Source organism: Pedobacter polaris (assembly GCF_005116505.1).
GTDB lineage: Bacteria > Bacteroidota > Bacteroidia > Sphingobacteriales > Sphingobacteriaceae > Pedobacter > Pedobacter polaris.
Window position 1 is genome coordinate 980,418 of record NZ_SWBR01000002.1, and the last position, 230,686, is coordinate 1,211,103.

199 protein-coding genes, 1 tRNA gene, 1 other RNA gene and 1 pseudogene (2 of these 202 only partly in view) are annotated in these 230,686 nt (G+C 34.1%); 112 read left to right on the plus strand and 90 right to left on the minus strand.

Annotated features, from left to right (window positions below):
* The 8 genes from FA048_RS10255 to FA048_RS10290 form a co-directional block, all read left to right on the plus strand.
* On the plus strand, nucleotides 1-732 hold the 3' portion of the coding sequence (locus tag FA048_RS10255) for an arginine deiminase family protein (RefSeq protein WP_136840506.1). The gene continues 717 nt to the left of window position 1, outside the view; only the last 732 of its 1,449 coding nucleotides appear in the window; its start codon lies off the left edge, out of view; the stop codon is at nucleotides 730-732.
* A 66-nt stretch (nucleotides 733-798) separates the two neighbouring features.
* Nucleotides 799-1,710, plus strand: coding sequence for a citrulline utilization hydrolase CtlX (gene ctlX, locus FA048_RS10260; protein ID WP_136840507.1), 912 nt, complete (start codon nucleotides 799-801; stop codon nucleotides 1,708-1,710).
* Between the two features lie 320 nt (nucleotides 1,711-2,030).
* On the plus strand, nucleotides 2,031-3,425 hold the full coding sequence (locus FA048_RS10265) for an arginine decarboxylase (protein ID WP_136840509.1): 1,395 nt from the start codon (nucleotides 2,031-2,033) through the stop codon (nucleotides 3,423-3,425).
* A gap of 378 nt (nucleotides 3,426-3,803) precedes the next feature.
* Complete coding sequence (locus FA048_RS10270) at nucleotides 3,804-4,517, plus strand: 3'-5' exonuclease (protein WP_136840511.1); 714 nt, start codon at nucleotides 3,804-3,806, stop codon at nucleotides 4,515-4,517.
* Nucleotides 4,517-6,235 (plus strand): ABC transporter ATP-binding protein, encoded by a 1,719-nt coding sequence (locus FA048_RS10275; protein ID WP_136840513.1) that lies wholly within the window; start codon nucleotides 4,517-4,519, stop codon nucleotides 6,233-6,235. Before FA048_RS10270 ends, FA048_RS10275 begins: the two co-directional genes overlap by 1 nt.
* A 162-nt stretch (nucleotides 6,236-6,397) precedes the next feature.
* Nucleotides 6,398-8,533, plus strand: a complete 2,136-nt coding sequence (gene rnr, locus FA048_RS10280; RefSeq protein ID WP_136840515.1) for a ribonuclease R — start codon at nucleotides 6,398-6,400, stop codon at nucleotides 8,531-8,533.
* Nucleotides 8,534-8,535: 2 nt separating this feature from the next.
* Nucleotides 8,536-9,720, plus strand: a complete 1,185-nt coding sequence (locus tag FA048_RS10285) for a carboxypeptidase-like regulatory domain-containing protein (RefSeq protein WP_136840517.1) — start codon at nucleotides 8,536-8,538, stop codon at nucleotides 9,718-9,720.
* A 3-nt stretch (nucleotides 9,721-9,723) separates the two neighbouring features.
* Nucleotides 9,724-10,686 (plus strand): polyprenyl synthetase family protein, encoded by a 963-nt coding sequence (locus tag FA048_RS10290; RefSeq protein ID WP_136840519.1) that lies wholly within the window; start codon nucleotides 9,724-9,726, stop codon nucleotides 10,684-10,686.
* A 126-nt stretch (nucleotides 10,687-10,812) separates the two neighbouring features.
* On the opposite strand, the gene rpmA is transcribed toward FA048_RS10290, so the two are convergent.
* Nucleotides 10,813-11,262 (minus strand): 50S ribosomal protein L27, encoded by a 450-nt coding sequence (gene rpmA, locus FA048_RS10295; RefSeq protein WP_136840521.1) that lies wholly within the window; start codon nucleotides 11,260-11,262, stop codon nucleotides 10,813-10,815.
* A 61-nt stretch (nucleotides 11,263-11,323) separates the two neighbouring features.
* A complete protein-coding gene (gene rplU, locus FA048_RS10300) occupies nucleotides 11,324-11,635 on the minus strand; it encodes a 50S ribosomal protein L21 (RefSeq protein WP_136840523.1) in 312 nt (103 codons plus the stop codon).
* A gap of 687 nt (nucleotides 11,636-12,322) precedes the next feature.
* On the opposite strand from rplU, the gene FA048_RS10305 reads away from it, so the two are divergent.
* The 3 genes from FA048_RS10305 to FA048_RS10315 all read left to right on the plus strand — a co-directional run bounded on the left by FA048_RS10305 (nucleotide 12,323) and on the right by FA048_RS10315 (nucleotide 17,047).
* On the plus strand, nucleotides 12,323-13,288 hold the full coding sequence (locus FA048_RS10305) for a GLPGLI family protein (protein ID WP_136840525.1): 966 nt from the start codon (nucleotides 12,323-12,325) through the stop codon (nucleotides 13,286-13,288).
* A 148-nt stretch (nucleotides 13,289-13,436) separates the two neighbouring features.
* Complete coding sequence (locus tag FA048_RS10310) at nucleotides 13,437-14,402, plus strand: GLPGLI family protein (protein ID WP_136840527.1); 966 nt, start codon at nucleotides 13,437-13,439, stop codon at nucleotides 14,400-14,402.
* A complete protein-coding gene (locus FA048_RS10315; protein WP_136840529.1) occupies nucleotides 14,399-17,047 on the plus strand; it encodes a TonB-dependent receptor in 2,649 nt (882 codons plus the stop codon). The genes FA048_RS10310 and FA048_RS10315 overlap by 4 nt, the downstream gene beginning before the upstream one ends.
* 562 nt (nucleotides 17,048-17,609) lie before the next feature.
* On the opposite strand, the gene FA048_RS10320 is transcribed toward FA048_RS10315, so the two are convergent.
* The 5 genes from FA048_RS10320 to FA048_RS10340 all read right to left on the minus strand — a co-directional run bounded on the left by FA048_RS10320 (nucleotide 17,610) and on the right by FA048_RS10340 (nucleotide 22,173).
* Nucleotides 17,610-19,121: a M56 family metallopeptidase gene (locus FA048_RS10320; protein WP_136840531.1), complete on the minus strand. Its 1,512-nt coding sequence runs from the start codon at nucleotides 19,119-19,121 to the stop codon at nucleotides 17,610-17,612.
* A 4-nt stretch (nucleotides 19,122-19,125) separates the two neighbouring features.
* A complete protein-coding gene (locus FA048_RS10325; RefSeq protein ID WP_136840533.1) occupies nucleotides 19,126-19,488 on the minus strand; it encodes a BlaI/MecI/CopY family transcriptional regulator in 363 nt (120 codons plus the stop codon).
* A 68-nt stretch (nucleotides 19,489-19,556) separates the two neighbouring features.
* Complete coding sequence (locus tag FA048_RS10330) at nucleotides 19,557-20,069, minus strand: hypothetical protein (protein ID WP_136840535.1); 513 nt, start codon at nucleotides 20,067-20,069, stop codon at nucleotides 19,557-19,559.
* Between the two features lie 26 nt (nucleotides 20,070-20,095).
* Complete coding sequence (locus FA048_RS10335) at nucleotides 20,096-20,611, minus strand: hypothetical protein (protein WP_136840537.1); 516 nt, start codon at nucleotides 20,609-20,611, stop codon at nucleotides 20,096-20,098.
* Entirely contained in the window at nucleotides 20,608-22,173 is a 1,566-nt protein-coding gene (locus tag FA048_RS10340) for a dicarboxylate/amino acid:cation symporter (RefSeq protein ID WP_225872529.1), read from the minus strand. Before FA048_RS10340 ends, FA048_RS10335 begins: the two co-directional genes overlap by 4 nt.
* Nucleotides 22,174-22,318: 145 nt before the next feature.
* On the opposite strand from FA048_RS10340, the gene FA048_RS10345 reads away from it, so the two are divergent.
* Genes FA048_RS10345 through FA048_RS10355 form a run of 3 tightly spaced genes read left to right on the plus strand, consistent with a single transcriptional unit; the run spans nucleotide 22,319 to nucleotide 23,993 of the window.
* Nucleotides 22,319-22,816 (plus strand): RNA polymerase sigma factor, encoded by a 498-nt coding sequence (locus FA048_RS10345; protein WP_136840539.1) that lies wholly within the window; start codon nucleotides 22,319-22,321, stop codon nucleotides 22,814-22,816.
* Complete coding sequence (locus tag FA048_RS10350) at nucleotides 22,803-23,396, plus strand: hypothetical protein (protein WP_136840541.1); 594 nt, start codon at nucleotides 22,803-22,805, stop codon at nucleotides 23,394-23,396. The genes FA048_RS10345 and FA048_RS10350 overlap by 14 nt, the downstream gene beginning before the upstream one ends.
* Nucleotides 23,397-23,435: 39 nt before the next feature.
* Complete coding sequence (locus tag FA048_RS10355; RefSeq protein ID WP_136840543.1) at nucleotides 23,436-23,993, plus strand: DUF922 domain-containing protein; 558 nt, start codon at nucleotides 23,436-23,438, stop codon at nucleotides 23,991-23,993.
* A 1-nt stretch (nucleotide 23,994) separates the two neighbouring features.
* Here the strand turns inward: FA048_RS10355 and FA048_RS10360 are convergent, their stop codons facing one another.
* From FA048_RS10360 to FA048_RS10390, 7 genes are all read right to left on the minus strand, one after another.
* Complete coding sequence (locus FA048_RS10360; protein ID WP_136840545.1) at nucleotides 23,995-24,609, minus strand: hypothetical protein; 615 nt, start codon at nucleotides 24,607-24,609, stop codon at nucleotides 23,995-23,997.
* Between the two features lie 130 nt (nucleotides 24,610-24,739).
* Nucleotides 24,740-26,656 carry a beta-N-acetylhexosaminidase gene (locus FA048_RS10365; protein WP_136840547.1) on the minus strand — a complete coding sequence of 639 codons (1,917 nt, stop codon included), beginning with the start codon at nucleotides 26,654-26,656 and terminating at the stop codon, nucleotides 24,740-24,742.
* A 134-nt stretch (nucleotides 26,657-26,790) separates the two neighbouring features.
* Nucleotides 26,791-27,771 carry a thioredoxin-disulfide reductase gene (trxB, locus tag FA048_RS10370; RefSeq protein WP_136840549.1) on the minus strand — a complete coding sequence of 327 codons (981 nt, stop codon included), beginning with the start codon at nucleotides 27,769-27,771 and terminating at the stop codon, nucleotides 26,791-26,793.
* A 120-nt stretch (nucleotides 27,772-27,891) separates the two neighbouring features.
* A complete protein-coding gene (locus FA048_RS10375; RefSeq protein ID WP_136840551.1) occupies nucleotides 27,892-29,055 on the minus strand; it encodes a dipeptidase in 1,164 nt (387 codons plus the stop codon).
* Nucleotides 29,055-29,681: a toxin-antitoxin system YwqK family antitoxin gene (locus FA048_RS10380; RefSeq protein WP_136840553.1), complete on the minus strand. Its 627-nt coding sequence runs from the start codon at nucleotides 29,679-29,681 to the stop codon at nucleotides 29,055-29,057. Before FA048_RS10380 ends, FA048_RS10375 begins: the two co-directional genes overlap by 1 nt.
* 18 nt (nucleotides 29,682-29,699) lie before the next feature.
* The gene (locus tag FA048_RS10385) at nucleotides 29,700-30,278 is read right to left on the minus strand and encodes a toxin-antitoxin system YwqK family antitoxin (protein ID WP_136840555.1); all 579 of its coding nucleotides are present in this window, start codon (nucleotides 30,276-30,278) and stop codon (nucleotides 29,700-29,702) included.
* 69 nt (nucleotides 30,279-30,347) lie between these two features.
* Nucleotides 30,348-31,976: an acyl-CoA carboxylase subunit beta gene (locus tag FA048_RS10390; RefSeq protein ID WP_136840557.1), complete on the minus strand. Its 1,629-nt coding sequence runs from the start codon at nucleotides 31,974-31,976 to the stop codon at nucleotides 30,348-30,350.
* 168 nt (nucleotides 31,977-32,144) lie between these two features.
* On the opposite strand from FA048_RS10390, the gene FA048_RS10395 reads away from it, so the two are divergent.
* Entirely contained in the window at nucleotides 32,145-32,855 is a 711-nt protein-coding gene (locus tag FA048_RS10395; protein WP_136840559.1) for a hypothetical protein, read from the plus strand.
* A gap of 216 nt (nucleotides 32,856-33,071) precedes the next feature.
* Nucleotides 33,072-33,515, plus strand: coding sequence for a DUF2721 domain-containing protein (locus tag FA048_RS10400; RefSeq protein ID WP_136840566.1), 444 nt, complete (start codon nucleotides 33,072-33,074; stop codon nucleotides 33,513-33,515).
* Nucleotides 33,516-33,561: 46 nt separating this feature from the next.
* On the opposite strand, the gene FA048_RS10405 is transcribed toward FA048_RS10400, so the two are convergent.
* From FA048_RS10405 to guaB, 3 genes are all read right to left on the minus strand, one after another.
* Nucleotides 33,562-34,146: an LOG family protein gene (locus tag FA048_RS10405; protein WP_136840568.1), complete on the minus strand. Its 585-nt coding sequence runs from the start codon at nucleotides 34,144-34,146 to the stop codon at nucleotides 33,562-33,564.
* Between the two features lie 262 nt (nucleotides 34,147-34,408).
* Nucleotides 34,409-36,994: a TonB-dependent receptor gene (locus FA048_RS10410; protein WP_136840570.1), complete on the minus strand. Its 2,586-nt coding sequence runs from the start codon at nucleotides 36,992-36,994 to the stop codon at nucleotides 34,409-34,411.
* A 412-nt stretch (nucleotides 36,995-37,406) separates the two neighbouring features.
* Complete coding sequence (guaB, locus tag FA048_RS10415) at nucleotides 37,407-38,876, minus strand: IMP dehydrogenase (RefSeq protein ID WP_136840572.1); 1,470 nt, start codon at nucleotides 38,874-38,876, stop codon at nucleotides 37,407-37,409.
* 140 nt (nucleotides 38,877-39,016) lie between these two features.
* Here guaB and ppnP point away from each other — a divergent pair, with 140 nt between their 5' ends.
* The 4 genes from ppnP to FA048_RS10435 all read left to right on the plus strand — a co-directional run bounded on the left by ppnP (nucleotide 39,017) and on the right by FA048_RS10435 (nucleotide 45,235).
* Nucleotides 39,017-39,298, plus strand: a complete 282-nt coding sequence (gene ppnP, locus FA048_RS10420; RefSeq protein ID WP_136840574.1) for a pyrimidine/purine nucleoside phosphorylase — start codon at nucleotides 39,017-39,019, stop codon at nucleotides 39,296-39,298.
* 87 nt (nucleotides 39,299-39,385) lie between these two features.
* Complete coding sequence (locus tag FA048_RS10425) at nucleotides 39,386-41,224, plus strand: outer membrane protein assembly factor BamB family protein (RefSeq protein ID WP_136840576.1); 1,839 nt, start codon at nucleotides 39,386-39,388, stop codon at nucleotides 41,222-41,224.
* 130 nt (nucleotides 41,225-41,354) lie between these two features.
* A complete protein-coding gene (locus tag FA048_RS10430) occupies nucleotides 41,355-43,340 on the plus strand; it encodes a DUF3858 domain-containing protein (protein WP_136840578.1) in 1,986 nt (661 codons plus the stop codon).
* Nucleotides 43,340-45,235: a DUF3857 domain-containing protein gene (locus FA048_RS10435; protein ID WP_136840580.1), complete on the plus strand. Its 1,896-nt coding sequence runs from the start codon at nucleotides 43,340-43,342 to the stop codon at nucleotides 45,233-45,235. The genes FA048_RS10430 and FA048_RS10435 overlap by 1 nt, the downstream gene beginning before the upstream one ends.
* Before the next feature lie 93 nt (nucleotides 45,236-45,328).
* On the opposite strand, the gene FA048_RS10440 is transcribed toward FA048_RS10435, so the two are convergent.
* The 3 genes from FA048_RS10440 to FA048_RS10450 all read right to left on the minus strand — a co-directional run bounded on the left by FA048_RS10440 (nucleotide 45,329) and on the right by FA048_RS10450 (nucleotide 48,351).
* Nucleotides 45,329-45,781: a GNAT family N-acetyltransferase gene (locus tag FA048_RS10440; protein WP_136840582.1), complete on the minus strand. Its 453-nt coding sequence runs from the start codon at nucleotides 45,779-45,781 to the stop codon at nucleotides 45,329-45,331.
* Between the two features lie 64 nt (nucleotides 45,782-45,845).
* Complete coding sequence (locus FA048_RS10445; protein WP_136840585.1) at nucleotides 45,846-47,120, minus strand: M16 family metallopeptidase; 1,275 nt, start codon at nucleotides 47,118-47,120, stop codon at nucleotides 45,846-45,848.
* A complete protein-coding gene (locus FA048_RS10450; protein WP_136840587.1) occupies nucleotides 47,113-48,351 on the minus strand; it encodes a M16 family metallopeptidase in 1,239 nt (412 codons plus the stop codon). Before FA048_RS10450 ends, FA048_RS10445 begins: the two co-directional genes overlap by 8 nt.
* A gap of 130 nt (nucleotides 48,352-48,481) precedes the next feature.
* On the opposite strand from FA048_RS10450, the gene FA048_RS10455 reads away from it, so the two are divergent.
* The 9 genes from FA048_RS10455 (at nucleotide 48,482) to FA048_RS10495 (ending at nucleotide 60,919) form a co-directional block, all read left to right on the plus strand.
* Nucleotides 48,482-49,606, plus strand: coding sequence for a CofH family radical SAM protein (locus FA048_RS10455; protein ID WP_136841298.1), 1,125 nt, complete (start codon nucleotides 48,482-48,484; stop codon nucleotides 49,604-49,606).
* 329 nt (nucleotides 49,607-49,935) lie between these two features.
* Nucleotides 49,936-51,186 carry a 6-bladed beta-propeller gene (locus tag FA048_RS10460; protein WP_136840589.1) on the plus strand — a complete coding sequence of 417 codons (1,251 nt, stop codon included), beginning with the start codon at nucleotides 49,936-49,938 and terminating at the stop codon, nucleotides 51,184-51,186.
* A gap of 3 nt (nucleotides 51,187-51,189) precedes the next feature.
* The gene (locus FA048_RS10465) at nucleotides 51,190-54,015 is read left to right on the plus strand and encodes a TonB-dependent receptor (RefSeq protein ID WP_136840591.1); all 2,826 of its coding nucleotides are present in this window, start codon (nucleotides 51,190-51,192) and stop codon (nucleotides 54,013-54,015) included.
* A gap of 87 nt (nucleotides 54,016-54,102) precedes the next feature.
* Nucleotides 54,103-54,609: a hypothetical protein gene (locus FA048_RS10470; protein WP_136840593.1), complete on the plus strand. Its 507-nt coding sequence runs from the start codon at nucleotides 54,103-54,105 to the stop codon at nucleotides 54,607-54,609.
* Nucleotides 54,610-54,622: 13 nt separating this feature from the next.
* Nucleotides 54,623-55,129 carry a hypothetical protein gene (locus tag FA048_RS10475; RefSeq protein WP_136840595.1) on the plus strand — a complete coding sequence of 169 codons (507 nt, stop codon included), beginning with the start codon at nucleotides 54,623-54,625 and terminating at the stop codon, nucleotides 55,127-55,129.
* A 108-nt stretch (nucleotides 55,130-55,237) separates the two neighbouring features.
* Nucleotides 55,238-56,020, plus strand: a complete 783-nt coding sequence (locus FA048_RS10480) for a LytR/AlgR family response regulator transcription factor (protein WP_136840597.1) — start codon at nucleotides 55,238-55,240, stop codon at nucleotides 56,018-56,020.
* A 40-nt stretch (nucleotides 56,021-56,060) separates the two neighbouring features.
* Nucleotides 56,061-58,949, plus strand: a complete 2,889-nt coding sequence (locus FA048_RS10485; protein WP_136840598.1) for a sensor histidine kinase — start codon at nucleotides 56,061-56,063, stop codon at nucleotides 58,947-58,949.
* A gap of 560 nt (nucleotides 58,950-59,509) precedes the next feature.
* Nucleotides 59,510-59,728, plus strand: coding sequence for a hypothetical protein (locus FA048_RS19720; protein ID WP_169306853.1), 219 nt, complete (start codon nucleotides 59,510-59,512; stop codon nucleotides 59,726-59,728).
* Between the two features lie 72 nt (nucleotides 59,729-59,800).
* Nucleotides 59,801-60,919: a GNAT family N-acetyltransferase gene (locus FA048_RS10495; protein ID WP_136840600.1), complete on the plus strand. Its 1,119-nt coding sequence runs from the start codon at nucleotides 59,801-59,803 to the stop codon at nucleotides 60,917-60,919.
* Here the strand turns inward: FA048_RS10495 and FA048_RS10500 are convergent.
* From FA048_RS10500 to FA048_RS10530, 7 genes are all read right to left on the minus strand, one after another.
* Nucleotides 60,900-61,247 (minus strand): helix-turn-helix domain-containing protein, encoded by a 348-nt coding sequence (locus FA048_RS10500; RefSeq protein WP_136840602.1) that lies wholly within the window; start codon nucleotides 61,245-61,247, stop codon nucleotides 60,900-60,902. The genes FA048_RS10495 and FA048_RS10500 overlap by 20 nt on opposite strands.
* A gap of 37 nt (nucleotides 61,248-61,284) precedes the next feature.
* On the minus strand, nucleotides 61,285-62,637 hold the full coding sequence (locus FA048_RS10505) for a UDP-N-acetylmuramate--L-alanine ligase (protein WP_136840604.1): 1,353 nt from the start codon (nucleotides 62,635-62,637) through the stop codon (nucleotides 61,285-61,287).
* Nucleotides 62,638-62,674: 37 nt separating this feature from the next.
* The gene (gene prmA, locus FA048_RS10510; RefSeq protein WP_136840606.1) at nucleotides 62,675-63,517 is read right to left on the minus strand and encodes a 50S ribosomal protein L11 methyltransferase; all 843 of its coding nucleotides are present in this window, start codon (nucleotides 63,515-63,517) and stop codon (nucleotides 62,675-62,677) included.
* Nucleotides 63,517-64,278 (minus strand): triose-phosphate isomerase, encoded by a 762-nt coding sequence (gene tpiA / locus FA048_RS10515; protein WP_136840608.1) that lies wholly within the window; start codon nucleotides 64,276-64,278, stop codon nucleotides 63,517-63,519. The genes prmA and tpiA overlap by 1 nt, the downstream gene beginning before the upstream one ends.
* A gap of 472 nt (nucleotides 64,279-64,750) precedes the next feature.
* On the minus strand, nucleotides 64,751-65,926 hold the full coding sequence (locus FA048_RS10520; protein ID WP_136840610.1) for a putative sugar nucleotidyl transferase: 1,176 nt from the start codon (nucleotides 65,924-65,926) through the stop codon (nucleotides 64,751-64,753).
* A 71-nt stretch (nucleotides 65,927-65,997) separates the two neighbouring features.
* Complete coding sequence (locus FA048_RS10525) at nucleotides 65,998-66,246, minus strand: type B 50S ribosomal protein L31 (protein ID WP_131554097.1); 249 nt, start codon at nucleotides 66,244-66,246, stop codon at nucleotides 65,998-66,000.
* A gap of 623 nt (nucleotides 66,247-66,869) precedes the next feature.
* A complete protein-coding gene (locus FA048_RS10530) occupies nucleotides 66,870-67,070 on the minus strand; it encodes a hypothetical protein (RefSeq protein ID WP_136840612.1) in 201 nt (66 codons plus the stop codon).
* A gap of 1,052 nt (nucleotides 67,071-68,122) precedes the next feature.
* Between FA048_RS10530 and FA048_RS10535 the strand changes: the two genes are divergently transcribed.
* The 4 genes from FA048_RS10535 to FA048_RS10550 all read left to right on the plus strand — a co-directional run bounded on the left by FA048_RS10535 (nucleotide 68,123) and on the right by FA048_RS10550 (nucleotide 72,073).
* Nucleotides 68,123-68,692 carry a hypothetical protein gene (locus FA048_RS10535; protein ID WP_136840614.1) on the plus strand — a complete coding sequence of 190 codons (570 nt, stop codon included), beginning with the start codon at nucleotides 68,123-68,125 and terminating at the stop codon, nucleotides 68,690-68,692.
* 270 nt (nucleotides 68,693-68,962) lie between these two features.
* The gene (locus FA048_RS10540; protein ID WP_136840616.1) at nucleotides 68,963-70,582 is read left to right on the plus strand and encodes an amidase; all 1,620 of its coding nucleotides are present in this window, start codon (nucleotides 68,963-68,965) and stop codon (nucleotides 70,580-70,582) included.
* Nucleotides 70,579-71,154, plus strand: coding sequence for a Crp/Fnr family transcriptional regulator (locus FA048_RS10545; protein ID WP_136840618.1), 576 nt, complete (start codon nucleotides 70,579-70,581; stop codon nucleotides 71,152-71,154). Before FA048_RS10540 ends, FA048_RS10545 begins: the two co-directional genes overlap by 4 nt.
* A gap of 61 nt (nucleotides 71,155-71,215) precedes the next feature.
* The gene (locus tag FA048_RS10550; protein ID WP_136840620.1) at nucleotides 71,216-72,073 is read left to right on the plus strand and encodes an acyl-CoA thioester hydrolase/BAAT C-terminal domain-containing protein; all 858 of its coding nucleotides are present in this window, start codon (nucleotides 71,216-71,218) and stop codon (nucleotides 72,071-72,073) included.
* A gap of 584 nt (nucleotides 72,074-72,657) precedes the next feature.
* Here the strand turns inward: FA048_RS10550 and FA048_RS10555 are convergent.
* Together FA048_RS10555 and mce are read right to left on the minus strand one after the other, a co-directional pair.
* Entirely contained in the window at nucleotides 72,658-72,939 is a 282-nt protein-coding gene (locus FA048_RS10555; RefSeq protein ID WP_136840621.1) for a hypothetical protein, read from the minus strand.
* A gap of 119 nt (nucleotides 72,940-73,058) precedes the next feature.
* Nucleotides 73,059-73,466 carry a methylmalonyl-CoA epimerase gene (mce, locus tag FA048_RS10560; protein ID WP_136840622.1) on the minus strand — a complete coding sequence of 136 codons (408 nt, stop codon included), beginning with the start codon at nucleotides 73,464-73,466 and terminating at the stop codon, nucleotides 73,059-73,061.
* A 121-nt stretch (nucleotides 73,467-73,587) separates the two neighbouring features.
* On the opposite strand from mce, the gene FA048_RS10565 reads away from it, so the two are divergent.
* The 6 genes from FA048_RS10565 (at nucleotide 73,588) to FA048_RS10590 (ending at nucleotide 80,513) form a co-directional block, all read left to right on the plus strand.
* Nucleotides 73,588-74,799 carry an IscS subfamily cysteine desulfurase gene (locus FA048_RS10565; protein WP_136840624.1) on the plus strand — a complete coding sequence of 404 codons (1,212 nt, stop codon included), beginning with the start codon at nucleotides 73,588-73,590 and terminating at the stop codon, nucleotides 74,797-74,799.
* Nucleotides 74,800-75,006: 207 nt separating this feature from the next.
* Nucleotides 75,007-75,420, plus strand: coding sequence for a Fe-S cluster assembly scaffold IscU (gene iscU / locus FA048_RS10570; protein ID WP_131554107.1), 414 nt, complete (start codon nucleotides 75,007-75,009; stop codon nucleotides 75,418-75,420).
* Nucleotides 75,421-75,484: 64 nt separating this feature from the next.
* Nucleotides 75,485-75,811, plus strand: a complete 327-nt coding sequence (locus FA048_RS10575) for a HesB/IscA family protein (RefSeq protein ID WP_136840625.1) — start codon at nucleotides 75,485-75,487, stop codon at nucleotides 75,809-75,811.
* Nucleotides 75,812-76,106: 295 nt separating this feature from the next.
* The gene (locus FA048_RS10580) at nucleotides 76,107-78,017 is read left to right on the plus strand and encodes an AMP-dependent synthetase/ligase (RefSeq protein ID WP_136840627.1); all 1,911 of its coding nucleotides are present in this window, start codon (nucleotides 76,107-76,109) and stop codon (nucleotides 78,015-78,017) included.
* A 410-nt stretch (nucleotides 78,018-78,427) separates the two neighbouring features.
* Entirely contained in the window at nucleotides 78,428-80,137 is a 1,710-nt protein-coding gene (gene lysS / locus FA048_RS10585; protein WP_136840628.1) for a lysine--tRNA ligase, read from the plus strand.
* Between the two features lie 163 nt (nucleotides 80,138-80,300).
* Nucleotides 80,301-80,513, plus strand: a complete 213-nt coding sequence (locus FA048_RS10590) for a hypothetical protein (RefSeq protein WP_136840630.1) — start codon at nucleotides 80,301-80,303, stop codon at nucleotides 80,511-80,513.
* A 75-nt stretch (nucleotides 80,514-80,588) separates the two neighbouring features.
* Here FA048_RS10590 and FA048_RS10595 read toward each other — a convergent pair whose 3' ends face one another.
* Nucleotides 80,589-81,131: a DUF2892 domain-containing protein gene (locus FA048_RS10595; RefSeq protein ID WP_136840631.1), complete on the minus strand. Its 543-nt coding sequence runs from the start codon at nucleotides 81,129-81,131 to the stop codon at nucleotides 80,589-80,591.
* Nucleotides 81,132-81,291: 160 nt separating this feature from the next.
* Between FA048_RS10595 and FA048_RS10600 the strand changes: the two genes are divergently transcribed.
* From FA048_RS10600 to FA048_RS20010, 3 genes and pseudogenes are all read left to right on the plus strand, one after another.
* A complete protein-coding gene (locus tag FA048_RS10600; RefSeq protein WP_136840632.1) occupies nucleotides 81,292-81,834 on the plus strand; it encodes a TlpA family protein disulfide reductase in 543 nt (180 codons plus the stop codon).
* A gap of 1 nt (nucleotide 81,835) precedes the next feature.
* Nucleotides 81,836-82,513 carry a uracil-DNA glycosylase gene (ung, locus tag FA048_RS10605; protein WP_136840634.1) on the plus strand — a complete coding sequence of 226 codons (678 nt, stop codon included), beginning with the start codon at nucleotides 81,836-81,838 and terminating at the stop codon, nucleotides 82,511-82,513.
* A gap of 206 nt (nucleotides 82,514-82,719) precedes the next feature.
* Nucleotides 82,720-82,901, plus strand: a pseudogene (locus FA048_RS20010) (GxxExxY protein); the annotation flags it as partial.
* Nucleotides 82,902-83,144: 243 nt separating this feature from the next.
* Here the strand turns inward: FA048_RS20010 and FA048_RS10615 are convergent.
* Nucleotides 83,145-83,615, minus strand: a complete 471-nt coding sequence (locus tag FA048_RS10615; RefSeq protein WP_136840635.1) for an Lrp/AsnC family transcriptional regulator — start codon at nucleotides 83,613-83,615, stop codon at nucleotides 83,145-83,147.
* Nucleotides 83,616-83,752: 137 nt separating this feature from the next.
* Between FA048_RS10615 and FA048_RS10620 the strand changes: the two genes are divergently transcribed.
* Together FA048_RS10620 and FA048_RS10625 are read left to right on the plus strand one after the other, a co-directional pair.
* Nucleotides 83,753-84,403, plus strand: coding sequence for a metal-dependent transcriptional regulator (locus tag FA048_RS10620; RefSeq protein WP_136840637.1), 651 nt, complete (start codon nucleotides 83,753-83,755; stop codon nucleotides 84,401-84,403).
* Between the two features lie 2 nt (nucleotides 84,404-84,405).
* A complete protein-coding gene (locus FA048_RS10625; RefSeq protein WP_136840638.1) occupies nucleotides 84,406-86,265 on the plus strand; it encodes an Nramp family divalent metal transporter in 1,860 nt (619 codons plus the stop codon).
* Here the strand turns inward: FA048_RS10625 and FA048_RS10630 are convergent.
* Nucleotides 86,240-86,713 (minus strand): thioredoxin family protein, encoded by a 474-nt coding sequence (locus FA048_RS10630; RefSeq protein WP_136840640.1) that lies wholly within the window; start codon nucleotides 86,711-86,713, stop codon nucleotides 86,240-86,242. The two genes, FA048_RS10625 and FA048_RS10630, sit on opposite strands and share 26 nt — an antisense overlap.
* Before the next feature lie 2 nt (nucleotides 86,714-86,715).
* Nucleotides 86,716-88,998, minus strand: a complete 2,283-nt coding sequence (locus tag FA048_RS10635; RefSeq protein ID WP_136840641.1) for a TonB-dependent receptor — start codon at nucleotides 88,996-88,998, stop codon at nucleotides 86,716-86,718.
* A gap of 150 nt (nucleotides 88,999-89,148) precedes the next feature.
* Here FA048_RS10635 and smpB point away from each other — a divergent pair, with 150 nt between their 5' ends.
* On the plus strand, nucleotides 89,149-89,598 hold the full coding sequence (smpB, locus tag FA048_RS10640; RefSeq protein WP_136841300.1) for an SsrA-binding protein SmpB: 450 nt from the start codon (nucleotides 89,149-89,151) through the stop codon (nucleotides 89,596-89,598).
* 110 nt (nucleotides 89,599-89,708) lie between these two features.
* Here smpB and FA048_RS10645 read toward each other — a convergent pair whose 3' ends face one another.
* The 3 genes from FA048_RS10645 to FA048_RS10655 all read right to left on the minus strand — a co-directional run bounded on the left by FA048_RS10645 (nucleotide 89,709) and on the right by FA048_RS10655 (nucleotide 93,521).
* Nucleotides 89,709-90,365, minus strand: coding sequence for a protein-L-isoaspartate(D-aspartate) O-methyltransferase (locus FA048_RS10645; RefSeq protein WP_136840643.1), 657 nt, complete (start codon nucleotides 90,363-90,365; stop codon nucleotides 89,709-89,711).
* 292 nt (nucleotides 90,366-90,657) lie between these two features.
* Nucleotides 90,658-93,135: a replication restart helicase PriA gene (gene priA / locus FA048_RS10650; RefSeq protein WP_136840645.1), complete on the minus strand. Its 2,478-nt coding sequence runs from the start codon at nucleotides 93,133-93,135 to the stop codon at nucleotides 90,658-90,660.
* Nucleotides 93,135-93,521, minus strand: coding sequence for a DUF423 domain-containing protein (locus tag FA048_RS10655; protein ID WP_136840647.1), 387 nt, complete (start codon nucleotides 93,519-93,521; stop codon nucleotides 93,135-93,137). The genes priA and FA048_RS10655 overlap by 1 nt, the downstream gene beginning before the upstream one ends.
* Nucleotides 93,522-93,610: 89 nt before the next feature.
* On the opposite strand from FA048_RS10655, the gene FA048_RS10660 reads away from it, so the two are divergent.
* Together FA048_RS10660 and FA048_RS10665 are read left to right on the plus strand one after the other, a co-directional pair.
* The gene (locus FA048_RS10660; protein ID WP_136840649.1) at nucleotides 93,611-95,188 is read left to right on the plus strand and encodes a hypothetical protein; all 1,578 of its coding nucleotides are present in this window, start codon (nucleotides 93,611-93,613) and stop codon (nucleotides 95,186-95,188) included.
* Between the two features lie 11 nt (nucleotides 95,189-95,199).
* The gene (locus tag FA048_RS10665; RefSeq protein ID WP_136840650.1) at nucleotides 95,200-96,615 is read left to right on the plus strand and encodes a DUF5723 family protein; all 1,416 of its coding nucleotides are present in this window, start codon (nucleotides 95,200-95,202) and stop codon (nucleotides 96,613-96,615) included.
* 96 nt (nucleotides 96,616-96,711) lie between these two features.
* Here FA048_RS10665 and tsaB read toward each other — a convergent pair whose 3' ends face one another.
* The 8 genes from tsaB to FA048_RS10705 form a co-directional block, all read right to left on the minus strand.
* Complete coding sequence (tsaB, locus tag FA048_RS10670) at nucleotides 96,712-97,401, minus strand: tRNA (adenosine(37)-N6)-threonylcarbamoyltransferase complex dimerization subunit type 1 TsaB (protein WP_136840652.1); 690 nt, start codon at nucleotides 97,399-97,401, stop codon at nucleotides 96,712-96,714.
* 63 nt (nucleotides 97,402-97,464) lie between these two features.
* Nucleotides 97,465-97,695, minus strand: coding sequence for a membrane protein insertion efficiency factor YidD (gene yidD / locus FA048_RS10675; RefSeq protein ID WP_136840654.1), 231 nt, complete (start codon nucleotides 97,693-97,695; stop codon nucleotides 97,465-97,467).
* The gene (rnpA, locus tag FA048_RS10680) at nucleotides 97,682-98,077 is read right to left on the minus strand and encodes a ribonuclease P protein component (RefSeq protein WP_136840656.1); all 396 of its coding nucleotides are present in this window, start codon (nucleotides 98,075-98,077) and stop codon (nucleotides 97,682-97,684) included. The genes yidD and rnpA overlap by 14 nt, the downstream gene beginning before the upstream one ends.
* Nucleotides 98,078-98,139: 62 nt before the next feature.
* Nucleotides 98,140-98,298 (minus strand): 50S ribosomal protein L34, encoded by a 159-nt coding sequence (rpmH, locus tag FA048_RS10685; protein ID WP_055133745.1) that lies wholly within the window; start codon nucleotides 98,296-98,298, stop codon nucleotides 98,140-98,142.
* Nucleotides 98,299-98,450: 152 nt separating this feature from the next.
* Nucleotides 98,451-100,877 carry a TonB-dependent receptor gene (locus tag FA048_RS10690; protein ID WP_136840658.1) on the minus strand — a complete coding sequence of 809 codons (2,427 nt, stop codon included), beginning with the start codon at nucleotides 100,875-100,877 and terminating at the stop codon, nucleotides 98,451-98,453.
* A gap of 35 nt (nucleotides 100,878-100,912) precedes the next feature.
* Nucleotides 100,913-101,647 (minus strand): LytR/AlgR family response regulator transcription factor, encoded by a 735-nt coding sequence (locus FA048_RS10695; RefSeq protein ID WP_136840660.1) that lies wholly within the window; start codon nucleotides 101,645-101,647, stop codon nucleotides 100,913-100,915.
* Nucleotides 101,625-102,686 carry a sensor histidine kinase gene (locus tag FA048_RS10700; RefSeq protein WP_225872530.1) on the minus strand — a complete coding sequence of 354 codons (1,062 nt, stop codon included), beginning with the start codon at nucleotides 102,684-102,686 and terminating at the stop codon, nucleotides 101,625-101,627. The genes FA048_RS10695 and FA048_RS10700 overlap by 23 nt, the downstream gene beginning before the upstream one ends.
* Before the next feature lie 27 nt (nucleotides 102,687-102,713).
* The gene (locus tag FA048_RS10705; protein WP_136840662.1) at nucleotides 102,714-103,508 is read right to left on the minus strand and encodes a LiaF transmembrane domain-containing protein; all 795 of its coding nucleotides are present in this window, start codon (nucleotides 103,506-103,508) and stop codon (nucleotides 102,714-102,716) included.
* A gap of 252 nt (nucleotides 103,509-103,760) precedes the next feature.
* Between FA048_RS10705 and FA048_RS10710 the strand changes: the two genes are divergently transcribed.
* Together FA048_RS10710 and FA048_RS10715 are read left to right on the plus strand one after the other, a co-directional pair.
* Nucleotides 103,761-106,034, plus strand: coding sequence for a S9 family peptidase (locus FA048_RS10710; RefSeq protein ID WP_136840664.1), 2,274 nt, complete (start codon nucleotides 103,761-103,763; stop codon nucleotides 106,032-106,034).
* A 65-nt stretch (nucleotides 106,035-106,099) separates the two neighbouring features.
* Nucleotides 106,100-106,978, plus strand: coding sequence for a ChaN family lipoprotein (locus FA048_RS10715; RefSeq protein WP_136840666.1), 879 nt, complete (start codon nucleotides 106,100-106,102; stop codon nucleotides 106,976-106,978).
* 52 nt (nucleotides 106,979-107,030) lie between these two features.
* Here FA048_RS10715 and mscL read toward each other — a convergent pair whose 3' ends face one another.
* A complete protein-coding gene (gene mscL, locus FA048_RS10720; protein WP_136840667.1) occupies nucleotides 107,031-107,462 on the minus strand; it encodes a large conductance mechanosensitive channel protein MscL in 432 nt (143 codons plus the stop codon).
* 154 nt (nucleotides 107,463-107,616) lie between these two features.
* Between mscL and rpoN the strand changes: the two genes are divergently transcribed.
* Nucleotides 107,617-109,089: an RNA polymerase factor sigma-54 gene (gene rpoN, locus FA048_RS10725; RefSeq protein ID WP_136840669.1), complete on the plus strand. Its 1,473-nt coding sequence runs from the start codon at nucleotides 107,617-107,619 to the stop codon at nucleotides 109,087-109,089.
* 47 nt (nucleotides 109,090-109,136) lie between these two features.
* Here the strand turns inward: rpoN and FA048_RS10730 are convergent, their stop codons facing one another.
* The 3 genes from FA048_RS10730 to FA048_RS10740 all read right to left on the minus strand — a co-directional run bounded on the left by FA048_RS10730 (nucleotide 109,137) and on the right by FA048_RS10740 (nucleotide 114,248).
* Nucleotides 109,137-110,153 (minus strand): PorP/SprF family type IX secretion system membrane protein, encoded by a 1,017-nt coding sequence (locus FA048_RS10730; RefSeq protein ID WP_136840671.1) that lies wholly within the window; start codon nucleotides 110,151-110,153, stop codon nucleotides 109,137-109,139.
* Between the two features lie 9 nt (nucleotides 110,154-110,162).
* The gene (locus tag FA048_RS10735) at nucleotides 110,163-113,663 is read right to left on the minus strand and encodes a PKD domain-containing protein (protein ID WP_136840673.1); all 3,501 of its coding nucleotides are present in this window, start codon (nucleotides 113,661-113,663) and stop codon (nucleotides 110,163-110,165) included.
* Between the two features lie 129 nt (nucleotides 113,664-113,792).
* Entirely contained in the window at nucleotides 113,793-114,248 is a 456-nt protein-coding gene (locus tag FA048_RS10740; protein WP_136840675.1) for a response regulator, read from the minus strand.
* A gap of 117 nt (nucleotides 114,249-114,365) precedes the next feature.
* On the opposite strand from FA048_RS10740, the gene FA048_RS10745 reads away from it, so the two are divergent.
* From FA048_RS10745 to FA048_RS10765, 5 genes are read left to right on the plus strand one after another with little or no spacing between them, the layout of a single operon-like run.
* On the plus strand, nucleotides 114,366-116,696 hold the full coding sequence (locus FA048_RS10745; protein ID WP_136840677.1) for an Rv1355c family protein: 2,331 nt from the start codon (nucleotides 114,366-114,368) through the stop codon (nucleotides 116,694-116,696).
* On the plus strand, nucleotides 116,683-117,396 hold the full coding sequence (locus FA048_RS10750; protein WP_136840679.1) for a hypothetical protein: 714 nt from the start codon (nucleotides 116,683-116,685) through the stop codon (nucleotides 117,394-117,396). The genes FA048_RS10745 and FA048_RS10750 overlap by 14 nt, the downstream gene beginning before the upstream one ends.
* Before the next feature lie 5 nt (nucleotides 117,397-117,401).
* On the plus strand, nucleotides 117,402-119,525 hold the full coding sequence (locus FA048_RS10755) for a sensor histidine kinase (protein ID WP_136840681.1): 2,124 nt from the start codon (nucleotides 117,402-117,404) through the stop codon (nucleotides 119,523-119,525).
* 7 nt (nucleotides 119,526-119,532) lie between these two features.
* Nucleotides 119,533-120,612, plus strand: coding sequence for a hybrid sensor histidine kinase/response regulator (locus tag FA048_RS10760; RefSeq protein ID WP_136840683.1), 1,080 nt, complete (start codon nucleotides 119,533-119,535; stop codon nucleotides 120,610-120,612).
* Nucleotides 120,602-120,994 carry a response regulator gene (locus tag FA048_RS10765; protein WP_136840685.1) on the plus strand — a complete coding sequence of 131 codons (393 nt, stop codon included), beginning with the start codon at nucleotides 120,602-120,604 and terminating at the stop codon, nucleotides 120,992-120,994. Before FA048_RS10760 ends, FA048_RS10765 begins: the two co-directional genes overlap by 11 nt.
* A 26-nt stretch (nucleotides 120,995-121,020) precedes the next feature.
* Here the strand turns inward: FA048_RS10765 and FA048_RS10770 are convergent, their stop codons facing one another.
* The 4 genes from FA048_RS10770 to FA048_RS10785 form a co-directional block, all read right to left on the minus strand.
* A complete protein-coding gene (locus tag FA048_RS10770; RefSeq protein WP_136840686.1) occupies nucleotides 121,021-121,680 on the minus strand; it encodes a hypothetical protein in 660 nt (219 codons plus the stop codon).
* Entirely contained in the window at nucleotides 121,637-123,082 is a 1,446-nt protein-coding gene (locus tag FA048_RS10775; protein ID WP_136840688.1) for an ATP-binding protein, read from the minus strand. Before FA048_RS10775 ends, FA048_RS10770 begins: the two co-directional genes overlap by 44 nt.
* A gap of 167 nt (nucleotides 123,083-123,249) precedes the next feature.
* Nucleotides 123,250-123,882, minus strand: a complete 633-nt coding sequence (locus FA048_RS10780; protein ID WP_136840690.1) for a response regulator — start codon at nucleotides 123,880-123,882, stop codon at nucleotides 123,250-123,252.
* Nucleotides 123,883-124,941: a hybrid sensor histidine kinase/response regulator gene (locus tag FA048_RS10785; RefSeq protein WP_136840692.1), complete on the minus strand. Its 1,059-nt coding sequence runs from the start codon at nucleotides 124,939-124,941 to the stop codon at nucleotides 123,883-123,885. It lies immediately after the preceding gene.
* Nucleotides 124,942-125,332: 391 nt separating this feature from the next.
* On the opposite strand from FA048_RS10785, the gene FA048_RS10790 reads away from it, so the two are divergent.
* A complete protein-coding gene (locus tag FA048_RS10790) occupies nucleotides 125,333-125,593 on the plus strand; it encodes a hypothetical protein (protein WP_136840694.1) in 261 nt (86 codons plus the stop codon).
* Between the two features lies 1 nt (nucleotide 125,594).
* On the plus strand, nucleotides 125,595-125,963 hold the full coding sequence (locus tag FA048_RS10795) for a response regulator (protein ID WP_136840696.1): 369 nt from the start codon (nucleotides 125,595-125,597) through the stop codon (nucleotides 125,961-125,963).
* A 30-nt stretch (nucleotides 125,964-125,993) separates the two neighbouring features.
* On the opposite strand, the gene FA048_RS10800 is transcribed toward FA048_RS10795, so the two are convergent.
* Entirely contained in the window at nucleotides 125,994-127,139 is a 1,146-nt protein-coding gene (locus FA048_RS10800; RefSeq protein WP_136840698.1) for a serine hydrolase domain-containing protein, read from the minus strand.
* 300 nt (nucleotides 127,140-127,439) lie between these two features.
* The gene (locus FA048_RS10805; RefSeq protein WP_136840700.1) at nucleotides 127,440-128,210 is read right to left on the minus strand and encodes a 3-keto-disaccharide hydrolase; all 771 of its coding nucleotides are present in this window, start codon (nucleotides 128,208-128,210) and stop codon (nucleotides 127,440-127,442) included.
* 170 nt (nucleotides 128,211-128,380) lie between these two features.
* On the opposite strand from FA048_RS10805, the gene FA048_RS10810 reads away from it, so the two are divergent.
* Nucleotides 128,381-129,415 (plus strand): LLM class flavin-dependent oxidoreductase, encoded by a 1,035-nt coding sequence (locus FA048_RS10810; RefSeq protein ID WP_136840702.1) that lies wholly within the window; start codon nucleotides 128,381-128,383, stop codon nucleotides 129,413-129,415.
* Nucleotides 129,416-129,461: 46 nt separating this feature from the next.
* Here the strand turns inward: FA048_RS10810 and FA048_RS10815 are convergent, their stop codons facing one another.
* Nucleotides 129,462-130,277: a LytTR family transcriptional regulator DNA-binding domain-containing protein gene (locus FA048_RS10815; protein WP_136840704.1), complete on the minus strand. Its 816-nt coding sequence runs from the start codon at nucleotides 130,275-130,277 to the stop codon at nucleotides 129,462-129,464.
* Nucleotides 130,278-130,477: 200 nt separating this feature from the next.
* On the opposite strand from FA048_RS10815, the gene FA048_RS10820 reads away from it, so the two are divergent.
* The 4 genes from FA048_RS10820 (at nucleotide 130,478) to FA048_RS10835 (ending at nucleotide 133,966) form a co-directional block, all read left to right on the plus strand.
* Nucleotides 130,478-130,912, plus strand: coding sequence for a hypothetical protein (locus FA048_RS10820; protein ID WP_136840706.1), 435 nt, complete (start codon nucleotides 130,478-130,480; stop codon nucleotides 130,910-130,912).
* A 185-nt stretch (nucleotides 130,913-131,097) separates the two neighbouring features.
* The gene (locus FA048_RS10825; RefSeq protein WP_136840708.1) at nucleotides 131,098-131,682 is read left to right on the plus strand and encodes a Crp/Fnr family transcriptional regulator; all 585 of its coding nucleotides are present in this window, start codon (nucleotides 131,098-131,100) and stop codon (nucleotides 131,680-131,682) included.
* A 426-nt stretch (nucleotides 131,683-132,108) separates the two neighbouring features.
* Entirely contained in the window at nucleotides 132,109-132,444 is a 336-nt protein-coding gene (locus tag FA048_RS10830) for a DUF6520 family protein (protein WP_136840710.1), read from the plus strand.
* Nucleotides 132,445-133,099: 655 nt separating this feature from the next.
* Nucleotides 133,100-133,966: a hypothetical protein gene (locus FA048_RS10835; protein ID WP_136840713.1), complete on the plus strand. Its 867-nt coding sequence runs from the start codon at nucleotides 133,100-133,102 to the stop codon at nucleotides 133,964-133,966.
* A gap of 133 nt (nucleotides 133,967-134,099) precedes the next feature.
* On the opposite strand, the gene FA048_RS10840 is transcribed toward FA048_RS10835, so the two are convergent.
* The 3 genes from FA048_RS10840 to FA048_RS10850 are packed head-to-tail and all read right to left on the minus strand — an operon-like array spanning nucleotide 134,100 to nucleotide 139,193.
* Nucleotides 134,100-135,461 carry a RagB/SusD family nutrient uptake outer membrane protein gene (locus tag FA048_RS10840; RefSeq protein ID WP_136840715.1) on the minus strand — a complete coding sequence of 454 codons (1,362 nt, stop codon included), beginning with the start codon at nucleotides 135,459-135,461 and terminating at the stop codon, nucleotides 134,100-134,102.
* Between the two features lie 4 nt (nucleotides 135,462-135,465).
* Nucleotides 135,466-138,636 (minus strand): SusC/RagA family TonB-linked outer membrane protein, encoded by a 3,171-nt coding sequence (locus tag FA048_RS10845; protein WP_136840717.1) that lies wholly within the window; start codon nucleotides 138,634-138,636, stop codon nucleotides 135,466-135,468.
* A 17-nt stretch (nucleotides 138,637-138,653) separates the two neighbouring features.
* Complete coding sequence (locus FA048_RS10850; protein WP_136840719.1) at nucleotides 138,654-139,193, minus strand: TlpA family protein disulfide reductase; 540 nt, start codon at nucleotides 139,191-139,193, stop codon at nucleotides 138,654-138,656.
* 565 nt (nucleotides 139,194-139,758) lie between these two features.
* Here FA048_RS10850 and FA048_RS10855 point away from each other — a divergent pair.
* On the plus strand, nucleotides 139,759-139,980 hold the full coding sequence (locus FA048_RS10855) for a helix-turn-helix domain-containing protein (protein WP_136840721.1): 222 nt from the start codon (nucleotides 139,759-139,761) through the stop codon (nucleotides 139,978-139,980).
* Between the two features lie 480 nt (nucleotides 139,981-140,460).
* Nucleotides 140,461-142,062 (plus strand): metallophosphoesterase, encoded by a 1,602-nt coding sequence (locus tag FA048_RS10860; protein WP_169306855.1) that lies wholly within the window; start codon nucleotides 140,461-140,463, stop codon nucleotides 142,060-142,062.
* Nucleotides 142,063-142,167: 105 nt separating this feature from the next.
* Here the strand turns inward: FA048_RS10860 and FA048_RS10865 are convergent.
* Nucleotides 142,168-142,241: transfer RNA gene (locus tag FA048_RS10865), tRNA-Ile, on the minus strand.
* Between the two features lie 66 nt (nucleotides 142,242-142,307).
* Here FA048_RS10865 and FA048_RS10870 point away from each other — a divergent pair.
* The gene (locus tag FA048_RS10870) at nucleotides 142,308-142,943 is read left to right on the plus strand and encodes an HAD family hydrolase (protein WP_136840725.1); all 636 of its coding nucleotides are present in this window, start codon (nucleotides 142,308-142,310) and stop codon (nucleotides 142,941-142,943) included.
* On the opposite strand, the gene FA048_RS10875 is transcribed toward FA048_RS10870, so the two are convergent.
* A complete protein-coding gene (locus tag FA048_RS10875; protein WP_136840727.1) occupies nucleotides 142,938-144,197 on the minus strand; it encodes a carboxypeptidase-like regulatory domain-containing protein in 1,260 nt (419 codons plus the stop codon). The two genes, FA048_RS10870 and FA048_RS10875, sit on opposite strands and share 6 nt — an antisense overlap.
* A gap of 25 nt (nucleotides 144,198-144,222) precedes the next feature.
* Here FA048_RS10875 and FA048_RS10880 point away from each other — a divergent pair, with 25 nt between their 5' ends.
* The 3 genes from FA048_RS10880 to FA048_RS20015 all read left to right on the plus strand — a co-directional run bounded on the left by FA048_RS10880 (nucleotide 144,223) and on the right by FA048_RS20015 (nucleotide 147,419).
* Entirely contained in the window at nucleotides 144,223-144,540 is a 318-nt protein-coding gene (locus FA048_RS10880) for a DUF962 domain-containing protein (RefSeq protein WP_136840729.1), read from the plus strand.
* A 118-nt stretch (nucleotides 144,541-144,658) separates the two neighbouring features.
* Nucleotides 144,659-146,938, plus strand: a complete 2,280-nt coding sequence (gene katG / locus FA048_RS10885) for a catalase/peroxidase HPI (protein WP_136840731.1) — start codon at nucleotides 144,659-144,661, stop codon at nucleotides 146,936-146,938.
* A gap of 358 nt (nucleotides 146,939-147,296) precedes the next feature.
* Nucleotides 147,297-147,419: an alanyl-tRNA synthetase gene (locus tag FA048_RS20015; protein ID WP_136840733.1), complete on the plus strand. Its 123-nt coding sequence runs from the start codon at nucleotides 147,297-147,299 to the stop codon at nucleotides 147,417-147,419.
* Nucleotides 147,420-147,503: 84 nt separating this feature from the next.
* Here FA048_RS20015 and FA048_RS10895 read toward each other — a convergent pair whose 3' ends face one another.
* Nucleotides 147,504-148,694 (minus strand): proline dehydrogenase family protein, encoded by a 1,191-nt coding sequence (locus FA048_RS10895; protein WP_136840735.1) that lies wholly within the window; start codon nucleotides 148,692-148,694, stop codon nucleotides 147,504-147,506.
* 95 nt (nucleotides 148,695-148,789) lie between these two features.
* Between FA048_RS10895 and FA048_RS10900 the strand changes: the two genes are divergently transcribed.
* From FA048_RS10900 to FA048_RS10945, 10 genes are all read left to right on the plus strand, one after another.
* Nucleotides 148,790-148,996 carry an RNA-binding S4 domain-containing protein gene (locus FA048_RS10900; RefSeq protein WP_136840737.1) on the plus strand — a complete coding sequence of 69 codons (207 nt, stop codon included), beginning with the start codon at nucleotides 148,790-148,792 and terminating at the stop codon, nucleotides 148,994-148,996.
* Entirely contained in the window at nucleotides 148,996-150,054 is a 1,059-nt protein-coding gene (gene aroB, locus FA048_RS10905) for a 3-dehydroquinate synthase (protein WP_136840739.1), read from the plus strand. The genes FA048_RS10900 and aroB overlap by 1 nt, the downstream gene beginning before the upstream one ends.
* Nucleotide 150,055: 1 nt before the next feature.
* Nucleotides 150,056-150,997 carry a sterol desaturase family protein gene (locus FA048_RS10910; protein WP_136840741.1) on the plus strand — a complete coding sequence of 314 codons (942 nt, stop codon included), beginning with the start codon at nucleotides 150,056-150,058 and terminating at the stop codon, nucleotides 150,995-150,997.
* Between the two features lie 193 nt (nucleotides 150,998-151,190).
* Nucleotides 151,191-152,114 carry a hypothetical protein gene (locus FA048_RS10915; RefSeq protein WP_136840743.1) on the plus strand — a complete coding sequence of 308 codons (924 nt, stop codon included), beginning with the start codon at nucleotides 151,191-151,193 and terminating at the stop codon, nucleotides 152,112-152,114.
* A gap of 245 nt (nucleotides 152,115-152,359) precedes the next feature.
* On the plus strand, nucleotides 152,360-153,196 hold the full coding sequence (locus tag FA048_RS10920; protein ID WP_136840745.1) for a prephenate dehydratase: 837 nt from the start codon (nucleotides 152,360-152,362) through the stop codon (nucleotides 153,194-153,196).
* 69 nt (nucleotides 153,197-153,265) lie between these two features.
* Nucleotides 153,266-154,402 (plus strand): chorismate mutase, encoded by a 1,137-nt coding sequence (locus tag FA048_RS10925; protein WP_136840747.1) that lies wholly within the window; start codon nucleotides 153,266-153,268, stop codon nucleotides 154,400-154,402.
* A 155-nt stretch (nucleotides 154,403-154,557) separates the two neighbouring features.
* Nucleotides 154,558-155,823 (plus strand): 3-phosphoshikimate 1-carboxyvinyltransferase, encoded by a 1,266-nt coding sequence (aroA, locus tag FA048_RS10930; protein ID WP_136840749.1) that lies wholly within the window; start codon nucleotides 154,558-154,560, stop codon nucleotides 155,821-155,823.
* Between the two features lie 103 nt (nucleotides 155,824-155,926).
* Entirely contained in the window at nucleotides 155,927-157,012 is a 1,086-nt protein-coding gene (gene aroC, locus FA048_RS10935) for a chorismate synthase (RefSeq protein ID WP_136840751.1), read from the plus strand.
* An 88-nt stretch (nucleotides 157,013-157,100) separates the two neighbouring features.
* Nucleotides 157,101-157,706 carry a DUF1684 domain-containing protein gene (locus FA048_RS10940; RefSeq protein ID WP_136840753.1) on the plus strand — a complete coding sequence of 202 codons (606 nt, stop codon included), beginning with the start codon at nucleotides 157,101-157,103 and terminating at the stop codon, nucleotides 157,704-157,706.
* Between the two features lie 124 nt (nucleotides 157,707-157,830).
* Nucleotides 157,831-158,580, plus strand: a complete 750-nt coding sequence (locus FA048_RS10945; protein WP_136840755.1) for a LytR/AlgR family response regulator transcription factor — start codon at nucleotides 157,831-157,833, stop codon at nucleotides 158,578-158,580.
* A gap of 295 nt (nucleotides 158,581-158,875) precedes the next feature.
* Here the strand turns inward: FA048_RS10945 and FA048_RS10950 are convergent, their stop codons facing one another.
* Nucleotides 158,876-161,299, minus strand: a complete 2,424-nt coding sequence (locus FA048_RS10950) for an alpha-ketoacid dehydrogenase subunit alpha/beta (protein WP_136840757.1) — start codon at nucleotides 161,297-161,299, stop codon at nucleotides 158,876-158,878.
* 128 nt (nucleotides 161,300-161,427) lie between these two features.
* On the opposite strand from FA048_RS10950, the gene FA048_RS10955 reads away from it, so the two are divergent.
* The 3 genes from FA048_RS10955 to FA048_RS10965 all read left to right on the plus strand — a co-directional run bounded on the left by FA048_RS10955 (nucleotide 161,428) and on the right by FA048_RS10965 (nucleotide 164,058).
* Nucleotides 161,428-161,820, plus strand: coding sequence for a DUF1573 domain-containing protein (locus FA048_RS10955; protein WP_136840759.1), 393 nt, complete (start codon nucleotides 161,428-161,430; stop codon nucleotides 161,818-161,820).
* 112 nt (nucleotides 161,821-161,932) lie between these two features.
* Nucleotides 161,933-163,132, plus strand: coding sequence for a pyridoxal phosphate-dependent aminotransferase (locus FA048_RS10960; RefSeq protein WP_136840761.1), 1,200 nt, complete (start codon nucleotides 161,933-161,935; stop codon nucleotides 163,130-163,132).
* Between the two features lie 146 nt (nucleotides 163,133-163,278).
* On the plus strand, nucleotides 163,279-164,058 hold the full coding sequence (locus tag FA048_RS10965) for an NIPSNAP family protein (RefSeq protein WP_136840763.1): 780 nt from the start codon (nucleotides 163,279-163,281) through the stop codon (nucleotides 164,056-164,058).
* 5 nt (nucleotides 164,059-164,063) lie between these two features.
* On the opposite strand, the gene FA048_RS10970 is transcribed toward FA048_RS10965, so the two are convergent.
* Nucleotides 164,064-164,375, minus strand: coding sequence for a hypothetical protein (locus FA048_RS10970; protein WP_136840765.1), 312 nt, complete (start codon nucleotides 164,373-164,375; stop codon nucleotides 164,064-164,066).
* A 235-nt stretch (nucleotides 164,376-164,610) separates the two neighbouring features.
* Between FA048_RS10970 and ssrA the strand changes: the two genes are divergently transcribed.
* Nucleotides 164,611-164,979: a transfer-messenger RNA gene (gene ssrA / locus FA048_RS10975) on the plus strand.
* Between the two features lie 179 nt (nucleotides 164,980-165,158).
* Here the strand turns inward: ssrA and FA048_RS19725 are convergent.
* The gene (locus tag FA048_RS19725) at nucleotides 165,159-165,317 is read right to left on the minus strand and encodes a hypothetical protein (RefSeq protein ID WP_169306856.1); all 159 of its coding nucleotides are present in this window, start codon (nucleotides 165,315-165,317) and stop codon (nucleotides 165,159-165,161) included.
* A 472-nt stretch (nucleotides 165,318-165,789) separates the two neighbouring features.
* Between FA048_RS19725 and FA048_RS10980 the strand changes: the two genes are divergently transcribed.
* From FA048_RS10980 to FA048_RS11005, 6 genes are all read left to right on the plus strand, one after another.
* Nucleotides 165,790-167,184: a type I restriction-modification system subunit M gene (locus FA048_RS10980; protein ID WP_136841304.1), complete on the plus strand. Its 1,395-nt coding sequence runs from the start codon at nucleotides 165,790-165,792 to the stop codon at nucleotides 167,182-167,184.
* Nucleotides 167,184-168,824 carry a restriction endonuclease subunit S gene (locus tag FA048_RS10985; protein ID WP_136840767.1) on the plus strand — a complete coding sequence of 547 codons (1,641 nt, stop codon included), beginning with the start codon at nucleotides 167,184-167,186 and terminating at the stop codon, nucleotides 168,822-168,824. Before FA048_RS10980 ends, FA048_RS10985 begins: the two co-directional genes overlap by 1 nt.
* Nucleotides 168,825-170,459, plus strand: a complete 1,635-nt coding sequence (locus FA048_RS10990; RefSeq protein WP_136840769.1) for an AAA family ATPase — start codon at nucleotides 168,825-168,827, stop codon at nucleotides 170,457-170,459.
* 2 nt (nucleotides 170,460-170,461) lie between these two features.
* Complete coding sequence (locus tag FA048_RS10995; RefSeq protein WP_136840771.1) at nucleotides 170,462-171,328, plus strand: hypothetical protein; 867 nt, start codon at nucleotides 170,462-170,464, stop codon at nucleotides 171,326-171,328.
* Nucleotides 171,329-171,848: 520 nt separating this feature from the next.
* On the plus strand, nucleotides 171,849-172,436 hold the full coding sequence (locus FA048_RS11000) for a TetR/AcrR family transcriptional regulator (RefSeq protein ID WP_136840773.1): 588 nt from the start codon (nucleotides 171,849-171,851) through the stop codon (nucleotides 172,434-172,436).
* Between the two features lie 78 nt (nucleotides 172,437-172,514).
* Nucleotides 172,515-173,327 (plus strand): SDR family NAD(P)-dependent oxidoreductase, encoded by an 813-nt coding sequence (locus FA048_RS11005; RefSeq protein WP_136840775.1) that lies wholly within the window; start codon nucleotides 172,515-172,517, stop codon nucleotides 173,325-173,327.
* A 169-nt stretch (nucleotides 173,328-173,496) separates the two neighbouring features.
* On the opposite strand, the gene FA048_RS11010 is transcribed toward FA048_RS11005, so the two are convergent.
* From FA048_RS11010 to FA048_RS11040, 7 genes are all read right to left on the minus strand, one after another.
* Nucleotides 173,497-174,264: a LytR/AlgR family response regulator transcription factor gene (locus FA048_RS11010; protein ID WP_136840777.1), complete on the minus strand. Its 768-nt coding sequence runs from the start codon at nucleotides 174,262-174,264 to the stop codon at nucleotides 173,497-173,499.
* Nucleotides 174,245-175,294, minus strand: coding sequence for a sensor histidine kinase (locus FA048_RS11015; protein WP_205943469.1), 1,050 nt, complete (start codon nucleotides 175,292-175,294; stop codon nucleotides 174,245-174,247). The genes FA048_RS11010 and FA048_RS11015 overlap by 20 nt, the downstream gene beginning before the upstream one ends.
* 218 nt (nucleotides 175,295-175,512) lie before the next feature.
* A complete protein-coding gene (locus FA048_RS11020) occupies nucleotides 175,513-176,280 on the minus strand; it encodes a DUF1223 domain-containing protein (protein ID WP_136840779.1) in 768 nt (255 codons plus the stop codon).
* Between the two features lie 127 nt (nucleotides 176,281-176,407).
* The gene (locus FA048_RS11025; protein ID WP_205943470.1) at nucleotides 176,408-177,433 is read right to left on the minus strand and encodes an alpha/beta fold hydrolase; all 1,026 of its coding nucleotides are present in this window, start codon (nucleotides 177,431-177,433) and stop codon (nucleotides 176,408-176,410) included.
* A 258-nt stretch (nucleotides 177,434-177,691) separates the two neighbouring features.
* Complete coding sequence (locus FA048_RS11030; protein ID WP_136840781.1) at nucleotides 177,692-178,111, minus strand: organic hydroperoxide resistance protein; 420 nt, start codon at nucleotides 178,109-178,111, stop codon at nucleotides 177,692-177,694.
* Nucleotides 178,112-178,145: 34 nt separating this feature from the next.
* Entirely contained in the window at nucleotides 178,146-179,441 is a 1,296-nt protein-coding gene (locus FA048_RS11035) for an epoxide hydrolase family protein (protein ID WP_136840782.1), read from the minus strand.
* Nucleotides 179,442-179,491: 50 nt separating this feature from the next.
* The gene (locus FA048_RS11040) at nucleotides 179,492-179,902 is read right to left on the minus strand and encodes a cupin domain-containing protein (protein WP_136840784.1); all 411 of its coding nucleotides are present in this window, start codon (nucleotides 179,900-179,902) and stop codon (nucleotides 179,492-179,494) included.
* 451 nt (nucleotides 179,903-180,353) lie between these two features.
* Here FA048_RS11040 and FA048_RS11045 point away from each other — a divergent pair, with 451 nt between their 5' ends.
* Entirely contained in the window at nucleotides 180,354-181,130 is a 777-nt protein-coding gene (locus FA048_RS11045) for a DUF998 domain-containing protein (RefSeq protein ID WP_136840786.1), read from the plus strand.
* Between the two features lie 140 nt (nucleotides 181,131-181,270).
* Here the strand turns inward: FA048_RS11045 and FA048_RS11050 are convergent, their stop codons facing one another.
* Nucleotides 181,271-181,561, minus strand: a complete 291-nt coding sequence (locus tag FA048_RS11050) for a winged helix-turn-helix transcriptional regulator (protein WP_136841313.1) — start codon at nucleotides 181,559-181,561, stop codon at nucleotides 181,271-181,273.
* A gap of 306 nt (nucleotides 181,562-181,867) precedes the next feature.
* Nucleotides 181,868-182,284 (minus strand): MmpS family transport accessory protein, encoded by a 417-nt coding sequence (locus FA048_RS11055; protein WP_136840788.1) that lies wholly within the window; start codon nucleotides 182,282-182,284, stop codon nucleotides 181,868-181,870.
* Between the two features lie 296 nt (nucleotides 182,285-182,580).
* On the opposite strand from FA048_RS11055, the gene FA048_RS11060 reads away from it, so the two are divergent.
* Together FA048_RS11060 and FA048_RS11065 are read left to right on the plus strand one after the other, a co-directional pair.
* Nucleotides 182,581-183,519, plus strand: a complete 939-nt coding sequence (locus tag FA048_RS11060; RefSeq protein WP_169306857.1) for a sensor histidine kinase — start codon at nucleotides 182,581-182,583, stop codon at nucleotides 183,517-183,519.
* Nucleotides 183,506-184,210, plus strand: a complete 705-nt coding sequence (locus FA048_RS11065; protein WP_136840792.1) for a LytR/AlgR family response regulator transcription factor — start codon at nucleotides 183,506-183,508, stop codon at nucleotides 184,208-184,210. Before FA048_RS11060 ends, FA048_RS11065 begins: the two co-directional genes overlap by 14 nt.
* Nucleotides 184,211-184,302: 92 nt before the next feature.
* On the opposite strand, the gene FA048_RS11070 is transcribed toward FA048_RS11065, so the two are convergent.
* Nucleotides 184,303-185,043: an SDR family NAD(P)-dependent oxidoreductase gene (locus tag FA048_RS11070; RefSeq protein WP_136840795.1), complete on the minus strand. Its 741-nt coding sequence runs from the start codon at nucleotides 185,041-185,043 to the stop codon at nucleotides 184,303-184,305.
* A 90-nt stretch (nucleotides 185,044-185,133) separates the two neighbouring features.
* Here FA048_RS11070 and FA048_RS11075 point away from each other — a divergent pair, with 90 nt between their 5' ends.
* Together FA048_RS11075 and FA048_RS11080 are read left to right on the plus strand one after the other, a co-directional pair.
* Complete coding sequence (locus FA048_RS11075) at nucleotides 185,134-185,514, plus strand: winged helix-turn-helix transcriptional regulator (RefSeq protein ID WP_136840797.1); 381 nt, start codon at nucleotides 185,134-185,136, stop codon at nucleotides 185,512-185,514.
* A 71-nt stretch (nucleotides 185,515-185,585) separates the two neighbouring features.
* Nucleotides 185,586-186,029 carry a hypothetical protein gene (locus FA048_RS11080; protein WP_136840799.1) on the plus strand — a complete coding sequence of 148 codons (444 nt, stop codon included), beginning with the start codon at nucleotides 185,586-185,588 and terminating at the stop codon, nucleotides 186,027-186,029.
* 385 nt (nucleotides 186,030-186,414) lie between these two features.
* Here the strand turns inward: FA048_RS11080 and FA048_RS11085 are convergent, their stop codons facing one another.
* From FA048_RS11085 to FA048_RS11110, 6 genes are all read right to left on the minus strand, one after another.
* The gene (locus FA048_RS11085; protein WP_136840801.1) at nucleotides 186,415-187,656 is read right to left on the minus strand and encodes a hypothetical protein; all 1,242 of its coding nucleotides are present in this window, start codon (nucleotides 187,654-187,656) and stop codon (nucleotides 186,415-186,417) included.
* 29 nt (nucleotides 187,657-187,685) lie between these two features.
* Nucleotides 187,686-188,156, minus strand: coding sequence for a DUF4625 domain-containing protein (locus FA048_RS11090; protein WP_136840803.1), 471 nt, complete (start codon nucleotides 188,154-188,156; stop codon nucleotides 187,686-187,688).
* 29 nt (nucleotides 188,157-188,185) lie between these two features.
* Nucleotides 188,186-189,121 (minus strand): DUF4625 domain-containing protein, encoded by a 936-nt coding sequence (locus FA048_RS11095; protein ID WP_136840805.1) that lies wholly within the window; start codon nucleotides 189,119-189,121, stop codon nucleotides 188,186-188,188.
* Between the two features lie 32 nt (nucleotides 189,122-189,153).
* Nucleotides 189,154-191,553 (minus strand): TonB-dependent receptor, encoded by a 2,400-nt coding sequence (locus FA048_RS11100; RefSeq protein WP_205943471.1) that lies wholly within the window; start codon nucleotides 191,551-191,553, stop codon nucleotides 189,154-189,156.
* Nucleotides 191,554-191,674: 121 nt separating this feature from the next.
* Nucleotides 191,675-192,031, minus strand: a complete 357-nt coding sequence (locus tag FA048_RS11105) for a hypothetical protein (protein ID WP_136840807.1) — start codon at nucleotides 192,029-192,031, stop codon at nucleotides 191,675-191,677.
* 124 nt (nucleotides 192,032-192,155) lie between these two features.
* Nucleotides 192,156-192,710: a DNA-3-methyladenine glycosylase I gene (locus FA048_RS11110; RefSeq protein WP_136840809.1), complete on the minus strand. Its 555-nt coding sequence runs from the start codon at nucleotides 192,708-192,710 to the stop codon at nucleotides 192,156-192,158.
* A 338-nt stretch (nucleotides 192,711-193,048) separates the two neighbouring features.
* Between FA048_RS11110 and FA048_RS11115 the strand changes: the two genes are divergently transcribed.
* Nucleotides 193,049-194,374, plus strand: coding sequence for an MFS transporter (locus tag FA048_RS11115; RefSeq protein ID WP_136840811.1), 1,326 nt, complete (start codon nucleotides 193,049-193,051; stop codon nucleotides 194,372-194,374).
* Here FA048_RS11115 and FA048_RS11120 read toward each other — a convergent pair.
* Together FA048_RS11120 and FA048_RS11125 are read right to left on the minus strand one after the other, a co-directional pair.
* A complete protein-coding gene (locus FA048_RS11120) occupies nucleotides 194,371-195,759 on the minus strand; it encodes a Gfo/Idh/MocA family protein (protein WP_136840813.1) in 1,389 nt (462 codons plus the stop codon). The two genes, FA048_RS11115 and FA048_RS11120, sit on opposite strands and share 4 nt — an antisense overlap.
* Before the next feature lie 29 nt (nucleotides 195,760-195,788).
* Nucleotides 195,789-196,484: an endonuclease/exonuclease/phosphatase family protein gene (locus FA048_RS11125; protein WP_169306858.1), complete on the minus strand. Its 696-nt coding sequence runs from the start codon at nucleotides 196,482-196,484 to the stop codon at nucleotides 195,789-195,791.
* A gap of 338 nt (nucleotides 196,485-196,822) precedes the next feature.
* On the opposite strand from FA048_RS11125, the gene FA048_RS11130 reads away from it, so the two are divergent.
* The 7 genes from FA048_RS11130 to FA048_RS11160 all read left to right on the plus strand — a co-directional run bounded on the left by FA048_RS11130 (nucleotide 196,823) and on the right by FA048_RS11160 (nucleotide 208,255).
* Entirely contained in the window at nucleotides 196,823-203,170 is a 6,348-nt protein-coding gene (locus FA048_RS11130; RefSeq protein ID WP_169306859.1) for an alpha-2-macroglobulin family protein, read from the plus strand.
* Between the two features lie 84 nt (nucleotides 203,171-203,254).
* Nucleotides 203,255-203,539, plus strand: coding sequence for a hypothetical protein (locus FA048_RS11135; RefSeq protein ID WP_136840819.1), 285 nt, complete (start codon nucleotides 203,255-203,257; stop codon nucleotides 203,537-203,539).
* Nucleotides 203,536-204,111, plus strand: coding sequence for a hypothetical protein (locus FA048_RS11140; protein ID WP_136840821.1), 576 nt, complete (start codon nucleotides 203,536-203,538; stop codon nucleotides 204,109-204,111). The genes FA048_RS11135 and FA048_RS11140 overlap by 4 nt, the downstream gene beginning before the upstream one ends.
* 114 nt (nucleotides 204,112-204,225) lie before the next feature.
* Complete coding sequence (locus FA048_RS11145; RefSeq protein WP_136840823.1) at nucleotides 204,226-204,858, plus strand: phosphatase PAP2 family protein; 633 nt, start codon at nucleotides 204,226-204,228, stop codon at nucleotides 204,856-204,858.
* A 497-nt stretch (nucleotides 204,859-205,355) separates the two neighbouring features.
* Nucleotides 205,356-206,732 carry an exonuclease domain-containing protein gene (locus FA048_RS11150; RefSeq protein WP_136840825.1) on the plus strand — a complete coding sequence of 459 codons (1,377 nt, stop codon included), beginning with the start codon at nucleotides 205,356-205,358 and terminating at the stop codon, nucleotides 206,730-206,732.
* Between the two features lie 223 nt (nucleotides 206,733-206,955).
* Complete coding sequence (locus FA048_RS11155; RefSeq protein WP_136840827.1) at nucleotides 206,956-207,843, plus strand: AraC family transcriptional regulator; 888 nt, start codon at nucleotides 206,956-206,958, stop codon at nucleotides 207,841-207,843.
* On the plus strand, nucleotides 207,830-208,255 hold the full coding sequence (locus tag FA048_RS11160) for a DUF983 domain-containing protein (protein WP_136840829.1): 426 nt from the start codon (nucleotides 207,830-207,832) through the stop codon (nucleotides 208,253-208,255). Before FA048_RS11155 ends, FA048_RS11160 begins: the two co-directional genes overlap by 14 nt.
* A gap of 1 nt (nucleotide 208,256) precedes the next feature.
* Here FA048_RS11160 and FA048_RS19730 read toward each other — a convergent pair whose 3' ends face one another.
* Together FA048_RS19730 and FA048_RS11165 are read right to left on the minus strand one after the other, a co-directional pair.
* Complete coding sequence (locus FA048_RS19730) at nucleotides 208,257-208,430, minus strand: hypothetical protein (RefSeq protein ID WP_169306860.1); 174 nt, start codon at nucleotides 208,428-208,430, stop codon at nucleotides 208,257-208,259.
* Between the two features lie 102 nt (nucleotides 208,431-208,532).
* Nucleotides 208,533-209,135: an LURP-one-related/scramblase family protein gene (locus FA048_RS11165; RefSeq protein ID WP_136840831.1), complete on the minus strand. Its 603-nt coding sequence runs from the start codon at nucleotides 209,133-209,135 to the stop codon at nucleotides 208,533-208,535.
* 159 nt (nucleotides 209,136-209,294) lie between these two features.
* On the opposite strand from FA048_RS11165, the gene FA048_RS11170 reads away from it, so the two are divergent.
* Both FA048_RS11170 and FA048_RS11175 read left to right on the plus strand, forming a co-directional pair.
* Complete coding sequence (locus FA048_RS11170) at nucleotides 209,295-210,140, plus strand: CvfB family protein (protein ID WP_136840833.1); 846 nt, start codon at nucleotides 209,295-209,297, stop codon at nucleotides 210,138-210,140.
* Between the two features lie 226 nt (nucleotides 210,141-210,366).
* A complete protein-coding gene (locus FA048_RS11175) occupies nucleotides 210,367-210,564 on the plus strand; it encodes a cold-shock protein (RefSeq protein WP_136840835.1) in 198 nt (65 codons plus the stop codon).
* A 76-nt stretch (nucleotides 210,565-210,640) separates the two neighbouring features.
* On the opposite strand, the gene FA048_RS11180 is transcribed toward FA048_RS11175, so the two are convergent.
* The gene (locus FA048_RS11180; protein ID WP_136840837.1) at nucleotides 210,641-211,102 is read right to left on the minus strand and encodes a hypothetical protein; all 462 of its coding nucleotides are present in this window, start codon (nucleotides 211,100-211,102) and stop codon (nucleotides 210,641-210,643) included.
* 181 nt (nucleotides 211,103-211,283) lie between these two features.
* On the minus strand, nucleotides 211,284-212,729 hold the full coding sequence (locus tag FA048_RS11185) for an ATP-dependent DNA helicase (protein ID WP_136840839.1): 1,446 nt from the start codon (nucleotides 212,727-212,729) through the stop codon (nucleotides 211,284-211,286).
* A gap of 53 nt (nucleotides 212,730-212,782) precedes the next feature.
* Here FA048_RS11185 and FA048_RS11190 point away from each other — a divergent pair, with 53 nt between their 5' ends.
* From FA048_RS11190 to coaD, 3 genes are all read left to right on the plus strand, one after another.
* Nucleotides 212,783-213,601 (plus strand): DUF3822 family protein, encoded by an 819-nt coding sequence (locus FA048_RS11190; protein ID WP_136840841.1) that lies wholly within the window; start codon nucleotides 212,783-212,785, stop codon nucleotides 213,599-213,601.
* Nucleotides 213,592-214,134, plus strand: coding sequence for an RsmD family RNA methyltransferase (locus FA048_RS11195; RefSeq protein WP_136840843.1), 543 nt, complete (start codon nucleotides 213,592-213,594; stop codon nucleotides 214,132-214,134). Before FA048_RS11190 ends, FA048_RS11195 begins: the two co-directional genes overlap by 10 nt.
* A 218-nt stretch (nucleotides 214,135-214,352) precedes the next feature.
* Complete coding sequence (gene coaD / locus FA048_RS11200) at nucleotides 214,353-214,814, plus strand: pantetheine-phosphate adenylyltransferase (protein WP_136840845.1); 462 nt, start codon at nucleotides 214,353-214,355, stop codon at nucleotides 214,812-214,814.
* On the opposite strand, the gene FA048_RS11205 is transcribed toward coaD, so the two are convergent.
* A complete protein-coding gene (locus tag FA048_RS11205) occupies nucleotides 214,815-215,423 on the minus strand; it encodes an NUDIX hydrolase (RefSeq protein ID WP_136840847.1) in 609 nt (202 codons plus the stop codon).
* 283 nt (nucleotides 215,424-215,706) lie between these two features.
* Between FA048_RS11205 and pyrE the strand changes: the two genes are divergently transcribed.
* The 6 genes from pyrE (at nucleotide 215,707) to FA048_RS11235 (ending at nucleotide 226,293) form a co-directional block, all read left to right on the plus strand.
* Complete coding sequence (gene pyrE, locus FA048_RS11210; protein WP_136840850.1) at nucleotides 215,707-216,369, plus strand: orotate phosphoribosyltransferase; 663 nt, start codon at nucleotides 215,707-215,709, stop codon at nucleotides 216,367-216,369.
* Between the two features lie 12 nt (nucleotides 216,370-216,381).
* Nucleotides 216,382-216,780: an SRPBCC family protein gene (locus tag FA048_RS11215; protein WP_136840852.1), complete on the plus strand. Its 399-nt coding sequence runs from the start codon at nucleotides 216,382-216,384 to the stop codon at nucleotides 216,778-216,780.
* 337 nt (nucleotides 216,781-217,117) lie between these two features.
* On the plus strand, nucleotides 217,118-219,745 hold the full coding sequence (locus tag FA048_RS11220; protein ID WP_225872531.1) for an alpha-L-rhamnosidase: 2,628 nt from the start codon (nucleotides 217,118-217,120) through the stop codon (nucleotides 219,743-219,745).
* Nucleotides 219,746-220,137: 392 nt separating this feature from the next.
* On the plus strand, nucleotides 220,138-222,741 hold the full coding sequence (clpB, locus tag FA048_RS11225; RefSeq protein WP_136840857.1) for an ATP-dependent chaperone ClpB: 2,604 nt from the start codon (nucleotides 220,138-220,140) through the stop codon (nucleotides 222,739-222,741).
* Nucleotides 222,742-222,985: 244 nt separating this feature from the next.
* The gene (locus FA048_RS11230) at nucleotides 222,986-223,666 is read left to right on the plus strand and encodes an outer membrane beta-barrel protein (RefSeq protein WP_136840859.1); all 681 of its coding nucleotides are present in this window, start codon (nucleotides 222,986-222,988) and stop codon (nucleotides 223,664-223,666) included.
* 98 nt (nucleotides 223,667-223,764) lie between these two features.
* Entirely contained in the window at nucleotides 223,765-226,293 is a 2,529-nt protein-coding gene (locus FA048_RS11235; protein WP_136840861.1) for a carboxypeptidase-like regulatory domain-containing protein, read from the plus strand.
* A gap of 26 nt (nucleotides 226,294-226,319) precedes the next feature.
* On the opposite strand, the gene FA048_RS11240 is transcribed toward FA048_RS11235, so the two are convergent.
* From FA048_RS11240 to FA048_RS11250, 3 genes are all read right to left on the minus strand, one after another.
* On the minus strand, nucleotides 226,320-227,978 hold the full coding sequence (locus FA048_RS11240) for a M28 family metallopeptidase (protein ID WP_136840863.1): 1,659 nt from the start codon (nucleotides 227,976-227,978) through the stop codon (nucleotides 226,320-226,322).
* Between the two features lie 87 nt (nucleotides 227,979-228,065).
* The gene (locus FA048_RS11245) at nucleotides 228,066-229,274 is read right to left on the minus strand and encodes an MFS transporter (protein WP_136840865.1); all 1,209 of its coding nucleotides are present in this window, start codon (nucleotides 229,272-229,274) and stop codon (nucleotides 228,066-228,068) included.
* A 139-nt stretch (nucleotides 229,275-229,413) separates the two neighbouring features.
* Nucleotides 229,414-230,686, minus strand: partial view of a S9 family peptidase gene (locus tag FA048_RS11250; RefSeq protein ID WP_136840867.1) — the 3' portion only. Its footprint extends 1,235 nt past the window's final position; the window shows 1,273 of its 2,508 coding nt (coding positions 1,236-2,508); the start codon falls outside the window, past its right edge — the gene reads right to left on this strand; the stop codon is at nucleotides 229,414-229,416.

Below are 230,686 nucleotides of genomic sequence, written 5' to 3' on the forward strand. Positions count from 1 at the left end.
AGCACTACTTTAGAAGGTGGTGATGTAATGATGGTTAGCCCCAACCATGTATTAATTGGTTGTAGTGAAAGAACTTCTGAACATGGAGCCAATGAGGCAATTAAGTTATTGTTTGAGCAAAATGTGGTAGAGAAAGTAACCGTTATTAAAATACCTAGCAAAAGGGATTATATGCACTTGGATACGGTATTTACACAAGTGAAACGCAATACTTGGGTAATTTTAAATTCAATTGCACATTCTCCAAAGTTTAATGCAGAAGAACCAATTAACTTTTTAAAAGAACCAGAAAAATTAGAATCTACTACAGCAATTCAATTTCATAAAGATAAACCAGGGCAACCTAAATATTTTGAACACGTAGAAGCTTTATTAAATGACATTAGTCAGAATGATTTAAAGAGCACCGAACCTACAAAAATTATATACAGTGGCAACAATACTTTCCCATACGATTCTAGAGAGCAGTGGACAGATTCATGTAACCTGCTAGCCATTAAAGAAGGGGTTGTTTTAGGTTATGATAGAAATGATAAAACTGTAGAAGCTTTTAGAGCTGAAGGCTTTGATATTGTTGATGTAAAAGATTTAATTAACAATTTAGAAAGTGGCAAGGTTGATGCAGAAACCATAAAAGACACCCTTATTTTAATGCCATCAGCAGAATTATCTAGGGCAAGAGGTGGATTTCATTGCATGAGTTTACCTATATTGAGAGACGATTTAGGATAAAAGAACAAAGATTAAGGATCAAAGACATATTACGTACTACTTACAACGTAAAACTTATAACTCCAAATGCAAACTACAAACCATATTTTAATGATCCGCCCGGTTGATTTTAAGTTCAATGAACAAACGGCAGCGAATAATAAATTTCAACAAGCTAGCGAGCAAAGCGATGTGCAAAAACAAGCTTTAAATGAATTTGATGGCTTTGTAAATATGCTTCGCTCAAACGGTGTTGATGTTACGGTAATTGACGATACTTTAGAACCAGCCACCCCTGATTCTATTTTCCCAAACAATTGGATTTCTTTTCATGAGGATGGTTCTGTCTATCTCTACCCCATGTTTTCAGCTAATAGACGTGGTGAGCGTAGAAAAGACATTCTTGAACAATTGGGACAGCAATTTGAATTGAACCATGTAAGTGATTTAAGTTTTTTCGAACAACAAGTTCTCTTTTTAGAGGGTACTGGTAGCATGGTTTTAGATCGTGAAAACAAAATAGCTTATGCTTGTTTAAGTGTGAGAACAGATGAAGAGGTATTGAACAATTTCTGCATGTTAGCTGGCTACAAACCAATCTCTTTTCAAGCGATAGATGAAACACGTTTCCCTATTTACCATACCAATGTGATGATGTGTATTGGTGATCAATTCGCTGTAGTTTGTTTTGATTCTATTCCAGATTTGAAGGAAAAAGAGTTAGTGAGACAAAGTTTAATTGGTAGTGGAAAAGAAATTGTTGAAATAAACTTTAACCAGATGAACCATTTTGCTGGCAACATGTTGCAGGTTAAAAACAACAAAGGTGAAAGTCTTTTGGTAATGTCTGAGCAAGCTTATAAAGTGTTAAATGTGGATCAGGTAAGTACTTTAGAAAAATATGCTAAACTTATTTATGCTCCTTTATATACCATAGAACAAAATGGTGGTGGTAGTGCGAGATGCATGCTGGCTGAAGTGCATTTACCTCTTAAGTAATTGTAAGCAAGGCAATCCTAATTATATTACCACATAGGTACATAGATTACATAGTTTTTTAAGAAAGCCGTCATTGCGAGCGAAGCGAAGTAATCTATTAATTTGCATACGATAAAGACACGTATTCAACATGCCAGTCTGACCTGTGCCGATTTCACATCAGTAGTTTGTCGAAGACTTATAATACACCTACATTCCTTTTTACAAAGCCCATAATTATATGCTTTTCGTAAAACTTTTCGTTATTAACTTAATAATTTTAAACTACTACCCTAATTCTCAATTTAAAATTACATTTTTGCAAAAATTATTTATAATAAATGCAGAGTTACTCCGAATTTCTTGACTTAAGTGTTGGTTTTCCGCAAGAGGGTTACAGCGTTATAGACGACGAATTGTACTTTCAAGACCTCAATTTAATGGAGATGATAGAAACCTATGGTACGCCATTGCGTTTCACATATTTACCAATGATTAGTAAGAAGATACAACAGGCTAAATTGTTGTTCCAAACTGCTATCATTAAGAACAATTACCGAGGCGATTATAAATATTGCTACTGTACTAAAAGTTCGCATTTCCGTCACATTGTGGAGGAAGCGTTAAAAAATGGCATCCACTTAGAAACTTCATCTGCGTTTGATATGCCGATGATTGAGGCTTTAGAGAAAAAGGGTTCTTTAACAAAAGATATTACTGTAATCTGCAATGGTTTTAAAACCTACCAATACAAACAATATATCATTGATATGTTGCACGATGGCTATAAAAACATCATTCCAGTATTAGATAACAAGGAAGAATTTAACTTGTATGATGATGAGGTTGAGATGGATACACCTTGCAACTTGGGTATTCGTATCGCAGCTGAGGAACAACCAGATTCTCAATTTTATACTTCGCGTTTAGGCGTTCGAATGGAAGATGTAATTGAGTTTTATAACAACAAAGTAGCTGGCAATCCTAACTTTAGGGTTAAGTTATTACACTTCTTTATCAACTCTGGTATTACCGATTCGCCATATTACTGGAACGAATTAGAAAAATATGTTACGCTTTATTGCAAGTTTAAAAAAATAAACCCTGAACTAGATACCCTAGATATTGGTGGTGGTATGCCATTTAAAGATAGTTTGGTATTTGATTTCGATTACGAATACATGGTAAACGAAATTGTAAAGCGGATTAAAGAAATTTGTGCAGAACATGATGTAATTGAGCCTGATATCATTACCGAATTTGGTAAATACACTGTTGCTGAAGCATCTGGAATTTTATATAAAGTATTAGGCCGTAAGCAACAAAATGACCGTGAAAAATGGTTAATGTTAGATGGTTCATTTATTACCAACTTACCTGATGTTTGGGCGCTAAACCAGAAATACATCTTATTACCCATCAACAACTGGGATTCGGAATATGAGCGTGTAAACTTAGGTGGTATTACCTGCGATGGGCAAGATTATTATAACCAAGAAGCGCACATGAATAGTGTGTTTATGCCTAAAACCCGTAAGGTGCAATACCTAGGTTTCTTTAATACCGGCGCTTACCAAGAGGTTTTAAGTGGTTATGGCGGTATTCACCATTGTTTATTGCCTAGTCCGAAACATGTTATTATTCGCAGAAACAGAGATGAAACTTTTAACTTCGAGGTTTTTGGCGAAGAACAAAACAGCAAGCAAGTTTTAAAAATTCTAGGTTATACTTCTTAGAAAGCTAAAAGCTGAAAGACTAAAGCTGAGAGCTTAATCCATATCATAATCCTTTCCGTTCGGGAGGGATTTTTTTATTCACCCATCCGTCATTTCCAGCAAGCATAGCGACGAGAAATCTTATAATTAGATATCAATCTGACGTGTGCCGTTTCACATCCGTAGCTTGTCGAATACTTAGTAAAGCAGAACCAATGTAAATAGTAAAATTAGTCCCGCTATCATTTCAAGTCCTCGGTTCGTTCCTCACCTGTGGGCTTTCCATTCCTATCGGGTTTAGAGAACACAAGCCTGTACAGCTATGATGTGGCTAGGAATTCAAATAATTTCTCTATCTTCAATTTCCCTATTTAAATTCACATCGTAAACATTTTACCTATGCTAAAAGACGTTAACTTAAATAAGGTTTTTGTAATTGATATTGAGACTGTTCCCTTATATGAATATTTCGAACAGATGCCTTTGCAAATGCAAGAATTGTGGGACAGCAAAACTCAATTTCTTAGAAAGGACGACAAAACACCTTCTGATTTTTACGAAAGAGCAGGAATTTGGGCAGAATTTGGTAAAATTATCTGCATCAGTGTAGGTCTATTTCATAACCAAAAAGGCAAACTTAATTTTAGGATTAACTCCTACTTCGGACATGATGAAGTTGATATTTTAAACCAATTTAGCAAACTACTATCGCAGCAGCCAAAAGATCAAATTCTATGTGCACATAATGGTAAAGAATTTGATTTTCCTTATTTATGTCGCAGAATGTTAGTAAATAACATTTCAATTCCACTGCCACTACAAATTGCAGGCAAAAAGCCTTGGGAAATTAACCATATCGATACGATGGAATTATGGAAGTTTGGTGACTATAAAAACTATACTTCTTTAAATTTATTAGCTGCTATATTTGGCATTCCAACGCCAAAAGATGATATTGATGGCAGTATGGTTAAAGAAGTTTACTATCAAGAAAAAGATTTGCAACGCATTGTTACCTATTGCCAGAAAGATGTAATTACCACTGCACAAATTTTGTTACGTTTTAAAGGTTTAGATGCAATTCCATCAGAAAATATTACCTTAGTAAAGTAATGTTAGAAGTAAAAGAACTTGCCATATCATTTTATAACCGAGAAGAAAAAACTTGGAGTGAAGCTGTACATAAAGTTAGTTTTACTTTAGCAAAAGGTAAAGTATTAGGTATTGTTGGCGAATCTGGTTCCGGAAAATCTGTTACCTCTTTCTCTATCATGCGTTTGCACGATTCTAAAAACACTAATATTACTGGTGAGATAGATTTCGACAACATTAGCTTGCTCAATTTATCAGATCAAGAAATAAGAAATTATCGTGGCAATAAAATGGCCATGATCTTTCAAGAGCCAATGACTTCTTTAAATCCGGTTTTTACTTGCGGATATCAAGTCCAAGAAGCAATCATTTTACATCAAAAAGTAACAAAAGAAATTGCTAAAGAACAAACCATAGCACTTTTTAAAGAAGTACAGTTACCACGCCCAGAACATATATTTGACAGTTATCCACATCAACTATCTGGCGGACAAAAACAAAGGGTAATGATTGCAATGGCGTTGAGTTGTAACCCTGAATTGCTCATTGCAGACGAACCAACTACCGCTTTAGATGTAACCGTTCAAAAAACTATTTTAGAGCTCTTATTACGTCTTAAAACCGAAAGAAACATGGGCTTAGTTTTCATCTCTCATGATTTAGCTGTAATTAGCGAAATTGCAGATGAACTCTTGGTAATGTACAAAGGTGATATTGTTGAACAGGGTTCGGCAAAACAGATATTCGAAAATCCACAACACCCTTATACCAAAGGGCTTTTGGCTTGCAGGCCAGCACCGCAAAGAAGATTAAAAAAGCTACCTGTAGTAGCCGATTTCTTAAATGAAGATCAAAATGTGGGTATCAAACATTTACTAGAAATCAACAGTTATACCGATCAAGAAATTGAGTTAAGACGCCATGAGTTATATAGCCAAAAACCATTATTGCAAGTGCAAAACTTGTGCACATGGTATCCAATTAAAAAAGGATTGTTTGGGAAAACGACCTCTTATGTAAAGGCAGTTGATGAGATTACTTTTGACGTTTTTCCAGGAGAAACATTAGGTTTGGTTGGCGAATCTGGATGTGGCAAAACTACTTTAGGCAGAAGTATTTTACGTTTGGTTGAACCAACATCGGGTAATATTATTTTTGATGGAAGAGATTTAATTAAATTAAGCAAAGCCGATTTAAGAAAAGTGCGCAGAGATGTGCAGATTATTTTTCAAGACCCCTATTCTTCCTTAAACCCTAAAATAACTGTTGGAAATGCCATTATGGAACCTTTGCAGGTACACCACATTTTCAAAAACGATCAAGAACGCAAAGCTCATGTTTTACATTTATTAGAAAAAGTAAACTTAAACCCAGAACATTTTGATCGTTATCCTCATGAATTTTCTGGTGGACAGCGACAAAGAATTGTAATTGCAAGGGCTTTGGCATTAAAACCAAAATTTATCATTTGTGATGAATCTGTGTCTGCTTTAGATGTATCAGTACAAGCTCAGGTTTTAAATTTGTTAAGAGAACTACAACAAGAATTTGGTTTAACTTATATATTCATATCTCATGATTTAGCAGTAGTTAAACACATTTCAGACCGTATGATTGTAATGAATAAGGGGAAAGTAGAAGAAGAAGGTTTCCCTGAGATCATTTACAACTCACCAAAAGCAGCTTACACCAAGAAATTAATAGAAGCTATTCCTGGAAGAGAGAATATAGCTGTTTAATTACCCTGCCCCCTTTAGTATGGGAACGAAAAATAGTAAGAAACCTAGGTCTTCATATTAAACAAAAAACAACTGTTTTTTGTTATAGAAACGTTATTTCTTAGAAAAAATAGCCCAAGCTAAATATACAATTGCTATCTTCGATACCATACGTAGATAGCTATGGCAAAGAACAAAAATTCGCAAGTAAAACTCGTTTTAACTCAGTTAATTACAGATATTTTCGAGAAAAATAAAAATATTGCACTAAATCATAAACAAGTTGCAGCAAAGCTGAATTTAACTGATGGTGCTTCTGCAGAAACCATTTTAGAAATATTAGTAGAACAAACTGAAAAAGGGATATTTATTAGACCTGAGCGTGGAAAATTTCGTTTAAAAGAGCTAAAAACCTTTGTAACTGGAACTGTAGATATGACCGCTGATGGTTCTGCTTTTATAGTGCCTGATGATGAATTTGAAAAGGATATTTACATTGCTCCCCGCAAACTTCGCAATGCTTTAAATGGCGATAAAGTAAAAGTGTATGTATTTGCTAAAAAAACAAGCGGTCGCAAAAATGAAGGTGAAGTTGTAGAGATTATCTCAAGGGTAAAAACAGATTTTATTGGTGTTGCTAAAGTAAGTGAACGTTTTGCATTTGTAATTGCTGATGATCGCAAAATGCATCAAGATATATTTGTGCCATTGAGTGATTTAAATGGGGCTAAAAATGGTCAGAAAGTGCAGGTTGCCATTACAGATTGGCCAGAAGGTGCTAAAAACCCTATTGGCAAAATTATTAATGTATTGGGTACGCAGGGTGAGAATGATACAGAGATGAATGCCATTTTAGCTCAATATGGTTTCCCTTTGAGTTTCCCAGCTGAAGTTGAAAAAGAAGCAAATGCAATACCAGAAAATGTCAGCGAAGCAGAGATAAAAGGTAGAAAAGACTTTAGAGATACTGTTACTTTTACCATTGACCCTGCTGATGCAAAAGATTTTGATGATGCAATTTCTTTTAAAAAACTAGCCAATGGAAATTATGAAATTGGTGTCCATATTGCAGATGTTTCTCATTATGTAAAACCTAACAGTGCTTTAGATAAAGAGGCATACGAGCGTGCAACCTCAGTTTATTTAGTGGACCGTGTAATTCCGATGTTGCCAGAACGCTTAAGTAATGGGGTATGTTCTTTACGCCCTAATGAAGATAAGTTGTGTTTTGCCGCTGTTTTTGAGTTGGATGAAGAAGCTAATATTTTAAATCAATGGTTCGGCAGAACAGTTATACACTCTGATAGGCGTTTTAGCTATGAAGAGGCCCAAGAAGTAATTGAAACCAAACAAGGTGATTTTGCTGAAGAAATATTAAAATTAAATGAGTTAGCTTATATTTTAAGAGATAGAAAGTTTAAAAACGGTGCCATTAGTTTTGAAAGCACTGAAGTTAAATTTAAACTAGACGAACGCGGAAAACCAACTGGCGTTTACATAAAGGAACGTAAAGATGCGCATAAGCTGATTGAAGATTATATGTTATTGGCCAATAAAAAAGTGGCAGAATTTATTGCTAAAAAAGGAAATGGTAAGAATAAATATACATTCGTTTATCGTTCACACGATTCTCCTAACTTAGAAAACCTAAACAACTTTGCTACTTTCGCATCTCGTTTTGGTTATAAAATCAACATGAAAACCGATAAGGATATTGCCAAGTCCCTAAATTATCTAATGTTAGATGTAGAAGGAAAAAAGGAGCAGAATATGTTAACTCAATTGGCAATTCGATCTATGGCTAAGGCAATTTATACCACTAAAAAAACTAGTCATTATGGTTTAGCTTTTGACCATTATACACACTTTACCTCTCCTATTCGTAGGTATCCAGATGTAATGGTTCATCGTTTATTAGCCATTTATTTAGATGGCGGCAAATCTGCCAATATTGATGAATATGAAAATGCAAGTTCTCATTCATCTGCTATGGAAAAACGTGCAGCAGATGCAGAAAGAGCATCTATTAAATATAAACAAGCAGAATATTTAGAAGAAAACATAGGTAGCATTTATACGGGAATTATTTCTGGAGTTACAGAATGGGGTATGTATGTTGAGATTTCGGAAAATAAGTGTGAAGGAATGGTTCGTTTAAGAGATATTACTGATGATTTTTACGTTTTAGACGAAAAAAATTACTGTATCGTTGGTCAGCGAAAACATAAAAAATACCAATTGGGTGATGAAGTGCAGATTAAAGTTAAAAAAGTAGACCTTTCTAAACGTCAGATTGATTTTACTTTGATTCAAGATTAACTATGAAAAAACTATCCCTTTGCATTTTACTAGTTACATTTTTCATACAAGTGAAGGCACAAAACCTTCAAGGAAGGGTGATAGATGAAATTACTGGCAAAGGTATTCCCTTTGTATCTGTAGGTAGTGTTGGTACAAACAATGCTACCGTGAGCAATGAGAATGGCGATTTCATATTAAAACCTCCTACCTATCCTATTAAATTAAGGGCAAGTCACATTAGTTATTTATTGGTAGAATTAAATTTAGCACAAAACCCTGATAAATTGGTAATCAGCTTAAAACCTGCTACATTGACATTAAATGTGGTTACAATTGATCCATTTCAAGGTCAAAGGGTTTTAAAAGCAGCTTTAGAACTGGCTACTGCAAATGCAACCACTAATTTTTATACAAATGCATTTTATAGGCAGTTAACTACAGTAAATAATAAACCTACGCAAATTTATGAGCTATTTTATGACTTAAAGTGGAATACAAAACGCGTACAAGGATGGTCTGCTCAGCAAAGTCGTTATGCAGAACTAAAAGATGGTTTAGCATTTTCATTGAACAATCAGTCTTACTTAACTTTTTCTTATAGCGGATATTTGATGCCAGAAAAAGGCGGAAAATTTGTAACCCTAAAGAATCTTGGTGACTTTACCATAACGATAGATAAGTATATTGAACAGGCTTCGCAAAAAATAGCAGTTGTTTCTTGTAAGTATAAAAAGGGAAAGAAAAACCAGTACTACGTTAACTCAACTTATTATATTGGAATTGATGATTCGAAAATTTACAGGTTAGAAAACAACGTTTATAATCTCCCAATCTCTTTGTCAGATGCTACAGCAAAATATCCACCAGCAGTAACTACAGTAGCTACTTTTAATGGTGAAGGACATCCTATTCCTGTATTAGAAAGTGTATCAACAAAATTTTTAATCACACTAGCTGTTAAAGGGCAAGAATTAAACTCAGGAATAAGTTCTTTATTAACTGTTTACAAAGTTGATAACGATTTGAAAAATCAGCAATTTGAAGCCCTGAATAGAAAAACAAAAGATAAAAAGGTAATAGAATCTATTGCTTATGATTCAAGTTTTTGGAAAGATAATCCAATTGTAAAACAAACTACTTTAGAAGATTCATTTATTAAGATGATGGAAAGCAAACAAGCTTTCGGTACCATGATTAACCCATAAATAATGCATACCCCTACTCAATTACAAGAAATAATAGAGGAAGCGATCCCTCAAATAGTATATCCAAACCACCCAAATAACCTTTACGAACCTATTCGTTATATCATGAGTTTAGGCGGCAAAAGAATTAGACCAGTAATGGTGCTAATGGCTGCAGAACTTTTCACAACTGATATTAACAAGGCATTAGATGTTGCCTTAGCAATTGAAACTTTCCATAATTTCACTTTGGTACACGATGACATTATGGACAATGCTCCTTTAAGAAGAGGAAAAGCAACTGTTCACGAAAAGTGGGGAGTTAACAATGCTATTTTAAGTGGTGATGTGATGATGGTAGAGTCTAACAAACACCTTTCAAAAGTTGATATTCTAGTTTTAAAACCTGTATTAGATACTTTCAATGCTACAGCACAAGGCGTTTGCGAAGGGCAACAGCTAGACATGGAGTTTGAGCTACGAAACAATGTAAGCATTGATGAGTATATAGAAATGATTCGCCTTAAAACAGCTGTATTATTAGGTGGGGCAATGAAATTAGGTGCTATTGTTGGTGGTGCTAGTACAGCTGATGCTGATTTACTTTATAAATTTGGAGAAAATCTTGGTATTGCCTTTCAATTACAAGATGATATTTTAGATGTTTATGGCAACCCAGAAAAATTTGGAAAACAAGTAGGCGGTGATATCATTTCTAATAAAAAGACATTTCTTCATCTAAAAACATTGGCATTAGCACAAGAACATGAAGTAGATAGCTTAACAAGTATAGCAATTGATCAAGATGTAAAGGTTAATCAAGTAACTCAACTTTACAACAAGTACGAAATTAAAGAGCTTGCTACTATCGAAATGAATAAATATCTATCAAAAGCTACAGCAGCACTAGATAGTTTGGCAGTTGCAGATGAAAAGAAAAACAACTTTAGGGAATTAGTACAACAGATTTTAAAAAGAGATAGTTAGCATTGGTTTACTATAGTAATCCTGTCATCCTGAGCCTATCAAAGGATAAATCACATAAACTCCTCCAAAGCAAAAAAGTCCCGATCAAATTGATCGGGACTTTTTTGTTGTAATTAACTTACAATATTATTCTGCTGTTTCAGCATCATCAGCTTTAGCTGCTTTTTTAGCAGGTGCTTTTGCTGCTTTAGGCGCTGCTGCTTCTTTTTTAGCAGGTGCTTTTGCTTCTTTTTCTTCAGTTGCAACTGGTGCAGCTTCTGCTTTTGGAGCAGCTTTAGCCACAGCTTTTTTAGGTGCTGCTACTGGAGCTGCATCTTCAACTGTTAAAGGTAATACTGAAACGTAAGATTTATTATCTTGTTTCTTTTTGAAAGTTACAATACCAGGTACTAAAGCGAATAAAGTATGGTCTTTACCAATACCTACTCCTTTATCTGGATGGTGTTTTGTTCCGCGTTGACGAACGATAATGTTACCAGCGATAGCTTCTTGACCACCAAAGATCTTAATACCTAGACGCTTGCTATGCGATTCACGTCCGTTCCTAGAACTACCGGCTCCTTTTTTATGTGCCATTTTATTTTATCTTTAATATAATTAGCTAATTAGCTAATTAATAAATTTGCTAATCAGTTAACTACAGAGTGATACTCTCAATCTGGATTTTGGTGAAATACTGGCGGTGACCATTTTTCTTTTTGTAACCTTTTCTACGTTTCTTTTTGAAAACGATTACTTTATCACCTTTTAAATGAGACACGATTTTAGCTGTAACCGATGCACCTTTTACTGCAGGAACCCCTACTGTAATTTTACCATCATTATCAACCAACAATACATTGTCAAATTCAATACTAGCGCCTTCATCTCCTTGTAAACGGTGTACAAAAAGGTGCTGGTCTTTTGCAACTTTGAATTGCTGTCCTGCTATATTTACTATTGCGTACATTGTTAAATAATTATTTATTAATTTGTTTATTTTTTTATCGAGGTGCAAATATAGAATAAATACTATTCAAACACAAACAGATAACGAAAATAATTTACAAGGCTGTTGGATGGACAATGGTTCATGGTTGATGGCTAATAGTTATTATAAATAATTTCTCTTAAATAGGCAGAAAAATAAGTTTTAGAAGAGCAAGTTGGTGTTTTATAGGATTGCGACCCCGCTTTCCGTTTACTTCGCTGCGCTACGTGTTCACTCAATGTCATTAAGTTAAACTTTTCTAGTTATGCACCCAAGCGTCATTGCGAGGTACAAAGCATTCTCCTTTCAGATTATGGCGCCATTGTATGGAGAAGATTGCTTCGCTCTGTGAAAAACAGAGGCTCGCAATGACGAATTCAAAACAAAATCTCCCTACGCTAGTTATCATCTCGGTAATAAAGCAAGTTAATTCTACGAAATATTCGTAAAACAACGGGTAGAGCAGAATAAACTAACTCATTTAATAGCTGTTTATAAATTACATTCACCAACATCAAAACACTAATAATCAGTTAGTTAATAAATATTTTAAATCTACCTACAGATTAAGCACCCTACTTATTCGTTAAAAATTGTTAAATCATTTTTAGTATTACGAAATAATCGTAGATTTACGAATAATTAATTACATATAATTAAATCTATATGAAAACTTTACTGATAATAATAATCGCTTTATCAATTAGCACCACAGTCTTAGCACAAAATCCTGATAAGGCGCTTACAAAAGTGAGCTACATCTTTACTCATATTCAGGATACTACCCAAAAAGATAGGCCTTATACTGAGAATATGTTGCTCTTAGTCGGCAAAAACGCATCGGTTTATACCAGTTATGAAAAAATCAATCAGACCATAGCGTTAAGAAAACGATTAGAAGAACAGATGAAAAATCAAGCTGGTAGTAATAATATGAATATCAATTTAGATAATCGTGGTAACAAACCTACATCTTCAATAGATTACTTTTATTTCGCTAAAGAAAATAAATTCTACACTAAAGAACGTGTTTTCAATAATTACATCGTGGAGGAACCTACATCTAAAATCAACTGGAAGATTACAAAAGATACTATCAGTTTCTCAGGCATCCATTGCCAAAAAGCCACTACTTACTTTAAAGGTAGAAACTGGATTGCTTGGTATGCTACAGAATTACCATTTCAAAGTGGTCCGTGGAAATTGAATGGTTTGCCAGGTTTAATTATCGAAGCTTATGATGACACAAAAACAGTTTCCTTTCAGTTTGCAGGAATGGAAAACGTTACTGCACAAGATGAAGCAACAAAAACAGATGCAAACCCAGTTACCAAAATGACACTTTCGGGCACAACCATAAGTGCATTTGGAATAGGAGATGGTGGTAGTGCTAGTCCGTATTTAGGGAATGAGATTAAACTTCCAACAGATGCGATAAAAGCAACCAGAAAAGAGCTGGATAACCTAAAAGAAGCGAGAGATAAAGACCCCCAAGGATTTATGAAAGCACAAGCGGCGGCTAGAAACGAAGGAGTGATATCTGTTGTTGGTTATGCGATGCCAAAAACCACAGGACCAGCCTTGGCAAAAATTGTATTGAATAATCCTATTGAATTACCAGAAAAGAAATAAAATTACTTGGCTTCGGATTAGCGTCATTGCCAGCTTGACTGGCAATCTTAAAGCTATTGAAGGCAAAAAACATGACGTTTTAAGATTCCCGTTTTCACGGGAATGAAGGTGTTGATGAATATAAAATAATAAACCAAACAAACATATTATGAAAACTACTTTAATCACATTATTTGCTATTGCAATTTCTTCCATTGCTTCTGCACAAAACCCAGATAAGGCTTTAGCTAGAGTAAGGTATAGCTTTACACACCTACAAGACACCATTCAAAAAGACAAACCATATACCGAAAATATGTTATTGGTAATTGGTAAAAATGCATCGGTTTACACCAGTTATGATAAGTTAAATCGTGATTTAGAAATGCAAAAGCAAATTGCGGAGCAGATGAAAAACCAAGCAGGCTCTGCCAATATGAGTATCAATATTAACAAAACCAATTCGACAAGGGTTTCAGATCTAGATTATTTTTATTTCGCCAAAGAAAATAAGTTTTACACCAAAGAGCGTCTTTTCACTATTTATTTAGTAGAAGAAGAGGCACCAAAAATAAACTGGAAAATAACCAAAGACACCACAAGTTTCTCTGGCATCAATTGTCAAAAAGCAACGGCTTATTTTAAAGGCAGAAATTGGACGGCTTGGTTCGCATCAGATTTGCCTTTCCAGAGTGGTCCTTGGAAATTAAATGGTTTACCAGGTTTAGTTATCCAAGCCTATGATGAAACCAAAACAGTTCAATTCCTTTTTGCTGGTTTTGAAAAAGTAAATGAAGAAGATGTAAAAAATGCAGCAGCAAACGAGCCTAAAATAACAACTCCAAATGGGGGGCCGGGTGTGGTAAAAATCATAGGCATGGAGGGTGGAAGTACTTACTTAGGTGCAGAAATTAAGCTTCCAGCAGATGCTGTAAAAACCACTAAGAAAGATTTAGATAAATTAAAAGAAGCACGAGACAAAGATCCACAAGGATTCATGAATGCACAAATGGCAGCTCAAGGCATTACAATGGCTACCGGCACAAGCATAAGAAGATCGGTTGGAAGTCCGACTGGAGCTGCCCCTGCTAAAATAGTAATTAATAACCCTATAGAATTACCCGAAACCAAATGAGAGCGTTCATCATTATACTAGCTTTCTTCTTATTTGGATTTACTTCTGCTTTTGCGCAAAAACAAATAAAAGGAAAAGTTAGAGATGCAAAAGGTGTTCCGGTTGTATCTGCAAATATTAATTTAAAAGACAAGGAAGGTAACATTTTAAGCTTCACCAGAACAGATGATAAAGGAAATTTCATTTTATCATTTACTGAAGAAAACAAGGATTTATCTATCGAGGCCACTACAATAGGCTACGAGAAAAAAATAATCTCCGTTGTCGAATTAAATAAAAGCTATGACTTGGTAATGGTTGAAAGTGAAACTAACCTTAAAACGGTTGTGGTAAAAAATCGTCCTTCTCTTACATTAAATGGCGATACGCTGAATTACAAAACATCAGATTTTGCCGATAAACAAGACAGGTCTATTGGCGATGTACTTAAAAAAATGCCAGGCATTGAGGTTAGTGAAGATGGCAAAGTAAGTTACAATGGAAAGGGAATATCAGCCCTTTATGTTGATGGCGATAATATTTTGGACGATAAATATAGCATTGGCACTAAAAGCATTCCACATGGTGCTGTAGATAAAGTGCAGGTTATAGAAAAAGATCAACCTGTAAAAATGCTTCGCAAAAATAACATGAGCGATGATGTAGCCTTAAATTTAGTGATGAAAGATGAAGCCAAATTAAAAGTACTGGGTGATATTAGAGCTGGTTTAGGCACTCCTGATCGGTTTGATGGTAATGCCAATGCTATGATGTTTAAAAAGAAAATAAAATTCATCAATAACATTAAAGGAAATAATATTGGTATAGATCCGGGTATCGATTTAACATCCTTTTTTGGTGGAAATTCTGGTAACGATAAACCTAGCGGCTTTCTTTCTGCAGGTGCGGCTGGTGTACCTACCCTACCACAAAAAAGAACCTTATTTAACAAGGCTGGCCTTGCCAATTTAAATAACCTGTATAAATTTAGTGAAGACTTACAGGTGAAGGCAAATATTGCTTACCTGTACGATCAAAGAGACCAGCAGTACAGCAAATTTTCTGAAACTTATTTAACTGGACAAACCATAACCTATAATGAGGTGCAGCAAAATGCAATTAATCCTCAGAAACTGCAGGCCAAACTAAACGTGTTAGCTAATGCTGATAAATATTATTTTAGCGATAATTTAGTAACCAATTATAGCTTAAGTAATACTGTTTCTAATGTAACTACTAACGGGATTGGCGCCAATCAGGCCCTAAACCAGAAAAATTTTGATATTTCTAATGAGTTGGTTTATCGTAAGAAATTAAAATCTGATAATACTTTTAACTTTTTCTCTTATGTAAGCAGGGCTACACAGCCAGAAGTTTTAAACATCACCCCTGGTTTAAATGAAGCTATTTTAAATAATGGTAATTCCTTTGCAGGCTTAAATCAGTATGTAAAATTACCTACTTGGTACACAAATAATTACACTGCTTTTGCCTTTGTAAACAGCAAGTTTACACAAACTTACAGGGTTGGGTTTAACGTACAACATCAGGAATTGGGTTCAGAACTGTATCGAGTGCAAAATAATCAAAGCACAGAACTGGTTTCTGCGCAAATGACAAATAATTTAGAATGGCTAAAAACAAAATTATATACAGATGCTACGTACGAATATAACTCTGGCAAGTTTAAGGCAAGTTTAGGCTTACCAATTAGCTACAATTACATTAGCTACAGCGATGAGACCAAAGATTTAGATAAAAACCTGAACAGGATATTTGTGAATCCATCTTTAAGCCTAAAATACCAAACAGGCATAGAGAATTATGTAACGGCAAATTATAGCTATAACAATAACTTAGGCGGGATTGACGATGTTTACAGAGGTACTATTCTAAAGAATTACAGGTCGTTATTCGCTAATGATGCACCCATAACAGAAAGTAAATCTCAATCGGTTGGTGCTGGTTTTAACTTCCGCAAGGCGATGCAAATGCTTTTCCTAAACCTAAATGCAAGTTATTCTACTTCTACAGTTAATACAATTTCTTCTTATAATTTAGCTAATAACATTCAGCAACGTGTGGTTATATCACTACCAAATGACATGAAAAGCTTAGCTTTTAGTGCAAATGCCAGTAAATATCTTTTCGATTTAAGAAGCACGGTTAACGTTGGAGCAAGTTTTAACCAATCTACTTTTGAGCAACTGCAAAACAATGTATTACTACCTTTTACATCGCAAAGCACAGCATATAAGGGAGGTATAGATTCTAAGATCAATAACTTCATCAATTGGTCTTACAACGCAACCTACGTCATTAGCACCAATAAAACTACTAGTGCAAGTGCTATTAAGAACAACAACCAACAATTGAGACAGCAATCGTCTATAACTGCTACAGCTTTTAAAAGTGTATTTATGACTTTGTCTGCTGAGCATATTTTTACACATCAAACTACACAACCAAATTTAAAATATTTATTCGCCGATTTTAACATAAGGTACAGGATGCAAAAGTTAAAAACAGATTTAGAATTTGGCATTACAAACTTAGCAAACATTAAAAAATTTGAAGCCAACTATCTTTCAGCCAACTCTTTCTCATCAGGCACCTACTATATTCCTGGTCGGGTGGCAATGATGAAAGCAACATTTAATTTTTAAAAGCATTAGCCTGGATGGGCGAAATATAGTTAATAGTTAATAAATCACACAAACAATGAAGAGCCCTGATACTATAAAGTTGAAGGGCTTTTTTTATCAACAAACCGTCTTTGCGAGGAGGAACGACAAAGCAATTCCCTTTCGAGGTAAATTAAAAGCTATTTAAGAATCAACACATCAGCGTTATCTGCGGGATTTTTTTTGAAAAGCAAATACACCATTTCATTTTAAAGTTAGCCCTGCCCTTTGCTGCAAGTCCTCGTCTCGTACCTCGTCTGTGGGCTTTTCGCTTCGGTAAGGTTTATCATACACAGAACAGAACAACTATTCTCGGTTTTCCTTGTACTGTCTTAAATTAAATAGCGCAGATTGAAGCGATATCTTCTCTCAGGCCATCCTGTGAGCGTAGTAAAAGTAATAACAATCAAAAAACCATCGCTTAGTAAGCAAACAATAAAGAGCTTGCCACAGCAGTGAAAAAGCAATTTCACAATAATGATGAAAAACAAAAAACCTTCATGCTTTACAACTTGAAGGTTTTAATGAATTATAATCCGAGTAGCTAAGGATTGGTGGTTTTCTTACCATAACCAATAATATGCACTTCTGATAGTTGTGTGTCTTTTTTAATATTTACACCCTTAATTTCAGCCGCTTTTATTTTATTTAAATCTTCAGCAGAAATTTCTTTCCCATTTAAATAAAACGTTGTATTTGCTCTTGTGCTAGAAAGGTCTGGAAGCTTTGTTCGGGTTGTTGGTTGGCCCTGAACAACAATTGTTTCTCCCATAGCTTTACCTTCAGCTAAAATAGGTTGTTCTCTTCTTTTGAAAGTAAAATTTAAATTTTCTATTGATTTAACCCCATCATTATTATGCACCGAGTCTCTTTTGATCATGATCATTCTTCCAGTAACTTTACCCTTTAATTCCTCTGGCAAGGCTATTATTTCTTGTTTCAATAACGATAATGCTCTTGCTGCATTAAAATCTGGCAAAGTAGAATTTAGTGAGTCTGTACTTAAATTAATGGCATCAATAATTACTTGAAATTTACGAGCAGTATCAATTTTTATATTAAGCACTTGCATTTCTGCTTTTTTCTTTCTTGCAGTATACTTTTTACTTGCTATAACGACTTCAGTTTTTGGAGCTTCCATTATTTTTGCCGTAATTAAAGCTTGTTCAATTGGGGCAAAATGTTTTTTAATGTCTTTTTTAGAAACAGTAAAGGCTAAAGTAGTTAACAACAAGACAGGTAAAACCAACATATAACGGCTTAACGTTAATTTAGAAGAACGTCTAGCGTTCATCATTTTAATGCGTTTCTTTAAATCTGATAGATTAAAGTTGTTCACAATCTCTACTGCAGGCATTAAGTTTCCTACATCTAATAAGCTGTACTGATAAGCTTTTTTGTCTACACCTTTCTTTAAAATTTTCTCATCTGTTATAAATTCTAGGTTTTCTTTCACTGCTCTTTTCATTAACCAAACACCAGGATTAAACCAGTAAAAAACTACACTTAATTCGGCCAAAATAATGTCTAGCGAATGCCATTCTTTAACATGGATTTGCTCATGCTCTAAAATGGTTTTTAATTCTCTTTCTTTATGCAGCGATGGATTGATATAAACAGTTTGCCAAAATGAAAAAGGACTTACAGCTTCATCTAAAATCCTTACTTGAAAATTAGCCACAGAACCTGGAGCAGATTTTTTATGCATTTTATATAGCGAAACAAACTGAACAATCAGTCTGAAAGCCATAAATACAACTCCTATATAAAATAAAATACCTATCCATTGCCAATATTCACCTATAAAGCCAGATGGGACTAAAGATTTAACCTGTTGATTGATCTCTGGTACAAAGGCCACTACATTTTGGTTTTGCCTATGAAAAAAATCTGTTAAATCAATAAAAGGATAAATAGTAGAAAATAAGATGCCAAAAGCCAAAAATATGCGGTTAATTACATAAAATGTTAATCGGCGAAGAATAAGATAATAAGCAGCTGCAAATAAAATGAGTACTAAATTTATCTTAAGCAGAATGATAAAAAAATGTGGCATAACCTTATTTTTTTGGGTTCTCGATTAGATTGATAATTTCTTTCAATTCATCTGCACTGATCTTGTTATCCTTTGCAAAAAAGGCAACCAATTCTTTATAAGAGTTTTGAAAATAATTATTTACAAAACCATTCATGAAACGTTTTTTATATTCGGCTTCTTTAACTTTTGCGCTGTAACGATTTGCATTGGCATAACGTTCACTTTTTAGGAAACCTTTGCGTTCTAAGTTTTTTACTGTTGAGGCTAGTGTAGTATAAGGCGGTTTTGGCTCTGGCATAGCATCCATAAAGTCTTTAATAAAACCTGCACCAACCTGCCAAATGGCCAACATCGCTTCTTCTTCTTGTAGTGTTAACTTCTCCATTTATTTACGAATATATCGTAAATATACGAAAACATATTACAATTTGGGATTTTTGATGTTAAAAAATGTTAAGGTTTTGAATACCTATCTTCCACTTCATCAATGGTTTGCTTAATTACTTTTTGAAGCTCATCTGCAGCTATTGCAATTGAAGGATTTTCATCATAATCTGTTAGAAAGATTATCTTTTTAGTTTTATGTTCATAAGTAAATACCATCTCATAACGCAAAACCTTATCGCTTTTTAAATCTGCATTCTTGTTTGCGATCACGTTTGGTAAATTCCATAAATCAAGCTCATTTGCTCTGCTATGAATAAAAATGATGTTGTTGGCTCGCAACTTCACTTTAGTTTTAATTAACGAATCTCTATTGTTTAAATATTGATAATCGCTTGTAGCAGAATTATAACTGTTTAAGAGTGTATCACCAACGCCCCATTTGTAACTTACTGAAATAAAAGTTGAAACCGGATACTCACTTTGTTTGAGGTTAATTAAATAATACCCTCCAATACCGGCAATAATAATTACAGCAACTGTAGCTATTAACGATAGATTTTTTCTCAATTCAAATGCCATCCTACAATCATTAGTATAACCCCAAACTATTTAGCTAATTTTTTCTGTCTTTGTTCGGCATCAATAATGCTTTGTTCAATCACTTTTTGCATTTGAGCGGCAGCACTTCTCATTTTAGGATTCCCTTCAAAATCTGCCAAATAGGTAACTTCTTTAGATTTTTTTTGGTAATTAAATTTCATAAAATACCTTAAAGCTTTTGAATTTTTTATGTCATTTTCATTATTTGCAACTACATCTGGCAAATTCCAAAAACCTTGTTCATCAGCGTTGCTATCTAAAAATTTCTTGTCTCTTGCGGTAAGCTCAACCTTAGTTACAATTAAGGAATCGTCATTATTATAATACTTATACTCCCCTGTAGCAGAGTTATAAGAATTCTCTAAATTGTTTCCAGCTCCCCACTTGTATTCTAAAGAGACAAACTCTTTTGCTTTAAATGGTGCATTGCGGATAATTGGTGCATAATAAACTATGCAGTAAATTAAAAAGGGAACGATTATAGTTGACGCTAAGAATATTTTTTTTCCTCTTGAACTCATATATTTATTTCAGCTGCTTCTGCACTATTCGGATCAAATTCACCTTCCCATTTGGCAATTACAACAGATGCTAAGCAATTTCCTATTACGTTTACAGATGTTCTGGCCATATCCATTAACTCATCAATACCTAAAATAATAAATATAGGCCATGTTGGTAGGCCGAAAGAAGCCGCTGTGCCCAACAAAATAACTAATGACGCTCTTGGTACACCAGCAACACCTTTACTGGTTAACATTAAGGTAAATACAATAATCAATTGGTGACCAAATGTAAGATTTATACCTGCCGCCTGTGCTACAAATACAGAGGCCAAAGCCAAGTATAGTGTAGTACCATCTAAATTAAAACTATATCCAGTAGGCATTACAAAAGCAACAATTTTACGCGGAACACCAATACTTACCATTGCCTCCATAGCACGCGGTAAAGCTGCCTCTGAACTGGTGGTAGCAAATGCAATAGACACTGGTTCTGCTATGGCTTTGATAAATTTTCTTATTGGTAATTTAATAATCAATGCTATTGGCAATAAAACAATAAGCATGAAAACGATGAGCGCAATATAAAGGGTAATTAACAATTGAAAAAGGTTAACCAAAACTCCGAGCCCCATATGCCCAACTGTATAAGCCATTGCAGCACCTACCCCAATTGGTGCAAAATACATCACAATATTAGTGAACTTAAACATGGTTTCGGATAAACTCTCTGTAAGGTTAATTAGTGGCTTACGTTGGGCCGTTGGAACCATAATTAATGCAATTCCAAAAAACACACTAAAGATTACGATTTGCAATACATCTCCACTAGACATAGATTTAACAATACTATCTGGAAAAATGTGCAAAATTACCTCTTTGGCTGTTTGTGCCTCAACTTTTGGAATATCTTGCATAACTGCATCTGCCTGCTTAATACCCACACCTGCTTTGCTTATGTTAATGGCGGCTAAACCAATAAATAAAGCAAAAGTGGTAACAATCTCAAAATATAATAAAGATTTCCAGCCCATACGGCCAACCTGCTTAATATCAGAGTGCCCTGCAATACCATAAACTAAAGTTGCAAATAATAAAGGAGCTATGATAACCTTAATCATTTTTAAAAAAATCTGACTAAAAATCTGCAAACCTTGACCAAAGAAAGGAAAGTCGTGCCCAATAGCTATGCCTAAAAATAATGCTACAAAAATCCAAAAGGTTAACGTCTTCTTTATGAAACCATAAAAAACAATAAAACCTAAAGCAACCCACCTTAATACATAAAACAGTTGATCTATTGTTTCAGGAACTACAATACTCCAATTAAATTGGCTATTTAAAAACAAAAATGAACTATAAGAAAGAAATGCAATGAGTAGTAAAAAAAATGCACCATTAGCTATCTTTCTTGGCAAAAGATACATCATCAATCCGCCAGTTGCTAAACAATATAGAGGTAAATAATCTAGTAACGTTAAAGTACCCGTACCATCTTTACCTGAATGAATAACTCCAAAAAACCCTAGTGAATTAATTAATATGGCTAATATAAATACGCAGATTACTGCGATTAACATAGGTTTGTTTTTTGTCATATTGAAATTTAGTTAGGCACAAAAGTAATTAATTGCGCAAAGTAAGCAAACTAATATTATTTTTGGTCAATATTATGTGTAACATAAATAGCCAAATGCTATCTAAAAAACACACGTAACCTGTTTAATGAATCAAAAAGACGTTTTATTTAAGGAAATTTTCGATAAAAATTCTAAGAAGATTTTTCACTTATGCTATGGTTATACAGGCGATAAGGATTCTGCAAACGATCTTTTACAAGAAACATTCTTAAAGGTTTGGCAAAATTTAGATAAGTTCAGAAATAAATCTCTCATTTCTACTTGGATTTATCGCATTGCCGTGAATACTTGCTTAACCTATTTACGCTCAGAAAAACGACAAGCTAAAGAAGAATTAACAGAAAACATCATAGAAAACAGAGTTGAAGAGTTTTCGGAAAAGAATGAACAGGTTGCATTACTTTATAAATCTATTTCGAAACTAGAAGAAAACGATCGTTTGATTATTACTATGGTGTTGGATGAATTACCATACAATGAAATTGCAGACATTTCTGGAATTAGTGAAGGGAATTTAAGGGTTAAAATCCATCGTATTAAACAAAAACTGACCGAATTATACAATCAGCATGCAAGAATTTGATCACATAGAAGCACTTTGGGCCAAGCATACGGTTGATGTAAAAATATCTGCCGATGATATGCTGAAACAAGCCAAAAAAGAAGTAAATGGTATACGTACAAAATCCCTCTTAAATATTGGAGGAATGATACTTTCTTTTTTTGCAATGGCTATGCTTTGGCTATTCTATGACGTGCAAACATGGACCACACATGCCGGAATTAGCATTATTATTATCGCAATAGCAGTTTATACCATTATTTTATATAACAATTACAGAATTATATCTAAAAGTGATTTTACAGTAAACCCGAATGAGTTTATCAGTAGCCTAAAACTATATCAATTGAATCGCTTTGCGCTTTACAATCGTTTATATTGGTTTTATGCAATAGCACTTTCTTTAGGTATGGTCTTTTACTTTGTTGAGATTTTAGCTCAACTAGATTTATGGATGCGAGTTGTTGCCATTGTTGTTAGTTTTGGCTGGATGATCTTCTGCTCTACGCTAGTTAGAAAAGCTGTAATTAGGAAAGACAAAGAACGAATTGCCCTATTAATCGAAAAATTCGAACGCATTAGCGGGCAGTTTCAAGAATAAGAATAATTTATTGGCACGGCTTTCGTTCTATAAAATCAAATGAAGAACGTTAGCATCACTTTTTTAAAAATTACATCCATTTTTTCACTACTATTTTTGTGCGCTTTTCAAACGCAACAAGAAATATATCCTGAGCAAGTTGGTTGGGATACTCACTTTTTGGCAAAACCAGATAGGTTATCTCCTTATGCAGCATTAACCGTTACCAATTGGCATTACAGCTATAGTTCTAAAATAACTGGCAATAAATTGCACATTGATTTCAAGTTTTCCGGAGGTGTTGTTCCTGCAGAATCTTGGGTAAAATCGGATAGAATAAGCAATAGAAAAGTGAGCAGGCAATTACTCAATCATGAACAAGGGCATGTAAACATTAACTTTTTATTGTTAAAAGAAGGAGAAAATCAAGTACGTTTTCAGAAATATTCAATATCGAACTACAAAAGACTTATACAGGCCAACGCCAATAAAGTAGGTAAACATTTTAGCGATATGCAAAGTAGATACGATGTGGAGACCAAACACGGCTCTGACTTAAATGCACAGTCCAAATGGGATGACTACATTAGAGAACAACTGAACAGGTATGAGAAGTAGGTTACTCTTCTGGCTTCACCTCGCTGGTAGAAAAACTATTGCCTCTTAAATTATATTGCAATGTTTTAACTAGCGTTGTTGTTTTGCCACTATCTATACTCACAACTGGTACCGATCTAAACAAATCCCCATTTTTAACAAAGAATTTATCATTGCCTTGGTAACCTTTTTTGATAGCACTATTTAGTCCTGGGAAACTAATTTTATCAAAGCTATTGTTAGCATATTCGTAAACGTTTAAATCATTTTCATCTTTTCTAACCAAGTATTGGATATATAATTCTGGATTACCATCATTATCCAAATCCATGTTCCATGCCTCAGCAATAATCCCTTTTCGCTCAACAGAAATAGATCTATAATTATTTTTAACAGAATCAGACATCAGAATTAAATACCCTCCCAAGGTGTCTATCCCTTTACCCCAACTTAATACTTCAAAATTTAGACCTGGCTTAATTTCGATGTTTTTATAAAATGGAAATGGATTTACTGACTTTGCTGGTGCATCAACTTTTGCCGCAACAGTTGATTTTTCATCAGCTGTGCATGAAGCAATAAAAGCAATTCCTACTAATCCTAAAAATGCAAATTTAATAGCGTTGATTAATTTCATTTTGTTTGAGATGATTTTATTTTTAAATATAGTGCTGAAATTTGTAGTTGATAAAAATGCAATCTTCCAGCTTCAATTTTAATGTTTAAGTTCTCTACGATTTATAAATCTAATAAATTCTTTACAAAAATTATTTCGCTTTAACTTCTGGTGCTCCATTGTTAAAAGTAGTTTCACTTACTACACTTCTTTTACCACTAGGTGTAATTACAATGGTTTTAAGAATTTTCTTTTGTCCTTGTGGAACGTTTATTTTTATTGGTGTAGTATATGCTGTTGCATTTTCTGATGGACGATAATTATCTAATGTATAGAATATTTTAGCACCGATAATTGGAGCTTTCAATTCAATAGTAAAATTTTCTCCATTAACCACTTTCTCAGGTTGACCAATTGGTACTGGAACCCAGTAATTTGTATTTGATTTATCTAATTTGGCTAAATGCAAGGGCACTCGTTCTTCCATAAAGTTTTTCACATCTTTTCTAGCAATAGGGCTCCAAGCGATTTCTGCAAGTGATAAAATTTTAGGAAAAATCATGTACTCAACCTTAGCCGGTGTTTCCATATACTCTGTCCAAACATTACCTTGTACACCAATAATATATTTTTGCTGATCTGTTGTAAGTACTTTTGGAATTGGATCGTAATTATAAACTTTTTGAAAGTTAGAAAACCCAGAACCTAATCCGCTTATGGTTAAAGGCTCATCTGCAGAGGCAGAAGCTTTATGGTCAAAATACAAACCTGCAGAGCCTGGTGTCATAATTACATCGTGATTTTGTTTAGCAGCTTCAATTCCACCTGCCTCTCCTCTCCATGACATCACTGTTGCATTTGGAGCTAATCCACCTTCTAAAATTTCATCCCATCCAATAATTGATCTCCCTTTTGCATTTACATGTTTTTCTATTCTTTGGATGAAATAACTTTGCAAACCATGTTCATCTTTCAAGTTATTGTCTTTTATAAATTGCTGGCAAAATGGAGATTGTTTCCAATATTCTTTCGGACACTCATCTCCACCTATGTGAATATATTTTGACGGAAATAAAGCAATTACTTCATCTAACACATTTTCTAAAAACTTAAAAGTATTATCTGTTGGCACGAAGACATCATCAAACACTCCCCAAGTTTGTTGCACTTGCTTACCTTTTCTATCACCAGTCCAAGGTGCTTTTTCCCCTATCCATGTATCTCTATCAGGGAAAGCACTCAACTCTGGATAGGCTGCAATTGCAGCAGAAGCATGACCTGGCATTTCTATTTCTGGAATTACATTGATATATTTTGATGCTGCATAAACAATTATTTGTTTTACTTCTTCTTGGGTATATACACCGCCATGTTCTGTATTGTCTGTGCCACCTGTACCAGGATAATTACCTACAATAGTTCCATTTCTTTTACCACCAACAGTTGTTAATTTTGGGTACTTTTTAATTTCTATTCTCCAACCTTGGTCATCTGTTAAATGCCAATGAAAAGTATTTAACTTATACATTGCCAATATATCTATGTACTTTTTTATAAATGATATTGGAAAAAAATGTCGTGATACGTCTAGGTGCATTCCACGATATTTGAAGCGAGGATAATCGTTTATTTCAGCAGTTTGAATTGTTATTTTATCATCTTTTTTCTCTGGCATGAGTTGCATTAAAGATTGTACAGCATAAAACAATCCTGCACCAGAACCAATAACTTTAATTTGGTTAGTAGTAATTTGAATGGTATAGCCTTCTGCTGGTAATTTATCTGCCCCTACTGAAGTTAATACAATAGCTTTTTGTGTATTAGTTACTGCCTTGGTTTCTCGCAAAGCGAAGCCTCCTTTTGTTACAATAAATGCATTTAATAAGTCTGCCGTTTTAGCATTTGCAGTCTCATTACTAATTAAAGCAACAGATTTATCTAATTGAAAGGTTCCATTGTTTTTTTTGATTGAAACAGGAACAGGGATAATCCCCATATTTGCATCTGTTTGGGCAAATGCCTGAAAAGTAAGAATAGTTGGTAAAAGCAATAAGAAAATTCTCTTCATATCATTTAGGGTTTGATATGCACAAGATATAAAATTTAGCGTTATGATAGAATATTAACCTATACAAAAAAAGCTTCCTGAAAATGATCAGAAAGCTTTTAAAATATCAAGTCCCCTTAATGGGTTTAGCGGTTTTAATCATAGGTAGACGCCAAAACATTTGGCGCATCGCCTTTTGCAGCTAAATAGCGTTCAGCATCTAAAGCTGCCATACAACCAGATCCCGCAGCAGTAACAGCCTGACGGTAATAATGATCTTGAACATCACCAGATGCAAATACTCCCTCTACATTGGTTTTAGTAGTACCTGGGGTTGTAATTAAATAACCTGTTTCATCCATATGTAACCAACCTTTAAAAATATCAGTATTAGGTTTATGTCCAATTGCGACAAAGAAACCTTCAACTTCCAACTGAGACTTTTCATTGGTTTTATTATTGATAATCTCTAATCCGGTTACATTTTTTCCGTTACCTAAAATCTCAACTGCTTCAGAATTATAAATCACTTCAATATTTGGTGTATTCAATACGCGGTGAACCATCGCTTTTGAAGCACGGAATTCATCTCTACGCACCAACATGTATACTTTTTTACAAAGCTTAGCTAAATAAGTTGCTTCTTCTGCAGCCGTATCTCCTGCCCCAACAATAGCAACATCTTGGCCCTTGAAAAAGAAACCATCACATACTGCACAAGCTGAAACACCGAAACCATTGTATTTTTGCTCACTCTCTAAACCTAACCATTTAGCAGTGGCTCCAGTGGCAATAATTACTGTATCAGCAGTAATGGTTTTAATTTCATCTACTACTACTTTACGAGGGAAAGAAGAAAAATCTACAGAGCTCACATAGCCAAAACGAATTTGAGTTCCAAAACGTTCGGCTTGTTTTCTAAAATCTTCCATCATCTCTGGCCCCATAATTCCAGCTGGGTAACCTGGAAAATTATCTACATCTGTAGTTTGAGTTAGCTGACCACCCATTTCCATACCCGTATACATTACTGGTTTTAAATCTGCACGAGCTGCATAAATTGCAGCGGTATAGCCCGCCGGACCAGACCCTATGATTAAGCACTTTACGTGTTCTATTTCTTGTTCTTGAGACATGTTTTCTTTTTGTAGCTACAAATTTAAGCTTTAAGTTCTAAAGGGCAAAGTACTGTGGAGAAAGATGAAATTGTGAAGATAATTTAATGGGGTTAGCAGTTGACGATTTACAGTTTAAATCTAATTTCCTTTATTAGCTTTAAGCACCCTCAAAAAATTACCTCCTAAAATTTTGGTAATTTCATTGGCTTTATAACCTCTTTTAACTAAGGCATCTGTAATTTTAGGATAATCTGCTACACTGTTAATTCCTAACGGAAATGCTTCTGCTCCATCAAAATCGGCGCCCAAGCTAACGTGATCAACACCTATCATTTTAACGATATAATCTATATGCTCTATTAAAACTTCTACTGATGGTCTTGTTGCATCAGCATCTACCTGGTGAAGAGCTATTAAGGTGTCAATTGCATTGCTCCTGCCGTATTTGGCAGATAGGCTTTTTAATTCAGAATCGTACTTAGCAAAGAAGACTTTTTGTTTATCATTATAAGTTGAATCTAAAAATCCTGCATAAAAGTTAAGCGAAATTAAGCCTCCGTTTTTACCTACTGCTTTAATTTGCTCATCATTTAAATTTCTTGGCACAGGGTTTAAAGCATACACACAACTGTGCGATACCAATACAGGTTTTTTAGTTATTGCAATTGCGTCAAAAAATGTTTTAACACCAACGTGCGATAAATCTACCATTACACCTAAATCATTCATCTTACGAACAACTTGTTTCCCAAAGTCATTTAATCCCGCAATTTCTGGTCTTATCTTTTTAGATGTTTCTTCTGCTGCTGAACTTGCCCAAGGCGTACTGTTATTCCAAGTCAAGGTCATGTAAATCATTCCTCTTTGGGCTAACTTTTCTAGATTTTCAAGGCTATTTTCAATCATATGCCCGCCTTCTACACCAATCATAGCGGCTAGCTTTTTCTCCTTAACTGCCTTTTCTAGTTCAGTAGCATTTTTAACTAATGTTATTTTACTTGGATATCTTTTTATCAAACTATATAAAGAATCTATTTCTTGATTTGCAACTGCATAACCACCCTTTTCATCACACCAAATAGAAAAAACCTGAACATCTAAGCCACCTTGTTTTGCCCTTACCAAGTCAAAGTTACCGGTAGATTGAAGTTTGCCGATATCAATTCCAGATTTGATTTGATTAAAAAGAATATCGCCATGCGTATCTACAACAATTGCTTTTTGATGAATTGTTAACGGATTTTGGGCCACACTCTCTAGCATTAAAACAGACAGAAGCACAATTAATAAATATTTTCTCATTAACTATTCTTATTAGTAACACTCCCTTTTACTATTTTTCCTTTTTTAGTATATTCTCTAGATTTAAGGATTCCCATATCGTAAACTTCTCTTACTTTACCTTTTTCTAACGACCACTCTCCATGCTTTTCACCATTAACATAATTACCAGAAATTACTGCTACTCCGAATCTGTCATAAGTAATAAATATGCCATGCATTTTTCCATCTAAAAATTCTTGAGCACTAAGCACATTTCCATCTGGATAAAAGAGAAACCATTTACCTTGTTCTAGGCCATTAACAAAATTTCCTTCCTGTGAAATAAATCTAGTTTTCCCTTTTAAAGCAAAACGTTCTTGATAAATGTTATTAAATTGAGTTATATCTGAATAAAAAGTAAACTTGCCATGGGCCATAGTTAATGATTCGTCTGCATATGAGCCAGTTTGTATAAGATTATCATATAAATCATACCTTTTAAAGGTCCATACATCTTCTGTGCTTATCTTTCCATAAACTGCATAAGAAGTTGCCTTATCTTTATCTTTTGTAACTTGATTACCGTACAAATAGATTGGCCTTACTTGCGAAAAAGCATTTAAAGAGCAAATAAATAAAATAAAAAGAGTTGAAAAAATTTTCATTTGGGATGCAAAATAGTATTAATTTTCTTTTCTAGAAGTTAATATGTCATTCATATAAACTTCTTTTCTTCCAGTATCATAAGTCCATTCACCATTTTTTAGGCCAAGTTGATAGTTGCCAGAAGTTACAACTTTTCCTCTTCTGTTAAAAACTTTAAACTCACCATGCTTAAGGCCTTCAATATAATTAGTTATGCTAAATATCTTTCCATCTGGAAAAAAACAAACCCATCTTGCAATTTTTTTACCATCTGCATAATCTCCTTGCTCTGATAAGAAACGGTATTTATCCTTCATGTAGAAGTTTGTATTGTTTTGCTCATTAAAAATATCAATATCTTCATACAACAAAAATCTTCCATGAGGAATTGTTAGCTTTTCATCTTTATAAAATCCTGTCAGTAACAAGTTATCATTAAGATCGTACATTTTAAGTACATATAGGTTTTCTGTACTTAATTTACCAGATACTCCATAAGAAGTAGCCTCTGCCTTATTTGTTGTAATACTGTCTCCAATAAAATAAATTGGTTTTATCTGAGCATAACCAGATGAACTTAAACAGAAAAAAATTGCAGCAATTAAGACATACTTCATAAGGAGATAGATTGCATTAACAATTATTTAGCCAGTACAAATTAACAAAAATTGATCAATTCTCCTAAATTAGGTTTGTATTATACCTACATTAAATGCTTTTCTAATAGGTGATTGGTTTGCAGCTTCAATTCCCATAGAAATCACTTTACGAGTTTCTAACGGATCTATAACTCCATCAACCCATAAACGTGAAGCAGCATAATATGGTGTAGTTTGACTGTTATATCTGTCAGTAATAGTCTTTAATAATTCTGTCTCTTTTTCTGGTGTAATGGTTTCTCCTTTTGCTTTTAAAGACGCTTCTTCCATTTGTAATATTACTTTTGCAGCTTGCGCACCACCCATAACAGCAATTTTTGCACTTGGCCAAGCATAAATTAAACGCGGATCATAAGCCTTACCACACATGGCATAATTACCAGCTCCATAAGAATTACCAATAACAATAGTAAACTTTGGTACTACAGAATTAGCTACTGCATTTACCATTTTTGCCCCATCTTTTATAATTCCACCTTGTTCTGATCTACTACCTACCATAAAGCCAGTTACATCTTGTAAAAATACCAAGGGAATTTTCTTCTGATTGCAGTTCATTATAAAACGACTTGCTTTATCTGCACTATCAGAATAAATAACTCCGCCAAACTGCATTTCTCCTTTTTTAGATTTAACAACGTTTCGCTGATTAGCAACAATACCTACTGCCCAACCATCAATACGAGCTAGACCACAAATAATACTTTGACCAAATAACTTTTTATATTCTTCAAACTCAGAATCATCTACCAAACGATGTATAACATCTCTCATTTCGTATGGCTTCTCCCTATTTTCTGGTAAAATACCATACAATTCTTCTTGTTTTAACTTTGGCAAAGCCGACTTAATTCTATCAAAACCTGCATTTTCTGGGGCACCAAGCATGCTCATGATTTTTTTAATGCTATCTAAACAAGCCTTATCATTAGGATGTTTGTAATCGGTAACACCCGAAATTTCACAATGTGTGGTTGCACCGCCCAAAGTTTCATTGTCAACTTCTTCACCTATGGCAGATTTAACTAAGTAAGAGCCTGCTAAAAACACCGAACCCGTTCCTTCAACAATCATAGCCTCATCACTCATAATTGGCAAATATGCTCCGCCCGCAACACAAGAGCCCATAATTGCAGAAATCTGAACAATCCCTTCGGCGCTCATTATGGCATTGTTTCTAAACATCCGTCCAAAGTGTTCCTTATCAGGAAAAATTTCATCTTGCATTGGCAAATACACTCCAGCACTGTCTACCAAGTAAATTACTGGCAACCGGTTTTCCATAGCTATTTCTTGCGCTCTTAAATTCTTCTTAGCTGTCATCGGAAACCAAGCTCCAGCCTTAACAGTTGCATCATTTGCTACAATTAGACATTGCCTACCAGACACATATCCTATTCCAGTAACTACACCAGCGCTTGGGCAGCCACCTTGTTCTGTATACATTCCATCAGCAGCAAAAGCACCCAATTCTAAAAATTCAGTCCCTTCATCGGTTAAATAGGCAATTCGCTCTCTTGCCAATAATTTACCTTTTTCTTTCTGTTTTGCAGCATTCTTTTCTCCACCACCAATATGTATTTTTTTTAATCTGGTTTTAAGTTCATAAACCAGTTGCTTATTCACATCTTCGTTCTTGTTGAATTCTATATTCATCTGTGTTTTTTATTTGGCTAGACTAGGCATAATTATTTTAAACCTGCTGTCACGCTAGCAAGTTAGCTGTTAAATTTAGAAAACTAAAACCTGTTTTGGTATTCAGTTTTTGAATTGCAGGTTTTTATGGCAATAACAAAAACCCAAATCCATCGTTTATAAAGAATAATGAAATATCTTATCATCATATTGGTTTGTTTTACCCAAATTGGTAAAACACAAACATTTTCCTATCCGCTCTTAAGCAAACAGGGTAAAGATATTACAACATTAGTACCTTCAAGATGGAATGCTATAGATACTGCTTTTGGAGATTTAAACAATGACAAATTAGAGGATTTAGTTATTATATTAGAATATAATCTTCCCATATCAGAAAACAGAGCATATGGCGACAATGAAACAGATTTAATAAAAGAGTTTCAAAAACCTAGGGTATTAGCCATTTATTTTAAGAATGCACAAAATGGAAAATACACTTTAGCACTTCAAAATAATAATTTTATTCTTAGGGCCAATGAAGGGGGTTCTTTGGGCGATCCGTTAAAAAACATTAGCACTGCTAATAATAAACTGGTTTTAGAGTTCGAAGGAGGTGCAAACTGGCGTTGGAAATTAAATTATGAATTTAAATATCAAAACAAAGATTGGAATTTAGTTAAGGCAAATAATATTTATTACAATGCTCTTTCAGGCGAAATGACCAACAGGCAATATAATTTTCTAGCAAGAAGAATGAGATTAATTTCAGGGAATTTGGCCGACCAAGAAGGTAACAGTTTGATAAATGAAGAAACGCTCATTTTCACCAATTTTAAAACCTTTGCGACCTTTAAAAAACCCTGGACTTGGGAAATTACCAAGGATAATTTTTTGTAGGTTTTTCTCTTTGCCTATCTTTTTTTATTATCCTTCGACTCCTGAAGAATCTTATTGTGTGGACACAAATCCAAAAATCTGCCGTCATTCCCGTAAAAACGGGAATCGTAAACTGATTTTGATAGTTGAAGATATTTGCTTTTCAAATAGATATTTAAAAAGCATTTGCAAGCAATGTGCCTATTATTTAATATGTTTGGGTAAATAAGCCTCCGAATGAATTTAAGCATCAATACCCCTGCATTGTTATTTCCAGCAATAAGTTTAATCATGTTAGCTTATACCAATAGATTTTTATCATTGGCGAGCTTAGTAAGAAGCCTTCATGCTAAATATGCGGCTGATAGTAAAGATGGTTCGATTATCCATAGTCAAATTAAAAACTTGCGTTATAGATTACGCCTTATTAAAAATATGCAGACTTATGGTATTTGTAGTTTTATAAGTTGCATATTTTGTATGTTTTTTATCTACATAGAAAAAGAGATAATAGGCGAAATATTGTTTGCCATTAGCTTGTTGTTCTTTATTGCATCGTTGTTTACTTCTCTTATTGAGATAAGACTTAGTACCAAAGCTTTAGAATTTGAGTTAAGCGATATGGAAGATTTACAAGACCCATCTTTGGTTCAGTACATTAAAAACAAGTTTGATAAATAGCTAAAGTCTACTAGCAAGTTGCTAACTTAAGACTGATGACTTTAGGCTAAGTCAAGTTCCTATCTCTAAACCAAACTTCATCAGGTGCAGCTTTAAAATTCTGCATTTTAGCAATTAAAATTGATGCATCAATTTCGTTAAAGACTAAATCTCTATTGGTTTGTTTTAAAAACCGCTGTTCTACCATTACATCCATTTGTTTGAATAGATGGTCATAGAAACCATTTACGTTTAATACCCCAATTGGTTTACCATGTAGTCCTAATTGCAACCACGTTAAAACTTCAAATAATTCTTCTAGTGTACCAAAACCTCCAGGCAAAATTACAAATCCATCAGCAAGGTCGGCCATTTTTTGTTTACGCTGATGCATATCCTTAGTAATTATCATTTCAGTTAAACCTTTATGTCCAACTTCTTTATCCATCAAAAATTGGGGTATTACACCGATTGCTTTTCCACCGTGTTTCAAAATTTCATCAGCAATTACACCCATAACTCCAACACTACCGCCACCAAACACCAAAGTAATATTTTGTGAGGCCATTGCTTCAGCTAAATCTTCAATTGCTTTTCTTAAAACCGGATTACCATTAAAATTGGAGCCACAATAAACGCAGAGTGATTTCATTATAGAGTTTGTTTAGAACTCAAAAGTAATCAAATAGTTCATTGGTTCAATTGTCATTAGTTCATTGGGTGAAGAAAGAAAGTCCAATAATCAATGGTATACTGAACAAAATACATTATAGGCAAGTCTAATAAACTAATGGCATTAATTAAAAAATCCATAAAACAAAAAAACCTTGACAAACCAATGCGTACGGCGCATCGGTTTGTCAAAGTTGTTAAATTGGTTCATAGACTAATGAACCAATGATACCACTGAACAATTAAAAACTATAACGCAATGTAGCTCCGTAAGTTCTTGGATCGCCAAGTACGCCTGCATATAAACCAGAGTTACCAGCTGCTGCCTGCAATTGTTCGTAGTAGTTTTTATTGGTAATATTTCTGCTCCAAGCAAATATTGAGAACTTTTCTGATTTAAATCCTATTCTAGCGTTCAATAAAGAATAACCTTCAACATTTAGTACTCGTGATGGAGTTGGGTTTGAAGAATATCCAGAACGGTAACTAGCATCACCTGCAATAAAATATCTTCCATTTTTAGTAGCTAAATTACCAGGAGTGCTAAATTCTGCACCACCAGAAACATTCCATTTAGAAATTCCTGGCAGTCTACCACCAGAAGCATCCTTAAATGCTACTTGAGTAGAAACGCCATTGATAACTTCTGTATGCCCGGTTTCTTCTAACGGTAAGGGAGCATTAGTAAATTTCACATATTTACCATCAAGATAAGCTACAGCAGCATTTAAAGTTAAAAATCTTTCTAATTGGTAGCTTCCATCAACTTCTAAACCTTTTACTTTTACCTTTTCTGCATTAGCCAAATAGCCTCTATTTACACCCAATTGTGGAGATTGCACATTGGTTTGGTAATCTTTTATATCTGTATTAAAAGCAGTTACATTTACTAATAGGCCTTTAATAGGTTTTGTTTTTACACCTAATTCATAATGCTCTACATATTCTGGTTTTACCACAGCTACAGATAAATCTGCTTGTCCGTTTGAAGTAGTAGGCAAACCACCAACATTTACCCCTACAGGTTTGTAAGCAGTAGAAAAAGTTCCATAAGCATTTACCTTATCGGTTGGTCTGTAAGAAAGTGTAATGTTACCAGACAAGTTATTATTGTCTGTACTTGTGGTAAATTGTTGATTAGCATAAACAGCGGCTTTAAGGGCAAGTAATGCAGCGTCTGAAGTTTGTAGACCTCCGTAAGTTTGCCTATCATAATCAACATCTTTCTTATCATAAGTATACCTTAAACCTGGTAAAATGTGCAAGTGATTTAAAAACTCCCAGTCTACCTGTGCAAACACTGCAGCACTTAACGATTTAATTGTCGAATTGGTTTTGATACCAAATCCGTCTAACAAACCAGGAGTTGAGTATAATGCCTGCGAACCAGTATTAGCTGTTTGCACAAACCTCCATTGATCTTTACCTACTTCTTCTGTTTGGTTTAGTCCTTGTAAATTCTGACCAAGAACAAATACACCAACCACACCACTTAATTTTTCGGTTATATTACCAGCATATCTAACTTCTTGTGAGTATTGATCATGACGAGAGTTACCTTGAGATTTAGTTAATGCAGACAGTTCAGAGAAATCTCTGTCATTTGTAGGATCCCAGTTCCAAAATCTCCAAGCTGTGGTAGAAGTAAGCGTGCCGTTGCCAATTTTATAATCCACATTTAAAGAGATACCTCCAATAGATTGGTTGTGTCTCCAAGGTGTATTGGTATTTATTGTTCTTGAAAAAGGATCTACTTTTGGTTGCTGATATCCTAAATCAGCAACAATTTTAGCGTATTGACGATAAGCACTTCTTTCTGTTGTGGCTACACCTGCAATTACAAGAGGGTAACCTGCAGGATGTTGAATGCTTACATCACCACTTAACAATACTTGTAATTTATCTGATGGTGTGTAATACAATTGGCTTTTAAAACCGAGATTATTTTGCCCACTATATTTACGTTCTTCTCTAGTGTTCCAAATTGTACCATCTCTTTGGGTCCCAGAAATAGACAATTTTGCAGCAAGGTTTTTTGCCAAACCACCAGAAACTGACGTTTTTGCCTGTAAAAAATTATAATTTCCAAAACCCAATTCTACTTTTGCAGTTGGTGTTTGTGTTGGTTTAATAGTAGTAATGTTAAATGCACCAGCAGTAGTATTTTTTCCAAACAAAGTACCTTGAGGCCCACGTATAACTTCTATTTGTTCAATATCTAAAAAATCTGTAGAAGTAGCTGCCGGACGTGCATGGTAAACACCATCAACATAAAAACCCACGCCTGGGTCAATTCCGTCGTTGGTTAACCCAAATGTTGAACCCAAGCCTCTAATATTAAGCGTTGTATTTCTAGCATTAGAGGCATATAGTTGTACAGACGGAACAAGTTCCTTTAAACGATTCACATTAAAAGCACCTGCATTTTCAGCAGCTTGCCCTCCAATAACTGTTATGGCAATAGGCACATCTTGTAACACTTCAGAGCGCCTTCTTGAAGTTACCACAATCTGATCAAGCAATGCATTTTCAACCAAAATTAACTCTAAAGGTGTGTCTTGAAGCTTGAAAACTTGAAAATCTTGTGGTTTATAACCAACTGAGCTAACTTGAAGATAGAATGGAAGCTCTTGTTTTGAATTGATACTGAACACACCATTGTCATCTGCACTTACAGAGATATTGGTACCTCTTATTTTTACAGTTGCGTGTGGCACCGGAGCGCCATCTGTACGTTTTATAACACCTGTTATAGGACTTTGGGCAAAAATTGTGACCGGAATAGAAAATAAAATTAGAATAATAAATGATAAATAATTGTGCTTCATTGTATTGGTTTAATATAAATATTGAGATTAATTTAAATAGTCTACTAAATCTATAGAATATATAGGCAAATATATTTTAAAATTATTAACTACCAAATTTTATTTGGAATAATTTTTAAAATATTTGTGTAACGGAATTAAATAAGGAGAATGGAGTAAAACCCAATATTCAATTTTTAACTAGTAAGAAGTTAAGAAGAATGAAGTTTACTGCACAATTTTAGGTTACTAAACCAGATTGGAGTGAAAATCCTTTTTGTTTATTGCAGTTAGCAATTTGTTAGCACTGACAAAAAGATTGTAACGAAAAGCGGGGCTATCGTAACCGATGCCCCGCTGTATTTGTTTTACCCCTAAATCCCCTGAAGGGGACTTGGTTATTATATTACTCCTTTAGGAGTTAAGAGATTTATTATCTAGTATAATTTGGAGCTTCTTTAGTAATTGTGATATCGTGAGGATGACTCTCTCTCATACCAGCAGCAGTAATCTGAACAAATTGTGCTTCTTGTAATTTTTCTATTGTTGCAGCTCCACAGTAACCCATACTGGCACGTAAGCCACCAATATATTGATACATCACTTCAGCTAAGGTACCTTTAAATGGTACTCGCCCTACAATACCTTCTGGCACTAGTTTTTTAATATCGTCTTCTACATCTTGAAAATAACGGTCTTTCGAGCCTTGTTCCATCGCCTCAATAGAACCCATTCCGCGATAAGATTTAAACTTACGCCCTTCATAAATGATGGTTTCGCCTGGTGATTCTTCTACACCTGCAAATAACGAACCTGCCATTACTGTGCTAGCACCAGAGGCTATTGCTTTAGCTATATCTCCAGTATGTTTAATTCCTCCATCGGCAATAACAGGAACTCCAGTACCTTTTAGGGCTTTAGCACATTCGAAAACTGCATATAATTGAGGAACACCAACACCAGCGATAATTCTGGTGGTACAAATAGAACCCGGGCCAATACCTACTTTAACGGCATCCGCTCCAGCATCAGCTAAAAATTTAGCAGCTGCTCCAGTAGCAATATTACCTACAATAACCTGCAAATCTGGATATTTAGCTTTTACCTCTTTTAGTTTATCAACCACTCCTTTTGAATGACCATGAGCAGTATCAATTGTAATTACATCAACTCCGGCTTTTACCAAAGCATCAACCCTTAACAAGGTATCAGCAGTTACACCTACAGCAGCACCAACTCTTAATCTACCTTTTTCATCTTTACAAGCTGCAGGATAGTTTTTAACTTTTTGAATATCCTTGAAAGTGATTAAGCCACATAGGTAACCTGCAGCGTTTACAACTGGTAATTTTTCAATTTTATAATTTTGTAATATTTCTTCAGCTTGAATTAAGTTAGTTCCCTCAGGTGCTATGATTAAATCTTCTTTAGTCATTACATCGGCAATTGGCTTATTCATGTCTTTTTGGAAACGCAAATCTCGATTAGTAATGATACCTACCAATTTATTATCGTTACTTACTACAGGGATGCCACCAATCTTATGCTCTTTCATAATCTTAAAAGCATCTGCTACAATAGCACTTTCTAATAAGGTAACTGGATCTTGGATCATTCCACTTTCAGAACGTTTAACTTTACGAACTTCTTCAGCCTGTCTTTCAATCGTCATATTTTTGTGAAGCATTCCGATACCGCCATTTTGAGCAATGGCAATAGCCAATTCTGCTTCGGTTACGGTATCCATTGCGGCAGAAATTAAAGGCACATTTAGCTTTATTTTTTTAGTTAAAAACGTAGCTGTATTAACATCACGGGGCAAAATCTCTGAATATGCAGGTACTAACAATACATCATCGTAAGTTAAACCAGTAGCAATAAATTTTTGGGGATCGAGTTGCATAGCAAATAAATTAGGAGTTCTTATTTGCAGGGCAAAGATACAAAAAAACCACGCAAATAAAAAGGTAATATTGAAGTTGGTTAAATATTAAGCTTTACTGACAATTATTTATATTGTGCTCATAAAATATATTTTAAATTATGATACAAGAAAACCAATATTTTGATGGCAATGTTAAATCTTTAGGCTACCAAACCACCGAAGGAAAATCGACAGTAGGGATAATTAATCCAGGTGAATATGAATTTGGAACAGCGCAGAATGAAATTATGCACATTATTGAAGGAAGATTATCAACTATGCTAGCTAATAGCAAAGAATGGGAAATTTTTGAAGCCGGAAGTAACTTTGAAGTTCCTGCAAATTCATCATTTAAAGTAAAAACTGAGGTGCAAACAGCTTATTTGTGCCAATACAGATAAATCAAACTATTTGAACAACATAAAAATATCATTACGATTAATACTCGTAAAAAAGATTTAACCATCTTTAGTTATTAATTGATTTATATGAAAAAGCTAGCTTTTATTATTGCCATTTCTTTTATTGCCTTAAGTTCCTTTGCCCAAAACTTTAAATATGCTTTTGTAAGTGATACTCATATTGGTAGTGCAAATGCGGATGAAGATTTAAAAAGAACAGTGGCAGATATTAATAGTCAACCTGAGCTAGAATTTACCATTATTACCGGGGATATTACCGAAATGGGCACCAATGAAGAGTTAAAATTGGCTAAGGAAATCCTATCGGGACTAAAAAAGCCTTATTACATTATGCCTGGCAATCACGATACAGGTTGGTCTGAATCTGGTGGGGTTACTTTCATTAAGGAGTTTGGATATGATAAATTCACTTTTGATTATAAAGGATATCGTTTTATAGGTTGTGCCTCGGGGCCTTATGTGCGTATGTCTGATGGACATATTCCGAGAGATGCCACTGTTTGGTTAACTGATGTTTTGAAAAAAACACCAAAAGAAATGCCTATTATTTTTGCCAACCACTACCCTATTGATAATAGTTTAGATAATTGGTACGAGGTTACAGATAGGCTAAAAGCCAAAAACATTCAATACATTATTTGTGGGCATGGTCACAATAACCGTCAATATAATTTTGAAGGTATTCCTGGTACAATGGGCCGCTCTAACTTGAGAGCTAAGGATAGCATTGGCGGTTATAATGTAGTTAGAATGACCAAAGACACAGTTTATTTTTCATTAAAAAAACCTATGCAGGAATTGTTGCCATCATGGCGAAAAATTCCTTTAAAAACTTTCGTTCATCAAACTTTAAAAGCCTACGAAAGACCAAATTACGACATCAATAAGAAATATAATAATGTAAAAGAATTATGGACTTATCATTCAAGTGCCAATGTAGTAAACACACCAACATATAGTGAAAATGTAGTAGTGTTTGGAAATAGTTTAGGTTTAATAGAAGCCCTAAGTAAAACTACAGGCAAAAAACTATGGACTTACCAAACCAAAGGCGCCATTTATTCATCTCCTGTTGCAACAAAACAATTGGTTATTTTAGGTTCTGGTGATGGAAATATATACGCATTAAACATCGCCACGGGTAAATTAGTTTGGAAAGTACAAACTGAACATTCTGTTTTAGGTTCTCCTATAATTGATGGTAACATAGTTTTTGTTGGTGGTAGTGACCATAGTTTTAGGGCATTAGATGTTAAAACAGGTAAACTAATATGGAAATTTGATGAAATAGAAGGCGCTATGGTTGGCAAGCCTCTAATCTATCGGGGTAAAATCATTTTTGGTTCTTGGGGTAGACATTTATATGCCCTAGATATAAAAACCGGAAGCCTTGTTTGGAAATGGAATAATGGCAATATGAACAGGATGTTTTCTCCCGCTATGGTTACCCCTGTTGCTACAAATGGTGTAGTTTACATTGCAGCACCCGATAGGTTCTTAACTGCAATAGATGTTAATAATGGTCAAACCTTATGGCGAAATAAAGAAGCTGGAGTACGAGAATCTATTGGATTATCAGCAGATAGCACAACTGTTTACGGCAAAACCATGCAAGACGAAATTGCTGCTTATAAAACCCAAACAACTGATCCAGGTATTGCATGGAGATTTAAAGCTAGCTTTGGATATGAACACGCTCCCTCTCAATTAATTGAAAAAGATGGCAAAGTATTTTTCGGAACTAGAAATGGAGTGGTTTATGTTTTTGATCCAAAAACTAGGCAAAATTTATGGGCGCATAAGATAGACAACTCTATGGTTAATACTGTAAATGTAATAGATGGGAAAAATGTTTTAGTGAGTACAATGGATGGAAAAGTGACTCTTTTACAGGCTAAAGAATAAATCATTTTTACATTTTTTAGTATAAATGTTCATAATTTTTACTTTTCATGTTTTGATGTAAAAATAATTACTTGATAAATTAAATAACATCTTAAAATGTTTTTATTATTGTAATAGATAAACCAAAAACATGAAAATTAAAACGCTCTTTCTCCTCGTTGGGATCACTGTATCCCATCTTTTCAGCTACGCCCAAAAAAAAGAATTTAAGTTTGGCAAAATTGCACCAGAAGAATTTCAAACTAAAGCAACAGGCAAAGACTCAGCTGCAGCTGCAATTAAATTGTTCGATATAGGTAATTGCTATTTTGAATATAGTGAAAACACTGGTTTCAAATATGTTTATCAACGCCATATCCGCTATAAAGTACTAACCAAAGCAGGTTATGATTTAGCAAACTATAAAATTGGACTATATAAATCAAGTGGCTCTTCAAAAGAAGATCTTAATGGAATGGAGGCGGCGACCTATAATATGGTAGACGGCAAAATGGTGATTAGCAAAATCACAAAAGATGCAAAGTTTACAGAAGAATTTAACAAAAACTATACCTATAAAAAATTTACCCTTCCTAATGTAAAAGAGGGTTCCATTCTGGAATTTAAGTATACTATTAAATCAGATTTCATTTTTACTTTGCGTGGTTGGAGTTTTCAAAGCGATATACCAACCTTGTATTCAGAATACAATGTTAAAATTCCAGAATATTTTATGTATAAAACAAATTTTGGGGGTTATATCCAAGTAAATAGAACCAAGCATGAAACTATTAATGCTACTTATGTTCCGAGTATTAGCTCAACCGCAACCCATGACCAATATGTGTTAGAAAATGTACCTGCATTAAAGGATGAAGCTTTTATTACTACAATAGATGATTATATACCCTCAATAGAATTTGAATTACAAGGAACACGTTTCCCAAATGAAATGTATAAGGATTTTAATGGAACCTGGCCAAAAATTGTTAAGGAATTAGCAGATGATGAGAATTTTGGATTATTTATCAATAAAAATTCTTACGCAAAGTCTGTTCTACCGACTATATTAAAAGGAGAAAAAGATACTTTAGCAATGACTAAACTCATTTATGATTATGTAAAAAGTAACATAAAATGGAATGAAGAACGTGGGAGATATGCAAGTGGAACAAATCCTAAATTAGTTTTTGAAAAAAAAGCTGGAAGTTCAGCAGATATCAACTTATGTTTAGTTAGCTTATTAAGAGAAGCCCAAATAGATGCACATCCTCTATTAGTTAGCACAAGGGACAATGGTATACACCCTGGGTATCCAATGATCTCTAAATTTAACAATGTACTTGCTCATGTGGTAATAGCCAATAAAAATGTACTGTTAGATGCAACAGATAAAGATATGCAGTTTGGAATGATTGCTTTTGATAATTTAAATCATGAAGGATTATCAATTGATTTAAAAAGCATTCAAAGTGCTTGGATTGCAACAGAGCCGACATTTGCAAGTGAAAAAATCTTCAATTATTCTCTGGCTTTAGATAAGGAGAATAAGCTAACAGGTACAATTACTCAATATACAAAAGGTTACGCAGCTTTAAAATTAAGAGATAAATACAGAACCACAAATAATGAAACGGAGTTCTTAAAAGATTTTAAAAAGGATAAAACTGGTTTAGAGCTTACTAATTATAAAATGGGTAATCTTGATAACCTCGATGAACTTTTAACAGAAACAATGAATGTGGTTATTGAAGATAATGTAGAGGAAGCTGGTAATCTTGTTTATTTCACACCACTATTGTTCGAAAAAACCAAAGAAAATCCATTTAAACATGAAGAGAGACTTTTTCCAGTCGATTTTGCTTACCCAATAAAAGAAAATTACAGAATTACAGTAAGTTTCCCTGAAGATTACGAAGTAGAAAAATTACCAAAAAGCAATCTTTATAAAATTCCAGATAATAGCGGAACATTTAGCATTACATTTTTCAGTCAAGGAAAAACATTAATGGTTAAAAGTGTGATAGATATAAACAAAACATTTTACACTCCAGAAGAATATTTCAATTTAAAAGAACTATTCAAAGCTATTGTAGAAAAGCAAGCTGAGCAAATTGTATTTAAAAAGAAAGCCTAATGAAAAAACTAATTGTTTCCTTATTTTTTGCAGGTTTGTGGTTTCAGTCAAAAGCACAAAATAATTATGATGTAAGTAAAATACCCGAAGCATTAACTAAAAATGCGGTTGCTGTAATTCGCAATGAAGAATTATTCTTTGATTTTAAAGGTGTTGGTTCTGGTGAGGAAGAATATAAAGTTGCCATAACTATATTAAACAAAGCTGGAGATGATTTGGCAGAAATGGCTGAAGTTTATGATAAATTTTCAAGTATCAATAATATCAAAGCCACAATTTATGATGCTGCTGGAAAGAAAATTAAAGATTATAAATCTGCAGATATTAAAGATCAAAGCTTAATCTCCGACTTCTCCATTTTTGAAGATAATAGGCTTAAAATTTTAAAATTTTATCATATTAATTATCCCTATACAATTGAATATAGTTACAGCCGTAATTATAAAGGAATATTAAATTTCCCATCTTGGCATGCGATTAAGGGCTATAACATAGCAACTGAAAAATCAACATATACTTTTCAAAAAAATGCCGGTTTAAACGTAAAGTATCTATCAAGTGCAAATTTAAAAATCGATTCAACCAAGATTGGTGATAAAACCCAGTATAAATGGACATGTAATAACTTACCTGTAATTGAGAGAGAACCATATAGCATTGGATTAGATAATATTACAGATTGGGTTAAGGTATCTCCTACTCAATTTGAGTATGACAATACAACTGGAAGTTTTGATAATTGGAAAAATTTTGGCGCTTGGATATATAAGTTGAACGAAAATGGTAATGTTTTACCAGTAACAACAAAAGCACTAGTTCAAAACCTAATTAAAGATGCAAAAACCCAAAAAGATAAGGTTAGTATTCTTTATCATCACTTACAACAAAATACTAGATATGTAAGTGTACAGCTTGGCATTGGCGGTTTTAAACCAATACTTGCAGAAAAAGTTGCACAAGTTAACTATGGCGATTGTAAAGCACTTTCTAACTACATGAAAGCATTATTATTTGAGGCTGGAATAAAATCTAATCTTATTGTTATTGGAAATGGAATGCCAAGTATGAACCCAAAATATTCAAGTATGGGTCAGGCAAACCATATGATTTTATGTGTTCCATTAGAAAAAGACACAACTTTTTTAGAATGTACAAGTCAATATAATCCAATGGGTTTTATAGGGTATGACAATGCAGATAGAAATGTTTTAATGATTACTGAAGATGGAGGAAAAATAATCCATACACCAGCATACAATGCAAAGGATAATTTTCAAAATAGAAAGACAAAAATCAACTTTAAAGACGATGGGGTTGCAGAAATTGGGATTAAATCTATTTATGGAAATGCCCAATTTGAAGATAACATGTCTATGCTTTTAATTGAACCTGTAGAACAACGTAAAAAAATTAATGAAGATAATGGAATACCGGGAGCAGAATTAATTGCCTTTAAGTTTGAGCAGGCCGATAAAACTTTGCCCATAATGACAGAAGATATAAGTTTCAAGTCTAATCAATTGCTTACTAAAGGGGCAGATAAAATATTCTTAACATTAAATCTAATGAATAGAAAGGAAAGCGTGCCAGCAAAAATAGAGAATCGAAAAACTTATTTTGCTGTAGGTTTTGGCTATCAGGATGATGATGAAATAACCTACAACTTACCAAAAGGATATGCTGTAGAATTTTTGCCAAAAGACATCAGTATTACTTCTGAATTTGGCACCTATACTGCTAAATTTGTGGCAAAGGATAACTTAATCACTTATTCTAGAACCCAAGTGATGAATGCCAAAAAATTTCCACCAGAAAAGTACAATGAGTTTGTAGATTTTAACAAAAAGATTTTTCAGGCAGACAAACAAAAAGCAGTTTTAACAAAAGCACCATAAAAAAGCTCCCCAATAATTGGGGAGCTTTTTTCTTTAAAAGAATTCTTTTCTTTATGAGCTGTATGGCATACAGATTATAAAAAGAAATTCCGATTAATCCTTTTCACAGTGTTGCCTTAATTGTTTAGGCCCTTGTGGCCATATAAACGCTGTTGTTTGTTTTTTCCAGCCCATGCTTTTATAAAAACGGTCGGCACCAGGTGCTGCACTTAAATTCACAAAGTGATAATCTACCAATTGACTATTTAATGTAGTTACCAAATACTTACCTAAACCTTGTCCCTGGAAATCTGGATCAACCACAATATCTGCTAGCATGGCATAATATCTTCCATCGCCAACTACCCTGCCAAAGGCGATAATTTTATCTCCCTCAAATACGAAAATGGTAGTAGTACTATTTTTAAATGCCAGCGCAATTTCTTCCGCCTTACGGTGTTTCCATTCTATTTTATAAAATAGAGATATTACATAATCCCAGTCTATGCTGTTTAAATCGGGATTAATGGTATAAGTGTATGCAGGATTTTCTGTCAGATTGTTCATCAATAATTTATAAATGTTCACTACAAACGAAAGCTAGCCTTAAAAGTTTAAGTAATTTGAAAATTTATTTTTTCCCTACAATAACCTTTGTCATTGCATTCCAATCTAAATAGGTATTAGCAACAACTTTTATTTCTTCTGGAGTTATTGTTTTTACTGTATGAATGTATTTACTGTAATAACTATAATCTAAACCAGAAAAATAGAGGTTTTTAAATTTGTCGGCGTGAGAAAATGCATTTTCTAAACTGCCCAACATTGAACCCAGCATATAGTTTCTAACTAAGTCCAACTCTTGCTCTTCAACAAGATCAGATTTTAAAGTATTGATTTCTTTTTCAATTTCTTGTAAAGCGCTACTACAAACTGCAGTTCCAACTTCTGTTGCAATAAAGAAATAACCTGCATCTTTTAAAGAGGCGATACCAGAACCAATCCCATAAGTATAACCTTTATCCTCTCTAATATTAGCCATTAATCGAGAACCAAAATACCCACCTAATAGTGTGTTTAGTATTTGAAGTTTTGGAAAATCTTGATGCTTTCTATTGACAGTTAAATTACCCATTCTAATGGCAGACTGAACTGCATCTTCCTTTTCAATGTAAATCTCTTCACCACTGCTAGCATTAAAACTAAATTGATTGATTGTAGACGGACTATGATTTTCCCATGCTTTACCAAAAAACTGATTCAACAACTCAAATTCTTTTTCCTCAAATTTACCAGCGGCAATAATTGTACAGTTTTCTGGTTTATACGCGGCTTTAAAATAAGCAACAAGATCATCTCTTTTTAAAGCGTCATAATCTTCAAGTGTGATATCAGCTCCATAAGCTGTATTATCAAAAACTGCATTTGCGAAAGTTTTACGAGCTAAGAAGTCGTTCTTCTGTAAGTTTACCTGTAACTTTTGTTTTTGGTTCTGAATAAAAATATCTAATTCTTGTTGAGGGAAGATACTTTCATTAAAAATAGACCAAACAATTGGTAAAACCGAAACTAGGTGTTTATTTAAACTATGTAGCGTAATGGTAGTTTGATCGGCACCATATTCAGTCTGTAAAAAAGCACCATAGTAATCTACCTTTTCTGCTATCTCTTTAGCAGTTAAAGTTTTGGTACCATTATTAATTAAACTATTTACGGTAACTGCTTGCAAAGGCTTAGCCCTATCGTAATTTACATTTTGAAATATAAATTCAATACGAACCAATTCTTGCTGGCCTGCATTTACAGTAAAAACCTTAATACCATTAGCCAATTGCTGTGCCTTCGGTGCAATAAAATTGATGTCGTTTACCTGTATAAAATCAGGAGCTAGAGTACGATTAAGCATTGGCTAAATAATATAAAGTAGAAGATTTTTCTTTTTGAAAGGTGATTTTTGCAGCTTCTTGAATTTGCTCAGCTGTAATGGCCAAATATTTATCAATCTCTATATTTAGCAATTGTGCATCACCTAATAGTTCATAATAAGCCAAATTCATTGCCTTATCCAATAAATTCATCTCAGAAAAAACCATTACAGATTCGGTTTTATTTTTAACCTTAGTCAATTCATCGTCAGACACTAAGCTTGTAGCGATCTTTTTCAATTCTGTCCAAATTGCTTGTTCAGCAACGTCCATATCTACCCCAGCAACTAATTTTCCTTCAACAATAAACAGACCTTCATCTAAACTGCTAGAGATGTAGGCGTTGATATCACTAAACAGTTTTTGCTCTTTCAATAAGCTGTTGTATAAACGAGATGAATGCCCTTGAGATAAGATATCCGAAAGCAAATCATAAACCTGGTAGGTTTGATCTAATCTAGCAGGCATTTTAAAAGTAATATAAATCGCATTTAGAGGTACATTGGCATTAACTGTAAGTGTTCTTTCTTCAGTTTGTGGTAACTCTTTGGGCAAATTTCTATTGTATTTATCTCCCGCTGAGATAGGTCCAAACCATTGTTCTGCCAGAATTTTAACCTCTTCAGTTTTTACATTACCACCAACAACCAATATCGCATTTTGCGGATTGTAATGTTTCTTAAAAAATGCTTTTACATCGTCCATTTTAGCGTTTTCAATTTGAGCTAAATCTTGCCCAATTGTAGCCCATTGGTAAGGGTGGGTTTGATAGGCTAACGGACGTAGCTTTAACCAAACATCGCCATAAGGTTGATTTAAATAGCGTTGCTTAAACTCTTCCATTACCACATTACGCTGTGTATCTAAGCTCTTTTCAGAAAAAGCTAAGCTTAACATTCTGTCACTTTCTAACCAAAAAGCAGTCTCTATATTCTCTGCTGGTAAAGTGATATAATAATTAGTAATGTCGTTACTTGTAAAAGCATTATTCTCACCACCTACACGCTGTAAGGGTTCATCATAACTTGGAATATTTACTGAGCCACCAAACATTAAATGCTCAAATAAATGGGCAAAGCCTGTTTTCCCCTGCTCCTCGTCTCTTGCCCCAACATCGTATAAAATATTTAAAACTGCCATTGGTGTAGTTGGATCTTCATGAACCAAAACTTTTAAGCCATTAGCAAGCGTAAAGCGATTAAAATCTACCATATAATTTTTTAGAGCCGTAAAGATATAATAAATGATTATACAGATTAAAGGATTACATACATTTGATACATTTTTACAAACCTTAAACCATCTATCCTCTAGCTTCAAGCGTTTTTATTTATCTTTGTACATGAATACTGCCGAATTATTACAGAGGGCTTTAAAATTCGACTTTTTAACTAAAGAAGAAGGCGTTTTTTTATACCACAATGCAGAAACTGCAGAGTTGGCTTATGTTGCAAATGAGTTAAGAAAAATTCAAGTACCTAGTGGAAAGGTGACTTGGCAAATTGACCGTAATGTAAACACTACCAATGTTTGTATTGCCAACTGTAAATTCTGTAATTTCTTTCGCCGTCCAGGTCATGATGAAAGTTACATCACAGATATTGAAACCTATAAAGTTAAAATAGAAGAAACCTTTAAACTAGGCGGAGATCAACTTTTGCTACAAGGTGGGCACCATCCAGATTTAGGCTTAAGTTTTTATGCTAACCTATTCAAAGAATTAAAAGAATTATACCCAGATTTAAAACTACATGCATTAGGTCCACCAGAAATTGCTCATGTAGCTAAATTAGAAGGCATTTCACATACTGAAGTGCTAAGAGCATTGAAAGCAAATGGCATGGATTCATTGCCTGGAGCTGGCGCAGAGATTTTAAATGATAGGGTAAGAAGATTAATTTCTAAAGGTAAATGCGGTGGACAAGAATGGCTTGATGTAATGAGAGCTGCCCACCAATTAGACATTACCACTTCTGCTACCATGATGTTTGGCCATGTTGAAACCATTGAAGAACGTTTTGAGCATCTGGTATGGATTAGAGAAGTGCAAAGCGAAAAGCCAGAACACGCTAAAGGATTTTTAGCATTTATACCTTGGCCTTTTCAGGATGATGGCACTTTATTAAAGCGTTTAAGAGGAATTAGTAACAATGTTACTGGTGATGAATATGTTAGAATGTTGGCCTTAAGTCGCATCATGTTGCCAAACGTTATAAACATACAGGCAAGTTGGTTAACTGTTGGTAAAGCAGTGGCGCAAATGTGTTTACATGCTGGTGCTAATGATTTTGGCTCTATCATGATTGAAGAAAACGTAGTTTCTGCAGCAGGCGCACCCCATCGTTTTACCGCAGGTGGTATTCAAAGCGCAATTAAAGAAGCTGGTTTCGAACCACAATTACGTGGACAGCAATACAACTACCGTGATTTGCCGACCCAACTTGAGGAGCAAGTCATTACTTATTAATACCAAGTTCAGTTTTACAATCTGTTAAATTAACTTCTATGCTTAGCAGAAGAAGGTTAGTAGCTTTGGCTAGTCTAGCCCTTCTTTTCATTATATCTCATAGCAAATCAGACTTTCTATTCAATAACGTTTAGTTAACAAAGTTTAGCACAGCTTGGGGGTTAGTTCCTTGGCATATATAAAAAGGTTGACTGATTCTCTGCCTCCAACATTATCAAAATGTTAAAAATTGTAAAACTTATTACATTAACGTTCTTTTTAGTTATAATTGGTTAACGAAAAAATACACACAAATTTCCCCATCCTAACCGAATAACTATTACCGCTCTATGAAACCGCTCAAGCTGTTCCTCTGTATCTTATTAGCTACTCAATCCCTAACCTTATTAACTTCTGCACAAACTGGTAAAATAGACAGTACTAGTATGGTTACTTTAAGAATAGACCCTCAAAGTGCAAGAGGGGCTGCTATTTCGCAAATTTTTGATGAAGTAAAATTTATCCCACTAGAAACTACAAAAGAAAGTTTATTTGGAAATATTGCACAACTAAAGATAGCTGGCAATAAGTTTATTGTTTATGATTACGATACCAGATCTATCCTACTCTTTAGTGATGAAGGAAAGTACATTAGTAAAATTGATGCTACCAAACTTCAAACTGATAAAGAGGATAAAGAAAAAGCACAATCTTATGGTTTCAGAACCGTAAACGAAGATGGTAATGATTATATCATCATCTTCACCGGTAACAATGTTCAATATTTTACAATGGATGGTAAGTTTATTAAAAAAGTAAAAAACTATAGCTATTCTGACGAGATTACAATGTCTAATGGTGATATCCTTGCAAAGCTAGGCATGTATATTAAAAAAGGCAAGGACAGTACTTTTTACAAGTTAAACGTCATTAATAAAATTAAAAAAGACACTATTGGTTATTTTAAATTTGACACTAAATTATACGAAACGGATGATTGGTATGGTGATGGGGGAATTAGTCAATACGCTCCTAATGAAGCATTTTGGAGTACTTTTTATGATTATAACCTATATAAAATAACACCAGATAAAGTTTCATTGGCCTATAAATTCGTACTTCCTGCCATTAATACTTTACCTAAAGATTTTTTAACCAATCCTATCTATGTAAAGAAAAGGTTTGACTACTTCGAAAAAAACAAAAAGGTTATACATGGTTTAGGGAAGAGCTATCTATTAGGAGATAACCTCTACGTAAGGTTTTCAAACGTTTTCTGGGACAAAGACCAAAAGAAAAACTTAATTTATAATATCAAAACAAGCGAATTGATTTCTTTTCAAGATTTAGAGCCTGATAGTCTTTCTTTTTTTTTACCAATTACTGATTCTGGCTTTGGTTATGATTTTGAAAATCGTGGATTTTTGGCATTTGAGGGTGGAAAGTTTTATACCAGCTATTCTTCATTAGCTATGTTTGCTTTTAAAGAGCGTAGCGCAGGTAAGACAATAAAATATCCTCAACTTTTAGAAAATTACTTTAAAACTGGCGACAGAAAGAGTAACCCAGTATTAGTAGTCTTCAAACCAAAAACCAAGTAATCTATGCGCTTTCTCCTCATTTTAACTATAGGCATAGTATGTCTATTTTCTTCATCATCTTATGGGCAACAGGCTGCTGCTGCGCCTACCACAGGAACCATCAAAGGAATAGTTCGCGATACCACTCATAATTATGTGTTAAAGGCTGCTACTGTTTCCCTTTACCGAGCAGATAGTTCCGTTTTAAATTATCAATTAAGCAACAATTATGGTGAGTTTAAATTTACCAATGTGCCAATTGGGCAAATATTACGAATAGATGTAAGCAATGTAGGGTACGAAACATTCCGTCAAAAAATAACGATTCCGAAAGGAGAAAGCATGCTCGATTTAAAAACTTTGGTGATAAACCCTAGAAATGAGACTTTAAAAGAAGTTGTAATCAGCATACCACCAATAACATACAATAACGATACCTTAGAAATAAATGCAGCTGCATTTAAGTTAGACTCAAATGCAACTGTTGAGGATTTGCTTAAAAAAGTACCAAACATTACAGTTTGGGGCGATGGAGTTATTACGGTTAATGGTAAGGAAGTTAAAAGTTTATTGGTAAATGGTAAACAATTTTTCGATGGAGATAATAAAGTAACATTACAGAACATACCGAAAAATGCATTGGAGAAAATCCAGATATTTAATAATGCCGACCGTAATAATCCACTGGATAGTAATTTGGTAGCCAACTTAAAGTTGAAAAAAGGAAAAGATAGGTCTTACTTTGGAAAGATTGGAATTGGATACGGAACCAATGACCATTACCAGATTGACGGAAACATTAATTTTACTACGCCAAAATTACAACTTTCGCTTATTGGCGCCACAAACGATGTTAACAAAACGCCAAACGACATTAACACTTTAGTTCGTAATAGTACCTTTAAAGGCACAGGTACCAGTATAGAATATCAACCAGATTTTAGGCAGGTAGGCATTAATAAGGGAACTGTAGCCGGTGCCAAAATGAGCTATAATTTTACCCCAGACACTAAAGAATGGAATAATAAAAGTTCCGTAAGTGCAGATTATTATTTTAAGAACATAGAATCAATTAACAATTCCCAAAATCAGACTATTACCACACTATCAACTAATAATAAGATATTCTCTTTTTCAGAAAATGCTGCTGTTAACAATAGCGAAAGTCATCGTCAAAATTCACAGTTCAATTACTTTAAAAAGAACCATCAAATTGATATTAGTGAAACTTTTACCACGGATAATAGTAGTGGTATACAAACCAATATTAGAAATGCTTCTGATAACAACAATCAAATAACCAGTACGAATAACGGAAGCAGTACAAATAATTCTGACAATCAAAATTTTAATTTAAGGGCAAATTACAGTTATAACAACTACAATAACTGGAAACAACGGTTTAAGGGCTTTAATTTAAGCTATAATCTAGCTATGAATAACAGAAATTCTGATAGAAATGAAATTACAGCTTTTAGAGATTTGTTAACACCTACCTTAAATAGAGATTTCAATAGAAATTATCAAACCAATACTAAAAGCTTTAATCAAAACATCAATTTAGTAGTTCGCGATTTGAAGTCGTTATTTTTTGGCAATAAAAACTTCTCAAACTTTAATGGAGAATTATCAGCAAAGCTTGATTTAGATAATAATAAAAATAAGAATCAGGTTGAAGATTTGAATGGAAATACCTACAAACCAAACGATTACCTATCTAACGATTTACAGACAAATCAAGCGATATTTACACCGGGGTTTTCTATATCGAAAAACTTCAGTAAGAATTTAAGCAACCGTTATAATAAAAATTTAAGTATTAGATTAACTGCTGCCCAACAACTGAGTTACCAAGACAATAAATCAATAAAGAGCTTTCAAAACATCAACAGAAATTATAACAATTTTGTTCCAATGGCTAGTATTTCTTATTATAACTACCAGTATGGGACACATTCAACAAACATTTCATTAACCTACAATACAACAATTGCTATTCCTACGGTTAATCAATTAGCACCCTTAACAGACAGTACCAATTTATATAATTTGCAAAGAGGAAACATCAATCTGGTCGAAGCAAAAACTAAATCTTTAAATTTGAGCCTATATCGTAATGATATGCGAAACAAAAATACGCTCAATTTTAGTGCAAATGCATCGATTGGTTTAATTGAGGATGCCATTATTGATAGTTCTTTTATTGATGCCAGAAATAGAAGAAACAATTATTTGGCAAATGCTAACGGTAGTAAATACGCTCGCTTATACGGAGATGTGCGTAAATCTTTAAAGTTTAAATCTGCCGAACTGAAATTTGGCTATACCACTAGCTTTAATATCAATCGTACACCAAATTACTTAAATGGAGTTTTTAACTTTTCTAACAATACCTCAACAGAAAACAAAATCTCTACTAACTTTACTTTCAAGGATAAATTCGCTTTAGAAGGCACTCAAAGTATTGGAACAAGTTCATCTAAGCAAAAATCATTAAATACAGCTTATAAAAACGTAACGCTTACCTCTAGCTTAAGCACTAACTACAATTTCACCAAGAAGTTTTCTTTAAACAGTAACATCAGTTTAAATAACAACAATCCTTCTGTTGGTGAAACCGTAAACTTTACCATTTGGAATGCAGAATTCAACTACCGTTTTACAAAAGGTAACAATGCAGAAATTAAGCTATCTGCATTAGATTTATTGAAGCAAAACAGGGCAATATTTAACTTTGCAGGAACCAATACTTTTACAACTTCTACCAGAAACGTATTGCAACAATATTTTATGGTCACACTTTCTTATTACCCACGTAAGTTTGGAAACAATGCAGCAGTTAAAAAATAGCTTGTTAAGACAAAAATCAATTTTATTTTTTTAATTTGGAGGCAAAATAAGCAAGTTTAAATCTACGCTATCACTCAAAGTTCAATCATGTTAAAAAAATCTATTCTAATTCTATTTCTTTCAGTTCTTAGTGTTTGTGTTAATGCTCAAGAAGGTTGGTTTAAACAAAAAATTAGCGAAAAGGTTAGCGTAACTTTTCCATTAGAACCTAAGAAAATTAATGAGCAAAACTATGGGATAAAAGACGCGGAAGGTGTTGTATATTTAGTTTCATTTGTTGACCTGTTAAAGGCTACAGGGATGCCTTTAAATGAATTCAATGAAAAAATTAAAGCCCAGCAATTTGCAGATGATTTTATGGGAGGTTTAACACCAACTATGCCAAAGTTTATCTTTAAAGCTGCTAAAATCTCCACCTTAAAAGGCTATACCGCTTATCAAGTTATTGGAAGGGATGAACCAAACAAATCTACAATTGCGATGAATATTGTTTTTGTAGATGGGATTGCCTATAGCATCACAAATATTATTACTGATGGAAAAAACACTAAAAACAGAGATATATTTTTAACTAATATTTCTATTACCAAATAACTAAGAGCTACCTATGGCTATAAAAAATACACTAATCGTTCTATTCTCACTAATCAGTCTATTTGCAAAAGCACAAACCGGTTGGGTTAAGCAAAAATTTGGCGAAAAATTAACAATTAGCTTTCCTGCAGAAGTAAAAAAGGTATCAGAATCTACATACATAGCTAAAGATAGTACCGGAACTGTTTATGGTGTGGTAATTATGGAAATTGACCAAAGCGCATACCAAAGCACATTAAGCTCAGACACTCTTTTGGTTAGACTTAAGTTTATTGATGAAGTGGTGGCCAGCATCAAAGCAAAAATGCCAAAATATGAAATAGGTGATGTAAAAATTAGTGAAACCAACACTATAAAAACCTATGCACTTGAAGGCACAAACCCCGAAAATAAATCTACCGTATACTTAAAAATATTTTTAGTTGGTGATGTATCTTATTCCTTAACCTGCTTTGTACCTCCAGGTTTAGATACCAAAAACAAAGATCTATTTCTTAAAAACTTTGCTATAAGTAAATAAGTTTGGTATTAATGACTGCATTTTCACCGCTTTTCTAATAAATGCACAGCAATATTTTCGGTTCCCCCCATTTTTTTGATAAATTGAGCCGTACTTAAAAAATATACCGTGTTAAATGCAATTATTGTAGATGATGAAGAATTTGCTCGTTCATCACTTTATTTCCTTTTACAACAAAACTGCGAAAGTGTAAATATCATTGGTATTGCTAAATCTGTAAATGAGGCAAGAACACTGTTAAATCAGCAAAATGTAGACCTCATTTTTCTAGACATTGCCATGCCTGGAGAAAATGGTTTTGAATTAATCCCTCAAGTTCAACAGACCAATGCTTCTGTAATTTTCACAACCGCTTATGATCAGTATGCCTTAAAAGCGATCAAAGCAAATGCGCTAGATTACTTATTAAAACCCATAGATATTGATGAATTAAAAGAAGCCGTTAATAAAGCCGTTAAATATATCAATCTCAATAAAGCCGAAAATAACAGAAATGAGAGCCTAAAAAACTTAGCTAACGATTTAAGTGGCGATAAAACAAGCATACAAAAAATAACATTGCCAAGTGCACAGGGTTATAAACTAATTGATATTGATGACATTATCCATATTGAAGCCGATAGCAATTACTCTATCTTTAATTTAACCAATCTAGAAAAGATTGTAGTTTCGAAAGTATTAAAAGATTACGAAGAAATTTTACCAGAAAATAGATTTGTAAGAGTACATAAATCTAGCATCGTAAATTTAAAATTCGTGAAAGAATACAATTCTAGAAACGGTTTGCAAGTTTTACTAAACAATGGCGAAACTATTAATGTATCTAGAAGAAGAGCTAGTGATTTTTTCGATAAAATAAAAGCATATACCAACATACAAAGTGAGAATTAAGTATCAATATCTTATACTGTTGCTATTGGTGGCATTTATAATGTCAACCAAATATGGCTTTGCACAAACGGCATATTTACCTCATTATACCACAAAAAATGGTTTACCAAGCAACAACTGTTATTATACTTTACAAGATAAACGTGGGTACATTTGGGTAGCTACAGATGCCGGAGTGAGTAGATTTGACGGTACAACCTTTGAATCTTTTTCTGTTGATGATGGTTTGCCCGATAACCAAATTTTACAACTTAGAGAAGACAGAAAGGGCAGGATTTGGTTTTTATCTCTTGGGGGGCAATTGAGCTATTTTTATAATGGTAAAATTTATAATCCAGATAATGACAAACAATTAAAAAAATTAAACTTTAATGCTGTAATTGTATCTTTTTTTGAAGATAGCAAAGGCAAGATCTGGTTTGGTACCAATAAAAATATCATTGGCGTTTGGGATGGCGAAAACCTAATTAAATACAGTTCTACCTATAATGAAAGTCAATATGCAAATGCCTATATCCAAGAAGACAAACAGGGCAATATTTGGGCTTACAGTACAGAAGCAGTTTTTTTGTTTATTAAAAATAATTTCGTTTTAATAGAAGACAAAACATTGCCATTGTCTTATAAAACCTTGATAACAAGAACTGATAAATCTGTTTATTTTTTAGACAATAAAGGCCTAAACATCAGAAATGGTGCATTTAGCAGTTTGGTTTTAAACATCAATCCAGACTTATTAACCAATAGACCAGGATATATTTATGTTGATGAAAAAGGGCTTTGGTTAAGTAACAATAGCGGTGTATATGTAATTGGTTTTGATGGTAAAATAGAACAGCTGCTAAAAGATGTCGATGTTAATCAAGTTATAAAAGACAGCAACCAAAATATTTGGTTCACCACCAAAAACGGCATTTATCGCCTCCCTGACAAAAAAGAACGTCTTTATATTTTTAATAAAGCAAATGGACTAGACAATGAAGTTATTAAAAGTATCACCAAAGATGCCAATGGCAGGTTGTGGATGGGGTTAGGTAACAATAACATCAATATATTAAATCTAAGAAACAAAACGATACAAAAGATCAACATTCCAGACCAGAAGAAATACAATATAATTAAACAATTAACTTTTGACGCAAAGAATAAACAACTATTCTTTGCTTCAGATTATGGTGTTGGAGTAATAAAAGCAGCCTATCCGGCAAAAACCGAAATTAATTATCTTAAAGAAACTAATAATTCTGTTTTTGTTGTTAAAAATTTCAGTATAGATACAACTAGCAAACTAGCCCTATCACTTTCTTCTGGAGTAGTGATTATCAATGATAGGTTAAACAAATTCGAGTTTTCGTCCTTAAACTATAAAGAAAAACAAGATTACTTTAAAGATCGATCTTACCGTGTTTACTATGATCAAGCTCAAAGCCTTTGGTTTTCTAACACTAGCGGCTTAATCGAATTTAACAAGGGTAATTTGTATAAATATTATGAAACCTATCCTTTGTTATCCAAACGGATAAACGACATTAAAGAGCTTAAAAACAATGTTTACGCTATGGCCACAGATGGCTATGGCATTGCCATTTTAAAAGATGGAGTTCTATTTAAAAGAATTACGCTAAAGGATGGCCTAAACAATAATATCATTACAAAGCTATTTGTAAAGGGCAACTATTTATGGGCAATTAGCAATACAGGCATTAACCGCATTAACATTCATAATAACCAGTATACGATTAACTCATTTGATTATGCAAACGACTTATTATCAGATGATTTAAATGACCTTTACATTGATGCCGATATTGCCTATTTCGCTACAAACAATGGTTTAGTTTATTTCAGCTACAACAAAAAGACACAACAAACCCAAGCCCCTAAAATATACATCTCTTCTGTTAGTGTAAATAGAGAAATGCTCGATTTAAGTGCAGATAACTTCATCCTCAAGCCAGATGAAAAAAACATTACCTTCAATTATAGTGCTATCGATTTTAAAAACCGAAAAATAACCTACCGCTATCGGTTAAATGATGATGACAATTGGTCTGAAACAAAAAACCGCAGGCTTGATCTTTCTTCATTAGAGCCTGGTACTTATACTTTTGAGGTAAGTGCAAAAAGTCAAGATAGTGAATGGAGCACACCCGCTAAAATCAATTTCGTTTTAGAAAAACATTTTTGGCAAACTTGGTGGTTTTTAGTGATTATGCTGTTAATTGGAGCCTACTTGTTATACATTATTACAGTTAAAATTACCAAAAGACAAAAGAACAAAGAGCAAGAACAGCTTTTATTAAAAAACAAAATCTTAATGCTAGAGCAACAAGCTTTGCAGGCGATGATGAATCCACACTTTGTATTTAACGTAATGAATTCTATACAGCATTACATTAACACTCAAAATACGTCATCAGCTAATAAAATATTAACTGGTTTTGCAAAGCTGATTAGAAAAAACTTAGAAATTTGTACAAAGAGCTATATCAATTTAGAAGAAGAAATAGAGTATTTAAACCTATACCTAAGCTTAGAGAAGAACAGATTTGGCGACAAATTCAAGTACAGCATTACTGTAGACCCACAAATTGACAAAGAAGAAACCTTACTTCCATCTATGCTCTTGCAGCCTTATATAGAAAATGCAATTTGGCATGGTATAATGCCTAAAGAAGATGGTGGCGAAGTTAAGTTAGCTATTAGCCAAAAGGATGAAGATTACCTTTGGATTAAAATCATAGACAATGGCATTGGTATTAAAAATTCATTAAGCACAAAAAACACAGCACACCAAAGTAAAGGAATGAACTTAACACAGGAAAGAATCAATTTATTAAACCAGATTGAGGCAAAACCTATACAATTGTTTGTAGAACAGAACGGAAATAGTGGTACCACAATCACTATTTTAGTCCCTTTAAATTAAAATTTACCGTTTACTCAATTATTACTACCACTTACTAAGTATTCTATGTTCACTCTAATATTAGCATTAAACTTGTTATAAGATATTAAACAAACAGTAATGTTTGTTTCAAAAGCGTTCTTATAGGATTGACAAAAGATATTTTTTAACCTAACCTAAAACTATATCTCAATTCAGGTTTCATTTGTGTGTTAAAAGCGTCCCAATTAAATTGAGACGCTTTTTTTGTTTAAACAATCTTGATCACGCATTACTTTACACAACCATTGTTGGATTTTAAGGACATATTCACTTTTGGATCCACGACATTTGCTCAAAAACTTAGAAAATCTTACATGAAAATGTACATATTGTTTACATTTCATTTATTCAAATATCATCATTTAGACCTAACTAGCTGCGTTTCAGCCAAAGAAAAAAGTAAAAAAAACTTTCATGAAAAATCTTTTTGTTTTAATTTTGATGTAAATATTAATTCTAAACAAACAGGCTTCTTTCTATTAAAAGATTTTTGTAATTTAGAGTGCCATTAATACTTTCCTACTATTAATTTTTGTTTTATGAAAGCGCCAAAAAAACCAACAGGTAAAGACATTGTTAACAAGCCACTTTCTAGTAAAGAGGATGACGATGATGAAGACGACGACATGCTAGACAATGAGGGTCTGGACGAGGATGATGATGTTGAAGTTGAAGAAGTGTTCGATGTGCCAATAGATGATTTAGACACATTCGACGCCTTTGATGATGATGACGATGAAGACGACGATAGATACTAATTAAGATATAAAACCTATATTTAAAAGCATCCTTTATTAGGGTGCTTTTTATTTTAAGACATATTTCTACCAATGAAGATTGTACCTGTTAAGGATAAGCAAAGTAAAAGAGAATTTCTAGATCTTGTAAATAGTATTTATGCTCATGATAAAAGCTGGATTCGTCCGCTAGATACAGACATTGAAAAAGTATTTGATGCAAAAAGCAATCCTTTCTTTAAACATGGGCAATGCACAAGGTGGATTTTAACAGACAACAACAATCAAACTATTGGCCGTGTTGCTGCATTCATAAATGATAAAAAAGCCCACAATTATGAGCAACCAACTGGTGGAATGGGTTTTTTTGAATGTATTGACAATAAAGAAGCTGCATTTTTACTTTTTGATACCGCTAAAAACTGGCTGCAAGAAAAAGGAATGAAAGCGATGGAAGGTCCTATCAATTTTGGAGAAAATGATACATTCTGGGGTTTATTAGTTGAAGGTTTTACGCCCCCTTCTTATGGAATGAACTATCACCTACCCTATTACCATCAATTTTTTGTTGATTATGGCTTTATAACTGCTTATGAGCAATTAACTAATCATATTAACCTTACCATTCCTTTTCCGGCAAGGTTTACTAAAATTGCCAATTGGGTGGCTGCAAAGCCAGATTACACTTTCAAGCACTTCGAAAAAGCTAATGCCGAAAAATACATCAATGATTTAATGGAAATTTACAATGATGGCTGGCAAGATTTTGAGAATTTCGTTCCCATTAAAAAAGAAACACTGAAAGAAAGCTTTAAACAAATGGAAGTAATTATGGACGAAAACTTAATTTGGTTTGCCTATGCCAACGGAGAGCCAGCTTCTTTTGTAGTAATTATTCCAGATGCCAACCAAATGATTAAGGGCTTAAATGGCAAACTGGGTATAATAGAGAAGCTAAAATTTGCGTATAAACGTTGGATTGGGGTTAAAAGAATGCGTGCCATTGTAATGGGTACAAAAATATCCTTCCAAAAACTTGGCTTAGAATCTGCACTATTTATTAAACTTGGCGAATATGTATTACCAAAAAATCAATATACAGAGCTAGAACTATCTTGGGTTGGCGATTTTAACGATAAAATGATCGCCATACACCAAGCAACAGGTGCCACTTTTGGAAAGCGACACCTAACTATGCGTAAGGTTTTTTAGCCATACCTCTAATCTCTTCGTAAAGATCAATCACTTTTTTCTGAAGCTTAATGATTTCATCTTCTTGAAGTACAAGTTTATCTCTCAGTACACCAATTTCTGTAGAACTACCAGCATGTAAATTCTCCGCATCTTTAGCAATAAGTTGGAGGCTAGAAACATCAAATAACCTAGCAATTTGATCTAATCTCGATATATTAACATCTGTAATTCCCGTTTCAATTTTAGAATAAGCAGGAATAGAAATTTTTAATTGTTGGGCCACATCTGCTTGGCTCCAGCCATTTTTATGGCGCAGTTTTCTAATATTGTTACCAATGATATTCATTAGGTTATTATTTGGTTCTAGTGTATGTTTCTTGTTTTTAAACATCCAACTCTAATGCCAATTTAACCAAATCCATGCCGCCAAAATTCCCAGAACTCATCAACAACAAGTTGGTATTTTCGAAATTCAGACTTCTCAAATAACTTTCTAATGCACCAGCTTCATTAAAAAATTTAATATCTTGATCATTAAAAGATGTTTGAACATCAGTCTGGTCTAAAGGCTCCATTTTCTTGTGCTTAAACGTTTTTTCGTCTATATAAACAATCGCAATATCTGCTTCGTTCATTGTATCACGATATTGTTCTAAAAACGTTTTGTTTAAGCTACTAAAAGTATGTAGCTCAATACAAGCCACTAACTTTCTATTGGTAAATTGTGCCTTTACTGCATCAATAGTGGCTTTTAACTTAGATGGAGAGTGTGCAAAATCTTTATAAACACTCGTTTGGTTTTTACTATTTAACAACTCTAAACGCTTCGCTGCGCCAGTAAAAGAAGAGATGGCAGCATTAAAATCAACTTCATTTATACCGAGTTCTTTACAAACTAATCTCGCTGCATTTAGATTCATTAAATTGTGGTCGCCAAACACTTGTAAAGCGGTATGTTGAGGCAAAAGATAGGTAATGCCATCTCTCACTTCATGTGCCGGAATAGCATAAGGAATCTGCTCAACATTTGCTTTTGAGTTAAGCACAATTTTCTTTAACTCTAAATCATTTTCACTATAAATTAATTTTCCTTCGGGCAATATTGTCTCAATAAATTGAGTAAACTGAGAAATATAATCCCCAAACGTTGGAAACACATTAATATGGTCCCATGCAATGCCGCTAATCACTGCGATATTTGCTTTATATAGGTGAAATTTTGGTCTCCGATCAATCGGCGATGCTAAATACTCATCTCCTTCTATAATAATTACTGGAGCAGAATCGGTTACTTTAACCATGGTTTCGAAACCGGCTAACTGTGCACCAACCAAATAATCAAAATCTCTGTGGTAAAAATTCAATACGTGTAAAATCATAGAAGTGATCGTAGTTTTACCATGACTACCGCCTATTACTACACGCAGTTTATCTTTAGATTGTTCGTAGATATATTCTGGATAAGAATAAATTTTTAAACCCATTGCTTGCGCTTTCAACAATTCCCGATTATCCAATCGGGCATGCATACCTAAAATTACCGCATCTAAATCTGGAGTGATGTTTTCTTCAAACCAACCAAATTCTGTAGGCAACAAGCCATAGTTAGCAAGCCTACCGCTAGAGGGCTCAAAAATCACATCATCAGAACCAGTTACCTTAAAACCCTTTTTATGTAAAGCTATAGCCAAATTGTGCATGGCACTCCCACCTATAGCTATGAAATGTATTCTCATATATTATAATTAGCAAATTCACTAATTAGCTAATTAGCTAATTTAATTTAACAAACTTCGCTGCTACCCAATCTCCTATTTTTTTATGATCTACATAATTTAAATTAAATTGAAGGCAATGCGCCTTAATCATCTCCAAATCTGGTGTTTCATAAAAACCACTAAAGAATATATTGCCATTTGGTTTTAAAACCGCAGCATAACTTTCAATCTGGTCTAGTAAAATATTTCTATTGATGTTCGCTAAAATAATATCGAAGTCTTGTGCAGGAATTGTTTCCTTACTTCCACAAAGTGAGGTAAGGTTAGTAATCTCATTTAAAGCAGCATTTTCTATCGCACTACGGTAGCACACTTCATCATTATCTATGGCTACTATCTCTGCAGCTCCTCTTTTCGCAGCCAAAATCCCTAAAATTCCAGTACCAGCACCCATGTCTAAAATCACTTTATCTTTTATGGCTGTTTCCAAAATGTAAAGCATCATCATGGTTGTAGTTTGGTGATGACCAGTGCCAAAAGCCATTTTCGGATCTATTACAATCTCATACTGATATTGAGGTTGGTGTTCGTGAAAAGTTGCCCTAACGTAACAATCCTCATTAATCACTAGCGGACTAAAATTCTTTTCCCACTCTTCATTCCAGTTTTGGGCTGCTATTGAACTTACCGTATACGTGTATTCTAACTCACCCTCAAAACCATTTAGAACATCAACCAATTGCGTTTCATTAAACTGATTGGCGATTATAAAGGCATCAAAACCAGTTTTAGTATCTTCAAAAGTGTCAAAGCCAATATCTCCCAGCGCTGCGATAAGCAAGTCTTGTTGATATTCTTCAATATCAATAAAACTAAAAGCTACTTTTTTATATTCCATTAAGAATTCAAGGTTTTAACGATATCTACAAAATCACGAGATTTTAATGAAGCACCACCAATTAAACCACCATCAATATCTGATTGAGCAAAAAGTTCTGCAGCATTTTTCGGATTGCAACTTCCACCGTATAAAATAGTGGTATCATCGGCAATGTTCATTCCGTATTTCGCATCAATTTTAGCCCTAATAAAAGCATGGATGTCTTGTGCTTGCTCTGGCGAAGCCGTTAAACCTGTACCAATTGCCCACACTGGCTCATAAGCCAATACAACTTTAGCAAAATCTGCTGCATCTAATGTAAACACACCATTTTCTAGCTGACTTTCTAAAACCTGGTAATAACTACCATTATTTCTTTCATCTAAAGTTTCTCCGATGCAGAAAATAGGAGTTAAGTTATTTTGCAAAGCAATTACTGTTTTAGCAGCCAATAAAGCATCAGTTTCAGCAAAATATTGTCTGCGTTCAGAGTGGCCAATAATTACATACTCACAACCTGTAGATTTTACCATTTTAGCAGAAATCTCTCCAGTAAAAGCACCACTTTCATTTTGATGGCAGTTTTGCGCACCAATTTTTACAACACCGGCACCCAGTTGCGAAAGGCTGTTGATATGAATATAAGGAGCGCAGATCACTGCGATTTGATCACCCTTTTTTTCATCTCTAACCATGTTTACAATTTCCGAGAATAAGGATATGCCTTCGCTATAATCCATATTCATTTTCCAGTTACCAGCTATTATTTTCTTTCTCATATTACCTTATTTGTCATCCAGAGTATCACGAAGGATCTCTGAGATGAATATTTATGTGATTATTTTTTTTATTTCTATTTCTCACCACCTAAGTGGACTACTATACCTTAGGTTTGATCTTCGCTACGTTCGATATGACGATTCTATAAACGCAGAGAACACCGAGTATTACACAGAGCGCACAGCGTTTTAAATCGCTTTCAGCTTTAGTCTTTTAGCCTTTACTCTCCTCCAATCAACAACCTTTCCCAAACCCACCTATTTACCCCATAAACCACTGCCTAAGGGCGCGCTGGCCTGAAAGAACGGCGGGCCATGTGCAGGTCTGTGGGCGGAAGCATCGTTCTTTCTTGATTTTTTGTTTCGTTTTTCATCAAGGAAAAATGAAAATGCCCTCGCGGCAAAGAGCGAACACCCAATATTTCAAACACTTCTAAAGATTCCCCAATCCAACTCTAGATAGCAAACCTACCTAAAAATGCCTATACCTCTCAGTCCTTTCAAAAACCTCTGTTAAAATCCTAACCTCAATCTCATCCAACACCATATTCCTACGCTCTAAAACCAGTTTAGCCGTTTCGAGCATCTTTTGTAAACTATACACCTCAAAGCCATGTGCACCGCCCCAGGCAAAATCTGGAATAAAATTACGAGGAAAACCAGCACCAAAAACATTGGCACTCACCCCAGCAACAGTTCCTGTATTAAACATGGTGTTGATGGCACATTTAGCATGATCTGCCATAATTAATCCGCAAAATTGTAAACCAGTGCTACGAAAGTTCTCTTTTTCATAATCCCAAAGCCTAACTTCCGAATAATTATTTTTAAGGTTAGAATTATTGCTATCAGCACCGATATTGCACCATTGTCCCAACACCGAATTACCTAAATAGCCATCATGCCCTTTAGAGGAGCAACCCCAAATTACCGCATTGTTAATTTCACCACCAACCCTACTGTGTGGACCAATGGTGGTTTGTCCATATATTTTTGCCCCCATTTTTACTTGCGAATCTTCACATAAAGCGAAAGAACCACGAATATGGCAACCCTCCCAAACTTGCGCTGCCGCACCTAAGTAAATTGGACCTTGTAAACTGTTAAAAGTAGAGCATTCTGCACTTGCACCCTCTTCTACAAAAATATTGTCGCCCAAAAAAGTATTGGTACTGCTTAACTTGCCAGAAGTACGTCCTTTTGTTAGCAACGCAAAATCTGCAAGCAATTCGGTATGGTTGTTTTTAAATATATCTTCAGGAAATTGAAGATGTGTAAAAGGCTGCTCAAATTTAATCCGATCAAATTTCTCAACCGTAGCCAACTGCAAACTCTCTGTTGAGCTCTCTAAACAAACTGCAAGTAACAAACCCTCAGCATAAAGTGCCTGCGTAGGTTTTAGGTCTACAATGCTTGCTACTAAAGCTTCATTAGGGCAAATTGCACCATTGACAAAAATAACAGCAGCTTTAGCTTTGTATTTAATTTGTAAATAATCTTGTGTTTGAAAGCCAAATTCGGCATTAAGGTGTTTTGCCCATTTCTCAGCAATGGTTAAAATACCAATTCTCAAATCAGCTACAGGTCTTGTAAGGGTGAGCGGTCTGAGCGAGAGCCAAGACTTATCATCAAATAAATTGATCATCATAAGCTACAAAAATAAAAAAAGTCCCGAGCTTATGGCTCGGGACTTTCAAAAATATAATGTTTTTGCTAAAATTATTTTTTAGCGTAACGAGTTTTAAATTTATCGATACGACCAGCAGTATCAACTAACTTCATTTTACCAGTATAAAAAGGGTGTGAAGTGTGTGAAATCTCTAATTTGTACAATGGATACTCATTTCCATCTTCCCATTTAATAGTTTCTTTAGTGTCTACACATGATTTAGTTAAAAACTGATACTCGTTAGACATATCTTTAAATACTACAAATCTGTAGTTTGATGGATGCAAATCTTTTTTCATTTGAATATTATTTAAGTTATTTATGTTGAAACTTTCAAGAACCTAATTGCAATTTGCTGGCAACAACGCTTATGATGTTTCTGATTGTCTTTTCTATCTCTATTTTAGAGGATGCAAATATCTTAATTTTATTTTTGATATACAAATGTTAAAAGGATTTTTTTTATCACTTTCCCTACAATTTTTGATCGCATTCCTTTATTGAACTGCTTTAGTAAAGATTCTATTTAAATACGCTAACCACGGCTGCCAATTGAATATTATGCGTTTTCATTCTTGCCCTAAAAACAAGTGTCCCTCTTCTTCATTCTTTAATTGCTCATGGGCATCCATTTGCTGTTTCTTGCAAACGGGTTTTTACCATAAAGGTTTGTCCCAATGCCACCACTTCTTTAGGGGGGCTGCATTTTGTACAATTACGTAACGAGCATAGCGAAAAAGTTTAATCCCGTCTTACATTGGTCTTTCTGCTCCTTGACCAATCTGAACCATTTCGAGGAAGTTTTAATTAACAAATTTATTCATCAGTAATAACCCTACGATATAAAATTAAAGACCAAAAATTGATAAAAAACAAGATATAAATCTAGACTTAATGGAGAACGGGGTGAAAGTGACAAACATCAAACCCTAATAAAACACACCAATTGCTCCAACGGTATCCCCAAGAAGTCACTCGCTTGGTAAACCGTAGGCTGTTGCCATTTTTTCAATTCAAAAAAATCACGCATTTGCGCCATTAAGTTTTGGCAAGTTCTATCTCCCTTACCCGTTATTGCCTTTAAGTCGGCAGTGTAAAATATCAATCTTTTTAAAGTCTCCATTGTTGTTTCTCATTTGGTAAATGTTAGGTATAACAACACAAAGTTAATTACAATTCAAGCGTTTAGAACACTTCAACGCATTTTTAGCAAAATCAAAATCCGAGAAGAAGCCCAATTATAAATTTCATAATTGGGCTTCTTTAAGCATTGCGAAAATGGTAATGTTTTCTTAGTTCGTTTTCGTTCCAATTTAATCTTTCAAGTCAAAACGCTAAAAAAATACTCATTCCACCGTCGCTTCACCGTCAATCCGATGTCGGTTGACCGTCGAAAAGCCAATTCCGACGATGAACCGACGGTATACCGAGCCTATACCGACGGTGAAAAGGGCTTGGCAAGATCGTGAGAGGGCTAAAGCTAACGTTAATAAACTAACAGATATCTCGTAGCTGCGCTACCGATGTAAAATCGGCACACGTCCTGTCGATATGACGGCAAGAGATTAAGGACTGAGGAATTTTGTTGGAGCAACCCTAAACTGGAGCAAATGCTCAGCAATGACGGCACAGTTTGTAGGTAGCAAACTATCCAGTCCTTCATAACGCAATTACTTTTACTATGACACTGCCCATGAGCGTAGGGCTAAGGCAAAAGCCTGTCCCGACTTACTCCAATCGTGTGGACACATCTCCATTTGGCTTTGTTTAAGGCGTCATTGCCAGCTTGACTGGCAATCTTAATGCTATAGAAGGCCGAATAAGTATACATAACGCTTTACGATTCCCGTTTTCACGGGAATGACGCCAGATTTCTGACTTGTGTCCACACGATAGGACTTATTCGAAAAGCGGGGCAAGCCCAGAGCGTTGGATAAACTTTATATACAAAACCTCCCCCTTACCCCCTCCAGAGGGGGACAGCATAGTTCAAGAAAAGAGTAACTCAGCAAGGTCGAAACACGCCAAAAACGTATAAATGCGCAAAATGCGCCAAAAACGTACAATTGCGTAACACCCCATTTTTACAACCCTCACCTTTACACCATACATCAGCTACCGGTACAAAAACAGGTGTAAATGAATTAATTATTTAAATTTTAAAAATTAGAAATCATGGCAAAATCAGAAAACAATGAAGTAATGTTTGGCGCCCGAGGAAGGGTAGGCAATTTAGTAGTCTTTAAAAACTTTGGAAAAGACCAAACAGTAATCTCCAGATTAAGGAGAAAAGTAAAAAACCCAGTTTATACCGATAAACAGGAAAACGTAAAATACAAGTTCAAAGAGGCAGTAATTTACGCAAAAGGCATCGTCGGCGACCCAGATTTATTGGCCTTTTACCAAAAGTTCGCCAAGCCTGGCACTTCAGCCTACAACTTGGCACTAGCCGATTTCTGTAAGGTCCCAGAAATCAGATTAATTGATACTGATAACTATGTAGGTCAGATCGGCGACAAAATTAGGGTAAGAGCAATCGACAATTTTAGGGTAATGGAAGTAAAGGTCTCTATTCATGATGCTAGCGATACTTTGCTAGAAGCTGGTCTGGCAACGCTAAGTGCAAATAGTGTTGATTGGTTTTATGAAACCATTGTAGCAAATGGCAATTTAGCTGGCACTAAAGTTACTGCCGAAGCAACGGATGTACCAGGCAATACCATTAGCGAAACAGTAATCATCTAAAAACAAAACTTAATCCCTGAGGTATATTTCAGGGATTAAGTTTTCCCTAGATAATTAGGAAATACCTATCAGGTTCACAGCATGATTTCCCCTAATCATTTTTAGAAAAAGATTTAAGTTAACTCATATATCCTTCGTTGCACTCAGATGACAAATCACTTTAAGTTTCTTTTTAACTCTTTGCTCTTTAACCCTCCTTATCTTTCGGACTTTACTGACTTTCGGACTTCTCCCCTTTTCTCCCTATATTTATTCCTCAACCTCTATACTATGAACAGAAGAAACTTTATCAAAAACGGTGCTGTGGCCAGTGTAATTTCAACCTTAGGCGTAGGTACGGCAAATGCGTTAAATAATAATCAGAATATAGCTAACGACTATCGTTTTAATGACGACTTCGACCTTAATGAAGTAACCATTACCCAACTACAAACCATGATGCAAACTGGCAAAACCAACGCCAAGGCATTAACCAAAATGTATTTAAAAAGGATTGATAAAATCGATAAAAATGGCCCTAAATTAAATGCCATTATCGAATTAAACCCCGATGCCCTAGCCATTGCTGCTGCCTTAGATATAGAAAGAAAAGCAGGTAAAGTGAGGGGACCAATGCATGGCATTCCTGTTTTAATTAAAGACAATATCAATACCGCCGACAAAATGCAAACTACTGCAGGTTCCTTAGCACTAGCTGGAAACATAGCAAGCGAAGATGCTTTTATCATTAAAAAATTGCGAGCAGCTGGAGCAGTAATCTTAGGAAAAACCAACCTAAGTGAGTGGGCCAATTTTAGATCTACCCGCTCATGCAGTGGCTGGAGCAGCAGAGGTGGACAAACCAAAAACCCTTACATATTAGATAGAAGTCCGAGTGGATCAAGTGCTGGTTCTGGTACTGCTGTATCAGCAAATCTATGCACAATAGCCATTGGCACAGAAACCAATGGTTCTATCATTGCTCCTTCCTCTTACAATGGCTTAGTTGGCTTTAAACCAACAGTTGGTTTATTAAGTCGTAGTGGTATTATCCCTATCTCTGCTACACAAGATACTGCTGGTCCTATGGCAAGAACCGTAACCGACGCAGCTATTTTATTATCAGCCTTAACCGGAATTGATACCGAAGATGAGGTAACAAAAACCAGTGCAGGCAAAACTTATCCCGATTATACACAATTTTTAAAAACAGATAGCTTGAAAGGGAAAAAGATAGGAGTCGAAAAATCATTTTTAAACGGACATGAGGGTGTAGTTGGTCTTTATAAAACAGCTATCGAAAAATTAAAGGAATTAGGTGCTCAGGTTATAGAAATAGAGCTGCAAAAAGAAATGCGAGCCATTAATGCAAGTGTTTTACAACCTGAATTTAAAGCTGGTGTAAATGCCTATTTAGCCAAAGCCAATGCTAAAGTAAAAACATTAAGTGATGTAATTGCTTTTAACAAAGCAAATGAAGCTACTGCTATGCCCTACTTTAAGCAAGAAACTTTAGAAGCAAGTGATAAAGCCCCAGATTTAGATAGTACGACCTATAAAGAAGCACTTGCAAAAGTTAATTCTTCAAAAAAAATAATCAATGACTTAATGGAGAAAAACCAATTGGATGCCATTGTAGGCACCAGTTTCGGCATTCCTTCTTTAATAGACCTCTTTAATGGCGATTACAGTGGCGGTTTCTACTTCGCTTCACCAGCGGCGATGGCAGGTTTTCCACACATTACGGTTCCTATGGGCTTCATCAATGAATTACCAGTGGGCTTATCCATCATGGCAAGCGCTTATCAAGAACCTGTAGTATTAAGCTTTGCCTATGCATTTGAACAAGCCACAAAACATAGAAAAGCCCCGAAGTTTTTGAAGACGAGTAATTTTTCGAGTGGGATATGACGAGTTCAAAAAACAAATTATTTGCCCATTTCGAACAGTATATTAAGCTAAGTGACGAACTCAAATCGGCATTAGACAGCAGGGTAAGTTTTGTCTCTTTTAAGAAAGGCGAACTTGTACACGATGCCGATAGCGTATGTACAAAATCTTATTTTATCCAAAAAGGGCTTTTTAGAACTTATTTTTATAAAGACGGAAAAGAAATTAGCGAGTACTTTCCGGCCGAAAACGAATGGTGCAATTCGCCTAAAAGTTTGATGACAAGACAAAAAGACATTTATTACATTGACGCCATAGAGGATACAGAAGCATTTTGCTTGCAGGTAAACGATCTTGGTTTTTTATTTGATCACTTCCCAGAAATGGAACGTTACGCTAGACTTTCTATGGGCACCGTTTTTGGACATTTAATGGAACGCATAACCTCTCTTCGTTTTACAACAGCGAAAGAGAAGTATGATCATTTTATTGAGACCTATCACGGCATTCATCACCGTATCCCACTTGGAATGGTAGCATCCTATTTAGGGATTGCGCAAGAAACACTAAGCAGAATTAGAGGTGAAAAATGATTTTTTGATATAGGTCAAATTGTTTTAGGTTACTATACTTCATCTTTGAAAAAAAGAAAGAATGAAAGCAACACTAAAAAAACACCTATTTTTAATTCTGATAATGAATTTTGTCGGAATTTATGCATTCTCACAAGATACATTACACGTTAAAAACGTAGAAGCTATTTTGTACACCGGAACTGGCAAAAACCAACCACTGGTTGTAGGTTTAGGAGGTTCTGAAGGAGGCAATGCCTGGGCAAGCTCCCACTGGCAGAAAACACGGGAGGAATTCTTAGCAAAAGGTTATGCTTTCTTAGCCATTGGGTACTTTGGTTGCGAAGGAGCACCGAAAATACTGGATAGAATTGCCATAGATGATGTTTATGGTGCTATTGCAATTGCAAAAACGAGCAAAAAAATAAACGCTACTAAGATTGCTGTAATTGGGGGTTCGAGAGGTGCCGACTTAGCGTTGCTTTTGGGAAGTTATTATAAAGATATATCGTTGGTGGTGGGAATGTCGTCCAGTCATGCCGTTTTTCCAGGCCACACACAAGAATTTGCCACTTCATGTTGGACTTTTAAAGGAAAAGAATTAGCGTTTATCCCGGTAAACGAAGAGGCTGTTCCATTTTTGATGAAAAGAGATTTGCACGGCACGTTCAAAGCCATGCTAAAAGATACCGTTGCTGAGCAAAAAGCATTGATCAATGTAGAAAATATAAATGGCCCTATCCTATTGCTATCAGCAACAAAAGACGAAGTGATACCTGCTGTAGAGATGGGAAATAAAATGATGTTAAAATTAAAAAGCAAAAATTTTAAATATCCACACGAACATGTAATTTACGAAGGTTCCCATGCCGAGCCAACAAAGCATTTTGATAAGATCTTTAGTTTCTTAGCAACAAATTTTACAAAAAATGACAGATAAACTCATCCACTTTGCCATCCATATCGATGATATATCTTGCGGAAAATTTTTGTGAGAACGTTTTTGATTGGAGCTTCAATGCTTACATCAAAATGGAGTATTGTCGATTTAAGGGTCTTCGAAAAGCTCAGACTGACAAGCTATGAGCTATTAATCACAAAGGTCTTTTAGATTTGATGATTCCTTTTTGCTCCTTAGCAACCCTTCAAAAAAAACAATCTCTTCCCAAGAACCACTGTCCAAAGAGCGCTGGCCCGAAAGAACGGCGAGCCATGCGAAAGCCTGTGAGGGGAAGCATCGTTCTTTCCTGATTTATTCAGATTGGCTTATATTTTTATAGGCATTCATGAGCTCGCAAGCTCGGTTTTTGCTCAACTTTTCCATCAAGGGAAATTGCGCAGCAATCTTTAACACCCCTAAAATATACAACCGTTAAAAACTTGTTGCCCCCGCGGCAAAGAGCGGACACCTCTAAAGAACCTTTTTATTAAAGGAAATCGAGTAAATACCCATCCGTTAAAATAGAGTTATTTTGTGATTTATTTTAGCATTAGTTTATCATCACCTTGACATTCCCAAGTATACTACCCACCAGAATACTTCTTCCATGTCTCAATTTTAGCCTTCTGCCTTGCAATATATGCATCAGCAATCACTTCGGCAGAGCTAGCACCCTCTGTAGTTTCTAATTGCTGTTTCAGCTTATCCTGATCAACATCTGCTTTATATAAAATCTGTAAAAGTTTAGGAAAATCATCATCAATAAGGTATGCAAAAGTCTTAACCATCACCTCACGCAATTGATTTTCCGAGAGATTTTCATCAACCTCAAAGTCTTTACTAATTATTTTTATCAACGAATTCATTTAGCATTGAAGATGTGTATTACTACACTTATAACTTATAACTTGTAACTTAAAACGTAAACTTTTAACCATTTTTCAGATCCATTTTAATACTAATGAACCAATGTGCCAATGAACCACTATATCCACTTAATCTCTTGGCAAAGTTCTATTAAAACCCCATTTGCTTCTTTTGGGTGCACAAAACAAACCATTTTATTATCTGCTCCTTTTTTAGGCTGGTCATTCAATAAAACAAAGCCCTCTTTCTTTAACCTATCCATTTCCTCTAAAATATCATCTACCGCAAAAGCAATGTGATGCACCCCCTCTCCTTTTTTCTCTAAAAACTTAGCGATAGCACTGTCTGGAGAAGTAGCTACTAACAATTCTATCTTATTTTCTCCGGTCTTTAAAAAGGCAGTATTTACGCTTTCTGAGGCAACCAACTCAGTTTTATAACAATCTGTGTTTAACAATCGTTGATAAATATCTATAGAATTAGTTAGGTTTTTAACGGCTATCCCAATGTGTTCAATCTTATTCATGGCAAATATGGTTATGTGAATGTAAAAATGCGAGTTTTAACTATATGTTCATAGCTATAATCTATTATTGTTAGGAAAGTTTTTTCGTATCTTTGTATATTAATAAGAACAAAAATATATAATGGAACTTCCGATTTACTTAGATAACAACGCCACAACTCCACTAGATCCTAGAGTGTTAGAGGCAATGCTACCATACTTTACCAGCAAATTTGGCAATGCAGCTAGCCGTAACCACGCTTTTGGTTGGGTAGCAGAAGAAGGTGTAGACTATGCTCGTGAACAAGTGGCTAAGTTAATTGGCTGTACCGAAAAAGAAATTATTTTTACCTCTGGCGCAACAGAAGCTGATAATTTAGGTATTAAAGGCGTTTTTGAGATGTACTCAGAAAAAGGTAACCATATTATTACTGCAACAACAGAACATAAAGCTGTTTTAGATACTTGTAAACATTTAGAGAAATTAGGCGCTAAGGTTACTTATTTAAAAGTAAAAGAAGATGGCTTAATTGATTTAGCAGAATTAGAAGCTGCAATGACACCACAAACCATTTTAGTAACCATTATGTATGGTAACAACGAAATTGGTGTTGTACAACCTGTAAAAGAAATAGCTGCAATTGCACATAAACATGGTGCTTTGTTTTTTACTGATGCTACACAAGCTGTTGGTAAAATTCCCGTAGATGTAAATGCAGATGGAATTGACTTAATGGCTTTCAGTGCACATAAAATGTACGGACCAAAAGGTGTAGGTGTTTTATATGTACGTAGAAAAAATCCAAGAGTTAAAGTTACAGCCCAAATGGATGGTGGCGGCCACGAACGCGGTATGCGTTCTGGAACATTAAACGTACCAGGCATTGTTGGCTTAGGTAAAGCTTGTGAGCTTTGTCGTTTAGAAATGGACGAAGAAGCTAAACGTTTATCAGCTTTACGTGATAAATTAGAAGCATCTTTAACTACCATGGAAGAAAGTTATGTAAATGGTAATACACAACATCGTTTACCACATGTAGCCAATATCTCTTTCAAATATGTAGAAGGTGAAGGTTTAATGATGGCAATGAAAGACTTAGCAGTATCTTCTGGATCTGCATGTACTTCGGCATCTTTAGAACCATCTTATGTATTAAAAAGCTTAGGATTATCTGATGATTTAGCACACTCTTCAATCCGTTTCGGATTAGGGCGTTTTACTACCGAAGAAGAAGTTGATTACGCAATAGAAAATACTAAAAAAGCAGTAAACCATTTAAGAGACCTTTCTCCACTTTGGGAAATGTTTAAAGAAGGTATCGATTTGAGTAAAATCGAATGGGCTGAGCATTAATTTGCGGAGCAAATTAATAGTTAAAAGTTGCAAGTTAAAAGTTATAGGTCTGGGTGTATTATCATTACTCCTAAATAAGTACACCTAAACCTGACAACATGTAAATAGAAATTGTTGCATTTTGAGATTTGCCCCGCAACTCACAACCTGTAACTCATAACAAAAGAATTATTCATCTCCGAAAAGGAGATTTAAAGAAAATAAAAAATGGCATATTCAGAAAAAGTAATGGAACACTATACCAACCCTCGTAATGTTGGTACATTAAATAAAGACAGTAAATCTGTTGGTACAGGTTTAGTTGGCGCTCCTGAGTGTGGAGATGTAATGCGTTTACAAATTGAAGTAGATGCAAACAATGTAATTACTGATGCTAAATTTAAAACATTTGGCTGTGGTTCGGCAATTGCTTCTTCATCATTAGCTACAGAGTGGTTAAAAGGAAAAACAATTGATGAAGCATTAACTATAGACAATATGGATATTGTTGAAGAATTAGCTTTACCACCAGTAAAAATTCACTGTTCTGTTTTAGCAGAAGATGCAATTAAATCGGCAATTAACGATTACCGCGTTAAAAACGGATTAGAAGCATTTGAATTGGCTAAATCACACCACTAAAATAAGTAGCAAGAGCAAGACTGAGATTTCCTTGCTTGATACTCGATACTCAAATCTTGATACTATGATAACGATAACCGATAAAGCAAAAAGCAAAATAGACCACCTAATGCAGGATTCTGAAATGGGTTCTGATTACTTTTTACGTGTTTCTGTGAAAGGTGGCGGTTGCTCTGGTTTATCTTATAATTTAGATTTCGATAACGAAGTTAAAACCGGAGACCAATTTTTTGAAGACCGTGGCATTAAAATAGCCTTAGATATGAAATCATTTTTATACCTAGCAGGTACAGAACTAGATTTTACCGATGGTTTAAATGGTAAAGGATTTGCTTTTAATAATCCAAACGCTAGCCGCTCTTGTGGCTGTGGCGAAAGTTTTTCTGTTTAATAATACATTTATTAATTTCCCAGAGGGTTCCGAAATTTCGGGACCCTTTTTTGTTGCCTAATTTTCTCATGTAAGGCATTTTAGAAACTTAATTTCTTTAACTTCCATCGTATCGAACGCAGCGAAGCGAGGAGATATCCCATGCTGTTGTCCACCATCAAGGCATTCTCAGATTTCTTAATCGGTTAAAACAACTTTTTTCACGTACTTTTGTTATTCACTATATAGTTTGATTGCATATTTAGCACGAATAACTTATCATTGCTTTACAAAACAAACCAAACATTTTCAGCACATGGTCTCATTTAACGAATTTTCTACTGTTCCGAGTTTATTACGTAACGTAGTAGAAAATATTCATAAACCTGAAGAAACTTTTTTAATTCATAAAAAAAATACAACCTGGGAGGAAATATCTTTTAAAGACACTTTATTGAGAGCAGATGCAATATCTGCCTTCTTTTTAGCAAAAGGAATTGCAAAAGGAGATAGACTGGGCTTAATGATCGAAAATTCACCTGAATATGTTTATTTCGATCAAGGAATTCAACAAATAGGCGCGATCAATACTTCTATTTATCCAACTTTATCAGAACATGAAGTAGAATACATCATTAATGATTCTGGTATTAAAGCCATCCTGATTGGTAACCCTTTCTTATTCAAGAAAATTTTAAAAATATCGGCTAACTGCCAAGAATTAAAATACATTATTCCAGCATTTGCTGGATATGAAAAAGTGACAATTCCGGAAGCTAACAAGGCTGAAATTATTCCTTTCACTACTTTGTTAGAAAAATCTGTAAGTGCAGAAGAGCAGAAATTAATTAACCAAAGAAGAAGAGAGGTTTTACCTGCGGATGTATCTTCTTTAATTTACACTTCTGGAACAACAGGAACGCCAAAAGGTGTAATGTTAACGCATAATAATTTTGTAGAAAATGTAAATGTGTGTTTGCAACAGATTCCTGTGATAGATGAAACAGAGACTTTCCTTTCGTTTTTACCACTTTCTCACGTATTTGAGCGCACTGCAACCTACCATGTATGTTGTGCACAAGGTTGTAAAATGGCTTTTGCGCAAAGCTTAGAACTGTTGGCTAAAAATATGGGCGAGGTAAGACCGACAGTAATGTCTTGCGTTCCTCGTTTATTAGAACGTATTCACGATAAAGCCATTAAATCTGGAACAGCTGGTGGTGGCACAAAAGCGAAAATATTTACTTGGGCTTTAGCAACAGGGAACGATTATCGTGTTAAAAAAGAAGCAGGAAAAAACCCTGGTTTAATTTTAGGCGCTAAAAAAGCAATTGCTGAGAAATTAGTATTCAGTAAAATAAAGGAGAAAACTGGTGGCAGATTAAAATTCATGCTTTCTGGTGGTGCTGCCCTTCCCAAAAACGTTGGTGAATTTTTTGGCGATTTAGGCATTAAAATTTTAGAAGGTTTTGGTTTAACCGAAACATCGCCAGTCATGTCTGTAACCGAATACCACAGACAAGTTTATGGTACAGTTGGGCGTGTTATACCTGGCATTGAAGTAGGTATTCAAAATTATGATACCAAAGAAATATTAGCCATACAAACACATGAAAGCTTCAACGAAGATTTTGAGAGTGAAGAAGGCGAATTAATTGTTCGTGGTCATTGCGTAATGAAAGGTTATTTTAACAAACCTGCTGAAACTGCTGAAGTAATAGATAGAGACAGATGGTTTCATACAGGTGATATTGCTCGTTTTTATAAAGGTAATTTGCAAATCACCGATCGGTTAAAGAACATGATTGTGAATGCTTATGGCAAAAATGTTTATCCCACGCCTGTTGAAAATATCTATTTAAAAAGTCCTAAGATTGAGCAGTTGTTTTTAATTGGCGATAAACGTGAATTCATTACGGCCATCATTATTCCAAATAAAGAAACACTTCAGGAAACCTTTAATTTAAGTGAATCATTCTTTCAAGAAGAAGGAGATTTTATCGAAAATGCTGAGATTAAGGAATGGTTTGAGAAAGACATTAAAAAGATTTCTAACGAATTAGCCAAATTTGAGCGTATTAAAAACTTCAAAATAAAGCGAAATCCATTTAGTATGGATGAAGGCGAAATTACCCCTACTATGAAAGTTAAACGCAGAGTTGTAGAGAAAAAATACATTGAAGCCATTAATGCGATGTATGAAGAAAGCGTTGAGGCTGAATCATAATTTTTGTCATTCCGAGGAACGAGGAATCTATTTTAGAGACTTAACTTTGAGATCCTTCACTTCGTTCTGGATGACAAATCAAATATTATCTCTGGTTGGTGTTATCACCAACCATTTCGACCTCATTTTGTAACTATTTCAAATTCACTTCCTTTTGACCAACTTTCTATGGCCACTGTTACAAACTAGCACAACCTTTGTTATTTAAACAGGATAGCAGCGAAAAGCCCGGAGTGTAGCGCAGCAAAATGAGGACTTGTAGCGTATAGCCCGACTTACGTTAATAGTAATTCTCATTTGCTTTTCAAAAAATAAAACGCCCAAGCTTTAAGCTTACTTTACGAACAATCGGGGCCGGTTATACCACGTAATAACGGAAGAATTTGTTACTTTTGCAAAAACTACAATAAATGAGTACAGGATTATCAGAACAGGAAATATTACGTCGCGATTCATTAAAACAACTTCGTGAGTTAGGTATCAACCCATATCCTGCAGAAGCATATGAAATTAATGCCAATGCAGCAGACATTTTAGCAAACTACGAAAAGGATAAAACAGCATATAAGACCATCAGCATTGCCGGAAGAATAATGGGCCGTAACATTATGGGAGCAGCATCTTTTGCTGAACTACAGGATGCAACAGGTCGTATTCAAATCTATTTAAAACGTGATGAGCTTTGCCCTGGAGATGATAAGACTCTTTACAATACCGTATTTAAGAAATTATTAGATATTGGTGATTTTATAGGTATAGAAGGCTATGTTTTCACCACCCAAACGGGGGAAATCTCTATCCATGTAACTAAATTCACGGTACTATCTAAATCTTTACGCCCATTACCAATTGTAAAACGTGATGATGATGGTAATGTATATGATGGATTTACCAATCCTGAGTTGCGTTACAGAATGCGTTATGTAGATTTAACAGTTAATCCAGATTATAAACAAATCTTCATCAACCGTTCTAAAGTAATCAATACCATGCGTAATTACTTTGATAACCAAGGTTGGATGGAAGTTGAAACACCTATTTTACAGGCTGTTCATGGTGGTGCAGCAGCTCGTCCTTTTGAAACCTACCACAATACTTTAGATATGCCTCTATTCCTTCGCATTGCGAATGAACTGTATTTAAAAAGATTAATTGTTGCAGGTTTTGATGGTGTATATGAGTTCGGAAAAATGTTCAGAAATGAAGGGATGGACCGTACCCACAACCCAGAGTTTACTGCAATGGAGATTTATGTAGCTTATAAAGACTACATCTGGATGATGGGAATGGTGGAAGAATGTTTAGAGAAAATTGCTACAACTATTCACGGGCAGCCAATTGTTAAGGTTGGTGAACACGAAATTAACTTCGGTGGACCATATGAAAAATTAACAATGTATGAGTCTATAGAGAAATATACAGGTATCGATGTTTCTGCAATGAGTGAAGCTGAAATTGCTGCTGAATGTAAAAAATTGGGTATCGAAATAGATGATTCGATGGGTCGTGGTAAATTAATTGATGAGTTATTTAGCGAGAAAGTTGAAGCTAATTTAATTCAACCAACTTACATTACAGACTATCCTTTAGAAATGACACCACTAGCTAAAAAACACCGTAGCAAAGATGGCCTTGTAGAACGCTTTGAGTTATTTGTAAATGGTAAAGAAATTGCCAATGCTTATTCTGAATTAAATGATCCAATTGATCAAAAAGAACGCTTTGAAGAACAATTAAAACTAGCTGCAAGAGGTGATGATGAAGCAATGGCAATGGATGATGACTTTGTTCGTGCGTTAGAGTACGGAATGCCTCCTACTTCAGGTCTAGGTATAGGTATAGACCGTTTGGTGATGTTAATGACCAACCAATCAACTATTCAGGAAGTATTATTCTTCCCGCAAATGCGCCCTGAGAAAAAGAGAATAGAGCTTACACCTGAAGAAACAGAGTTATTTGGCCTGGTTAAAGAAGAAGAGCAATTCCTTTTAACAGATGTTAAAGCAAAATTAACTGATTGGAGCAATAAAAAATGGGATACTACTTTAAAAGCCCTTACAGGAAAGGGTATTTTAAAAGTTGTAAAAACAGATGATGGTTTGTTTTTATCGCGTAAATAGTTAGCTTACTTTAACTATAGTCAGTGTGATACAATTTCTTAATACGCTATACACACTACCTAATCCTAACTGTTAACACAATCATAACAAAAACTTAAAGGCTTATCGTATTAATTACGGTAAGCCTTTTTTAATTTTAGGCCGTTAACAAATCATTTTAATTATGAATAGTTCAAGCTTAGAGATTACCGAAAACCAATATTGCATTAAATTGAGTAAAGATACATTCGACTTATCACTTGTTCGTCAATTGATTAAGCGCATACAAGCAGAAGAATTATTCTTTAGTCGTAAAAACGAAAACTTTGAAGATGATATCATCAGCAGAACTTCATCAGAATATGATGAGAACTTTGATAGGTTGGATGAGAAATAACGGAGTTATAAGTGATACGTTATAAGTTTTAAGTTATTTCAAAACTTAAAACGTACTACTTAAAACTTATAACTATTAGCGGCTATAACGAACTTGTTGCTGTTTGTCCATCATACCCATCTGATCTTTCATTTGTTTAATCTGATCAGCTAGCAATTTATTTTTATCAGCTTTTTTAGCTTCAGCAAGATACATTGTTGCTTCACGTTTATTTCTTTTACCCATTGCAATACCAGCTAAACTTAATTTAGCTAAAGCCACATTGTGGTCCATATGCAAACCTAAGCTCAAGGCAGCTTTAAAATACTTTTCAGACTTCATAGGTGCTTTTCTAGACTCAATTAGTCCGATTAATAAATTATAATAGCCGTGTTGTACTCTATTTAATTCTTTCTCGTAATTTTTAATTCTTCCCAAAGCTTGTTCAGCCTTAGGCATATTGTCTTTACGTAAATGCCACTGGGCAATTAACATATTTTCGTTATAAAAATAAGTAACAAAAATAAGGATGCTTAAGAATATGAGTAAGCTTCCCCAACCCCAAAAACCGAAAAACATAAGTGCTGCTGCTGCACCTACAAAAGCGAACCCAATAATGAGACGTACTAAATTTGGCATAGTTTTATAATATTTGTGCAAATATCGTGTTTATATACCAAAAAATAGATTTAAAATTTATAATTTCAACAAAAAATTAAGTGGTAATTTTTTTATTAAGGCAGGTAAATTATTAAACTATTTACTTCAAAGATAGTCACACCATAAATCAAGTTCAGCTATGAAAAACGTACTTACAGGCCTTATCTTATTATTTGCTATGAATGCAAGCGCACAAGATTTAAATAAAACAATTGAAGATCCAAATAGACACAAACAAGTGATGTTAAACTTATGTACCAGAGAAGCAATTACTTCTTTTGCTGAATTTAAAGCCAGTTACGATCCAAATTACGCAGCTTATAAACCAGACTCTACAGCATTTACTGAATTGTCTAAATTATTAAAAGGTAAAAATGTAACCATTGTTTTAGGTACATGGTGTGGTGATAGTAAATATCAAGTTCCACACTTCCTAAAAATTATGGATGCACTTAAAGTAGATGAAAATAGAATAACTTTTATTGGAGTTGACGGCGCTAAACATGCAGAAAATGGCTTAATAGATAGTCTCAAAATCACCAATGTACCTACTTTTATTTTCAATGATAAAAAAGGTAAAGAAGTTGCTCGTATTACAGAAAGACCTACGGAAACCTTAGAAAAAGATATGCTTAAAGTTTTAGCAGTTAAACCAAAAAAAACAGAAGCTAAATCTAAATAATATGGCTGCAGCGCTAGATCCTAGCTGGTTAAATGTTTTAGGTACTGAATTAGAAAAGCCTTACATGAAAGAGCTTAAATCTTTTTTGCTTGACGAAAAGCAGAAAGGTTTTACTGTTTATCCCAAAGGTGCTGACATTTTTAATGCTTTTAACCATACCCCTTTCGACAAAGTTAAAGTCGTAATTTTAGGTCAAGACCCTTATCATGGGCAAGGACAAGCACATGGTTTATCTTTTTCTGTACAAAAGGGTATAGCAGTTCCTCCTTCTTTAAAAAACATGTATAAAGAATTGGCTGAAGAATTTCCTGATTTCAAAATACCAAATCATGGTGATTTAACCTCTTGGGCAGATCAAGGTGTGCTTTTGTTAAATGCCACGTTAACGGTAAGAGCTCATGAAGCGGGTTCTCACCAAAAAAGAGGATGGGAAACATTTACAGATTATGTAATTTCTGAATTATCAAACCAGCGAAGTGGATTGGTATTTCTACTTTGGGGACGTTATGCACAACAAAAGGAAGCATTGATAGATACCAGTAAGCATAATGTACTTAAAGCTGCGCACCCCTCTCCCTTTTCTGCCTATAATGGTTTCTTTGGATCAAATCATTTCAAAGAAGCAAATGAAATTTTAATTAAGGAGGGTTTAAAACCAATTAATTGGCAGATAGACTAACTGTTTTTTTACCACCAAAGACACCCAGAAAACCTAAGACAATATTAAATAATTTTATATATTAGAATATCCCTATTGATCATTTAAAATTATAAAATGATTAATAAAACTTATCTCAACGATTTAGAGTACCAAATAACTGGTGCTTGTATAGAAGTTCACAAAATTTTAGGACCTGGTTATTGGAAAGCATTTACCATAGGTGCTTGATTAGGGAGCTTCAAATCAGAAAAATTAATTTCATTTCTGAAAAAACGATTAGTGTTAATTACAAAGATCTAATTTTAGATACCGATCTTCGTGTAGACTTATTTATTGAAGGCTGTATGGTTTTAGAATTAAAATCTATGAAAGGATTTTACCTATCCATGAAGCACAAATTTTAACTTATATGAAAATCTTAAATGCTCCTGTTGGATTACTTATCAATTTCAACAGCACAAATATTATCCAGAATGGCAAAAAACCATTTGTGAATGAGTATTACCGTTCCCTATTTGAATAATCTTAAATTCTTTGAGATGTCTTAGATGGGGAAATGTAACAGCCTAGCCTAAAATTCTTATAAGCGGCATAAACTATAAACTTTGCCTTAGATTCCCTAAGATGTCTTAGATGGTGAAAAACAAAATTAGTACTCCAAAGGCACAATAGGTTCTTTCTTAGTAGTAGACATGATCATCATGGTCTGAAAAGTTTTAACTACGGAGATTTTACTAATTTTATCCATAATTAAACGCTCATAAGCTTTAATGTCATTTACATAAACCTTTAATAGAAAATCTGCCTGACCAGTTACATGGTGGCATTCTGTAATTTCATTAATTTGGTTTACTTCATCTAAAAAGATTTGAATAGTATTATTTTTATGAAAGTCTAACTGAACTTGAATAAAAGTTTTGATGCCCAACCCAAGTTTTTCCTCATCAACCAAGGCATGGTAGCTTTTAATGAATCCAGACATTTCTAGTTTACGTACTCTTTCTAATGTTGGAGCTGGAGAAAGGCCAATTTCTTGCGATAAAAGCAAATTGGTTATTCTACCATTTTCTTGTAAAAGCTTTAGAATTTTAAAATCAATTTTATCTAGTTCAGATGCCATAATATCTAGTTATACCCAAAGGTAGTAATAGTAACGCAGTTTTACCAAATTTTATTCTACAAAATCTTTAAAAAAATACTTTTTATTTTACAATAAAATTTTTAGATTTATCTAAATTTAAAATTAGATTAATAAAAATGCAATCTTATACCGAAGAGAACTATTTAAAGATCATTTACCATCTATCTGTAATTAGCAATCCAGTTCAAACTAATGCAATTGCCGAAAAAATACAAACCAAAGCCGCATCGGTTACAGACATGCTAAAAAAACTTTCTGATAAGGAGTTAGTAGACTATATAAAGTATCAAGGTGTAACCCTAACAGAAAAAGGAAAACTAACAGCCATAAATATTGTTAGGAAACATCGCCTATGGGAAGTTTTTTTAGTAGAAAAACTAAATTTTAAATGGGATGAAGTGCACGAAGTAGCTGAAGAATTAGAACACATTAAATCAACTTTATTAGTTGAACGTTTGGATGAATTCTTAGAATTTCCAAAAGTTGATCCTCATGGCGACCCTATACCAGACCAACATGGGAATTTTGCAAATCTATCTTTTATTAAACTAAGTAAGTTAAAAACTAATGAAAAAGGCACAATTACAGGAGTTAGTGAACACTCCTCTCCTTTTTTAAAGCACTTAGAAAAATTAGGATTAACCTTGGGTAAAAGAGTTGAAATATCAGAAATTATAGATTTTGATGGTTCAGTAGAATTATTAATTGATGATAAAAAATTGAATATAAGCAGAGAAGTAGCGAAACACATTTTAATTAGTAAATAAGTATGAAGGATAAGCAGTCTTTAAGCGAGGTACATCAAAGTGTTGCAACAGATAAACGTAAAGGTTGGAGAAGAATTTTAGCTTTCATAGGCCCTGCTTATTTGGTTAGTGTTGGCTACATGGATCCAGGAAACTGGGCTACAGACATTGCGGGGGGAAGTAAATTCGGATATCAATTGATCTGGGTGCTACTAATGTCTAATCTAATTGCATTATTACTTCAATCACTAAGTGCTCGTTTAGGTATAGTTAGAGGATTAGATTTGGCTCAAGCATCAAGAAATGCTTATCCAAAATGGGTTAATTTCCCCTTATTTATTTTGGCGCAAACTGCAATTATAGCTTGTGACTTGGCCGAAATTATTGGAATGGCAATCGGTTTAAACTTATTGTTTGGCTTACCATTAATTTGGGGGGTATCAATAACCATATTTGACACTGTTTTATTACTCTTTTTACTTAATAAAGGAATGCGAAAAATGGAAGCCTTTATTGTATCAATGGTATTTATTGTTGGTGTTTCTTTTTTAATAGAAATGTTTATTGTAGAACCCTCATTAAAAGAAATTGCAAAAGGTTTTGAACCCTCTATACTTTCTGGAGACGCATTGTACATTGCAATTGGTATTATAGGAGCAACAGTAATGCCCCATAATCTTTACCTGCACTCCTCCTTAGTACAGACCAGAAAATTTGAGAGAGATAATAAAGGAATTAAAGAAGCGATAAAGTTCAATTTCATAGATACTGCTGTTGCACTAAATCTAGCATTTTTTGTAAATGCTGCAATTTTAATTTTAGCCGCAGCAGCCTTTTTTAAAAATGGTTTTCACGAAGTTGCAGAAATACAAGATGCACATCGATTATTAAGCAACATTTTTGGCAGCATAGCTCCTGCGTTATTTGCCATCGCGTTAATTGCTGCTGGCCAGAGTAGTACGGTTACTGGCACGTTAGCTGGTCAAATTATTATGGAAGGTCATTTAAACTTAAGGATACAACCATGGTTACGAAGAATGATTACTCGTTTATTAGCAATTATCCCAGCTTTTTTTACCATACTATTTTTTGGTGAAAGTGCACTTGGAGGTTTATTAATTTTAAGTCAGGTTGTACTGAGTTTGCAGTTAGGCTTTGCGATTATTCCACTTATCCATTTAACATCCGACAAAAAAGAAATGAAAGACTTTACCATTAAAACTTGGGTTAAAGTTTTGGCATGGATGAGTGCAGTGGCAATTGTAAGCTTAAATATTAAACTAGTACTTGAAGAAATTACCGGATGGATTGCCGAAGCAGATGGTTGGTATATCTATGTTATTGTAATCCCTATGGCCATTTTAATTGGATTGTTGTTGATTTACATTTTCATCTATCCCCTACTAAATAAAAGGCAAAGGATTGGAAATGTACCACATGGAAATGCTTTAGCAATAGAGCATGTAGAAAAAATCAGCTACAAACGAATTGGTATCACTGTAGACTTCTCAAAAAATGATAGAAATACCATTCGTCATGCGCTAATTCAAGGCGGTAAAGAGGCTCATTATCATTTAATACATATTGTAGAAACGGCTGCAGCTAGATATCTTGGCGAAAAAGCAATGGACCATGAAACACAAACAGATACTGAAAATCTAGAAAAATATAGATTGAATTTATCTGAGTTAGGTTATGAATCTAGCTCACATATTGGATTTGGCAGTACTGCAAAGGCAATTGCAGCTATCAGTAAACAACACGATATGGAGCTTTTAGTAATGGGTGCTCACGGACATAAAGGTTTAAAAGATTTAATTTTTGGAACAACAGTAGATTCTGTTCGTCATAAAGTAACTATTCCGGTGTTAATTGTACGCTAGTTTTAATACTAAAACAAGTAAGCAATTTTGATAAATTACTGGCATTAATGAATTCATGATGCTGGTAAATGATCTCATTATTACTACTTAAAATATAAGTTGATGGAAAAATCAATTTCTTTTGGTTGGCTAATGCTATAGCTAATTCATGGTAGCCTGAAGTTTGATTAAATATAAATTGTTTATTCTGATAGGTAAAGGATTGTTTTTCTTCTGCATTTAATTTAACAAAATAATACTGCTCATTTAATAAAGGAACAACATTTTTATCCTTAAAAACCACTTCATCCATTGCTTTACAATAGCTGCACCAGTTGGTATAAACAAACACCAATAACTTTTTAATTTTTATCTTTTGTAGGCTATCTATTTGGTTAAAATTATAAATCTGCTGTTGTGCTTTAGCAGTAGAAATAATCAACAAGAGTGAGATTAAAAGGCACTTCATAATTACTTAATGTTTAATCTAATTCCTAAAAACCCTCTAATACCTTGGTTTGGTGCATATACATAATTTGGGTCGAATGTTAAACCATAAGGGTTACTTGGTGTAGGAATAACTTGACCATCTGGTCTGAACTGTACGTTTTTGTCAAATGGATCATTAGCACGAGCGATAATAAATGGCGTCCCTTTATTTGGGGTGAAATTTAAAAGGTTCTTTATCCCTCCATAAATTTCGATGCCCTTTAGCCCATCATATGTCAATTGGATATTTTGTATGCTCCAAGTTGGAGAGAATGCCCTACGAGGATCTAAATCGCCTAATAAAGGTAAACGCATAGGGCTATAAATATTTCCCGTATAATCTATGCCTAAATTTAGTTTAGTAATTTTATAGGATACGGCCCAAGTACCTGAAAATTTTTCTGTTAAAATTTGGTTTTGCTTAATCCCATTCTCTACAAAACCAACATCTTGATATGTTGCACCGACAGTTAGTTTTAAGCCTGAACTAAAAGCCATATCTATATTAGCAGTTAAACCTTTACTCACTGCATAACCATTTAAATTATCATAAATAATTTGGTTTGGATTGGTATCAAAATCACCAATGATTCTATTATTGAAATAGGTATAAAATGCAGAAAGATCTAAACCTAAAAATGAACCATCTTTTAAATAAATTTTCTTAAGAAAATTTAAATTAGCATTATAAGTACGTTCAGGTTTTAATTTATTATTAATTACAATATCTCTGGCACCGGTTAGTGCAGCATGATCTTCTGTAAAAATATTAACAACTCTAAAACCAGTTCCTGCATTTAACCTGATGATATTTTTATCGTTAATACTCCACTTATAGGCTAATCTTGGTGTAAAAATATGACCATGAACGGAATTATAATCATATCGCAAACCTCCTAACAAAGCATGTGCTTTATTTAATGTAATTTCATTTTGAACAAATAAACCCGGTAAAAAGGTATTTTCTGGAGCATTTTTTTGGTTCGTTATGTCATTTGAAGCTGTTGCAGGAGTATTATCATCGTAATAAGTATAGCGGAAAGCAGCCCCAAAAAGCAAATCGTTAATGCCAATTTTTTTATCCCAAGTTAGCTGAGAAAATGCGATTTGCTGTTTAGCAATATAAGATGTACTTCCATATCTACTATCTTGATCATGATTGGTTAAAGAGAATGCTAAAAACATCTTTTCTTTAATGGGAAGTTGATAATTACCTATTAGCTCTACTCTTTTGGTATAAATACTTTCTCCATACACTTGATCTCCTCCTCTAAAAGACTTATTCCAATTCATTTCTCCTCCCCATCTATCTTCGTATAGATACCTGGCTGCGATAGAGAATAATCTATTCTCTTTGCGTGCAATATTCCATTTTTGAAATATAGAGATACGATCTTGTAAAGTTACATCCGTAAACCCATCATGGTTATGGTCTATTTTATTACCATATTTAAAATAATTTACACCTGTTAAAAAGGATACTTTATTATTAACATTAACTTTAAAGCCTAAATCTGCATTATACTCTGCATAGCCAGTAGCCATAAAATCGGCTGAAAACAATGAAGCATTTTGTACTTTCTTAGTAATGATATTTATTAATCCACCAACGGCTTCACTACCGTATAAAGAAGATGCTGGACCCTTTACAACCTCTATCCGTTCTACTAGTGCATTTGGGATCCCGGATAATCCATAAACAGTAGACAAACTACTTACTATTGGCATTCCATCTATCAAAACCATGGTATACGGTCCTTCTAAACCATTGATATGAATATCGCCTGTATTGCAGATATTGCAATTGAGTTGAGGTCTTACACCGTTTACGTTTTGTAATGCTTCAAAAATACTCGGTGTAGGGTTTTTCTTAAAGAATTTTGCTGTATAAATTTCTACCGGAACAGGGCTCTCAAGCCTATTGACTTCTTTTTGTGTTCCAGAAATAACTACTTCATTTAATCTTTCATCTAATGATTCTAGTTGGATTGGGGAAAGTATAGTATCTGACTTTAAGTCAACTTTCAAAGTAAATGTTTTAAAGCCTAACACACTTATTTTTAAATAATGTGTACCGGCCTGGAGTTCATTAAAGGTAAATTTCCCTAAACTATCAGTAAATGCTGTTCTTTTTAAAGCCGTCAGCTGAACTGTAGCTTTATTTGCAGCCCCGTCCGCAATAACGAAACCTCCTATTTTAAGTTGCTGAGCTTTAACATTATAAAATGTAAAAATAAATAAAACTAGAAGTATAATTCTTTTCATGAAGTGTAAATTAGTACAGCAAAAATATAAATTTAGATTTGTCTAAAAAAATATTTAGATATATTTATTTATTATTTCATGAATAAACTAAAATTAGGGTTGCATAAATGCGATATTGTTATTCATTTAGAAATAACGATATTTGCAATTATGTCAAAGGATATCCAAATAAAGAACAAAAGAGCCTATTTTGATTATCATATTTTAGATAGTTATGTGGCTGGTATTGCATTGCTAGGCACTGAGATTAAAGCTGTTAGACAGGGCAAAGCCAATATGACAGATGCGTTTTGTATGTTTATTGGGGATGTACTTTATGTTAGAAACTTACATATTTCTGAGTATAGCCATAGTTCTTTTCATCACCATGATATTAAAAGAGATAGGATTTTATTGCTCCATAAAAAAGAATTGAAGAAATTAAAGGTTAAAGGGGAAGAAAAGGGTTTCACTATTGTTCCTTTAAGAATATTTACAAATGAGCGTGGGTTTGCTAAAATCGAAATTGCGCTGGCACAAGGTAAAAAAGAATTTGATAAACGAGATAGTATCAAAGACAGAGAAAGCAAGCGTGAGATGGATAGAGCGATGAAGGTTTAGTTCATTGGTACTATTTGCTCATTGGTTCAATAGTTCACGAGGATTAGTTCATTACCTTAAAGCAATAGCCCAATGAACAAATGAACTATTTCAACTAGTAAACTACTCAGTTACCAGGCCTGATCGCCAACTAAAGGCACAAATCTAAAAGTATCAAGTTCTATTCTATCAAAATCATTTTCGCTAACACGAATAACAGTAATCATTTTCTGAGATTTTTCATCTCCAACTGGAATTACTAAAATTCCTCCGATTTTTAATTGCTTTAATAAAATTTCTGGTACAAATGGCGCTCCTGCTGTTACAATAATTTTGTGATAAGGAGCATGCTCTTCTATTCCTTTAGAGCCATCACCTAAAAAAAAATTAGCATTATAGCCCATTCCAGGTAACACCTTAATAGTATGTTTGTAAATATTTGGTTGGCGTTCTATAGTATATACATTTGCCCCAAGCTCCATCAAAACGCAAGTTTGATAACCAGAACCTGTTCCTATTTCTAATACTTTATCCCCTTTTTGAATGTGTAATAGTTCTGTTTGATAAGCTACTGTATATGGCTGAGAAATAGTTTGACCATCACCTATTGGAAAGGCAATGTCTTTATAAGCTTGGTTCCAGAAAGTTTCGTCAAAAAAGAAATGGCGAGGCACTTTACCAATGGCCTTTAAAACCTTTTCGTCGCTAATACCTTTATCTTTTAATAATTCAACTAGCTTTTTTCTTGCCCCTCTTTCTCTGTAGTTATCAATAAACTTGTATGCCATCTGACTTCAAAAATAGCTTTTTGGGTGTAGATAATTGAAATAAATTTAAGTTTTAAACCCAATAAAGTATAACCCACACTAAATCAACTTCAAAATATTTTGGTATTAGATTTATCATTTCATCGACTATTTATTATTCTTCACCATACAGTACTTCAAGATGTAATTATTTCTATTTTGGAAACGAAATTATTTAATCATAGCTAAGTTTAATGACAACCAAGCAAGCAGCCGTTAATGTGGCAATTATTTTAGATGAGATATTCCGTTCTTTAAGCCTAGTTGGCAGAAACTAATATGGATCTACGTCTATTTGCGTAATTACGCTTTTAAAGTCTTTTTGGGCATTAAAATCTTTGATTGTATCTTTTAAAACAGATTTTACTTTTTGTATAGCTGCACTTTTTTCTATTTTGATAATGATTTGTTTAATGTAATAATTTCTTATCCTAGCCACTAATGGTTGCTCAGGGCCAAGTATCCTATTCCCTAGTTGAGCTTTAAGTGAATTAGCTAGTGTTTGGGCCGCAACATTAAGCACATTTGCATCTTTATGTTTTACATTAATGAAGATCAATCTGGCAAATGGAGGATAATTGAACTGTTTGCGTTCTGCCATTTCATCCATATACATTTGGGCATAGTCGTTTGCTATTACTTGTTTAATGATTCTATGTGAATCATCATACGCTTGTATACATACTTTTCCTTGTTTTTCTCTTCTTCCTGCCCTGCCTGCTACTTGAGCTAACAATTGATAACTTCTCTCAAATGCCCTAAAATCTGGGTAATTCAGTAGTGTATCAGCATTAATTACACCTATAAGGCTTACATTATCAAAATCTAAACCTTTGGCTACCATTTGGGTGCCAATTAAAATCTGCGTTTTTTTATCTTGAAAATCAGAAATAATTTGCTGCATGCCATTTTTTGTACGAGTGCTATCTAAGTCTAATCTTGCAATTTTAACTTCTGGAAAAATAAGGCTTAATTCTTCTTCTATCCTTTCTGTACCAAATCCTTTTTGCTCAATATGAACCGAGCCACAAGCAGGACAAATATTTATACTATTTTGATGATAACCACAGTAATGGCAATGAAGTTTGCCACTAGTTTTATGAAAGGTTAAACTAACATCACAATTCACACATTTAGGAGCATAGCCACAAGTTGCGCAAATTAAAATAGTGGCATATCCTCTTCTGTTTTGAAATAAAATGATTTGTTCCTTATTTTCTAGCGCTGTCGACATATCATCAATCAAAACACTAGTAAAATAAGAGGTCATTTTTTTTCTTTTGGTTTCTTCTGCAATACTCACAACCTCCTGAATAGGTAATTGTACACCTCCAAAACGTTCATTTAAAACTACTAGGCCATATTTATCAGTTTCTGCATTATAAAAACTTTCTATAGAAGGAGTAGCAGAACCTAAAACTACTTTAGTTTGATGCAAGTGTGCAAGAAAAACTGCAGCATCTCTTGCCTGGTAACGTGGGGCGGGCTCATGTTGTTTGTAAGACGATTCATGTTCTTCATCAACCACAATTAATTTTAAATCTTTAAACGGTAAAAATACTGCAGAGCGAGCACCAAGTACAACTTGATACGAACCATTTAAAACTTTGTTCCAAATCTCAACACGTTCATTATCATTAAATTTAGAATGGTAAACCCCTATTTTATCTCCAAAATAACGTTTAATTCTTTCTACAATTTGAGTTGTTAATGCAATCTCTGGCAAGAGAAATAAAACTTGACCGCCAGATGCTATTGCTTTTTCTATTAACTTAATATAAAGTTGGGTTTTGCCAGATGCAGTAATCCCATGTAAAAGAACTACATCTTTATTTTCAAATTGAGTTTCTATTTCATTGAAAGCATTTTGTTGTGCTATACTCAATTTAAAATTCACTTCAAACTCATCATGAGAGTCATTTAACCGGCTAACCTGTCTTTTTTCTACAGTAAAGATATCTTTATCAATTAATGCTTTTAATGCCGCTTGTCCACTACCACCTTCTTCAAGTAGTTGATTTTTGGGAATTGAAACCTCAGTCTTTGCTAATTTTAAATAGGCTAACAATGCATCCAATTGTTTTGGTGCTTTCTCTAAAACGGTAAAAAGTTGCTTTAAATTCTCTTCCTCTTTATAAAACGGATTTAATGTTATGAATGATTTTAAAAGTGGTTTATATTTTTCAATAACCTCTTCCGCTATATAAATAGCTTCTTTTCCTATTAGTGAGTTTATAATTGGATAAACAGTTTTCTGCCCAAGTAATTCAACAACTTCATCTATACTCATGCGTTGTTGTTTATGCAAAACTTCAACAATAAGTGTTTCTTTCTCTGTTAGAATTAATTCATCAGGCAGTTCATCTTTTAATACTAAAATAGTTTCACTAGCTAATTTTAATCCTGTTGGTAATGCTGCAGACATCACATCACCTTCATTACATAAATAATATGAAGTAATCCAATCCCAAAATTGAAACTGCTTTTCTGTAATTACTGGATATTCATCTACAACGTCAATGATGTATTTAGCCTCATAAAATTCGGGAGGTTGTTGTACAATGTTTTTAACAAGTGCAGTATAAATTTTATGCTTGCCAAATTGTATAACAACTCTTTTACCAATTTCTACTTTTTCATTCAACTCAAAAGGAACGCGATAAGTATAATTGATGGCTAAAGAAAGAGGCAAAATCACTTCTACAAAAAGTGTCTCTCGTTCTTGAAAATTTAAAGAGTCAGCAAATTGCATTATTTATCCTTTAACGCAGCTAAAAATAGACACACCCAACCTAAAATAAAACACAAGCCGCCTAAGGGTGTAATTGGACCAACATATTGGGCTATTGATGAAAAATAAGCATCTTTTAGAGCCAATAAATAGAGTGAGCCTGAGAAAAAGATAATTCCTGCTGTGAAGAATAAAAAAGCAAAACCGATTAGTTTATTTTTATAACGAGCAAAGGTTGATAAATATAATAATGCAAATGTATGATAGAATTGATACTCAACCCCTTTTTGCCAAATTGCTAATGAAGATGTATCAATTAAATTTTTAAGACTGTGCGCACCAAAAGCACCTAAGACTACAGCTAAAGCACCAAAAAAAGCTGCTGTGAGGATTATTCGTTTGTTCATAGTTAATCGGCTTTATACTTTGCTAAATTAAGAAAATGCCCTTATAATCTCTGTAATACTAAAATTAAATTAAATTTGTATGATTAGCCATGAGAAGAATATATATTACACTAGCGGTTTTATTAATAGGGATGATTGGTATGGCTTATCTGTACTTTTCTAACCTAAATACAGAAACCAACCCAAACGATTTATCCTTAAATGCTGCAACAGCAAATTCAGCAATTGTTTTCAGTTTTGAAAATGATAAAAGCTTTTATGAAATTTTGAGTGGGCAAGATTTATTTCAACTTATATTGGGGGAAAATAAAGCCAAACAATTTAAATCTTTAAAAGAAAATTTAGCTCACCAGAATGAAATTAGTGCTGCATTGAGTGGTCAGAAAATTTATATAAGTTTTTTACCAGAAACAGCTGGCAAAGTTGATTTTTTGATTAGTACACAACTGAAACCTAAAACTGATCCACTAAAAATATTAAATGGATTAAATGTCAAAACCACCATAAACAAAGTTGCTAATGTTTATCAAATTACTTTTGCAGATAGCACAAATTGTTTTGTAGGTATTAAAGATATGCTAGTGCTCATTTCTAATGCACCAGCTCCAATTGAGAGTTTATTTAAAGAAAAAAATAATAATGATATCGCTTTTTCAAACTACGTAAAAGCCAATAGTAGATATAATAAAAATACATTGGCAAATCTTTATCTTAATTACAATAAAGCTCCTCAATTACTTAAAAGCATATTAAATAGCAATTTAACAGGAGAACTTAGCTTGTTTAATAAGCAAAGCACATACGCTGCATTAAGTTATAATTATAGCACAGAAAAAATACTATTTAATGGTACTACCACTATTAATGAGGCAAACAATTATTATAAACTATTCACATCTTTAGCAGAACAAAAGATAATCATCAACACCATACTTCCAGCAAAAACTGCGAATTATGCAATATACAGCATTAACGATTATACTAAATGGTATCCAAAATTAACCAATTGGTTTGCACAGAAAAAACAAAAAGACAAAATTGAAAAGGATATTGAGACTATAAATCAAAAATATAGAGTTGATTTAGGGCAAATTCTTCCAAAATATTTTAAAAACCAGTTCATTACATTTCAACTCTATACTGGAGAAAAATTTGGCGCTGTTGCACTAAATAATGGGGAAAAATTAAATCAGTTATTGTTAGATTTAAGTACAGAATATGCTTCAGATATAAGAATTTTTAAGGATCCAAATATTCCTTATTCCTTCTTTGGAGAGCCCTTTAAAAAATTTGAAAGACCATTTTATACCATTATAGATAATTACCTAATAATGGCTAATAATGCGAGCAGCATACAGGCATTTATAAACAGTTATAGTAATAATGATTTATTAATTAATAATGAAGATTATATCAATTTTAATGATCAGCTTTCTTCATCAGCTACTATCTGTTTTTATGTGAACAATAAAAATTCAAACCTTATTTTTAGCCGTAATTTGAAAATGCCTTTCTATAAGCAATATCAATCTACAAATGGCTTTAGAGATTTTGATGCATTTAGTTATCAGTTATCAGGAGATAATGATAAATTTTTAACTAATTTACTACTTTATAAAAAACAAGAAAAGGCGATTGTGCCAGATACTTTAAAAGCAAATCCTTAAGTTAACAAGCAATGAAGAAAATTTACTTTTTACTTATTGGATTTCTGTTATTGGCTAGCGAGGTAGGTGCCCAACATTATGCATTGTATAATACTAGAACATTATTTGATGCCTTTGAAAATCCAGCAATAAGAACTTTCACTTTAGATAGTTCAGGTAAATTTGCTTCTAATTTTTTCTTGCCAAACTTTAGCATCAATGCTGCAAATAAAGGTAGTGCAGAATCAATTATCAGAAGCATTACAAATGAACGTATTTATAATACTGAAACATTACCATTAGGCACTGGAGAGTTAAATAAAGTCTTTCAAAATACCAATATCTATTTACTGACTTTTAGAATTTTCAGCTCCTATAAATACAATCAAGAAGTAGGATTCGCTTGGCAGCTTCGTTCTGACGCTTATGGGGCATATACAAATGAGAGTTTGGCAATCTTTGATAATTATCAAAGATTTAGTGAGCAAACACCATACAATGATGTTTTTAACAACAGTGCTTATCAACAATCTTACCATCAATTTAGTGTGAGTGTGAGGGAAAATTGGGACAAAAGATTAGCATTTGGTTTAAAACTTAGTTTATTAAGTGGAATAGCTTATAATTCACTACAAATTAACAACTCATACTTTTACTCTGACATACCAAACGAAAGGTTAGATATTGGTTTAAATGGGATTTACAAAGGAAGTTTTATAGCAAGTAATGAACTAGAAAGAAAAAATTTGATTCCTACTTTTAAAAACCCTGGATTATCCATGACTATAGGAACTACATACGCTTCTAAAAGTGGATATTTTTTAATGGGTAATATAAAAGACTTAGGGTTTATTAGATGGAATAAAGACTCGCATGTTGCTAAACTCAATGCCCTAGAAAGCATATACAATCTCTCTACTAAAAGCACAGAAGAAATCAATAATCAAATTACAGATTTAGTTTATGATGCTGACGAGCAAAAATCTTTCGTAACCACTACCAACGCAAAAGCAGATTTTCTAATTTCTAGAACTTTTGGCTTTTACAAACCTAGTTTTATTGTTTCTAAAAACTTATTTCATTCTGGAGGGGATCTGGCCCTTGTTAATACATTTAAAGTTGATAAATTTTCTGCTAGTTTAACACCAGTTTACAACTTTAATAATTTTATTATGATTGGAGTACAAGGTATGTATCGAACTCCAAATTTCGAATTCTTTTTGGGAAGTGACAATATTGGCAAATCCATCTCACTTGCAAAAGGCATTAAACAAAGTGATGCTACTATTGGAACTGGTTATAATGCTGGTTCTGTATACATGGGTTTGGGCATTAAATTTGGCAGAACTGTTAACCACCCTATGAATTTAAGTACTATGCCAGGTGTAAATGGTGAGAAACCCTATAAAGGTTTTTTTAGAAGCTTATTTACTTTCTTCAAAAAATAAAACTAAATAGTTTATTAAGTTTATGCCAAAGCCAAGTATATCATTTCTGTTCTAGGCTGGACTGCTTTTATTGATAAAGGAGGTTCTAATCAAAAATTAAAGCAATTTGCGCTTAGGGGTTGTAAAGACAAAATCTTTTAAATAAAAAGGTTCGAAATAAGCAACATCTTCAAAATCTTTTTGTTGAAAAGCTCTGTAAGCCAATGCACTCATATAAGCAGCAGAATTGTAATTACCCTCAGAAAAATGTGCATTATAGTGTGTTAAAACAGGTGCACATTTTGCTGATCCATCACCAATAAATGTTATAGAATGCTCTTCTAGTTCAAGTATAAAGCTTTTTTCATCAACTATCTTGGCATTAACTGCTTCTATTTCTTGCAGTTTATTATCATAAACAGAAGTAAAAACTTCCATTCTTCTTGCATCTATCATTGGACAAATTAATCCCCCATAATTTGGGTGTTTAATTAAAAATCCATTTGCCATCATTTGTAAAGTATTAATACCAATCAAAGGCTTATCTAATGCAAAACATAAACCTTTTGCCGTAGAAACGCCAATACGTAAGCCAGTATAAGATCCAGGACCTTTACTCACAGCTACAGCATCTAAATCTGCATATTTCAATTTTGCAGTTTTCATCACATCCTCAATAAATAAGGTTGAGCGAGCAGCATGAATATTTTGAGCTGTTTCTTCTTTGAGTGCAATCGTTTCTCCGTTCAGAGAAATAGCTACGGAACAAACTTGGGTAGCGGTTTCAATTTGTAAAATAGTTGCCATTTTGTAAATATAGCTAAAAGGTAGAAAGACTAAGTGAAGAGTTACCCTTTAGGGGATTTAGGGTTAAGGAACTGGATCATGGCCATGTTTACCCCAGGGATGACAACTGGCAATACGTTTTAGAGTTAGCCAACCACCATAAAAAGGACCATGCTTTTTAATCGCTTCTACACCATATTGTGAACATGTAGGGGTAAACCTGCAACTTGCACCTAATAATGGGGATAATAACAACTGATAAAGCCTAATAATGCCCAAAAAAAGCCACGAAAACAAAAGTTTAATTATTTTCATTTGTAGTAATTTGATTGGCTAATTTTTTAAGAGCTAGAGTCAGCTTTTTTTCAAAAAAAGAATAATCATATTTCTCTTTACCTACATATTGCAAAGACAGTAGCAATAATTCATCACGGTTAACCAATGATGAATAAAGTAGTTCTCCTTTTTGTAAACGATAAACTTCACGTGTTCTACGCTTAATAAGGTTACGATCTACAGCATGTTTGTATCGTTTTTTTGCAACATTAATAACAACCTGAGTAGGATATTGATGAGGCTCGACTACAAAAAAATAAGTAATTCGAAATGGGTATAATAAAAAAGAAGAACCGTTTTTGAATAGCAAGTCTAATGACTTTTTACTACACAACCGTTCTTCTTTATTAAATTTGTTCATGTTTTTTGATTGCAATTTTGCAGGTAGACTGCTTACACCCAAAAACAGGTGGCAATCAAAAATTATGCTTTATGACGACGCTCGTCAGAAACTGATAATCTTTTTCTTCCTTTTGCACGGCGAGAAGCTAATACTCTTCTACCGTTTGCTGTAGCCATTCTTTCGCGGAAGCCATGTTTGTTTCTTCTCTTTCTTTGCGAAGGTTGGAATGTTCTTTTCATAACTGTATAATATCTTAACTAGAGTTTTTAAATAAGAGGTGCAAATATAACGCGATTTTATTATAAATGCAAGAGGCAAATAGTTTTATTTTTTATTTATTATGAAAGTCGGTACAGTCCTAAAAACTACTTCTATAAAAATATTTCAAATTTTATTTAACTGTGTAATTAAATATACTTCTACCTACCTTTCCATCAGCGTTGATACCTTCTACAACAACTTTGTAAGTACCTAGCCCATCAGCATTAAAATAATTTAATGTTTTTTTATTGTCTTTATCAATGATCACATTCGGGTTCCAATAAATGGTTGAGCGTAAATCTGGTTTAGGATTATTAATAGCAGGAAGGTATTTAGGTGAATAAAACTCTTTCACTACATCATATCCTTTTGGCATAAATGTGATGATTCCAGGAGCATATTGGTTAACCGCTCTTGCTTTCCCTTGTTTTGCTGTCACAATAATTACTCCACCAAAACCACCACTTAAACCATAGATAGAAGTTAAAGCTGCACTTCTGAGTACTTCTACAGTCTGTATATCATCAACATTCATTTCTCGTATAAAATCTGGAGTTACAAATGTTCCATTTAATACAAATTGTACAGGTGCCGGACCCTCACTAGAAATACCCCCCATATTTCTAGTGAAATAAATAGAATCATTCATTTCTACAATACCGTTTATATAATTTTTTAAGTAGTCAAAAAGACTAAAACTAGCGCTTAGCATTTCAGCACTAATCACTTTATCAGCATTTCCTGGACCATTTAAATTGGTTGAATTTTCTATTCCAGGCACTTTTTTAACACCCTTAATTTCTACTTGCTTTAGTTGTAGTTCCTTATTATTGTTATAACTATAAAATAACTGCTGATACTGATTTTTACTATTAAGCACATAATTATCCATTTCATAATCAATTTTATGCTTAAGAAGCTCACCACTTTTAAAGGAAGGCAACTTATTCTCATTTAGTTTTATTTTCACATTTTTTTTTTCACTTGCATTTCGAGCTTGCAGGCCAAATGTTGTACTATCGGTAAAACCAATCCCATCAAATGAAAAAATACCATTACTATTAGTAATTGTATCTGTGGTAAATGACGCCCCTTTACCAGAAAAGAGCAAAACCTTTCCATTAACGATAGGTAAACCCGAATTCGTAGTTACACTACCAGAAATATCTATTCCCTTTTCAACTTTGTAAGCTAAAGGTAAGCTAGTATTGCTCATTACGTCTGACCACTTAAACCTTCTCCAGCCTTGCGTTAACATTAGGTAATCAAGATTTTTTGATGCTTCTGTATTAGTGTGATTAAAATAATAGTTTGGTTTTTCTACGTAACCTTTTAAATCAGATGTTAGTAATAAGTTAGATAAAATACTTACTTCATCATCTTCCTTATATGGAACCTTTGTTTCGTCAGTTACTGAAACAGAATAGCTCCCCATTGCCACTACTTCATTTACTCCTAGTATGTTAATTTTTAAGTCAATACGCTCTCTTTTATTATATTCCTTTTTATCTGCTATAATGCTAATTTTTAAATTATCATTGTTATCATTAAAAACCAGTCTCTCTACAAGTGGTTGATTGGATGAATTAAATAAGGTGATTTGAGTTACACCTGTAGGTAACAAATTTTTTGCAATAGTTGTTTGTATAATTTGTTTTGCCGTAAATTTAGAGGCATAATATACTTCACCACCACTTTGAGCGACTAGTATCAGTTCCTTATTATCAATAAACTGTGGTGAAACCGAAATCCGAACAGAGAATTTAGTACTATCTGCAGTATTTATTAACATTACAAAACCTTGGTCTTTAGCTTGTGGTAAAACTGTTTCTTTTTTCAGACCATTAAACTCATAAACAGCAGTATAGACCTCCCCCATGCTTGGTGCCAGGGCAAACACACCCATGCCAAATTGATTGCTTTCGAATTCTATAATTTTTTCATTTGACTTATTAATGATATAGCCTTTTACTTTCTTACCAAGTCCGTTCTCATCTATACATTTAAAAGCTACCTTTGATCTAATACCCATTACCAAATCACCACTTTCTGGGAATATTGAAAACTGAATATTTGAAGGTTTCTTTACATTGGTTATTGTATTTTGTTCAAATGGATTTTCAATTATAATTGGTTTTTTAAAGTATAATTCTTGATCGAAATTTCGCATCCAATTCGTAAAGGCATAAACAACAAAGTTGCCTTTTTTTAAACCTATTGGTATTGCAACATGTCCATTACCCAATCCAGCATTAAGCTGTATTTTTTGCTGAAATAGTACAGAATCTTTATCGTTTACTACAGTAACATTAAGTGTTTTACTAATATTACTAGGCATATTTAATTTAGCGTTAACTACATATGCTTTAAACCAAATTGTATCACCTGCTGCATAATAAGGCTTATCGAAATGCAAATGAACCTTTTCTTGAGGTCTGTCTGCACTAAATTTCTGCAATGATTCTACAATTTTAACGGTTTGGTCCTGCGCAGACACGAAGGTTTGTATTGCTAAGAAAAATACAAAAAAAGATATAAGAATCGGTTTAATTTTCATTGCGTAAATTTTATTCAATTTAGCAATAAAATTAACTATAAACCTAGTGCTAACTTTAATTTTACATATCCTGTTTTACTTACCGGCAACCAAATATTAGATTTTAACAGTACTACATAACTGTCTTTTTCTTTTAATTCTATTTTGGTAACCTGAGCAAGGTTAATGATATAAGAACGGTGAATGCGAATAAATTGAGCAGGGTCTAATGTTTGCTCAAAGAAACTCATGGTTTTATTTTTATGGAAGTTACCTTCTGTTGTATTCAGTTTTACATAGTCATCATCAGCTTCTATATAATTTAATTCACTTACAGCAATTATTTTTATTACCCCCGCAGTTTTAACAACAATACGATTATTTTGTGCAGGAGATAAAGATGCTGTTTCTAATAACTCATTACTCGTTTCTCCTTTTGCCAATTTTGATGGGAGTTTTTGCATGGCTTGATCAAAACGATTTTTTTCAATTGGTTTAAGCAAATAATCAACGGCATTAACCTCAAAGGCCTTTATCGCATATTCATCAAAAGCAGTAGTAAAAATAACGGCAGGACGGTTTTCTACAAGCTCTAGCATTTCGAAACCACTAATTTTTGGCATTTGAATATCTAAAAATATAAAATCTGGTTTATGCTGGGTAATTGCTTTTAATCCTTCAAAACCATCCGTACATTCGGCTACAATCTCAATTTCTGGGTATGATTGTAAATAATGCTTAACCACATCCCTTGCTAATGCTTCATCATCAATTAGTATTGTTCTTATCATCTTTTTGAGGTATTTTAAGCTTAGTAATATATAGATTATCGTTTTGTGTTTCTGTGTGCAACAGTGTATTGTCTGCAAACAAAAGATATAATCTTCTTCTTATTGATGAAAGACCAAAACCTGTTCCTTTGCTAGCTGTCATTTTTGGATCGTAAGGGTTGGCAACGCAAATAACTAATGTATTTTGCTCTAACTTAACACGTATAGTTATGGTAATAGCAGTTGATGTATTATATAGACCAAATTTAATGGCATTTTCTACAATTGGCTGTAGCAGGGTACCAGGCAAGCATAATTCTAAGGTATTTTCATCTATCTTAACATCAATATTTAACCTATGGCTAAAACGCACTTTTTCAATATCTAAATATAATTGAATATATTCCATTTCTTCTGCCACATTAACCCAAACCTCATCATCGCGCTTTAAAGTACCACGTAGAAAAGCAGCCAGTTTAGTAATCATTGTACCAGCTTCTGTTGGATTGACAATGGTTAGTGCATAAACCGAATTTAAACTATTAAACAGAAAATGAGGTTGTAGTTGATGCCTTAATTTATTTAACTCTGCTTCTTTAGCTAAATTTTGTGTAGCTAATAGTCTGCCTTGGGTTGCAGATTGCTCTTCTAACCTGTACCATAAAATATTTGCTATTGCACACCATGATAAACATAAGAATGCCAGTATAACTCTAAAGGGCAATGAAAAATTTAAAAATATTTCGTAAGATTTTTGCTTAATAAACAAATAATTTAACCCGTACTTAGCAAAATAAACAACCACTAAAGTGAGTACTGCTGTTAATAACAAAATAAAGAGCATTCGCTCATTTTTAGGCTGGTAATAACCCAACATATTGCTCAGCACTATACAGCCAATGGCCAATAGACCATTACTAATAATGCTATCGGCCAAGGCTATTTGCCAAGTAAAATCTAGTATATAATAAACAATTGCAGCACAAGCAGCCATCCAACAAATTAGGATCACACTGGAGACAATTTTTATTTGATTAATTGATAATGGAGTTGTAGTCACAACATTTGGTTTAGTTCGAAAATCTAATTAAAAGTTTCTAATATCTACCCCACCAAATAACGCTATACCTTTTATTATTAATAATTTATTTTGACTTTCAGTGGCTGGCTGTATGCTTCTCTTATCATCTAAACCACCAAATATTGCAGTAACCTCAGATTTTACATTCCATCCTGGTGGAACTATAATTTTAGCACCCCCAAAAATCGCTGTGATATCAATTACAACCTGACCTTCGAAATCTGCTTGCGTTAAATTCACATCACAACCACCAAACACTGCTGTAATTTCTCCTCCTTTAAAATTCTTTGAGTAAACAATTTGATGACTTCCTCCAAATACATTTACAGAATCTAAATAATCTAGGTTACTCGTTTTTTTTTCTGGGTCAGGATAAAGATTAGGATCCGTTTCAGGATTTGCCATGAAGGGGTCGTTTTCAGCAAATTTCGCCCTCCATTTACCACCTTTTTCTTTACATTTATGACTAAACTTACTCTTAGGTTTAAAAATTAAAAATAAACCCAAGGCAATAATTAACACTGGCCAACCTACTTTATCAAAATCATAAGTTTTATCAAAAGCTTCTTTTAATGTAAAAAAGGTACCTATGATGATTAAAATAATTCCACTTCCATTTTTAAAATTATGCTTGATACCAATAAATAGACCAATTACAATTAGAATATTACTCCAATGGAATATCCAATTAGGTAAATTTAAGCCTACATTGTCTAGCAATAAAAGGGAACCTACTACTACTATAATTAAACCTGCCCAAACCTTGCCAGACTGATTATCGATTTTATTATTTTCTTCCATTTGTTATGTTACTATTTAAGTCAAATGTATAGCGAACTTTTAGGTTAGCCAACAATGCTTAGCTGTTCGAGTGTTAATTATCGGTAAAAAGCATTAATTAATCGGTAAAATATTCTATTTTTTTTCACCTACCAAAATACATCAAAATATAATTGCCAAAACTGCTTAATTTAAGGTTATTAATGGTTAATTTTTGAGATATATCAATTACTATTTAATTGTATTCTTGATTACTCAAAAACCAAATCAATTATGATTAAAATTAACTCTTTTAAACTACTTATCTCCTTCTTTATATTTTCTATTTACTTGAAGGCAAATGCGCAAGGAACGATACAAGATTACCAGCGTGCAGAATTGTTTAACGGATTTATACAAAACAAAATATACAATTCTCCAACTGCAATAAAGTGGTTACCAAATAAGAGACAATATTTCTATAGTATTTTAACCGCGAAAGGAACAGAGTTTATAATAGTGGACGTTAAAAACTTAAGTAAAAAACCTGCATTTGATCAAGAACAGTTAGCTATGGCACTTGGCAATATAGGTAACTCTAAGCCTGAGGCTTATAAACTTCCGATTACAAATGTAAGCATGAATGATAGCGCTACTGCATTACTATTTAACTATGATAAAAAACAATGGACATACAATTTAGCAACTTTTAAATGCGAAGAAGTTAAAAGACTAGAAGATCTAGGGCAAGAAGGGTACTGGGGCGATAGAACAAGTAATCAAACTGATAGAAAAACGAAATCTCCTGATGGAAAATGGAATGGATACATTAAAAACCATAATGTTTACATTAAAGCTGTAGAAGGAAGTAGCAATGAAATTCAATTGAGCTTTGATGGCTCTGAAGGAGAATATTATAGTGGTTTTTTATATTGGTCTCCCGATTCAAAAAAACTGGTTACAAATAAAATCCGTCCAAACAAGCCACATTTAATTTATCTGATAGAATCATCACCAACTACACAACTTCAGCCTATATTACAATCAAGAAATTATTTAAAACCAGGTGATGCACTACCACAAATGCAACCTTCTCTGTTCTTGATAGATTCTAAAAAACAAATTATAGTAGATCAAAGTAAAATTCAATCTCAATACGCATTAAACAATTTTAATTGGAGAAAAGACAGCAGGGCATTTACTTTCGAATACAATAAGCGGGGGCATCAAAAATATAGCATAGTTGAAATTAATACTGCAGGGATTGTTAAAGAACTTGTTGCTGAGGAAAGTAAAACATTTATTAGCTATAGTGGAAAATTGTTTAGACGCGATTTAGCTGATGGTGAAGAAATTATTTGGACATCAGAACGAGATGGGTGGAACCATTTATATTTATATGATGGCAATGGAAAAGTAAAAAATCAGATTACAAAAGGCAATTGGGTTGTACGTAATGTAATTGATATTAATGAAGAAGACAGAACCATCCTTTTCGAGGCAAGTGGTATGGAGAAAGGACAAGACCCCTATTTTATCCAATATTATAGAGTCAGCTTTAATGGTAGTGGGCTAGTTAAATTAACCACAGAAAATGGAAACCATAAAGCCTATTTTTCTAATGATAAAAGCACATTCATTGATACTTATTCTACCATTGAAAAACCTCAGGTTACGGTATTAAAAGATGGGAAAACAGGTAGGTTATTAAAAGAATTAGAAAGTGGAAATATTGATGCTTTATTAAATACGGGATGGAAATTACCTGAAATATTTTCTGCAAAAGGTAGAGATGGCGAAACAGATATATGGGGAATGATTATCCGTCCAAGTAATTTTGACCCTAATAAGAAGTACCCTGTTATTGAGTATATTTATGCTGGTCCACATGACTCATTTGTACCAAAGAGCTTTGGTAACGATTCGAGAGGTTCTTTGCACGAATTAGCTGAACTTGGTTTTATAATAGTGCAAATTGATGGAATGGGCACATCGAATAGATCAAAAGCATTTCATGATGTAGCTTGGAAAAACATCAAAGACGGTGGTTTTCCGGATCGAATTGCATGGATAAAAGAAGCTGCCAAGAAATATAATTATATGGATATTACCAAAGTAGGCATTTTTGGCAACTCAGCAGGTGGGCAAAGTTCATTAGGCGCATTATTGTTCCACCCAGATTTCTATAAAGTCGCAGTTTCTTCATCAGGATGCCATGATAACAGGATGGATAAAATGTGGTGGAATGAACAATGGATGGGCTATCCTATTGGCCCTGAGTATGCGGCATCATCTAATGTAGATAACGCCTACAGGTTACAAGGAAAGCTGCTTCTTATTTTAGGAGAACTAGACGATAATGTAGACCCTTCGTCTACCATGCAGGTGATAAATCAATTGATAAAAGCGAATAAAAATTTCGATTTTCTAATGGTGCCAGGTATGAAACATTCTTTAGGAGGAGATTATGGCGAACATAAAAGAAGAGATTTTTTTGTGAAGCACTTATTAGGTATTGATCCTCCAGAATGGACTTGGAAAACAAATATAACAGTACCTAAGCCATAGTTTATTTCATTGGGTAATTCATTTTTAATACATTCGTACAAATCATTTTATTAAAAATAAAAACAATGATAATAAGAAAATCAATCATTCTGATTTGCCTTTTAATTCCGATAATTGGGAAGGCTCAGGATGTAAGCAAACATTATAAAATTTACGATGTAAAGAAGCAAAAGACGGTTAGTATGGATGACATAGTTACCGATTTTGCAAATGCGAATGTGTTATTTTTTGGTGAAGAACATAATGATTCCATAGGGCATTATTTAGAAGCTGCACTATTTAAAAAAATTGCAGCTACCTACCCTGGAAAAGCAGCTTTAACCATGGAAATGTTCCATACAGATGTACAACCCATTATTGATGAGTATTTAAATTCGAATATCAGTGAGAAAAACTTCATCAAAGAAAGTAGGGCTTGGAACAACTATAAAGATTATAGACCAATGATTGAAGAAGCTAAACTGAACAAGCTAGCGGTTATTGGCGGAAACGGAGCAGCCCGCTACAGCAATGCAGTAACTAGAGGAGGAATAGCGGTCTTAAATGAGTTTCCGGCAAGTTCAAAGCAATTTATTGCCCCCTTACCTATTGACACAGCAATTGGCAGATATCATGATAAATTTATAGAAACTTTAGGCGGACACAGCATGGGCGGCATGAAAGTTTACCAAACCCAAAATTTTTGGGATGCAACCATGGCATGGTCAATAGCTAAATATGCTAAAGCGAATAAAGACAAAAAGATTTTTCAAGTAAATGGACGTTTTCATAGTGATGAAAAGTTAGGTACCGTAGCCAAACTTAAAAAATATGCTCCTAAGCTTAAGGTATTAAACATCTCGTCTTTTTCTGCTGAGGACTTTAGTAACCCAGATTGGAATAAGTATAAAAATTTAGGAGATTATATTATTGTAACTGATCCTACTTTAAAAAGAACATTCTAAGCATAAAAGCCGCAGAATTATATCCTGCGGCTTTTATGTATTATAATTAAGCTTATTTATTCTTCAATAAGTCTCTAATTTCAGTTAACAATAATTCTTCCTTAGTTGGTGCAGGTGGAGTAGATGGTTTAGCCTCTTCGTTACGTTTTAAAGTATTAATACCTTTAACCAATAGAAAAACAACAAATGCCAAAAGTAAAAAATTGATTGCTACTGTAATAAAATTTCCATAAGCAAAGATTGAAGTATCAGGTATCTTTCTAGCTTCTTCTAATGGCAAGTTTGCTGGAACGGTACCTTTTAAAACTACATACAGGCTACTAAAATCTGGCTGTCCAATAATTGCAGACACAATAGGCATTACTAAATCTTTAACAACGCTGTCTATAATTTTACCGAAAGCCCCTCCAATAATTACACCTACCGCAAGGTCCATTACGCTACCTTTAACAGCAAATTCTTTAAATTCTTTTACAAAGCCCATAGCATATTTGTTTTTAGTTTAATTTAATAGAAATAAAAATATTAAAAATATTGTATTAAGAAAATTAAATATTAAAAAAGAATAATGATTTCTTCTTGCTTTAATTCTAAAAGCAAATGCGTATTTTTGCTAATTAGTACTTCTTTTTTAAAATATGTTAAGACAAAATTTACAGCAAAAATTATTACAAAAGTTATCACCACAACAAATACAATTCATCAAGTTGTTACAGGTGCCTACTGTTGCTTTAGATACACGTATTAAAGAAGAATTGGAGGAAAATCCTGCATTAGAAGATCCTAGTTTAATGACTGCTGATGAACCGGTAAGTGAGTATGATGATTTAAATGAACGTGATGATTATGATTCTGAAGCTAAGGAAGACACTAGTACAGATGAGTTTAATGTAGAAGATTATCTACAAGACGATAATACTAACGATTACAGTACTTCGTATAATAACGGAGATGATGACGAAGAGAAAAAGGAAACCCCAATTGCAATAGAAAGCACCTTTTTTGAAAGTTTACAAGAGCAATTAGACCTTGTACCACTTTCTGATACAGACTTTATAGTAGGCAAACAAATTATTGGAAGTTTAGATGATGATGGTTATTTACGTCGTCCAATCACTTCTATGATTGATGACTTAGCATTTTCTCAAAATGTAATAGTTGAAGAGGAAGATGTGCATGAAATGCTTAAAGTAATTCAAAGCTTTGACCCTCCTGGTATTGCTGCTAGTGATTTACAAGAATGTTTAACTCTACAGCTTAAGCGCAAAGATGTTAACAACCCCATCATTAAAAAAGCAATTTCAATAGTAGAGCATCATCTAGATGAATTTACCCGTAAGCATTATGATAAGTTAGAGAAATCTGTAGGGTTAAATAGTGAAGAACTTAAAGAAGTTGTTGCCGAAATTTTAAGATTAAACCCTAAACCAGGAGATTCAAATCAGGTTACCACTAAGCAGTTACAAATTATACCAGATTTTCATATCAGCAATAATGATGGTATTTTAATTCTAACCTTAAATTCAAAAAACGCACCAGAATTAAGGGTTAGCCGCTCCTACATGGATATGTTTGATCATTATGATAAGGCAGCTCAAAAAGATAAAAAATTAAAGGAAGCTGTTCAATTTGTAAAGCAAAAGCTAGATTCTGCAAAGTGGTTTATAGATGCAATTAAACAAAGACAGCAAACTTTGCTTAAAACCATGAATGCGATTATGCATTATCAGTATGAATATTTTTTAACTGCTGATGAACGTAAAATGCGTCCGATGATTTTAAAGGATATTGCTGATAAAATTGGCATGGATATCTCTACCGTATCAAGAGTAGCCAACTCTAAATATGTACAAACAGAATTTGGCACTTTCTTATTAAAATCATTCTTTTCTGAGGCAATTCAAACTGAAAATGGTGAAGAGGTTTCTAACAAAGAGGTTAAGAAAATTCTTGAAGATTGCATAGGCAATGAAGACAAACGTAGACCACTTGCAGATGAAAAATTAACTGAAATCTTAAAAGAAAGAGGTTATAACATTGCCAGAAGAACGGTTGCCAAGTATCGTGAACAAATGAATATTCCTGTTGCAAGGTTAAGAAAAGAACTGTAGGCAGTTGACAGTTATTAGTTGGAAGTTAAGCCTAATTAAAAACTTTATTACCACATTCTCATAGAACTCATTACCTGATAAACGTTATTTAATTGTAATCCAAGTACAATTTCATGACTTCCATAACTTACTTTATTAAGCTGAGAGGTTGTAAAATCATAAGAGTATGTTAGGTTTATGAGCTTGCTAACGCTTAATCCTGCCATTGCAGAAAACGAATCGTTATGCCTATAACTTCCACCAATCCAAATTCTATCTTTAAAAGCTAATTTTAAATTAGCATCAACAGATAATGGTGTTGGGCTAACATATTTAATCATAAATGAAGGAATTGCTGCAATATCTTCATCTATCATTAACTTGTAACCTGCAGTTACAAATAAATGGGGCACTTCTTTACCTGAATTATAATTTGGATCACTCGTAAAAGCTAACTTTTGAGGTAAAATTTGTTGTACTGATGCTCCAGCGAAAAAGCGTGAACCATATAGCCATAAACCCATGCTTAAATCTGGTTTAATCTGGCTTGTAATTGTATTATTTAAGGCTGGGTCATTTGGATCTTCAAGCGTTAAGGCATTTACATCTAATCCTATTCTTGTTATTCCTGCAGCCATTCCTACTGATAAATTCCAGGTTCCTGATAATTGTAAGTGATATGCATAAGTTAAGTTGGCGTCCAATCTAGCTATTGGCCCAGCTTCATCTAAAACTACAGTTGCACCCATTCCATGGTGAGCTGGTGAAGCTGTGTAATTTTGCATGTAATTCTGTTCCATGGGGTCATCTCCTTTCTCTGGTTGAGAAAGAGGGTTTTTCCATAAATAATCATTCCCTAAACTCCAGTGTGCAGATGCAAATGTGGTTTGAGGTGCGTTGTCTATTCCAGACCATTGTTTCCTATATCCAGCTTTAAAATCAGTATAATTTTCTATGCCACTAAGTGCTGGGTTTAATAAATAATTATTAAAAATGTACTGTGTGTATTGTGGTTTTTGTTGACCAAATGAATTAAAATTCAAGCCAATGATAATGAAACAAATGATATATATAATTATTTTCAAAGCTATCTATTATCTTATGATGGTTAAATTTCCAGTTATATTTTTTCTGCCACTATTTGGATTGATAATATAGTAATAAGTTCCCACAGGCAAAGGTTGGTTCCTATAGGTACCATCAAACGGATTCGAATAACCTTTACTACTTACATAAACTCTTTGTCCATTTCTGTCAAAAATCTCTACTGTTCCATTCGGATAAGTATCTAAATATTGAATATTCCATACATCATTTACACCATCGCCATTTGGGGTAAAGGTATTTGGCACTTTTACGTTTTGTAGCACATAAACATAAATATCATCAAACACTGTACAGCCTTGGCTCGAGGTTACCTTTAACATATATTTTGTATCAATTGCAGGATTAGCAATTGGGTTTAAAATATTAGGATTACTTAAACCGATTGAGGGTGTCCATTCATAAGTTAAACCAATCCCTGTAGCTGACGCATTAAACTGCTTTTCACCTCCTGCTAAAATATAAAAGTCATTGCCAACATCTATTGTTGGTAATGAATAAACCTCTATTGTTTGTACTTTTTGATCTCTACAACCATTATCTGCTGTAAAAGTATATGTGATATCGTGCTTACCTACACCAGCCAGCAGAGGATTAAAACTACCAGTTGGCGAAACTCCATTCCCTGTAAACACACCACCATCTCCCTGTAAATTACCAGTTTCTGTTGCTACTAATTGTACAACTCCACGATTTAAGCAAATAGGATTTAATGCATTAAATTCAACTTCTGGTGACGCTAATAGGGTTATAGTCTGTGGAGCAGAAGTTCTACTACAAGCAAGAGCATCTCCAGTAAATACTTTTAATGTTACTACAATATCTTTAGTTTGTGGGGTAGTAAATTTTGGTTTGGTAAATGTGTAAATTTGGTTTGGTGTTGGCTCTTCATCGGTTAGTTCTAATATGCCATTAAAGTACCATTCTAAACGCGTAATGGCTCCAAAACCAGGAACAGTTGAAGTATTTTTTAAACTAAAGCTCTGATTACTACATGCATTAGCAGTAAAATTCTTTTCGAAATTCGGGGAAGGGTTAGAGTTATTTATGGCAATTTTTTGCATTTTTATAACCTTACATCCCTTTGCATTTGTCACTGTAAGCGTTACAGTATATTCTTTTGCAACTGTGTAAGCATGATACCCATCCCTAAGTGTTGATGTATTATTTATCGCTCCCGGCTCTGTATCACCAAAATCCCAAGCATAAGTCAAGGAATTTGTTGAGCCATCAAAATCAGTTGAATTATTCTTAAAGACTGCTACTCCTGCATCAAGACAAACCTCAGGCAAATTAAACTCAACTTTTGGTAAATCATTTATTGTAACGGGCAAGGTTAAACTATGCACACATGCTTTATCCGTTTCAACCGTTAATTTAACATTGTAAGTACCCGGATTACTATATTTATGTGTCGGGTTTTGTAATGAACTTGTATTAGATGTAGAACCACTATCTCCAAAATCCCATGTCCATTTTATTATATTTCCTCCAATTATTTGAGATTGATCTGTAAATAAAATATCATTATCAATACATGTAATATTACTTGGACTAAATAAAGCTGTGGGTTTGGGGTTAATGAAGATATCATGAGGCTTGATATCAGAAAAGCAACCGTTTTCAGCACTTACTGATAACTTAACAGTAATATTTCCTGTTGTATTAAAAATGTGTTTAGGATTTTGTTCTGTTGATATAGGTGTCCCATCTCCAAAATCCCATTGCCATGCAGTAATATTCTTACCATTAACATTAGATAAACTCTTGTCTGTAAAGCTAATTTCATCACCTGTACAACCAATAGTTGCCATTTCAAATTCTGCAGTTGGCAAAGGATCTACATCAAATGTAAAATTAAGTTCTATTTCACTAGTAGAACAGCTTCCAGCGGTAGATGCTAATGTTGCAATTGCCGTAAGTTGAGTTTTACCAACCACAGTAAATGTTTTGCTAACTGGGGCTCTATAAATATAAAGTATAGGGTCTGTACCACTTGTTGTGAAAGACGGATTATCTATTTCAGAATCTGCTGTTCCATCACCATACTTCCAAATCAATTTATCTAATTTGTAAGGTAATGTTAATTTAAAATCTGATGCCTCTCCTAAACATGCGGCTGCATTTTCACTTCCTGTAGCTTTATTTACTAAAACTAAAAATTGTGTTGATGCTAGATTTGTACCAGCTGAGTAAGCATAAGATTCGGTCTGACCAAAACCATAAGCAATAGCATTAAAGCCATCGTCTGCAGTTAATGTTAAACTTTCATCAAAAACCTGAAGTTGAAGATATGAATAAGTTGGATCAGAAGGCATAGTTTGCCATGTACCATTAGGAACATTTCCATTCAATTTAAATGTTGAAACTTTATTAGTTTTTATGAAAACATTAATGTATTTCGCTCCTATAAGATTTTTTTCTGATGAAAATACTGTAATGTTCTTAATATTAAACTCTGTTGGATTTAGCAATACCATTTCAGGATCACCCGTCATTGCTCCCCCAAAAGTAGAGGAGCAGGCTTGACTTAATGAATATTGAGCAACGCTAATTAGCTTATCTCCGCTTACAATTGCAGGAGCGGTTAATATTTCACTTTCATAAAAAAGCCCTTTATTTCTTGTAGCTACATTTACACCATTTATAAAAATTTTAGTCCCATCTTCCTGCGCCAATACCCTAATAATATATCGCCTATTAATAAAGGGAACAATGCCATAAGTTTTGCCCCAACTATTTAATGAATATAGCTGTTGCAATAATGGATCTCTTGAACCACTACAACCAATACTTATTGATGTACTACCAGAGAAAGCTGCAAAACGCTTGCAATTTGAGGTCGCTGAATTAACTTCAACAAAAACACCTGTTAAATCTTCTCTTATAGATGGCATATACTCATAAACATCACCTTTGTTTAATTGAGGAATGGTAATAGTGCTTCCATCATTTTTATGAAGGATTAAATTGGTGTTATCATCGGCAGCAACTAAAGTTAAAAAACCTTTACTTTCTCCATCTCCTCGATCTTGTGTATAATTCATAGAATAATACTTTTGACCTAAAGCTTCATATGGTAAAATTAAAGTTGCCGCAGAACGAAAACCGGCAAAAACATGGCTGTAAGCTACAACTTTAGGTTTGCCAGGTGTAACTACAATATGTATACCTCTATTGCTAAGTAGAGTATTTGCTTCAGAAGAATTAATATAAGAATCTAATCTCGGCACTAGAAATGTAACAACAGTATTAGCTGGTATAGGTGTTGGAGTGGGGCCACTACTCCAACTGCCACAAGTAACTGTCACTTCTGAATCAAATTTAGAAGTGACATTCACATTCATTGTCGCAAGACTTGATGAGCTGGGGTCATGGGTAGGAAATACAGTCCAAAACTCCATTCCTTCATTAGAAATATTCTGGGCATTTGCTGAATTATAAAATCCAGCTAAAAGGAATAATAAAATGATGAGGTAGAAGTTCTTCATTGAGGCATTCAAACATATTTAGTCAATACAATAATAATGTTTAAAATACTAAACTCCTCATTATTTTGCAATTATGTAGGGTAAAATACTACAACTAACAGCTGTTGGCCTAATGCTATTCTAAATAAATTAAGATAATAAATTCTGTCTGGCAATAAATTCTAATTGTCTATTTGCTACAATTAGCTTTTCGGTAAGCTCTTTATTTTCTTTACGAAGTGTATATATTTCTATTGCTTTTTCTATATTGATCCTTAAATCTTCTTCCATCCATGGCTTCTGGATGTAACGGTAAACCTGTCCCTTATTAATTGCGTCAATCACCGCATCGATATCTGTATAACCAGTTAAAATCATCCTTATCGGATCTGGATGAGCTTCTAAAATTGAAGCTAAAAATTCTACTCCCGTAGTTTTTGGCATTCGCTGATCGGTAATGATAATATGGATATCCTCCTGATCCAATATTTTCCTACCCTCATCTGCAGATTCTGCAGTAAATATTTTATATAATCTACGGTATGTAGCTGCAAAAGCACTCAAATTATGAGGTTCATCATCTACGTATAATATGTTTGTGTTCATCCTGTGTGTTATAAAAGATAAAAATACTTTTTTATTATTACTCTTAAAAGACTAATTTAGTTGTTTTAACATTTAATTGTATTTTTATTACTCAAACACACAATTACAAACTATAAAATGCAAACCAAAATTGGTTCAAACTCATTACTTTCAGCGCTGATTGATCAAACGTTGACGCAACAAAACATCTATAAACCAGTATTTTTCAGACTTATAAATTCAACAGACAAAAGCGAATTCGAAAACCTAATTGTACACCAAAATAATTTACAAATTTACGATCATATTTCTGCTCAGGTCGAAGAACTAATTAAATGTATCCATCCAACAATAGTTTTTTTGCCACCCGCAGAATTAGCCAAGGCAGTAGCAGATAAATTTCAAGGCAAACCAACAGAAGAATATGGCGTTTGGGTGTATTATCCCTGGGCACAAAAATTAGTTCATTTGTTAGATGAGGAAGAATTTGCAGTAGTAAGAACCAATAGAAATAAGCATAAAATAACAGATAAAGAACAAAACTTACTTTCACAAAAGAAAATAGGTGTAATGGGTCTTTCTGTTGGTCAATCTGTTTCTTTGGCACTTGCCATGGAAAGGGGTTTTGGAGAACTACGTATTGCTGATTTTGATGAATTAGATCTTAGCAATATCAATAGAATAAGAACAGGTGTTTACAATTTAAAAGTTAAGAAAACAGTAATCGTTGCAAGAGAAATTGCCGAAATTGACCCATTTTTAAACGTAGTTTGCTTTGATGAGGGAATTACTGAAGGAAATTTAGATCTTTTTTTAAATGGAAATGGAAAATTAGACTTATTGATTGACGAATGTGATAGTTTCGATATTAAGATAAATGCTCGTAATAAGGCAAAATCCTTAGGAATTCCAGTGTTAATGGAAGGAAGTGATCGTGGCACAATAGACATCGAAAGATTTGATTTAGAGCCAGAAAGACCAGTATTACATGGGATGGTTGAACATTTGGATATGAGCAAATATCAATCACTCACCACCATGGACGAAAGAATTCCATATATCACTGCTGTAACTGGTGTAGAGACGCTTTCGCCACGCATGAAAGCATCTGCAGTAGAAATTATGGCTACTATATCCACTTGGCCTCAATTGGCAAGTGCGGTGATTTATGGAGGTGGCATAACGGCAGATCTTTCTAGGAAAATCCTTTTGGGTAACCTCACTGTTTCTGGAAGGTTTTTTATAGATATGGATGAATTGATTAGTGATCCTGTTCAGTTAACAGCTGACACTACCCCTACTCAAACAATTGCACCTTTAACTACTAATGCTATTGAAGAATTTATAGCCCTACATCGGTTAGCTTTTGAAGAAAACACTTATCAATTGCCAGCAAATGTTCTAGAAGATATCATTATTGCTGCTGGCAAAGCCCCTTCTGGCGGAAACAATCAACCTTGGCGCTGGCATTATCAAAATGGATTGTTACACTTATTTTTAGAGCAAAGTGCGGCTCAAGCTTACTTAGATCCTCAATACATTTCTTCTTATATTTCTTTAGGTGCTGCCATAGAAAACTTACTTTTAGCCGCAGCAAATCATAATGTAGCAGTAAATTATCAACTTACACCTCAATTTGCTCCAAATCACATAGCCTGGTTTAGCTTTAAATCCAAACATCCAACTTCAGCACAAGAAAAACAGTTATTTAAACATATAAATTTAAGGCATACCAATAGGAAAATCGTACCAAGACAAGAGATCGATGTAGCAGAATTAAATTATTTAGCAAGTTTAACCACACAAGTGGAAAATGCTAAATTGCAATGGATTACTGACCCAGAAATGGTCAAAGCAATTGGAGCTATTGCTACGCAAACAGATTTATTAAGAATGTTTATTCCAGAGGCACATGAAGATTTTATTACCAAAGAAATGCGGTGGGATTTAGCCGAAGTTAATGCTACCGAAGACGGAATAGGTATACATACTTTAGATTTAAGCAACAACGATCAAATAGGTATTCGGTTGCTTAAGGATAAGAAAATGATTAGTTTTTTACAGCAAATCAATGGAGGAAGCGGATTTAAAAGACTTTCAATGATGCAGTTCATGGCATCATCTGCGGTTGGTTTAATTACCATGCCTAAAGGCGAGATTGCTTCATTTATTAATGGAGGAATTGCAGCAGAGAAGTTGTGGTTGGGTGCAACAGCTTTAAGTTTACAAATTCATCCTGTAAATGTGCCTTTGATATTTTTCTATAAAAACAGTATTGAAGATAGTCTGGTAATTCCAGCAGATACTAAGGCACAATTAACACAGGCAGAAAACAATTTTAAACAAATTTTTGGCATAACTGATGATGAACAAGGTGTATTTATGTTCAGAATCTTTAAAGCTGCCCCTTCACCAGAAAGAACCATCAGAAAATCAACCGCTAAAACATTCTCAATTGGAAGAGCATAAACCACATATTGATAATTTATATTTCAAAGCATTTAGGGCGGTTGATAACCGTGAAGCCTGCATGAAATTTATAGAAGGCCATACCCATGTACTAGAAATTTTTGGAATTACCCAAATTACATCTGCTAAAATAGATTGGGTACTTAATCCAGATGTATTTGTAATATTAGTTACAGCAGAAGAAGGAGGCAGAGCACTTGCAGGTGGGAGAATTCATCAAGCAAACCATAAAAATCCTTTACCCATTGAAGATGCAGTTGGTTACATGGACGAACGCATTTACCAAATGGTTGAAGAAAGAACTGATGCTGGTACAGGTGAACTTTGTGGGCTATGGAACTCTTGGGATATTGCGGGTTTAGGTATAGGGAGTATGCACTTAAGTACGGCATGTGTAGCTTATGCAGATTTAATTAATTTAAGTACTCTTTTCGGCCTTTGTGCACCAGCAACTTATCGCAATTCTATTAGAGGTGGCTTTAGGGTAATAAATGAAATTGGTATCAATGGAAAGTTCTACTATCCAAAAGAAGATCTTACTGCAACCTCTATTTTAGTTGATGACATTAAAGGATTACCTTTAACTCATGAACCTGAGAGAAGCATTGCAATGAATATGAGAGCAAATTCAATTACACAACAGCAAATACAATCTAAAACAGGAGAAAGTATTACTTTACATTTCGATTTAACCATTTAAAAAGCATGAAAAGACTTTTACGCTTTCTATTCCTTTTCGCTTTTTCCTTAAGCTTTTTAAACGCAAGCGCAGTTTATCATGAAGGCATTGTAGAAAATGGTTTTACTCCATCCTATTATAGAGATGGTACTAACAAAGCAAAATTAAATCAGTTACTAGACAAGAAGTTCACACTCATTAATGCCGAAATATTCAACTTCGGATTAGATAGTGCTACCTTTTGGATTAAAATGACCAGGCAAAATGATAAGAGTTTTACTAATAATATTTTATTTATAGATCAATCCCGGTTAGCACTTGCAGAAATGTACGTAGTGAGAAAAGACAATATTATTCAGGTAAGCCCACACAGTTCTTCTCTATATAAAAACAATAGCTTGGCTCAAGGTAAAATATTTAAACTTCCAGAACTTATCCATAAAGATGACGTCATTTTTTTAAGATTACGTGCCACCGAAACTTTTCTAGCACCAGTAAGCATTAAAGATGAAGGTTCTTTACTAAGTACTTTCTCTTTACGTGGTATTATTTTCGGTTTTTATACAGGTATAATGGTGATTATGTTTGTATATAACCTTTTCCTCTTTATTATTATTAGAGATAAAAGTTATTTATATTACATCTTTTATATCCTTTTTACCTGGTTAACACAAATTTCCATACAGGGTTATTCATCAAAGTATTTTTGGGCCCAAGGGAGCGTTCTAGACAACTATTCGGTAGTACTATTTTCTAGTCTAACGCTTGTTTTTACCAGTTTATTTACCTTGTCTTTTTTAAATACAAAAGTATTTTCTAAAATTTGGCATAAGCTAATTAGTATTTTCTTTTATCTCACCTTAATTAACTTAGCAGTTTTATATTTTTCTGGCATCTATTATGCATTTATTACAATGCAGTTTTTAACCATAACCGGAACAATACTTGCATTATCGGCTGCTAACTTTGTGTATTTTAAAAAGCATTTTAAACCAGCTGGATATTATTTAGTAGCATGGTCTGTTTTGCTAATTGGTGCTATACTTTTCATTTTGAAAGATTATGGTGTTATCCCTTACAATAACTTCACCATTTATCTTCTACAAATTGCGTCGGCTATTGAGGTAATGTTGCTCTCTTTTGCATTAGCAGATAAAATCAACTTCTTCAAAAAAGAAAATGAAGTTGCACAAGCTCAAGCCCTAAATACATCTCTAGAAAATCAGAAATTAATTAGAGAGCAAAATGTTGTTTTAGAGAAAAAAGTAAAAGAAAGAACCGAAGAATTAGAAAGCGCAAATTCTACATTAAATGTTACCTTAACTAACCTTAAAGACACTCAATCTCAATTGGTGGATGCCGAAAAGATGGCAGCCTTAGGTCAGTTAACAGCTGGTATTGCACATGAAATTAATAACCCAATTAACTTTGTAACTTCTAATATTAAACCATTAGAGTTAGATATTAATGACCTAAAAGAAATCATTACCAAGTACGAAGAAATTGATTTTGATCAAGATGTTAAGTCGCAAATTGAGGAAATTGAAGCATTTAAAAAACAAATTGACTTAGGCTTTGTTAACAATGAAATTACCTCTTTACTGTCTGGCATTAGTGAAGGCGCCAAACGTACGGCAGAAATTATTAGAAGTTTAAGGAACTTTAGTCGTGTTGATGAAACAGACATGAAGCCCATAGACCTAAACGAAGGTTTACAGTCTACTTTGGTACTGGTTAGAAATAACTTGCCAGACAATTTAACAGTAGTTAAAGAATATGGCAATTTACCCAAAGTAGAATGTCTGCCAGGAAAAATCAATCAGGTATTTATGAACTTAGTTTCTAATGCCATTCAAGCTATTAAAATTAAAGAAGACCAAAAAGAAGAAGAGTTTTTAACTATTAAAACTTGGTACATCGATCAACAAGTGAAAATTAGCATTAAAGACACTGGTATAGGAATGACCGAGGAAACTAAACACCGCATATTCGAACCATTTTTTACAACTAAAGACATTGGTGAAGGAACAGGATTAGGTTTATCTATCGTATTCAGTATCATTGAAAAACATAAAGGACATATAGAAGTTATCTCAAAACTTGGTGAAGGAACAGAATTTATTATTACCTTGAACGTAAATCCAGAATAGAATCATTATGAAAAGTCCAGGTGTGAGAATTTTGTATATTGATGATGAAGAGAACAACTTGCAAGCATTCAAAGCAAGCTTTAGACGTCAATATGAAATTTATACTGCTATTTCTGCTGCAGAAGGGCTAAAAATTATTCAAAATGTAGATATTCAAGTTATTATTGCAGATCAAAAAATGCCAAACACTACGGGTGTCGAATTTTTTAAAAGCATTACTGAAACTTTTCCAGATCCAATTAGAATTCTTTTAACAGGTTATACAGATATAGAAGTATTAGCTGATGCGATTAACCATGGTGATATTTATAGATACATTACCAAACCTTGGAATGATTTAGAATTGCATAACTCTATAAAAAATGCCTATGATGCCTATAAAGCTAAAATAGATTTAAGAAATAAAATAGCCGAATTAGAGAAAACAAATGATGAGTTAAACAGATTTATTTACAGTATTTCTCACGAATTGAGAGCACCTTTGGTTTCTGTAATTGGTATAGTTGGTCTCGTTAAAATGGAAGGACTATACAATTCTAGTGGCGAGTATTGGAGTTTAATAGAAACCTGTTCTAGCAAATTAGATTACTATATCCAAAAAACGCTTCAATATTATAAAAATAATAAAACTACAGCAGATCATACACCAGTTGATTTCAAAAAGTTGGTTGCAGAATTAATTGAAGTTTATGCATATACAGATAGGGAAACTCAGTTTACCGTTAATGTAAATCAACCCACTCCGTTTATTGGTGATTTATTTAGAATTGAGGTGATTTTAGGTAATTTAATTTCTAACGCTATTAAATATCAAAAAATAACAGAGTTAAATAAAAAGGTAAACATTGATGTTGAAGTAAATAAAGAGGCTGTACAAATTAGCATTAGCGATAATGGAATGGGGATTTTGAATGAACATTTAGAAAAAATATTTACTCAATTCTTTAAAAGTAAAATTCATCATGGTAGCGGATTAGGATTATTTATTGTAAAAGAAGCTCTTAATAAAATTGGCGGTCGCATTGCTGTAAGTTCAGATCTTGACCATGGTACAACTTTTAAAATAACTATACCCAATGCTAAATAATGCTAAAAAGGTAATGATGATTGATGATAATGACATTGACCTAAAAATCAATGCCAAATTGATAAATATTACCAAATTATTTGATGAAATCATCATTTGCCAATCGGCTGAAGAAGCATTAGATTTCCTAAACCAGCATATTGAAAATCCTGATAAATTACCAAATTTCATTCTATTAGATATTCAAATGCCCGAAATGGATGGTTTTGATTTTTTAGAAGAATACAAAAATTTTCCAAAAAAATTCACAGATAGATGCCCTGTTGCTATGCTTTCATCTACTTTAGATTTTGGCGATATACAAAGAGCTGAGGCCAATCCATATGTGATTAAATTACTTAAAAAACCACTTTCTACTAAAGAATTGGGAGCGTTGCTTTAGGTTTTATTAAATAGGCTGCAGTAAATTTAATTACTAAAGCGAATTTCTTTCTCCATTGGTGCATCTTGAGATTTTGCGATTACTGCTGAAATCTTAGTTAAGGTAAATTCTATATTAATACTAATTTTGTCTTTAGCATGGTAATCTTTGATATCCTTAGGTACAACACCAAGTTCATATAACCAAATCACTTGTGTGCCTTTAACAGTTATGCTTTGGTCTTTTTCCATCACATATTGCAAACTCATTGGGGCATAATGTAAACCATTTAACATTTGTACCTCTCCATTTAGCTGTGCCACTTTTAAAATAGGCAGAATCATCAGGTTTTTTTGCGAGAACGCGATTTTATTATTCCCGCTGCTGAGCATGGCCTGATAGATATCAGAGCCAACCTTGTCTTGTTTATGATCTGCTTCGTTAACAGAAAGGCTAAAACTAAAATTAGAAATACTATCTAATCCTTTTTCATGCGCACTAAACTTCCCAGTACAACCAAAATTTTCTATCTCTGGCTTCCAGTCCTTCAGCTTCCCAGAACCCTCAATACTTAACTTTGAGCTTTGGATCTGATAAGCTTCTTCTTGGGCAAAGAGTTTGGTAGATGAAAAAAGAAATAAACATGTGCAAGTGGCTAGAAGGCTAATTAAAATTTTGGATATAGCCAGTTTGATTAATTTTTTCATTTCTTTTCTTATTAGCAATTGTGCTTCTTATCGATTGGTTTTTATGCTTTGGAAGTGTAAAGTTAAAGACTGACCCAATACCTAATTCAGACTCTACCCATATCTTTCCGCCCATGAATTCAACAATTTTCTTGGTAACCGCCAAGCCTATTCCTGTGCCTCCAAATTCTGACCTTGCATGCAATCTTTTGAAAATTACAAAAATTTGTTCAAAATGACAATTATTAATTCCAATACCATTATCAGCTACAGCAAACTGCCAATAATCTCCTACTTCTTTGCAAGTGATATTAATGATGGGTGCACCTCCATTCCTTTGATATTTTAGCGCATTGCTAATCAAATTCTGAAAAACCTGTCTTATTGGTGCCTTAAAAGCATTAATGTTTGGGAGTCCATCAAATGTTACATTAGCCTGCAATTCATTGATCTGTCTATGGGAGAGTGCAGTGATTTCATTAACCATTTCTGTTAAGTCTATATCTTCTAATTTATCTTCGGTTTTTCCTACTTTCGAATATTCTAACAGATCAAGAATCAATTGTTTCATGCGTAGTGCTCCATCTGAAGCAAAATGAATATACTGTTTGCCTTTTTCGTCAATTACGGGTTCATATCTTTCTTGTAATAGTTCTAGGAAAGCAGTAATCATGCGAAGAGGCTCTTGCAAGTCATGAGAAGCAATATAGGCGAATTTTTCAAGTTCATCGTTAGAACGAGATAGCTCTCTCGCATTTGACTCTAAGCTAATATTTAACTTTTTAAGCACATCTGCATGAATCTTACGTTCATTTGATAATTGAGCTTCTTTTTGTAACTCAATTAACTGTAGAGCCTGAGAGATATATCTTGCATTGGATTTCTTCATTTGATAAGCCCACAATCCACAGATAAAAAAGATAATCGTAGTTGATAAAATATGGATTATAAAAGACTTAGTTTCAAAATTGGCATGACTTGTAAAATAAATTCCGTCAATACCAGAAACCTTCAGGTAGCTAGAAAAAACATGGTGCAACACAACAACAATTAATATCGGAATCTGTAACGTCCATTTTTGATACGTTACGAGAATGGCACTTCCAATAAAAGTAAAGAAATACATTTCAAACATACCATGTGATTGGTAAATGAACTGGGCCATGAAAATGCCAAGTATTGCACTTAGTACGTACTGATAAAGAGAATAATTTGGTAACAATAACTTAACCGAATAAAAAGAAAGTAGAGAAATACCACCTAAAACAAATGCAATTAGCCAAGTACCATAAAAATTAGCCAATATAATCCCCACAACAAAATAACCAATTACAAAATAATTCATCAGGCTATCTGATCTTTCCTTTGTTTTTGAATGGAAGGCCTCGGCCTTTACTTTTAATTGCTCGTGATAATTCTCCAATGTCAATTTATTCTTACATTTTCGAAGATGTCGATTAAGGAGCCTTAAAAAAATAGAACCAATTATGAATAGCTTGTAGTTGTTTGGTCTACAAAATAACTACTGTGGTACATTTAATATCTTGTCGTGGAGTTGGTAGATTGACCCAAATGTTTGTCTTGGTAAGCTTAAACTAGCTTTCGCTTAATGGCATAAGTTGTTAATGCAGCATTATTTTTCATGTTCATTTTCTCTAATATCCTAGCTCGATAAGTACTAATGGTAGGTGTACTTAGCAAAAGTAATTCTGCAATTTCAGAAACTGTTTTTCCAGAAGCGATCAACAAGAGAGTTTGATACTCTCGATCTGACAGAAGTTCATGAGGCTCTTTTTCAGGGTCATCATGCAGCAAGAAGAGCAGTTTTTCTGAAAGTGATTGTGACACATATTTTTTTCCGAGTAGGATGTGGTTAATTGCTTTTACCAATTCCATGTCTGCTACATCTTTTGAGAGATAGCCAGATGCTCCAAGCTTAAGGGCACGAAAAGCAATCTGTTCTTCACTATGAAAGCTAAACATTAATACAGGAACCTTGATTTTTTCTGTCTTAATCTGCTTAAGAATATCGAACCCACTCCTCCCAGGGAGATCTATATCTAAAATCAAGATATCCCATGTATGAGTATGTAGGCTTTGAAGCACTTCTGCATAATTAATGGCTTCTCCAATCTCAACCATTGGAAATTCGCTTGTACAAATCTGTTTCACACCACCCCTAATTGCAGAGTGATCATCTGCTATCAATATTCTTTTTGTCATTTATTTCAAAGTTAGTTCAATAGTGGTTCCTTCCATAGCAATACTTGTAATTTTCAATACACCTCCAATAAGGCTTGCCCGTTCTTTCATATTATTCAGCCCCATTGACAATGGGTTCTGTAAGAAGGTTTCCATGATGCCTTTACCATTGTCAACAATCCGAATAAGCAACTGCCCTTCTTGCTCTCCTATCCATACATCTACAACAGATGCCATGGCATGTTTAGCAATGTTGGTAAGTGCTTCTTGGCAAATACGGAAAATATTGATCTCGGTTTCTTTATCAATCTTGGGCTGTGATACTTCTATATTAAGTTGACTAAGAATTCCTGTCTTCTTTCCAAATTCTGCAACAAGCCAATCTATCGCTACAAACAAGCCAAGCTTATCAATAAGTACAGGTCTTAACTCATTAGCAATCTGCCTTACCGAATCAATACTACCATTTACTTCACTAATCATCAGGTCTATCGAACCTCTTAATTCGTCATCTATCTTCTCGTTTCTTTTTAATGCAGATAATGACATCTTTAAGCCTGTGAGTTGTTGGCCAAACTCATCATGAATTTCACGAGCTATACGTGCTCGCTCATCTTCTATGGCCTTGTTTAAACGACCTGCAAAACCTCTTACTCTTCTTTCTGAAGCTTCTAAGGCAGCGATAAACTTTCTTCTTTCGGTACTATAGATAATACTTTTGTACAATGAATGACTAGTTAACCCATCTTTTAGCAAGTAATCTGAAACACCCATCGATAATGACTTCACACCAAAATAAAAGTCTAAGTGACCAGTAAGCACAATCACAGGTACATCACCACATAGCTTTACCATTTCTTTGATTAATCTTTCACCAGAATTATCAGGAAGGGAAAGATCCAAGAGCACAACTTTGTAACTTTGTGTTGGATCCATCAACTGTGCCTCTGCCTCCATGAATGTTTTTGCTTGAATAATTACAGGTGCATTGATTCTCTCTATAATTAATTCTTCGACTAAGAAAAAGTCGCCCGGATTATCTTCGACTACTAATATCTGATATCCACTTTCTATTTCCATCTACTTTATTAGATTGATAAACCGATTAATCCAAAATATTTCTATTCTTAGTTCCTCGGTGATAAAGTTTTCATGTTCATCCCTGCTTGGCGTGATTAAAAGTTGACGTTGCTTATTAAATAGTTGTATTGAGTTTTGATTCATATTATTGTTTACTGTGAAAACTTAGATTTAGTAACACAGAATCAAGTTGTTATGTTCAGGTGTAAATTTACCATCTTTAAAGTTAGTGCTTAACCTTCATAATTCCTAAAGTATTTCTTGCCAAAAAGATTAATTCAAATACAAAAATGTTTTTTTTTGTATTCAGTACTTTCTTACCCCTTTTAGTTTTAGTCTGAAACTTTACCAATCATGCTTTGTTATCATTTTAAAATTTAATTAAACGGTTATGGAAAATCAAGAAAACAATGCAGGATTAGGTAAAAATCACGATCAGGCAGCTCATGATCATGATATCGCAAAAAAACAAAGTGAGGCAAAACCTGCAGCAGAAAATTTAGATATGATGCCCAATAGTGTGAATAAAAATGGTAACAAAAATTTTGAGGCAGAGGATAAAGATGACAAAGCTATTCATCACAGAGCCGATGAATATGCAAAAGAAGAACACACCAAGGCAGACGAATGGGAAGATACTTCAACTAAATAATATGAAAAAGGCAAAAAAATGTGTCTACTTGTTAGAAGACAATGATGATATTAGAGAAATGATTTCTTTCCTTTTAACTGAAGAAAACTATGAGGTACACGGTTATCCGACGGTTAAATCTTTTAATGATGAAATGAAAACCGGTAAACCAGACATGATTGTATTGGATGTAATGTTAGCAGATGGGAATGGTATTGATGTATGTGATAGCTTAAAGTCGAACAAACGGACAAAGCAAATTCCAATTTTAATGATGTCTGCCCATGCACAATTGTTAAATATTAAGGAAAAATGTGATGCAGAAGACTTTATCAGTAAGCCTTTTGATATTTATGATTTTGTAAAAAAAGTAGATCATTATTTAAATTAAAGCATTTGGTAGTACGCAAAGTACATCACCTTATTTAATCAAATTAGTGTATAATGCATTTACTGTTCTCTTTAATGCCTCATTAAAACCATTGCTATAAACCGGATTACAACCATTTGTAATTACAACAATTCCAAAATCTTCTTTGGGATCAAAAAACATCATACTGTATAGGCCATAAGCAGAACCCGTATGCCCTATCATTTTTTTCCCATCTATTAATTTAGTGGTTTGTAGCAATGCCAAACCATAATTTTCTTCATCAGAAAGCTTGGTTTGCATTTGCTTGGCACTCCTTTTCGAAATAATTTTTACGCCTTTGTAAGTTCCCTTATATTGGTGCATAGTCATGTACTTGGCTAAATCTATAGCAGAAATTTTCATCCCACCTGTTGGCGAAAAGATAGGGGTGCTATAACCCATTATATAATTTTTAATTTCTGTTCTGCGAGGGTTATAAGCCATTGGCGATGCAGTAAACTTTTTGGTTTTGGCCTCATACTCATACAGCGTGGCGAAACGATTACTATCTAATGAATCGATGCAGTAACCACCATATAGCTCCAGTGGCTTAAGCACATGATTTTTCACATAGCTATCAAAACGTTCACCAGAAAATTTTTCGATGACCGTACCTACCATGTTGAAATTTAAATTACAATATTGATAACCTTTGCCAGGTTCATAATCATTATAACACTTCGCCCAGTTTACATTCTTATCTGGGTTAATTGCATCAAGATTAAAATAACCTTCACTATCATTGATGCTTGAGGTATGCGAGAGCACCATTTTTAAGGTAATAACCGTTTCGGGAAATTTAGGATTTCTTACTTTAAAACCAACAAGCTTACTAAAATCATCTTTTAGCGACATTTTACCTGCTTCTACCAGTTGCATAATAGATGTAGCGGAAAACGACTTAGAAATAGAGGCTATCCTAAATAAAGTTTGATCAGTAAGTGGTGTATTACTTATTATGTCTTTTAAACCAAATGAATGAGTATAAATGAGCTCGCCCTTTTTTACCACTGCAACAGCTAATCCAACTACATCTCGGTCTTTCATAATTTCTTGTATTTCTACCTCAGCTTTTGCTGCCTGAGCAAAAGCATTTATTGATGAAAGTGCTATTAAAAGGATAGTGACTGAATATTTAATCAGGAATGATTTCATTAAGTGATGTTTAATAGTAAATATAATAATCCATTAGTGCATTAATGATTAGGTTTTATAAAAATTCGTATATTGTATAATGGATTTACAAGTGTATAGCATCATATTACCCATTTTGCTCGCCGCCCTTGGTGGTGCCATTATTTATTTTTTAGTTAAAAAAACAAAAGAAAAATAATAAAAATTATAGTTGAATAATCTATTTCTTTTGAGAGCTGCATTAAAATAGTGAATCGAGTAGCTTCTTTTGCTATAGAAATAATGAATATTGAGATTAATAAAAATGACAATATTTTTTCATTATAATTCTCTTATCCAAATGTTTCTAAAGCTAATTGGCTCACTTTTATCACCATGAGATTGAAGTTTAATTGGGCTTGCACCGTGTGCTTTAGTGTAAGATGGTCTGCCAATGTACTGTGTTGGACCAGTTAATTCAAAGTTATTCTGTACCAGAACCCCATTAAATAAAACCGTAACTCTAGCTGGGCTTTTTAAACTTCCATCTTTATAAAAAACGGGTGCAGTCCAAATCACATCATAAGTTTGCCATTCACCTGGTTTTTTATTGGCATTAACTAATGGCGTAGTTTGTTTATACACACTTGCAGCCTGTCCGTTTGTATAAGTCTTATTTTGATAAGAATCTAAAATTTGTAATTCGTAACCATCATCTCCTTTTCCAGTTGATGCCAAAAACAAACCACTATTGCCCCTTGCTTGCCCTTCACCTGTTATATTTTTAGGAATAAACCATTCTATATGCAATTGATAATTGGTAAATGCCTGTTTAGTTTCAATATTACCTGTGCTTTTGTCAACTGTAATTATCCCATCCTTTACTAACCATTTTGCAGGCCCCCTATCATTTACACTCAACCAGTGATCTAAGTTCTTTCCATCAAACAAAATTATGGCATCAGAAGGAGCAGCACCAGAAATTGCACCAGGTGTTATTACTGGCGGTACTGGGGTGTAAAACTCTGTATCCTCATGTTTTGGCTTGTCTTGAGCGCTTGCTTGTAAAAATGGTACTGTACAAAATGCAGCTAATACTAAATAATTTTTCATTTAAAATGATTTTATGTTTGATAATCAGAATAGCTAAAGTTAACAATTCAATGCTTTTTTCTCTGTAAAAATTCTATATAAGATTTAGTTTTTTTCTATTGCATTTCTTACCCTACATCAATGTAGGGGTGCGGGTAGATAGTTAACTTTGACTAACAAAAAATAACATTATGGAATTAGGTATTGGCATGTTTGGCGATTTATCCTTTGATCCTGCTACAGGAAAACCAAGGAATGCCAAAGTTAAATTACAAGAAATACTAGCGCAAATTAAATTGGCGGATGAGGTTGGCCTAGATGTATTTGGCTTAGGTGAACACCATAGGCCAGATTATGCAGTATCGAGCCCAGAAATTGTGTTGGCTGCCGCAGCCAGTATAACCAAAAATATTAAATTAACCAGTACGGTAACGGTACTCAGTTCTGCAGAACCAGTAAAGGTGTATCAAGATTTTGCTACGCTAGATTTAATCTCTAATGGCAGAGCCGAAATAGGTGTAGGTCGTGGTAGTTTTATAGAATCATTCCCTTTATTTGGTTACGATTTAAAAAATTATGACCAATTATTTGAAGAGAAGCTAGATTTATTACTGAACATTAATACCAATGAAGTAGTAAACTGGAAAGGCCAGTTGCGTGCACCCTTAATTAACCAGCAGGTATTGCCAAGAGCAACCAACGATGGACAATTACCTATTTGGATTGCTGTTGGTGGAACACCAGAATCTGTGCTGAGAGCAGCGAAACTAGGCTTACCGCTTATTGTAGCTATTATTGGTGGTATGCCAAAACAATTTAAGCCTTTAATTGAATATTACAAGGAACAATACATACTTCACAGACATGATATAACTAAAATGCAGATAGGCATTCATTCGCATAGTTTTTTAAGCAATGAACCCCAAAGCATTACCGACTATTATAGTAATTATGCTTCGCAAATGAACAGGATTGGTGCTTCTAGAGGTTGGCCATCATACAGTAAAATGCAATACGAAACTGGTAGAGCTAAAGAGGGTGCTTTGTTTATTGGTGATACCAATGAAGTAACCGAGAAAATATTATACATGCATGAGTTGTTTGGAATTACTCGATTTATTGGGCATATGGATGTTGGTGATCCATCGCATAGCACAATGATGAAATCTATTGAGTTATTTGGTAAAACGGTAGCGCCAGCTGTAAGAAAAGCTTTAGGTAAATAATATGTCTAGATTTTAGTTAAAATTATTGTTATGTGGAATTGCAGTATTAACAATCCTTTTTAACAAACCATTTTTTAAAGTAAACATTCTCTCGTTGACTGACCTCTATGTCTAAGTTTAAGGGAGCAATTAGCGTAATTTTTGTTTTCTTAGGAGTTAAAATTTTCACCTTTGCTATGGCATTTCTATTTACAATGAATGAACGCCTTACCAAGGTAAATTGTGAATGATCTAGATAGGTCATACTGTGGCTAATGGTATCTTCCCATATTAGTCTTTCACCTTTATAATTTAAGGCAAAATAATTTTTACCTTCAATAAAAACACAAGCAATATCGATAGGGTTCACTGCAGTTACAGTAGTACTATTACCAAATTGCAAGCTGGCTTTTGGCGTGCTTTTGCGTTTATTTAGATAATGCCAATGGTAAAAAAGATAAGCATTGAGCAAAGCCAATAACAAGATAATCTGCTGTAAGTACCTGCTAAAATAAACAGTTTTTAAAATGTTGATATCAAAACAGGCAAAATAAAGCAAGGCCAAAAGAATGGCAGGCATAAGTGGTAAAAAAACACCTGCAAGTAACTGCCTAGGCATTCTTAGGCGGTAACTCCTGCCCCAAGGATAATAACGATCTAATAAACGGCTAATGTAAAATACAATGTTAATCAAGCTTAAGGCGATTACAGTACTAATTACTAATGCGATGTAATAATAAGGGTTGCTAAATATTTCTACATAGCTGTGCCTTTCTTCATAGAGTACAATCAACTGTGCTGCAATTAAAGCAATTAAAATTCTAAAACGGTAGCTTGGATAATGTTCGGCTCCCCCTACCCTGTACCACGGTATACTTTTCATAGTAATTTATTTTTCTGGTTACATTGGGGATGACCATGACTTAAATTTAGTGGTTTTGAAACGAATAAAAAATTATATCAATTGGCATTAAAGCATCACTTGTCAAAAATTTAGGTGTCGTTCAGCAAAATAAGCGGAATTACAAGCACATTCTTTTTTCGTCTATTCTAATTTGGAGGCTTACATAAACCACTATTATCATGAAAAAATTTCCTTTTAACCATGCAGGATTCCAATCTCTGCAACAAGAGCTTTACCTATTAAGTGACGAAGTTTTAATTAATGAAGCTGCCCAAATTGAAATTAATTTTGACCAATGGATGAATGAACATTTTACTCTAAGTGAACAGCAATTCAGGTACCTCAAAACTATTGACCCTCGAGTAAAGAAGCTTTTAACCATTTACACCAGTTTTGCTATTGGAAACAGACTGTCCATCAGTTTAAATAAAGCCGAACCATCTTCCGATGATGATCAAGGTAAAATCATTTGGCCAAAAAGTACATTAACTGCATGTTACAATAGCAATAATAGTTATGTAGTAAGTGGCAGTTTAGAGATCAATATTAGCTACCAAAGGCAATACAGCAATTGTTTGTTTCAACAACAGGATGACATTTACCTTTCTGTTTAGCACTTAACCCTTTAGATTAGCAACGACTAGTTGAATAGTCCACATTTGGTCTGTATACAAAAATATACTCTAGTCTTTGCTAATCGCTAACATTTACCAAATCTTCGAACAACATGTATTAGAATAGCAGCCCACTGGGACAAAGATTGCTATTGCCTTTAATTGACAACCTTATTAACATTCCAATGAATTTCAATTATTTTATCGACCACTATAAACAATACCTTAATTGTCCAATATTAGAGTTAGAACTGCTCAGTAGATTAAAAGAACTAAATATTGTTAAAGGCACCTACGTATTAAACCCTGGCGACATCTGTAAATATGTTTATTATGTTAAGAGCGGCTTTTTTAGAGTATTTAAGGGTGATGGTTTCGATGAAGAAACCATAGACTTTGCAGCCCCTGGCCATTTAGCTACCGCTATCCCAAATTTTCTAATCCAACAATCACAAAGAGAAGGAATTGTATGTGAAGAAAATGCCAGAGTATTGAGGATAAGCCACAGCGATTGGTTGGCTTTGGAGAACCTTTCTCCCAAATTTATCAACCTAGGTAAATTGATTTTACAGGCATATCTCCAACAAGTTAATACCCAAAAAAACCTCTATAGAACAAGTAATGCCAGCCAAAAATACCAATACCTTACCCAACATTACAAGGGCATTGCTAGGATTGTAAGTCAAAAAAACATTGCCTCTTATTTGGGTATTACCGCGCCAACTCTTTCTAACTTATTGAAAACAATGTTAAAAAAACCCAAGGGCTAAACCTAGTTCATTTTTTAAGAAAAGCTAATCGTTGATGCTACTCTGGCTAACGAGATTTGATATATGACTAATCGCAATTATCAGCAACGTTTACAGAGGCTTCTGTTTTTAATTAAACACCAGCAATTGCACAGTACCAATCAAGCGGCTGGTCTATTCAATTGTCATCCTTGCACTATTAAAAGATTATTGGCAAGGTTGCGCTTGGAGGGCAATAAAATCAGGTATGATAAGGGGTTAAGAAAATATCTTCTTGAGGACAGAGACTAAGAAGAATAAAGCATAATACAAAATAGCAATTAGGGGTTCGGGGTCAATTTCTTCTTGCTGGTACGCTACCCACCTAAGCGGTAGCATAAATAAACAATTTAATTTAAACCAACTTTTTCGGCTGTTTTTTCAAACGCAACAAAGCAGTCATTGATTATGAAAAATTCAAAAATAGTATTCCCAGCAATCGCTATTGTTTTAGGACTAGGTATCGCTTTTAGCAGCAGTGCTTTTAAACCTTCTGGCAAAGTAAATGTGCTAAAATACCGCTATATTGGCACTAATGAAGCTGGGTTAACAACATTGAGCAATTGGACTGATGTATCTACAGAAGAAAACCCTACTCCTTGTGAGGCTGGTGATGAAATCCCTTGCTTAGTTCAATTTCAAGACAATGAATATGATAACATTGCAGATTTTATCACCACTAATGATACTAAAGCAGAAATGTATGCCACATCAAAAGTAGAGAGTAGCAAAAACGAGCAATAGTTGTTACAATAGGGCGGCTTATACCGCCCTATTATTTTAGTATTTGTTTTAAAAGATAAGCATTAAGCAAAGCCGACTGCAAAAACCTTTAAGTAGGAATATAGTAGCTTTCTGATATATATCTTTAAAAATTAAAGGGATGACAAGATAAATTGTCATCCTTTTTTTTATTTATATACTGCTATACTGTCCTTATAAATGGGTTAATCTTAACCGTATTTGAGAAATAAAATCCCCATTTAAATGAAAACTCTTTTTAATTGGCCCAACCATACCTACTTTTTTGCTATATCCTATTTTAATTCATTTTTAGCAGAGTAAAATAATATATTAGGTTATAAAAAATATTTCTATATTTCCGCTAGTGTAGAAATGCCGAAATAGCCCTAGAGTTGTAATTATTTAAAGAATTGCTTAGCATTAAACAAATTAGCAAATGGTAAAAAATATGATCTACAGATTTTTGAAAGCGCTTAAAGCTCATTTCAGATCCTACAGCAACCATGCTTTCTCTCGCTAACGAGGTAACTACAATCAATGGTATTATAGTTGTAACCCCATAATATAATGGCAGTTATCAAGCAAGCTTAAAATTTGTTTATTTATTATATGCAGAAAAGTACATATTAAAATTTTTAACAACTAAATTAACACTATGAAAAACATCTTACTTCTTATTAGCCTTTTTATATCGTCTTTTGCCTTTTCACAGACAGGTATAAACACAATAAATCCTCAGGCAACTTTACATGTAGACGGAGCCAAAGATAACCCTGCAACAGGAACCCCTTCTACAGCACAACAAATTAATGACTTTGTGGTAACCGCAGCAGGGAATATAGGTGTGGGTATTACAACACCTACAGCAAAATTACAGGTTAGATCAGGCACAAATGGAATATCCGGACTGAAGTTCGACAATGTAAATAATGCCACAGCTACCACCTCAAGTACTGCACTTTTGGGAATAGATGCTTCAGGGAATGTTGTCATAGCAGCTAGTGCCATTACAGGAGACATCAAGAACTCCGTAAGAACGGCCGATCATAATGGTTGGTATTTATTAGACGGCCGGGCAATTTCAAGCCTTCCTGCTAATGCCCAAACTGCCGCCACCGCACTTGGGTTCGCCTCTACAATTCCCAATGCGACTGATAGGTTTTTAAAGACCAAAACCGGCTCAGAAACCATAGGGAATACCGGAGGAAATAACTCTCTGACTATCCTACAAACCAATTTACCTAATGTAACCTTTACAGGGAGTATAACGGGAAGTACTAGTACAGCTGGATCTCATACCCATACAGTAGAGCGCCCATCAAAACAGGCTGATACAGATAGGGGTACAGCCGCGTCTAGTTGGAGTATAGACAGTCTACAGAACGGCGCAACTACTCCAAATGGGGATCACACCCACACTGTAAGTGGTACTGCTACTGTAAGTAGCGGAGGAAGTGGTACAGTATTGGATAACCGGTCTGCTTACCTGATTGTAAATACTTACATCTATCTGGGGCAATAAAGGTCTATTGAATTCATTAGAAACAATAGTTCCTTTATTTATAATGCGTTCGTCCTATACATCAAGAGTAGAGATTTAGCAAAAAACGAAAAATAATTGTTATAATAGAGCGGTATAAGACAGCTCTATTATTTTAGTATTTATTTTGTGGCATTCCACTTAAAGCAATTACATCCTCTGGTATAGGGAGAGCAAAACGAGCGCTATTTGCAGGCAAATAATACGTTTTCCCGTTAATAATTCTAGTCAAATTTATCCCTGCTCCTTCCCTATTTAATCTTTTAATATCTCCCCATCTTAAACCTCTCATTAACAATTGTTTTCTACGCTCTTTTAATATCAGTTCTAATACTGCCTTTTGATCGGTAAGGTTATAATCAATATATGTACCCGTTTTGTATCTCTTTTTAAGTAAGGCATTTAAATCACTTAAGGCAGTTGGTATCTTTCCTAACCTTGCATTACATTCAGCTCTATTCAAATAAATTTCATCTGTAGCAATGCCACTAAAATATAAAGAAGAGCCATCATAACTCCCTTTAAAGCTAAATGTACCATTGGCATTATCTTTAAAATATATTGTTTTGCGTAAATCTTTTACATCATAACTATTATATAATTCAAGAATTATCTTTGCTCTACTAGCACCAATAATTGGTAAGCCAAACATTCTACTAGCTATAATTACTTCTGGATTAAACTGTGTTATCGGGAAACTGGATGTAGCATTTAAAGTATTATAGTCTAACAAATTACTTTTGATAGCCAAACAAGAATCAGCATAAAGCTTAGCATTTTCAAAATCACCCATTAATAAATAAGTTCTTGATAATAAGCCGTAAGCAGCAGGCTTAGAAGGCCTAACTACATGCAATGGTATTTCTGGCAATAATCTAATGGCTTTTTTGATGTCATTTACTATCTGATTATAGTTTTCTTTAACAGTTGCTCTAACCGAAATTTCATTAAAATTAATGTTTAATCGCAATGGTACCCCTAAATCTGTATTTGAATTTACTTGATGGTAAACAGGTGCCCAAATGACCACTGCCTGTAAGAAGGCTTTTGCCCGATGATAAAATGCTTGTCCCTTAATATCTTGCTTGGTTAAAGCATTCAAGCTATTTACTTCAATTTTATCAATATCATTAAGTATAGTATTGGCTCTATAAACAAGGCGATAACAGTAAGCCCAATCATTTTCTAAAGCGGGCAATACATTGTCATTTTGCCAAGTATATATGCGCTGGTCTGTTTCTGTTCTTGCTAAAAAATCTGCATCTGTAACGTAATATTCACCTGCACTTACCTCGCCCGATGACGGATCATTTTCATTTATTTGTGCGTTTTGATCTAACAATGCCTGAAAATCTTTTAAGGTGGTAGGAACTGCTAGGCTAGCATCTGGTTTTTCATCTAAAAATTTTTTACAAGAAAAGCAGCATAATGTACCAACAAATAGCACAAGGCTAACATATTTAAAATAAGTTTTCATTTTTTTATAAATTAAATTGGAGGTTAAATGAGAAGGTTTTGGTTGGCTCCGCCATAGGATAATCAGGGTCTAAGCGATAAGTGTTGCTACGCCATAAAATACCCAAATTATTAGCTACGATCCTTAGGGTTATATTTTGGAAAGACAATTGTTTAATAGCCTGCTTTGAAAACACATAACCCAGTCCAATATTCTGCAAACGAATATGATCACCCTTTAAGATAGTAGCTTCTGAGAAATTATAAAAATTATCACGGTTGCTAACTGATGGGTAAATAGCAGATGGTACACTTGTATTTTGCTCATCGCCAGGTTGCTGCCATCTATGGCTATATTCTTCATTCCCTTTTCTAGCACTGTACAATGAAGTATAATCTATACCCTCTCTTCTAAAATAGTAACCGAATTTATAAGTTATTCTAAAATCCAAGTTAAAACCATTCCATTTTAAGCTATTGCCTATTGCTCCAGTAAGCTTAGGAAAAGCGGTACCAAAATAGGTAAGATCTGCTATAGTAGCTTTTGCCCCAGTAATTGTTGTATAGTCTTCACTAATTTCACCATTCACATATCCTCTTGGGTTTCCGTTTTGAGGATTAAGTCCTGCCCACTTGTAAGCATAAATGGCATACACAGGTAAACCAATATTTCCATTAATGGTATTGTTACCATTTACAAATGTGGAAGCAGCAGCACTAGTTAAGTAATATTTATCTACTCTGTCTTTATATAAGTTCATAAATAAACTCGTAGTCCATTTTAAAGCACCATTTGTGTTAATCGAGTTGATCTCCATGTCAAATCCCCTCGCAGAAATTTCAGCAGCATTCCTGTTTATTTTAAAACCCACGCCACCAGTATAATCTATAGGATCACCACCTATTAAGTCTAATGATTTTTTTACATAATAGTCAAAAGAGGCACTTAAACGATTGTTAAACCATCTTAAATCAGCTCCTAAATTAAATGTATTAACTGTTTCCCATTTCAAATTAGGATTGGTATAATTAGAGAAACCAGCGTATTGAGTTCTAGTATAAGCATTGGTGCCAGTGTAACTAATTGTAGTAAATGCAGCATTTTTCGAATCGCTATTACCACTGCTACCATAAGTTAAACGTAAACGGGCATAAGGTAAAAACTTAGTCTTTAAAAAATCCTCCTCAGAAATTAACCATGACGCACCTATAGACCACAACGGATTCCATAAATCATTGGTGGCTACTCCAAATAAATTGGATGCATCTCTTCTGGCACTACCAGATAAAGTATATTTGCCTTTGTAATTTATAGCACCGTTTATAAATGTAGAGAGATATTTATTCACAAGACCATCGTAATTGTTATTGTAAGGGATATAGATATTAGACCCGGTTACAATGCTTTTATAAGGATTTACATTATCAACAGAAACATTTCTCAAAGTATTCTCATCAATACCATAAGTGGTTGATCCATTACCTGTTGTTCTTGCTTCACGCAACTCTCCACCTCCTAAAACACTTAAGTTAATATCTTTCCATTGGTGGTCATAGTTCAGTTGGCCTCTGATGTTGTTTACTGTCAATACATTTAGATTATCGTTTCTAATGGATCCTAAAGGAACTGGACGCGTAACAGTGCCAGCAATTTGTGTAAATTGGTTAATCAGGTTACGTGTATAATAACTATCTAATCCATAAACCAAATTTGAATTGGTATTTTCTTTTTCATATTGATAGTTCAAAGAAAGCTTTAGGCCCTTTAGCAAAGTATAACTAAGCCTTAAATTACTCAATATATCAAGTTTTGCACTGGTACTCGGCATATTTATGCCATCAGTTAATGGATAATAATTCCAGTCTAACAAATTTCCACCTCCTAAAGTAGAAACGAAGCTACTTCTATAGGTCTTCATTACAGCTAACGGGTTGCCCAGATCATCTACAAATTGAGTATATGGTGGTAATGAACCATTATTGGTAGTAATAGAGCTGAAACTTGTGCGTCCACTCTTCGAAGAAATTTTACCTAGAAGTAATGAAATGCCAATTTCTAATTTGTTGGTTAGCTTAATCGTATTATCCAACTTTAAATTGAGGCGACTATAGTCTGCACCTAAGGCACTTTTATTTTGATCATAACCAGTAAACACATACCAGCTCATATTAGAGCCACCGCCTTTTAAACTTACATTGTACTGGTTATTAAAGGCCTGTTTAAAAAAACTATTGCTATAATTGTTCTTTATATCCTGGGTTTTAAGAAAAGCCAATTGCACTTGTAGCTGTTCTTGAGTAATTTTACCATCTCTAGCACTAATCATTAACTCTACTGCGGGCGATAATGGTATTTTTGCAGTTGAGTTTTCTTGACTAGTATAATAACCCTTACTGAATAAAAACTTTTCTAAGTCTACATATTCTGCAGCACTTACATTGTTATATTCATTCAAATTTGGTTTTTCAATAATACTAGTACTAGCATTTACATTAATTTGTATTTTTTTATTATATGATCCTTTTTTGGTAGTAATTACAATTACACCATTACCAGCTTTTGCACCCCAAATAGATGCAGCAGCGGCATCTTTTAAAATCGTAACTGTTTCTACATCATTTGGGTTAATGTTTGTAATGTCACCTGCATAAGGAAACTCATCTAAAATAATGAGTGGACTCCTATCTCCAGTTAAAGTACTTAAACCTCTAACCATGATAGACCCAGACAAAGTTCTTCTATCTACACTTAAAGCAGGTGCAACTCCCTCCAACCGAGACATTACATCTGTACTTATTTGCTGATTAAAGGTTTCATTACTAATATGACTAAAACTTCCAGTTGCTCTTTCCTTAGCTATTTTTTGATAACCTGTATTAACAATTACTTCTTCTAATTGATTAATAGCTGGAACGAGCTCTATAGTTAAAAGGCCGTTATAAGGACTACTGATTATTTTAATTTGGGACAAATATCCTATGCCAGTTATTTCTAATAATGCTTCTCCTTTTTTAAGTGCGAAAGTAAAATCACCTTGTTCATTTGTAATTGCACTTATATTAAGCTTATCAATTTTGATATTGATATTTTGCAAGGGTTTACTGGTGCCAGCTTCGATAACTTTTCCCTTTAATGTTTGTGCTTTAGTACTGATGATACCTATGCACATCAGCATCAATAAAATATATTTCTTCATGTTTATTTGTTTGAGGTTTAGGGTTTTGCAAATCTTGCGATGGACAGTTCAATATTGGTGCTGTTTACAAAGTCTGAGCCTGTATAGGCAACCACTATTCCCAGTTTATTTATCCATACATAATGCGAAAGCATTTGATGTGGAAAGAGACTCATCAAATATTGATCGTCATAAATAGTAGGAATACTAAAGGTTTTACCCTCGCTATAGGTTGATATGCTGTTCTTAATCTTACTTAAATCATCACCTGTTTTGGTGGTGTTTACCATTAATACATTTAGATTTTTGCTTTTCTTTTTTTGCAGACTATCTAAAAAAGAGAATTTATGAAAACAAGTACTACACCATGTTGCCCAAAAATCTATAATGAGGAGTTTACCTTTAAACGCACTTAGGTTTTGTTTTACAATTTGCCCGTTTTTATAAACGGAATGTTCTTGTTGCCAAAAAATTTCAGGCACTTTATCTCCTAATTTTAGGGCTTTTAAATCTTGTGCTTTTATTTTAAAATTTAGGCATAGCAATGCCCATACGAGTAGAATCGTTATTTTTTTCATAAGTAGATTTGTAGGTTTAGAAAGTTTAATTAAAAAAAGTAGGCGGCAAATTATCCAGCAGTTTTTTAACCACTATTAACCTAACCTGCATAACAGCCGCCCACTATATTTTTATGAACTTAAACAGGACTTTTAATGATGAGTGCAAACAATTGTTTTTGGGAGATTGAGGGATTGCTTAATGAAAAAACAAGCCTAACTCTAACAACTTTTAAAAAGGTGCTTTTAATAGAGTTTACATTTTTGCTTAGTTTTTTCATTGCTCGTATTGGTTGTACGAGTCTCAAGCATATAAAGAACACTAAAGCGGGCTCTAAATACCGTTCTACCAGGCTTCTCACGGCCATGCCAACGGATTTACAATAGAGCCCATAGCGCTATAGTGCATATAAAAGTATGCAAAATATCACTATAGGCATTAATCTATTGTCTCGTTGGCTTTACTTGTGAGAATTTGGTAGCCGAGACTCTTATTAATACCTAATTATTAAATCAAATATAAAAAACATTACCAACTAAACAAATACGTTTAGTTAATTATTTTAAAATCTTTTGAGTTTGCAGCATGACAAATGATTTAGATCTTTTTAAGAAAAACTTGGGAAAGCAAATAGCAAGTTTACGCGAAAAAAAGGGACTAACTCAAGTTCAACTTGCTTCTTTAATAAATAAAGACTTTCAGAGTTTAAGCAGAATTGAAAATGGTAGGGTTAATGTTTCAGGTTATATCCTGCAACAGATCGCTAATGCATTAGAAACTGATATGAACAGTTTGTTCGATTTCTAATAACCTTCATAAATCATCTTAATAATACTATGATTCCGGGCCAACTCGGCGCTTGTTATTTCGTAGGCAATCGATGGGGGGAACTAGTGTAGAGCGATAGTAAAATTAAAGAATTTTCTCAGCGCTAAATAAACAAAAAAGCACCCAAATTGGATGCTTTTTTTATGGGCTCATTGGAGCTTAACGGACCATTTTTTGCCTGATTTATCTATCACAGATTGCCTAATAAACGAACTATATAATTTTAAAGTTACGGGAATATTAACAGTGCTTAACAATTACGTAACACTTTTAGACAAATTGCAAAAAGTGAAACGTCTATTTTTATGGCCTAGAAAAACCTATAAAAAATTCACATCTATCCATTTATCTAAATCAAAAAAAATGAAAAACCGTTTGCTATTCGTCAGTTCGACTATTATTGCGCTAGCTATAATCAGTTGTCAAAAGTCAAGTATAAGCAGCACTTCCGAAATTAAATTGAAACAAGAAGCTGCCACAACAGGAACTCTCGCAACAGGAACTATCACAACAGGAACTATCCTAGATCCAGGATCAAGCTGGAAGTACCTAAGCAATGGTGCTAACCAGGGATCGGCTTGGCGTTCCCCTACTTTTGATGATGCCAGTTGGAATACAGGATCAGGACAGTTTGGCTTTGGCGATGGCGATGAGGCTACTGTTTTACAATCAGGGTTTATTACCTATTATTTTAGAAAGCATATTAATATTGCAGATAGAAACGCCCTAGGGGATTCCGTAGTTCTTTCTATGATTCATGATGATGCTGCAGTAGTTTATATTAATGGTTCTGAGGTGATGAGAACATCATTATTGCCTCAAACAGGAACCATTACTTACACTACCGGCACCAGTGCCTATATTCCCACAGCTCAGGAAAACAATTTCTTTAGTTATAAGATTGCTTCATCCCATTTCAATACCGGTGATAATGTAATTGCAATTGAAGTGCACAATCAAAATGCCAGTAGCAGTGATGTGTCTTTCGACTGTGCTATCAAAAACTTTGTGGCATCCGCATTCGATCCTGACGGTCCCTATGTATTTTACAGGAACAATCAATATGTAGTAAAATCCATTAATAGGGAAAGAGGTTACATAACCCAAACTTACGCAACCCGAGACCAGGTAAACCTGAATATAGAATTGCCTGGAGGAGACTCGTTTGCCGTAAACCTTAAGCCTCAATTAATAAGCCGTGAGCCAGCCGAATCACCCACCTTACCTGCTAAATATTTTGCCACCTCTGATATAGAAGGCGGTATTGATGGATTTATAATGTTACTGAAAAAGGCCAACATTATTAACAATAGCTATAATTGGTCTTATGGTTCAGGACATCTCTATATAATGGGCGACGTATTTGACAGAGGCGAATATGTAACACAATGCCTTTGGCTAATATATAAACTGGAGCAGGAAGCTGTTGCGGCAGGTGGCAAGGTTCATTTTATACTCGGTAATCACGACATTATGAACATGATAGGCGATTATCGTTATGTAAATGCCAAGTATATAACTAATGCGCAAACCATGGGCGAAACATACGGAGCGTTATACGACGCTAACAGTGAGCTGGGCAAGTGGCTGAGAAGCAAGAATATACTTGAAAAATCGGGCAGTACCCTATTTTTACATGCGGGTATCAGCCCCGATGTTGTGGCATTGAACCAAACGGTAACACAACTTAATACACACGTAATTTCTGTGATTAACAAAACCTGTACTACCCAGGATTGTAAAACTGCAACAAGCGGTTCAGTTGGCCTATATTGGTATAGGGGTATGGCAGAGCAAGCACTCACACAGGTGCAGGTAAACAGTATACTCACCAAATTCGGTGCAGATCGTACTTATATCGGCCACACTATTCTTAATAATCAGATTACTTTACTGTATCAAAATAAAGTACTAGAAATAGATTTACAACACGCCAATAATTATCTAAACGGTTATATGCAGGGTGTGTATTATAACAATGGCTGTTATTTTAAATTTCATGCTACCCAGTCGCAGGTTATTTATACTCCTTTAATAGGTACCAATTGCACAGCTCCCTGATGTTGGCAGTGGTTAATTATCATTCCCTTTAAGAATTCCACTCAGATAACAGCCCTTAAGAATATAAAAAGCCGTTTTTCTTAGCGAAAAACGGCTTTTTAATTGTGGGCCCACCTGGGCTCGAACCAGGGACCAAAAGATTATGAGTCTTCTACTCTAACCAACTGAGCTATAGGCCCCGAAAACCCTGTTAGGATTTGCGAGTGCAATGTTACATATTTGCAACGAATTTTGGAAGTCATTTTATGGAAAATATTAAAAATATTATTTTCGATTACGGCAACGTAATCTTCGAGATTAACTTTAAGCGCACTCAAGATGCTCTTTTACAATTAGGTATCGCTAATTCTACCGAGTTTTACGGCCATAGAAATCAAAATCCAATCTTTGATGATTTTGAAATGGCAGGAGTTTCTTCAGAAGAATTTAGAGCAGAGATTAGAAATGCAGCTAACAACCAAAACTTAACCAACCAACAAATTGATGAAGCCTGGAACAGTTTACTAATTGGTGTTTCGGCCAATAACCATGATGTATTGTTAGCTACGAAAAAGAAATACCGCACTTTTTTGTTGAGTAATAACAATGAAATTCATTACGATTGGATCATCAAACACATTAAAGAAAGATATAATATCAATAACTACGATGACTTTTTTGAGAAAGCCTATTTCTCTCAAATAATGAAGTTGCGTAAGCCGAATGTTAATATTTTTGAACAGGTGATAAAAGAGAACAACCTCAATGCTGCTGAAACATTATTTATTGATGATAGTCCTCAACATATAGAAGGAGCCAAAAAAGCAGGCTTACATACATTGTTAATGGATGTTCATCCAGAAAAACTTGAAGATTTTTTAAAAGAAAAGGGAATACTATAAATTAGGCTTATCAGGTTCATAATCCCAAGGTAAAAGTTGAGAGATCCTTCGTTCAGACATGTTACCATAAATAAATAATCTTAACTCAGAATAATATCCATTGTTTTGGATATTAATTCCTCCATCCTCAATAAAGTACATGTAGGTATTTAAACCATCATTTTTTTTGGTGCCATGAGAATTTTTCACTTCAACCACTTCTTTACCCGTGATGTTTTGTTTTGATTGCGAGTTAGGCTTATAGTTGATCATTAAAGTATCTTTGAAATTAAATTTAACTGTGCTCATCTCTCTATCCAAAACCGCTAATTTTCTCAAAGAAACTTTTGTAGTGTCAAGAGCAACAATATCATTTTGTTTCATGATAAGCTGATAATAGCCCGCCGTATCTCTATCTTTAAAAAGCGTTTTAAGCTCATAATTGGGATTGTTGTTTGCGGCAAATGTTTGTCCAATTTTTAATTGAATAATTTTACTTACACGCTCCTTTTCTTTATTTTTTATGGTTCGATAGGCATACAAAGTAAAACCTTCTCTTGTTAAGTTATTCTGATACACAGACCTCATGAAATGCATTTGTGATCCATAATATGCAGAATATCGCCAGGCCTTTACGTTTCTTTCCTTCCCTTTAGCAATTGGCAACTCCTCAAAAAATGTAGAATAATTAACTTGCAAAACATCTGTATTAAAGGCATATTTAAAATTCTCCATATCCAGTTTTACCTTATAAGCCATTACACTGTTTTCTATAACCAATGGCTCTTTCGCAAACACAGATAATTCATTAGTCTCTTTATCGAAATAAAAAACTAGTGTTTCTGGATTTTTAATTTTACAACTATGGGCAAAATGACTATCAGTTCCCATTAAAATCTTGGTGAATAAATATCCCCATTTGTTATAGTTGTCATCTTTGTTTCGTGATGATTTAATCACAACCTCATTTAATGTATTATTTTGTGGCTTTAAAGCAATTAATAAAGTTTCCTTACTGTTGGCATCAATTAAGATCATCTTTTTCTGATAAATCAAATGAGAAACTACCAGCTCTACTTTGCCATTAAAAGGTATTGTTAAAGTAAATTCACCTTCATTATCTGTAATTGTGCCAATAGTAGTACTGTTGATATAAATGCTAATTCCGGATAGTTCTTCTTTGGTTTTCTCATCAATTACCTTTCCTTTAAGTATAGTTTGGGCATTTGCAATAGCAGAATAGAAAAGAAATAAAAACAGTAGATATTTTTTCATATTTTTAAATATAACAAATAAAAAAATGAGCGAAAAAAGATTTACATCGTTAAAAGAATTTTATCCCTTTTATTTAACAGAACATCAAAATCTTACCAGCAGAGTTTTACATTTTATTGGCACAGGATTAGTAATTCTAGCACTAATAACAGCCATATTATTTCATGATTGGCGTTTCTTGATAGCCATTCCATTTATAGGATATGGTTTTGCATGGATTGGCCATTTCTTTTTCGAAAAGAACAAACCTGCAACCTTTCAATATCCCGGCTATAGTTTAATAAGTGATTTTATACTTTTCTGGGATTTATTAAGTGGCAAACAACCTTTTAAGGTGAAATAGCTTTTACCTATACGCTCATAGAAAAAAGCAGTTTGATTTAACAGTTGGGCTTTCTTAATTTTAGGAAAACAAAACATGCTAATTATAATCAGCATTCACAATCGATAAAACTCAGTATATGGAAGATAATTCTAATGACATCAGCAAATGCCCATTTCACAATGGCAGTATGAAAAGTAACACAGCTAACGGTGGAACAAAAAATCGCGATTGGTGGCCAAAACAGTTAAAGCTAAATATATTACGCCAACACTCTTCTTTAACCAATCCAATGGATAAGGATTTTAACTATGCTGAAGCTTTTAAAGGCCTAGATTTAGGGTCTCTTAAACAGGATTTACATAAACTAATGACCGATTCGCAAGATTGGTGGCCAGCAGATTTTGGGCATTATGGAGGTTTGTTTATTCGTATGGCATGGCACAGTGCTGGAACTTATCGCGTAGGTGATGGTCGTGGAGGAGCTGGACAAGGACAGCAACGTTTTGCTCCATTAAATAGTTGGCCCGATAATGTGAATTTAGATAAAGCCAGGCGTTTGCTTTGGCCTATTAAACAGAAATATGGCAATAAAATATCTTGGGCAGATTTACTGATCCTTACTGGAAACATAGCTTTAGAATCAATGGGTTTTAAAACATTTGGTTTTGCCGGTGGCCGGGAAGATGTTTGGGAAGCTAGTGAAGATATTTACTGGGGTTCAGAAACTACTTGGTTGGGTAATGATGAACGTTATTCTAAAGGATCAGCAGGTGTAGCTGCACATGGCGTTTTGCCTACTGATGAAGATGCAGATGGCGATAAACACTCTCGTGACCTAGAAAAACCCTTAGCTGCAGCACACATGGGATTAATTTATGTAAACCCAGAAGGGCCAGATGGTAACCCAGACCCTATTGCCGCAGCCAAAGACATTAGAGATACATTTGGCCGCATGGCAATGGATGATGAAGAAACGGTAGCATTAATAGCTGGAGGTCATACCTTTGGTAAAACACATGGTGCTGCATCTTCAGAGTATGTGGGTAAAGAACCAGAAGCTGCAGGTACTGAACAACAAGGTTTTGGATGGAATAACAGCTTTAACACTGGAAAAGGGCCTGATACCATTACTAGTGGCCTTGAGGTAACTTGGACAAAAACGCCTACGCAATGGAGTAATAACTTTTTCGAAAACCTTTTTGGCTTTGAATGGGAACTGACCAAAAGCCCCGGAGGAGCGCATCAATGGGTAGCAAAAAATGCAGAAGAGATCATCCCAGATGCTTTTGATGCCGCTAAAAAGCATAAACCTACTATGCTTACTACAGATTTATCCTTAAGGGTCGACCCAGCTTACGAGAAAATCTCTAGGCATTTCTTAAATAACCCTGATGCTTTTGCCGATACATTTGCACGTGCTTGGTTTAAACTAACCCACCGTGATATGGGGCCTCGTGCACGTTATTTAGGTCCAGATGTACCTGCTGAAGAGTTAATATGGCAAGATATCATTCCTGCTGTAAACCATACACTTGTAGATCAAAATGACATTACTGCATTAAAATCTAAAATATTAGAATCAGATTTGACGATTGGGCAGTTGGTTTCTACTGCTTGGGCTTCTGCTTCAACCTTCCGTGGGGGAGACAAACGTGGTGGAGCTAATGGTGCCCGTATCCGCTTAACACCTCAAAGATATTGGAGGTCCAACAATCCATCTCAATTAGATAAGGTATTAAGCGTTTTAGAGAACATCCAAAAACAATTTAATGATGCACAAAGCGATGGTAAAAAAGTTTCATTGGCTGATTTAATTGTATTGGCTGGTGGTGCGGCCATAGAAAAAGCAGCAACAAATGCTGGTCAAAACATCAGTGTTCCCTTTACACCAGGCCGCATGGATGCCTCACAAGAACAGACAGATATAGAATCATTCAGCCACTTAGAGCCAATTGCAGATGGTTTTCGTAATTACAAAAAATCAAACACAGTTGCATCTACAGAAGAGTTATTAATAGATAAAGCTCAACTACTTACATTATCTGCCCCAGAACTAACAGTCTTAGTTGGAGGTATGCGTGCCTTAAATACCAACTTCGATAATTCTAAACATGGTGTTTTAACACAACAACCAGAAACACTTAATAATGATTTCTTTGTAAACTTACTTGATATGAATATCGCATGGCAAGCTGCAGATGAAACTAAGGAGTTGTATTTAGGCCTAGATCGCCAAACAGGTGAAGCAAAATGGACTGCAACTCGTGCGGATTTAGTATTTGGATCAAATGCTGAGTTAAGGGTGATTGCTGAAGTTTATGCGAGTAGTGATGCACAAGGCAAATTTGTAAAAGACTTTGTAACCGCATGGAATAAAATAATGAACCTTGACCGTTTTGATTTGGTTAAACGCTAAAACAAATTTGTCATCCAGAGCACAGCAGCTTGTCCCGACTTCTTCGGGAAAGGATCTACTAGAATAAACTCTTACTAATAGATTCCTCCAAAGTCGGAATGACAATTCATTATAAAATTAACCGCAAAGGCACGAAGAGCGCAAAGTATAGCTACAATACAAAGTGCTTTATTAGTTAAATAAGCCGCAGATTCGCAGATTAAAATTGTATTAAAATCTATGAATCTGCGGCTAAATAATAGTTTTGTCATCCAGAGATTAGTTTCTCATTCAGAGATAGTTTGTCATTCAGAGCGAAGCGAAGAATCTAATGAGATGAATTCTTACTAACAGTCCTTAACAATTACCTTTAATGTAAATGAAACCAGAAAGACTAGAAAAAATCAAAAAATGGGGCAAAAAGCTTGGTTTTTGGGGCTTTATGTTCTTTTTGGTTAAAGGATTGATTTGGCTGGCAGTTGGCTATTTTATAGTTAAGTAAAGTAGTAAGTTTTAAGTAGTACGTTATAAGTTTTCATAATCAAAGAAGCTTATGCTCCCAAACTTATCACTTATAACGTAGAACTTACAACTTAAAACCCCTGCGGGCTTTCTCCTTACTAATCAATCCTAACTCTCTACCTGTTTGTCCTGCAACCGAGGTATTTTCTTGTGCTCTTCTAAATAAATAAGGCATAACAGCTGTAATTGGACCGTAAGGCACGTATTTGGCTACATTATAACCAGCATCAGATAAATTAAAGCTTAAATTATCACTCATTCCTAATAATTGCGCAAAGTAAGCATGTGGGTGGTTGTGCGGAATGTTGTGCTCATCCATCAACTCTGTTAACAAACGAGAACTTTCTTCGTTATGTGTACCACAAACAATACCAATTTGTTCAATGTGTTTCACACAAAACCTTAATGATTCATCATAATCTTTATCAGTAGCTGCCTTATCTGGCTGTATTGGCGATGGGTAACCCATTTCTAAAGCACGTTTACGTTCTTTTTCCATGTAAGCCCCACGTACCATTTTAACACCCAAAATAAAACCTGTTTCCTTAGCAATTAAGTAATCCGCTTTTAAATCAGCTAATTTATCATGGCGATACATTTGGTAGGTATTGTAAACAATTAGCTTTTCTTTGTTAAATCTAATCATCATTTCTAAAGCCAATTCATCAATTGTATCTTGTACCCAGCTATCTTCTGCATCAATCATTACTGGCACTTGCTTATCAAATGCCACCTTACATATCCTTTCACAACGAGCTCTCACTCTTGCAAACTCCTCAGTTTCAATAGTTGTTAATTCTTGTTTGGCATCTAATTTCTCTAATAAAGCAAATCGGCCTATACCTGTAATTTTAAAAACCGTAATCGGTACTCTTGGGTCTCCATCTGCTCTGTTAATTGTCCTAATGATTTCCTCACAAGTAAAATCAAATACTTCTTCTTCATCTTCTCCTTCTACAGAATAATCTAAAATGGTTCCAACATGCCCCAAACTCAGCTGTTCAATAGTGTGCTCGCATTCCTGAATAGTTTCGCCACCACAAAACTGCTTAAAGATGGTAGCCTTAATTGCTCCTTTAATCGGAAAACCAATATTTAACAAAAAATTAGTCATCGGCGGACCCACTTTCGTTAAAAAGTTACTGCTAATGATTTTAAAAAGCCAGTAGGCTTGATTTAATTCACCATTTGTTTTATTACGAAAAGCGATTTCTGTGTTGTCAAAATTGATTTTTTTTCTGGGCGATAGTTCCATTTTAAAGATTTGGTTAGTCAGAAGAGTGCAAAAATATAAATTACCACCATTGTTAAGGCAAAACACTTTATAAATAATTGTAAATTTGCACCATAATGATAAAATTCAAGTTAGAAGGCGAATTTATTCCGCTAATTGCACTGTTAAAAGCTACCGATTTGGTTCAAAGTGGTGGCGAGGCCCAAACTGTTGTAGAAGATGGTTTAGTGAAATACAATGGCGAAGTAGATTATAGAAAACGTCTTAAAGTTCGTATTGGCGATAAAATTGATTTTATGGGAAACATAGTTGAAGTAATATAATGAAACCATTAAAAAACGCTGATCACTTTATTTATTTCGAAACAGGGCTAACTCCTTTAATAGAAATTTTAAACCAAAATAAATATAGTAAAATATTTGTTTTTGCTGATACCAACACAGCTGAATTGTGTATTCCAGTCTTCAGGTCGCTATTGGATGATTTGGAAGATTTCGATATCATTGAAACCGATCCAGGTGAAGAAAACAAGAATATTGATTTTTGCATAGGCATTTGGAAGACCTTATTAGACTTTGGCGCCGATCGTAAATGTTTAATGATCAACCTAGGTGGTGGTGTAATTACAGATATGGGCGGTTTTGTAGCATCAACCTATAAAAGAGGAATAGATTTTATCAATGTCCCAACTACACTATTGTCTCAAGTTGATGCCTCAGTAGGTGGTAAAACTGGAATAGATATCGATAATGTTAAAAATATGGTAGGCACCTTTAGCTTACCTCAAGCGGTTTTTATTGAAAACACTTTTTTAAATACTCTTTCTAAAAGAGAGCTGTTATCTGGCTTTGCTGAAATGATTAAACATGGTTTAATTGTAGATGCAGCCTATTACGAAAGTTTAAAAAATAGCGATTACAAAAACATCACACCTCAGGCAATTTATCGCTCAGTAGAAATTAAGAACCAAGTAGTTACCGAAGACCCTTTAGAAAAAGGCTTACGTAAAATCTTAAATTTTGGCCATACCATTGGGCATGCTGTAGAGAGTTATGCATTAACCAACAGCAAAAAGCCTTTAACACATGGCGAAGCAATTGCAATTGGTATGGTTTGTGAGGCTTATCTATCGGCAAAATACTGCAATTTAACAGCAGATGAATTGGCAGATATCAGTAAATACATCTGTTCTATTTATCCTAAATATAATATTAAAGAAAAAAGCTTTAATACGCTCTTAGCGTTAATGCAAAGTGATAAAAAGAATGAAGACGGACAGATTATGTTCTCTTTGCTAGATAAAATTGGGAAGTGTACATTTAATTGTCGCGTAACTACTGCAGATATTTTAAGCAGTTTAACATACTACAATAGCTTATAACATGAAGTTTACCGGAAGCGATATTTCTGTTGGTGGTTTATTTGGTTTTGTAATCATTTTAACCTTGGTTGAAATGTATTTTAGTTACTTACATGATAAAAAAATATATACCAAAAGAGATACCTGGACCAACATTTATTTAATGGCGGTAGCTGTGGTAATTAATCTCGGAATGAAAACTGCTACCTTCTTCTTATTAGAATATTGTTATCAATTTAGGCTATTTCAAATCTCAAATATTTGGATTTATTGGGTAGTTTTAATCCTAGCCCAAGATTTTCTATACTGGTTTTTACATACTGTAGGGCATTATGTGCGCTTTTTCTGGGCAATGCATGTTACACATCATTCTTCAGAACATTTTAATTTAACTACAGGTTTCCGTTCTACAGTTTTCGAGCCGCTTTACCGTGTTTTCTTCTATTTACCTTTGGCATTTATGGGCTTTACTGCGCTAGATATTCTTTTTGCCTATCTGGTAACTCAAATTTATGGCAATTTGGTGCATACACAAGCAGTTGGTAAATTACACCCTTGGTTCGAATATATTTTCGTTACCCCATCTCATCACCGCGTTCACCATGCTAGTAATGTGCGTTATTTGGATAAAAACATGGGTATGGTACTTATTTTATGGGACAGATGGTTTGGTACTTTTCAGGAAGAACTACCACAAGATGTAATTAAATATGGCTTAACTACCCAACCAAAAGATACCGGTCCTATTAACATTATCTTTCACGAGTTTATTGCTTTAAAAAACGATATTAAAAAAGCACCAACATTAATAGCTAAAGTAAAGTATATCTTAAACCCACCAGGTTGGAGCCACGATGGCAGTACAAAAGTGGCAAAAGTAATGCAGCAGGAATTGCGTGATGCAGAAAATTTAAAAGATAGCGAAACTGTTCAGTCAGAAAATCAACAGCTGAAACAGGCTTAGAATGTTCGTTATTGCGAACATAGCGAAGTAATCTCATTCATATAATTTTAAGATTTAAAAACGAATGGCAGGGCTGCGATGCCATGAAACACCAGCATTGTTTTTCAAAAGATTAATTAACTGAATACCAAAAAGTAGGTATTCTTTGTATTGTAAAAACCGCTACTTTTGTTTCATATTAAAAACGCTCTATATGAAATACCTTAAATACCTTGCTTTTTTTTACCTGTTGTTTGCTTTTGCTCCAAAAAGCAATGCCCAAGACTTCGATAATCTATACGCGGTTTTGGCTGAAGGTTTTACTATTGAGGAATTGCACGACTATGCAGATATCCTTACCTATAGCAATCATCGGTCTGTGTTAGAAAAAAAAGGAATGAAATATGAAAAAAACGATACCAGTGGAGGATCATATATCTATAAGAAAAATGATTATGTAAGTTTTTATGTAAACTATGAAGCTGGAAAATTAACATCAGTCCATTTTGTATCATCTCCCCAAAAGTTTTATAAAGCTATCGCCGAAATGAAAGGAAATAGTGAATTTGTAAAATCTAGTGAGAAAGCAAGTGGGAACGGCAAACTTATCTATTATAAATATAAAGGTCATAGTATGTCTACCAATGATAATTATTACCGAGTTACCATGTGGTTTAAGGAAACCGCAAGTACCACTACATCTAGCACCACAACACCGACTCAAACTCCTACTATTACGCCAACAGTTGAAAACTACTATTCGGCAAAAGAAATTGCAGATGCGATGAATGCGAATATTGGCTGGGCTGATATTGGTTTTTCAACTTCCTATAAATTTGAAGTAAAGGGCGCTATGAATATGGATAAACGCTCAATAAGATTTATCAGCAAAGAAAATGTGCTGTATGTTCAAATGAATATTCCTCGAAATGGAGAATGTGATTATGGATTAAAGGAAGTAAAAGCAAAATGGACTGGCCAAGCTGGTTCTGGTTCAACTTATTTCTATTTAACATTTGATTATCTCTACAGTTGTAACGGACAAGATTATAAAGGCGTATATGTGTATTTTAATCCAACTTCATCTTTTACTAAAACAGGGGTGCAGGCATGGGTGCAAAAGAATGCCTACAAATAAGATTTTATATGAAATTTAATTTTGTTTAAATTATTTTCATTTAGCTATTGACAAATTAAATTCTGAATTGTACATTTGTCAACAAGAAATAAAAATGCAATTAACAAACACATATTACTTTGGTTACTTCTACTATTTTAGTAAGAGCCGGGGCTAGTATGCAAAAAAATAGATAACAATATTAAATGTATATAAAAAGTCCCGGCCCACAGCCGGGACTTTTTTTGTTTAACGCTAACGCACAAATGAAAACAAAAAAAATAAGAGTAGCTATACAAGGTATCAAAGCATCATTTCACGAAGAAGCTGCATTTAAGTTTTTCGGTAGAGATATTGAAACCATAGAATGTAACTCGTTTAAACAAACCTGTGATGTTTTAGAAAATGGAAAAGCAGACTTTGTGGTTATGGCAATAGAAAATTCTATCGCTGGTAGCTTATTACCTAACTACACTTTAATTAGAGAATATAATTTTGCAGTTAGTGGCGAAGTGTACTTGCCAATTCAACTACATCTAATGGCTTTACCTGGAGTTAAGTTTAAAGATATTAAGTTTGCCACCTCTCACCCTATCGCAATTAGACAATGTGTTGATTTCTTTGATGACTACCCAAATATTCAAGTCATTGAAAGTAATGATACCGCTGCCTGCGCAAAGAAAATTAGAGATGAACAATTAACTGATACTGTGGCCATTGCCAATACTTTAGCAGCAGAATTATATGGATTAGACATCATCGAACGTAGAATAGAATCAAACAAGAAAAATTATACCCGTTTTTTAATCCTACAAAAAGAGAAAATAGAAGATACCAAAGAAATCAATAAAGCCTCTATTTGTTTTCAGGTGGGCAATCATGTTGGTGCACTTTCTAAGGTGCTAAACATCTTTGCAGAACTAAACGTAAACTTAACCAAAATACAATCTATGCCTGTATTGGGTAAAAGAAACGAATATTACTTTTACGTTGACATGGAATGGCCAAATATGGAAAACTATGACACAGCCATTCGCAGAGCATTAAAATATACTGTAAACTTTAACATTATGGGCGAATACCAGAAGAACGATAACGTTTAAAACAGTCCGAAAGACATTTCTAAATACTAATTACTATATACTAAATACTTACATACAAATCCCAAAAAAATGAAATTACAATTAAACATCCAACCTTTAGATAGCTGGATCAACATCAAAAACGAACCCTTATTAATCTCTGGACCATGTAGTGCAGAAACTGAAGACCAATTGTTATCAACTGCTCATTTATTAAAAGCAACTGGAAAAGTTAGCGTTTTAAGAGCTGGTATCTGGAAACCACGTACACGTCCGGGTGAGTTTGAAGGTATTGGAAGCATAGGTTTAGAATGGTTAAAACGTGCAAAAGCAGAAACTGGTTTACCAACAGCTGTTGAAGTTGCAAATGCAAAACACGTAGAAGAAGCTTTGGCTGCAGGTGTAGACATCCTATGGATTGGTGCTCGTTCTACTGTAAACCCATTTACAGTTCAAGAAATTGCTGATGCATTAAAAGGAGTTGATATTCCGGTATTGGTTAAAAACCCAGTAAATCCTGATTTACAACTATGGATTGGTGCTTTAGAGCGTATCAACAAAGCTGGTATTACTAAATTAGGTGCTATTCATCGTGGATTCTCATCTTTCGAGAAAAGTGCTTTTCGTAACGAACCGATGTGGGAACTTGCCATTCAATTAAAAACCTTATGTCCAGAATTACCAATCATCAATGATCCAAGTCATATTTGCGGTAACCGTGAGTTAATTCCATACATCTCTCAAAAAGCATTAGATTTAGATATGCAGGGCCTAATGATCGAATCTCACTTAGATCCTTCAGTAGCTTGGACAGATGCAAAACAACAAGTTACTCCAGCTGCTTTGGCAGAAATGGTAAGTAAATTTACTTTACGTCAGCCTGAATCTAAAAATGAAGAATTTACTGATAAATTAGCCGATTTGAGAAAAGAAATTGATAAAATCGATGACTTGGTACTTCAAAAATTAGCCGAGCGAATGAGCATTACTCAAAAAATTGGCGAATTTAAAAGAGATAACCAAGTAACTATTTTACAGGTTAACCGTTGGGATGAGATTATGCAAAAACGTACTTCTTTTGCTAAGGCCTTAAAATTAGATGTAAACTTTACAGAGAAATTTTTAGAATTGGTTCACGGAGAATCTATCCGCAGACAAACTGAAATTATGAATGCTGGAAAAGTTGAAGCAGGAATTGCAGCTGAGGCACACACAGAAACGAAATAAGTAATTGGTTCATTAGCTCATTGGTTCATTGCTACAGCTGTGGCAACCTTGTGAGCTAATTAATAACGAATTAATAAATACATAGTTTAGGTTTAATATTTCAAGGTAGATTTACCTAATGAACTTTGAACCAATGAACAATTGAACTAAAAAACATGTCTAAAAACGTATTGCTTTCTTTTAAAGGGAACAAACAGATTGATACAGAAATAAAGCTAACAGGGTCTAAAAGCGAATGCAATAGGGCTTTAATTATCAGTGCACTAAGTAAAGGTTCAGTTAGCGTAGAAAACTTATCCGTAGCTGCCGATACCGTCACTTTAAATCAAATACTAACACGTCTTAATTCTGAAAAAGAACTTGCAGATCAGTATACTACAGTTGATGTAGGCCCTGCAGGTACTGCAATGCGATTTTTAACAGCTTTTTTAGCTATTCAAAATGGTAAATTTTCCTTAACTGGAACTGAAAGAATGAAACAACGGCCCATTGGGATTTTGGCCGAAGCTTTAAAAAGCATTGGAGGGAATATTTCTTACAAAGAAAATGAAGGATTCCCTCCTTTGCAAATTCTTGGTCCTTTTAAACAAACTGATAAAAACGTTAAAATAAAAGGTGATATCAGTAGCCAATATATTTCGGCTTTGCTCATGATAGCTCCTTCTCTCCCATTAGGACTAACATTAGAAATTGAAGGCGAATTGACATCGAAACCCTATGTAGAGATGACTTTAGCCATGCTAGAACAGGTAGGTATTAGCAATGATTGGAATGAAAATACAATTACCATCAATCCTCAGTCTTTTAGCACCGCTAAACTTTATGTAGAGCCAGACTGGAGCGCTGCTTCTTATTGGTATGCGATTGCAGCATTAGCTGATGAAGCTTCTATTTTCTTACCAGGATTAAATGGTTATAGCTTACAAGGCGATAGCAAGATCACTGAAATTATGGCCAATTTTGGAATTACCTCTCAATTTAAAAATGGAGGAGTCTTTCTTAAAAAAGAACCGAAAATTGTAGAACGAAAAATATTTGACCTAAAAGAATGTCCTGATTTAGCGCAGACCATTGTAGTTATTTGCGCAGCGTTGGGTCATGATGCTACTTTTACAGGATTAGAAACTTTAAAAATTAAAGAGACCAATCGTGTTTTAGCGCTACAAACTGAATTGGCTAAAATTGGCGTGAAATTCATCGAAAAAAACTTAAGTTATAAGTTAGATTGCTCTGGTTTACATTTCCCAGAGAAAATTACCATTAGCACTTACGAAGACCATAGAATGGCAATGGCTTTTGCTCCTTTAGCTTTAAAAATTGCAGCAGTAGAAATTGAAGAAAAACAAGTGGTAGAAAAATCTTATCCTTACTTTTGGGATGACTTAGGGAAAGCAGGCTTTTCAGTAAATGATCAAGGATAAAGGAACAAAGAGCAAATAAGTAGAATTTAATCTTAAAATATTATTGGATTTAATTTGAGTAAGCCTCAAATCGTAAATCTAAAATCATAAATCTAAAATTAGCATGGCAGGCAATTCATTCGGTAAATTATTTAAAATCACCACTTTTGGAGAATCTCATGGTGTAGCAATTGGTGTAATTATTGATGGCTGTCCGGCTGGATTATCAATTGATATTGATTTTATTCAATCAGAATTGGATAAACGCAAGCCCGGCCAATCTAAAATAACTACCCAGCGTAAAGAAAGTGACATTGTTCAAATTCTATCAGGTACGTTTGAAGGTAAAAGCACAGGAACACCTATCAGCTTGTTAATTCCTAACGAAGACCAGCGCTCTAAAGATTACGGACATAATATAGATGTTTATCGCCCCTCTCATGCAGATTATACTTATGATGCAAAATATGGTATTCGCGATCATCGTGGCGGTGGTCGTTCATCTGCCCGTGAAACCGCAGCTCGTGTAGCTGCCGGAGCAATTGCGAAACTATTATTAAAGGAATATGGCATTGAAATTTTTGCGCATGTAACAGCAGTAGGGCAAATTAATGCACCAAACTTTAACTCTAATAATTTGGTTGAAGCACTAGTTATAAGAGAGGAAAACATTGTACGTTGTGCTGATCCTGCCACAGCTAACCAAATGATAGACTTTATAGATTCTGTACGTAAAGATGGTGATACTGTTGGCGGAAAAGTTGGATGCATCATTAAAAATTGTCCAGTTGGATTAGGAGAGCCGGTTTTTGATAAATTACATGCTGACTTAGGCAAGGCCATGTTAAGTATAAATGCAGTACATGGCTTCGAATACGGATCTGGTTTTGCAGGGAGTGAAATGAGAGGTTCGAAACATAATGATATTTTCCTTACAGGAGAAAAACCCAAAACACTAACTAATTATTCTGGCGGTGTACAAGGCGGTATTTCAAACGGAATGGACATTACTTTCATTACAGCTTTTAAACCTGTAGCCACAATTATGCACAATCAGCAAACTATTAATGCTGCTGGCGAAGCTGCCGAAATTAAAGGTAAAGGCCGTCATGATCCATGTGTTGTCCCTAGAGCTGTAATTATTGTAGAAGCGATGGCAGCCCTAGTTTTAGCAGATCATTTGTTAAGACAACGTAGCAATCGTTTATAGAAGCTTGGAGTTGACAGTTTTCAATTGGCAGTAAGCAGTTAAGTTTAACAAAAAAACAATTTCACAATAGAACAATTAACTTCTTGCTATGAAATACTTTATCATTTTATCTCTATTGATTAGTTCTACTTGTTTTGGGCAAAGTTATACTGAACAAATTGCCAAACATAGGGAAACCTACAAAGCTGATTTTATAAAAGAGAGCCATTCTCCTTTAAAGGAAACAGATTTAAAAAATCTCCATTTTTATAATGCCGACAGCACCTATAGAGTGGTTGCTGATGTTAAAATTTTAACTAACGAAAAAGTTTTCAAAATGCCCACTTATGATGGGACAAGCAAAGAATTTATTCGTTATGCACAAATCAGTTTTACCTTAAATGGTAAAGCTTTAAAAATGACCCTTTATCGAAACATTGGGTTAATGACAAATCCTGCTTATAAAGATTTATTATTTCTGCCTTTTACAGACCAAACCAACAACAAAACTACTTATGGTGGTGGCAGATATATCGATTTAGCACTAAAAGATATAAATGAGAATCGCATAACCGTAGATTTTAACAAAGCCTACAATCCATATTGCGCTTATAGTGATGGCTACAGGTGCCCTATTCCACCAGAAGAAAATGACCTAGCTACTTCAATTTTAGCTGGAGAAAAACTATTTACAGGAGAAAAGAAGCACAAGTAGCAATCGGTTAACCTACTGTAAACTAACTAGGTATTCATAAAGTAAAACCTCTGGCTCTAGGAATATCATTTATCCTAAGTAAATTTATTTTTTTGAATAAATTTTAAATTTATCTTTAGCCTACATGATAAGTTACAAGTGCATAATAGTTGATGATAATGAGATAGAGCGTGATGCTCTTGAAATGTATTTACGCAAAATAAATAGATTGGAAATTAAGGCCATTTGCAGTAATGGAATTGAAGCTTCAGATATATTAGTCAATGAACATATTGATATTGTTTTTTCTGATATCGATATGCCTGAGCTATCTGGAATTGGACTATTAAAAAGTGTAAAAAATCCCCCTGTATTTATCTTTATTACTTCATTTTCAGAATATGCTGCCGAAGGTTTTAATTTGGATGCACTTGATTTTATTGTTAAACCTGCTACTTTCGAACGTTTACTTAAAGCAAGTAATAAAGCTATAGAATATCTTGATTTAAAGAAATTAGCTGAAAACAATACAGATCAAACCAAACATAATGAGGCAGATGGCGATGATTACTTTTTTATAAAGGAAACAAAAGGTTTTACAAGGTTAAATTATGATGAGGTAATTTATATTGAAAGTATGGGTGATTTCTCCAAAATCTTTACAGCAGAAAGCAAGCACATTACTTTGGTAAATCTTAAAAATTTAGAGCGACAACTACCTTCTTTTTTTGTTAGGGTACACAAGCAATATATCATTAATCTTAATCATATTGCAACAGTTGCCAGCACAGAAATTTTATTAAAGCACAAATATGTTGTGCCGGTTAGTATAACTAACAAGCAAGATTTAATGGAAAAAATAACCAACAAAACTATATCCAGACACAGTAAATAGTTTATTTTAATCTTTTAACCAGTTTATTCTTATTCATACCTTGGTTTACAAGGAATACAATAAACTTGCCAATAAATTTTCCAACAGCAACAATTTTAGTAGAACTCATATCATATTTAAACTCTAGTGGATTAACTTATAGGCAATATCCCAAAAATTTCAATACACTTTTTGCTTAGTCGATGAGCAACGGAAGATAGTCGATGAAATGTTTAATTTTAAAGGGTAAAATAAATACTACCCTTCTGGCAGCACCAGAAGTTAATTATTAAGAGAACTTATCTTTAATTTAAAGTTAAAATAGCTTTGGAAACTTAGCTGAATTTGCTTCATTCATCATTGCATATACAGCTTCAATTACATCATCAACAGAAGGTTTTGAAAAGTAATCTCCATCAGAACCATAAGGCGGACGATGTGCTTTTGCAGCTAATGTTTTAGGCTGTGCATCTAGCAAATAATAGCCTTGTTGCTCTTCTAAAATCTGTTGTAAGATAAAAGCACTACCACCACCCGGAACATCCTCATCAACAACCAATAACTTATTGGTTTTGGCTAAAGATTGCTTACAAAGCTGATCTGTATCAAATGGCAATAATGTTTGTGGATCTATAATTTCTATAGAGATACCCAACTGTTCTAGTTCTTCGGCAGCTTCTTCTACAATACGAAGTGTAGAACCATAAGTTACCACAGTAATATCAGTACCTGTTTTAATAATTTCTGCTTTACCTAAAGGCACTGTAAACTCACCAACATTTTCTGGTAATTTTTCTTTCAGGCGATACCCATTTAAACACTCAATTACCAATGCTGGTTCATCAGATCTAAATAGTGTATTGTACATTCCGGCAGCTTGTGTCATGTTACGAGGTACGCAAATATGTAAACCGCGTAGTGAACCTAAAATCATCCCCATAGGAGAACCCGAATGCCAAACTCCTTCTAAACGGTGACCTCTGGTACGCACAATTACTGGCGCTTTTTGTCCGGCTTTAGTACGATACGATAAACTCGCCAAGTCATCACTTAATATGTTCAATGCAAATAATAAATAATCTAGGTATTGTATTTCTGCAATTGGTCTTAATCCACGCATTGCCAGGCCAATTCCCTGACCAACAATTGTCATTTCTCTAATCCCCGTATCAGTTACCCTCAACTCCCCAAATTTAGCTTGTAAACCGGCAAAACCTTGGTTAACATCGCCAATATTCCCTAAATCTTCACCAAAAGCAACTAGACGTGGATCTCTAGAGAAGTTTGCATCAAAACAAGCGTTTAGCAATTCTCTACCATCTAGCATTTTACTCTCTTCTGTATAAACTGCAGGAACCTGATTAACTAAAAACGGACTTTCTTTACCATCAGTAAATAATTTAGAGCTATATTTCTCTTCGTTAATATCTGCTTGTTTTTGGTACCATTTTATCAAAATATCACGTTCTGCTGAAGGCATATTTACACTTTGGCGAATGGCTTTTCTAGCCGATGACATTACTTCTCTTCGCAATGCATCTGGAGTAGAAGCCAATTGAGCAGCTATTTTAGTTAACATGGGGTTACCATTCGCAAAAGCATTAATCATGTTAATTACTTCGCTCTGCTCTTCTTTAATACTTGATAAAAAGTCGTTCCAAGCTTCTTTTTGTATGTCCTTAACAAATTTCTTTGCAGCTTGTTCCAATTCATCTAACTCTTCTGCTGTAGCAATTGCAGATTCGATCATCCATTTGCGCATTTGCACAATACAATCGTGCTCCTTTTCCCAGTCTAAACGATCTTTTAGCTTATATCTTTCGTGTGAGCCTGATGTAGAGTGGCCTTGTGGTTGTGTAACTTCAGTAACGTGAATTAGAACGGGTACATGTTCTTCGCGGCAAATATCAATTGCTTTTTGGTAGGTTTCGCATAAAGCGGGATAATCCCACCCTTTTACCTTAAATATTTCGTAACCATTTGTACCTTCTTCTCTTTGAAAACCTTTTAAAATTTCTGAAATGTCTTCTTTAGTAGTTTGATATTTAGCTGGAACAGAAATTCCATAAGCATCATCCCAAACAGAAATTGCCATAGGCACTTGTAAAACACCTGCAGCATTTATTGATTCGAAAAATACACCTTCAGATGTAGATGCATTACCAATGGTACCAAAAGCTACTTCATTTCCTTTTACAGAAAAATTCTTCAGGTAATCAAGCTCAGGATTTTGTCTAAACAATTTAGAAGCATAAGCCAAGCCCACTAAACGGGCCATTTGTCCACCAGTTGGTGCAATATCTGCAGAACAATTTTTAATATCAGTTAAATCTTTCCAAGAACCATCATCATTTAATGAGCGTGTAGCAAAATGGCAATTCATTTGTCGCCCTGCAGATGAAGGGTCTGCCTCTACACTTGGATTTGCATACAGTTGTGCAAAAAATTCTTTTATAGTAGAAATTCCTGTAGCAAATGCAAAAGTTTGATCACGATAATAGCCAGAGCGCCAATCGCCTTTTTTAAAAGCTTTAGCCATTGCAATTTGAGGCACTTCTTTACCGTCTCCAAAAATACCAAACTTAGCCTTACCGGTTAATACTTCTCTTCTTCCTAATATGCTAGCCTGACGGCTCTCAACGGCAATTTTATAGTCATTTATTACGATTAACTTAAAGTCATCGAAACTCAATTCTGAAGCATCAATCTGATTTGTGGTTAGCTTGCTATTTGACTTCATGGGCTACTATGGTTAGGGCTCAAAGATACAATTCTTTCTAATTATGATTGAAGATTCTATGTAATATAAATATTGGAATGCTTTTTGTTTAACTTTAAAATATTAAATTTGTTTAAAATCAATAGAATATGAAAAAGTTAATTTTAGTAGTTGCGTTAGTTTTTGGGATCGGAATTGTTGTAAATGCGCAAACTAAACCTGCAGAGTTTAAGTTCGAAACTGAAACTTATGATTTCGGCAAAATTCCATTGAATAAACCTTCTGTTTATACATTTAATTTTACAAACACTGGAGATGCTCCATTAATTATATCAAATGTAGAAACAACGTGTGGCTGTACAGTATCAGAATATACCAAAACACCTGTAAAAACTGGTGAAAAAGGTTTTATTAAAGTAACTATTACTCCTGTAGGTAATGCATTGCCTTTTAATAAACAACTTACTTTAACCTCTAATGCTAGGCAAAACCCAAAGGTTTTAATTGTTAAAGGTCAATCTGTTGCTAGTGCCACAAAGTAAAATTTAAAGACATTAAAATAAAAACCCCATTAGATTAACGAGGTTTTTTATTTTAAATCATTATTTGCAGATAAAACCCCAATTATATCACGGGGTTTTTTATTTTTGCACCATGCCAAAAATTTCAGAAAAAGGGTTACAAATGCCCGCATCACCTATTAGAAAATTAACTCCTTTTGCAGACAAAGCCAAAGCAGCAGGTAAAAAAGTTTACCATTTAAACATTGGTCAACCAGATATTGCTACCCCAGAGGGGATGTTAAATGCCATTAAAAATATAGATTTTGATGTTTGGGCTTATACCCCATCTGAAGGAACCTTAGCTTATAGAACTAAATTAACTGAATATTATAACAAATTAGGTTATGATATTAAACCAGAAAACATTTTGGTTACGGTTGGTGGATCTGAAGCTATAACCATTGCCATGCAAACTTGTGTAAACGAAGGCGATGAAATCATTATCCCTGAGCCATTTTATGCAAATTACAACGGTTTTGCCTGCATGAGTAATGTGGTGGTTAAACCTATCCTATCTTATATCGAAAATGGTTTTGCCTTACCTCCAATTGCAGAATTTGAGAAGTTAATTTCGCCAAAAACAAAGGCAATTATTATTTGTAATCCGAATAACCCAACAGGATATTTATATTCTAGAGAAGAATTAGATGCATTGAAAGCTTTATGTTTAAAATATGATCTGTTCTTATTTTCTGATGAGGCTTATCGTGAATTCTGCTATGACGGACGTGAGTTTATCTCGCCAATGCATTTAGATGGGTTAGCAGAAAACGTAGTGATTATGGATACTGTTTCTAAACGTTATAGCGCTTGTGGTGCACGTTTAGGTTGTTTGATTACCAAAAACAAGGAAGTTATTGCCTCTGGATTAAAATTTGCACAAGCAAGATTAAGTCCGGGTATGGTAGAGCAGATTGCAGGAACCGCAGCTGTAGATACTCCTGATAGTTATTTTGAAGAAGTTAACAAAGAATATACCTTACGCCGTGATACCTTAGTTGGCAGATTAAATAAAATTGATGGTGTATTTTGTCCAAACCCGGGTGGTGCATTTTATGTAGTAGCTAAATTTCCTATTGATGATGCTGATGCGTTTTGCCAGTGGATCTTAGAAAGTTTTGACCATAATGGCGCTACAGTAATGATGGCTCCAGCAACAGGCTTCTATTCTAGTCCAGGTTCAGGTAAAAACGAGGTTAGAATGGCTTACGTTTTAAATACCGATGATTTAAATGAAGCCATGGATTGTTTGGAAGTTGCATTAGCCCAATATCCTGGGAGAACTATTTAACAGTTAGCAATTACCATTGTAACAATAAAACAAGGCCATCCTCATAGGGTGGCTTTTTTATTTACTAGGATTGCTGTGTGATCGAAAATCATCCAAGAAAAATTACGACATTTAGCATTTTCTCTCCCAAACTAACTAAATTTAAAATGATTAAGCTCAAGACCTACCGCTTCAAGCTACTATTAGCAAGCCTAATAATTTTCGTATCGTTTAATCAACTAGCAGCCCAATCGCCATATTATTACCAATTAAAGATCTATCACTTTAAAACTACTTCTCAAGAAGCAGCGATCGATGCATACCTCAAAGGTGCCTATTCCCCAGCACTTCATAGAGCCGGAATAAAAGAAATTGGTGTTTTTAAGCCCATTGTTGCAGATACTGCAGACAGATTGATATACGTTTTTATCCCTTTTAAACGATTAACTGATGTTGATAAACTAAACGAACAGCTAAAAAACGATAAGCTATACCTCAGTACAGCGACCAGCTATATTAATGCCGACTATAAGGCGGCACCTTATAATCGAATTGAATCTATATTGTTAAAGGCTTTTTCTGTAATGCCTGTGCCCGCCATTCCGAGGCTTAATTCACCTAAAACAGAAAGAGTTTATGAGCTGCGAAGTTATGAAGCGGCTACTGAGCAACTTTCCTTAAATAAAATTGGCATGTTCAATGATGCAGAGGTTGCTATTTTTACAAAGTTAAATTTCAATGCAGTATTTTATGGACAGGTTATAGCTGGAAGTAAAATGCCTAATTTAATGTACCTCACCACTTTTAATAATAAAGCAGATCGAGATCAGCATTGGAAGGAATTTGGCCCAGAGTATAAGAAAATCAAAGATTTACCACAGTATCAAAATAATGTGTCTAAAAATATAACCTTGTTCTTATACCCTACTGATTATTCGGATTATTAATACAGTTAAGAATCGGGAGCTCTACCAACATTCATTAGCTTATCTCCATCTTCTTTGGTTGGAGTTGACTGATTTTTGCCAGGTAAATGTTCCTCTTCTTGATGCAATTTTTCTTCCTCAGTAATCCGATCAGCTAGCGATGCTGTGCCAGAAATTTCTTGATAGCCTAAATCTTCTTCCGAACGATTTTGCTCTGCAAAATGAGTTTCATCCAAATGGTTAGTTTCATAAAAATGGTTTTGATCAAATTCATTGATCGGTTCCATATCTAGCTCTTTTTTGTTATTGTCGGGTAGTTTTGTTTCTTCGGTTTCCATCCTATTTTTTTATTAAGGAACATTTAAGACAAGAAATAGTTTCATAACTATGCTATCCATAAGAATTTGTAAAGACAGACAAATAGTTGGGTAATGATAGTCAATAAATGAGTGGTATAGGTTTGTAGTTAAGAACAGTAAAATGCCATTTTAACTTAAAATTTGCATTTAATTTGTATATTTGCATTTAGTTATAGTCACTTATAACTTAAGACGTATAACTTTTAACCAAAAAGGGGCCGTTTTGGATTTGACAGGGTGGAGCTAAGTATGTTAGCATGCAGTGCGTTGTACGGAGAGCACTTAAAAGAGAACGTTCACAACAATAATTGGCGAAAATAACTACGCCTTAGCTGCTTAATTTAGAATTACGTAAGCTTTTGTCTCGCTAACTGCCGCAATGTTAGGTTAGCATCAGAGGCATCGAAATAACAATGCTAGCTTTGATGAGGGTACGGCATCATCGCGAAATAAAGTATCTAAGGAGAAAGTTTAGGTCGGTTTCCAGCCCGACTGATCCCGAAAACTAATTGGAAAATAAGCATGAAGAAGGCATAATTTATCACACAACTGGACAAGGGTTCGAACCCCTTCGGCTCCACTTAAAGGGAATGGATCGAACCCCATTCCCTTTTTCTTTTAAAAACATCACAATCAATATTTTATAAATTTTAGGCAATACTGTTTTGACAGCATTTCATGTCGAAATCTGAGTATTTTTATGAAAAATAGCTGGAGAGCCGAAGGGGTTCGAACCCTTATGTCGTATTGATTTACAATTAATTATTTTGAGTCTTGACGAGATTTTTCCTCTTGATACTCTTTAATACTGATATCAACGATGATTTCGGCTATTAAATCTACAAAGGCTTGTCTTTTTTCTTCATCAGTTTGCTGGTTTTTTTCAAGTTCCTTTTTAGAGTTGACTGGCTTTGGTGTCATTAATCAACGATTATATGTGAATTTGAAAAACAACTTTGAAGTAAACATTAAGATACTATTAATTTAGATTTCATTTTTACATAATCATTAATTATAAAAATGTAGCTGAACCTTTAAAGGTAGTTTAAGCCTATCCTGATATTAGAAAATCACCAATGATGGTGCAAACTACCTTCAGATCAAAAAATAGAATAGGAAATTGTTTGTGGAATAATCTTAATCATGATGAATGATCCTGCCTGGAGCGTTTGATATTCGAAAAGGTAAAACATAGATCACGAATGAGAATATTTGTCTAACATGCAGTTATACAGTTAGATTTAGCTACTTAAAAATAAATCATAGATTACACATTTTTAAATTCCCAAAAAAACGAATGCTATTGCTAAAATACGTAGAAAACACTAATAACACATGGCATTTATTGTCGTGGAAAGATGCTATATTAGCATCTTTTACAAGGTGTATCTAAATGGATTTGATTGGTAAATTATGGGGTTTTTGCAATAAGCTCAGACATGACGGAGTCGATGCTTCCGATTATATAGAGCAACTTACATATCTACTATTTTTAAAAATGGCCCAAGAGAAAGGCGCCTTCGTACCTAAGCAACATGATTGGGAATCGCTAATAAAAATAGATGAAGACGGCTTATTATTAAAGCAATTGGATAAAATTTTAGAGCGTTTAAAAAAGGAAGATGGCATTCTTGGCGATATATTTTCGGATCCAGTTTCTCGAGTCAAGAATGCCAAAATATTGCGTGCCTTAATTGATGAGATCAATAGCATACAATGGACAAAATTTGAAGGGGATATTGTTGGTTTAACTTTCGAAGAGCTGATTGGTCGAGTGGCAAATGAAGGTAAGAAAGGTGCAGGCCAATATTTTACACCCCGACCTTTAATACAGTCTATCGTAAATGTATTTAAACCCGATCCGTTAGAAGCATTAGACTTTAATGTGGGCGATGTTGCAGTTGGAACAGCTGGCTTTTTGATCACTGCAAATGAATGGTTTAAAGAACAGACAAAGGGAAAAAGGATTTCTAAAAAGCAGTTGGATCGTATAAAAAACGAAACATACTTTGGACAAGAATTAGTTCAGAGACCAAGAAGATTAGCACTAATGAATATGTTTCTACATAACATTAATGCACAAATAAAATTGGGTGATACAATATACGGTGAGCAAGACTCAATTCTGTATTCTTGCATTTTAACTAATCCTCCATTTGGGACTAAGGGAGCAAATCAAATTCCTGATAGAGATTTCCCTGTTAGAACAAGTGATAAACAACTTAATTTTGTTCAGCATATCATTGAAAAATTAAAACCGAAAGGCAGAGCAGCTATTGTTTTACCCGATAGTTGTTTACAAAGTGATGCTGCAAAAAAAATGTGGGAGTTTTACTTAAATGCTGATCAAAGTGAAAGTCAGAGCTGCAAACTACACACAATATTAAAACTGCCAGAGGGAGTTTTTGCTGCCTACGCAAATGGAATTAAAGCATGCGTCGTTTTTATTCAAAAAGGCTCTAAAACTGATCAGACATGGATATATGATCTTAGAAAAGATTTTCAGAAGATAACCACTAAGAGCAATATGCTTAAAGCTGAGCATTTTAATGATTTTGAATACTGCTACGGAAATGATCCTAATGGAAACAGTAAAAGGACGGCAACTGATCGATTTAAGGTTTTTACAATAGAGGATGTCAGAAAAAAAAAATATGATCTATCATTTGTTGAAGTTTACAAGCCAGAAGATCTTCCACAACCAATCCAAATTATTGATGAAATGATAATCGATTATCAGAATAAAATAAAAGCTTTGATGAAGTTAAAAAAAGACCTTTCGAAATAATGCATAAACTACCAAAGCATTGGAAAATGTTGCCACTTGCTGAACTGGTGGTATTAAGAAAGGGTAAAAAACCTATAAAGCTTCTCCCTGTACCTTTCCATCAAAGTGTGCCATATTTAGATATTGATGCTATTGAAAACAACAACTACAAACAATATGCAGACAGTACATCTACCGTTATTTCTTCTTACGACGATATTTTTATTGTAGCGGATGGATCACGTAGTGGTTTAGTTGCAAGAGGACAAGTTGGTGCAGTAGGCTCAACTATCATTTGTATTTCTCCGCTAACTATTAATTCTGATTTTCTTCTGTATTTTCTTCAAGCACAATATGAGTTTTTCAATAAAAATACAACAGGTGCTAGTATACCTCACTTGAATCAAAATTTATTATTAACATTAAAAGTTCCTATTCCTCCTCCTGATGAACAGGTTTTCATAGCCAATTCATTAAAAATTACACTCGATAAATATCAAGATGATTTTAAAGATGCGAAAAACGAAATGCTTCAGGTCCAGAAATACAAGCGAAGTGTCCTAGACAAAGCTATCGGTGGAGATCTTACAACTACTTGGCGAAAGCAAAATAAAATAACTCTTTCCGAAACAAAGGATGAACTTTTAAATATTTGCGATTCTCCAAGTATATTAAATAAGCGCGATACTAGGTTTACTGTTCCACACAGTTGGATAATTACTGATGCTAAATCTGTTTGCAGTAAAATTACTGATGGGGAACATAATACACCACCACGACAACAAAGTGGAGAGTTATTATTGTCCGCGAGAAATGTTCGAGACGGATTTATTGATTACGCTGATGTAGATTACATTTCGGTTGAGCAATTAAGAAAATTACGCAAAAGGTGCGATCCTGAAAAAAATGATGTTTTAATTGTTAGCGTTGGTGCAACCATTGGTAGGACAGCGATCGTGTCTGATAATATTTCTTTTGCTTTAGTAAGAAGTGTTCTGCTTCTAAAACCAAAAATTTCTGGCTATTTTTTAATGTATTGTTTACAATCTCCTTTATTACAAGATTTAATTAAGGAAAGTTGTAAGGGTGTTGCTCAAGCGCACCTCTATATTACCGAAACTAATAACTTACCAATACCCTTTCCAAGTTTTGCAGAGCAAGAACAGATCGTAATACAAGTTGACAAACATTTTAGAACTGCAGAGCAACTAGAAGAAAAGACTAAGGTCACCTTAAAAAAAGTTGATGATTTGCAGCGATCAATATTCCAGTTAGCATATTCAGGACGGATCGCAGTAAATCCCGGCGCCGGCAAGGTGGACTCGGTGTGGTTTAATGAATTTGTGGAATTAAATAATGTGGCTAGGCAAAACTTTATAACAAACAATAAAGCGATTAGTGATAAAAAGAAAACTGCATATAAAAAACTCAGGGATGTCATGGCAACAAAAAAATCTATTATAGAAATTTTAGAGGGAGCTACAAAAAATCAAATAACAGTTGAAGATGCGTGGCATCAATCTCATTATTATGAAAAGGGTGAAATTGAGGATTTTTATGAAGAGTTAGAATCTGTTAGTAAAAAGAACAAATCAGGTAAGATCGTTTCATGGGAATTTACAAACAGTTCAAAGGGTGGTGTGTTACTTAAACTTAAATAAATGCAGGTAGAATACTTGAAAATCAAAAGGTTTAAAAATTTAAAGGATTTTGAAATTAACCTTGATAAAGCAGAGACTATCTCTGTCGTTATTGGCCAAAATGCTTCAGGAAAATCTAATTTTATAGAAGCAATCGTATTAATTTTTAAATATCTTGATTTTGATTTTAAGAAGACCGTTGATGCTGAGCTAGCATTAGGATTTGAGTTACATTATAAATGTGGTGGATATAATATTCAAATCCATTACTCGGCTAAAGAGAAGAAAAAATGGGCGACGTTTGTGAATTTGAAAGCAATTTCTCAAGATGCATTTACTAAAAATAAAAACGAATATCTACCACGTTATATCCTAGCTTACTATTCTGGTTTAGGAAATAGTAACAGATTAGAAGAGCATTTTGAAGATCATAAAGAGCGTTTTGCAAGGGCCGTTGTTAGTACTACATCCCATGACTTGCCTGAGTATCCTCGAATGCAGTATGCAGAGTTAATTCATAGCCAGTTTTCCCTATTTTCCTTTTTTATTGACGACGACCCAAAACTTACTAATTTTCTTAAGGAAAATCTATTCATTGAGGAAATGCAAAGTACACTATTACCTATAAAGGAACCAGAGTGGGCGAAAAGCAATAGCGAAACTAAGGCAGATAGATTCTGGGGAAGCAAAGGAATCGTACGTGATCTTTTGGACTATCTTTATGATAATGTAGCAATAGCCCCCATAAAAGATACAATAAATAATAATGGTGCACTTTGGAAAAAGGAGAAGAAGCGCTTCGAAGTTGTATATCTATACTTTTCAAGTTTTTCTAAAATTAAAGACTTTGTCAAAAAAATGAAATGGTCAAGTTTCGATTTTTTTCATGTTCTAAATACGGCAAATGTTTCCCGATTATTTTTTCAAGAGGGAATTAGGATTCGAGTAAAGAAGAAGTACGCCAATAGAATCTCTTTTAAACAATTAAGTGAAGGTGAGCAACAGTTATTGACTGTTCTCGGCTTAATGAGATTTACTGCTGGTGTTGAAACCTTATTTTTATTAGATGAACCTGACACTCATTTAAATCCTTATTGGAGATGGAAGTACATTGAATTTATTAATGAGATTGTATTCAATAATGGAGAATCAGGTAAACAAATTGCTGAAACCTCTCAAGTAATTATGACAAGTCATGATCCATTAACCATCGGAAGTCTTAAAAAAGAAGCTGTGAGAGTTTTTAAAACAGAGCTTGATACAGGTATCATCAAAGCACTTATGCCTTTAGAAGATCCTAAGGGTATGGGGGTAGCGGGAATATTAACTGAAATTTTCAAACTTCGTACAACATTAGATCAGAAAACTCAGCAACAGTTGGATTTAAGAAGAACATTAGAAAGCAAGCTGGTGAATAAAATTCCTCTAACGGAAGATGAAAGTTTAAAATTAGAACAATTGAATGAATCATTAGATAATTTAGGCTTTTCACGGTTCAATAGAGATCCATTATATCAGAAATTTCAAGCTGCTTTTGAAAAGGAATTAACTGAAAAGCAAATTGACTTCAAGCCCTTAACTCAAGAAGAAGAAGATAAGCAGAAAAAGCATATTGAAAAAGTTCTTAAGGAAATCCTTAAAAAAGATGGTATTTAAATATGCGCTACATTAATACTAGCATATTAGTTATTGATGCGAATTGGATCGCCACTGCAAAGAAGGACAAGTATAGTCCGCTATGGTCATCATTAAAAACGGCGTTTGAAAGTTTGGTGGGAAAGAAATGTTGGTATAATGAGTCAATTAACGACGGAACAAGCAATCCTATAGACCATTTTCGTCCAAAAGCTGCTCAGGTGAAGAAGTTTACTTCGAAGTATGCGACATTAGATCCAGCTATATGGAGTCAATTATTTAACACTTCGCAAACTGGTTATCCATTTTTAGAGTTTGATGACACAAATTATCGATATGCATGCGGATTTGCCAATAGTGCGCACTATAGAGAAAGCATTGATGGCATCACAAGAGGTAAATGGGATTTCTTCCCAATTCGTTCCACCAGCGCGATCGCGACAACAAAAGCAGCTATTACTACTGAAGAAATAGCATTACTTGATCCCTGCGATAAAAATGATCCAGAGTATTTATGTTTTAATGAGCTTGGTGGAATTGATGCTTCTGATGGCATTTTAACCTATAGCTGGGAATATTGTCGAGTAAAGGTTTCGATAGAGGTTTATAACCTAATGTATTCTGTGATTTCACAGAAACGCTTAGAAAAATGGGTTGCTAGTGAACGTGAAATAGAATTACTTACAGTACTTTTCAATAGGAGCAATAAAACTCCGCTTGAGCAGCAAACCTTCGACCACTTGTTTATAAATTTAATTACATCATTACAAAAAAGGTCAGAGTATTCCGCTGTTGTAATCGACTGCATAAAAAATTACATAAAAAGAAAAGACGCAATAGTCTACAAATGGTTACATACTGAGATACCGAGTGATCTCTTAAAGAAATAAACGGACAATCATTTAATAATATTTATAAGTGATGGTTTGTCCTTTTTTTATTCTTCGTATTGTTGTGTGTTGCATATTTTGAGAATCAAGCATCTCGGGGCTTTCAAAATTCTTTAAAATCTCTAGCTTAGCAATTTCTTCAAGAAAGGTTAGAATCGGTATAAAAAGTTCGATTGAAGCCCCCTCAAGTCCACCACACAGTAGCAGAAAAAGCCACCCCAAAAAGGTGGCTTTTTTCGTTAAGTAGTAGCCCGAAGTGACTGAGGCAACGAAGTCTACTTTTGGATAATCTATATTTATAAAGTCTAAAAAAGAACTTCATGGCTAATAGACTATTTAAAGAAAATTTGTTGGGAAATTTCGGCATTAGCTTTGGATTGGAAGCTTACCCAACATCTTTCAACTGACTTCTTGTGTTATTATTTTTAGCTTAAATTTTAACCAGATTGTTAAATAAATCATAAAAATTTGCATATATGACCAATCGGTCATATATTTGCTTAATAAAATGAAAGTTATCATGACAAAGGGAGAAGAAACCAGACAGTTTATCATAGAAAAAGCAGCCCCAATATTTAATATAAAGGGGATTGCTGCAACTTCTATGAGCGATATAATGGAAGCTACAAGACTTTCAAAAGGCAGTATGTATGTTCATTTTGAAAATAAAGATGTTCTGGCTTGTGCAGCAGTAGATCATAATATAAAAGTATTGGGTGACAAACTTCTGTCTAAACTCAGCAAATGCAAAACAGCAAAAGAGGAGTTGTTTACTTATATTGATTTCTTCAGCAATGCTGTACACCCACCTCTTACAGGGGGTTGCCCGTTATTAAATTTCGGAACAGAAGCAGATGATACCAACCCAATTGTGAAAGAAAAAGTAAATAAGGGTATTAATTTTAATCAGCAGTTATTAGAAAAAAGTATTACCAAAGGAATTAACAACGGAGAATTTAAACCCAATTGGAACGCTGCCGATTTTGCAACTGTAGTTTTTGCCATGATGGAAGGCGGTCATTTAATATCAAGAATGTCAAGTAATAACGATAAGATGCAAATAATTACGAAAACACTAAAAAACATAATTGAGGAAAACAGCCTCTAATTTTTTTTAACTTTAAAATGACCGAACGGTCATATAATGCGTAAAATTTTAAATAAATAATAATAAAAAGAAAACAACATGTCAAAAACAATTTTAATTACAGGAGCTTCTAAAGGATTTGGAAGAGCCTGGACTGAAGCATTTTTAGAAAAGGGATACAGGGTAGCTGCAACAGCTAGAAATATTGATACCCTTGCCGACTTAAAAGCGAAATACGGAGACAGCATTTTGCCTCTAGAACTAGATGTAAACAATCGAGAAGATTCGTTTTCAGTAGTTAGGAAAGTACATCAACATTTCGGAAAAATTGATATCCTCATTAATAATGCTGGCTATTCCTTAAATGGTGCTGTTGAAGAAGCGAGTGAAAAAGAGGCGAGAGCACAATTCGAAACAAATTTCTTTGGAACACTTTGGTTAACACAAGCGGTTTTACCAATTATGAGAAATCAAAAAAGTGGCCATATTATACAAGTTTCTTCAATTTTAGGGATAGTGACTTTACCGATATTGGGACTTTATAATGCTTCGAAATTTGCGGTCGAAGGTCTTAGCGAAACTCTAGCATCCGAAGTAAAACAATTTGGGATCAATGTAACTTTAGTAGAGCCAAACGGATATGCATCAGACCTTTGGCACTCCGCTATCAATAGCAATAGTATTGAGGTGTATGACGGACTCAAAAAAACGTTTGCAGAAGCAGACAATTCTGATTCATTTGGAAAAGTAAGCGCGACAGCAGCAGCAGTCGTTAAACTGATTGAAGCAGAAAATCCTCCTTTACGTCTATTCTTAGGTAAAGTGGCTCTGCCATTTGCAAAACAAAACTATGAACAAAAATTAGCCACTTGGGAAGAATGGGCTGACACATCTGTAGAAGCACATGGATAATATATTTTTCTCTATTTAAGATGATTATGAAAACGAGATTGTTCCTTTTCTAGGAAGGAATAATCTTACTTATTGTTCTCTAATCTCATGGATTTGTACAAAATAATGTTACTGGAACGATTACTTCTATGGCAAAAATCAGTTATCAATAAGATAATATCTCCATGAATTATCTATTCTCTAACCAACTCAAAAAAGCAGTTGCTTTTTCTTTTCCGACTAATAATTTTTCTTCGGTTGGAATTGTTAATTTGATGATCAGTTTACGTAAAAAATAATGCTCTGCTTCTCTTATGGCCGAAAAATTAACCAAATATTGTCTGTTGATTCGAAAAAACTGGGTTGGAGACAATAATTTATGAACCTCATCAATTGATTGTGTTATTTGATACTCTACTTTATCAAACGACATAATTGTAGGGGTTTCATTTTTTATATAAAAAAACGCTATATTTTCCGTTGGTACAGTTTGGTATTTATTGTTTTTAAAGACCAAAAAGCTGCTCTTTCCTGTATTCTCGCCTGTCCTGGTTAATAAATAATCAAAATCTGGCATTATTTTATTATTTCTTTGGAAGAAATTCTTCAATTCTCCTGCTTTTTTGATGGCCTGAGCAATATTTTCTCTTGAAAAGGGCTTCAATATATAATCAATCCCATTTGATTTAAAAGCTTCAATAGCATAATCATCAAAAGCGGTACAAAATATTACAGGGGATAAAACGGCAACATTTTTAAAAATTTCAAAACACAAACCATCCGCTAGTTGAATGTCCATAAAAATAAGATCCGGCTGATCATTTTCTAAAAGATAAGTCACTGCTCCATCTATACTCTGGATATACGACAAAATTTGAGCATCGGGTCTGATACTCAAAATAAGCTGACCAAGTGCTTTGGCCGTTTTTACTTCATCTTCAATTATTACGATTGTCATAAATCATTGGTATTTTTACTTTAAAAGTAGTTTCGTTTTTATCAATTTCAATTTCTTTGTGCACCAGGTGCATAAAGCGCTGATTAATATTGTCTAAACCAACTCCTGTAGATAATACGCCTCTTTTCAGCTGTATCTGATTTTCAACTACCAGAAAATCCGCTTCTGTGTAGAGTTTAATTAACAAAGGTTTGTCCAATGACACAACATTATGCTTGATGCAGTTTTCGATTAATAATTGCAATGTAAAGGGCGGAATTGCCGAATCGTATTGTTTTAAATCTATGTTATTTTCCAAAACAAATCCTTCCTCAAAACGAGCTTTTAGAAGATAAACATAAGAATCCAAAATCTGAAGTTCTTCTCGTAATGGTACTATATCTAACTTTCGGCTTTCGAGTGTAAACCTGTAAAAATCAGAAAGTTTCAAAATAAAATCAGCACTCTGGGGATCCTGAATATCTACCATCGATTTCAGGGTATTAAGGCTGTTAAATAAAAAATGCGGATTGACCTGTTGTTTCAATAATTCGTATTGTGCGCCTAAATTTACGGCATGAGTTCGCTCAAGTTCCATTCCCATTTGCTGGGTCTGATAATTTTGAAAGAGTAAATGCAGAAACAGATAAACGATAAAATTGATTAAAACCCCTCTCAATTCAAACATGATTGGAGCGTCCATTTTTGATATTTCAAAAAGTTCCTGATGGGCAATTACCAAAACGACCATTATTACAATACCTATTATGACACTTAACAAAAGTTTCCAATTGAATAGGCTTTTATTCGTGCGTTGCGATGAGAATTTTGGTAAACTATAAATATTGTAGTACCATATAAAAATGGAAAACAACAACGTAATCGAAGAGTTTATAATGATATCTCCAGGAGTTGAAAAAGGATCAAATAATTTTGGTATTGAAGCAAGGACCGCCAGTGCTATAGAACTTCCCCAAATCACCTTGCGGGAAACGTGAAAGCTTTTTACTTTTTCCATAATTTTTATCTGTTTTTTATCCTGCTTTGCCAAAGATAACCTATTTTGAAATTATTTTTAATGATGGAAAAAATCGGAATAAAATATTTCGTTCCGATTTCTGCAACTTTCAAAATTCAAAATTTAAAGCCAAAGTGCTGTGCTTTCCTGCATTAACCTAAATGATATTTTCTTTTTTAATTATGTCGTTTTCAAAACGATTTAAGTGTTGATACGTTTTGCCTTTGCCATTTTACTACAATGAACTGAGCTTAAGAAGATCGTTTTAAAACAGCTCTTGTGCCTCCCAAAACGTTTCCATTGTTTTTGTCCTGAACAAAACCAATCACTTCAAAATCTTTGGCATTAAAGCTTTTTGGCAGATGAATAGAAACTGTTCCTTTTTTGTATTTTAGGTCTACAGTATGCAGATGATGCACAATTTGGTAGTGCGATAAAATGCGATGTGCATTCTCTCCTCTTTTTACATTACTTTTCGCGGATTTCTGAACAACTGCAACCAATAATTGACTGTTTTTTGAAATTACATCTATAGTGTAATTTACAGTAAGCATAGAATTGTTTTGAGTCGCTTCTAAAGACAATTCGATATCAGCAGGTTTAGAAAGTGCCGATTTAATAGCATTTTTAACACTAGCTTCCTGAGAAGCAATATAATCCACTTTTCCGTTTACAATAACCTGAGGCGTGTAAATAGGTTTTTTTTCCAGGAATTTTGCGTACTCATATTGTCTTTTGGTATAATCAGCATTACTAAAAGTATCTTTCCAGCCTTGTTTATCCCAATAATCAACGTGATATGCTAAAATATAGACATTACTGTCTTTGTATTCGTTTTGAAGTTTTCCCATTAATTGATCTGCTGGTGGACAGCTCGAACAGCCTTCAGAAGTATATAATTCTAAAAGAGCAAAGCCTTTCAATTCTTTTTTCTTAGGGTTGTTTTGTCCAAAGGCAGTCAGTCCGACTAAAAGAATCAATGCAATAAAGAATGCGGGTATTAATTTTATTTTTTCCATTTTTTGTTAAGTTAGAGTTAATGTAAAATGTTAGAATTTATCAATTACACTTATTTAAGAAATATTAATTTCAACGTTTATATTTCCTCTTGTTGTTTTTAAATAATTGGACAGGTGTTTAGTTGAATTATTTTCTGAATCCGTCCACATCAATAATTGCTTGTGCAAATGCCTTTGGATCTTCTTGCGGAACGTTGTGCCCAATACCTTTTAAAATTCTGTGTTCGTATTTCCTGGTGAACTTGTCGGCGTATTCTTTTCCACCTGCGAAAGCACCATCAAAATCACTACCTATAGTAATTGTTGGAACCGTAATTGCTGGTCTTATCGCCAAGCGTTTTTCTAAAGAATCATACTTAGATTCCCCAGATTCAAGAGATTGTCGCCATCTGTAATTATGAATTACAATCGCTGCATGATCAGGATTATTAAATGATTGTGCAGTTTGATCGTAAGTTGCTTTGTCGAACTTCCATAAAGGAGAAGCTAATTGCCAGATTTGTTTGTTAAACTCATAAGTGTTTTGAGTGTATCCTAGTTTTCCTCTTTCTGTAGCAAAATAATATTGATACCACCATCCCAATTCTGCTTTTGGAGGCAAGGGTTTTAAGTTTGCTTCAAGATTTACAACCAAATAGCCACTTACTGAAACCAGTCCTCGCAAACGTTCTGGCCAAAGTGCTGCCATAACCACAGCTGTTCTTGCGCCCCAGTCAAATCCACCAACAACAGCTTTGTCAATTTTGAGCGCATCCATCAAAGCAATAATATCACTTGCTAATGCGGCTTGTTGACCATTTCTAAAAGTATCTTTCGAAAGAAAAGTTGTAGTACCTGATCCTCTTAAATAAGGGGTGATTACTCTGTAGCCTTTTGAAACTAAAATTGGAACGACTTCATTATAACTATGAATATCATAAGGCCAACCGTGAAGTAAAATTACCGGATTTCCGTTTGAAGGTCCCGCTTCTGTATACCCTACATTTAATAAACCGGCGTTGATTTGTTTTAATGTTCCTAGTGAACTGTTTACTTCTATGGGTTTTGCTGTTTGTGCGTTAATCTCTGTTGCCAAGAAAAGGACTGCTATTAATACTAATTTTGAAATTGCTGTTTTCATTGAGTTACTGTTGATGTTAAATATTGTTTTCATAATTTTCACTTTTAAATAGTTGATTACTTGTTAAGTTCTTCATCAAAAGTATTCCGACAAAACTCCTTATACAATCAGAAAATAGTTCAAACGGACAAAATAAAAGGTGAAACGTACAGGCATAAAGTTGAAGTTTTATGCTTAATTGGGTATGAGATTACTTTACAGTTAAAGAATGTTCTATTACGAAACAGCCATTTTCTATAAAGTAAAAGGCCCTGATCTTTAATTCAGATCAGGGCCTTTTAATAGTTGTTCTTAGATAAGATTATACTGTGTTTTAATATTGCCTTTTATGGCTTTTGAATAAGGACAAGTTTGTGATGCTCCCTCAATAATACTTTTGGCAGTTTCAGGATCGAAACCTGGCAAGCTAATGTTTAAACGTGCCTGCAATGAATATCCATCATCACCTGAAATTAAGTCAACTTCTGTACTAACGTAATGTCCGATAGGAAGAGATACTTGTAAACTTGCTGCTGCTTTTCCCATTGCTCCAATAAAACAAGCTGACCAGCCTGCCGCAAATAATTGTTCTGGATTTGTACCTGGTCCTATAGATCCGGGAGTTGAAAGTTTGATATCTAATTTGCCATCTGAACTGCGAGATTCGCCTGTTCTGCCACCTGTTGTATGCGTTACAGCTGTGTAAAGCACTTTTGAATTGTCTGTTTCCATTTTTTTGATTTTTAAGATTATTATTGTTTTTATATTATCGAAGAGATTTGAATGCAAGACGTAGTTCTGCTGTGAACAATTGAGGTTGTTCCCATGCTGCAAAATGTCCGCCTTTATCTACTTCGTGAAAGTAAATCAGGTTTTTAAAAGCCTTACGTGCCCAAGTTTCAGGTGATGCAAAGACATCATCCGGAAATGTTGTGATAGCAACTGGCAATTTGATCTGATCTGTTTTCATTGAAGCTGAACTCACAATCTCGATATTTCTGTTTTCCCAGTAAATTCTTGATGCAGACGTTGCGCTGTTAGTAAGCCAATACAATGAAATATCATCAAGAACTTCATCTTTTGTAGGCAATTGTTTAGGATCTGTACCATAAGACCAATTAGCAAAACCAGGATGTAAAAGAAGCCAGGCTGCAAGACCTGCAGGAGAATCATTCAAAGCGTAACCTACTGCCTGAGGTCTTGTGGTCATTGTCATTTTATAGGTAAAATCACCTTCCCTAATTGATTTACTAAGATGATTAAAAGCAGCGCGTTCTTTTGCTGAAAACCCTTCTGGTGCTATACCACTTCCAAGAGCCTTCCCTCCCTCTGTCGGCAATGTTGCAGGTAAATTGCTATGAATGCCAAGTAATCCTGTTGGTGCCTGTAATGCCATAGAATTAACAATACCAGCTCCCCAATCGCCACCCTGAGCAACATATTGTTTATACTCCAAACGTTTCATTAACACTGCCCATGCTTTTGCAATCCGGTCAATATCCCATCCAGCTTCTGTTGGCTTACCTGAAAAACCAAAACCAGGCAATGAAGGTATAACTACATCAAAAGCATCTTCGGCCTTTCCTCCATAAGCAACAGGATTAGTTAATGGCCCTATAACGCTCATAAATTCGAATACTGATCCCGGCCATCCGTGACTTAGGATAAGGGGCATTGCATTCTTTTCCTTAGAGCGAACGTGAATGAAGTGAATATCTACACCATCAATTTTAGTTATAAACTGCGGATAAGAATTTAATTTAGCTTCTGCTTTTCTCCAATCATAATTAGTACCCCAGTAGTGTACTAAGTCTTTCATTTTAGAAAGATTTGCTCCCTGAGACTGATCTACAACTGTTTCTTTGCTTGGCCATTTTGTATCCTGAATACGTTCTTTTAGATCTTTTAAATCTGCATTCGAAATATTGATGCGATAAGGACGAATTACTTCATCATTCTTTACATCTGTTTTTATTTTCTCTTGTGCTGTAACTTCGCTAAGCACTAGCGTGAATAGTATTACCCATACTGTATGAGCAATGATTTTTACTCTATTTTTCATTTTGTATTTACTTTTTGTTTTTTAACTCTACTTACTTCTTGTTAAATCCTTTATTTTTTCAGAACCAAAATTGGTTTCCCCTTTTCCACAATATAAGTCGCTAGTTCTGAAGCTTTTGAATTACTATTATTTCTTGCTGAATGCAGTACGCCTGCCGGAATAAAAAGTACTTCTCCTGCTTTTAGTGTTACAGGTTTATCATCATTGATCTGATATTCTAATGAACCTTCAAGCACATAAATAACTTCTTCACCCGGATGAGAATGTTTTCCGAAAGCAGTATGCGGTGCAAAATCAATTCTGGCCTGTACCGTTTCTCTACCGGGAATACTAAGATCATGTCGTTGTAAATCGGTACGTTTTATCCCTGATTGTTGTGCCGAAACATTACTTGAAATAATTAATGCAAAAAAGCTAAGAATAGTAATTGCGTTTGCTTTGAAATTTTTATTTGTTTTCATTGTTTTTGATTTTAAATTATGTGATTGTTATTAATTTCTTGGTCAAAAGTATTTCGATAACAATGCTTGTACAATCACGAAATAGCCAAAACGGACAAAGTGAGTCCTAAAACGGACATACACAAACTTGAAGATCAATTTGATAAAGGAGGAAGACTTAGTCTTTTAGAATACGATTTCAATAGTAATTTTTACAGACGATAAAAAACACTATTTACAACCTATCATTAAATACAAAACAGAGAAGGACAAGGCGATAGAAGTACAAATTTTGCAGGAACCTTTTCACAACCACTGGAACCATATGTAAATCAGAGTGTTGCAAATCATATTTTTCTAAAAAAAATCTGAACTCTGAGAATTGGATTTGAAAATTTACTATTTTTGATAGGAATAGGATGACTAAAATATTCACAAAACATCTTAGTCTTAACCTCTTAAAAAAACGACCATGGCAAATCCTCAAATTAAATCCGGCTCCATTGCTGACCACAAGAAGGAAGAGAAAAATGAACTGGTCTTCTCCTACCTTACACTCCGAAATCTTATTGGCTTCAGCGGAATTTTGCTTCCATTGGTATTAGCTATAGCACCGAAAAGACCCTCTGATTACTATGGCTTCGAACCATCCATTAGCGATTACTTTTACACCGATCGCGGAGATATTCTCGTGGTGGTGCTTTGCATACTGGGAGCTTTCCTTATTACCTATACGGGATATACCTGGAAAGAACAGCTATTGACTTTTGTGGCTGGGGTTTGCGGCATTGGTGTTGCGTTCGTACCAACAAAAATGGACTGCCTAGAATGCAATCTCAGTGTCCATACAGGGAATGGGGGCGTTTTCAGTTTTATAGCGGGAACAGGCTGGCATTTTGGTTTTGCGGCAACTTTTTTTCTGTGTTTGGCCATCATGTCGCTGGTTTATTTTACGTTGGGGAACGATGACCAGAATCGTCGGAAGCCAAATGGAAAACTTACCCAAAAAGCAATTAGAAACATCGTTTTCAGGATATGTGGATGGGTAATTATTGGTTCTCTGGTTGTGTTAGGATTGTATTTTATTATCAAGCCAGATCTGGGAAGGTTCCCGATAGTATTCGCATTTGAAACTTTAGCGGTTTTTGCTTTTGGGTTCTCATGGGTTACTAAGGGTCAGACTCTTTGGCCAGACGGTGAACACTACTTGGCAAAGGGAGTAAAGAACGTGAAGAATATGCTGAAATAACTTCTTTCAAAGTAAAAAGCTTTTTTCCTTAATCTGATAACAATAAATTTTATAAAATCTAAGTTAATCTCAATAAAAAAATAATTGCAATAGCTCTAACGAGTTTTATGAAATAACCTGACACCAACAAAGAACGAACATTATTCCCCAACAATTTCCTTTCGGTGTGCAATTCCCCACTCTGTTAAATTGCTAATTATAGTTTGTAATGTAAGGCCGTGCGGCGTAAGTTCATATTGAACCGTTATAGGCTGTGTATTTAAAACCGTTCGTTTTACCAATTTGTTTATTTCTAATTCCTTTAATTCTTTGCTCAACATTTTGTTGGAAATGCCTACTACATCATTCAAAATGTCCGAAAATCGTCTCTTATTATAATAGCAGATAGATGAGATAATGGCTATTTTCCATTTCCCATTTAGCACGTCCATCGAACCCCTTCGGCTCCACAAAGATAACTGATAATCAATCAGTTATAATATTAACACCAATTTTACACCCCAAAAAGTGTAGTTGGGTGTTTTTTTTAGAAATTTATTAAAGTATACAAGATGGAAAATGAAGGTATAAAATCTTATTTGAGGGCTAGTACCATGAATTTAAGCCCTTATCATCATAACAAAGAATTTCATCTTCATTATAGAAATGCTACATAAAACATTACCTGTGTGAAAATGAACATTCAATGTTCGGCTTCGGCACAGATAATGTTTTGCAATTTTTAAGCTAAATGTTGATTATTTGACAACATAAGGTAAAGTTGGCATTGTGAAAATATATCCATCAGTACCCGCAGTTTGTTGCGTACCAGTTTGTACTGCAACCCCATCAACATAAATTGTTGATTTTGCCGTTTGACCAGCGATGCCAGGCTTGTTTGTAACTGCATTTACACCAAATCCTGCACTGCTAGGAAATGATGATACCGTTATTTCGGCAGACCACGGTAATTGACTTACAGTAACGGTTTCATTACTGCCATTTGCTTGGATGTAAACAACCATAAATTGACCAGTGTAATTGCCAGTAATCTCGTATTTAACTTTCTTACTTTTACTTTGAGGTCCATTAGAGTCATCGTCTTTACCACACGAGGTAAATGCTAAAGCCAACATAAAAAGGCCGACTAGATTTTTGATTAATGTAGTTTTCATATTGTATCTGATTTTGTAAACTCAAACCTAAAGAATTAAAATTTTTGTTGAAAAAACTTATGTAGCCAGAAATATGACGTATGTGGCCATCCAATGCGCCATTCATGCCCTAAAACCTGTAGTTCGCTACATTTATTATTATATCACCAGGTTTTTATCGATTTTTGCCTCTATTGAAAAGGATAGCACAACATATCATATTCTGGATTTGCTACATTTTGTTTTGTATCAATATGGAATACATATGGGTAAAAACGGTCTTCCCTAATATGGATACCCTAGTTCTATTGAAAGGGATGTTTCTTTCTGCCGGAACTACCACACTTCCTGAAATTTTATTTGCTTACTATTTAATATATGTAGCATACGAAAAGCTTGCCAATAAAAAGGGTTCCCAGATTCTTAATTTTATACAATTGGCTATTATGCTGGTTATTTGTGTAACTCTAGTAAGGTTATCTGGCTTTTATATTCTAAACAATTTGGCGTATGAAAAAAAACTTTCGGAAAAGGTATTATGGGATTGGGCAGTTATGTGGAGATCCCTAATTTATTTTGGGTTTTCATCGGGTTTGGCACTTTCCTTAAGGTTATTCCGTAAACAAGTAACTGCTGCTAGAAGAGAAAAAGCCTTGGTTGAAGAAAAACTTAATATAGAGTTGAAACAACTTCGTAATCAACTAAACCCTCATTTTTTATTTAATACACTTAATAATATTTATTCCCTGACCCGTAAAAAATCAGATCTTGCGCCCGATGCCGTGCTAAAGCTTTCCGATTTATTGGACTTTATGCTGTATAAGGCAGAAGCAGATACCATATCTCTGGAGAATGAAATACAATTTCTGGAAGACTATATTTCATTAGAAAAAATACGCTATAGCGATAGACTTGCCCTCAACTTTAAAAAAGATACCCATCAACCAACACCTGAAATAGCTCCGTTAATTTTACTTCCGCTGGTAGAGAATGCCTTTAAGCATGGTGCAAGCGAATCGGGATCGGAAGTTTCAATTAATATAGAAATTACTCAAAGAGAGATGGACTTCAACTTTACTATTGAGAATACGTTTGACCCTATTGAATATCCAAATCCAGGTGGGAATATAGGCCTTAAAAATGTAATGCGTAGATTAGAACTCATTTACAAAGAGCACAATATAAAAATAAACAGTAAATCTAATTTGTTTCGGGTTACGCTATATATAAATCTTGATAGTTATGGAAAAGCTTAAATGCATAATTGTTGAAGATGAGCCCCTTGCTGCAGACATATTAAAGGATTATGTTTCAGAGGTTCCTTTTTTAGAGCTTGAAGGTATATATATAAATGCACTATATGCGCTTGAGGCCATGCAGCGCACAAAAATAGATGTCATATTTTTAGATATACATCTTCCCAAATTAAAAGGTTTTGATTTCATAAAGACCTTAAAGGAAAAACCAAAAATCATCATTACCACAGCCTATCGGGAATACGCTTTGGAAGGATATGAGTTAAACATCAGCGATTACCTTTTAAAACCTATTAAATTCACACGGTTTTTAACAGCTGTTAATCGATTAGAAAACAAGGAAGAAATAGCAATTCAGCCACAACAAAATGGGTTCATTTCAGATAAAGATCACTTAGTGATCATTTCAAATAAGAGCAGAGTTAAAATTTATCTGGATGAGATACTTTACATAGAAAGTAAAAAGAAATATATTCAAATTTTCACTAGTAACTTGTCATACCAAACAAGAATGCCACTAAATGAAATTGAAGAGAAATTAAATAAATTGAATTTTGTTCGCATTCACCGATCTTTCATCGTAGCTAAACAAAAGGTACATTCATGCTCCGCAGTAAAAGTAGAATTAGAGGGACATACAGTTCCAATAGGAAGAAGCTATAAGGAATATGTCCAACAAATTTTGAGATAAGGGGACATATCTCTTTAGAAACCTGTCCCCTTTTAAGGTGCATTTACCCAAGAGCATATTAATTTAGGCAAACCTTAGGCTATTAGATTTATTTAAGCATTTAATCCACCATCCATGGTAATTATTGAACCTGTCATGTATTTACCTTCCTCACTTGCTAAAAAATTAACAAGGCCTGCAATATCATCAACAGTTCCATAAGTTGGTATGGCCATTCTGCTTCTTAAAAAGTCTGCTAAATCAGTATCAGCAGGATTCATATCCGTGTTTGTAGCACCTGGCTGGATAAGGTTTACAGTGATGCCTTTTAGACCTAAATCTCTTGCAAGCCCACGCGTAAAACCTTGCAAAGCTGATTTGCTCATAGTGTAAAGCGTAGTTTGTGGTCCCAATGCATTATCAGCCATATTGCTTCCAATGGTAATGATCCTACCGCCAGCAGGCATTGCTTTACTTGCTGTTAAAGCAGCAACAAATACCGCTTGTACATTAATGGCCATAATCTTTTGGTAATCATCCAAAGTATGTTCTTCAAATGCTTTCCCTATATATATGCCTGCATTATTTACTAGAATATCAATGTGTTTATATTCTGCAATAATACCTTCAATTACTGTAGCTAATTCATTAGGATTTTCATTGTCGGCTTTTACGGCTTTTGCCACTCCCCCTGCAGCAATGATTTCTTGAACCACCTCATCGGCTTTTTCTGGCGAATTCGTATAGGTGAGTATAACAGTAGCACCTGCTTTGGCTAATCTTTTGGAAATTGAGGCACCCATTCCACGACTTCCACCTGTTACGAATGCAATTTTTTCATTTAAATTTTTCATCTTATGTTATTATTTTCGGTAAAAGTAAATACAATAGGCTATTTTTGCAGGTACGCACTAAATTATTAGGTACTAACAAAAAGGTAAGAAATGAGAAAAGAAACGTCTACGAACGCTTTTAATGAAAAAGCAATCAATGCTAACTGTGGTATGGCATTTTCACTAGCTGTTATTGGCGGAAGGTGGAAGCCAGCTATTTTATGTCGCCTATCTTATGAAACGTTACGTTACAGCGAACTTAAAAAATCGATTGATGGCATTTCTGAACGCATGCTTGTTGCTCAATTGCGTGAACTTGAAAAAGATAAAATTATAGAAAGAATTGTCTATCCAGAAGTACCACCAAGAGTGGAGTATCAAATGACAGCGCTAGGTTTAAGTATGAGACCAATGTTAAACACCATGTCTGATTGGGGGAACTACTACCGCGAGCATGTTAACGTACCACAAGATGTTGATAGTGTTAAATAACGATGAAATTGGATGAATTTTTATCTGGTTATATTTACAAGCATTATTTTGCAATTAACTATAAAAAGCGCATGAAAAAATTAATATTTGCACTCCTACTCTTTCCAATATTTAGCCTTGCTCAGGTAATACCAGAAAAAGCAAATCAAATCATTGTAGTTAACAATCAAACTGCCTACGCTAATTTTATTGATGTAAAGCTTTTACTTGCTAAAAAAGGAATTGAACTTGCTAGTCAGGATAAGGATACTTTTGAGGTAAAAAGTGGATCTATTATGGTTGATAGCTTGAGTAAAAGTTATTATACTTTTACTTGCAGAGATGACAAGATCATCATTACAGGGATAAATAAAAGCAATAGTAAAGCAAGTGATGCAGATACTAAAACGGCAGTTAAGCTTGAAACAATTGCTAATGTTGGATTAAAAGGATCGTTAACGCAATTGAGTTTCAAAGCAATGAATGATTTTGCAAAATTTTTAGGCACTAAGCTAAAATACGAAGTTCTGAAGTAAATATTCGTCCACAAAATCGTACTTCGTATTAGATTAAAAACTTGGATTAATGTTTCCCTAATGGATAATGCGATATGAATCCTGTATGTCCCCCTCTAGAGAGTTTATCCCGATTCATCAGGAGGGTAAGGAATTTTGCCTTCATATGCAATAGCTAATTCTTTAATCTAAACCTTTAAAGATTCCACTCCCTTTGATTCCACCGCCGGCGGGGGACACAGGATACCTAAACCACGAGAAATTCATTATGCATGATGCCCTATGGAGGGTTGGGAGAAGAATGCATTTTGATTCTCCAAAAGAAAAATAATTTATCATTACTTCAAAATGCTGGAATAGAAATCAAAAGACAGAGGTCAAAGAACTGACCTCTGTCTTTTAGCTACTAATCGTTATGTCCTGCGCTGGTTTCAAAACCTAATAACGTTAATCTTACAGGTTTAGCAGAAACTTTATGTTTAATTACTTTACTAAAATCTGATAGATTAATTTGGTGTACTTCACCTAAGCTAGGCATAGCTACATAAGCATATTTAGCTGTGGCTTCCAATACTGGTTTGTAGGTATCAGCAGCATTTACTGCAGCTATTATAGCACCTTCTTTTTTTACTGCTCCTGTAAGCAAATCATAAATTTTCAGCTTACCATCAAGTGTAAGTATCAGCAAATTATTCCCTGCATAGTCTACTTTACATTGAAAAGCATCTGTACCTGTATAAATTGGTGTAATTTTATTATTGGCCACATCCACTAGATAAGCACCTTTGTTGGCTGCATAACCGATAAACTTTTTAGCTTTTTCTGCATATAAAATGGTACCTAATCTAAATGCCCCAAAACCATCTGGATTTGAGATAAATTTTTGCGTACCATCTGCTGCCACTACCAACACCCCACCAGAGGTTGCTGCTGCCGAAGAAAAAGCTCCAAATACCGCATTTTGACCATCACTAGCATTACCATGTATAGTACCAACTTCTTGTTTGGCGCTGTGAACTGTAGTTCCGTTTTTATCTGTTATAATTACACTTGTAGGCGATTTTCCAACTGCAGTTGTAGCGGTAATGGCATAGTTGCCATTGCTAAATTGAGCCATCGCACCATGATGTGCCAATAAACCTGCATTTATAATTTTAAATTTGGCATTAGCTACATTAAAATCTGCTTCATTACCTACACTTAGGGTACCATCTCCATCATTAAAAATCAGGTTTTCTCTTCCTTTACTTTTGAAATGGGTAGGTTTAATACCATTGGCCGTAATAAGCGCCCATTTAGCAACACCATCAACATCTACATGGTCGTCATGCAATAATAACCCACTGTCAAATACTTCTACAAGGTTTTGAGCACCATACAATACTGTTGCATACTTACCAGAAGCTGTACCATAAATACTAGGCATTGGGTATTTGGTATTAAAAGTGTTGATTTTTGCAGCAAAAGGATCAATCTGCGTAAGCGTACTAGCGGTTTCATCGCTTACCAATACACGGACAAATTTGAACTCTTTTCCTGTTTCTTCGTCGATTACTTCGGGCACAGACCTGTCTTTTTTACAAGCCGAAAAACTTGCAGCGATCAATACGAATAAGGCCAATGCCTTAAAATTGTTTGTTGTTTTCATTTTTTTAATGTTTAAAAATTGAGGATTATTTAATTGATTTTAATACTTAGTCCTTTAATGGTTTGCCAACCTGCTTGATCGGTTAAGCGAATCAAGAAATGATAATCTCCTGCATCAATATCTGCTGGTACGGCAATTTCTTGGGCTATTTGATAATTTCTTTGACCGTCTGGCAAAGGAAAATCCTTGATTAGCAGCAATGGTTTTACAGGAATTTTAATGGGTTCAAGAGTGCAGTCGTTTACTTCTGTACTATGGCTATGGTGATCAAAATTGTGATGGATATCTATACTTACAGACCCCAATTGAACATTGTCACTTAAACTTGCCTTAAATAAAAATTTCTCTCCGCGTTTAACGATACTACATTGTTTAGGAAAGGCATCAGCACTGCTGATAGCTATAATTGGATAAGTGGTATCCACGGTTTCGCTTTCTTTTTTACAGCCAGCAATAGTGAGTAAAACCGCAGCCAAAAAACATAATGATCTGATTTTCATTTGAATAATAATTAGTGTTAAAAAATAAATTAGTTGTAGTCAATAGCAAATTCGATGTACTTGCTAAAACTCATGTTGTGTGTTGTATTTTTATAGAGGACAGCGTAGTAGTAGTCTCCACTACTCCAAGCTTTGGATCCAGTGATAGGATTTCCTTGTGGTAAATTATGGTCTGTTGTAGCACCAACGGTTAAGTCAGGAAAATTACGGGTGGTGGTAAATGTGCTCATGTCAAAAACTACATTCGAAAAGAAACCTACTTCTTTCCAAGCATTGTGTTCATAAACATCATATACAATTACCTTATTAAAATCTATTTGATCTATCGATTCGGGCCGATGGTTTGCATTTTTTTTAATAAGCAACAAGTACATTTTTCCATCACCTTTTACACCACCGATTGTAACTTGACTTTGCAATATTTGCCCCTTTTTAAGCGTTGCCGATGGGTTTTCAAATTTTCCATTGCGATAATATACTTTACCAGATTCGGAAATATTTAGTATACTTAAGATTGGATTAACTGGCAGACTAGCAACACTGTAAATGATGAAGTCTTTTTTAATTTCGAGTTTGCGCCCATTTTGATCATGCACAATGACAAAGAAATCATACTTACCTTCCGGTGCATCTGTAGGGATATCAAAATGTTTGTGCAAAGTGACATTTTTAACACCTTTATACTGCTCATAAGTAATCTCATACTTCCAAGGTTTAGTATACGATTCGCCTACTTTTTGTACTATCTTAAGCTCAATAATAGCTAATTTTTCTCCTGCCAGGATATCAGCATTGAAGTGAAAATCGTTACCAATCACGGCAAATCCACCATTAGCGAGACCTATTTCTAAATTTTCTATGCTTGGAAGCCTATGCTCGGGCTCAATGGTTTCCTTATCCTTTTTACAGGCTGCAAACAAAGCGATCAGCAATAGCAATAAGAATGATAAATTGTTTTTTTTCATGTTTTTAGAATTAATAAGAATGGGTTGATTATTTAAAAATTAAATGGCACTTTAACAGACAATACTATATTCCTCCCTTGTTCAGGCAAACTAATAAGTCGGTAAAAACTAGTATGGTTAAGGTATTTGGTATTAAAAATATTTTGAACTTGGAGGCTCAAACTGAGGGATTGCCCATTACTAATATTCACCTTGGCACCTGTTTGGAGATTGAATAATTGATAACCTTTTGTTTTTTGCTCTGGTGGCACAATGTTGTGTTGCTTAGCTGTAATTCTATAATCTATAGAGAAATATGGTTCTTTTAAGAAGCCAAATTTTGGTAAGTTATAGCTAAGGTTAAACAGTGCAGAGGCAGGAGGAGAAAATGGCAAGGTATAGCCTTTTTTACTGCCGGATAATTGTTTAGCATAAAGATATTCCAGTAAAAATGACGAACTTATTTTTGATGAAAACTGATATTTAAGCTCTGCTTCACCCCCATAACGCATAACTTTACTTTGTGCATATTGAAAGACTTGATTGCCTGCTCCATAAAAATAATCGTGTGCAGCAGTTGGATTTAAATAGATATAATTTGGGAAATAATTAAAAAATGGGCTGATTTTAACTGTCCATTTGGATGAGTGAAATGCAATGGATAGATCTACCTGATAAGATTGCTCCGGATTAAGGTTTCGATCTCCCTTTTCATAACTGAAATAATGATAATTTACCCCGTTAGCACCTAATTCTTTGGCGATAGGTATCCTAAAACTCTTCCCTATATTTGCTTTAAATTCTAACTGTGGCAGGTTATAATTCATACCAATAGACCATACCAAACTATTGAAGTTTCTATTAAGCTGTTGGGCACGAACCAGCAATTCGGTTTGGTTAGCAGCACCATTTGTGGTTTCAGATAAAAACCAATCTGTATATTGATGTAGGTTAATTTGTGCAAAATCATACCTCAATGCCCCATGCAATAACAAACGATCGTTTACCTCCCATTTATCATAACCATATAGTCCAAAAGTTTGTTGTTTAAAAGCGGGAACTAAAAAACTCCAACCATTAATTTCATTTTGCTGTAGCTCTGCATTGGCCCCAATTTGCAAGTGGTGTTTTCCTAAATTAAAATGGTCTTTAAGATTAAAAGAATAAACATGTTTATCAAAAGCACGCTCTAAATTGATTGGAATGTTCAAACTGCTCGGATAAACGGGCGGCATGTAACCATGATTCACGTAATGATTAAACTCTTCCCGAAAATTATGTTGATAGCCAAATTCGGCTTCAATTGCATGATTATATATGTTGAAGTTGGTGCGATTGATGAGCTTAAAATGAGCTACCTCTTGGTTGGGCATTAAAATATCACGATCACTTTGATCATGAAGAGCAGCATCTACCCTTCTCGGCTCTAAACCATGGGCATTGGCAAAAAATCCGCTTTTACTAGTGATGTGACTGATGTAGAAAACAGACTTAAACTGATTACCTAAATATCCAGTATTGAAATGTAGGCCCATTTCTTTTCCAGCTGTATTTCTTAAAGCCCTTTTATGCAGTGGAACAGCAAAATCATATACATATAGTGTATCTGTAGGCACACGGTAATCACCATAATTTTGATAGGTTATGCGTGTATCAAAAAATAGGGTATTTTTTCTTTGGTATAAATGAACAGAAGTACCATATAGGTTATTGTTAGTTTTGCCTATCAAATTCACATCACCACCAAAACTATTTGGTGCAGGTACAGTTGGTGCTTTAATATGGATTGCACCAGCAATGGCATCTGCCCCATATACAAATGAAGCTGCGCCTTTTAGTAACTCTACTTCTTCTGCAGCAAATTGGTCTATTTCTAAGCCATGATCTGCACCCCATTGTTGCCCTTCGTGCTTAATCCCTTTATCAACAACTACTACTCTGTTAAACCCTAACCCTCTAATAAGTGGTTTTGATTGTCCAGAACCTATACCTATTGTTTTAATTCCAGGTAAACGTTGCAAGGTTTGCATTAAACTGCCTCCTAAATTTCTTTGAATAAAGTCTGATTTGACAATTTCTAAATTGAGTGACTCTTCTCTAATGCGTTGCTTATTAGCATTATTTTTAATGGTTACTTCGTCTAAAAGATGTGAAGCACTTCGCAGTTTAATATTTACATGTACATCTTCATCATCAATAACAACATTTTGCTTAAAAGACTGATAACTAATAGAATTGATGAATACATGATACTTCCCATTAGCTAAGTTTTTGAATTGAAATCTACCTAGCGAATCACTAATAGTTGTGCGCAGGGGTTTTAAAAGGTTTAACTGCAAACCTACAATAGGTTGATTCTGGTCATCAGTTAGTGTGCCATAGACATTTCTGGTTTGGGCAAGCAAAGCCTGTCCAAAGCAAATGCCAACAAACAGCAGCATTATCTTTTTCATAAAAAAGGGTACGCAAACGCGTAAATTGCGACTAACGAAATGTTAAGTCAATAAAAATTGGATATAGCTTAAAATGGCGCAAGAAATTGCGCAATAGGTTAAGGCAAAGAAAAGCCTTGTATTAAGAATTTAAAGCAGGAGGACCTTTATTGGTGAAACCTTGTAAGGTAAATTTATAAAAACCGATATCGTACAAACCACCAAAAACTTCGGCAGCTGTAATGGGTTTAGCTAATTCGAAATGATTACTAAAAAGAATCGGCACTGCATTTTGATGCGCTAAAAAATGACACACATCACAACTTTTTACAAATTTTTGGATAGAAAGTTCTGAGGTATGTTGCTGAACATCATCATGATGGTGAAAAACCTGAAAAACAGACACAAATAAAAAAACAGACATCATCAAAAGAGATGCTGCTTTTTTGAAAGTTTTAAGATATGTAGTCTGCTTTTTCAAATCCCAGCAAATTTGCATTATAAAATTTGGTAATCCAAATCAATTGTACTTATCAGTTTTAGTTGCATTAAATTATCGCAAATGAGCCAAGGTAAATTTCACTCTGTTTCAAGGGTTTATCCCATTTAAAAAAAATATAAACTTATTTTATCTTTTCTAACCATTTAGGATTAGCTTTTTGTATTTCTTTCTGGATATTACAACCTTCATCATGTGCGCCTGGCAGATAACCAATGCTCATTAAAAATTCGTTTACAATTTCTCCACCAGTAAATTTAAATGTCTTTTTGAAAAGCTTAACCCATTCTGCCTTGGTTTTAGGATGATGGGATTCCAACCATTTTTCGAAAGAGCCAAATTCCTTTTGGAGCTGCACAATAGTTTTTGCATTCTCAATGGCTGCATTAATTTTTAATCTATTCCTTATAATTCCTGCATCATTTAGCAATCTTTCTCTATCAGTTTCAGTAAAAGCAGCAATTTTTTGGATATCGAAATTGGCAAATGCTTTTCTAAAAGCATCCTGCTTTTTTAACATGAGCTCCCAGCTTAGACCGGCTTGATTGATTTCTAATACAAACCTGCAAAATAACTCATTGTCATCATGAATTGGGAAACCATATTGATGATCGTGATAAGCTTTGTGTAATGCCTTTCTTTCTTCGGGCATATATTCAATTGCGGTGCAATAAGACATAAAATTAATTTGTGGATTTAAGTTTTTGTGCTTGCTAATTTAATCAAGTTTAAGGCGAAATTGCCATTCACGTCGAAATTTAATTGGTTAAATTAAACTGTTTATTTATTCGATTTGTCACCCCCGAGCTTCTCAAAGTGTACACCAAAGTCTTCGACTACGCTCAGACTGACAGAATGCTAAGCCTAGTTAATTGGCTAAATAGTAATCTTTATCTTTACTCGATTTGTCACCCTGAGCTTGTCGAAGGGCATGCGTAAAGGTTTCCAATAGCTTATGCAGAAAAATTTTAAATCCTAATTTATTGGTTAACTTAGTTATTTCAAATCCATACCCTAGTGCTTAAAACAAATTCTACTTACCAAGAGGCTTTAGTTGACGATAAAATATCTGCTAAAAGATTAAAAGCAATTTTTGGAGGTTCGATTGGCAATTTGGTAGAGTGGTACGATTGGTACGCTTATTCGGCTTTTGCCATTTACTTTTCTGCTTCATTTTTCCCAAAAGGGAATGCAACTGTTCAACTGTTAAATACGGCAGGAATATTTGCTTTAGGCTTTTTAATGAGGCCATTGGGCGGTTATATTTTTGGGCGCCTGGCAGATAGAATTGGTCGCAAAAAATCGATGATGTTTTCTGTGTTGTTAATGTCTTTGGGTTCCCTACTTATTGCATTTATCCCCACCTATGCAACTATTGGTATTTTTGCTCCTATCCTATTGTTAATTGCCCGGCTTTTACAAGGTTTAAGCGTGGGAGGCGAATATGGTGTATCTGCCACTTACCTTAGTGAAATGGCGTCTAAAAATCGTCGCGGCTTTTATTCTAGTTTTCAATATGTAACTTTAATTGGCGGACAATTGTTAGCACTTGCCATCCAATTGATATTGCAAAAAGTATTACTATCTGATGCACAAATGAATGAATGGGGCTGGCGGATTCCTTTTGTTATTGGCGCTATTCTTTCTGTCGTTGCCCTTTATTTGAGAAAAAATTTAGAAGAAACCCAAGCTTTCGAAAATCAAAAATCCCATACCTCTAATAAAAAGGGAACAATAAAAGAATTGTTAAAACATCCTAAAGCAGTAATAAAAGTTATCGGATTAACATTGGGGGGCACCTTAGCCTTTTACACCTATACTACCTACATGCAGAAGTTTTTGATAAACACCATGCACATGAGCAAAGAACAATCAACCTTAATGTCTTTTGCAACCTTATTTATTTTTGCCTGCCTACAACCTGTTTTTGGCGCATTATCTGATAAAATTGGACGTAAACCCTTACTAATTGGCTTTGGTGTGATGGGTACCATTTGTACTGTTCCTTTGCTAACCATATTAAGTCACACCACTTCCCAATGGCAAGCATTTTTTCTTTTAATGGTTGCATTACTTATTGTGAGTGGTTATACCAGCATCAATGCCATTGTAAAAGCAGAACTGTTTCCGGCAGAAATTAGAGCTTTAGGTGTTGGCTTACCCTATGCTTTAACAGTAGCTATTTTTGGTGGCACAGCCGAATATATTGCGCTATGGTTAAAAGATATAAACCATGAAAGTTATTACTACTGGTACATTACCATTTGCATTTTCATTTCTTTAATGGTTTATATCAGCATGAAAGACACAAAAGAAGTATCTGAATTGGATAAAGATCACTAAACCACTACAGCCGTTAACTTTTTAGTTTTCCTGCTTTTTTCGGCCATAAAGCCCATTAAGTGACTCTCGATAGATTCATCTATAGTTGAGGTTAACATTTTCGGATCTTGGTTTGCAACTGCTTGGGCAAAATCTTTTGCCAAAAACCAATCCCCACCGCCATGACCGCTATTTTTATAACCTTCTACATCTTCGGCAATCGGTTTAAGTTTAGTAACCTTACCAGTTCTAAAATCAGTAATCACTAATTCTGTCATATCCCCTACCATATCTCCCATTGAGCCAAAAATACGGGTTCTTCTTCCATGGTAGGACGCAAAAGCTTCCATAGAAAAGTTTGCTGTTATGCCATCTTTAAAACGAATGCTGGTAATGTAATGATCTGGTTGATCATTGTCCATTCTGTAAACACAGCGCCCATAATTGGTTGTTTTTAAACGCTCCATAGCCATTGCTTTTTTATCTTTAGTATCAGCCGGAATATCTAAAACACTATTTCTTCCACCTCTTTCTACATATTCTTTTATGGCCGAATAAGGGCATTCTCTTTCTACTTTACAGCCATCTGTACAACGATCGGTACTCCCCGCCGGTGCATTTGCTAACTTAAACCATTTTACATCGCCCATGGCAATAATTTCTTCACATGGTTTATCGATAACCCATTTAATGATATCTAAATCATGGCAAGATTTGGCAAGTATAATTGGTGTAGTTTGTTTGGAGTTGTGCCAGTTACCTCTAACATAAGAGTGTGCCATGTGTGTGTGTTCAATAGGCTCTAAATGCTGTACACTCATCACTTCACCAATAGCACCACCAGCGAGTAATTCTCTCATTTTAACAAAATAAGGAGCATACCTTAATACATGGCAAACCGCTACAATTCTTCCTTTTTTTCTGGCCAAAGCCAATATCGCCCTGCATTCTTTTTCTGTAGGTGCAATTGGTTTTTCTAATAAAATATCATAGCCCATTTCTAAAGCTTTCATGCAGGGTGCATAATGCAAATTATCTGGGGTGGTAATAATAATTGCGTCTGCAAATTTTGGACGAGCAAATACATCTTCCCAAGTTTTAAAACGATTTTCATCAGCTATTTTATGGGTTTTAGCATACTTATCATTTCTAAATTGAACCGGCTCTGCAACTCCAATAATATCTAAATGATCAGGAAAAGCAGCAGCAAAACCTCCATAAACATTTCCCCTATTTCCAGCACCCAAGGTTATTGCAGTAACGGCTTTTGCCATTGGCTTGTGGTTAGGATTTGGAATTATTTCGTAACTAAAAGTATCATCACTAATTTTTGCAATGGTTTCTGGTGCAATAAATGCTGCTCCTAGTGTTACACCTAAATTTTTAATTAAACTTCTACGATTCATGTGATTTTATTGAGAATTTATATTTTGTTCTACTTGATTTGATACACTGTAACAACAGGCCTATGGTCTGAAGCATAAGTTTCTGGTATAACATAATAACCACTTACATTCCAGCTAGCATTTTTTAAAGCAATATAATCTATTGTCTTTTTAGGAAAATCCTGAGGAATGGTACGGGCACAACTAGCTGTGCAGCTCCTTTTAAATTGTTGGTCTAACAAAATAATTGGTTCTGCTCTTGCTTCGCAATTCAAATCGCCAACTAAAATAATGGCTTCTTTTTTTGAACCTAATGCTGCTAAAATACTTTTCATTTGTACAACACGATTGCTATCTGCCTTGGTTGCGTCTAAATGTGTGTTTGCAAATATTAAATTGGTTTTGTTTGGAAGGGTAACCGTTGCATAAGATAGTATCCTAGCTTCTGCCTTTATAACTTGGGGCAAATCTATCTTTGTACCGTTTTTGATGGGAAATTTACTTAAAATGGCTACCCCATAATCGCCACCATCATGGTCTATTGCCTTAAAGAATTGATATTGCATTCCTGTTTTTTCGGCTAATATTTTAGCTTCATCAATATTGCCAGAACGTTTAGTAAACCGATCTACTTCTTGTAGGCCAACTAAATCTGGGTTTTCTTTTTTTATCACTTCAGCTATAGCATCTAAATCAATTAAGCCAACTTTAGAAGGCGGGTTGGCATGATGGATATTATATGTCATTACTTTTAAAGCTAAACCTGAGTTTGCTTGAGAATTTGAATTTGAACTAATTTTAGCAGAACAAGAGCAAAATAAAATGAGGATAAATAAAAAAATAAGCTTTCTAGGTGAGTTATTTTGCATTTGTTTCATTTTGTTTCGAAGCTTAAATTATCAATTAAATTTAATAACCAAAAATTACATTTGTCTTAATTTTATTACAAAATCAGAAGTTAAATCTTTTGCCTTACTGATACCCTGTCAATAACTATAAGTTCATGAATTAACTCTATTTTGTAAGATTGAAATTATTTTATGGAAATTTTGACCAAATGCCATCTACAAATAAAACATTGCTTATGAAACTTGCTATACGCTTCTCTTTTTTATTAATCTGCACACTCCTATTTAACTCTTCAGCATTTAGCCAGAAATACTCCATTGATGATTTTTACAAAATAGATTCAACCGCTAATCAGGCAAAGCCTAAAGATGCATTGGCATTAATTGAAAAAATAAATGCACAAGCAAGAGCAGAAGGTAATTCGGCAATGCTTATTAAATCTGTCATTTACAGAATGATGTTTCAAAGTTATTTGGAAGAAAATGCCTTTGATAAAATCTTAATCGACTTGAGAAAAGACATCAGCCTTGCCAAACAACCTGAAAAAAGCATTTTACAGTCACTATTGGCCGAAACTTATTGGAAGTTTTACCAACAAAACCAGTGGAAAATTGCACAACGAACAAATGTTAAAGCTAATATTGGGGATGACATTAATACTTGGTCTACCCAGAAATTAATTGAGGAAACAACAAAGACCTATTTGGCTTCGGTAAGTGAAATTGAGCTTTTGAAAAACACAAAGGTTGATTTTTTAGACAATGTTTTAGCTGGAGATAAGAGTAGTAGAATTTTTAGACCAACACTTTATGACTTGTTGGCTCACAGAGCAATTGATGTTTTTACCAATACCCAAATTGCTTTAACACAGGCAGAAGAAGAACAACTTAATTTTAATGACCCAATTTGGTTTGCTGATAGAAAAATATTTTTGAATTCACCATTGCCACAAAGTGATAGCACGTCATTTTATATCACAGCACTACAAATCTTTAAAAATCTAATCTCTTTTCATACATACGGTGAAAACAAAGCTGCCTTGGCTGATGCCGATTTACGAAGATTAAAATTCATTGCCCTGAGAAATAGTGATAAGGAAGCATACTTTAACGCCTTGCAGTCACTATCCACCAAAAGTGCTGAGACAGAGATTTATGCAGACATTTTATATGAGCAGGCAATGCTTTATAAAAATGACCAAATGCCAGCCGACACTAATAAACAAAATTTGGTTAAGGCAGTTGATTTGGCAAATAAAGCAACTAAAGCCTACCCTAATAGTATTGGCGCAAAAAATTCAAAAAACTTAATCAATCAAATAAAAACAATTGAGCTTACCACTCAAACCAAGGCCCATGTAACTCCCAATCATGCTGTTCAATTACATCTTGCCTACAAAAACTTAGATACTGTCTATTTTAAAATCTATAAAAGACCAATGGGTGAGCTTTTATACAATAAATTAAACAATAGAAAAGAGTTTTTTAACTTTTTAGAAAACAATAGAGAGATTAGGGAATGGTTTGAAGTGGTACCAAAATCTAGCGATTACCAAACACATACTTTAGTAGCAAAAATTGAGGGTCTTACCTACGGTAATTATTTATTGATTTCTCAAAATACCAAAGCAAAAGAAGTAGAAACTATTTTTGCATATTCTACTTTTAACGTTACTGATTTAATAGTTACCAACAGACTAATTAGCAATGGTATACACGAATATTTTGTAGTTAACGGAACCAATGGAATGCCTTTAAAAGGGGTTACCATTCAACAAGAACGGAATAATTACAACGGCAAAGGTTCATTAGGCAAACTTTTAACAACAAACGATTTTGGTTATGCATCAACAGATGAAATTCAAAATATAAATACTGCACTTGTATTTTTAAAGCAAGATACCCTATCACTTCAAGTAAATAATTACAATAGAAGATATAACCAGGATGATGACGACAATAAAAAAGTAATCTTATTTACCGACAGACCAATTTATCGCCCCGGACAAACCATTTTTTATAAAGGTCTTTTTATTGATTATAAAGATGACAAGAACGTAATTCTAACAGGAGAAAAGTTAGACCTTACTTTTGAAGATGCAAATGGAAAAGAGATTGAAGAGAAAACTGTAACCACCAATGAGTTTGGAACTTTTCAAGGTTCATTTACTATCCCTATGGGAAAACTAAATGGACAAATGCGACTAGAAACGGAATACGGTGGTATAAATATTCAAGTTGAAGAATATAAAAGACCCACTTTCGAAGTTGTTTTCGATAAGTTTAATCAGCAATACAAACTTAATGATAGCATAAAAGTACAAGGTAAAGCTTTGGCATTTTCTGGGTATTCGGTTAGCAATGCAAAGGTTTCGTATAAGATTTATCGCAGGATGATTTTCGATTATAGGTTAAGCTATAGTCAATCTTATGCTATTTATGGTGTTAACGCATTTCATAAACAGCAAATAGCCATTGGCACATCAACAACTAAAGCAGGTGGAAAATTTGAGTTTAACTTCTTTGCTAAAGCACCTAACGATAAAACGAATTATGCCTTTGAAATTGAGGTAACGCTAACTGATTTGAATGGAGAAACCAGAACAAAATCTACAACTATAAATGTGGGTAAAAAAGATATTGCATTAACAGTAACCAACGACAACATGTTGTTTTTAAGTGCTAAAACAGACAGTATTTCTTTTTCTGTTACCAACTTAAACTACGTACCAATTAAGGCTTCAGTTAAAGCTGAATGGTTTTTACTAGAGGCACCAAACAGGCTAACCAATAAAAGTCCTTTTTACGCAGAGCAATATACTTTGAGCAAAGAAGAATTCATTAAGGCTTTTCCTAATGATGATTACAATAACGAACTCAATTTTGCAAAATGGCCTATCATTAAAACACAATTTAATCAAAATAGCATAGTCGATAAAGGTCTAGGTAATTTTAAAATCAGTGAAAATGAACTGGCTTCTGGTTATTATAAAGTTAAATTTATTGCTAAAAACGAATTAAATGATACCACTTCTATTGAACGTTTTGTAACGGTGTATGGTAAAGAACCAACAACAATTAAAACTAATTTAGAATGGATTGTAGCAGAAAAAAACTTCATTTCTCTAAAAGAAAGTGCAGTATTTAGAGTTGCAGGTCTAACCAAAAACAGCAAAGCTTATTACGAGGTTTATTATAAAAATACCATCGTAGAAAAAGTTTGGCTAAATCTTTCACCAAAACAAACATTTGTTAAAATAACGCCGAAACCCAATTTTGAAGACGGTTTTGCAGTACAATTTACTATGGTAAACAATGGTAGCGTTTATAATTCATTGCAAAGAGTATATATCCAAGACCCTACGAAACAACTAGATATTAAATTTTTAACCTTTAGAGACAAGTTACAACCTGGCGAAAAAGAGAGTTGGAAACTACAAATCAGCAATAAAAGTGGCGAAAAGGAAATGGCAGAAATGGTTGCCACTTTATATGATGCCTCTTTAGATGATTTTAAAAGAATGAGTTGGAACCAGAACTTAAGAAATACTTTTAATTACGAGGAGTATGTATGGCAATTTAGCAACAACCAACTTAGTTACGGCAATGTGCTTTGGTTTTTGAGAACTTACATTGATTATAGCACAAAGATTAGGCAATATGAAAATCTAAATTTATTTGGCTACAACTATTATGGTGGTTATAATTATGGTTATCGAAATTATATACAAAATCTCCAAAACAAGATAAAAAAGGGTATATCTGCGGAGGCTTCAAACAAGTTGGCAGAACTGGCAAAGGGAAAACTGCTATACGGAATTGTATTAGATAATGAGGGTTATGCGATACCTGGAGCAGTTGTAAAATCTGGAAAACTAAATACGGTAACTAACTATTATGGAGTTTACGCCATAGATGTAAAACCTGGCGATGAATTGACAGTAACATTTGTAGGTTATAAGACAAGCAAAGTAAAAGTTGGGCAAAAGAAAAGATTAGATTTTAAATTACAGGCTAATGGAAATGCATTAAATGAAGTTGTAATTACTGGGGCGGGTGCAGTTATGAAACGTAAAGAAGTGACTGGTTCGGTTTCAACTTTGGATCAAGTTACATTAAGGGGGTCATCTAGTTTAGAAGGAAAAGTGGCTGGTGTTCAAACTAATCAAATTTATGGAAATAGCAGTCCAGATAATGATTTATTTAAAGAAGAGGAAGCTTTAAAAAATAGACCCAACACAAAACTTAATAATATTATTCCACGTACCAATTTCAATGAAACCGCTTTCTTTTACCCTCAATTAAAAACCAATGAAAATGGAGAAATAAACATTGAATTTACCATTCCACAATCGTTAACTCGGTATAAAATGATGGGGTTTGCTCATACTAAAGATTTAAAAACAGCAACCATTAGCAATGAGTTAGTAACGCAAAAACAATTGGCCATTTCTGCAAATGCTCCACGTTTTTTCCGTGAAGGTGATACCATTTTGTTTAGTGCTAAACTGAATAACATATCGGGCAAAAAATTAAAAGGAGATGCTTATTTAGAGTTAAAAAATGCTTTAACAGGAAAAGTAATCCAAATTTTAAAAGTCGGCAATCAACTTCAAAAAGATTTTGAATTAGAAAATGGCGGCAATGAGGTTTTAAAATGGACATTAATCATCCCAGCAGGCATTAGTGCTATAAGTTATAAGGTTGTAGCGCAAGCTGGAAAGTTTAGTGACGGTGAAGAAATGACCATTCCAGTTTTACCAAATTCAATGTTGGTTACAGAAAGTATGCCGATCAATGTTCGTGGCAATACGAGTAAAACATTTACAATGGAGAAGCTGATCAATTCAGGTTCATCAAAAACCTTGCGCAATCAGGCTGTTACTTTCGAGTTTACTTCAAACCCTATTTGGTACGCTGTACAAGCTCTACCTTACTTAATGGAATATCCTTATGAGTGTGCAGAACAAACTTTCAGTCGTTTTTACGCCAATAGTTTTGCAACAGGAATTATCAATAGTTCACCAAAAATCAAAGAGGTATTTAATCAGTGGCAAAATACGAAAAACGGGGAAGCTCTTTTATCAAATTTGGAGAAGAATCCAGAGCTGAAATCAATTTTATTAGAAGAAACACCTTGGGTTAGAAATGCTAATAATGAAACGGAACGCAAAAAAAGATTAGCTGCTTTATTTGATTTAAACCGAATGACTTATGAATTAAAGAGCAATTTCGAAAAGTTAGAAAAGATGCAATATAATGATGGTTCTTTCCCTTGGTTTACTGGAATGGAGGGTAATCGGTACATCACCCAACACATCGTTTTAGGAATTGGTCAACTTAAAAAACTAAAACTAATAGACGATAAAACTTACCCAACGTTAAACGCAATGTTAAATAAAGCAATTATCTATTTGGATAAAGAGTTGGTAAAAGATTATAAGAATGAAATAGCCGGAAAGCATTTAGATTATATGCAATTACATTATTTATTTGCAAGAAGTTATACCAATCAAATTAACACAAATCCAGATTTTATAAAAGCAAAAGACTTTTACCTAAAAAGAATTGCAACAAATTGGAAAACTTTTAGCAGCTATCAATTAGGGCAAACTGCCTTAGTTTTACATAGAAATGGAAATAAGACTGAGCCTATAAAAATTATTAACCTACTTAAACAAACCGCTCAACAGCATGAGGAAATGGGAATGTATTGGGCAGATAATAAAAGTGGTTGGTGGTGGTACCAAAGTCCGATTGAAACACAATCTTTATTAATTGAAGCATTTGATGAAGTTGTTGCTGACAGTAAATCTGTTGAGGAAATGAAAATTTGGTTATTAAAGAACAAACAGACCAATGATTGGAAAACTACCAAAGCAACCGCAGCTGCTTGTTATGCTTTATTAATGAAAGGTTATGATTTGCTTGCAGAGTCTGCTGAACCAGAAATTTTAATCGGCAACCAAACTCTTACTGATTTAGGTTTTGCCAATAACCGAAAAGAAGCTGGCACGGGCTATCAAAAAGTTACCATTGCTGGTGTTGCCGTTAAACCAGAAATGGGTAAAGTTGAAATAAAAAATAACAATAAAACCATTGCGTGGGGTGCCTTATATTGGCAATATTTTGAGCAATTAGATAAAATTACACCTGCAAATACAGGCGTAAAAATTAAAAAACAATTATTTATTCAGAATAATACGACCAAAGGCAATATTTTAACCCCATTAACAACTGCTAACGTGCTTACTCCTGGCGATTTAGTGAAAGTACGTATCGAAATTTATAGTGACAGAGACATGGAATATGTTCACTTAAAAGACATGAGATCAGCTGGTTTTGAACCTGTAAATGTAATATCTAGATACAAGTATCAAGATGGGTTAGGTTATTATGAAAGCACAAAAGATGCCAGCACTAATTTCTTCATCGGCTATATGCGCAAAGGAACTTATGTTTTTGAATATGAACTTAGAGTTACTCATGCAGGCAATTTTAGTAATGGAATTACTTCATTACAATGCATGTATGCACCAGAGTTTACCACACATAGTGAAGGTATAAGAGTAAACGTAAAGTGATGAAAAATACCGAGAAATAAGTATTGTAGTAAATTTTCTTCCTAGTTAGTTTTGGTTAACTATTAAACCATAAAACAAATCAAAATGACACAGGGAAAAAAATTTTTAATGATGGCAATGGCGCTTCCATTGCTAGTTACTGGCTGCGAGCTTTTTGAAGCAGAACCAGAAGAAGAAACAAAAAAAGTTGACAATACAACTTATACTTACAGCTACACTTGTGCAACTGGCAAAAAAAATACAATTCAAATTCCGAATAGGCTTTCTTCTTCTTGCAAAGCAAATTGGGAATACTATGCAAGAACCTATGGTTGCAATGATGCCAACAATTTTGCAGAAGCAGAAAAAAGAAAGGGCCAATGCCCATGAGAACCTTACTTTTTGTTATGTTAGTTTGTGCCACTACTTTTGTAAGGGCACAAATTAAATTAATATCCGGTCAATACACTACTGAGGATGGCTATTATACTGTAACTATAAATTACAACCAAAACAGTTTAACCTTAATTGAACCTAATTTAACTTCTACATACAACAGAGTTGAAGGAAATATTTTTTCATACGTACACCAAAGAAACAATGTTGATTATCGAATTGAGGTTATCAATCCTTCAACCATTCAGACTTTTAAACAAGGAGTAGCAAATAGCAGGCACACCATTAAATTAACCAGCACAAGCAATGTTGCCAGTTCAGAGCAGTTTAAAACTTACTATGCAATGGCAGAACGTTACAAGGCAAAAATGCTTACTGATAAAAAAGATGCTCAATTGTGGTCTTTTTGTGCAGCGGCAGCAATGGCTCGTAGTACAATGAACGATGAAGGTTTTAAAAATTATGCAACTAAAGTTTCCTCATCAATTAAATTGATTACCATCAACAAAGCTAAATGTCCTTGTGAAGATGCAATTCCTACTGATATTTGGAATAAAGCAAACTAGTAAATAAAATCATTAAGAATGTCTTAGTACTAAACTAGGACATTTTTATTTTAAGCCTCAGCTAAAAATATTAACTTAGATTTTTTTACAAATCAAATAAGCGAAGAAACTTAGATGCGCATTAACCGTAATTTTTTATTTATTTCTCTTTTTACGTTAATCATCACTTTTGTAATTTTAAGTATATTAGTTATTCGTCATCCAGTACCTGCACTAGATATCTCTATTTCCTTATTTATTCAAAAATTTCATTCAGACACGCTGGATAAAATAATGCTAGCGATTAGCTTCTTTGGAGAATTACCTTGGTCTTTATTGATGGTTTTGGTTGTTGCAGCTGTATTTTTTTTATTTAAATATCGAAGAGAATCCTATTTTATTACCTCAATTTTATTATCTGGATTAGTTATTTTAGGAATTAAAAGCGTCATAGATAGACCAAGACCTACTGCTTTTTATGTTCGTTTGGTAGAAATTAATAGGTTTCAAAGCTTCCCGAGTGGTCATGTAATGTCTTATGTATTATTCTTTGGTTTCATAATTATATTAATGAAAACAATGAAAAATATCCCAGCTAATACAAGAAAATCAGTAATTTATATTTCTGCTTTTTTAATGGTAGCCATTCCTTTTTCGAGAGTTTACTTGGGTGCACATTGGCCTAGTGATACGATAGGTGGATTTATTTTAGGACTAATTTGCTTATTTCCGCTTTGCTACTTTTATTTCAAAAAGAAACGGGGATAAAGCCTTGGCCCCATCCCCGTCATCTAAATTAACGCTCTCGTATATATAGACGCTCAATATTTTAGATTATTGTATAATCAAAAAAAAATTTCCTACTCCTAACAGCTATAAGCCAGTTCCATTACCCTAATCTCTACCAATTCCGCGTCATTGCTGTTGTTAAAGTTCTTTTGTAATTATTAATAATTAAAAGCTAAAAGGAGATTGCCACAGCCGATGAAAAATCGGCTTCGCAAAGACGATGAAAATTATCAGTTTCTTCATTGTGACCTAGTGATTAGAAAAGCTTTAAAAAAGAGACGGAGATAAAACCTAAGTCTTATCCCCGCCATCTAAATTAACGCTCTCACATATATAGACGTCTATTTTTTAAGTTTATTATACTAACCTTAATTTTTTTTAAACTTTTTTTATTCCTATCATAAGCAGCACAGCTAGTGAATAATTTTATTTTATTACTAATTTTTTTAGCATATATTTGTTAATCATTAATTAATATGTTGTACGCAGTTGTAGATATCGAAACCACCGGAGGCTATGCAGCAGCGCATGGCATTACAGAAATTGCCATCAAAATTCATGATGGTGAAATAGTTATCGATAGCTATGAAACACTAATTAATCCAAATCAACACATTCCAGTCCATATACAGGCACTAACTGGAATTGACAATGAAATGGTTGCTAATGCACCTGATTTTAAAGAAGTTGCTGATGAAATTTATAATTTATTACACGATAAAACTTTTGTAGCACATAACGTAAATTTCGATTACTCCTTTATTCGCCACCATTTAGATGCCTGCGGTTATACCTTAAATATTAAAAAGCTCTGTACTGTAAGGCTAAGCAGAAAAATATTCCCAGGTCTCCCCTCCTATAGTTTGGGCAAGCTTTGCAATTCATTGGCTGTTCCCTTAAACAACAGACACAGAGCTGGAGGAGATGCAGCTGCTACAGCTATTATACTAGGAATGCTAATTGCCAAAGACGAGGATGGATTAATAAGCGATACCTTAAAAAAGACCTCTAAAGAACAAACTTTACCACCTAATTTACATCGCTCTGAAATTGATAAATTACCAAATTTACCCGGTGTTTATTATTTTAAAAACGAAAAGGGTAAAGTAGTATATGTTGGCAAAGCAAAACAATTAAAAAAGAGAGTTTGCACTCATTTTAGCGGAAATAGCATCAGTATGCAAAGGCAAAACTTTTTAAGAAGCATACATAGTATAGATTTTCAAACTTGTGGTACAGAATTAATGGCTTTTATTTTAGAAGCTGCCGAAATTAAAAAACTTTGGCCAGAAAATAATAGGGCAATGAAACGCTTTGAACAGAAATACTCATTGTATCATTTCGAAGATCAAAATGGCTATATCCGCCTCGGAATTGATAAATATAAAAAAAATGGCGCTGCACTTTATAGTTTCAATAACTTATTAGAAGGACATCAATTGTTAAGAACAATGATAGCAGATCATAAACTTTGTGAAAAACTATGTTTCATTCAAACGTTAAAATCAGCCTGCACTGGCCACTCTAATGGTACTTGTCAAGGTGCTTGCATTGGCGAGGAAAGCACTGCTCTTTATAATTTTAAGGTAAAGCGAGCCATTGCGGCATTACAAAACTTATTACCTTCTTTTGCATTAATAGACAGCGGCAGATCAGAGGATGAAAAAAGTTGCTTATGGGTAGAAAAAGGTAAATTTTACGGCATGGGTTATATCTCGGATTATGTAGACATTACTGATTTAGAAACCTTAAAATCAGCCATTATACCCTACCCATCGAATGACTATATTATGAATATGATCCTATCTCATAGCTCTCAATTTCCACAAAAAACTATTTCATTGGCTTTTTAAGTAAGTAATTTGTTTTCATTGTAATTGTTGCTAGTTATGTTTACATATAGATTAATTTATACAGTGCTGTCATTCCGACTTTGGAGGAATCTAATAGTAAAAAAATTCAATTCTGAAATTCTTCGCTTCGCTCTGAATCGTAAAAACCTCTAATAAGTAAAAAGTACCATTTTAAATAAAGATTATACCTTTAATGAAAGGTTATTAAATGGTACTTTTGTATATGAAATCTGATATTCCCATTTACGATATTCAAAACTTTAAAGCCTATAAAAATGATGGCATTTTAGTGAGTAGATTTGGGTATTATTCAAAGCAACATCAGCACTTACATTCTGCCCATAGACATTCATTTTATCATTTGGTATTTTTTACCGAGGGGGCAGGAAAACAGCAAATAGATTTTAAAAAATTTGATGTAAAACCAGGTTTAATTTATTTTATGATTCCTGGTCAAGTTCATAGCTGGGATTTTAAAACTGAGCCAGAAGGTTATATCATCAACTTTTCTAGTGATTATTTGAGTTCATTTTTATTAAAACCAGACTATTTAGAAAAATTTGATTTTTTTAGCGGACAACCAGATCTTCAAGTCCTCACGTTGCCAATAACTGTTCAACATATCATTGCTTTAATTTTTGAAGACATTTTAAAAGAAGGACAGAATGAACAACCTATTGATGACGATTTAGTAAAGACATTGCTTTTAAGACTATTCATTGAAGTTTCTAGATCAACTGATTCATCTCAAAAATCAATACACAATTCTTACAATCATACCCTACTTAAAAGTTTTCAGCATTTAATTGAGCAGAATTATGAAAAACTAAGGTTACCTAAAGAATATGCAGCATTATTGTACATCACCCCAAATCATTTAAATGCTTTATGCAATGACTTTTTAGGTATTTCTGCAGGCACTTTAATAAGAGAAAGAGTAATGCTTGAAGCTAAACGTTTATTGATCAATCTTGATTTAATGGTTGCCGAGATTGCTGATAAGCTCAATTTCGATGATCAGTCTTACTTCATTAAATTTTTTAAAAAGTATGAAGGCATTACACCAGAAAAATTTAGAAAATTAAACACCACATATCATGGAACCAAATAAAGAAAAAAATGAATTATATATTTCACAGTGGAGTGCATTTGTAAATGCTAAATGTCCTAGATGTAGAGTTGGCAAAGTTTTTTCAGGCCCTACTTACGGTTTTAAAATTCAGAAAATGAATGAGGTATGTCCTCATTGCAACTTGAAGTTTGAGCGTGAACCCGGATATTTTTATGTTGCAATGTTTGTGAGTTATGCCATGAACGTAGCAGAGATGATTACTGTAAGTGTAGCTGCTTATATTTTTGGCTTAAAATTAGAGTATGAGAATTTATGGTATTTCGTTTTGCTTTTGTTCGCTACTACGGTAATGTTCTCTCCGTTTAATTATAGATATTCTAGAATAGCACTATTGTATTGGCTTTCGCCAGGTTTAAACTATGAACCAAAAAGAAGTGTGACAAAAAGTTAAATTATTCTGACTGCCCGTTTCCGTTCTCTTCATGCTGAATTTGTTGCTCTGCTTTAACATTGCGTTTTTTGATGTATTTTTCTACAACTGGAGTAGCATGTGCACTTTTAGGTGCTTCCGGAGTTTGATGAGCAGCATTGGCTTCATCTTTTTTAGCTGAATCTGATGAGTTCATAACGTTGTTTTAAATCTATTAGTAAACAATCACCTATCTTAAAAAGTTTGATTTCAAGATCATTAAAGCAAAAAAAGCTCAGTTTTAAGTCTGAGCTTTTTTTTATTTACTTTCTTTCAAAACCATATCTATAGTTATCGCGGTAGCAACAATAGCTACCTTTTTATTATTTTCAGCATAATTTGGATCGATAGAGACGTTGTATTTATCTGCACTGGTAAAAATTTCTTTCATTGCACCAGCCCATTTTTTGCTAATTTTTCCCATATCTTCTCCTGTCGCATTTTTAATTGTGAAATTCCATGCTTTCCAATCACCGGTAATCTGCGCTATATTTTCTCCAGTAGAAGGATCATTAATTAGGAAGGTTGGTTTAAAGAACTTAAACTTCTGCTTAATATGGCCAATTTCTGCTCCATTAGGGTCAGTAACAATAATTTTAGACATCCAGAATGTCCATCCTCTTGTTATTGTTGCTTGTAATTGGTCATTAACATCTGTAATTTCCAATTGAAATGGCATCATTGCTTTATTAATGAGCAAGGTTAAAATTTTATGCCATCCGGTCATGCGTTGTTTAATAGCACCAATTTGAACGCCAAGTTCATTGTAAACTTTATACTCGTTTGTAAACTTTAAGAAGCTTACCTTCTCGTCGATAAAATATTCATCGCCGAGGAAAAATGTAGGAATTTGTTGACTCATTAATTTAGTTCGCTATTGGTTTATTTCGTCTAAATTAATTATTTTTCTTTTCAATGAGTATAAAAACCACTTCATATTTACCAGCTAAAGTTTATGTAACTTTGCATCCAATAAATAAAATAGCTATTGAAGAAAATAGCTTAACTCAAATAACAAAAAATGATAGAAATAGGAAAATACAATGACTTAAGAATTGTAGCAAAAAACAGTGACGGATTAAGCTTAAGTGATGGGGATAGAGAAATTTTACTACCCTATATGCATGTTCCAAAAGATGCTGAACTAGGTGACACCCTTAAAGTATTTGTATTTGTAAATAAGGATGGCAATACAATCGCAACTACACAAGAAGCTTTTGCAGAAGTAGAAAGCTTTGCTTTTTTAACAGTTGTAGATGCCAACGATGATGGTGCTTATTTAGATTTAGGTATAGGAAAAGATGTTTATGTACCAACTCGTGAGCAAAAAAGAATGATGGAAATTGGCGAGAGCTATGCAGTGTTTGTTTACTTAGATGAAACTAACAACAGAATGCTAGCCTCTTCTAGACTTGATAAATTTATTGAAGAAGATGATTTTGACTTTGATGAAGGAGATGAAGTAAGTTTATTAATTAGTGAAAAAACCGATTTAGGCTTTAATGCGATTATCAATAACAGATATATTGGTTTGTTATACCATAATGAATTATTCTCTAACCTAAAACCAGGAGAGCGACGTAAAGGCTGGATTAAAAAAGTACGTGTAGAAGGTAAAATAGATTTAACCTTACAACCAACAGGTTACGGACATATACTTGACACCAAAGATGTTATTTTAAAAGAATTAAAAGACAATGGAGGTAAAATTTCTTTGGGCGATAAAAGCACACCAGATGAAATTTATGAACGTTTTCAAATTAGCAAAAGTGCATTTAAGAAAGCTGTAGGTGGTTTATATAAGGAAAGAAGAATAACAGTTACTGACGATGAGATTAAAATTGTTGTTGATCACTTTGCTGATTAAACTTTTAAGAAAAAAATTTCACCTTAAAGCAAACCATTTAACCGATTTAAGCGTATAAATATATAGTAGAATTTTCTACTTAAGGGAGTTTTTTGTGAGGTGTGGCTTGAGAGAGCCATACCTTTTTTTATATTTATTAGTTATTATAGTGTAATTGTATCAAAATAATTTAACCTTTTATATTGAAATTGTTATCTTCACTTTTTAATTTAATAAAAAAGAAGTTATGACAGGTACAGTAAAATGGTTTAATGATGCAAAAGGTTTTGGATTCATTACCCCAGAAGAAGGCGGCAAAGATATTTTTTGTCACCATTCTGCATTAGGAGGCACAAGATCTTTGCAAGAAGGACAACAAGTTGAGTTTGAAGTGAAAGAAGGAAAAAAAGGTCCAGAAGCTGAAAACGTAAAAGTAGTAGGATAAGTAATAAAATTTTTATTTATTTATTTGATGCAAAAAATGCCATTGCCTTTAGGTTAATGGCATTTTTGGTTTTTTCTTATTTACAATCGTTAAATGATTGAAAGACCGGCTTTAATTTACTTACCAAATCAATTAATGAAGGAGGCGTTTTTCCGTATTCAAAAACTACCTTTTTTGTTTTACCATTACTTGTTATTTCTACATATTCTGAACCACCATCTGCACAATCTGGGCAACCGATCACATCAGGAAGATTACTTATAGCATTCATATCTATGCTTTTACGAAGAGCTGTTAAGGTTACTTCATCTAATTCTTTTGTGCAAGTTTTTGTATCCGGATTATTTCCATTTTTACTCTTCGCAAATGTTGCTTTTGAACCATTTAAAAGGATTTCACGTTGACAATAATCTACACACATGCCAAAAGATGTGCCATATTTAATTGTTGCTGTTGTGGTTAAATCCTGGTTTTTACATGAAAATGTAATTATGCTTATCAAAATAAATGTGATGTAAAGAAAGTTTTTGTTCTTCATGGTTTTAAGATTTGGTTAACACTATGATTTTTCTAATTGTAGCAAAGTCCGTGCCTTTAAGCCTAATTGCATGATTAGCTGATAGTTTTGATAAGATATAAATTAGATTCCTTGGCGCTGATTCGCAGATTTAGCGTTATGATTTTTAAACGCAAATAAAACTGTGCATTTGCGGTTACTTTTATTCTTCTTGGTTCGTTGCAAATAAGTTTTGCGCAAAATTAACCAAGAACAGTTCTTTCTTTGCTCTAGTTAATGCAGTGTACAACCAACGTAAAAAATCTAGGTCAATCATTTCATCTGTTAAGTAACCTTGATCTACAAAAACGGCATCCCATTGTCCACCTTGTGCTTTATGGCATGTAACAGCATAAGCAAATTTAATTTGTAAGGCATTGTAATAAGGATCATCCTTGATGGCTTGCATTTTTTCTCGTTTGCTATTTAAATGATCATAATCCATCATTAAACCTTCAAAAAGCTGTTTACTTTTTTCATAAGGTAGATTTGGTGTTTCTGCTTGCAGCGTATCTAAAATTATTTTACAGGTGATTGTCCCCACTTCTGGAAAATCTAAAAACTCTAAATTAACTTCTGCAAACCTTAAACCGTAACGTTCCTCTTCCCTACGCACCCGCACTACCTTAGCCATATCTCCATTGGCAATAAATGATGCCTTTGGGTTTTCTGGCAACCAAAAATAGTTATTACGAACAACCATAATCTGGTCTCCTCCACTTAATTCTTCATCTCTATAAAGTAACCTAGCTCTAATCTGGTTGTTATAAACATTTGCAGATTTATTTGAACGACAAACAACGAGTGAATTCTCAATCCCAAATTTGCTGTATGCATATTCTAAACCCTCTACAAGTTTAATACCTGTCATGCTAAAAATATCCCTGTAGCTTTTGGTTAAGAATTTTGGTAATTCTTTTTCTTCCTCCTTGTATTCATTAATCAACTTTCTCAGCATTGTTGCATTTGCCAAAATACCTGATTTTTTTTCTTGCCTTACCACTTCTTGAAGTTCAACTGCAGTAACTTTTAAACCAAAATTATCTTGTAGGTATTTCTCATTCAATGCCGGACTATCGGTACTCCCTACAGGTGGTAATTGAGCCGTATCTCCAACAAATAACAAAGAACAGTTTTTATCTTTTCCTGCTGGGCCTACCTGAAATACAAATTCTATTAAATCTTTTAAAAATGAAGATCCGTTTTGCTGATTCCATTCGTCTGCAATCATAGAAGCCTCATCAACAATAAATAATGTATTTTCTGCTAAGTTTGGTGCAAGTTGAAAAGCCATCTCGGTAGAAACAGCACTACGTTTTCTGTAAATTTTTTTATGGATAGTTAATGCAGTTTTCTGGGTATAACTGCTAATTACTTTTGCCGCTCTTCCAGTTGGCGCCAATAAAACAACATTTAATTTAAATTGTGGTAAAGCTTTAACCAATGCAGCTACTGACGTTGTTTTACCAGTACCGGCATATCCTCTTAAAATAAAGCATTTATTGGTTTCATTTTGCCCTAAAAACGATGTCGCTTTAGTGCAAAAAACCAATTGTTCTGCAGTAGGTTGGAAAGGATATGATTGAGCAATGATATTGACTTTATCCATTTCACAAAGATGCAATGGGAATGTTATAGAAAAAAGTTATTTTTGCCAACATAATGGATAATAAAAACAGCATATTATTAATAGATCCAACTTTTGACCCGGCAAGTGCACCATCTTGTAATTTGTTGGTAAAAGTGGGCTCAAAAAGTTTCTCTTATGCAATAGTTAATACAGAAACTAAAAAGGTAAATGCTGTTTTTGATGAGCAGGAGTGCGAAAATGGGGCAAAAAAATTAATTGATCGCTTAAAGACAGACATTTATTTGGGCTTGCCTTATCAGGAAGTAAAAATTGCTGTACATACGCCAAATTCAATTGCTATTCCTCTTGAGCTATATACAGCAGATAATTTAAGCTCAAATGCACAATTTTTCACAGAAAATCATTCTGGAAATTTATATGTAGCACATCAATCTCATTTTGGCTTTAATACTATTTTTTCCTTACCAACAAATACTGATGAGGCAATTAACTTTGCTAGTGGAAAGAAATACCATGAAAATGCTGGTTTACTAGCATTAGCAGAGCAGATGAAGGAAACTGCTTTAGTTTTAGATTTTACTGTTGGTTCGCTAAGTATAATCTATCTCAACAACAATCAAATTATTTTTCAGCAATCTTATGAGATAGATGACATTCAAGAGTTTAACTATTACCTTTTAGTGATGATTAATCAACTTAACATTAATGCTTCATGTAATATCTATTTAACTGGAATTGTTCATAAAAATGATGAAAAGTACAATTGTTTATTAAAATACTTCAATACAATTCAATTTCTAACTATTAACAACAGTTTAGATCAACAAGTTTTAGACGACATGCCTGCTCATTATTATAGCAGCTTATTAGCCCTTTACCAATGCGGATAATAGGTGGAATTTTAAAAGGAAGACAATTTAATGCCCCGGCAAATCTTCCTGTAAGACCAACAACAGACATGGCGAAAGAGGCTTTGTTTAATATCCTTAATAATACTTATGATTTTGATGAATGCGATGTCTTAGACCTTTTTAGTGGCACTGGAAGCATTTGCATAGAATTTGCATCGAGAGGGATTAAGCATGTAACAGCAGTAGATAAACACCCCGGTTGTGTAGCCTGGATAAAATCTGTTGCAGAAAAATTTGAATTAACTCAAATAGAGCCGCAAAAAGCTGATACTTTTAAATTTTTAGAGAAGGATAATCATCAATATAACATCATTTTTGCCGATCCACCTTATGACTTACCAAACATTCCGATGATTCCTCAGTTAGTGATGAAGCATAATTTATTAACAGCTAATGGAACTTTAATTGTTGAGCACCCACCATTTCTAAAATTAAATCAATTGGCGGGCTTTACAGAAGTAAGAAAATATGGAAATAGTTCTTTCAGCTTTTTTGAGAAAGTTGAAGGATAAACCTAGAGTTGCACACAAAACATAAAGAGTTTGCTTTTTAGTCTGTGGTCAGTGCATAGCCAATTTTCATCAGCTTTGGCAATTTCCTACTTACTACAGCAGGTTAACGCTTTTGAGAGAGTAGATTGCTTCATTCCTTGCAATAATGCGGCGGATAACCTTTAATCTTCCAGACTTTCCTGACTCCGGACTTCTAATTTTTATTTTATATTTACGCTATGAAAATCGCATTATTTCCAGGTTCTTTTGACCCAATTACGATAGCTCATGTTGATATTTTAAAACGAGCATTGCCATTATTTGACCGTATTATAGTTGGAATTGGGTTAAACAGTTCAAAGCAAAACTTTCTTTCTGCAGAAAAAAGAGAAGAAATGGTGAGAACAATTTTTGCTGGAAATGAAAATGTTGATGTTCAACTGTATGAAGGATTAACTGTTGATTTCTGTAGAAAAATAAATGCAAAATACATGGTGAGGGGTATTCGTTCTGCATCTGACTTTGAATATGAAAGAGCAATAGCTCAAATTAATCAAACGATGATGCCAGAAGTAGAAACCATTTTATTGCTAAGCAAACCAGAATATTCTGCTATCAGCTCAACCATTGTGAGAGATATTTTAAGAAACAACGGAGATGTAAGTCCGTTTGTACCTAAAGAAGTAATTGAGTTTTTGTAGTTACACTAAACCCTCTGCCTTCAGTACATCTAATATTAAGGGATAAGTATTTTTCATTTTAACTTTAATACCTAATGGCGCAACCCAAGATGCGGTGGTAATTCCTTCTTCCTTTTGTGGTATTAGTTTTGGGCTTCCTTTAACTTTCATCTTGTACCAAGTTGTACGTTTTAGAATTACCTTACCCCCAAGCTCATAAATATGATAAGTTTTACATAAACGTTCTTCTCGTTTTTCTATCTCTACACCACATTCTTCTTCTACCTCTCTCACTGCGGTATCTTTAACTTTTTCACCCTTCTCAACTTTCCCTTTGGGTAAATCCCATTTTTTATTCCTAAAAATAAATAAGAAATCACCGTTGCTATTTGCAACCAACCCTCCTGCGGCTTTTATTAACGTTAATTTTTTCTTGATCTTTTTAAACAACTCTTTAGGATCTCTATCAATTAAAGCATAATGTTTATTACCACCTTTTTTAAGGGTTTTATAAAATTCTAGAAAATTAAAATCAGTTGTTTCTAATTGTTGGATTTTTTCTACTTGCTTAGGTATAGAATCTGCAATAAACAAAGTATTGTTATTGATATAAATTCGGTAGCTCTTCATATGAGGTAAAGTTCTTAATACGGCGACTTTGTTTAAATACAATACCTAGAGGTTTGTTTAAATTTTAAATCAACTGTAGGTTTTAAAAGTATTAAAAAAATTATGAATTTAAATAAATAAACTGCGTTATTTAAATGATAACTAAGGTTTTTTAATGTTTTTGCAAAATATTAGCAAATCAAAACACTCTGTTTCAATCAGTTGGATTTCATCTTTTTATAAATATTAATATTCCAAGGAAAACAAAGCCTTATCATTCATATAAATTAGTTATTTTTGAAACATGTATAATAAAAGTGATATTGAATTAAAGGTAGCTGAATTTTTATTACAAATTAAAGCAATAAAACTACAACCAAATCATCCGTTTACTTGGGCATCTGGCTGGAAATCGCCAATTTATTGTGATAACCGCATTACGCTTTCACATCCATCTGTTAGAACTTATATCCGTCAGAAATTAGCACAATTGATCCAAGAAGAATACGGTGCTGTTGATGTAATTGCTGGAGTTGCAACTGCTGGTATTCCACAAGGAGTTTTGGTAGCTCAAGAATTAGGTTTACCATTTATTTATGTGAGAGCTAAAGCAAAAGAACACGGTACTGGAAGCTTAATTGAGGGTGAAATTATTGAAGGGCAACGCGTTGTTGTTATTGAAGACCTAATCTCTACAGGAAAAAGCAGCTTACAAGCTGTTGATGCTTTGCGTGCTGCAGGTTTATCAGTTGCTGGTTTAGTTGCTATATTTACCTATGGTTTTGATAAAGCTGACGAGAGTTTTGCAGCAGCAAAATGCCGTTATTCAACACTTTCAAATTACTCAACATTAATTAGCTATGCTGCAGAACATAGCTTTATTGCACAAAACGAAATAAATTTATTGAACAAATGGCGTGAAAACCCTTCAGAATGGGGAAAAGAAACGATCGGTTCTAAAATATAACACCTTTTTAATATGACAATTATAGAAAGCTCAGTAGAGATTGGGCTACCAATAGATAAAGTATATAATTTCTTAGAAGATTTAAATAACCATCAGCAATTAATGCCTGATAATATTTACAATTGGTCTTCTACAGCCGATGAGGCTAGTTTTACAATTCAAAACATGGCGAAATTAGCCATTAAGATTTCTAGTCGTTTACCAAACAGCGAAATCACTGCTGTGCCGACAGAGAAACCGCCTTTTGATGTAGAGTTAAAGTGGACTGTGGCACCTAATGATAATGGTGGCACAACTGCAAAACATATTATTTCAGCAGATTTGAACATGATGATGAAAATGTTGGCAGCTGGTCCACTTCAAAAATTGGCCGACCACCAAACGCAAAAATTAAAAGAAATTTTAGGATAAATTGACTAATTGATTTTGAATGAAATTAAACAGTCTCTCAGTCCTCAATCCTTTTTGAAAAAAGAAATAATAAAGAAAATTATAAAAACAAAAAACGCGAGTATAGTATTAAAAATGTAGGTAATTAGCTTAATCATCTTTTATTTGATACGTATACTCCTAAAAGGTTTAACAAGAAATAAAAAAAAACACTTCTTTAGCAAGAGGTGTTTTTTTTATGCTTCAGATTTAGATTGAGCCACACTCATTCTTTAATTCATTTTTAATACCTTAGTATTCAATAATCCTTTATAAAATGCTAAGTAAATCTTTAAAACTATCTTTTTTTATTCTTTGCATGTCTCCACTGTTAACCTTTGCTCAATCTGCAAATGTTATCGCTTTAAAGACAGAATACTTAACTAATCCTATTGGTTTAGATAATCCAAACCCTCGTTTTACTTGGCAAATGGATGATAATAGAACGGGAGCAAAACAAACAGCCTTCAGAATTTTAGTAAATACAGATTCTATTGCGCTAGCCCAAGGAAAAGCTGTACAATGGAACACAGGCTGGTTACAGACTAGCTCTTCACTAAAAACTTATATTGGGCAATCACTAAAACCTTTTACTAAATATTATTGGAGAGTTGATATTGCCGATCAAAACAAGGTAAAATCTACCAAAATAAAAATTGCAAGTTTCGAAATGGGCATGATGAATGGCAAAAATTGGCAGGGTTCATGGATTTCCGATAATCAAAATATACAGCAAAAGCCTGCCCCCTATTTTAGAAAAACATTTGAAATTACTAAAAAAATAAAATCAGCTCGTGCCTACATTACCACTGGCGGATTATATGAACTTTCTTTAAATGGAGATAAAGTTGGTAACCACAGAATGGATCCCATGTATACCCGTTTCGATAGAAGGAATTTATATGTTACTTATGATGTTACCAATCAAGTAAAAGCTAGTAAAAATGCAATTGGTGTACTTTTAGGAAATGGTTGGTATAACCATCAATCTACTGCAGTTTGGGATTTTGAAAAAGCCCCTTGGCGAAACAGACCAACTTTTTGCATGGATTTAAGAATTACTTACACAGATGGAACAACAGAGGTTATTAAATCTGGTAAGGATTGGAAAACAGCTTTAAGTCCAATAATTTTCAATAGCATTTATACTGCAGAGCATTATGATGCCAGGTTAGAACAAAAGGATTGGAACACGGCTAACTTTGATGATAGTAAATGGAAGCGAGTAATTTATCGCTCTGCTCCTTCAGATAAAATAGTAGCTCAGGCCTTACATCCAATTAGAAATGTAGAAGAAATTGCTGCTAAAAGCATTAAAAAATTTAATGATACTACTTACCTATTCGATTTGGGTAGAAACATTTCTGGTGTTAGTAAAATTAAACTCAATGGTCCAGAAGGAACAGTTGTTAAATTAAAGCATACCGAAAGACTATATCCAAATGGCAGAGCTGATATGTCTAATATCGATGTCCATTATCGTCCTACAGATGACAAAGATCCTTTTCAAACTGATATTTTAATTTTAAATGGCAAGGGCGAACAAAGTTTTATGCCTCATTTTAATTACAAAGGTTTTCAGTATGTTGAAGTAAGTTTAAGCAAACCCTTAGACTTAAAAAAAGAAGATTTAGTTGGTTATTTTATGCATAGCGATGTACCAATTGCAGGAAGTGTAAAAGCATCTGACCCATTAATTGACAAAATTTATTACGCCACCAATAACTCTTATTTATCTAACCTTTTTGGTTATCCAACAGATTGTCCACAACGAGAAAAAAATGGATGGACTGGAGATGCGGCAATTGCTATAGAAACAGGATTATACGGCTTTGATGCCATTACAATCTACGAAAAGTGGTTAGCAGATCATAGAGATGAGCAACAACCGAATGGTATTTTGCCTTCAATTATCCCTACTGATGGTTGGGGTTATGAATGGGGAAATGGGCCAGACTGGACCAGTACAATTGCAATTATCCCATGGAATATTTATCGATTTTATGGAGATGAAAAATTATTGGCCGATTGTTATGACAACATCCGTAGGTACGTAAACCATATTGATGAAACTTATCCTACAGGTTTAACATCTTGGGGTTTGGGAGATTGGGTTCCTGTAAAGTCTGTATCTCCTGTTGAGTTAACTTCAACATGTTATTATTATGCTGATGTTGTGATTTTAGCTAAAACAGCTAAACTTTTAGGCAAAACTGACGACTTTAAAAAGTATACTGCATTAGCTAATAAAATTAAAAATGCCTTTAATGCTAAGTATTTAAATAGAACTACAGGAATTTACAACAAAGGGCTACAAACAGAGTTGAGTGTTCCACTCTTTTGGGGAATTGTTCCTGACGATATGAAATGGAAAGTGGCTGAGAATTTAGCTAAACAAGTAGAAGCAGATAATTTCCATTTAGATGTGGGATTATTAGGTACAAAAGCCATTTTAAATGCATTAAGTGAAAATGGTTATGCAGAAGTTGCTTATAAAGTAGCTTCACAAAAAACTTTTCCAAGTTGGGGTTGGTGGATTGCCAATGGTGCAACAACTTTATACGAAAACTGGCCAATAGATGCGAAATCTGATATTTCTATGAATCACATTATGTTTGGAGAAATTGGTGCATGGCTATATAAAGCACCAGGTGGCATCAAGCCGGATGAGAACCAACCCGGATTTAAAAATGTAATACTACAGCCTCATTTTGTAGCTGGGCTTGATGCTTTTGAAGCTACTCACGATGGGCCTTATGGAAAAATTGTTTCTTCATGGAAGAGAACTCCAACAGGAATAAGTTATAAAGTTGTAATTCCAGCAAATTCTAGCGCAACAATTAAACTAGATATGATTAGAGGATTAGATATTACAGTTAATGGGAAAGTTATGCCTAGTGGAACCTTTAATTTGCAAGCTGGAGAATATGTGATTGAACTGAAATAATTAATAATGCAGCTAAAACTATCTTAATTTGTCCGTTGGCTTAAGTCAACGGAATGAATTCTAAACAATGCTAAATTATTAATTGTCATCGATTTTAACTTGAAGTTTTTATGCAATTTGCTAGTTATCAGTCACATCCCAAGAGCTACTGGCTTTGTTATATAAACCTTATTGGAATGAATCCCGATTTTTCATCGGGAGAAATGTAAAGAAGGGCTGGATTGCCAAAGAACCACTAACATTCTTTTCCTAAAACCTTATCAATCAGACATTTTTTCAGTATAATTAACTTATTTACAGTCAATTAGACACAATAAAAATATTCTTACCGACAAAATTTCCGATTGCTGATGCGAAATAGCTGTGGCATTTGTTTTGAATGAAAGCAAAATATGAACTTCAACAACTTTACAATCAAAGCACAAGAAGCTATCCAAAAGGCTTCAGAAATAGCGCAGGGCAATCAGCAACAAGCTATTGAAACTGCACACTTATTAAAGGGTTTGCTAACTGTTGATGAAAACGTGGTTTCTTACTTGCTAAAGAAACTAAATGTAAACCTTAATGTGGTTGAGCAAAACTTAACCGCAGCTATAGAAAAATTACCAAAGGTAACTGGTGGGGATGCTTATTTGTCATCGAATGCCAACACAGCATTACAAAAAGCGCAATCTTATTTAAAAGAATTTAAGGATGATTTTGTTTCGGTTGAGCATTTGTTATTAGGCTTATTGGCTGTTAATGATGCAACTTCAAAATTATTAAAAGAGCAAGGCGTTAACGAAAAAGACCTTAAAAAAGCGATAATTGCTTTACGTGGAGACAATCGGGTAACCGACCAAAACGCTGAAGCAACGTACCAAGCTTTAAATAAATATGCCCGCAATTTAAATGAATATGCAGAAAGCGGAAAATTAGATCCAGTTATTGGTCGTGATGAAGAAATCCGTCGAGTAATTCAGATCTTATCTCGTAGAACAAAAAACAATCCGATTTTAATTGGTGAACCAGGCGTGGGTAAAACTGCCATTGCAGAAGGTATTGCCTTTAGAATAATTAAGGGTGATGTACCTGAAAATTTAAAAAGCAAAACGGTTTATTCTTTAGACATGGGTTCGCTAATAGCTGGTGCAAAATATAAGGGTGAATTTGAAGAACGTTTAAAAGCCGTTGTTAAAGAGGTTACGCAAAGTGATGGCGACATTGTTTTATTTATTGATGAGATACATACTTTAGTTGGTGCTGGGGGTGGTGAAGGCGCAATGGATGCTGCAAATATTTTAAAACCAGCTTTAGCTAGAGGAGAATTACGTGCAATTGGCGCTACAACTCTAGATGAGTATCAAAAATATTTAGAAAAAGATAAAGCTTTAGAACGTCGGTTCCAAAAAGTAATGGTTGAAGAACCAGATACGCAAGATGCAATTTCTATTTTACGCGGTTTGAAAGAGCGGTACGAAACACATCACAAAGTTAGAATTAAAGATGAGGCTATTATTGCTGCTGTAGAAATGTCGCAAAGATATATTGCGGATCGTTTTTTACCAGATAAAGCGATTGATTTAATGGACGAAGCGGCATCGAAATTACGCATGGAAATGGATAGCGTTCCAGAAAATGTAGATGCCTTGGACCGTGAGATTATGCGTTTGGAAATTGAGCGTGAAGCCATTAAACGAGAGAAAGACGATAAAAAAGTAAAAGAGCTTTCTCAAGATATCGCCAATTTATCAGCGGAGCGTGATGAATTAAAAGCAAAATGGCAAGGTGAAAAAGACCTGGTTGATGCGGTTAATAATCAATTAGAGCAGATAGAGGCTTATAAATTAGAGGCTGAACAAGCTGAGCGTGCTGGAGATTATGGCAGGGTTGCTGAAATCCGTTACGGAAAAATTAAAGAGGCTCAGGATAAAGTTGAAAAACTGAAAGTTGATTTAGAAAGTCAGCAAAGCGAAAGCAGAATGCTTAAAGAAGAAGTTACTGCTGATGATATTGCGGGTGTAGTTGGGCGTTGGACGGGCATTCCTGTTACGAAACTGATTGCAAGTGAGCGTGAAAAATTATTGAATTTGGAAGACGAGTTACACAAACGTGTAGCTGGACAAGATGAAGCAATTGAAGCAATTTCTGATGCAATTCGGAGGTCTAGAGCAGGTTTGCAGGATAAACGTAAACCAATTGGTTCATTTATCTTCTTGGGAACAACCGGTGTTGGTAAAACAGAATTGGCTAAAGCATTGGCAGAATTTTTATTTAATGATGAAAATGCAATGACTAGAATTGATATGAGTGAATATCAAGAAAGACATGCAGTTTCTAGATTGATTGGAGCGCCTCCAGGATACGTAGGCTATGATGAAGGTGGACAATTGACCGAGGCTGTTCGAAGAAAACCTTATTCTGTTGTTTTATTAGATGAGATAGAAAAAGCCCATCCTGATGTATTTAACATCTTATTACAGGTTTTAGATGATGGTCGTTTAACTGATAATAAAGGCCGTGTGGTGAATTTTAAAAACACGATTATCATTATGACCTCTAACATTGGTTCTCATTTAATTCAAGATAATTTTAAAGCATTAGATGATGAAAATCGTGATGAAGTAATTGCTAAAACTAAGAATGAGTTGTTTGAATTGTTGAAACAAACCATTCGCCCTGAATTTTTAAACAGGATTGATGAGTTGATTATGTTTACTCCTCTGCAAAGAAGTGAAATTAGAAACATTGTTGATTTACAGTTTAAACATGTTCAACAAACCTTGGCAGAGATGGGCATAACTATGGAAGCAAGTGTTGAAGCTTTAGATTGGTTAGCAGAATTAGGTTACGACCCTCAATTTGGTGCCAGACCATTGAAAAGAGTAATTCAGAAAAGAATTTTGAATGAGTTATCTAAGTCAATCTTGGCCGGAAAAGTGGATAAGGATAGTAAGATCAAACTTGACATGTTCGACCATCAGTTTGTGTTCTTGAACGAGAATAAAAAAAAGTAAATAATATTGTTGGTCTGGATTTGCAATCCAGACCTTTATAATAGAGGATTTAAAATCCTTTGCTAATAAAATCGAGATTGCAAATCTCGACTAACCACAAAAATAAGCCCCAGGTTCTATGGGGCTTATTTTTTCGCTCTGATTTTCAATACGTTAACTTAATTTTCAGTTACAAAACTAAAAAAATAGTTATTATTTGGTTTTTTATTTTTATTATTGATTTAAACTTAAAAAACACACACAAATGAAATCTAAATTATTAATCATGGGCGTATTATGCGCCGTTGCGTTCACGGCTAACGCACAAACAGAAAAGGGTAAAAGTTTAATTAATGGCGCTGTTGGATTTAGTACAAATAAAAACGAAAGTAATTCTACAGGATTTTCCCCAACTAATCAAAAGTCAACTTCCTTTTTTGTTACACCTCGTCTCGGTTATTTTGTTGCCAACAATCTAGTTATCGGCTTAGGACTAGGCTACACTCAAAATAATAATACCTCCAGTAGTATTAATGTCAATTCACCGAACATTATATATTACAATCAAACGTCTAAGCAACACACTTATAGCATTAATCCATTTTTAAGAAAATATGTAGATATAGTCGACAAATTCAAATTCTTCGGCCAGTTTAATGTGGGCGTCGGATTTGGCAAAGTCGATAACAAATATGAATATAATACCCAAACTACTGGTACTACAGAGAACAGTAGTAAATTTACATCATACAATGCTGCTATATCTCCAGGTTTTGCATTTTTTCCTTCAAAGAGATGGGCAATAGAATTCAGTTTTCCATTATTAAATTATAACAAGACTAAACCTAAAGATGAATCTACAAATGTTGTTTTATCAACTGATGAATCGTTTACTTTTGCAACGAGTTCATTCAACCCAAGCATCGGTTTTAACTTTCATTTCTAACACGTAATAATAAATGCCTCTGATTTTCAAAAATCAGAGGCATTTCTGTGTTAAAATTTTAGCAATTAGTTGTAATTTAGTTTTATAACTTTAGCTTAATGCAAAAAAATCATCTTAAAGCCCTTTTCTATTTGGTGTTGTTCGTATTAACCTTTTTTCAAACCGCATCGGCTCAAATCATTAACCAGCGAGCGAAAATAATTAAGGAGTATGATAGCATTAGGAAAGTTGCTCCGAGAGAAAAACTTTATATCCATTTTGATAAAACCACTTATTTACCACAAGATACAATTTGGTTTAAAGGGTACTTAGTGAACGCTACTCTTAACTCCTACTCTCAGTTAAGCGGTTTAATTTATACAGAAATGATAAATGCCAATGGCGAAGTAGTAGAAACCTTAAGCTTACCAACTGCGTTAGGCCTAACTTGGGGGGCATTTGCATTAAAAGAAGAAAGATATCCGCCTGGTAATTATATTTTTAGGGCCTACACTAATTGGATAATGAATTTTGGAGATACCTACATCTTTAAAAAGGAGATTAAAATTTTATCAGTTGATGCTCCTATACCTATAAAAGTTGTTAAAGGCCAAATAACAACTGAAAAAAAACCTTCAACACCAACAACTAACAAGAGTTCTAAATCGGAAATTGATATACAATTTTTACCGGAGAGTGGGTCATGGCTTGCTGATTTACAACAAAAAATGGCTTTTAAGGCAATTGATAAAGCTGGAAAAGGCATTGAAGTTAAAGGTGAAATCTTAGATTCGAGACGAAATAAAATCACAAGCTTTAAGTCGAATTCCCGTGGGATGGGTTATTTTACCATGGTGCCACAATCAACTGAAGTGTATACTGCAGTAGTTGCTGATAATTTTTCATTTACAAAAGTTCGTCCCAAACCCCAATTAAATGGAACTACAATACAACTTGGAAATACCAATAAATCTGATTCATTATCAATCACCCTTATTTCTACTTTGCAAAACCAACCACTTACTTTAGTTGGACAGGCTCGAGGTGTATTATGTTTCATCGCACACATTAATGCTAATGTGCAAAGAAAGACTATCAAGGTTTCGAAAAATATCTTTCCAACAGGTGTTGCACAAATTGTTTTAATGAACGACAAAAAACAAGTGCTAAATGAAAGAAATTTCTTCCTCAATTTTAATGATCAATTACAAGTTAAAACAAGTTCGAAAGTATTAACATATGGCGTTAGAGACAGTATTCCAATTCAGATTAACGTAACCGACATTACTGGAAAACCGGTTGCTGCTTCTTTTTCTATGGTAGTTACCGATGATAACCAAGTAACGAAAGACACTTTAAATGATGAGAATATCTTAACCTATCTTTTAATGACTGCTGACCTGAAAGGTGAAATTGAAAAACCTGGATATTATTTTAACCAGAAAAACGAACAGACATTTAATGATTTAGATGCATTAATGTTAACCCAGGGTTGGGTAAGCTACAATTGGAATTTAAGCAAAAAACCAATATTCAAAGCCGAAAAAGAATATACCATTAGTGGAAAGGTCACAAATATTATGAATAAGCCAAGCACAAATGCAAAAATCACCATGCTTGGCAAAAATAAACCAACTGTTATAATGGATACTCTAACCAATCAAAATGGAGAATTCGTTTTTGATAAGCTACCCTTATTAGATAGCTCCTCATTTATCATTCAGGCATTAAATGCAAAAGGGAAAACGGGTACTTTGGGTATTGAGGTTAATACTTTTGAAAGGCCATCGATCAATATTGCTAAAAAGAATATTGATGAAGAAAATGAAATAGTAGATAGCATTGCAGTAGAGCGAATAGCTACAAAAAATCAAGTTTATCAAGCTGCCTTAAAAAATGGAATATTGTTAAGAGAAGTGAAAATAACTGGCAAAAAAGTAATCAGAGGTTCTAAGAATTTAAATGGTGCGGGAATGGCATCGCAAATTCTTACAGAAGAAAGCTTAGCGCCAATATATAAAAAGACACTTCTTCAGGCACTACAAGAAAAAGTAAAAGGATTTAGAGAAGGAACTAGGAGAAAATCTAACATCAGAGATTTTTTTGTAAACAGTGATCAAGCAAAGTTCATTTTTGATGGAATTGAAATCGATTTTTTCTATTCTCCATCAGGATCCTCAGGTAATAGTCAAGAATATTACGATTATGTCAAGGCTTATCTTGATTATTATAATGCAGAAGATATTAGAGGAATTGAAGTGCTTTCTGATGGTTACAGTTTCAAATATAAATCTGAGTTCATGCACCCTATGGATGAAAGAATGTATTCATTTATAGAAATTACAACAAAAACAGGAGCTGGACCTTTTCTAAAAAAATCAGCTAATATTTATTTATTAAAGCCTATTAACTACGGTAGTAACAAAATGTTTTATAGCCCGAGATACACCAGTGCTACAAAGACTGATAAGTATCCAGATTATAGATCTACAATTTATTGGAACCCAAATATTTTAACCAATACCACTGGAGAAGCTCATATATCCTTCTTTTCTGCAGATAAAAAAGGCACTTATACTGTTTGGTTAGAAGGAACAGATACTGAGGGAAATTTGGGTTTTAGCACGCTAAAATTAACTATCAAGTAATAATACCTGATAGTTAATTCAGCAATTTACCTCATACTTTTCTCTCTTATTGCTTTAAATTCAGAACCCTCTTTCCATCCAGGGAATGTAGTTTCATTGCTCAAGCGATACCCAACGCTAAATAGTAATCTTATATCTTCTACCATACCAGAAAAATCCCATTTAGCTGGTTCAAAATTATCCGCTGGGGCGTGATATCTATTTTTAGTATAATCTTCTTTCTGTGCTTTTCCGTAAGTTAAACCTTGTGCAACATTATCATCGCCTGTTTCTGTATATAAAGCAGGTATACCCACTTTTGCAAAGTTGAAATGATCTGACCTAAAGTAATAACCTGCCGAAGGATTACTGTCTTTAACGACAACCCTACCCTGCTTTTTAGCAGCTTCAACTAAATAATCTTCTAATTCCGATTGTCCGAAACCCACAGCAATGATATCTCTTGTCTTTCCACTAGCTTGTAGTGCATCAATGTTGATGTTAGCCACTGTCTTATTTACCGGAACTAATGGATGAGAGCCATAATACTCCGAGCCTAATAGTCCTTGCTCTTCAGCGGTTACAGCTAAGAACATAATTGAACGTTCTGGTTGCTGCTTAGCTTTCTTAAATGCATCTGCTAAAACCAGCAATGCTGCTGTTCCAGTTGCATTGTCAACTGCTCCATTATAAATAGAATCACCGTTAACAGCTTCTCCTTTGCCTAAATGGTCCCAGTGGCCAGAATAAATAATATATTCCTCTGCTCTTTTCGCTCCAGGTAAAACTGCAACCACGTTGTGTGACACAGATTTTTTAATGGTATTATCAATTGTAGTAGAGAGTTTTAAACCTAAATCAACAGGTTTAAATCCGATTTTCCCTGCTTGTTTCATCAAGTCATCAGATTTACCAGCCATTTTAAACATTGCTTTTGCTACATCTTGGGTAATCCAACCCTCCATTAATGCTCTTGATTTATTTCCATCAGCAGCTTCTAAATACAATTTTGATTTAGACCAACCACTTCTTACCACTGCCCAAGGATAACTTGCAGCTTTGTCTTCATGAATGATAATCACGCCTGTTGCACCTTGTCTCGCAGCTTCTTCAAATTTGTAAGTCCAACGCCCGTAGTAGGTCATTGTTTTACCTTTAAATAAAGTAGAATCTAAAAATCCTGGATCATTAACCATTACTACTACAGTTTTACCTTTTACATCTAAACCTTCATAATCATTCCACTTGTATTCTGGTGCTACAATTCCATATCCAGCAAAAACCATATCAGAGTTTTCTACTTTAATTTGGGTTGTTACATGCCTGCTTGCCCCTACAAAATCATCTAAATATTTTAAAGTGGTAGCAGTATTTCCAGCAGCAGTTTTAATTACTAAATCGCTAGGTTTAGAACTGATATCAACCATAGGTACTTCCTGAAAATAACTATCACCATTACCTGGTTTTAAGCCTAGCTTTTTAAATTCTGCCTCTAAATAGTTGATTGTTTTTGTTTCACCAACAGTAAATGGTTTTCTGCCCTCAAAATCGTCAGAGGCTAATACAGCAATGTGTTTTGATAAAGCAGTATCATTTATTGCTTTTAATGCAACTGAATCAGAAGAATCAGCACCAGTTTGTGAAGCTTGTTGGCAGGATGAAAAATAAACCGCAACTGTTAATAAACATAGTATTTTACGATACATAAAATTGTTTTTAGTTAATTATTGAAGTTAGAAAAATTAAGTCATAAAAAACCGTCGCAATTAAACATTTCATACTAATGCCTTCGCTTATATCTTTTTGGTATTTGTTAAATTAGGTAAGAAAGCCGTTAGTAAACCTATTAAAGGTAAAAATGCACAAACATTATAAACATAGGTGATACTAGTTGAATCTGCCAATTTACCAAGCAATGCAGAGCCAATACCACCCATCCCAAATGCAAAGCCGAAAAACAGACCTGCTACCAAGCCTACCTTTCCAGGGATTAATTCTTGGGCATACACTAAAATTGCAGAAAAAGCTGATGCTAGGATCATCCCGATGGGAACAATTAAAATACCTGTCCAAAATAAATTAGCATGAGGCAACAATAAAGCAAATGGTGCAGTGCCTAAAATAGAAGCCCATATCACATACTTACGACCGATTTTATCACCAATTGGGCCACCAATTAATGTTCCAGCTGCAACCGAAAAAAGAAATATAAATAAGTAAATCTGTGAGGTTTGTACAGAAACATGAAATTTCTGAATTAGATAAAATGTGAAATAGCTTGTTAAGCTGGCCATGTAAAAATACTTTGAGAAAATAAGGATCAATAAAATTGAAATCGCAAAAACAACTCTTCTTTTGCTCAAATTATGACCAATACTTTTTGCCTGACTTTTAACATTCTCTCTTAATCTAATTAAATAACCCTTGTACCAATTACCCACATAAGTTAAAACTACCATTGCCAATAAAGCAATTAGTGAGAACCACACAACACTAAACTGTCCATAAGGAACAATAATCCAGGCAGCTAACAATGGCCCTAAAGAGCTTCCAGCATTACCTCCCAGTTGGAAAACCGATTGTGCCAAACCTCTTTTTCCTCCAGATGCAGCATGGGCCATTCTCGAAGCTTCTGGATGAAAAATCGAAGAACCTGTCCCTATTAAAGCTACAGACAATAAAATTATATAAAAACTAGATGATTGAGAAAGTGTAACTAAACCTATAAGTGTAAACCCCATTCCTGTTGCCAATGAAAATGGTTGAGGCTTTTTATCTGTATATAAACCAACAAACGGTTGAAATAAGGAAGCTGCCATTTGAAAAGTTAATGTGATTAAACCTATTTGGGTAAAACTTAAATGATAGCTACTTTTTATAATTGGATAGATTGCCGGTATTAAAGATTGTATCGTATCATTTAATAAATGAGAAAAGCTAAGGGCAAAGAGTATTGGTAAAACTGTTTGTTCAGCTAGTATTTTTGGTGTAGAAGTGTTCATTCGCATTCGTTTATAGGGCAAATTTAGAAATTTAACTAAAGGTTAAAGGCTATGTTTCTACATAATTACGTCAAATAAAAATGCCCCCAATAAGTGTCTAACTTTTTGGGGGCATTGCAATTGGAACTTTTTTTATTGGTTATTGTTTTCGTTCAACTTCCCTATCCATCTCTGTAATGTTAACATTTACAGATTGAGAAAAATCTCCCAATAAATAATTATTAAAATAATCTGCTAAACGCCAGAACATATATTCTGTCATATCGCCAAAGCCATGGCGTTGACCAGGAACAATCATATAATCAAATCTTTTACCAGCTTTAATTAGTGCATTTGCCACTCTAATTGAGTTTGCAGGATTTACATTATTATCCATATCGCCATGCATTAATAGCAAATGACCCTTAAGGTTTTTAGCTAAATCTGGATTTTTATCAATTGCATATTTAAAAGTAGTATCGCCTTTAGCAGAAACAATTTCCTTAACACCATGATGTTTTTCACTCCACCAGCGATTGTAAATACTATTATCGTGATTACCTGCAGCAGAAACAGCAACTTTAAAGAAATCTGGATATACCAATAAAGCTGCTGTAGACATAAAGCCACCACCAGAATGACCCGTTATACCTACCCTATTTGCGTCAATAAAAGAATACTTGTCTGCTAACTGCTCAATAGCGGCTTTTTTATCTGCCAAACCATAATCACGTAAGTTTCCGTAACCATAAGTATGATACCATTTAGAACGAGCCGGATGTCCACCCCTATTTCCAACAGTTATTACAATATAACCCAGTTGCGCCAATCGATCCATTCTATCCATGCTTCTACCAAATGATTTATTTACCGCTTCAGTTTGTGGGCCTGGGTAAACATATTCTATAATTGGATATTTTTTACTCGGATCAAAATTAAATGGTTTGTACATTACCCCATAAATATCGGTTATGCCATCATCTGCCTTCACTTTAAAAGGTTCGGGAAATTTGTACCCTGTCGTCATCAATAATGATAAATCTGCTGTTTCTAAATCCATCACTTTGTTGCCTAAATTATCAAGTAAAACTGATTTAGGAATAGTGTTTACCCTAGAGAAATTATCAATCACAAACCTAGCTTCGTCATTCATACTGGCCGAATGGTCAAAATCGCCAGCGTTAATTAATTTCATTCCACTGCCATCAAAATTAATGCTGTATAAGTGCATAAAATATGGATCTTCTTTAGCTTCACGTCCATTTGCTGTGAAATAAAGTTTTCTATTTTTCTGATCAATATTTACAATTCCTTCACAATGAAATGCACCAGAAGTGATTTGGTTTTTCAATTTTCCATTCCCATCAAATAAATAGAAATGTCCCCAACCATCACGCTCACTCCAGTGTATAATTTCATTGCCACCATCAATT

Coding starts and splice junctions, on each gene's coding strand:
- ctlX (WP_136840507.1), top strand. CDS start 799: ATGCAAACTACAAACCATATTTTAATGATCCGCCCGGTTGATTTTAAG.
- FA048_RS10265 (WP_136840509.1), top strand. CDS start 2,031: ATGCAGAGTTACTCCGAATTTCTTGACTTAAGTGTTGGTTTTCCGCAA.
- FA048_RS10270 (WP_136840511.1), top strand. CDS start 3,804: ATGCTAAAAGACGTTAACTTAAATAAGGTTTTTGTAATTGATATTGAG.
- FA048_RS10275 (WP_136840513.1), top strand. CDS start 4,517: ATGTTAGAAGTAAAAGAACTTGCCATATCATTTTATAACCGAGAAGAA.
- rnr (WP_136840515.1), top strand. CDS start 6,398: ATGGCAAAGAACAAAAATTCGCAAGTAAAACTCGTTTTAACTCAGTTA.
- FA048_RS10285 (WP_136840517.1), top strand. CDS start 8,536: ATGAAAAAACTATCCCTTTGCATTTTACTAGTTACATTTTTCATACAA.
- FA048_RS10290 (WP_136840519.1), top strand. CDS start 9,724: ATGCATACCCCTACTCAATTACAAGAAATAATAGAGGAAGCGATCCCT.
- rpmA (WP_136840521.1), bottom strand. CDS start 11,262: ATGGCACATAAAAAAGGAGCCGGTAGTTCTAGGAACGGACGTGAATCG.
- rplU (WP_136840523.1), bottom strand. CDS start 11,635: ATGTACGCAATAGTAAATATAGCAGGACAGCAATTCAAAGTTGCAAAA.
- FA048_RS10305 (WP_136840525.1), top strand. CDS start 12,323: ATGAAAACTTTACTGATAATAATAATCGCTTTATCAATTAGCACCACA.
- FA048_RS10310 (WP_136840527.1), top strand. CDS start 13,437: ATGAAAACTACTTTAATCACATTATTTGCTATTGCAATTTCTTCCATT.
- FA048_RS10315 (WP_136840529.1), top strand. CDS start 14,399: ATGAGAGCGTTCATCATTATACTAGCTTTCTTCTTATTTGGATTTACT.
- FA048_RS10320 (WP_136840531.1), bottom strand. CDS start 19,121: ATGCCACATTTTTTTATCATTCTGCTTAAGATAAATTTAGTACTCATT.
- FA048_RS10325 (WP_136840533.1), bottom strand. CDS start 19,488: ATGGAGAAGTTAACACTACAAGAAGAAGAAGCGATGTTGGCCATTTGG.
- FA048_RS10330 (WP_136840535.1), bottom strand. CDS start 20,069: ATGGCATTTGAATTGAGAAAAAATCTATCGTTAATAGCTACAGTTGCT.
- FA048_RS10335 (WP_136840537.1), bottom strand. CDS start 20,611: ATGAGTTCAAGAGGAAAAAAAATATTCTTAGCGTCAACTATAATCGTT.
- FA048_RS10340 (WP_225872529.1), bottom strand. CDS start 22,173: ATGTTAATCGCAGTAATCTGCGTATTTATATTAGCCATATTAATTAAT.
- FA048_RS10345 (WP_136840539.1), top strand. CDS start 22,319: ATGAATCAAAAAGACGTTTTATTTAAGGAAATTTTCGATAAAAATTCT.
- FA048_RS10350 (WP_136840541.1), top strand. CDS start 22,803: ATGCAAGAATTTGATCACATAGAAGCACTTTGGGCCAAGCATACGGTT.
- FA048_RS10355 (WP_136840543.1), top strand. CDS start 23,436: ATGAAGAACGTTAGCATCACTTTTTTAAAAATTACATCCATTTTTTCA.
- FA048_RS10360 (WP_136840545.1), bottom strand. CDS start 24,609: ATGAAATTAATCAACGCTATTAAATTTGCATTTTTAGGATTAGTAGGA.
- FA048_RS10365 (WP_136840547.1), bottom strand. CDS start 26,656: ATGAAGAGAATTTTCTTATTGCTTTTACCAACTATTCTTACTTTTCAG.
- trxB (WP_136840549.1), bottom strand. CDS start 27,771: ATGTCTCAAGAACAAGAAATAGAACACGTAAAGTGCTTAATCATAGGG.
- FA048_RS10375 (WP_136840551.1), bottom strand. CDS start 29,055: ATGAGAAAATATTTATTAATTGTGCTTCTGTCTGTTTTAATGCTAGAG.
- FA048_RS10380 (WP_136840553.1), bottom strand. CDS start 29,681: ATGAAAATTTTTTCAACTCTTTTTATTTTATTTATTTGCTCTTTAAAT.
- FA048_RS10385 (WP_136840555.1), bottom strand. CDS start 30,278: ATGAAGTATGTCTTAATTGCTGCAATTTTTTTCTGTTTAAGTTCATCT.
- FA048_RS10390 (WP_136840557.1), bottom strand. CDS start 31,976: ATGAATATAGAATTCAACAAGAACGAAGATGTGAATAAGCAACTGGTT.
- FA048_RS10395 (WP_136840559.1), top strand. CDS start 32,145: ATGAAATATCTTATCATCATATTGGTTTGTTTTACCCAAATTGGTAAA.
- FA048_RS10400 (WP_136840566.1), top strand. CDS start 33,072: ATGAATTTAAGCATCAATACCCCTGCATTGTTATTTCCAGCAATAAGT.
- FA048_RS10405 (WP_136840568.1), bottom strand. CDS start 34,146: ATGAAATCACTCTGCGTTTATTGTGGCTCCAATTTTAATGGTAATCCG.
- FA048_RS10410 (WP_136840570.1), bottom strand. CDS start 36,994: ATGAAGCACAATTATTTATCATTTATTATTCTAATTTTATTTTCTATT.
- guaB (WP_136840572.1), bottom strand. CDS start 38,876: ATGCAACTCGATCCCCAAAAATTTATTGCTACTGGTTTAACTTACGAT.
- ppnP (WP_136840574.1), top strand. CDS start 39,017: ATGATACAAGAAAACCAATATTTTGATGGCAATGTTAAATCTTTAGGC.
- FA048_RS10425 (WP_136840576.1), top strand. CDS start 39,386: ATGAAAAAGCTAGCTTTTATTATTGCCATTTCTTTTATTGCCTTAAGT.
- FA048_RS10430 (WP_136840578.1), top strand. CDS start 41,355: ATGAAAATTAAAACGCTCTTTCTCCTCGTTGGGATCACTGTATCCCAT.
- FA048_RS10435 (WP_136840580.1), top strand. CDS start 43,340: ATGAAAAAACTAATTGTTTCCTTATTTTTTGCAGGTTTGTGGTTTCAG.
- FA048_RS10440 (WP_136840582.1), bottom strand. CDS start 45,781: ATGAACAATCTGACAGAAAATCCTGCATACACTTATACCATTAATCCC.
- FA048_RS10445 (WP_136840585.1), bottom strand. CDS start 47,120: ATGCTTAATCGTACTCTAGCTCCTGATTTTATACAGGTAAACGACATC.
- FA048_RS10450 (WP_136840587.1), bottom strand. CDS start 48,351: ATGGTAGATTTTAATCGCTTTACGCTTGCTAATGGCTTAAAAGTTTTG.
- FA048_RS10455 (WP_136841298.1), top strand. CDS start 48,482: ATGAATACTGCCGAATTATTACAGAGGGCTTTAAAATTCGACTTTTTA.
- FA048_RS10460 (WP_136840589.1), top strand. CDS start 49,936: ATGAAACCGCTCAAGCTGTTCCTCTGTATCTTATTAGCTACTCAATCC.
- FA048_RS10465 (WP_136840591.1), top strand. CDS start 51,190: ATGCGCTTTCTCCTCATTTTAACTATAGGCATAGTATGTCTATTTTCT.
- FA048_RS10470 (WP_136840593.1), top strand. CDS start 54,103: ATGTTAAAAAAATCTATTCTAATTCTATTTCTTTCAGTTCTTAGTGTT.
- FA048_RS10475 (WP_136840595.1), top strand. CDS start 54,623: ATGGCTATAAAAAATACACTAATCGTTCTATTCTCACTAATCAGTCTA.
- FA048_RS10485 (WP_136840598.1), top strand. CDS start 56,061: ATGTCAACCAAATATGGCTTTGCACAAACGGCATATTTACCTCATTAT.
- FA048_RS19720 (WP_169306853.1), top strand. CDS start 59,510: ATGAAAGCGCCAAAAAAACCAACAGGTAAAGACATTGTTAACAAGCCA.
- FA048_RS10495 (WP_136840600.1), top strand. CDS start 59,801: ATGAAGATTGTACCTGTTAAGGATAAGCAAAGTAAAAGAGAATTTCTA.
- FA048_RS10500 (WP_136840602.1), bottom strand. CDS start 61,247: ATGAATATCATTGGTAACAATATTAGAAAACTGCGCCATAAAAATGGC.
- FA048_RS10505 (WP_136840604.1), bottom strand. CDS start 62,637: ATGAGAATACATTTCATAGCTATAGGTGGGAGTGCCATGCACAATTTG.
- prmA (WP_136840606.1), bottom strand. CDS start 63,517: ATGGAATATAAAAAAGTAGCTTTTAGTTTTATTGATATTGAAGAATAT.
- tpiA (WP_136840608.1), bottom strand. CDS start 64,278: ATGAGAAAGAAAATAATAGCTGGTAACTGGAAAATGAATATGGATTAT.
- FA048_RS10520 (WP_136840610.1), bottom strand. CDS start 65,926: ATGATGATCAATTTATTTGATGATAAGTCTTGGCTCTCGCTCAGACCG.
- FA048_RS10525 (WP_131554097.1), bottom strand. CDS start 66,246: ATGAAAAAAGATTTGCATCCATCAAACTACAGATTTGTAGTATTTAAA.
- FA048_RS10530 (WP_136840612.1), bottom strand. CDS start 67,070: ATGGAGACTTTAAAAAGATTGATATTTTACACTGCCGACTTAAAGGCA.
- FA048_RS10535 (WP_136840614.1), top strand. CDS start 68,123: ATGGCAAAATCAGAAAACAATGAAGTAATGTTTGGCGCCCGAGGAAGG.
- FA048_RS10540 (WP_136840616.1), top strand. CDS start 68,963: ATGAACAGAAGAAACTTTATCAAAAACGGTGCTGTGGCCAGTGTAATT.
- FA048_RS10545 (WP_136840618.1), top strand. CDS start 70,579: ATGACGAGTTCAAAAAACAAATTATTTGCCCATTTCGAACAGTATATT.
- FA048_RS10550 (WP_136840620.1), top strand. CDS start 71,216: ATGAAAGCAACACTAAAAAAACACCTATTTTTAATTCTGATAATGAAT.
- FA048_RS10555 (WP_136840621.1), bottom strand. CDS start 72,939: ATGAATTCGTTGATAAAAATAATTAGTAAAGACTTTGAGGTTGATGAA.
- mce (WP_136840622.1), bottom strand. CDS start 73,466: ATGAATAAGATTGAACACATTGGGATAGCCGTTAAAAACCTAACTAAT.
- FA048_RS10565 (WP_136840624.1), top strand. CDS start 73,588: ATGGAACTTCCGATTTACTTAGATAACAACGCCACAACTCCACTAGAT.
- iscU (WP_131554107.1), top strand. CDS start 75,007: ATGGCATATTCAGAAAAAGTAATGGAACACTATACCAACCCTCGTAAT.
- FA048_RS10575 (WP_136840625.1), top strand. CDS start 75,485: ATGATAACGATAACCGATAAAGCAAAAAGCAAAATAGACCACCTAATG.
- FA048_RS10580 (WP_136840627.1), top strand. CDS start 76,107: ATGGTCTCATTTAACGAATTTTCTACTGTTCCGAGTTTATTACGTAAC.
- lysS (WP_136840628.1), top strand. CDS start 78,428: ATGAGTACAGGATTATCAGAACAGGAAATATTACGTCGCGATTCATTA.
- FA048_RS10590 (WP_136840630.1), top strand. CDS start 80,301: ATGAATAGTTCAAGCTTAGAGATTACCGAAAACCAATATTGCATTAAA.
- FA048_RS10595 (WP_136840631.1), bottom strand. CDS start 81,131: ATGCCAAATTTAGTACGTCTCATTATTGGGTTCGCTTTTGTAGGTGCA.
- FA048_RS10600 (WP_136840632.1), top strand. CDS start 81,292: ATGAAAAACGTACTTACAGGCCTTATCTTATTATTTGCTATGAATGCA.
- ung (WP_136840634.1), top strand. CDS start 81,836: ATGGCTGCAGCGCTAGATCCTAGCTGGTTAAATGTTTTAGGTACTGAA.
- FA048_RS10615 (WP_136840635.1), bottom strand. CDS start 83,615: ATGGCATCTGAACTAGATAAAATTGATTTTAAAATTCTAAAGCTTTTA.
- FA048_RS10620 (WP_136840637.1), top strand. CDS start 83,753: ATGCAATCTTATACCGAAGAGAACTATTTAAAGATCATTTACCATCTA.
- FA048_RS10625 (WP_136840638.1), top strand. CDS start 84,406: ATGAAGGATAAGCAGTCTTTAAGCGAGGTACATCAAAGTGTTGCAACA.
- FA048_RS10630 (WP_136840640.1), bottom strand. CDS start 86,713: ATGAAGTGCCTTTTAATCTCACTCTTGTTGATTATTTCTACTGCTAAA.
- FA048_RS10635 (WP_136840641.1), bottom strand. CDS start 88,998: ATGAAAAGAATTATACTTCTAGTTTTATTTATTTTTACATTTTATAAT.
- smpB (WP_136841300.1), top strand. CDS start 89,149: ATGTCAAAGGATATCCAAATAAAGAACAAAAGAGCCTATTTTGATTAT.
- FA048_RS10645 (WP_136840643.1), bottom strand. CDS start 90,365: ATGGCATACAAGTTTATTGATAACTACAGAGAAAGAGGGGCAAGAAAA.
- priA (WP_136840645.1), bottom strand. CDS start 93,135: ATGCAATTTGCTGACTCTTTAAATTTTCAAGAACGAGAGACACTTTTT.
- FA048_RS10655 (WP_136840647.1), bottom strand. CDS start 93,521: ATGAACAAACGAATAATCCTCACAGCAGCTTTTTTTGGTGCTTTAGCT.
- FA048_RS10660 (WP_136840649.1), top strand. CDS start 93,611: ATGAGAAGAATATATATTACACTAGCGGTTTTATTAATAGGGATGATT.
- FA048_RS10665 (WP_136840650.1), top strand. CDS start 95,200: ATGAAGAAAATTTACTTTTTACTTATTGGATTTCTGTTATTGGCTAGC.
- tsaB (WP_136840652.1), bottom strand. CDS start 97,401: ATGGCAACTATTTTACAAATTGAAACCGCTACCCAAGTTTGTTCCGTA.
- yidD (WP_136840654.1), bottom strand. CDS start 97,695: ATGAAAATAATTAAACTTTTGTTTTCGTGGCTTTTTTTGGGCATTATT.
- rnpA (WP_136840656.1), bottom strand. CDS start 98,077: ATGAACAAATTTAATAAAGAAGAACGGTTGTGTAGTAAAAAGTCATTA.
- rpmH (WP_055133745.1), bottom strand. CDS start 98,298: ATGAAAAGAACATTCCAACCTTCGCAAAGAAAGAGAAGAAACAAACAT.
- FA048_RS10690 (WP_136840658.1), bottom strand. CDS start 100,877: ATGAAAATTAAACCGATTCTTATATCTTTTTTTGTATTTTTCTTAGCA.
- FA048_RS10695 (WP_136840660.1), bottom strand. CDS start 101,647: ATGATAAGAACAATACTAATTGATGATGAAGCATTAGCAAGGGATGTG.
- FA048_RS10705 (WP_136840662.1), bottom strand. CDS start 103,508: ATGGAAGAAAATAATAAAATCGATAATCAGTCTGGCAAGGTTTGGGCA.
- FA048_RS10710 (WP_136840664.1), top strand. CDS start 103,761: ATGATTAAAATTAACTCTTTTAAACTACTTATCTCCTTCTTTATATTT.
- FA048_RS10715 (WP_136840666.1), top strand. CDS start 106,100: ATGATAATAAGAAAATCAATCATTCTGATTTGCCTTTTAATTCCGATA.
- mscL (WP_136840667.1), bottom strand. CDS start 107,462: ATGGGCTTTGTAAAAGAATTTAAAGAATTTGCTGTTAAAGGTAGCGTA.
- rpoN (WP_136840669.1), top strand. CDS start 107,617: ATGTTAAGACAAAATTTACAGCAAAAATTATTACAAAAGTTATCACCA.
- FA048_RS10735 (WP_136840673.1), bottom strand. CDS start 113,663: ATGAAGAACTTCTACCTCATCATTTTATTATTCCTTTTAGCTGGATTT.
- FA048_RS10740 (WP_136840675.1), bottom strand. CDS start 114,248: ATGAACACAAACATATTATACGTAGATGATGAACCTCATAATTTGAGT.
- FA048_RS10745 (WP_136840677.1), top strand. CDS start 114,366: ATGCAAACCAAAATTGGTTCAAACTCATTACTTTCAGCGCTGATTGAT.
- FA048_RS10755 (WP_136840681.1), top strand. CDS start 117,402: ATGAAAAGACTTTTACGCTTTCTATTCCTTTTCGCTTTTTCCTTAAGC.
- FA048_RS10760 (WP_136840683.1), top strand. CDS start 119,533: ATGAAAAGTCCAGGTGTGAGAATTTTGTATATTGATGATGAAGAGAAC.
- FA048_RS10765 (WP_136840685.1), top strand. CDS start 120,602: ATGCTAAATAATGCTAAAAAGGTAATGATGATTGATGATAATGACATT.
- FA048_RS10770 (WP_136840686.1), bottom strand. CDS start 121,680: ATGAAAAAATTAATCAAACTGGCTATATCCAAAATTTTAATTAGCCTT.
- FA048_RS10780 (WP_136840690.1), bottom strand. CDS start 123,882: ATGACAAAAAGAATATTGATAGCAGATGATCACTCTGCAATTAGGGGT.
- FA048_RS10785 (WP_136840692.1), bottom strand. CDS start 124,941: ATGGAAATAGAAAGTGGATATCAGATATTAGTAGTCGAAGATAATCCG.
- FA048_RS10790 (WP_136840694.1), top strand. CDS start 125,333: ATGGAAAATCAAGAAAACAATGCAGGATTAGGTAAAAATCACGATCAG.
- FA048_RS10795 (WP_136840696.1), top strand. CDS start 125,595: ATGAAAAAGGCAAAAAAATGTGTCTACTTGTTAGAAGACAATGATGAT.
- FA048_RS10800 (WP_136840698.1), bottom strand. CDS start 127,139: ATGAAATCATTCCTGATTAAATATTCAGTCACTATCCTTTTAATAGCA.
- FA048_RS10805 (WP_136840700.1), bottom strand. CDS start 128,210: ATGAAAAATTATTTAGTATTAGCTGCATTTTGTACAGTACCATTTTTA.
- FA048_RS10810 (WP_136840702.1), top strand. CDS start 128,381: ATGGAATTAGGTATTGGCATGTTTGGCGATTTATCCTTTGATCCTGCT.
- FA048_RS10815 (WP_136840704.1), bottom strand. CDS start 130,277: ATGAAAAGTATACCGTGGTACAGGGTAGGGGGAGCCGAACATTATCCA.
- FA048_RS10820 (WP_136840706.1), top strand. CDS start 130,478: ATGAAAAAATTTCCTTTTAACCATGCAGGATTCCAATCTCTGCAACAA.
- FA048_RS10825 (WP_136840708.1), top strand. CDS start 131,098: ATGAATTTCAATTATTTTATCGACCACTATAAACAATACCTTAATTGT.
- FA048_RS10830 (WP_136840710.1), top strand. CDS start 132,109: ATGAAAAATTCAAAAATAGTATTCCCAGCAATCGCTATTGTTTTAGGA.
- FA048_RS10835 (WP_136840713.1), top strand. CDS start 133,100: ATGAAAAACATCTTACTTCTTATTAGCCTTTTTATATCGTCTTTTGCC.
- FA048_RS10840 (WP_136840715.1), bottom strand. CDS start 135,461: ATGAAAACTTATTTTAAATATGTTAGCCTTGTGCTATTTGTTGGTACA.
- FA048_RS10845 (WP_136840717.1), bottom strand. CDS start 138,636: ATGAAGAAATATATTTTATTGATGCTGATGTGCATAGGTATCATCAGT.
- FA048_RS10850 (WP_136840719.1), bottom strand. CDS start 139,193: ATGAAAAAAATAACGATTCTACTCGTATGGGCATTGCTATGCCTAAAT.
- FA048_RS10855 (WP_136840721.1), top strand. CDS start 139,759: ATGACAAATGATTTAGATCTTTTTAAGAAAAACTTGGGAAAGCAAATA.
- FA048_RS10870 (WP_136840725.1), top strand. CDS start 142,308: ATGGAAAATATTAAAAATATTATTTTCGATTACGGCAACGTAATCTTC.
- FA048_RS10875 (WP_136840727.1), bottom strand. CDS start 144,197: ATGAAAAAATATCTACTGTTTTTATTTCTTTTCTATTCTGCTATTGCA.
- FA048_RS10880 (WP_136840729.1), top strand. CDS start 144,223: ATGAGCGAAAAAAGATTTACATCGTTAAAAGAATTTTATCCCTTTTAT.
- katG (WP_136840731.1), top strand. CDS start 144,659: ATGGAAGATAATTCTAATGACATCAGCAAATGCCCATTTCACAATGGC.
- FA048_RS20015 (WP_136840733.1), top strand. CDS start 147,297: ATGAAACCAGAAAGACTAGAAAAAATCAAAAAATGGGGCAAAAAGCTT.
- FA048_RS10895 (WP_136840735.1), bottom strand. CDS start 148,694: ATGGAACTATCGCCCAGAAAAAAAATCAATTTTGACAACACAGAAATC.
- FA048_RS10900 (WP_136840737.1), top strand. CDS start 148,790: ATGATAAAATTCAAGTTAGAAGGCGAATTTATTCCGCTAATTGCACTG.
- aroB (WP_136840739.1), top strand. CDS start 148,996: ATGAAACCATTAAAAAACGCTGATCACTTTATTTATTTCGAAACAGGG.
- FA048_RS10910 (WP_136840741.1), top strand. CDS start 150,056: ATGAAGTTTACCGGAAGCGATATTTCTGTTGGTGGTTTATTTGGTTTT.
- FA048_RS10915 (WP_136840743.1), top strand. CDS start 151,191: ATGAAATACCTTAAATACCTTGCTTTTTTTTACCTGTTGTTTGCTTTT.
- FA048_RS10920 (WP_136840745.1), top strand. CDS start 152,360: ATGAAAACAAAAAAAATAAGAGTAGCTATACAAGGTATCAAAGCATCA.
- FA048_RS10925 (WP_136840747.1), top strand. CDS start 153,266: ATGAAATTACAATTAAACATCCAACCTTTAGATAGCTGGATCAACATC.
- aroA (WP_136840749.1), top strand. CDS start 154,558: ATGTCTAAAAACGTATTGCTTTCTTTTAAAGGGAACAAACAGATTGAT.
- aroC (WP_136840751.1), top strand. CDS start 155,927: ATGGCAGGCAATTCATTCGGTAAATTATTTAAAATCACCACTTTTGGA.
- FA048_RS10940 (WP_136840753.1), top strand. CDS start 157,101: ATGAAATACTTTATCATTTTATCTCTATTGATTAGTTCTACTTGTTTT.
- FA048_RS10945 (WP_136840755.1), top strand. CDS start 157,831: ATGATAAGTTACAAGTGCATAATAGTTGATGATAATGAGATAGAGCGT.
- FA048_RS10950 (WP_136840757.1), bottom strand. CDS start 161,299: ATGAAGTCAAATAGCAAGCTAACCACAAATCAGATTGATGCTTCAGAA.
- FA048_RS10955 (WP_136840759.1), top strand. CDS start 161,428: ATGAAAAAGTTAATTTTAGTAGTTGCGTTAGTTTTTGGGATCGGAATT.
- FA048_RS10960 (WP_136840761.1), top strand. CDS start 161,933: ATGCCAAAAATTTCAGAAAAAGGGTTACAAATGCCCGCATCACCTATT.
- FA048_RS10965 (WP_136840763.1), top strand. CDS start 163,279: ATGATTAAGCTCAAGACCTACCGCTTCAAGCTACTATTAGCAAGCCTA.
- FA048_RS10970 (WP_136840765.1), bottom strand. CDS start 164,375: ATGGAAACCGAAGAAACAAAACTACCCGACAATAACAAAAAAGAGCTA.
- FA048_RS19725 (WP_169306856.1), bottom strand. CDS start 165,317: ATGACACCAAAGCCAGTCAACTCTAAAAAGGAACTTGAAAAAAACCAG.
- FA048_RS10980 (WP_136841304.1), top strand. CDS start 165,790: ATGGATTTGATTGGTAAATTATGGGGTTTTTGCAATAAGCTCAGACAT.
- FA048_RS10985 (WP_136840767.1), top strand. CDS start 167,184: ATGCATAAACTACCAAAGCATTGGAAAATGTTGCCACTTGCTGAACTG.
- FA048_RS10990 (WP_136840769.1), top strand. CDS start 168,825: ATGCAGGTAGAATACTTGAAAATCAAAAGGTTTAAAAATTTAAAGGAT.
- FA048_RS10995 (WP_136840771.1), top strand. CDS start 170,462: ATGCGCTACATTAATACTAGCATATTAGTTATTGATGCGAATTGGATC.
- FA048_RS11000 (WP_136840773.1), top strand. CDS start 171,849: ATGACAAAGGGAGAAGAAACCAGACAGTTTATCATAGAAAAAGCAGCC.
- FA048_RS11005 (WP_136840775.1), top strand. CDS start 172,515: ATGTCAAAAACAATTTTAATTACAGGAGCTTCTAAAGGATTTGGAAGA.
- FA048_RS11010 (WP_136840777.1), bottom strand. CDS start 174,264: ATGACAATCGTAATAATTGAAGATGAAGTAAAAACGGCCAAAGCACTT.
- FA048_RS11020 (WP_136840779.1), bottom strand. CDS start 176,280: ATGGAAAAAATAAAATTAATACCCGCATTCTTTATTGCATTGATTCTT.
- FA048_RS11025 (WP_205943470.1), bottom strand. CDS start 177,433: ATGAAAACAATATTTAACATCAACAGTAACTCAATGAAAACAGCAATT.
- FA048_RS11030 (WP_136840781.1), bottom strand. CDS start 178,111: ATGGAAACAGACAATTCAAAAGTGCTTTACACAGCTGTAACGCATACA.
- FA048_RS11035 (WP_136840782.1), bottom strand. CDS start 179,441: ATGAAAAATAGAGTAAAAATCATTGCTCATACAGTATGGGTAATACTA.
- FA048_RS11040 (WP_136840784.1), bottom strand. CDS start 179,902: ATGAAAACAAATAAAAATTTCAAAGCAAACGCAATTACTATTCTTAGC.
- FA048_RS11045 (WP_136840786.1), top strand. CDS start 180,354: ATGGCAAATCCTCAAATTAAATCCGGCTCCATTGCTGACCACAAGAAG.
- FA048_RS11050 (WP_136841313.1), bottom strand. CDS start 181,561: ATGGACGTGCTAAATGGGAAATGGAAAATAGCCATTATCTCATCTATC.
- FA048_RS11055 (WP_136840788.1), bottom strand. CDS start 182,284: ATGAAAACTACATTAATCAAAAATCTAGTCGGCCTTTTTATGTTGGCT.
- FA048_RS11060 (WP_169306857.1), top strand. CDS start 182,581: ATGTTTCTTTCTGCCGGAACTACCACACTTCCTGAAATTTTATTTGCT.
- FA048_RS11065 (WP_136840792.1), top strand. CDS start 183,506: ATGGAAAAGCTTAAATGCATAATTGTTGAAGATGAGCCCCTTGCTGCA.
- FA048_RS11070 (WP_136840795.1), bottom strand. CDS start 185,043: ATGAAAAATTTAAATGAAAAAATTGCATTCGTAACAGGTGGAAGTCGT.
- FA048_RS11075 (WP_136840797.1), top strand. CDS start 185,134: ATGAGAAAAGAAACGTCTACGAACGCTTTTAATGAAAAAGCAATCAAT.
- FA048_RS11080 (WP_136840799.1), top strand. CDS start 185,586: ATGAAAAAATTAATATTTGCACTCCTACTCTTTCCAATATTTAGCCTT.
- FA048_RS11085 (WP_136840801.1), bottom strand. CDS start 187,656: ATGAAAACAACAAACAATTTTAAGGCATTGGCCTTATTCGTATTGATC.
- FA048_RS11090 (WP_136840803.1), bottom strand. CDS start 188,156: ATGAAAATCAGATCATTATGTTTTTTGGCTGCGGTTTTACTCACTATT.
- FA048_RS11095 (WP_136840805.1), bottom strand. CDS start 189,121: ATGAAAAAAAACAATTTATCATTCTTATTGCTATTGCTGATCGCTTTG.
- FA048_RS11100 (WP_205943471.1), bottom strand. CDS start 191,553: ATGAAAAAGATAATGCTGCTGTTTGTTGGCATTTGCTTTGGACAGGCT.
- FA048_RS11105 (WP_136840807.1), bottom strand. CDS start 192,031: ATGCAAATTTGCTGGGATTTGAAAAAGCAGACTACATATCTTAAAACT.
- FA048_RS11110 (WP_136840809.1), bottom strand. CDS start 192,710: ATGTCTTATTGCACCGCAATTGAATATATGCCCGAAGAAAGAAAGGCA.
- FA048_RS11120 (WP_136840813.1), bottom strand. CDS start 195,759: ATGAATCGTAGAAGTTTAATTAAAAATTTAGGTGTAACACTAGGAGCA.
- FA048_RS11125 (WP_169306858.1), bottom strand. CDS start 196,484: ATGACATATAATATCCATCATGCCAACCCGCCTTCTAAAGTTGGCTTA.
- FA048_RS11130 (WP_169306859.1), top strand. CDS start 196,823: ATGAAACTTGCTATACGCTTCTCTTTTTTATTAATCTGCACACTCCTA.
- FA048_RS11135 (WP_136840819.1), top strand. CDS start 203,255: ATGACACAGGGAAAAAAATTTTTAATGATGGCAATGGCGCTTCCATTG.
- FA048_RS11140 (WP_136840821.1), top strand. CDS start 203,536: ATGAGAACCTTACTTTTTGTTATGTTAGTTTGTGCCACTACTTTTGTA.
- FA048_RS11145 (WP_136840823.1), top strand. CDS start 204,226: ATGCGCATTAACCGTAATTTTTTATTTATTTCTCTTTTTACGTTAATC.
- FA048_RS11150 (WP_136840825.1), top strand. CDS start 205,356: ATGTTGTACGCAGTTGTAGATATCGAAACCACCGGAGGCTATGCAGCA.
- FA048_RS11155 (WP_136840827.1), top strand. CDS start 206,956: ATGAAATCTGATATTCCCATTTACGATATTCAAAACTTTAAAGCCTAT.
- FA048_RS11160 (WP_136840829.1), top strand. CDS start 207,830: ATGGAACCAAATAAAGAAAAAAATGAATTATATATTTCACAGTGGAGT.
- FA048_RS19730 (WP_169306860.1), bottom strand. CDS start 208,430: ATGAACTCATCAGATTCAGCTAAAAAAGATGAAGCCAATGCTGCTCAT.
- FA048_RS11165 (WP_136840831.1), bottom strand. CDS start 209,135: ATGAGTCAACAAATTCCTACATTTTTCCTCGGCGATGAATATTTTATC.
- FA048_RS11170 (WP_136840833.1), top strand. CDS start 209,295: ATGATAGAAATAGGAAAATACAATGACTTAAGAATTGTAGCAAAAAAC.
- FA048_RS11175 (WP_136840835.1), top strand. CDS start 210,367: ATGACAGGTACAGTAAAATGGTTTAATGATGCAAAAGGTTTTGGATTC.
- FA048_RS11180 (WP_136840837.1), bottom strand. CDS start 211,102: ATGAAGAACAAAAACTTTCTTTACATCACATTTATTTTGATAAGCATA.
- FA048_RS11185 (WP_136840839.1), bottom strand. CDS start 212,729: ATGGATAAAGTCAATATCATTGCTCAATCATATCCTTTCCAACCTACT.
- FA048_RS11190 (WP_136840841.1), top strand. CDS start 212,783: ATGGATAATAAAAACAGCATATTATTAATAGATCCAACTTTTGACCCG.
- FA048_RS11195 (WP_136840843.1), top strand. CDS start 213,592: ATGCGGATAATAGGTGGAATTTTAAAAGGAAGACAATTTAATGCCCCG.
- coaD (WP_136840845.1), top strand. CDS start 214,353: ATGAAAATCGCATTATTTCCAGGTTCTTTTGACCCAATTACGATAGCT.
- FA048_RS11205 (WP_136840847.1), bottom strand. CDS start 215,423: ATGAAGAGCTACCGAATTTATATCAATAACAATACTTTGTTTATTGCA.
- pyrE (WP_136840850.1), top strand. CDS start 215,707: ATGTATAATAAAAGTGATATTGAATTAAAGGTAGCTGAATTTTTATTA.
- FA048_RS11215 (WP_136840852.1), top strand. CDS start 216,382: ATGACAATTATAGAAAGCTCAGTAGAGATTGGGCTACCAATAGATAAA.
- FA048_RS11220 (WP_225872531.1), top strand. CDS start 217,118: ATGTCTCCACTGTTAACCTTTGCTCAATCTGCAAATGTTATCGCTTTA.
- clpB (WP_136840857.1), top strand. CDS start 220,138: ATGAACTTCAACAACTTTACAATCAAAGCACAAGAAGCTATCCAAAAG.
- FA048_RS11230 (WP_136840859.1), top strand. CDS start 222,986: ATGAAATCTAAATTATTAATCATGGGCGTATTATGCGCCGTTGCGTTC.
- FA048_RS11235 (WP_136840861.1), top strand. CDS start 223,765: ATGCAAAAAAATCATCTTAAAGCCCTTTTCTATTTGGTGTTGTTCGTA.
- FA048_RS11240 (WP_136840863.1), bottom strand. CDS start 227,978: ATGTATCGTAAAATACTATGTTTATTAACAGTTGCGGTTTATTTTTCA.
- FA048_RS11245 (WP_136840865.1), bottom strand. CDS start 229,274: ATGAACACTTCTACACCAAAAATACTAGCTGAACAAACAGTTTTACCA.